The sequence below is a fragment of the Paenibacillus sp. sgz302164 genome, assembly GCF_056120505.1.
The window spans coordinates 1-230,686 of the sequence record NZ_JBVYOL010000007.1; the positions used below are offsets into that span (position 1 = coordinate 1).

Annotated in this window: 193 protein-coding genes and 6 pseudogenes (1 of these 199 cut by a window edge); 41 read left to right on the forward strand and 158 right to left on the reverse strand. The window is 51.6% G+C overall.

Annotation, left to right across the window (positions count from 1 at the left end; genetic code table 11):
- From AC0LWT_RS13055 to AC0LWT_RS13090, 8 genes and pseudogenes are all read right to left on the reverse strand, one after another.
- Nucleotides 1–745, reverse strand: a pseudogene (locus AC0LWT_RS13055) (nitric oxide reductase activation protein NorD); the annotation flags it as partial.
- Nucleotides 746–770: 25 nt separating this feature from the next.
- The gene (locus AC0LWT_RS13060) at nt 771–1,658 is read right to left on the reverse strand and encodes an ATP-binding protein (protein ID WP_474681694.1); all 888 of its coding nucleotides are present in this window, start codon (nt 1,656–1,658) and stop codon (nt 771–773) included.
- Between the two features lie 128 nt (nt 1,659–1,786).
- Nucleotides 1,787–2,113, reverse strand: a complete 327-nt coding sequence (locus AC0LWT_RS13065; protein ID WP_474681695.1) for a hypothetical protein — start codon at nt 2,111–2,113, stop codon at nt 1,787–1,789.
- 91 nt (nt 2,114–2,204) lie between these two features.
- On the reverse strand, nt 2,205–2,888 hold the full coding sequence (locus tag AC0LWT_RS13070) for a hypothetical protein (protein WP_474681696.1): 684 nt from the start codon (nt 2,886–2,888) through the stop codon (nt 2,205–2,207).
- 21 nt (nt 2,889–2,909) lie between these two features.
- Nucleotides 2,910–3,065 (reverse strand): hypothetical protein, encoded by a 156-nt coding sequence (locus AC0LWT_RS13075; protein WP_474681697.1) that lies wholly within the window; start codon nt 3,063–3,065, stop codon nt 2,910–2,912.
- Nucleotides 3,066–3,990: 925 nt separating this feature from the next.
- Entirely contained in the window at nt 3,991–4,473 is a 483-nt protein-coding gene (locus tag AC0LWT_RS13080; RefSeq protein WP_474681698.1) for a hypothetical protein, read from the reverse strand.
- 33 nt (nt 4,474–4,506) lie between these two features.
- Nucleotides 4,507–5,121 (reverse strand): trimeric intracellular cation channel family protein, encoded by a 615-nt coding sequence (locus AC0LWT_RS13085; RefSeq protein WP_474681699.1) that lies wholly within the window; start codon nt 5,119–5,121, stop codon nt 4,507–4,509.
- A gap of 19 nt (nt 5,122–5,140) precedes the next feature.
- The gene (locus AC0LWT_RS13090) at nt 5,141–6,214 is read right to left on the reverse strand and encodes a Gfo/Idh/MocA family protein (RefSeq protein ID WP_474681700.1); all 1,074 of its coding nucleotides are present in this window, start codon (nt 6,212–6,214) and stop codon (nt 5,141–5,143) included.
- Nucleotides 6,215–6,429: 215 nt separating this feature from the next.
- Between AC0LWT_RS13090 and AC0LWT_RS13095 the strand changes: the two genes are divergently transcribed.
- Entirely contained in the window at nt 6,430–6,651 is a 222-nt protein-coding gene (locus tag AC0LWT_RS13095; protein ID WP_474681701.1) for a hypothetical protein, read from the forward strand.
- Here the strand turns inward: AC0LWT_RS13095 and kapB are convergent.
- Genes kapB through AC0LWT_RS13110 form a run of 3 tightly spaced genes read right to left on the reverse strand, consistent with a single transcriptional unit; the run spans nt 6,648 to nt 7,910 of the window.
- Nucleotides 6,648–7,043, reverse strand: a complete 396-nt coding sequence (gene kapB, locus AC0LWT_RS13100) for a kinase-associated lipoprotein KapB (protein WP_474681990.1) — start codon at nt 7,041–7,043, stop codon at nt 6,648–6,650. The genes AC0LWT_RS13095 and kapB overlap by 4 nt on opposite strands.
- The gene (locus tag AC0LWT_RS13105) at nt 7,043–7,390 is read right to left on the reverse strand and encodes a thioredoxin family protein (RefSeq protein WP_474681702.1); all 348 of its coding nucleotides are present in this window, start codon (nt 7,388–7,390) and stop codon (nt 7,043–7,045) included. Before AC0LWT_RS13105 ends, kapB begins: the two co-directional genes overlap by 1 nt.
- Nucleotide 7,391: 1 nt before the next feature.
- Complete coding sequence (locus tag AC0LWT_RS13110; RefSeq protein ID WP_474681703.1) at nt 7,392–7,910, reverse strand: hypothetical protein; 519 nt, start codon at nt 7,908–7,910, stop codon at nt 7,392–7,394.
- Nucleotides 7,911–7,985: 75 nt separating this feature from the next.
- Between AC0LWT_RS13110 and AC0LWT_RS13115 the strand changes: the two genes are divergently transcribed.
- On the forward strand, nt 7,986–8,204 hold the full coding sequence (locus AC0LWT_RS13115; RefSeq protein WP_474681704.1) for a hypothetical protein: 219 nt from the start codon (nt 7,986–7,988) through the stop codon (nt 8,202–8,204).
- 77 nt (nt 8,205–8,281) lie between these two features.
- Here AC0LWT_RS13115 and AC0LWT_RS13120 read toward each other — a convergent pair whose 3' ends face one another.
- The 4 genes from AC0LWT_RS13120 to AC0LWT_RS13135 form a co-directional block, all read right to left on the reverse strand.
- Nucleotides 8,282–9,895, reverse strand: coding sequence for an ABC-F family ATP-binding cassette domain-containing protein (locus AC0LWT_RS13120; protein WP_474681705.1), 1,614 nt, complete (start codon nt 9,893–9,895; stop codon nt 8,282–8,284).
- Between the two features lie 38 nt (nt 9,896–9,933).
- Nucleotides 9,934–11,886, reverse strand: coding sequence for an ABC-F family ATP-binding cassette domain-containing protein (locus tag AC0LWT_RS13125; RefSeq protein WP_474681706.1), 1,953 nt, complete (start codon nt 11,884–11,886; stop codon nt 9,934–9,936).
- A gap of 50 nt (nt 11,887–11,936) precedes the next feature.
- Entirely contained in the window at nt 11,937–12,983 is a 1,047-nt protein-coding gene (locus AC0LWT_RS13130; RefSeq protein WP_474681707.1) for a M42 family metallopeptidase, read from the reverse strand.
- A gap of 140 nt (nt 12,984–13,123) precedes the next feature.
- Nucleotides 13,124–13,414, reverse strand: a complete 291-nt coding sequence (locus AC0LWT_RS13135; RefSeq protein WP_474681708.1) for a Dabb family protein — start codon at nt 13,412–13,414, stop codon at nt 13,124–13,126.
- Between the two features lie 210 nt (nt 13,415–13,624).
- Between AC0LWT_RS13135 and AC0LWT_RS13140 the strand changes: the two genes are divergently transcribed.
- Entirely contained in the window at nt 13,625–17,452 is a 3,828-nt protein-coding gene (locus AC0LWT_RS13140; protein WP_474681709.1) for an HD domain-containing protein, read from the forward strand.
- Between the two features lie 103 nt (nt 17,453–17,555).
- Here AC0LWT_RS13140 and AC0LWT_RS13145 read toward each other — a convergent pair whose 3' ends face one another.
- From AC0LWT_RS13145 to AC0LWT_RS13245, 21 genes are all read right to left on the reverse strand, one after another.
- Nucleotides 17,556–19,061, reverse strand: a complete 1,506-nt coding sequence (locus AC0LWT_RS13145; RefSeq protein WP_474681710.1) for a DUF6382 and FHA domain-containing protein — start codon at nt 19,059–19,061, stop codon at nt 17,556–17,558.
- Between the two features lie 14 nt (nt 19,062–19,075).
- A complete protein-coding gene (locus AC0LWT_RS13150) occupies nt 19,076–19,585 on the reverse strand; it encodes an A24 family peptidase (RefSeq protein ID WP_474681711.1) in 510 nt (169 codons plus the stop codon).
- Nucleotides 19,586–19,633: 48 nt separating this feature from the next.
- Nucleotides 19,634–20,299, reverse strand: a complete 666-nt coding sequence (locus AC0LWT_RS13155) for a TadE/TadG family type IV pilus assembly protein (protein WP_474681712.1) — start codon at nt 20,297–20,299, stop codon at nt 19,634–19,636.
- 88 nt (nt 20,300–20,387) lie between these two features.
- Nucleotides 20,388–22,664 (reverse strand): hypothetical protein, encoded by a 2,277-nt coding sequence (locus AC0LWT_RS13160; RefSeq protein ID WP_474681713.1) that lies wholly within the window; start codon nt 22,662–22,664, stop codon nt 20,388–20,390.
- Between the two features lie 14 nt (nt 22,665–22,678).
- Complete coding sequence (locus AC0LWT_RS13165) at nt 22,679–23,689, reverse strand: TadE/TadG family type IV pilus assembly protein (RefSeq protein ID WP_474681714.1); 1,011 nt, start codon at nt 23,687–23,689, stop codon at nt 22,679–22,681.
- Nucleotides 23,679–23,906: a Flp1 family type IVb pilin gene (locus AC0LWT_RS13170; RefSeq protein ID WP_474681715.1), complete on the reverse strand. Its 228-nt coding sequence runs from the start codon at nt 23,904–23,906 to the stop codon at nt 23,679–23,681. The genes AC0LWT_RS13165 and AC0LWT_RS13170 overlap by 11 nt, the downstream gene beginning before the upstream one ends.
- 20 nt (nt 23,907–23,926) lie before the next feature.
- Nucleotides 23,927–24,799 (reverse strand): type II secretion system F family protein, encoded by an 873-nt coding sequence (locus tag AC0LWT_RS13175; RefSeq protein WP_474681716.1) that lies wholly within the window; start codon nt 24,797–24,799, stop codon nt 23,927–23,929.
- 5 nt (nt 24,800–24,804) lie between these two features.
- Nucleotides 24,805–25,671 carry a type II secretion system F family protein gene (locus AC0LWT_RS13180; protein ID WP_474681991.1) on the reverse strand — a complete coding sequence of 289 codons (867 nt, stop codon included), beginning with the start codon at nt 25,669–25,671 and terminating at the stop codon, nt 24,805–24,807.
- A gap of 5 nt (nt 25,672–25,676) precedes the next feature.
- On the reverse strand, nt 25,677–26,933 hold the full coding sequence (locus AC0LWT_RS13185) for a TadA family conjugal transfer-associated ATPase (RefSeq protein ID WP_474681717.1): 1,257 nt from the start codon (nt 26,931–26,933) through the stop codon (nt 25,677–25,679).
- Entirely contained in the window at nt 26,930–28,036 is a 1,107-nt protein-coding gene (locus AC0LWT_RS13190; protein ID WP_474681718.1) for a nucleotide-binding protein, read from the reverse strand. Before AC0LWT_RS13190 ends, AC0LWT_RS13185 begins: the two co-directional genes overlap by 4 nt.
- Nucleotides 28,037–28,294: 258 nt before the next feature.
- Complete coding sequence (locus AC0LWT_RS13195; RefSeq protein ID WP_474681719.1) at nt 28,295–28,807, reverse strand: acyl-CoA thioesterase; 513 nt, start codon at nt 28,805–28,807, stop codon at nt 28,295–28,297.
- A 104-nt stretch (nt 28,808–28,911) separates the two neighbouring features.
- Entirely contained in the window at nt 28,912–30,510 is a 1,599-nt protein-coding gene (locus tag AC0LWT_RS13200; protein ID WP_474681720.1) for a serine/threonine protein kinase, read from the reverse strand.
- 120 nt (nt 30,511–30,630) lie between these two features.
- Entirely contained in the window at nt 30,631–31,668 is a 1,038-nt protein-coding gene (locus tag AC0LWT_RS13205) for an SAM-dependent methyltransferase (RefSeq protein WP_474681721.1), read from the reverse strand.
- 11 nt (nt 31,669–31,679) lie between these two features.
- The gene (locus AC0LWT_RS13210; protein WP_474681722.1) at nt 31,680–32,450 is read right to left on the reverse strand and encodes an ABC transporter ATP-binding protein; all 771 of its coding nucleotides are present in this window, start codon (nt 32,448–32,450) and stop codon (nt 31,680–31,682) included.
- Nucleotides 32,451–32,514: 64 nt separating this feature from the next.
- The gene (locus AC0LWT_RS13215) at nt 32,515–32,853 is read right to left on the reverse strand and encodes a cyclic-phosphate processing receiver domain-containing protein (RefSeq protein ID WP_474681723.1); all 339 of its coding nucleotides are present in this window, start codon (nt 32,851–32,853) and stop codon (nt 32,515–32,517) included.
- Nucleotides 32,854–32,886: 33 nt separating this feature from the next.
- A complete protein-coding gene (locus AC0LWT_RS13220) occupies nt 32,887–33,723 on the reverse strand; it encodes a deoxyribonuclease IV (protein WP_474681724.1) in 837 nt (278 codons plus the stop codon).
- Nucleotides 33,724–33,738: 15 nt separating this feature from the next.
- Complete coding sequence (gene mutM, locus AC0LWT_RS13225) at nt 33,739–34,551, reverse strand: bifunctional DNA-formamidopyrimidine glycosylase/DNA-(apurinic or apyrimidinic site) lyase (RefSeq protein WP_474681725.1); 813 nt, start codon at nt 34,549–34,551, stop codon at nt 33,739–33,741.
- 97 nt (nt 34,552–34,648) lie between these two features.
- Complete coding sequence (locus tag AC0LWT_RS13230; RefSeq protein ID WP_474681726.1) at nt 34,649–36,082, reverse strand: ribonuclease H-like domain-containing protein; 1,434 nt, start codon at nt 36,080–36,082, stop codon at nt 34,649–34,651.
- A 78-nt stretch (nt 36,083–36,160) separates the two neighbouring features.
- A complete protein-coding gene (locus tag AC0LWT_RS13235; RefSeq protein ID WP_474681727.1) occupies nt 36,161–36,778 on the reverse strand; it encodes a LysE/ArgO family amino acid transporter in 618 nt (205 codons plus the stop codon).
- 21 nt (nt 36,779–36,799) lie between these two features.
- Nucleotides 36,800–39,046, reverse strand: a complete 2,247-nt coding sequence (locus AC0LWT_RS13240) for a DEAD/DEAH box helicase (protein WP_474681992.1) — start codon at nt 39,044–39,046, stop codon at nt 36,800–36,802.
- A 124-nt stretch (nt 39,047–39,170) separates the two neighbouring features.
- Nucleotides 39,171–39,386, reverse strand: a complete 216-nt coding sequence (locus tag AC0LWT_RS13245) for a hypothetical protein (RefSeq protein ID WP_474681728.1) — start codon at nt 39,384–39,386, stop codon at nt 39,171–39,173.
- Nucleotides 39,387–39,620: 234 nt separating this feature from the next.
- Here AC0LWT_RS13245 and AC0LWT_RS13250 point away from each other — a divergent pair, with 234 nt between their 5' ends.
- Nucleotides 39,621–40,223: a nitroreductase family protein gene (locus AC0LWT_RS13250; RefSeq protein ID WP_474681729.1), complete on the forward strand. Its 603-nt coding sequence runs from the start codon at nt 39,621–39,623 to the stop codon at nt 40,221–40,223.
- 138 nt (nt 40,224–40,361) lie between these two features.
- Here the strand turns inward: AC0LWT_RS13250 and AC0LWT_RS13255 are convergent, their stop codons facing one another.
- The 5 genes from AC0LWT_RS13255 to AC0LWT_RS13275 all read right to left on the reverse strand — a co-directional run bounded on the left by AC0LWT_RS13255 (nt 40,362) and on the right by AC0LWT_RS13275 (nt 44,886).
- Complete coding sequence (locus tag AC0LWT_RS13255) at nt 40,362–41,348, reverse strand: metal-dependent hydrolase (RefSeq protein ID WP_474681730.1); 987 nt, start codon at nt 41,346–41,348, stop codon at nt 40,362–40,364.
- A 24-nt stretch (nt 41,349–41,372) separates the two neighbouring features.
- A complete protein-coding gene (locus AC0LWT_RS13260) occupies nt 41,373–42,341 on the reverse strand; it encodes a lysophospholipid acyltransferase family protein (protein WP_474681731.1) in 969 nt (322 codons plus the stop codon).
- Nucleotides 42,342–42,369: 28 nt separating this feature from the next.
- Complete coding sequence (locus AC0LWT_RS13265; protein ID WP_474681732.1) at nt 42,370–43,140, reverse strand: GNAT family N-acetyltransferase; 771 nt, start codon at nt 43,138–43,140, stop codon at nt 42,370–42,372.
- A 709-nt stretch (nt 43,141–43,849) separates the two neighbouring features.
- Complete coding sequence (locus tag AC0LWT_RS13270; RefSeq protein WP_474681733.1) at nt 43,850–44,542, reverse strand: LrgB family protein; 693 nt, start codon at nt 44,540–44,542, stop codon at nt 43,850–43,852.
- The gene (locus AC0LWT_RS13275) at nt 44,542–44,886 is read right to left on the reverse strand and encodes a CidA/LrgA family protein (protein WP_474681734.1); all 345 of its coding nucleotides are present in this window, start codon (nt 44,884–44,886) and stop codon (nt 44,542–44,544) included. Before AC0LWT_RS13275 ends, AC0LWT_RS13270 begins: the two co-directional genes overlap by 1 nt.
- 265 nt (nt 44,887–45,151) lie before the next feature.
- Here AC0LWT_RS13275 and tlp point away from each other — a divergent pair, with 265 nt between their 5' ends.
- Nucleotides 45,152–45,370, forward strand: a complete 219-nt coding sequence (gene tlp, locus AC0LWT_RS13280) for a small acid-soluble spore protein Tlp (RefSeq protein ID WP_474681735.1) — start codon at nt 45,152–45,154, stop codon at nt 45,368–45,370.
- A 58-nt stretch (nt 45,371–45,428) separates the two neighbouring features.
- Here the strand turns inward: tlp and rnz are convergent, their stop codons facing one another.
- Nucleotides 45,429–46,358 (reverse strand): ribonuclease Z, encoded by a 930-nt coding sequence (gene rnz, locus AC0LWT_RS13285; protein ID WP_474681736.1) that lies wholly within the window; start codon nt 46,356–46,358, stop codon nt 45,429–45,431.
- A 195-nt stretch (nt 46,359–46,553) separates the two neighbouring features.
- On the reverse strand, nt 46,554–49,997 hold the full coding sequence (gene metH / locus AC0LWT_RS13290) for a methionine synthase (RefSeq protein ID WP_474681737.1): 3,444 nt from the start codon (nt 49,995–49,997) through the stop codon (nt 46,554–46,556).
- A gap of 218 nt (nt 49,998–50,215) precedes the next feature.
- On the opposite strand from metH, the gene AC0LWT_RS13295 reads away from it, so the two are divergent.
- Nucleotides 50,216–50,758, forward strand: coding sequence for a 1,2-dihydroxy-3-keto-5-methylthiopentene dioxygenase (locus AC0LWT_RS13295; protein WP_474681738.1), 543 nt, complete (start codon nt 50,216–50,218; stop codon nt 50,756–50,758).
- A 75-nt stretch (nt 50,759–50,833) separates the two neighbouring features.
- On the opposite strand, the gene AC0LWT_RS13300 is transcribed toward AC0LWT_RS13295, so the two are convergent.
- The 3 genes from AC0LWT_RS13300 to AC0LWT_RS13310 form a co-directional block, all read right to left on the reverse strand.
- Complete coding sequence (locus tag AC0LWT_RS13300) at nt 50,834–51,631, reverse strand: HAD family hydrolase (RefSeq protein WP_474681739.1); 798 nt, start codon at nt 51,629–51,631, stop codon at nt 50,834–50,836.
- A 42-nt stretch (nt 51,632–51,673) separates the two neighbouring features.
- Nucleotides 51,674–51,862, reverse strand: coding sequence for a DUF896 domain-containing protein (locus AC0LWT_RS13305; protein WP_474681740.1), 189 nt, complete (start codon nt 51,860–51,862; stop codon nt 51,674–51,676).
- Nucleotides 51,863–52,105: 243 nt separating this feature from the next.
- Complete coding sequence (locus tag AC0LWT_RS13310) at nt 52,106–52,402, reverse strand: LysM peptidoglycan-binding domain-containing protein (RefSeq protein WP_474681741.1); 297 nt, start codon at nt 52,400–52,402, stop codon at nt 52,106–52,108.
- A 267-nt stretch (nt 52,403–52,669) separates the two neighbouring features.
- On the opposite strand from AC0LWT_RS13310, the gene lexA reads away from it, so the two are divergent.
- Nucleotides 52,670–53,287 carry a transcriptional repressor LexA gene (gene lexA, locus AC0LWT_RS13315; RefSeq protein ID WP_474681742.1) on the forward strand — a complete coding sequence of 206 codons (618 nt, stop codon included), beginning with the start codon at nt 52,670–52,672 and terminating at the stop codon, nt 53,285–53,287.
- Nucleotides 53,288–53,418: 131 nt separating this feature from the next.
- The gene (locus AC0LWT_RS13320; RefSeq protein WP_474681743.1) at nt 53,419–53,817 is read left to right on the forward strand and encodes a hypothetical protein; all 399 of its coding nucleotides are present in this window, start codon (nt 53,419–53,421) and stop codon (nt 53,815–53,817) included.
- Between the two features lie 89 nt (nt 53,818–53,906).
- Here AC0LWT_RS13320 and AC0LWT_RS13325 read toward each other — a convergent pair whose 3' ends face one another.
- Complete coding sequence (locus AC0LWT_RS13325) at nt 53,907–54,584, reverse strand: vWA domain-containing protein (protein WP_474681744.1); 678 nt, start codon at nt 54,582–54,584, stop codon at nt 53,907–53,909.
- Nucleotides 54,585–54,813: 229 nt separating this feature from the next.
- Here AC0LWT_RS13325 and AC0LWT_RS13330 point away from each other — a divergent pair, with 229 nt between their 5' ends.
- On the forward strand, nt 54,814–55,287 hold the full coding sequence (locus AC0LWT_RS13330) for a hypothetical protein (RefSeq protein ID WP_474681745.1): 474 nt from the start codon (nt 54,814–54,816) through the stop codon (nt 55,285–55,287).
- Between the two features lie 506 nt (nt 55,288–55,793).
- On the opposite strand, the gene glnA is transcribed toward AC0LWT_RS13330, so the two are convergent.
- The 21 genes from glnA to AC0LWT_RS13435 all read right to left on the reverse strand — a co-directional run bounded on the left by glnA (nt 55,794) and on the right by AC0LWT_RS13435 (nt 80,110).
- On the reverse strand, nt 55,794–57,134 hold the full coding sequence (gene glnA / locus AC0LWT_RS13335) for a type I glutamate--ammonia ligase (protein ID WP_474681746.1): 1,341 nt from the start codon (nt 57,132–57,134) through the stop codon (nt 55,794–55,796).
- 31 nt (nt 57,135–57,165) lie between these two features.
- A complete protein-coding gene (locus AC0LWT_RS13340; protein WP_474681747.1) occupies nt 57,166–57,576 on the reverse strand; it encodes a MerR family transcriptional regulator in 411 nt (136 codons plus the stop codon).
- A gap of 94 nt (nt 57,577–57,670) precedes the next feature.
- Nucleotides 57,671–58,921: a methionine gamma-lyase family protein gene (locus AC0LWT_RS13345; protein ID WP_474681748.1), complete on the reverse strand. Its 1,251-nt coding sequence runs from the start codon at nt 58,919–58,921 to the stop codon at nt 57,671–57,673.
- A gap of 2 nt (nt 58,922–58,923) precedes the next feature.
- Nucleotides 58,924–60,243 carry a GTPase HflX gene (hflX, locus tag AC0LWT_RS13350; protein WP_474681749.1) on the reverse strand — a complete coding sequence of 440 codons (1,320 nt, stop codon included), beginning with the start codon at nt 60,241–60,243 and terminating at the stop codon, nt 58,924–58,926.
- A 173-nt stretch (nt 60,244–60,416) separates the two neighbouring features.
- A complete protein-coding gene (gene efeB / locus AC0LWT_RS13355) occupies nt 60,417–61,694 on the reverse strand; it encodes an iron uptake transporter deferrochelatase/peroxidase subunit (protein WP_474681750.1) in 1,278 nt (425 codons plus the stop codon).
- Nucleotides 61,695–61,745: 51 nt separating this feature from the next.
- Nucleotides 61,746–62,960 carry an imelysin family protein gene (locus AC0LWT_RS13360; RefSeq protein ID WP_474681751.1) on the reverse strand — a complete coding sequence of 405 codons (1,215 nt, stop codon included), beginning with the start codon at nt 62,958–62,960 and terminating at the stop codon, nt 61,746–61,748.
- A gap of 59 nt (nt 62,961–63,019) precedes the next feature.
- A complete protein-coding gene (locus AC0LWT_RS13365; protein WP_474681752.1) occupies nt 63,020–64,495 on the reverse strand; it encodes an FTR1 family protein in 1,476 nt (491 codons plus the stop codon).
- 1,261 nt (nt 64,496–65,756) lie between these two features.
- On the reverse strand, nt 65,757–66,722 hold the full coding sequence (gene glpX / locus AC0LWT_RS13370) for a class II fructose-bisphosphatase (protein WP_474681753.1): 966 nt from the start codon (nt 66,720–66,722) through the stop codon (nt 65,757–65,759).
- 27 nt (nt 66,723–66,749) lie between these two features.
- Nucleotides 66,750–67,463 (reverse strand): FadR/GntR family transcriptional regulator, encoded by a 714-nt coding sequence (locus tag AC0LWT_RS13375; protein ID WP_474681754.1) that lies wholly within the window; start codon nt 67,461–67,463, stop codon nt 66,750–66,752.
- Between the two features lie 12 nt (nt 67,464–67,475).
- Nucleotides 67,476–68,201, reverse strand: coding sequence for a LutC/YkgG family protein (locus tag AC0LWT_RS13380; RefSeq protein WP_474681755.1), 726 nt, complete (start codon nt 68,199–68,201; stop codon nt 67,476–67,478).
- Nucleotides 68,194–69,711: a LutB/LldF family L-lactate oxidation iron-sulfur protein gene (locus tag AC0LWT_RS13385; RefSeq protein ID WP_474681756.1), complete on the reverse strand. Its 1,518-nt coding sequence runs from the start codon at nt 69,709–69,711 to the stop codon at nt 68,194–68,196. The genes AC0LWT_RS13380 and AC0LWT_RS13385 overlap by 8 nt, the downstream gene beginning before the upstream one ends.
- On the reverse strand, nt 69,708–70,436 hold the full coding sequence (locus AC0LWT_RS13390; protein ID WP_474681757.1) for a (Fe-S)-binding protein: 729 nt from the start codon (nt 70,434–70,436) through the stop codon (nt 69,708–69,710). Before AC0LWT_RS13390 ends, AC0LWT_RS13385 begins: the two co-directional genes overlap by 4 nt.
- Nucleotides 70,437–70,535: 99 nt before the next feature.
- A complete protein-coding gene (locus AC0LWT_RS13395) occupies nt 70,536–71,303 on the reverse strand; it encodes a DeoR/GlpR family DNA-binding transcription regulator (RefSeq protein ID WP_474681758.1) in 768 nt (255 codons plus the stop codon).
- A 21-nt stretch (nt 71,304–71,324) separates the two neighbouring features.
- Nucleotides 71,325–72,797, reverse strand: a complete 1,473-nt coding sequence (locus AC0LWT_RS13400) for a rhamnulokinase (protein WP_474681759.1) — start codon at nt 72,795–72,797, stop codon at nt 71,325–71,327.
- Nucleotides 72,794–74,014, reverse strand: coding sequence for an L-rhamnose isomerase (gene rhaI, locus AC0LWT_RS13405; RefSeq protein WP_474681760.1), 1,221 nt, complete (start codon nt 74,012–74,014; stop codon nt 72,794–72,796). Before rhaI ends, AC0LWT_RS13400 begins: the two co-directional genes overlap by 4 nt.
- 30 nt (nt 74,015–74,044) lie before the next feature.
- Entirely contained in the window at nt 74,045–74,416 is a 372-nt protein-coding gene (locus AC0LWT_RS13410; RefSeq protein WP_474681761.1) for a sensory rhodopsin transducer, read from the reverse strand.
- 14 nt (nt 74,417–74,430) lie between these two features.
- The gene (locus AC0LWT_RS13415) at nt 74,431–76,500 is read right to left on the reverse strand and encodes a bifunctional aldolase/short-chain dehydrogenase (protein ID WP_474681762.1); all 2,070 of its coding nucleotides are present in this window, start codon (nt 76,498–76,500) and stop codon (nt 74,431–74,433) included.
- Nucleotides 76,501–76,523: 23 nt separating this feature from the next.
- Nucleotides 76,524–76,859, reverse strand: coding sequence for a hypothetical protein (locus AC0LWT_RS13420; protein WP_474681763.1), 336 nt, complete (start codon nt 76,857–76,859; stop codon nt 76,524–76,526).
- Nucleotides 76,860–77,268: 409 nt separating this feature from the next.
- Nucleotides 77,269–77,691, reverse strand: coding sequence for a hypothetical protein (locus AC0LWT_RS13425; protein WP_474681764.1), 423 nt, complete (start codon nt 77,689–77,691; stop codon nt 77,269–77,271).
- Nucleotides 77,692–77,837: 146 nt separating this feature from the next.
- The gene (locus AC0LWT_RS13430; RefSeq protein WP_474681765.1) at nt 77,838–78,965 is read right to left on the reverse strand and encodes a transglutaminase domain-containing protein; all 1,128 of its coding nucleotides are present in this window, start codon (nt 78,963–78,965) and stop codon (nt 77,838–77,840) included.
- Between the two features lie 188 nt (nt 78,966–79,153).
- Nucleotides 79,154–80,110 carry an AAA family ATPase gene (locus tag AC0LWT_RS13435; protein WP_474681766.1) on the reverse strand — a complete coding sequence of 319 codons (957 nt, stop codon included), beginning with the start codon at nt 80,108–80,110 and terminating at the stop codon, nt 79,154–79,156.
- A gap of 331 nt (nt 80,111–80,441) precedes the next feature.
- On the opposite strand from AC0LWT_RS13435, the gene AC0LWT_RS13440 reads away from it, so the two are divergent.
- Nucleotides 80,442–81,065: a hypothetical protein gene (locus tag AC0LWT_RS13440; RefSeq protein ID WP_474681767.1), complete on the forward strand. Its 624-nt coding sequence runs from the start codon at nt 80,442–80,444 to the stop codon at nt 81,063–81,065.
- 364 nt (nt 81,066–81,429) lie between these two features.
- Here AC0LWT_RS13440 and AC0LWT_RS13445 read toward each other — a convergent pair whose 3' ends face one another.
- From AC0LWT_RS13445 to AC0LWT_RS13460, 4 genes are read right to left on the reverse strand one after another with little or no spacing between them, the layout of a single operon-like run.
- Nucleotides 81,430–81,738, reverse strand: a complete 309-nt coding sequence (locus tag AC0LWT_RS13445; protein ID WP_474681768.1) for an antibiotic biosynthesis monooxygenase family protein — start codon at nt 81,736–81,738, stop codon at nt 81,430–81,432.
- A 20-nt stretch (nt 81,739–81,758) separates the two neighbouring features.
- Nucleotides 81,759–82,391 carry a histidine phosphatase family protein gene (locus AC0LWT_RS13450; protein ID WP_474681769.1) on the reverse strand — a complete coding sequence of 211 codons (633 nt, stop codon included), beginning with the start codon at nt 82,389–82,391 and terminating at the stop codon, nt 81,759–81,761.
- 22 nt (nt 82,392–82,413) lie between these two features.
- Nucleotides 82,414–83,415 (reverse strand): lipoate--protein ligase, encoded by a 1,002-nt coding sequence (gene lplA, locus AC0LWT_RS13455; RefSeq protein ID WP_474681770.1) that lies wholly within the window; start codon nt 83,413–83,415, stop codon nt 82,414–82,416.
- A gap of 4 nt (nt 83,416–83,419) precedes the next feature.
- Nucleotides 83,420–83,917 (reverse strand): GNAT family N-acetyltransferase, encoded by a 498-nt coding sequence (locus AC0LWT_RS13460; RefSeq protein ID WP_474681771.1) that lies wholly within the window; start codon nt 83,915–83,917, stop codon nt 83,420–83,422.
- 163 nt (nt 83,918–84,080) lie between these two features.
- Here AC0LWT_RS13460 and AC0LWT_RS13465 point away from each other — a divergent pair, with 163 nt between their 5' ends.
- Together AC0LWT_RS13465 and AC0LWT_RS13470 are read left to right on the forward strand one after the other, a co-directional pair.
- The gene (locus tag AC0LWT_RS13465; RefSeq protein WP_474681772.1) at nt 84,081–84,881 is read left to right on the forward strand and encodes a GNAT family N-acetyltransferase; all 801 of its coding nucleotides are present in this window, start codon (nt 84,081–84,083) and stop codon (nt 84,879–84,881) included.
- Nucleotides 84,882–84,917: 36 nt separating this feature from the next.
- Nucleotides 84,918–85,787, forward strand: coding sequence for an SDR family oxidoreductase (locus AC0LWT_RS13470; RefSeq protein WP_474681773.1), 870 nt, complete (start codon nt 84,918–84,920; stop codon nt 85,785–85,787).
- Nucleotides 85,788–85,864: 77 nt separating this feature from the next.
- On the opposite strand, the gene AC0LWT_RS13475 is transcribed toward AC0LWT_RS13470, so the two are convergent.
- The 13 genes from AC0LWT_RS13475 to AC0LWT_RS13535 all read right to left on the reverse strand — a co-directional run bounded on the left by AC0LWT_RS13475 (nt 85,865) and on the right by AC0LWT_RS13535 (nt 102,585).
- Nucleotides 85,865–86,551, reverse strand: a complete 687-nt coding sequence (locus AC0LWT_RS13475) for a YdcF family protein (protein ID WP_474681774.1) — start codon at nt 86,549–86,551, stop codon at nt 85,865–85,867.
- Between the two features lie 13 nt (nt 86,552–86,564).
- Complete coding sequence (locus tag AC0LWT_RS13480) at nt 86,565–87,224, reverse strand: alpha/beta hydrolase (RefSeq protein ID WP_474681775.1); 660 nt, start codon at nt 87,222–87,224, stop codon at nt 86,565–86,567.
- Nucleotides 87,225–87,253: 29 nt separating this feature from the next.
- Nucleotides 87,254–87,898: a peptidylprolyl isomerase gene (locus tag AC0LWT_RS13485; RefSeq protein WP_474681776.1), complete on the reverse strand. Its 645-nt coding sequence runs from the start codon at nt 87,896–87,898 to the stop codon at nt 87,254–87,256.
- 32 nt (nt 87,899–87,930) lie between these two features.
- A complete protein-coding gene (locus tag AC0LWT_RS13490) occupies nt 87,931–90,573 on the reverse strand; it encodes a transglycosylase domain-containing protein (protein WP_474681777.1) in 2,643 nt (880 codons plus the stop codon).
- A 134-nt stretch (nt 90,574–90,707) separates the two neighbouring features.
- Nucleotides 90,708–90,947: an RNA chaperone Hfq gene (gene hfq / locus AC0LWT_RS13495; protein WP_147946297.1), complete on the reverse strand. Its 240-nt coding sequence runs from the start codon at nt 90,945–90,947 to the stop codon at nt 90,708–90,710.
- 44 nt (nt 90,948–90,991) lie between these two features.
- Complete coding sequence (gene miaA / locus AC0LWT_RS13500) at nt 90,992–91,981, reverse strand: tRNA (adenosine(37)-N6)-dimethylallyltransferase MiaA (RefSeq protein WP_474681778.1); 990 nt, start codon at nt 91,979–91,981, stop codon at nt 90,992–90,994.
- The gene (locus AC0LWT_RS13505; protein ID WP_474681779.1) at nt 91,975–92,751 is read right to left on the reverse strand and encodes a class I SAM-dependent methyltransferase; all 777 of its coding nucleotides are present in this window, start codon (nt 92,749–92,751) and stop codon (nt 91,975–91,977) included. Before AC0LWT_RS13505 ends, miaA begins: the two co-directional genes overlap by 7 nt.
- 4 nt (nt 92,752–92,755) lie before the next feature.
- A complete protein-coding gene (gene mutL / locus AC0LWT_RS13510) occupies nt 92,756–94,705 on the reverse strand; it encodes a DNA mismatch repair endonuclease MutL (RefSeq protein WP_474681780.1) in 1,950 nt (649 codons plus the stop codon).
- A 5-nt stretch (nt 94,706–94,710) separates the two neighbouring features.
- Nucleotides 94,711–96,147 (reverse strand): S41 family peptidase, encoded by a 1,437-nt coding sequence (locus AC0LWT_RS13515; protein ID WP_474681781.1) that lies wholly within the window; start codon nt 96,145–96,147, stop codon nt 94,711–94,713.
- 127 nt (nt 96,148–96,274) lie between these two features.
- Entirely contained in the window at nt 96,275–98,947 is a 2,673-nt protein-coding gene (gene mutS / locus AC0LWT_RS13520) for a DNA mismatch repair protein MutS (protein WP_474681782.1), read from the reverse strand.
- A 311-nt stretch (nt 98,948–99,258) separates the two neighbouring features.
- A complete protein-coding gene (locus tag AC0LWT_RS13525; protein WP_474681783.1) occupies nt 99,259–100,704 on the reverse strand; it encodes a putative amidoligase domain-containing protein in 1,446 nt (481 codons plus the stop codon).
- 126 nt (nt 100,705–100,830) lie between these two features.
- Entirely contained in the window at nt 100,831–101,397 is a 567-nt protein-coding gene (locus tag AC0LWT_RS13530; protein ID WP_474681784.1) for an outer spore coat protein CotE, read from the reverse strand.
- A 429-nt stretch (nt 101,398–101,826) separates the two neighbouring features.
- Nucleotides 101,827–102,585 (reverse strand): SDR family oxidoreductase, encoded by a 759-nt coding sequence (locus AC0LWT_RS13535; protein ID WP_474681785.1) that lies wholly within the window; start codon nt 102,583–102,585, stop codon nt 101,827–101,829.
- 222 nt (nt 102,586–102,807) lie between these two features.
- On the opposite strand from AC0LWT_RS13535, the gene AC0LWT_RS13540 reads away from it, so the two are divergent.
- Nucleotides 102,808–103,416, forward strand: coding sequence for a TetR/AcrR family transcriptional regulator (locus tag AC0LWT_RS13540; protein ID WP_474681786.1), 609 nt, complete (start codon nt 102,808–102,810; stop codon nt 103,414–103,416).
- A 245-nt stretch (nt 103,417–103,661) separates the two neighbouring features.
- On the opposite strand, the gene AC0LWT_RS13545 is transcribed toward AC0LWT_RS13540, so the two are convergent.
- The 8 genes from AC0LWT_RS13545 to AC0LWT_RS13580 all read right to left on the reverse strand — a co-directional run bounded on the left by AC0LWT_RS13545 (nt 103,662) and on the right by AC0LWT_RS13580 (nt 109,887).
- Entirely contained in the window at nt 103,662–103,823 is a 162-nt protein-coding gene (locus AC0LWT_RS13545; RefSeq protein ID WP_474681787.1) for a hypothetical protein, read from the reverse strand.
- Nucleotides 103,824–103,904: 81 nt separating this feature from the next.
- On the reverse strand, nt 103,905–104,513 hold the full coding sequence (locus tag AC0LWT_RS13550; protein ID WP_474681788.1) for a bacterial transcriptional activator domain-containing protein: 609 nt from the start codon (nt 104,511–104,513) through the stop codon (nt 103,905–103,907).
- Nucleotides 104,514–104,769: 256 nt separating this feature from the next.
- A complete protein-coding gene (locus AC0LWT_RS13555; RefSeq protein WP_474681789.1) occupies nt 104,770–105,186 on the reverse strand; it encodes a hypothetical protein in 417 nt (138 codons plus the stop codon).
- Between the two features lie 192 nt (nt 105,187–105,378).
- A complete protein-coding gene (locus AC0LWT_RS13560; protein ID WP_474681790.1) occupies nt 105,379–106,059 on the reverse strand; it encodes a DUF4352 domain-containing protein in 681 nt (226 codons plus the stop codon).
- Nucleotides 106,060–106,166: 107 nt separating this feature from the next.
- Nucleotides 106,167–107,129 carry an aromatic acid exporter family protein gene (locus AC0LWT_RS13565; protein WP_474681791.1) on the reverse strand — a complete coding sequence of 321 codons (963 nt, stop codon included), beginning with the start codon at nt 107,127–107,129 and terminating at the stop codon, nt 106,167–106,169.
- Between the two features lie 66 nt (nt 107,130–107,195).
- Nucleotides 107,196–108,041 carry an ABC transporter permease gene (locus AC0LWT_RS13570; protein ID WP_474681792.1) on the reverse strand — a complete coding sequence of 282 codons (846 nt, stop codon included), beginning with the start codon at nt 108,039–108,041 and terminating at the stop codon, nt 107,196–107,198.
- A complete protein-coding gene (locus tag AC0LWT_RS13575; protein WP_474681793.1) occupies nt 108,031–108,822 on the reverse strand; it encodes an ABC transporter ATP-binding protein in 792 nt (263 codons plus the stop codon). Before AC0LWT_RS13575 ends, AC0LWT_RS13570 begins: the two co-directional genes overlap by 11 nt.
- A gap of 57 nt (nt 108,823–108,879) precedes the next feature.
- A complete protein-coding gene (locus AC0LWT_RS13580; RefSeq protein WP_474681794.1) occupies nt 108,880–109,887 on the reverse strand; it encodes an ABC transporter substrate-binding protein in 1,008 nt (335 codons plus the stop codon).
- A gap of 170 nt (nt 109,888–110,057) precedes the next feature.
- Here AC0LWT_RS13580 and AC0LWT_RS13585 point away from each other — a divergent pair, with 170 nt between their 5' ends.
- The 4 genes from AC0LWT_RS13585 to AC0LWT_RS13600 are packed head-to-tail and all read left to right on the forward strand — an operon-like array spanning nt 110,058 to nt 114,212.
- On the forward strand, nt 110,058–111,641 hold the full coding sequence (locus AC0LWT_RS13585) for a spore germination protein (RefSeq protein ID WP_474681795.1): 1,584 nt from the start codon (nt 110,058–110,060) through the stop codon (nt 111,639–111,641).
- Entirely contained in the window at nt 111,638–112,810 is a 1,173-nt protein-coding gene (locus tag AC0LWT_RS13590) for a Ger(x)C family spore germination protein (RefSeq protein WP_474681796.1), read from the forward strand. Before AC0LWT_RS13585 ends, AC0LWT_RS13590 begins: the two co-directional genes overlap by 4 nt.
- 2 nt (nt 112,811–112,812) lie before the next feature.
- Nucleotides 112,813–113,055 (forward strand): hypothetical protein, encoded by a 243-nt coding sequence (locus AC0LWT_RS13595; RefSeq protein ID WP_474681797.1) that lies wholly within the window; start codon nt 112,813–112,815, stop codon nt 113,053–113,055.
- A 38-nt stretch (nt 113,056–113,093) separates the two neighbouring features.
- A complete protein-coding gene (locus AC0LWT_RS13600) occupies nt 113,094–114,212 on the forward strand; it encodes a GerAB/ArcD/ProY family transporter (RefSeq protein WP_474681798.1) in 1,119 nt (372 codons plus the stop codon).
- A gap of 311 nt (nt 114,213–114,523) precedes the next feature.
- Here AC0LWT_RS13600 and aspA read toward each other — a convergent pair whose 3' ends face one another.
- Together aspA and AC0LWT_RS13610 are read right to left on the reverse strand one after the other, a co-directional pair.
- Nucleotides 114,524–115,948: an aspartate ammonia-lyase gene (gene aspA, locus AC0LWT_RS13605; RefSeq protein WP_474681799.1), complete on the reverse strand. Its 1,425-nt coding sequence runs from the start codon at nt 115,946–115,948 to the stop codon at nt 114,524–114,526.
- A 46-nt stretch (nt 115,949–115,994) separates the two neighbouring features.
- Entirely contained in the window at nt 115,995–117,269 is a 1,275-nt protein-coding gene (locus AC0LWT_RS13610; RefSeq protein ID WP_474681800.1) for a cation:dicarboxylate symporter family transporter, read from the reverse strand.
- A 194-nt stretch (nt 117,270–117,463) separates the two neighbouring features.
- Here AC0LWT_RS13610 and AC0LWT_RS13615 point away from each other — a divergent pair, with 194 nt between their 5' ends.
- The 3 genes from AC0LWT_RS13615 to AC0LWT_RS13625 all read left to right on the forward strand — a co-directional run bounded on the left by AC0LWT_RS13615 (nt 117,464) and on the right by AC0LWT_RS13625 (nt 120,885).
- The gene (locus tag AC0LWT_RS13615) at nt 117,464–118,747 is read left to right on the forward strand and encodes a sensor histidine kinase (RefSeq protein WP_474681801.1); all 1,284 of its coding nucleotides are present in this window, start codon (nt 117,464–117,466) and stop codon (nt 118,745–118,747) included.
- Nucleotides 118,748–118,752: 5 nt separating this feature from the next.
- A complete protein-coding gene (locus AC0LWT_RS13620) occupies nt 118,753–119,676 on the forward strand; it encodes a response regulator (protein ID WP_474681802.1) in 924 nt (307 codons plus the stop codon).
- Between the two features lie 390 nt (nt 119,677–120,066).
- Nucleotides 120,067–120,885 (forward strand): hypothetical protein, encoded by an 819-nt coding sequence (locus AC0LWT_RS13625; protein ID WP_474681803.1) that lies wholly within the window; start codon nt 120,067–120,069, stop codon nt 120,883–120,885.
- Between the two features lie 50 nt (nt 120,886–120,935).
- Here the strand turns inward: AC0LWT_RS13625 and AC0LWT_RS13630 are convergent, their stop codons facing one another.
- Entirely contained in the window at nt 120,936–121,178 is a 243-nt protein-coding gene (locus AC0LWT_RS13630) for a hypothetical protein (RefSeq protein ID WP_474681804.1), read from the reverse strand.
- Nucleotides 121,179–122,632: 1,454 nt separating this feature from the next.
- Here AC0LWT_RS13630 and AC0LWT_RS13635 point away from each other — a divergent pair.
- Nucleotides 122,633–122,902 (forward strand): hypothetical protein, encoded by a 270-nt coding sequence (locus AC0LWT_RS13635; protein ID WP_474681805.1) that lies wholly within the window; start codon nt 122,633–122,635, stop codon nt 122,900–122,902.
- A 132-nt stretch (nt 122,903–123,034) separates the two neighbouring features.
- On the opposite strand, the gene AC0LWT_RS13640 is transcribed toward AC0LWT_RS13635, so the two are convergent.
- Nucleotides 123,035–124,555: a carboxypeptidase M32 gene (locus AC0LWT_RS13640; protein WP_474681806.1), complete on the reverse strand. Its 1,521-nt coding sequence runs from the start codon at nt 124,553–124,555 to the stop codon at nt 123,035–123,037.
- Nucleotides 124,556–124,664: 109 nt separating this feature from the next.
- On the opposite strand from AC0LWT_RS13640, the gene AC0LWT_RS13645 reads away from it, so the two are divergent.
- Entirely contained in the window at nt 124,665–124,988 is a 324-nt protein-coding gene (locus AC0LWT_RS13645; protein ID WP_474681807.1) for an iron-sulfur cluster biosynthesis family protein, read from the forward strand.
- Between the two features lie 54 nt (nt 124,989–125,042).
- Nucleotides 125,043–125,618 carry a beta-class carbonic anhydrase gene (locus AC0LWT_RS13650; protein WP_474681808.1) on the forward strand — a complete coding sequence of 192 codons (576 nt, stop codon included), beginning with the start codon at nt 125,043–125,045 and terminating at the stop codon, nt 125,616–125,618.
- Between the two features lie 64 nt (nt 125,619–125,682).
- Here AC0LWT_RS13650 and AC0LWT_RS13655 read toward each other — a convergent pair whose 3' ends face one another.
- The 4 genes from AC0LWT_RS13655 to AC0LWT_RS13670 form a co-directional block, all read right to left on the reverse strand.
- Nucleotides 125,683–126,258, reverse strand: a complete 576-nt coding sequence (locus AC0LWT_RS13655; protein ID WP_474681809.1) for a hypothetical protein — start codon at nt 126,256–126,258, stop codon at nt 125,683–125,685.
- A 140-nt stretch (nt 126,259–126,398) separates the two neighbouring features.
- A complete protein-coding gene (locus tag AC0LWT_RS13660; RefSeq protein WP_474681810.1) occupies nt 126,399–127,859 on the reverse strand; it encodes a sensor histidine kinase in 1,461 nt (486 codons plus the stop codon).
- Nucleotides 127,852–128,580, reverse strand: coding sequence for a response regulator transcription factor (locus tag AC0LWT_RS13665; protein ID WP_474681811.1), 729 nt, complete (start codon nt 128,578–128,580; stop codon nt 127,852–127,854). The genes AC0LWT_RS13660 and AC0LWT_RS13665 overlap by 8 nt, the downstream gene beginning before the upstream one ends.
- Nucleotides 128,581–128,585: 5 nt before the next feature.
- A complete protein-coding gene (locus AC0LWT_RS13670; RefSeq protein WP_474681812.1) occupies nt 128,586–129,110 on the reverse strand; it encodes a DUF309 domain-containing protein in 525 nt (174 codons plus the stop codon).
- Nucleotides 129,111–129,275: 165 nt separating this feature from the next.
- On the opposite strand from AC0LWT_RS13670, the gene AC0LWT_RS13675 reads away from it, so the two are divergent.
- Nucleotides 129,276–131,186 carry a glycosyl hydrolase family 18 protein gene (locus tag AC0LWT_RS13675; RefSeq protein ID WP_474681813.1) on the forward strand — a complete coding sequence of 637 codons (1,911 nt, stop codon included), beginning with the start codon at nt 129,276–129,278 and terminating at the stop codon, nt 131,184–131,186.
- A gap of 56 nt (nt 131,187–131,242) precedes the next feature.
- Here AC0LWT_RS13675 and AC0LWT_RS13680 read toward each other — a convergent pair whose 3' ends face one another.
- The 5 genes and pseudogenes from AC0LWT_RS13680 to AC0LWT_RS13700 form a co-directional block, all read right to left on the reverse strand.
- The gene (locus AC0LWT_RS13680; protein WP_474681814.1) at nt 131,243–131,458 is read right to left on the reverse strand and encodes a double zinc ribbon domain-containing protein; all 216 of its coding nucleotides are present in this window, start codon (nt 131,456–131,458) and stop codon (nt 131,243–131,245) included.
- Between the two features lie 590 nt (nt 131,459–132,048).
- Nucleotides 132,049–133,440 carry a DUF4179 domain-containing protein gene (locus AC0LWT_RS13685; RefSeq protein WP_474681815.1) on the reverse strand — a complete coding sequence of 464 codons (1,392 nt, stop codon included), beginning with the start codon at nt 133,438–133,440 and terminating at the stop codon, nt 132,049–132,051.
- A gap of 6 nt (nt 133,441–133,446) precedes the next feature.
- Entirely contained in the window at nt 133,447–133,968 is a 522-nt protein-coding gene (locus tag AC0LWT_RS13690; protein WP_474681816.1) for an RNA polymerase sigma factor, read from the reverse strand.
- 170 nt (nt 133,969–134,138) lie between these two features.
- A pseudogene (locus tag AC0LWT_RS13695) lies at nt 134,139–135,359 on the reverse strand (MFS transporter).
- A gap of 59 nt (nt 135,360–135,418) precedes the next feature.
- A complete protein-coding gene (locus AC0LWT_RS13700) occupies nt 135,419–135,874 on the reverse strand; it encodes a CBS domain-containing protein (protein WP_474681817.1) in 456 nt (151 codons plus the stop codon).
- 194 nt (nt 135,875–136,068) lie between these two features.
- Between AC0LWT_RS13700 and AC0LWT_RS13705 the strand changes: the two genes are divergently transcribed.
- A complete protein-coding gene (locus tag AC0LWT_RS13705) occupies nt 136,069–136,482 on the forward strand; it encodes a MarR family winged helix-turn-helix transcriptional regulator (RefSeq protein ID WP_474681818.1) in 414 nt (137 codons plus the stop codon).
- Between the two features lie 245 nt (nt 136,483–136,727).
- On the opposite strand, the gene AC0LWT_RS13710 is transcribed toward AC0LWT_RS13705, so the two are convergent.
- The 5 genes from AC0LWT_RS13710 to AC0LWT_RS13730 are packed head-to-tail and all read right to left on the reverse strand — an operon-like array spanning nt 136,728 to nt 141,405.
- The gene (locus tag AC0LWT_RS13710) at nt 136,728–137,450 is read right to left on the reverse strand and encodes a GntR family transcriptional regulator (protein WP_474681819.1); all 723 of its coding nucleotides are present in this window, start codon (nt 137,448–137,450) and stop codon (nt 136,728–136,730) included.
- A 10-nt stretch (nt 137,451–137,460) separates the two neighbouring features.
- Nucleotides 137,461–138,474 carry a sugar kinase gene (locus tag AC0LWT_RS13715; RefSeq protein ID WP_474681820.1) on the reverse strand — a complete coding sequence of 338 codons (1,014 nt, stop codon included), beginning with the start codon at nt 138,472–138,474 and terminating at the stop codon, nt 137,461–137,463.
- Nucleotides 138,467–139,222 (reverse strand): 2-dehydro-3-deoxy-phosphogluconate aldolase, encoded by a 756-nt coding sequence (gene dagF / locus AC0LWT_RS13720; RefSeq protein WP_474681821.1) that lies wholly within the window; start codon nt 139,220–139,222, stop codon nt 138,467–138,469. The genes AC0LWT_RS13715 and dagF overlap by 8 nt, the downstream gene beginning before the upstream one ends.
- The gene (locus AC0LWT_RS13725; protein ID WP_474681822.1) at nt 139,215–140,327 is read right to left on the reverse strand and encodes a DgaE family pyridoxal phosphate-dependent ammonia lyase; all 1,113 of its coding nucleotides are present in this window, start codon (nt 140,325–140,327) and stop codon (nt 139,215–139,217) included. The genes dagF and AC0LWT_RS13725 overlap by 8 nt, the downstream gene beginning before the upstream one ends.
- A complete protein-coding gene (locus AC0LWT_RS13730) occupies nt 140,305–141,405 on the reverse strand; it encodes an amidohydrolase/deacetylase family metallohydrolase (RefSeq protein WP_474681823.1) in 1,101 nt (366 codons plus the stop codon). The genes AC0LWT_RS13725 and AC0LWT_RS13730 overlap by 23 nt, the downstream gene beginning before the upstream one ends.
- Before the next feature lie 151 nt (nt 141,406–141,556).
- On the opposite strand from AC0LWT_RS13730, the gene AC0LWT_RS13735 reads away from it, so the two are divergent.
- Nucleotides 141,557–143,890 carry a helix-turn-helix domain-containing protein gene (locus tag AC0LWT_RS13735; RefSeq protein WP_474681824.1) on the forward strand — a complete coding sequence of 778 codons (2,334 nt, stop codon included), beginning with the start codon at nt 141,557–141,559 and terminating at the stop codon, nt 143,888–143,890.
- A gap of 63 nt (nt 143,891–143,953) precedes the next feature.
- On the opposite strand, the gene AC0LWT_RS13740 is transcribed toward AC0LWT_RS13735, so the two are convergent.
- From AC0LWT_RS13740 to AC0LWT_RS13765, 6 genes are all read right to left on the reverse strand, one after another.
- Nucleotides 143,954–144,973 carry a glycoside hydrolase family 130 protein gene (locus AC0LWT_RS13740; protein ID WP_474681825.1) on the reverse strand — a complete coding sequence of 340 codons (1,020 nt, stop codon included), beginning with the start codon at nt 144,971–144,973 and terminating at the stop codon, nt 143,954–143,956.
- A gap of 76 nt (nt 144,974–145,049) precedes the next feature.
- On the reverse strand, nt 145,050–148,232 hold the full coding sequence (locus AC0LWT_RS13745) for an alpha-mannosidase (protein ID WP_474681826.1): 3,183 nt from the start codon (nt 148,230–148,232) through the stop codon (nt 145,050–145,052).
- A complete protein-coding gene (locus AC0LWT_RS13750) occupies nt 148,229–150,481 on the reverse strand; it encodes a glycoside hydrolase family 3 N-terminal domain-containing protein (RefSeq protein WP_474681993.1) in 2,253 nt (750 codons plus the stop codon). The genes AC0LWT_RS13745 and AC0LWT_RS13750 overlap by 4 nt, the downstream gene beginning before the upstream one ends.
- A gap of 205 nt (nt 150,482–150,686) precedes the next feature.
- Nucleotides 150,687–152,276 carry a type 2 periplasmic-binding domain-containing protein gene (locus AC0LWT_RS13755; RefSeq protein ID WP_474681827.1) on the reverse strand — a complete coding sequence of 530 codons (1,590 nt, stop codon included), beginning with the start codon at nt 152,274–152,276 and terminating at the stop codon, nt 150,687–150,689.
- Nucleotides 152,277–152,397: 121 nt separating this feature from the next.
- Nucleotides 152,398–153,309 (reverse strand): carbohydrate ABC transporter permease, encoded by a 912-nt coding sequence (locus tag AC0LWT_RS13760; RefSeq protein ID WP_474681828.1) that lies wholly within the window; start codon nt 153,307–153,309, stop codon nt 152,398–152,400.
- 19 nt (nt 153,310–153,328) lie between these two features.
- Nucleotides 153,329–154,282 carry an ABC transporter permease gene (locus AC0LWT_RS13765; RefSeq protein ID WP_474681829.1) on the reverse strand — a complete coding sequence of 318 codons (954 nt, stop codon included), beginning with the start codon at nt 154,280–154,282 and terminating at the stop codon, nt 153,329–153,331.
- 308 nt (nt 154,283–154,590) lie between these two features.
- Between AC0LWT_RS13765 and AC0LWT_RS13770 the strand changes: the two genes are divergently transcribed.
- Nucleotides 154,591–155,871, forward strand: a complete 1,281-nt coding sequence (locus tag AC0LWT_RS13770; protein WP_474681830.1) for a glycoside hydrolase family 125 protein — start codon at nt 154,591–154,593, stop codon at nt 155,869–155,871.
- Nucleotides 155,872–156,241: 370 nt separating this feature from the next.
- The gene (locus tag AC0LWT_RS13775) at nt 156,242–156,700 is read left to right on the forward strand and encodes a nucleoside deaminase (RefSeq protein WP_474681831.1); all 459 of its coding nucleotides are present in this window, start codon (nt 156,242–156,244) and stop codon (nt 156,698–156,700) included.
- Between the two features lie 210 nt (nt 156,701–156,910).
- Here AC0LWT_RS13775 and AC0LWT_RS13780 read toward each other — a convergent pair.
- The 6 genes and pseudogenes from AC0LWT_RS13780 to AC0LWT_RS13805 form a co-directional block, all read right to left on the reverse strand.
- Nucleotides 156,911–158,650: pseudogene (locus AC0LWT_RS13780) on the reverse strand (ABC transporter ATP-binding protein).
- Entirely contained in the window at nt 158,631–159,542 is a 912-nt protein-coding gene (locus AC0LWT_RS13785) for an ABC transporter ATP-binding protein (protein ID WP_474681832.1), read from the reverse strand. Before AC0LWT_RS13785 ends, AC0LWT_RS13780 begins: the two are co-directional and overlap by 20 nt.
- Complete coding sequence (locus tag AC0LWT_RS13790) at nt 159,494–160,039, reverse strand: ABC transporter ATP-binding protein (RefSeq protein ID WP_474681833.1); 546 nt, start codon at nt 160,037–160,039, stop codon at nt 159,494–159,496. Before AC0LWT_RS13790 ends, AC0LWT_RS13785 begins: the two co-directional genes overlap by 49 nt.
- A 105-nt stretch (nt 160,040–160,144) precedes the next feature.
- Nucleotides 160,145–169,969, reverse strand: a complete 9,825-nt coding sequence (locus tag AC0LWT_RS13795) for an amino acid adenylation domain-containing protein (RefSeq protein WP_474681834.1) — start codon at nt 169,967–169,969, stop codon at nt 160,145–160,147.
- 31 nt (nt 169,970–170,000) lie between these two features.
- A complete protein-coding gene (locus tag AC0LWT_RS13800) occupies nt 170,001–181,877 on the reverse strand; it encodes an amino acid adenylation domain-containing protein (protein ID WP_474681835.1) in 11,877 nt (3,958 codons plus the stop codon).
- 384 nt (nt 181,878–182,261) lie between these two features.
- A complete protein-coding gene (locus AC0LWT_RS13805; RefSeq protein ID WP_474681836.1) occupies nt 182,262–183,224 on the reverse strand; it encodes a tyrosine-type recombinase/integrase in 963 nt (320 codons plus the stop codon).
- A gap of 106 nt (nt 183,225–183,330) precedes the next feature.
- On the opposite strand from AC0LWT_RS13805, the gene AC0LWT_RS13810 reads away from it, so the two are divergent.
- The 3 genes from AC0LWT_RS13810 to AC0LWT_RS13820 all read left to right on the forward strand — a co-directional run bounded on the left by AC0LWT_RS13810 (nt 183,331) and on the right by AC0LWT_RS13820 (nt 185,913).
- A complete protein-coding gene (locus AC0LWT_RS13810; RefSeq protein ID WP_474681837.1) occupies nt 183,331–183,918 on the forward strand; it encodes an HD-GYP domain-containing protein in 588 nt (195 codons plus the stop codon).
- Between the two features lie 30 nt (nt 183,919–183,948).
- Complete coding sequence (locus AC0LWT_RS13815; protein ID WP_474681838.1) at nt 183,949–184,251, forward strand: hypothetical protein; 303 nt, start codon at nt 183,949–183,951, stop codon at nt 184,249–184,251.
- A gap of 81 nt (nt 184,252–184,332) precedes the next feature.
- A complete protein-coding gene (locus tag AC0LWT_RS13820) occupies nt 184,333–185,913 on the forward strand; it encodes a hypothetical protein (protein ID WP_474681839.1) in 1,581 nt (526 codons plus the stop codon).
- A 100-nt stretch (nt 185,914–186,013) separates the two neighbouring features.
- On the opposite strand, the gene AC0LWT_RS13825 is transcribed toward AC0LWT_RS13820, so the two are convergent.
- From AC0LWT_RS13825 to AC0LWT_RS13865, 9 genes and pseudogenes are all read right to left on the reverse strand, one after another.
- The gene (locus AC0LWT_RS13825) at nt 186,014–186,646 is read right to left on the reverse strand and encodes a cysteine hydrolase family protein (protein WP_474681840.1); all 633 of its coding nucleotides are present in this window, start codon (nt 186,644–186,646) and stop codon (nt 186,014–186,016) included.
- A gap of 22 nt (nt 186,647–186,668) precedes the next feature.
- A complete protein-coding gene (locus tag AC0LWT_RS13830) occupies nt 186,669–187,316 on the reverse strand; it encodes a cupin domain-containing protein (RefSeq protein ID WP_474681841.1) in 648 nt (215 codons plus the stop codon).
- Between the two features lie 174 nt (nt 187,317–187,490).
- Nucleotides 187,491–188,333: a YitT family protein gene (locus AC0LWT_RS13835; protein ID WP_474681842.1), complete on the reverse strand. Its 843-nt coding sequence runs from the start codon at nt 188,331–188,333 to the stop codon at nt 187,491–187,493.
- Entirely contained in the window at nt 188,330–189,796 is a 1,467-nt protein-coding gene (locus tag AC0LWT_RS13840) for an NAD-dependent malic enzyme (protein WP_474681843.1), read from the reverse strand. The genes AC0LWT_RS13835 and AC0LWT_RS13840 overlap by 4 nt, the downstream gene beginning before the upstream one ends.
- A gap of 5 nt (nt 189,797–189,801) precedes the next feature.
- Complete coding sequence (locus AC0LWT_RS13845) at nt 189,802–191,196, reverse strand: amino acid permease (RefSeq protein WP_474681844.1); 1,395 nt, start codon at nt 191,194–191,196, stop codon at nt 189,802–189,804.
- A complete protein-coding gene (locus tag AC0LWT_RS13850; RefSeq protein ID WP_474681845.1) occupies nt 191,193–192,629 on the reverse strand; it encodes an aspartate ammonia-lyase in 1,437 nt (478 codons plus the stop codon). Before AC0LWT_RS13850 ends, AC0LWT_RS13845 begins: the two co-directional genes overlap by 4 nt.
- A gap of 36 nt (nt 192,630–192,665) precedes the next feature.
- Entirely contained in the window at nt 192,666–194,111 is a 1,446-nt protein-coding gene (locus tag AC0LWT_RS13855; RefSeq protein WP_474681846.1) for an aldehyde dehydrogenase family protein, read from the reverse strand.
- A 54-nt stretch (nt 194,112–194,165) separates the two neighbouring features.
- Nucleotides 194,166–195,209: pseudogene (locus tag AC0LWT_RS13860) on the reverse strand (homoserine dehydrogenase); the annotation flags it as partial.
- 10 nt (nt 195,210–195,219) lie between these two features.
- Complete coding sequence (locus AC0LWT_RS13865) at nt 195,220–196,425, reverse strand: cystathionine gamma-synthase family protein (RefSeq protein WP_474681847.1); 1,206 nt, start codon at nt 196,423–196,425, stop codon at nt 195,220–195,222.
- 331 nt (nt 196,426–196,756) lie between these two features.
- On the opposite strand from AC0LWT_RS13865, the gene AC0LWT_RS13870 reads away from it, so the two are divergent.
- Nucleotides 196,757–197,410 (forward strand): GntR family transcriptional regulator, encoded by a 654-nt coding sequence (locus tag AC0LWT_RS13870; protein WP_474681848.1) that lies wholly within the window; start codon nt 196,757–196,759, stop codon nt 197,408–197,410.
- A gap of 122 nt (nt 197,411–197,532) precedes the next feature.
- A complete protein-coding gene (gene mmuM, locus AC0LWT_RS13875) occupies nt 197,533–198,483 on the forward strand; it encodes a homocysteine S-methyltransferase (RefSeq protein WP_474681849.1) in 951 nt (316 codons plus the stop codon).
- A 462-nt stretch (nt 198,484–198,945) separates the two neighbouring features.
- On the opposite strand, the pseudogene AC0LWT_RS13880 reads toward mmuM, so the two are convergent.
- From AC0LWT_RS13880 to fabG, 15 genes and pseudogenes are all read right to left on the reverse strand, one after another.
- Nucleotides 198,946–199,358, reverse strand: a pseudogene (locus AC0LWT_RS13880) (class II fructose-bisphosphate aldolase); the annotation flags it as partial.
- 61 nt (nt 199,359–199,419) lie between these two features.
- On the reverse strand, nt 199,420–203,706 hold the full coding sequence (locus AC0LWT_RS13885; RefSeq protein WP_474681850.1) for an S-layer homology domain-containing protein: 4,287 nt from the start codon (nt 203,704–203,706) through the stop codon (nt 199,420–199,422).
- A gap of 295 nt (nt 203,707–204,001) precedes the next feature.
- Nucleotides 204,002–204,583 (reverse strand): hypothetical protein, encoded by a 582-nt coding sequence (locus AC0LWT_RS13890; RefSeq protein WP_474681851.1) that lies wholly within the window; start codon nt 204,581–204,583, stop codon nt 204,002–204,004.
- A gap of 17 nt (nt 204,584–204,600) precedes the next feature.
- Complete coding sequence (locus AC0LWT_RS13895; RefSeq protein ID WP_474681852.1) at nt 204,601–205,605, reverse strand: ABC transporter ATP-binding protein; 1,005 nt, start codon at nt 205,603–205,605, stop codon at nt 204,601–204,603.
- Nucleotides 205,602–206,396: an ABC transporter permease gene (locus tag AC0LWT_RS13900; protein WP_474681994.1), complete on the reverse strand. Its 795-nt coding sequence runs from the start codon at nt 206,394–206,396 to the stop codon at nt 205,602–205,604. Before AC0LWT_RS13900 ends, AC0LWT_RS13895 begins: the two co-directional genes overlap by 4 nt.
- An 11-nt stretch (nt 206,397–206,407) precedes the next feature.
- Nucleotides 206,408–207,205: an ABC transporter permease gene (locus AC0LWT_RS13905; RefSeq protein ID WP_474681853.1), complete on the reverse strand. Its 798-nt coding sequence runs from the start codon at nt 207,203–207,205 to the stop codon at nt 206,408–206,410.
- Between the two features lie 12 nt (nt 207,206–207,217).
- Nucleotides 207,218–208,939: a class I adenylate-forming enzyme family protein gene (locus AC0LWT_RS13910; protein WP_474681854.1), complete on the reverse strand. Its 1,722-nt coding sequence runs from the start codon at nt 208,937–208,939 to the stop codon at nt 207,218–207,220.
- A gap of 22 nt (nt 208,940–208,961) precedes the next feature.
- The gene (locus AC0LWT_RS13915; protein ID WP_474681855.1) at nt 208,962–210,167 is read right to left on the reverse strand and encodes a 3-dehydroquinate synthase II family protein; all 1,206 of its coding nucleotides are present in this window, start codon (nt 210,165–210,167) and stop codon (nt 208,962–208,964) included.
- A gap of 13 nt (nt 210,168–210,180) precedes the next feature.
- Entirely contained in the window at nt 210,181–210,975 is a 795-nt protein-coding gene (locus AC0LWT_RS13920) for a 2-amino-3,7-dideoxy-D-threo-hept-6-ulosonate synthase (protein ID WP_474681856.1), read from the reverse strand.
- A gap of 13 nt (nt 210,976–210,988) precedes the next feature.
- Nucleotides 210,989–212,410: a class I adenylate-forming enzyme family protein gene (locus AC0LWT_RS13925; protein WP_474681857.1), complete on the reverse strand. Its 1,422-nt coding sequence runs from the start codon at nt 212,408–212,410 to the stop codon at nt 210,989–210,991.
- Nucleotides 212,373–213,221 carry a hypothetical protein gene (locus AC0LWT_RS13930; RefSeq protein ID WP_474681858.1) on the reverse strand — a complete coding sequence of 283 codons (849 nt, stop codon included), beginning with the start codon at nt 213,219–213,221 and terminating at the stop codon, nt 212,373–212,375. Before AC0LWT_RS13930 ends, AC0LWT_RS13925 begins: the two co-directional genes overlap by 38 nt.
- Nucleotides 213,215–214,399 (reverse strand): beta-ketoacyl-[acyl-carrier-protein] synthase family protein, encoded by a 1,185-nt coding sequence (locus AC0LWT_RS13935; protein ID WP_474681859.1) that lies wholly within the window; start codon nt 214,397–214,399, stop codon nt 213,215–213,217. Before AC0LWT_RS13935 ends, AC0LWT_RS13930 begins: the two co-directional genes overlap by 7 nt.
- Nucleotides 214,396–214,656, reverse strand: coding sequence for a hypothetical protein (locus tag AC0LWT_RS13940; RefSeq protein ID WP_474681860.1), 261 nt, complete (start codon nt 214,654–214,656; stop codon nt 214,396–214,398). The genes AC0LWT_RS13935 and AC0LWT_RS13940 overlap by 4 nt, the downstream gene beginning before the upstream one ends.
- Before the next feature lie 14 nt (nt 214,657–214,670).
- Nucleotides 214,671–214,934 carry an acyl carrier protein gene (locus tag AC0LWT_RS13945; RefSeq protein ID WP_474681861.1) on the reverse strand — a complete coding sequence of 88 codons (264 nt, stop codon included), beginning with the start codon at nt 214,932–214,934 and terminating at the stop codon, nt 214,671–214,673.
- Between the two features lie 78 nt (nt 214,935–215,012).
- The gene (fabG, locus tag AC0LWT_RS13950; RefSeq protein WP_474681862.1) at nt 215,013–215,753 is read right to left on the reverse strand and encodes a 3-oxoacyl-ACP reductase FabG; all 741 of its coding nucleotides are present in this window, start codon (nt 215,751–215,753) and stop codon (nt 215,013–215,015) included.
- 181 nt (nt 215,754–215,934) lie between these two features.
- Between fabG and AC0LWT_RS13955 the strand changes: the two genes are divergently transcribed.
- Genes AC0LWT_RS13955 through AC0LWT_RS13975 form a run of 5 tightly spaced genes read left to right on the forward strand, consistent with a single transcriptional unit; the run spans nt 215,935 to nt 218,877 of the window.
- Nucleotides 215,935–216,948: a hypothetical protein gene (locus tag AC0LWT_RS13955; RefSeq protein ID WP_474681863.1), complete on the forward strand. Its 1,014-nt coding sequence runs from the start codon at nt 215,935–215,937 to the stop codon at nt 216,946–216,948.
- A complete protein-coding gene (locus AC0LWT_RS13960; RefSeq protein ID WP_474681864.1) occupies nt 216,938–217,417 on the forward strand; it encodes an FAS1-like dehydratase domain-containing protein in 480 nt (159 codons plus the stop codon). Before AC0LWT_RS13955 ends, AC0LWT_RS13960 begins: the two co-directional genes overlap by 11 nt.
- Nucleotides 217,414–217,809, forward strand: coding sequence for a MaoC family dehydratase (locus tag AC0LWT_RS13965; protein WP_474681865.1), 396 nt, complete (start codon nt 217,414–217,416; stop codon nt 217,807–217,809). The genes AC0LWT_RS13960 and AC0LWT_RS13965 overlap by 4 nt, the downstream gene beginning before the upstream one ends.
- A 19-nt stretch (nt 217,810–217,828) precedes the next feature.
- The gene (locus AC0LWT_RS13970; RefSeq protein WP_474681866.1) at nt 217,829–218,266 is read left to right on the forward strand and encodes an OsmC family protein; all 438 of its coding nucleotides are present in this window, start codon (nt 217,829–217,831) and stop codon (nt 218,264–218,266) included.
- Between the two features lie 44 nt (nt 218,267–218,310).
- Nucleotides 218,311–218,877: a GNAT family N-acetyltransferase gene (locus tag AC0LWT_RS13975; protein WP_474681867.1), complete on the forward strand. Its 567-nt coding sequence runs from the start codon at nt 218,311–218,313 to the stop codon at nt 218,875–218,877.
- A gap of 307 nt (nt 218,878–219,184) precedes the next feature.
- Here AC0LWT_RS13975 and AC0LWT_RS13980 read toward each other — a convergent pair whose 3' ends face one another.
- From AC0LWT_RS13980 to AC0LWT_RS13990, 3 genes are all read right to left on the reverse strand, one after another.
- Entirely contained in the window at nt 219,185–219,412 is a 228-nt protein-coding gene (locus AC0LWT_RS13980; protein ID WP_474681868.1) for a hypothetical protein, read from the reverse strand.
- Between the two features lie 553 nt (nt 219,413–219,965).
- A complete protein-coding gene (locus AC0LWT_RS13985; RefSeq protein WP_474681869.1) occupies nt 219,966–220,346 on the reverse strand; it encodes a VOC family protein in 381 nt (126 codons plus the stop codon).
- Between the two features lie 22 nt (nt 220,347–220,368).
- Entirely contained in the window at nt 220,369–221,577 is a 1,209-nt protein-coding gene (locus AC0LWT_RS13990) for an MFS transporter (protein WP_474681870.1), read from the reverse strand.
- Nucleotides 221,578–221,776: 199 nt separating this feature from the next.
- Between AC0LWT_RS13990 and AC0LWT_RS13995 the strand changes: the two genes are divergently transcribed.
- The gene (locus tag AC0LWT_RS13995; protein WP_474681871.1) at nt 221,777–222,664 is read left to right on the forward strand and encodes a LysR family transcriptional regulator; all 888 of its coding nucleotides are present in this window, start codon (nt 221,777–221,779) and stop codon (nt 222,662–222,664) included.
- A 56-nt stretch (nt 222,665–222,720) separates the two neighbouring features.
- Here the strand turns inward: AC0LWT_RS13995 and AC0LWT_RS14000 are convergent, their stop codons facing one another.
- On the reverse strand, nt 222,721–223,662 hold the full coding sequence (locus tag AC0LWT_RS14000) for an alpha/beta fold hydrolase (protein ID WP_474681872.1): 942 nt from the start codon (nt 223,660–223,662) through the stop codon (nt 222,721–222,723).
- A gap of 54 nt (nt 223,663–223,716) precedes the next feature.
- A pseudogene (locus tag AC0LWT_RS14005) lies at nt 223,717–224,996 on the reverse strand (MFS transporter).
- Nucleotides 224,997–225,277: 281 nt separating this feature from the next.
- Between AC0LWT_RS14005 and AC0LWT_RS14010 the strand changes: the two are divergent.
- Together AC0LWT_RS14010 and AC0LWT_RS14015 are read left to right on the forward strand one after the other, a co-directional pair.
- Nucleotides 225,278–225,859: a TetR/AcrR family transcriptional regulator gene (locus tag AC0LWT_RS14010; RefSeq protein WP_474681873.1), complete on the forward strand. Its 582-nt coding sequence runs from the start codon at nt 225,278–225,280 to the stop codon at nt 225,857–225,859.
- A 21-nt stretch (nt 225,860–225,880) separates the two neighbouring features.
- Entirely contained in the window at nt 225,881–226,156 is a 276-nt protein-coding gene (locus tag AC0LWT_RS14015; protein ID WP_474681874.1) for a hypothetical protein, read from the forward strand.
- A 202-nt stretch (nt 226,157–226,358) separates the two neighbouring features.
- Here the strand turns inward: AC0LWT_RS14015 and AC0LWT_RS14020 are convergent, their stop codons facing one another.
- The 6 genes from AC0LWT_RS14020 to AC0LWT_RS14045 all read right to left on the reverse strand — a co-directional run.
- The gene (locus tag AC0LWT_RS14020; protein ID WP_474681875.1) at nt 226,359–226,514 is read right to left on the reverse strand and encodes a hypothetical protein; all 156 of its coding nucleotides are present in this window, start codon (nt 226,512–226,514) and stop codon (nt 226,359–226,361) included.
- A gap of 225 nt (nt 226,515–226,739) precedes the next feature.
- The gene (locus AC0LWT_RS14025; RefSeq protein ID WP_474681876.1) at nt 226,740–227,237 is read right to left on the reverse strand and encodes a DinB family protein; all 498 of its coding nucleotides are present in this window, start codon (nt 227,235–227,237) and stop codon (nt 226,740–226,742) included.
- Between the two features lie 774 nt (nt 227,238–228,011).
- Nucleotides 228,012–228,884, reverse strand: coding sequence for an AraC family transcriptional regulator (locus AC0LWT_RS14030; RefSeq protein WP_474681877.1), 873 nt, complete (start codon nt 228,882–228,884; stop codon nt 228,012–228,014).
- Nucleotides 228,885–228,972: 88 nt separating this feature from the next.
- The gene (locus AC0LWT_RS14035) at nt 228,973–229,713 is read right to left on the reverse strand and encodes a class I SAM-dependent methyltransferase (RefSeq protein ID WP_474681878.1); all 741 of its coding nucleotides are present in this window, start codon (nt 229,711–229,713) and stop codon (nt 228,973–228,975) included.
- Between the two features lie 13 nt (nt 229,714–229,726).
- Complete coding sequence (locus tag AC0LWT_RS14040) at nt 229,727–230,500, reverse strand: ABC transporter ATP-binding protein (protein ID WP_474681879.1); 774 nt, start codon at nt 230,498–230,500, stop codon at nt 229,727–229,729.
- A protein-coding gene (locus tag AC0LWT_RS14045) for a FecCD family ABC transporter permease (RefSeq protein WP_474681880.1) crosses the window boundary here: on the reverse strand, nt 230,500–230,686 show its 3' end. It continues 851 nt past the right edge of the window; only the last 187 of its 1,038 coding nucleotides appear in the window; its start codon lies off the right edge, out of view; it ends in the stop codon at nt 230,500–230,502. Before AC0LWT_RS14045 ends, AC0LWT_RS14040 begins: the two co-directional genes overlap by 1 nt.

The window sequence follows — 230,686 nt, forward strand, 5'->3', positions numbered from 1 at the left end:
CGCCGCGATAACGGGCCGGCAGCGGCTCGTCCACGCCGCTGCCGGCCTGCGTCCAAAAGTACAGCGCCTGCGCATCCCGCTGCACCCGAAAAGACAGCGACTCCATGATCGACTCGCAGCAAGAGCCTACTTCCGCCGTATGCTCCGCATCTTCTGCCATTTCCAGCAGCGGGTAGAGCGGCAGAAGCCAGGAGTGAAGCGTCCGGTACGTCTCGGCCGCCTGTTCGTCCGCCTGTTCCGGCAAAGCCCAGGCCGCCCCCGTAAACCAGCCATAAATGAGCAAAACCAGCGCTTCCGCGCGCTCATCCTTGCTCATATGCATTTTCAACTTATGCTGAAAAAAAGCAGCATAAATACGATGCCTGCTGTCAAATACTTTCGAAGTTCCGGGCCGAAGCCTGCGGCATATCCGTTCCAACCGCATGTCCTCGCATAGAGCAAACAGTTGATTTGCCAACCTGGGCAGAGCCGCAGACATACAAAAATTCAAGTAACTATCCACAGCCGAAGCCCCCGTAAACCATGCGCTGCCGATGCCGCGCAAATAGACGTCGCTCTTCATGCCCGCCGCCCGGTCGGCCGCAGGAAAATCACGCCAAAACTGACTCACCGTCATTTTTGCCGCAGCTTCGTCATAATGAGAATGATATGCCGCTTCAACCTCCAGCTCCTTGATACGCGTAAACATCCGGGCCAGATCGGCCAGCTGCATATGCAGCATCGAGTCGATTTTATCGTCCAGCAAGCTCAGTTTTCCTACAAACATCGGTTTAGAACAACGTCTCCGCCGCATTGACTACGGCAGCACGTTCCCTCTCATCCGTCAATTTATCCGCAATGGCGCGGGTCACGGCACGTACGGGAGGAATGTACGCGGCCAAATCACACGCATCCAGCAATGCGCGGATCGATCCCGCTTCGTCCGGAAGCTGCCCCATTTGTATCAAAGTCAACAAATCCGCTGAAAGCTGAACAAAAGACCTCAGCAAAACCTCATTTTGTTGAATCGACTTCGTCCGCAGCAATTGATACAGCGATTCCCCTTGCAAATATGGCACATCAATCGTCACAAAACGATTTTTCAAAGCCTCATTAAGAGGCACCGTTCCGATATATCCTTCGTTAAGCGCAGCAATAACCCGAAAACCGGAACCCGCTGTAACCACTTCCCCCGTAAAAGGATTCGTAATCGATCTGCGATGATCCAAAACGCCGTTAATCAACGGCAGCGTCTCGGGCTTTGCCATATTGATTTCATCTATATAAAGAAAATGCCCCTTGCTCATCGACTTCATAATCGGCCCGGGCACGAATTCAATGCGTGCCGTTCCTTTTTCATCATGCGTCAGCGTTTTAAAACCAAGGAGCGCTTCCGCATCGAGATCCGTCGAACAGTTCACGGCATGAAGCGGTTGTCCGAAAAGAAAAGACAAATGCTCCGCAAGTTTCGTTTTGCCCGATCCCGTAGGTCCTTTCAACAGCACATTTTTCCCTAAAAATAAAGCGATAACCGCATCCGAAAGCACCTCTGCCTGCGGCGACTCGAACTCGGGACTGCCAATCAAACTTCCGTCTTCTTGCTTAAGGCCGGTTTCATTCCGCTCTTTTTGCGCGCGAATTTGTCCTTCCATTTCTTGCGGTATGAATAAAGTCGACATTGTTTGCCCTATCCTTTCCTGACATATCTACCTATAACTATTTATCAGGAAGAAAATGTTGTCAAGCCGCACCCACCCCGGCAAATGGAAAACCCCCAGCTTGTTAAGCTGAGGGCAAGCCGCTCACTCTAGTGCCGCTGCTGCTGCATCCCGGCATTGTTGAACGCTTGATTTTGTTGATAGGACTGCTGCTGCATATGAACAGCTTGTTCCAGTTGGGCACATATTTGCATGCAATGCTGCATTTGCTGCATCGCGTTCGCGTGTCCTTGCAAAGCGTGTTGGATCATCTGAGCCGCTTGATGTTCCCGCTGCGCCAATTGCTCGAGCTGCTGCGCATTTTGCTGCTCCTGATGCAGCAATTGTTCGTACAATTGGCTGCCTTGCTGGGTTTGCGCCATCATCTGGGAAATCACTTGCTGGCATTGATTGATTTGCTGCAAAATCTGATGCATCGTTTCAAAATTCCTCCTGAAAATCATATAGTAGGCAGAACGGACTGCCCGACCATTATTATGGCTAATGTTTGCAAAATTAAACCGTTTTTTATGGAATCAAACGTTTTTGGCCTGTCGTATAATCCGGAAATGCATGCTGCACCATCGTATTAAATTCATTCAAATAACCGTCCATCGTCTTCCGCTCGCGCTGCTGCCTATCATAAAACAGCATTCTACTTACAAAATGCGGATTAGTCGAAATAAAAACATTCGCTTCCGGATAAGCGCGGCGCAGCGCACTTCTAATCGCTTGAGAACTCTCGGCCGACAACGGCTTTGAAGAAACCCAGTCCAGTTGAGCACCTTTGCCTGAACCAAAAAGCCCGGCCCCTGCCGCCGGATCATTCTCGCTGCCTGGAGTCTGTTGTAGGTCCTGACCGGCCTGTTGAACCGCCACATAAATATTACTGCCGGCAAGCGCAACAGCGGCTGAACCTACGTGAGCGGTTTTCATCAGCTGATCCGCCAAATCCCGGTTCATAGCCAAATGCACATTGTCGTGAGCCATGGAGCTGTCCACAGTCGGAACTTTCCTGACAGGCTGCGAAGTCTGGCTCAACATCTTGGCGCCCAAAGAGGGATTCTCATTATTTTTCAAACTCGCATCCCAATTCCCTGCATATTTACTCGCGGATCCGGCCTGCTTTTCTGTTGACGCCTGGGAACACGCCGCCAACAAGAGCGCACAACAAGCAGCAAGCAGCAGTGCTTTCGTCCATATATTTCTCATGAAATCAAATCCCTTCTGCCCTTACTTGTTATCTGCCGGCCGGGCGTTGTGCGCATACGCAATAAGAGCAATATCTTGTTCCAACTCACGCTTCATCCGCTCTTCCAGGACGCGTAAATCCTTCAACAAATCCTCCCTGCTGTTCAGATCGGCAAACTGATACGACTCCATCTCCATATAACTCAAACCCCCTATTCAGGCAATTTTTGAACATTAATAATATGGACCAAAACCTTAATTCTTACGATAAAAAACAACTCCCCCCAAACCTAGGTCTCCCATGTCCGTGGTATATTCATTTCCCAGCCCTTATTGCCACTATCCCCTTCGGTCAGAAACTTCTCCTTAAACATTCACAGATCGATAACCTGATCACCCCTCTCTGACGTGTATCCCCATTTCCTTATCCTTAACTGCCACTATCCCCTTCAGTCAGAATGCCCCAAAATACGATCCTAGATCGTAAAGAAAAAGCAAGAAATCGGATTAGGTCTGATGAAACCATGAACCTAGAGCATGAAATCGAGTGTCGATCCGGGGGTTGATACCTTTTTACATTGGTCACCGAAGTTGCTGTTAGTAAGGACGGGCAATAGTGCATGGGATTTTCCCCTGAGCCGCAGGGATAGTGGTCACATAGAGTCATCTGCGAAATGCTACTCTCACCATCACCCATTAATTCCCAATTAATAATCCCGCGACTTCCCGTTACTTACTGCTGCCATCCCTTTCTGCTAGTATGGTTTTCTTAACACCAGTCCTGGAGCGTAAGTAATATGTCTTTCTTAAGCCCAATCTTAAACCGTGAACCTGGAGCATGGAATCGAGTGTCGGTCCGGTGAGGGTACCTTTTTACATTTATGTCACGGAAGTTGCCGACCGTAAGGATGGGTACAAGTGTATGAGGTTTCCCTGAGCCGCAGTGATAGTGATCATAAGAAGTCGTCTGCGAGATACGCCCTTTGGAATGGCCACTCCTAATCCTTTATCACGCGTACATTAGGAGGTTGTTTGCTTCCTTTACCCCTGGTTTTTGGGGAAGACTCTGAACATAAAAAAACCTGCAGACCGACAAGCGGTCGCAGGTTTTACGAGGTTGCTTTTATTCTTTTTTCTTACGAGTGTCGTCCAGGTCTTCCAGCAGTTTGCTAACGGATTCCGGGTCGACATGGCCGAGATCGCGGAATTGCCGGAGTTTGAGCAGCAGTTCGGCTGCGATTGCTTCGTCTGTCTGGTTGTCTTCTCCATAGGAGGGATCGAACCAGATGTAGAAGCCTTCCGGACCGTTGCGCAGAAACGGTTTATGCCAATGATCCGGATACGCATAGGGCTGCTCGCCGAAAATAAGTCCGAGCACGTCATCGCTATCGATAGGCATGAAATGATGGAACGTTTCCGGCACTCCTGTGTCGGCCAAATTTCGATGCATGTATGCGTAATGGAGGTAATGTTCCCCGGTCTCGTTATCTTTGGCGACTTCGTACATTTCGAGCTCGCCGGTTTGCAGTTCTTTGACGGTGACGACGCGGGATTCCAGCATCTCGTAGGCGATTTTGGTCTTCAGCTGCAAGGATTCATCGTGCATGACGGATGTCCCTCCTTTCGGTTCGCTTTCCGGTTACCCTGACATTGTGTTGCGCAATGATCTTTTGGGGAGTTTCCATTTGTTAACAACGGAAAGCATTCTTAGTATCACGATGATGGCAAAAAGTACGGCCAGTTGCCACGTTCCCTGCACCCAGCCTAATCCGATCATCGCGCCGGCCAGCATGCCCCATACCGCGTAGATTTCATCTTTTAAAACGAGCGGCTTGCGTCCGGCCAGCACATCGCGTATAATGCCCCCGCCGATTCCGGTCAATACCGCGGCGACGATGATCGCGCTTAGCGGGTGGCCCATGTTCGTCGCGTACAGTGCGCCTTGAATCGAAAAGGCCGCCAGGCCGATCGCATCAAAGAAAGCTTCCCATGTTTTCCAAAGTCGGATGTATCGTACCGGCATGAAAAACACGAGTGTCATCGCAAACAGTGCAATCTGGAAGTATAAACCTTGTTCCCAAAGCAATGTTACGGGCTTGCCGATGAGCAGGTTGCGTACGACGCCCCCGCCGAATGCCGTCACAAGCCCTAACACGTAGACCCCCAATATATCATATTCTTCTTCCATCGCCACAATCGCTCCGCTCACCGCAAAAGCGATCGTGCCGATGATGCTGAACAACTCCCAGTTCACTGCCTGCAGCTCCTGTTCCTTAGATGTCCCAATTCAGCTCTATTTCTCTTCCTGTTTGTGAGGAACGGTAAATGGCGTCTAAAATCAGGTTATTCGTATATCCGGTCATAACGGAAGTAATCGGCTGTGCGCCATCGCGGGTGCAGGCCAGAAAATGCTTTGCCATTCGAACACGCGAGCCTTCGTCGCGATCCGGGATGACAAGATCGACATCCGCTTTCCGGTCGAATACCTCAGCCAGCAGTTTGCCCGTGTTGCCGCGGATGGAAGCTCCGCCTTCAGAGCCAAGCAGCTGCACGTAAGGCTGCTCATCCGAATCTACCAGCGCAGCCCAACTGACGTCCAGGGACAGCGTCGCCCCGTTATCCAGCTTAATCAAGGCAGTCGCCAGATCTTCTACGTCGTAGGTCCCGTTCCAGTTCGGGGTTCCCCAGGAGCCGATACCTTTTTTGCGCGGTCCGAATTCCGAATAGGTGGCGCCATATACGGATACTGGCTTAGGATTGCCCATGAGATACAAGGAAAGATCCAGCATATGTACGCCAAGATCGATCAGAGGGCCTCCGCCCGATTTATTCATTTGCGTAAACCATGTACCCCAGCCCGGAATTCCTTTGCGCCGGACCCAGCCCGCTTTTGCATGATAAATATGCCCCAAGGCGCCTTTTTCCGCCTGTTCTTTCACCTGCATCGACAACGATTCCCAGCGGAGCTGGTGCGGGATCATCAGTACTTTGCCGGCTTTGCGCTCGGCTTCGACGATCTTTTGAGCTGATTCGAGGTTGATGGCCATCGGCTTTTCGAGCATGACATGTTTGCCTGCTTCCAAAGCCTGCACGGCAATCGGCGCATGCCATTCGTTGGACACGGCGATGATGACCGCATCGATGGATGCGTCAGCGAGCAATTTTTCCGATGTTTCGTATACGTTCTCGATCTGATACTCTTTCGCTCTTGCTTCCGCCAGCGGCAAATAAACATCGGTTACCGCAGCGATTTGCGCTTCCGGGATCTTTTTTAACACTTCCATATGGACATTGCCGATATTCCCGGCGCCGATAACTCCAATGCGAATCGGACTTTGCTGACTCATACGACTAACGACCTCCGCAACAATTTATAATGCAATCTTCACTATTATAAATCCGGGCATCTGCCGCCGCAACAGCATGCGGACAAAAATCATTGAATACATTGAAAATAGCCCGAAATGCGTAAGGCTAAAACTTTCCTAATAGTTCAATGAAACATATCTAACATTTGTTGTGTATCCTTAAGTTGAAAGTGATCGGAATAGGAGGGAAGAACATGCAAGCGATAACTATCAAGTTCAAAAATAAAGCGATCCCGGTGCTCAATTACACGCAAAAAAGATCGCAAATGGGCCAACTGTCCAGCAAGTTAAAGGAGCTTGAGCTTAATTTTGAATTTCGCAAAAAATTAAAAATGATCTCATTGATCGAGATCATCGGCGATGTTGCTATTTTTAAATATAATGACGGCACGAAGCTGTACCTTGAAGTTTCTTAGGATTTTTCCGGAAAATATTCCTTACTGAGCGTCTCAAGCTCCTGCAGAGAGCGTTTAGCCCATGCTTCCAGATCCGTCAGCTTGTTCATTTGCGCCATAAGCGCTCTCTTCAGTGAATCTTGATAATCCGGGACGTTGCCGGCGTAGGCTCTGATCGTTGAAATCGGCATCAAGGCGATCTCCTGGAAAGCAAGCGCTCTGCGTTGGTGAAAAAAAGCTACGCTGCCATCCATCGGATTATGCAAATCTCCTTGCGCCGGATGTTCCTTCACGGCCAAAATGCGCACCGCCGCCTTCATTGAATTCGTGAGTTCCACGATTTCTCCGTAATATCCTCCTGTTTTGTACTCTGCGGTAACGCGGTCTCCTACTTGAAAGGATCCTGTACTCATCATTCATGACCTCCGTTTATTTCGTTATTTGGCCTGCTTAGCGGCAGCAGCTTTAAATACAATTCGTCCACTGATTTCATACTGTACAAAAATTCCATTTCTTTATCGCGCTCTTTCATGACTATGCATGGAACGCTTTTGATTCGCCAATCGCGGACAAGCTGAGGCAAAAAATTAATGTTGCTTTTATAAAGAGGCAGCTCGGGCAGCATCGTCAGGATGATGCCGAGCATGCGCTCGGTCAATTGGCAAGTTCCGCAGAACGGCGTGTACAAAAATACTCCGAATGAGGGGCCGTTCCCGTCTTTCGTGTGATCCAGCAGCTGCTGCTGCGTCCATTCCTGCATGCTAGATCCCCCGTTCGTCCAGCCAAAGCAAGCTTTCGACGGCGCAGCCGATCAGATGAGGAAAATCGTCGATTTGCCCTTCGTCGATTTTGCGCCCGAACGATAAAACGATTTCGTTGCCGTACCAGACCGGATCGGCGCCAAATTCATAGGAAAGCTTTTGCCTGATGTCCGGTCGATGTCCCCATATGCCGCTCACCTGCTTGGCGATTTGCGGGCATTCGCGATCAGGCTGCCGTACCTCGGTGTACAGCCTCACTTCAAGCGTACAGCCCGGCGCGGCCGACGGGTTTTCCAAAATTTCCGCGGCAAGGTCGCTGAGATGTGCATGCAGCTTAATTTCCGCGCGGCTCGGCTTCTTCGTGCTTATCGCGAATTCGATCGCATACGTACGCGACATGGATGACATGTCGATCTGATCGGAGCGGCGGGTGACGATAAGGGTTCCTTCCAGATCCAAATCGTAAACGGAGCCTTCCAATACGACTTTCACGTTCTCAAAAACTGTCGGATCAAACAAACGGCGGACCTCCTTTCTTCTTTGCCCCGATTCGATTATACTAAAAGCATATTTACGTAAAGAAGGTGTTCCCGTATGTCTGACAAGCCTCTGGATCAAGAACAGCAGCCTGGAGAAACAGGCCCGAAAAAGGTCAGCCTGGCTGATGCGATCAAACAAAAGCTTGCGCAAAAAAAGGCGGATCAAGCCGCACAAAAAGCTAATCCGAAGCATGCAGCTGGAAACGGTCCGGCAATGAAAAGCCAAATGACCAAAAAAGTAAACAACCAACGCCGTCGTACCGGAGGCAGTTAGCAGCAACGCAAAGGCGCCCTGATGAAATCGTGATCGGGGCGCCTTTGTTCGTTTCTTAATCCGAATTAATAAACAGGTTAGGCGTACAGCGTTTCCCGTTGTTTTTTCACATCGTCGTTTTCCAAATATTCATCGTACGTAATCATTTTATCAATGAGTCCGTTCGGAGTAATTTCCATGACGCGGTTGGCGATCGTTTGAATGAACTGGTGGTCATGGGAGACGAACAAAATGGTTCCGTCAAAATCGACAAGCCCGTTGTTCAGCGCCGTAATCGATTCAAGATCGAGATGGTTCGTCGGTTCGTCAAGGATGAGCACGTTGGAGCCGCTCAGCATCATTTTCGAGAACATGCAGCGCACTTTCTCGCCCCCGGAAAGCACGTTCGCTTTTTTCAAAGCTTCTTCTCCGGAGAAAAGCATACGTCCCAAGAAGCCGCGCAAAAACGATTCATCCTGATCTTTGGAATATTGGCGCAGCCAATCGACAAGGTTGATATCGACATTGAAGTAGTCCTGACTGTCTTTCGGGAAATAAGCTTGCGATGTCGTTACGCCCCAAGTGTAAGAGCCTTCGTCCGCTTCCAGCTCGCCCATAATGATTTTAAACAATGTCGTTTTGGCAATGCCGTCCGGTCCGACGAAAGCGATTTTATCGCCTTTGTTGATTGTAAAGGAAATGTTGTTAAGCACTTTAACGCCTTCAACGGTTTTCGTGAGATTTTCAACTGCAAGCAGCTGCTTGCCCGCCTCGCGCTCGGCTTTGAAATGGATGAACGGATATTTGCGGCTCGACGGCTTGATATCTTCCAGCGTAAGCTTCTCGAGCTGCTTTTTACGGGAAGTCGCCTGCTTCGATTTGGACGCGTTCGCGCTGAAACGGGCGATAAAAGCTTCCAGTTCTTTGCGCTTTTCTTCGGTTTTCTTGTTCGCGTCGCGCGCCAGCTTCAGGGCCAGCTGACTCGATTCGTACCAGAAGTCGTAGTTGCCGACGTACATCTGGATTTTTCCGAAATCGATGTCGGCAATGTGCGTACATACCTGATTCAGGAAGTAGCGGTCATGGGAAACGACGATGACGGTGCCTTCGAATTTGGCCAGGAAGTTCTCCAGCCAGCGGATCGATTCCAAGTTCAAATGGTTCGTAGGCTCGTCGAGGAGCAAAATGTTCGGGTTGCCGAACAGCGCTTGCGCCAGGAGGACGCGGACTTTTTCGTTGCCGTCCAGGTCCTTCATTTTGACGTCGTGCAGCGATGTAGGGATGCCCAGACCGATCAACAGCTCCGCCGCATCGGATTCCGCCTGCCAGCCGTCCAGATCCTGAAATTCGCCCTCAAGCTCCGCCGCTCTCATGCCGTCTTCTTCCGAGAAGTCCGCTTTCGCGTAAATAGCGTCTTTCTCTTCCATAATTTTGTACAGGCGGGCGTGGCCCATAATGACGGTTTTCAGCACTTCAAAATCGTCGAACTCATAGTGGTTCTGCTTCAGTACAGCCATTCTTTCACCCGGAGCGATGCTGACTTCGCCTGTATTCGGCTCGATTTCGCCGGACATGATTTTTAGAAACGTGGATTTGCCGGCACCGTTGGCGCCGATCAGCCCGTAGCAGTTGCCTGGCGTAAATTTGATGTTGACATCCTCGAAAAGCGCTCTTTTGCCATAACGAAGCGTCACGTTGGATACGGTTATCATTCGGAAATTTTACCTGCCTTTATATATATTTGTTACTATCATACCTTATTTCTTTCGATTTGTTCTACCAGCTCGGATAAATAAGTCCATCTTTCCATCGCTTCTTCCAGTTCCAAGGCCGTCTGCTGCTCCTGCTCATACAGCTCTCTGACCTTGTCGAAGTCGCTGCCGGCCGTCTCGATTTGCTGCTTAAGCGAAGCGGCTTTGTCTTCCAGCGTGGCGATCCGGTCTTCGATCTCGTCCCATTCCTTCTGTTCCTTGAAGGTCAGCTTTTTCGGGCGGGCTTGCGCCGGAGCTGTGCCTGTGCCGGCAGTTGCAGAAGCGCTAACCGCAGATTTGGAAGCTGCAGCTTGTTTTTGCTGCTCTTTTCTGGCTTGCTCGGCCTCTTCCTCCTGCCGTTTCTCCTCCAGGTACTCGGAGTAGTTGCCGTTGAACGGCTCGATGCGGCCGCCCCCTTCGAACGCAAACAGATGGTTGACGGTCCGATCCAAAAAGTAGCGGTCATGGGAAACGGTGATGACGGCGCCCGGAAAATATTCCAGATAATCTTCGAGAATCGTCAGCGTCTGGATGTCCAGATCGTTGGTCGGTTCATCCAGCAAAAGCACGTTCGGCTCGCCCATCAAAGTGCGAAGCAGGTACAGCCGGCGCTTCTCGCCGCCGGACAACTTGCCGATCGGCGTCCACTGCAGCGCGGACGGGAACAGAAAGCGCTCGAGCATCTGCGACGCCGAGATCGATTCGCCGTCCGAAGTGCGAATCACTTCCGCCGCTTCCTTGATGTATTCGATGACGCGAAGCTTCTCGTTCATCTCGGCGTTCTCTTGCGTATAGTAGGCCAGCTTGACCGTCTGGCCGGTCTCGATCGTGCCGCTGTCGGGCTGGATGCTCCCGGCGAGCATGTTCAGCAGCGTCGACTTGCCGCTGCCGTTCGGGCCGATGATGCCGAGGCGGTCCCCCGGCATCACGATGTAGCTGAAGTCGCTCATGAACGGCTTCCCGCTTTCAAAAGCTTTGGTGACGGAGTCAAGCTCCATCACCTTTTTGCCAAGGCGGCTCCCCGCGAGCGCCATGTCGAGCTTATCGGCGGGACCGTCCACTTTGCGGTCCCGCAGCTCCTCGGCGCGCTGCACGCGCGCCTTCTGCTTCGTCGTCCGCGCCTTCGCGCCGCGGCGCAGCCAGGCCAGCTCGCGGCGCAGGAGGTTTTGCCGCTTGTCTTCGCTGGCGGCTTCGGACTCCATCCGCTCCGCCTTTTTCTCGAGGAACGCCTCATAGTTGCCCTCGTAGCTGTAAATCTTGCCCCGGTCCAGCTCCAGCATGCGGTTCGTCACCCGCTCCAGGAAGTACCGGTCGTGCGTGACGAGCAGCAAGGCTCCCTTCCACTTGCTTAAAAATTCCTCGAGCCATACGGCCGTCTCGTTGTCGATATGGTTCGTCGGCTCATCGAGGATGAGCAGATCGGCCGGCTGGATCAGCACGCGGGCCATCGCCACGCGCTTGCGCTGGCCGCCCGACAGCTCGCCGACGGGCTTGTCGAAGTCGCTGATGCCGAGCCGCGTCAGCACGGTTTTGGCAGTGGTACCGGCTTCCCAGGCGCCAAGCTCATCCATCCGCTGCTGGGCGCTGAACAGCCGCGACTGCTTGCTCTCGCTGGAGGCGTCCAGCTCCAGCTCGGCGAGGGCCCGCTCATAGGCGCGAAGCGTCTGCATGAGCGGCGAGTCGCCATGGAATACCTGCTCAAGAACCGTGGAGTTCGGATCGAACTCCGGGTTCTGCGGCAGGTATTCCACCCGAAAATGGTTCGCGTGCACGAGCTTGCCGCGATCCGGGGTTTCCAGTCCCGCCAGCAGCTTCAGCAGCGTGGACTTGCCTGTGCCGTTCACGCCGATGAGCCCGATGCGCTGCCGCTCGTTCACCGTGAACGAAATATCGTCGAAAAGCACCTTTTCGCCGTAGCTTTTGGTTATATTTTGAACGCTCAAAATGTTCATGGGTCATCCTCTTCCTTTCCGGCCGACAATCCGCCTCTTTTCGTATGCTGTCAACGAGCAGGCTCCGAGATATAGGCGGCCAGCAGCGCGGCCGTATGGGCAATGGCGTCCATATGCGTCCTCTCCATGCCGTGCGACGCATGTACGCCGGGACCCACGAGCGCTGCGCGGATATCGCGCCCGCCGCGCAAAGCCGCAGACGCGTCCGAGCCGTATCGCGGATATATATCGACGGCAAAGCCGATGTTCAGCTTTTCCGCCAGTTCGATCATTTTCGACGTCATGTGATAATCGTACGGCCCCGACGAATCTTTGGCGCATATCGATACGTCGCGGTCGCTGCCGCTCAGATCGTCGCCCAGCGCCCCCATATCGACCGCGATCAATTCCGTGATGTCCTCCGGAATATAGGCGGAACCGTGTCCGACTTCCTCGTAAGTGGAGAAAAACAGCTTGACTGTCGCTGCAGGCTTCAGTTTGTTTTGCTTCAGCAGCTCCAGCAGCCCGAACAAGGCGGCGACGCTCGCTTTATCGTCCAAATGCCGCGACTTCACGTACCCGTTGTCCTTGATCTGCACCCGCGGATCAAACGAAATGAAATCCCCGGGACGAATGCCCCGCGCTTCCACGTCCTTTATCGCCTTGACCGGCTCATCGATGCGGATCTCCATGTTCGCTTCATCGCGCTTATATTCCCGCGCGTCTTCGTAGACATGTACGGAAGGATGAGCGGTTAATATCGTGCCGTCGTAGACGCGGCCGTCTCTTGTATGAATTTGGCAGTACTCGTTTTCGATAGAGCCCATCATAAAACCGCCGACCGAAGTAAACCGCAGCATGCCGTTTTCTTTGATCGAACGGACCATCGCGCCGAGCGTATCCACATGCGCGGAAATTCCGATGACACGGCCGCCATGTTCGCCCGGAATCGTCACCACGCCGCAGCCTTTGTTCGTGAAGGTCATATCATGTCCCAGCTTGCGCAGCTCCGCCTCCAGCTTGCTCATGATATGGTGCGTATAGCCTGTAGGGCTGGGTGTGCGCAGCAGCATTTCCAATATGCCGGCCATGTAGCTCCGGTTGATTTGTTCTTTCATGGCGGGGCTCCTTTCCGGCAGCGGTCTGGTGTTTCTTCGCGCACTAGTATCCCCGCTTGTTTGGAGGAAGCGCGAAATGAAAAAACAGTGCAGCCTCACATAAGGATACTACACTGTTTTTCATCGTTTTTCAAACGGGATCAGCTTTCATAATCTACGCAAACCGACGTTCCGTCCAAAACTTGTTTCATATGTACCTTCACTTCTTCATGAAGCGGATGCGCATCGTAAACTTTCAAATCGTCCACGGAATCAAAACGGGTCACAAGCGCGATATCGTAAGAACGTTCCAGTCGCAATACGTCCGTCCCTACTTCAATATGTTTGAGCACGGGAATTTTACCTTCCATGTTAGCCAGCACTTTTCTTGTTGCTTCGATGGATTCCGGGCTGCGGTCTTTCAATTTAAACAAAACGATATGTGTCAGCATGCTAGTTTCCCCTTTTTGCTTGAATGGTCAAAATATACGCCTCTCGGCAACCGTTTTATTATACCACTAGCAAGGCAAGCCGGGAAATAGCAAAAATGCCGGAAACCTTTATGAGAGAAAATTATAAGAATGTTTAAAAAAGGAAATTCCCTGAGCATTGGCGAAATTTGCAATTACCCGGATTTCAACTACATTTGCGGAGGTAGGGAGATGACAAACCAAGAAATTCAGCGCCGTTATTCGCTGGAAAGGCACCTGGAGGAGTGCTGCCGATCCGACAGCAGCTTTTCCTTGCTGTACGATACGTTCAGGTTTAATAAAAGACAAATATGCGAAGTGCTCGAAACGATTAAACTATATTTTCCGCATTACAGCAAACACGGCGCCGCCCATTCCGGCTGCATCGTCACATCCGTAGAATTGCTGCTTGGCGAAGACCGGATCAGATCCCTGTCCGCTACAGATACATTTTTAATTTTGCTGTCGGCTTATTTGCATGACATCGGCATGTTTTTGAAAAATGAAGAAATAAGAAAAGAATGGGCGACTCCGGAATTCGGCATCTTTTTGGACGAGTTTGCGCTTGTCGACGATTCTGCAAAATTTGTGAAAAACTTTATGGCCGGGCCCGGCAGTGCGGTGGACTCGGATGTGTACATTCTTGATTTGATGGAGCATACCCGCGTCGTCATCGCCGAATACTTCAGGCGCAGCCACGGCCCAAAGGGCGAAGAAAGAATCGCCGGCAGCCTAAAGGATCTCGATATTATGCTGAACGCCGGCAATCAGATTCCGAGGCGGCTTATCCGCCTTCTGTCTGTGCTCTGCTCCGCCCACAACAACACCATCGATGAGGTCATGCAGCTGCGCCAATTGCAGTCCAGCGGTCTCGGCGACCTCATTCATCCGCGGTTCATAGCGATCCTGCTGCGGATCGGGGATTTGCTCGATTTGGACAACAACAGGTTCGACGACCTGGCTATTCTGTCCAGCTATTCGAAACTGAACCGCACGAGCCAGACTCATTACGACAAACACAATTCGGTTGAATCGCTGCTCATCACCCCGGACAAGATTCATATCCTGTCGGTCAGCGACGATGTGAACGTACTCGCCGAAATGCGGGGCTGGCTGAAACTCTTGGAAGATGAGCTCCGAAACCTTCGCGACCGGTGGCATGAAATCGTTCCGGACCGTTTGGCGGGCACGACCCCGCAGGTCGAGTTCATCGTGAGAAAAAGGAACGGCGAAGAAGATTTCACAGACAAAAATTTAAAGCTCGATTTCCCGGCTCAAAAAGCGTTTCAGCTCATCAGCGGCGAAAATATTTATACGGATAAACTCGCAGCTTTAAGAGAAATGATCCAGAATTCGCTCGATGCATTGAAAATCCAGTTTTGGCGCGATTTGCAAAAGGGCAATATTAGAACCCGCATCAAAGACGATCATTACAGCGGCATACTGCCTATCGATATCGGACAGGCCGAATTTGAAAAATACAACGTGCGGATTCATTTTTATGACGGACAGCGCGAGCAGGACCGACACATGTTAAAGGAACATATCGGACAAAATTTGCTGCAAACGCTTTGCGGCAACGATGAATTGGCGGACAGCCTCATTGTCATCGTTGAAGATAACGGCACCGGCATCTCCAAGGATGATTTCGTGAATCGTATCCTGCAGACCGGCAAGAAAGACGGCAAGCCGGGCAAATATGCCGAGGTGTGCAGGCAAATGCCGCTCTGGCTCAAGCCGACCGGAGAATTCGGAATCGGGCTTCACTCCGTATTTTCAATTACGGACGACATCGTGATCCAGACGAGATCGGAAGCCGATTTGGAAAACGGCAGACAAATATACATCCAGTCCGGGAAAATGAACGGGTACGTCCTGAGCGATATTTGGGATGCCCGTAAAACGGGAAACGGCAAACCGATGGCGCGCGGAACGCGAATTATCGTCCGAATCGGGAACGACAAAAATTTATTTGATGAAAACGCCGCACCCATGCTGAAATCCGATTTTTTCAGGTCAAATCCGGTTGATTTCAAAATTAAATACATGCAGGCGCTGATCGAGAAAGAACATCCGCAGGCGCGTCCGCAGTTGAAGTCGCCCACAGGCACGTTTATCGTCAACATGAAGTATAAGCCTCCGGCGCATTTGTGGGGACATTCGGCGCAATTGACCGACAGTATCGATGACGACAACCATTATGCGGAAATTTGGGACCAATCGGGCGCCGTCCATGTATACATATATGACAAACGGGCCGGGCATCGGATCTGGTTTGCTCCATCGTCCGAATTCGGGGATAGCCCCCGCATCCATCTGGCCTATAAAGGTGTGACGGTGGATGACCAAGCGTTGAGCGGCGCGTTGACAAGCCTGCTTCTTTCAAGGGACACCCTCTGCGTCGATTATGCTTTTGAACAGACAGGCAGCTACGTGAATTTGAACAGAGCCAGCTTTGTGCGGGAAAAGAAAAATGAAATCGTACAAACGACCTCCGGTTTGGTACATACCGCTCTCACATTTTACAACCGTTTTTTGAAAAAACAATTCCAAAGCAGGCTTCCGGAATTTCAACGTTACAACGAATTAAATGATGCGATGCTGCACGTCATCGAGGATGCCTATGAAAGTTTGCAGCAGCAAAAAGCGGAAAAAAAGCTGGACTTCACGGCTGCTCTGTTCATCTATTCGGAAAAGCTTTCGGAACAGCTGCTCTCCCCCGAATCGTCCGGTTTCGCGATGCCGGATACCGGCTTCCCGAAAGAATTAGCGGCTATCATCTTTGCCAAAAGAATGTTCCATTGGCTGCATGTGCTTAAACGCGACTATCATCTGCACCTTTTTGATTATGATTACAGCAGTATGCTTCAAACATTTATCGACAGCTACGTGACCTCGATTCAAGAGTATTGCTGTCCGAACTTGAGCGCAGACGTCTTTGTACGGGAGTTTGTCAGACCTTTAACATCCGTATCCGGCGGCTACTCGTTTGAAATATCGCTTGTCAGAAACGCGCTGCCCGACTACTCCGTTTCATGGCTAAAGTCATACGTCCATTATTGGAAACAGTCGAACGCCTTGAAAATGTTTTTATATTACATCAAATACGGTATAGCTGCGGATGCCGATGACAAATTTCTGCAAATCATGCGCGTCCTGTCCGACGGCTACATTCACGACGACAATTACGGCCATTTCAACAATGGCTGGGAAAACGAGATGAAGCATCCCGTTACGTTTATTGAGCGCGGCAGCGAGCCCAGACAAGCGGCAAGAGCCTACTTCGGCTCGGAAGCTGTCCTTAAAAAGGAACGGTTGTTTTTTCCTTTGCCTACCGGGAGCGATCGAATTGTTTCCTTCCTGCCGCTCAAAACGCTGGATGTTATTTCAGATCAGGAACAAACGTATTTTCGCTTTGTGACCGCGGAATACAATGATGCCGCCGAAACCGCCTGCATACAGCTATCTGAAGATGCAAAACAATATCTGTTCGCGGATTTGCTGCATTACGAGACCGAAGAGCGAAATTGGTCCCCTTTTAACAGCGAATACTGCATCATGCCGGCTATCGAACAATATAAAGATATTGCGGTAAACGGCCTGCCGCTAGAGCTTCAAATTATTTATAACCACAGCCTATACTCTCAAATCAGGCAGGGCAGCTATTTTTTAATTCCTTTCGCCAGATTGGAATTCGCGGATTTAATTAACGCCGTTGAATTTGTTTCCAGAGAATCGGATGAATCGTTCATTGAAACTATTATCGAACATCTTGAACAATGCAGTATGGACATGTCAAAGGATGAAATTTCACCTGAAAACTTGCTCGTTTGGGCAGAACTGGAGTCCACGCTTTCCAATTTGCAATCCGGCGCGACGTATATGAATATCATAAATTTCACCGTCAGCAGAAAAGCTGACCCGAATACCGACGATAAACAACGCAGGGCATCTGTAGAAACTACATATAATAAGCTGGTCATAGACTTGCTCCACTACTTGTTTAAACGAATCAACTAGCTGATCGCTGTTGCAAGAGCGCCTTTGAGCCATTTATTGAATCGATCTACCAAACGCATTCAATGAATGGCTTATTTTCGCTTGCCCCATTGCTCCTTTCGCTCTAAAAGCGAAACGTAATCTCCATGCGGACGATCCGAATCGTATCCCCGTCCTTCAAGGCGTACGCCTGATAGGGAACTAACGGTTGACCGTTCAAAAACGTCCCGTTCGTTGAGCCCAGATCTTTCACCGCGTATGCTTCATCGGTTTTTAAAATTTCGGCATGAAGTCTCGATATCCCCGTTTCATCACAAATGTAATCGGTGCCCGCCCCCTCTCCGCCTCTGCCGATCGTAAAGCTTTCTTTCTCTATCGCAGCCGTATGTTGAACGCCATCTTTGTACAATTCGATTCGCGGCCCTTGCGGTTTTGATAACACCGCTCCCAGAAAGACTGTTGCATTGGCGTTCGCCGTTTGCAGCAATGTCGTATGCATGTGCAAGTTTTGGTAATACTGCTGCAGGTTAACCGGTTCCGGTTCCGGCTCCGCCTCCGCTCCCCGTTGTCCGGCTGCGAAGGTTTCGATTCCGGTTTCTGCCGCCGGTTGAACGGCGGGCTTCAAAGAAACCGGAGACCTTTTTGCCCAAAACTGCGGAATACCGACATAGGCGGCTACGAACCAGGCATCCGTAAACAGAACTGTGATCCCCGATACGATTCGCAGCCCGGCTTCCGTCGGAGCGGAAAAATAATCCTGCCATATAAACGCGGTCAGAAGCAAACAAACAGCGAACACGATCCATTTTGCACGCCGTGTCGGAAGTGTGATTAGAGCCGGGGACGCCGGTCCCGGCTGCTGATCGAAAAGCCGGGAGGGCTCGTCCTCCTCCCTTATTTTCCAAACCGGCTTCGGCAAGCTGGCCGGTTGTTCCTCCTTCCGGCTTGCCAAGCCGGATTCCGCCCGACTGCCGCCGATTTGCGCGGCATCGGTTCGCTCCGCCCGCTCCACGATTGCGGGCGGGGCGCAGTTTTCGCTCCTTGGATGCTCCTGTTCGTCCAGAAGCTCAAGCAGCCTCTTTTTGCATCCGTCAAGCTCCCATTCGTTCGAAAAGGACTCGATGAATCGTGATATGCCGCTGTCTCCTCCTGTTTTCACCTTGGACGCCAACAGAACAGCCAGTCCTTCCACCTGAACTTGCAGGGGAATTTCTTCTTTTGGCCGCTCAAGCGGAACATAGGTCAAATACACGTCGGACCAGTCATTGCCGATGAAAATAAAATTATCCTTCAACACATACTGCGTTTCAAGCAGCATATAATTTTTGCTTTCTTCCAACGTGCAGACGACGGCGTACAGCAGTTTGGCGAACTGCCGGCTTGTAAGCCCTTCGGCTTTCAGAACATGGGACAGCATCCGCTTACCGGTCAAGTTGTAAAGCAGGCTGATGCGAAAATCCATTTCCTGCATGCCGAGCGGAAGCAGCCGGGGAATCCGGTTCGATTCCAGCATGCGCAGTTGAAGCCCGGACAACTCCCCCGCCGGGATGCCGCCTTCGCGATGGAGCTCCATGTAGTGGCCATGGCGGTACACGAAATCGTAGCGCAGCCCAAATACTTCCTGAACCAAAGACACACCTCTTTTCACATAAAAGCGTAGCACCAGGCCGTTATGACTCCCGGCACAACCGCATACATAAACGGAAATGTAATGTTGGCCTGCCGCTTCATCCCGAAAGCCGCTGCTGTGTCCCGATACGCTGTTATCGCGATAAGCCAGCCTGCGAGCTTGTATCCTGTCGCCGTCAATTGTTTTTTGGCGATTAGAATCGTAAGCCCGATTACGCCTGCAAATAATACGGAGTAAACGATGCACTGCATCACGAACAATACTCCCATAATCGAGCCAATAGCGGCAAACAGCTTCACGTCTCCGGCTCCCAAAGCGCCGAACAAATGGAGCAGCAACAGCATCCCGAATCCGGCGGCAGCGCCGGCAACCGAGTAAAGCGCTCCTCCCCAACCGCCTGTCGCCGCATGAACCAGCAGACCGACTGCCGCTCCCCCGATCGTTAATTTATTGGGCAGTATGGACTTCCGAGCATCCGTCCAAAATGCAATTCCGATCAAAGCAAACAATACAAAATGGATCAAAGAACCCCTCCCTCCTTTGCTTCTTGTATGCCAGAATGCACTTGCCGGCTAAGCGCCGACCCACGCCCGCTCTACGGCTTTCTTTTTTAAAACAATCGTCCGCTTCATAAACGGAAGCGGCAGTGTATACTCCACCTGCGCTTCCAGCGCGAAATAGGCGCTGCTTCCTTTTTGCATACCCGGCAAAGTAACGGAAACGACCTTCAGGCTCTCCTTGCGGATTGCACCGCTATCGCAAAATGCGTACACAATCGGCGTAAAAGCCGCGTTGATTCGCGGTGCAACATGTTCATCGATAAATTGGTCCGCCGTATCGCTCGCCTTACTCTCCCCTTGCGTGCGCAGTTCCTTCTCCCACTTGACAATTTCCAGCAGTGCATCGGGAATATAAGCAGCGTATTCGTCGGCAAAATCTTCGGCGCCCAACACTTGATTTCTGGCGCTCTCAATGCGCTCTATGGCCGAACCTACGAAATCCGCCGCAGGGCTTTGCTCATATCTGGCTTTCGCTTCTTGCACGAGCAGCCGCACCGGATACAGTTGGCCGGCCACCGTCTTCACCGTTTCCGATACGGCGCTCTGGAGTGCCATCTCCATGACGGCAATCTGAATAAACACGATAAGTCCCACGACAAATGATAGAAAAACCGGCAGCAGCAGCGCCGCCTCCAAAACGATGCCCCCCTGCTGCCCTGCATAAAATTTTTTGAGCATGCCAAGATACACCTCTCTGATCGCAATCCTCTGAGCCTGTCCGAAGGAAGTTCCTTTCTGCCGAGCTCTTCGGACAGCCCCCCCTGGCTCAATAAGCAAATGCTGCTGTGCCTGCCAGCCGGCAACGGTTCCCTTGCACTTCGCATCCTAATAACCCGGTGCCCTCCATGAGCCGCATCAATTGCGGAACGAACCACAGCCTTATCCAGCTTGCTGCGCTCCCTTGCACGTAAGTTGTTTCCTGCACGAGATCTTTGCCGGTATTCAGTTCGATCAACGCCTGCATTCTGGCCATCAGCTTCGAATCGTTGCTGTGCAGGAGCAAAAATATGCGCAAATAGTCCTTGTAAGTCAAACTGAGCGCTGACGAAGTTATTTTTGCGGAAAGCTCGACGGCTTCTCCCTTGACGAGCTGATTCATATCTGCAAAAGCTTTGACCGCTCCTTCCGCTGCGGCAGCGAGGAGAACGAGCAGAGGAGAGCCGATATTCAGCAGCTCCTTTTCCGGATCAAGCAGCGCTTCCAAAGTGCGGATGGCCAGCCGGAAAGAAAACATTTCCGCATAAGCCGAAGAAATATTGGCCGCGCAGGAAGAAAAGCCATACAGCAAATATTCGGCCTCCTGACCGTTCAAAGCATGTGTTCCCGGATCAACCAGCTCGTTCGATGATTTGGGCTGGCCTGACAGATCTTTCTCCATGCCGTACGTTCTGTAGTTGAACTTCGTTAATGCAAACTCATTGACGTACAGTTCGTCGCGCAATGAAGCCGCCGCATCGTTAAAAGCGTCCAGCATGGACATCGCTTTCAGGCTTACGGGCTCCGATTTTTCCAAATCGTACGCTACTTCACTGCCGATACCGCCTTCTTGGGCGTTCGCCTCGCGATATTTTTGATAATAGCCTCTGCCGGCTGCGGAACTGCCGCCATCGCCCTGCAGTCGCTTGTACAGCTCGGCTTCGCTTGACAGCGAATTGACGATGCCGCAGCCGCCTATCGCTTGCTTCGCCTGGTCCAAAACGGATTGGATCTTGCTTTTTTGCTCCCGTTTGGCAGCTGTAATCGAGCTCCTTTTCTCGATCCTCGCTCTTTCAAGCGCGCTTTGCTTCGCGTAAAACCCGCTCGATGTACGCCAGTATGCATCGTTCGCGTTGTTCGCCCTGCCGGTGTTATCCGGCGTATACAAGGCTACATCTTCAATGGCGGCTTGAAATGCGGCAAAAAGGGCGCTAATGCTCGCTGCCGCCGTCTGATAGCCGTCAAAATAATCGTCTCCGAAAACGGCTACGCTTTGAAAAGTTTCGTACGCTTGGGCAGCGCCGCCAGTACCGTTCGCGATCCCGCTCAATTTGCCGCGGATGCTTTCATTGACCTGCTTCGCTTTTTTGAGCGCCGGCTCGATTTCCTTGTGCAGGCCGCTGACAACGCTGCCGTTCGCCACTGCTTCCACCTTGACAGCGGCAAGCAGCGCCGCGTATTTCACTAGCAAATCCAGCAATCTGTCCAAATCCTGCTGCTGCTGAGCCAGCGCCTGAGCCTGCTCCTCAAGCGCGCGCCTTGATTCCATAATTGACTGAATCGTTTGCCAGCTTTGCGCTCCGGCCGCAGCTAACGATGCGAGATTCATATCCAGCCCGGCGATCGAATCGCGGACTGTTTTCAATTGATTTTTCACGCTCAGCAATTGGCCTTTTACTCCATCAACGGTGTGGACGCCGATTTGCTCGGTTAAGCTGTTCAATTCGGCGATGCGGGTTTCGTAATACGAATGATAAGCCGCCGTTTTCGTATGGAGCTCTTCCATGCCCGCCCACGCTTCATCCAGCGCTTCGTCTCTTTGTTCCAGCAGCTTTTCCAGCTCTGCGGATTCTTTGGCAAACTGCGATCCTTGCCGAAAGGGCTCAGCCGTACCGGTTTTCTGAAACTTGTCCGTAATTTCCAGCACAAACTCGATGGGCGCTTTAATTTTCATATCCTCCAAAATTTGCCGTTCAAAAACAGCGTGGCTCGCCAAGGAATAGACCGGAGTCAGACGCATGTCCTGATCGACGGGAGTTTGATCGATGTAATGAAATCGCTTCGAACCTGAGCTGCCGGACAAATTGCCGGCGAATACTTCGTGAAAAACCCGTTCGGCTTCCGCTTTCGGCAAACCGAGCCCGTACAGCCCCATCGCTTGAAGATCGGGATCAAAAGCCGACATCACAGAGCGAACGGCGGCTTTTACAGCCAAATCGTGTTCCTTTTCCGCCAGCTTGATCCTCGCATAATCGATCAGAACCGCCTGAAACAAAAAGATAGGTACGACGATCAGAATCAAATAGACGGAAACAGCCCCCGTTTCGGATACGAATAGTTTCCTCAAAAACGTTCTCCTTTCTAGTTATGTACGACGACCACAATGCCTTTTTGTTCCAGCTCCCTGCGCAATTGGGCCGAAGGAACGCCTTTCCCGTTTGCGCTCTTTTTAAAAAAGTGCCAGACGACGCCTTTGACTTGCTTACCTTCTTGCAGCAGTTCCATATCTTTGGGCAATTGGTCGGCAAGAAGCTGCGGTTCTGTAAATGTATAAAAAGCTTGATGGGCTACGCCGTTTGAGTCCAGCGCGTCAACGGTGCGGCTTTTGCCAGATAGCGTAACCAGCTTCACTTCCTTCCCGCCTGTGAGAGCTTGCAAATAGCGGGCCGCTTCCCGTTCCGAACGGATTGTCACGCTTGGACCGGAACCGTCGTCATTTGCAGGTTCTACAAGCGCCGCTTTCCCTTTTTGCGGGGAAATCCGCCCTTTTATCGCTTTGATGTACGTCCTTGTAATGTCCGTCAAGCGGATCAGTTCAACAGGTTCGATCACATGGGACACCGCTTTGCCGCTCACCCGCGCAGACCCAAGCATTCGCGCTACGAATGGGGGCATGAGGAACGGCTTATTCAGTTCCACCTCAATTTGGCGGTCCAGTACGAAATTTTTATAGCGTGCAGTACCTGTGATCCCGGGTGGCAATAGAGCGGACGATTTCGCCAATTTTTTCTCGACTTGGCCTGCAGCGCTGCCGGCTTCCCCTGGCAAGGCGACTTCCGCAGTCCGGCCGGAAACGAGCAGCCCGAATAAATCGGATACGCTGTCCTGCGTCAGCCTCCAGTATAAACCGTCCGTTTCACCGGGATTGAAGTTGCCCGAAGCCAAATCCTTGCGGCTGTTGTCCCATGTGAAAGCGAGCCGTTCCGCCGCCGAGCGGGCAATGTGCTGGACGACAACCTTTTGATATACAAATATCCCCAGGAACAGAAGCGTTAACGTGCAAATCATCACGATTGGAAAAACGAGCGTCGCCTCGATCGTAAAGCTGCCTCTGTCGTCCCGGCCAAAACCTGCGAACCGCTTAAGGCGCACAGGACGTTGTCGGACTCGGAGCGCACGGCGTTACAGAACTGTTGTTTTTCAGATCCGAGTTGGCGTCGCCGATCAGTTTTTGAAACCAGGAGACGATCCATTTTCTGAAAATAATCGCTATCGCGACAAGTATCGCAACGATCAGCAAAATCTCCAGCGTGCCGAGGCCGTCCTCATCTTTCCAAAAAGCTTTCAACCATACGGTCATCCGTCTCATTTTCAATTCCTCCTTGTATGTTATTGCTGCCTCATCATGATCAATGCAGGTGCGGCGACGATCACCATCACCACAACGAAAATAAGCACCATCGGAAATACGAGCTTGGACGAGGCTTCTTCGCCCAGCGTCCGCGACACCGCTTTGCGCCTTTGCCACAGATCCAGCGACAACGCCTGTAAAGCCATCACAAAATCGTTTCCGCCCCGCTTGTAATTGAGCAGCAACGCTGAGGTAAAAAGCGACACTTCATGCAGGGCGCAGCGTTTGCTGAAATCCTCCATCACTTTGGCAAACGGAATGTTCATTTCCAATTCGCGGACCGCTTGAGCAAGCTCCTTGAATAGAGGAGTTTCCTCGCGCCCCCTCCTCGCTTCGACGCAGCGGATCCATGCCCGGCCTACGGTTTCGCCCGCATTAACGAGCAGCACGATAGTATTCAGCACTTCCGGCAGCTCCAAAATCATGTGCTGCTGCTTTTTGCGGATTTTCACGTCCAAATCGCGCACCAGCAGCAATGGAACGGCCACGGACCCCAGCAGGCCCAGCCCCAGCAAAGAGGCGTCTCCGTCTGCCGCAACCGCAAGCAGGGAAAAAAACAGCAGGCATGCGTACCCGGCTGAAACGAGCTCCGCGTAAAACATTTTGCTACCATGCAGCGCATAGCCTCTGCCGAAAAGCGTCAGCAGCTTATGATGCACCCGCGCTGTAAAATCCGGCAGCTTCTCCATCAGCTTGAACCGATCGATGATGTACAAACTGAAGGGAAGCAGCCATTTGAGCTTAAACGGATACGGTTGTTCCCGCAAAAACGGTTTATACTTTTGACGTCCAAGAAGCGTCAGTACACAGCAAACGAGCATTTCGAGCAGCACCGCCAACGTGATCCACATTTCGGTTACACCTTGATATCCATAATCTTTTGAGTCAGCCAGCAGCAAAACGCCAGCATCAGCAAACTTGCGCTCATGATCAATTTCCCGCCGCCTTGATACAGCGGTTCCATATAATCCGGCGAAGAGAACGCCAATACGGCAACAATAATAATCGGGGCGAACAGCAGCACACGCGATTCGAACTTCTTTTGCGCGACCATAACCGCGATATCCTGCGTGATTTCCAGCTTTTCGCCGATAACCGCCGCCGTCCTCTTCATCACCTCGACCAAATTGCCGCCCGTCCGCTTGCAGGTCAGAAAGACGTCCGTGAAACCGGACACATCTTCCAAATGGCTGCGGTCAGCAAAATGTTTCAAGGCTGCCTCAATCGGCTCGCCGTTTTCCACCCGCCTGCAAATGATGCCGAACTCCACGACGATGAAGCAGGCCGGGTCCGGGTAAATCACTTTTAAATCGTCCAACGCTTCGCGAAACGCAGTCTCAATCGATTTGCCGGCCGTCATTGCGGAAGAAAGGCAGCTGAGCGACTGTTTGAACTGCACGTTCAGCTTGTTTTTGCGCTGGCGGATCATTTGTTTGCGGCGAATCTTCGGAAATAAAAGCGCTCCGGAAGCTAATAACAACGCAATAAGCGCGCTCTTGTAAAAAATGTACCCGACGAAAATGGCCGGCAGAGCCAGCATGCCGACGGCGAGCAGCCGTTCTTTGCCGGACATCGAATACTCGTCGTAATCGACAAACTTGTTCCCTGCGGGAGCGGGCTTGCCCGGCTCTCTGCGGTCTGATTGAAGACCGGCCGTTCTTCTCCTTTCCAGCCATACAATGAACAGTCCGCTTAAAGCCGCTATCGCCAGCACGATTAACACAATGGTCAAATTACTTTCTCCTCTCTTTGCGAAAACCAGTCCGGCAGCCGTCTTCCCGCCATACGTATTTTGTGCATGTTGACAAGCGCATTGCCGGTATAGGCAAGCTTCCCGAGCACCTTACGTCCAGCCGTCTCTCCGGTCTCTTCAAAAACAAAAAGCGGATTCAGCTGCACTTCCCCGTTTTCAACGCCCAACACTTCGTGAATTTCCGTTACTTTACGGGTGCGGTCGCGAATTCTGCTCAAATGAATCATAATGTCCAGCGCCGAGGCGATCTGCTTGCGGACGACCTGGACGGGAAGCGAGGCGCCGCTAAGCACCATCGTCTCCAGCCGGCTTAACATATCCGCCGAAGAATTTGCATGGCCCGTCGAAAGACTGCCGTCATGTCCGGTATTCATGGCTTGCAGCATGTCCAAAGCCTCTGCGCCCCGCACTTCCCCGACGATAATGCGGTTGGGACGCATCCTGAGCGAGGAACGGATCAGATCCCGGATCGTAATCTCTCCTTTCCCCTCCGTATTGGCGTTTCTCGTCTCCAGACTAACCAGGTTCGGCACCGTCCGAATTTGCAGTTCTGCCGAATCTTCGATCGTAATGATGCGTTCGTCCGCCGGTATCCAGGCGCTCAATGCGTTCAGGAATGTCGTTTTGCCTGAACCGGTGCCGCCGCCGATAAACACATTGAAGCCCGATTCCACGATAACTTGCAAAAATTGCGCCGCTTCGGTGGAAATGCTGCCCAGCCGGATCAAATCTTCCATCGCCATCGCGCGCTCGGGAAATTTGCGGATCGTCAGGGCGGGGCCACTGAGCGAGGCAGGCGGAAGCACGACGTTGACGCGCGAGCCGTCCTGCAGTCGGGCATCCACGATAGGCGAGCTCTGGTTGACGATCCGGTTGACTTTAGCCACAATCGTTTGAATCAAGTCTTCCAGCTTTTCGGCGCTTTCGAATGCGTACGGATATCGCTCGACCGCTCCCCGGCGCTCGACAAAAATGCGTTCGTGCCCATTGACCATAATTTCCGTAACGCTGGCATCATCCATCAGCGGCTGCAAGACGTCAAGTCCCCGAAAGGAGTAAAAAATCCGCTCCACCGCTTCGCGAATTTCAGTCGATGTCCACTCTTGCTCTTTCGACGCCGCAAAAACGGTTTCTTCGATTAGCTCCAGCATTTGACGGTCTGTTACCGTATGAGTCAGGTCAAGCCGCTCCTTGATCTGCTGTTTCAAATCAGCGAACAAGGACAGGTTCATGAAGCCTCCGCTCCTCTGGACTCCGCGGGGTGCTTGCAGGCTTTTGCATACATGCCGTACACCTGCTCCGAAAACAGAACGGATTGCCACAGCTGCTCGGGCGACTGCAAGATTTTCCAATCGGGAATGTAGGGCAGCGCGCTGCTCGGATTAATTCCCAGCGATCCCATATCATTGACCTGTTTGCCCGTAAACTTATTGAGCACAAAATGCACCCGCCGGATAGTTCCGGCCAGCTTGCGGAAAGCCATCGTCTTATACAGGCCGTGCAAATCGTCCAGCACGATCCAGAACACTTCGCTGCTCAGTTCAAGCGCTTTTAACGTCCGGGGGTGAACCGACGTTTCCAGATCGATTACGATGCAATCATACTTCTGCAAAGCGGTGAGCGCTTCAATCAGCAGCCGCACATCTTCCCCGTTCATTTCCTGCATTTCGCGAATATGGTCCTGGGGAGCGATGTAGTCGAAGCCGAGCCGCGCATCCCGCGATTTGAGCAGCTCGAACTTCGGCCCGAGCAGTTCCGGGGAGCTTTTGACGTAGTAAAGCAGCTGCGAAAACTGCGGATCGTCTCCCTGCAGCCAGGCCGAAGCCGAACTTACCGATTCCAGGCTGAGATATAGAATGGCCTCACCGCGGTAAGACAACTGCTTGGCCAAGTGAATCGCCGTTACCGTTTTTCCGCTGTTTCCCGTGCCGGAAAAGACGGAAAGCACTTGCGTGCCTTTGCGTTCGCGCGATACCGCCGGGCGCTGCCGCTTTTCCCCATAAAAAGCAAGCAGTTGGCCCAATAATTGATGAAGAGCCTGATAACGGTAAAGAAATTGTACGTTAGCTTCCGCCTCCCTGGTCGTAGAGATCGTCTCGCTGAGAATGATCTTGCATAATCCCGTATCCCTGTCCGCCCAATGCGGATAGTACGACTCCGATAAGAGCAAAATGCCGTCTCCATGCGGTTCGCCAAGCAGTTCTTCGACCAGCTCCGGCTTTGAAAAAAGCTTCACCTCAAGCGTGCCCGCAAACACGGATGTGCGTACAAATTCGTCCAGCCGCTGGGCATAGGTCAAATCGTCGTCAAGAAAATAAAGCTGCGTCTTGCTCACAAAATCCCTCCCTGTCTAGGAAATCATCGAATCGAATACACGCCGCTGCCGATCAAAATCAGCCCGGCGGCGGCGAGCACGACCGCTAACCGGATACGGGCCTTATTCCCCATGCATCAACCTCCTGGACAAACAAAAAAGCACTCGCCGATCGGGGAGACAACATTGTCTCTCCAACCAGCGGTGCTTCCGCTTGTCACATGTAATTACCCAAATAATACCACATTCACCCGAAAAATCAACACTTTTCGATAAAATTTATTCCCACGGATATTTCATCGTGAAAAATCCGGCCAGCTTTTTGCTCTCTTCCCTGCGGATGCGGCGTATTTCCGCGCGATGCGGCGCCGATTCATGCAGCTTCGTCTCTTCTTCCGTCTCGGGCACGACAACGGGAACCGGAACCGGTTTCTTATTATCGTCGAGTGCAACGAATGTCAAAAAGGAAGTGGCGGCGATTTTGCGCTCCCCCGTTTTCAGATCTTCCGTCACGACCTTGACGAAAACTTCCATCGAGCTCGTACCCGTCCAGGTTACGAACGATTCCAGACATACCGAGTCCGACGGCTTAATCGGATACAGGAAATCCACGGAATCCGTAGACGCGGTAACGACGGAGCGCCGGCAATGCTTGTGGGCGGCGATCGAAGCGATATCGTCAATATAAGACATCAGCTTGCCGCCGAACAGCGTATTGTGATTGTTGACATCCGTCGGGAAAATTCGCGACGTTTTGAAGCATCTGGATTCTCTGGCATATCTTTGTTCCATGCTTGTTTCATCTCCTGCTTCTGGCTGATATGTAGATATCATACCACAATTCGTCGTGGAATAATTGGATTTATTCAATTCCAATGGCTCAGCCTTGAGGCCGGCTAACCGTGCTTTTTGAACCGTTTGAATATCGATTTGCCGGACTCCTGCGGATTCGGAAACCGGATGTCCGGGACGATCGAGCGAAGCAGCGGAGCCAGCGACTCCTGCAATTGCCGCAGCACACCAGGTTGATCCTGGATGCAATCGCCTTTCCAAACCGCCCGCATCACGTCCGCATAAGGCACTTCCGGGATCATGCCGCACGGTTGTTCGGGCAGCGAATCCAGCCATTCTTGATGCATGCGCTCTGAAGACCATTGCCGGTTGGCGATAAACCGCACGCACTTTCCCCGCTTGCGGTACGTTTCCAGCAGCTGCATATGCGCTTTGGTCCGGCTTCGATTCAGCTTGCCGGGCGAGGCGTCCAGCACAACGACAATTTCGTCCGCGCTGTGGCACAGCTCCTGAACAGACGGTTCGCCCCACTCGGCCGACACATCCCAAATGACGATCGGTTTTTTGATCGCATGGAGCAGTTTGAACGTATCGGCCGGATTCCAAGTCCCCCTCCTGCTTCCTTCGGGATCGCTCGGCACCCATGTCGTGCTGCCGTTCGTCCAGGCTCCGCGTGAACCGCTCTGCTGTCCGTCAGCGAGCGCTTCGGCGGCAAACACATAGCCCTTCGGCGCTTTGCGGTCGCCGTAAAGCAGCATGTACAAATCCGGTTCGATCGCCGGATGTTCCGCAAGGGCATGCGGGACACCGGCCGCGTTCAAGACCCGCGCGATGGAAACCGCCGCAAACGTCGAGCCTACGCCCGGGTACAAGCCTCCCACGACGATCAGTTTGTCCGCGACCGCAGGTGCGGATGTTTTAGAACTTCTTACGCTCTCACGGTTCGCAGCGCGATCGATGTCGGAGCCAAGCGCCTGCAGCCTGCGTTTGACCTCCATCGCCGACTGGCAGCGCCCATCGGGCCGCTCGTTCAGCAGCAGCTCGACTGTATCCGAAAGCAGCGGCGGCACATCGGACCGCATTTGACTTAGCGGCAGCTGCTTGAGATAGGCGTACTGCCCCCCTGAGAGCAAATAGTACATCATCGCGCCAAGCGTAAACAAATCGGAGCGCGCATCCGTCTGCTTGCCGAGAAACTGCTCCGGAGCCGCAAAGCCGATCGTGCCGATCTGCATCGTGTCCGCCTGCTGCCCCTGCGTAAAATGCCGGGCGATCCCAAAATCGATCAGCCGCACCTGCTCCTGTTCGCCCAGCATCACATTGGCCGGCTTCAGGTCGCGGTAAATGATCGGTCTCGGCTGAAACGTATGCAAATAATGAAACAAATCGCAAAGCTGCAGCGCGATACCGACAACTGCGGTTACAGGCACATGGCGATGCCGCTCCTCGAACCAATGCTGCAAAGTCGGACCCGGCACGTAATCCATCACCAAATAAGCGCCGCCATCGTCCGCGGAAAAGTAATCCACAAGCTGCGGGAGCTGCGGATGATGCAGCTGCGCGAGCATTTCGGCCTCCTCCAGAAAGGACTCCATGTCGATGCAAGAAGCCAAGCATTCCTTAACCGCCCATTTTTTGCCCTTTAACTTCAAATCTTCCGCCAAATATACGTGTCCCATCCCGCCTTGGCCCAGCAAGGACACAATTCTGTATCTTCCCCCTATGCTTTCTCCAATCGATTTCGGTTTTTGACCTGCGATAATGAAACCGCCCCCTTATCAAGTAACAATCACCTTGATTATAAGAGGGCGGCATGCAAAAATCTACAATTTTTGTAAGTACAGCGTCAATTCTTCCCGGTTATGAAACAGCTGTTTCGCTTTAATGAGATGTAGAGCGGGTTCGAACATGTGCATAAGCTCGCGGATCGTTTGGAACGGCTTCTTGTGCATCAGCTTGACGGTAATGATCGCCGTGCCTCCGCTTTGCAGCGCATAAAGCAAATCGGCTACAAGCCGTCCCATCTGGCGCGGGCTCCAGCTCATATCGCAGACGAGCAAATCGAACTCATCGTGGCGCAGCTTGACGTCTCCCGCATTTTTTTTATGAATGGTCAGCATCGGGTTGCCTTGCAAATTAGGGTGCATGCTGGCCGGATCGATCGCCGTCACGCGCAAGCCTCGTTCGAGCAGCAAAGAAGTCCACCCGCCCGGTGCGGCGCCGATATCCAGAGCGGCCCTGGCATAGCTGAAATCAATCCCGAAGCGCTGCTCCGCTTCAAGCAGTTTAAACTTGGCGCGGGAAATTTGATCCTCTTCCTTCTGAAAGCGAATCGCGCCGCCCGACCAATCGGATAAATTGTCCTCAGGCTTCGATATGCCGGCAAACAGCTTGCTTGCGCCCACGTAGACGGACACGATCCTGTCCGCTTGTCTGACGACCGGCTCGCATTGCAAACCGCTTGCAAGCACATCGTCTAACGCCGCTTTAACGGCAAAAGGCGCGTAAGGAACGTCTGCCCGCTCCTCTTTTCGCACTTGTACGGCGACCTTCTGTCCGGCCTCTGTTAGCCCGGCGTCGGAAGCTTGTCCCAACCACCGGCGAAGATTGTCCAAATCGGCATCGGAACGGGTCAAATCCCATTCCTGATGGACAGGCTGCACATGGCGAAGAAAGATCGGCTCCCGCTCCCCGATCGTCGCCAGCACTTCCCGCCAATCTCCTGCCGTTTCAAATAAAAATACCTCTGTCGGCACCAAAAGCGCGAACTTGGCGGCAGGAAACAACCGGCGAATCTCTTCCTGCGCGTATTGGGCAAACCCGTGATTTGACGTGCCTATAAATTTTGCTGATATTGTCATAGCCGCATCCTTTATCTATCGGTTACTTTAATCCAGGGCCGCTGGCGGAACCATTCCAGTTCAAGCTTGACCCCGAAAGCCTGGTACAAATGGTCGGGCGTGAGCACATCTTCCTTGCGGCCGGCAGCGATCAGCTTGCCTTGCTCGATCAGGGCCACATGCGTGAACAGCGGAATAATTTCCTCAATATGATGCGTCACGTACACGACGGCGATGTCCTGTTTGCTCAGATCGTTAATATCTTCGAGCAACCGTTCCCTTTCGTACAAATCCAGCCCTGCCGCAGGTTCGTCCATAATGAGAATAGAAGGAGTCATCATCAAAGACCTTGCCAGCATCACTTTCTTGCGCTCGCCCTGCGACAGCGTACCCAGCGGCTGGTCGGCCAAATGTGGAATTCGTACGCGTTCCAGCATTTGAAGCGCCCGCTCCTTCACCTCTTGTGGAATATCCTGGTAAAAGCGCAAAAAAGCATATTCGCCTGTAGCGACAACCTCCCAAACCGGGTCGGCCAAGTTCAGCTTTTCAAACAGCGATTGGCTGATGTAACCGATCCGTTTGCGCACTTCCCTGACATCGCATTGGCCATAAACGTTGCCAAGCACTTCCACTCTGCCGCTGCTCGGAAATTCGTAGCCGTTCATCATTTCCAGCAGCGTCGTTTTGCCGGAGCCGTTGCGGCCCAGCAGCACCCAATGCTCGCCTTTGTTCATATGAATGTTGACATCTTGCAAAATATGCCGTTCCTGCCGAATAAAATGAATGTTGGATAAATGAATCATTGCGTGTTTGTTCCTTTCTAACCGTACTCCGAATGTGGTCAGGCCAAATGCCGCGGCGTACTTGTCATGCTTCCAGAGCTATTCTGGCAAGCAGTTCTTCGGGAATTTTGGACGGATGAACCTGCGCGGATTCCGGTTTGGCCATGTACAAAATTTGATACATTCTGGCCCCCGCCGACAAGCTCGACGTATGAATATAAATGTGCCGGGGAAATTTCCGGTGCTGAACGATCCAATGAGCGACATCCATACCCGTTTGCTTGCTTCCCCAGCCCAAGTCATGATCCAACGACAAAATGCCGACTTCGCATTCCTCCAGCAGCATGATGCATTCTTCCGCGCTTTTAGCCAAAGTAAAGCCTTTCGGGCATGGACGCATGTCGTCCAAGTATACGTGAATCAACCGGATTTCCCCCTTTCCGCCGCTCCCGGCAATTTATAATCCGATCCCGGCCAACGCTTTCACATGAGCGATTTCATGACGATGCGTGCCTTCAGCCGAAACAGCGGTTTCAAGCACGACCGGAATGTGCCGGACATATCGGGAGGCGAGAAACTGCCTCATATGGACGTCGCCGATATAGCCCCTGCCGATATTGGCATGGCGGTCCCGCCGGGAACCGAACGGATGAACCGAATCGTTCAAATGCACAGCCCCCAGATGCTGAAAATAGTCCAATTGTTCGCCTTTGGTTTCTACCTCGCGCCAATTGTCTCCCCGCCAAAGCCCGCTGGCAAAAGCGTGGCAAGTATCGAGGCAAAATCCGATTTTCTCCGGCTGGTCGCACAGCCTGCGAACTTGAACCATTTCTTCCAATGTCAGCCCGAGCTGCGCTCCTTCTCCGGCTTGATTTTCCAGAAGGATCAGCGACTTGCCGTGAAATTGCCTGGTGGCGCTATTCAAACATTGTATAATATTTTTGTATCCTTGTAACGGGTCTTTGCCCGGATATTTGCCAAAATGAACCACAAGCCCCACGGAGCCGCACGCATCCGTAATTTCCAGTCCGTTGACGAGCAGCCTCACCATCCCTTCGCGGTTCTCCGTTTCGGCGGCAGGATTGAGCGGATACGGGGCATGGCCTATCGATAATAAACCGTGCTCCCGGCTAAATAAAGCGCAAGCTTCCGTGTCCTTGGCATTCGGCGTCTTGGTCGACAGGCTGCGCGGATTCATCGGAAAATATTGAAAAGCGCCGGCTCCAAGCAAAACCGCCGTCTTGGCTGCGCCCAAATAGCCCCCTCTTGTGCTGACGTGCGAACCGATGTGCAACGTTGAACCGCTCCTTCACTTTTGGCAGTTTGGACAATAAAAACATTTGCGTGAGGACAACTGTATGCGGACTAGCGAATAACCGCAGCGGACGCACGGCTCCCCTTCCCGGTCGTATACCCGGCACATGCTGTCAAACTGCCCCGTCAAGCGGTCCCCCGCATACAGCGGAACATCCATATAGCCGCCGAAGCGGATCGCCTCCGAGAGCACGGACAGCATCGACTCAAACAAGCGCGCCAGCTCGTCAGCTGTCAAAGAAGCCGCTTTGCGGGCAGGCAATAAGCCGGCGAAAAAGCAAATTTCGTCGGAATAACAGTTTCCGATACCGGAAAGCACCGATTGATCGGTCAAAGCGACCTTCAAGCTTATGTTTTTTGCGCGCAAAATGCGTTGAAACCGCTCGAGCGTAAACCCCGGGTCCAGCGGTTCAGGCCCCAGCTTGGCGAGCAGCGCCGCTGCTTCTTCGGCACGGCCGTGAAGATGCAGGTATCCGAGGCGCAGCCCAATAAAATATAAGTTCCGGCTGCCGAACGCAATCTCAATCTGGGCGGTCCGGTCGGGCTTCTCCTCTTTCGCGCCGAAAAACATGGAGCCGCCCAGCATCAGATGAAGCAGCAGCACATGGCCGGAATCGAGATGAAAGAGCAGATGCTTGGCCCTGCGCTCGACCCGCCCGATGCGATTCCCGGTCACAACCGACGCGAACAGCTCGGGCTCCACATTGAGCGACTTCGGGCGCTCAACCGTCACACCGGTCATTTCCTTCCCTTGAATGAGCGGCATTAACAGCCGGCGGTACGTTTCCATTTCCGGCAGCTCAGGCATTCTTCCACTTCCTCGCTGTTTTTTACCTTGTATGTCCAAAACAGCGGCAAAGTAAACAGACGTGCCGGCGCGAAGCGGAAGCGGAAGCATCCGCCGGCTAGATCAACCCTTCGCTGGCATAAACCGGCTTTAACCGGCGTGTTTTGCTCGGCTTTCCGCGCGCCGGAGCAGGTTTGCCCGGCGCATCCGGCGCCGCGTGAAGCTGCGCCTTTTGCTGCTTTTCCCGAAGCCGCTTCAGTCTGCGCTCAAGCGCTTCCTCCAACTCCGCGCTTCCCTTGTCGCTGCGTTGCAGCGAACGGCGCCGCCACAGCTTGGCCCATGCCTCTTCCGCGTAGAAGAGCGCCTGGCGGTAATCTTTCGCCTTATGCTCATAAAACATCGCTAGCTCCAGATAAGGCTCCATCTGCAAGGATAGACCGGAGCTTTTCGATGCGATCCAGCGTTTCCAGAGCGCAACCGATCGCTCGTAGGCGCCTTTTTTCTTGTAAAAGGCCGCCAGCAGCAGCATCGCTGACAACCGGTCCGTTTGCCGCTCTGCGGAGACGGCGCGTTCTTCTGCGGGAGCAGCATCTTCCGCCAATCGGGCGAACAGCTCGTCCAGTGCCAACCCGGCCAGATCAGGCCGGCCCATCTTCTCCAGCCACAGGCCCGTCCTGTAAAGCTCTTCCAGTTCCATGTCATGGGGAAAAGTTCCGCAAGCCGCATGTTCATCGCCTTCGAGATGCCAAGCCGTCCCGCCGAGCAGTTTGCCGAAATGAATCGCAAGCGCCGCCAACGTGACGATGTCGTGCTCATTATGGATAAATACGCCTTGCAGCACGGCTGGATCTTTTTCGGCCAAATATTGAAAATAATAGACAGGCGCCATCGATCCGGGAACATCGTCGACCCGTTCGAAGCCAAGCCGGCTCTCCTCGACTTTGCTGAGCCGGCAGGAGGGCAGCGTATTCCGCCACAGGCTGCGCGAAGGATACAGCAAATCAAGCTGCAGCATGGCGGAATCGTCGAATTTCAGCCTGTTCAGTACGAAGCGGTTGGTCAAAATCGGCCAATCGAACGTGCGGCCGTTGTAAGAAACGATGTGCGTAAAGCGGCCGAACAGCTCCTGCAGGTAGACGAGCATCGCATGCTCTTCCGCAGGGTTTCGAATCAGGAGCTGCTCGACGACGAACAGCTCCTGTTCATAGTAGCCGATGCCGACGAGAAACGGCACGTTCCCCGCGCCGACGCCGAGCCCGGTCGTCTCCGTATCGAAGAAGAGCAGCTCTTCGATACGGAGTTCGGCGCAGGCGGCGCCGTGAAAACAGGATAGCTCCCGCACGCAACCGGCCAGCTCTCGCAGCCGGTACTTGCCGTGGGCGCTGTCCGCGCCGTAAACGCGGCGCCGCATCACAAACGAGCCGGCCGGGCTCGTTTCGACATGGGCGCCGAGCGCCGCCCATTCGCCGCCCGCCTCCGGCGCGGGCGGCGGTGCCGCAGCGGCCGCCTCGGATTTCCGCAGGCGGCCCAGCTTTTCCCGGAGCCCGCTCATCGGGCTCCGCCTTCCGGCAGCGCCGACGCGCGCCCTGCCGCCTTCAACCTCTCGAACGTTAACCGGTTCGAGCTCATATCAAGTTCCTCCTTTTAAAAGGGAAACAAAATAAACCGCTGTCCCCCACATTATGATGGCAGAAGCTTTATTTAGCAGCAGAATAAACTTTCCGGATTTATCCAATCTCCCCGCCTGCCTGCCCACCATGGCAAGGGTAAAGAACCAAATCCATGACACCGCTATGCAGGAAAGGGTGAATACTATTTTTTCCATTCCCGTGAAGGATATCGAGCTTGTTCCAATTACACCTACGGTATCCAGGATTGCATGCGGATTTAATAACGAAACCGATGCGGCAAAGGTTATTTGTTTTTTGGGAGACCATGCATGCTCTTGAGCAAGGCTGTTGTTCGGTTTATTTTTCCAAGTGACGAACCCCATATAAGCTAAAAATACGATTCCCGCCAAAAACAAGATCAGTTTGACAGCCGGCACGGCGATGATAATGACGGATATGCCCAAGACAGCCAATGAAATGAGGGCGGTATCGCAAAGCGATGCCGTAATAATGACCGGCAAAGCCCGAATGAATCTCGGTTGAGTCGCACCCTGATTAAAAACGAATACATTTTGAACGCCTAAAGGCAGGATGAGACCGAATGACAGCAAAATGCCTTGAATAGCTGCAGTAAGCACGATGATTTCTCCTATCTCTAATCAGATGCCCCCCAGCAATTCGATGCTTTTTTGTTTCGCGTTTGAGCCTTCTATTTCCGTACCTATACAGGACGGGCATCCGTCTTCGCAGGGGCATCTGCGAATTAAATTTGTTGCTGCGGCTTTGATTTCGTCGAAGCGCCTGTACACATCTTCGGCAAGTCCGATGCCGCCCGGATAGTGGTCATAGATGAAGATCGTGGGCAGTTGCGTATGCTCCGCCCTAATTTGTGAAGCTACGTGAATGTCGCTGCGGTCACACATGACATGGATTGGAACTATATGCCTCAACACATTGGAAATTCCTAACAGCAATTGTTCCAGTGTTTTCACTCCCAAAGCCGGGTCCGCTTTACTTAACTCTATCCAGGTTGCGCTGGTGTGCAGCTCTTCTTCGGGCAGGTTGATCGGGCCGTATCCGATATTTTCAAAACTCGTCAAGCGGATTTTCTTAAATAAAGTCGGCATGGCATTGACTCGAACGTCTCCGTAATGAAGCGATGTCGTTCGCCTGTTTTCCGTCCTGTCAATTTCCAATACCATAAGCTTAACCGCCAGGTTTGCGTCAGTATAATACTCCACGTCGACTTCCCGTACGTAAGCCTTCTTATGCTCCCAGTCCAGCTTCTCAACTTGAAACTGCACCCCTTCGTGCAGATAAATAGCTTCGTCATGCAAAAGGGTCATCGCGCTGAACCTGTCCATTTCTCCAATAATTTTCACATTGGCCGTATCCGACTGGTCGATAATGACTACATTTTCCTGCGCGGCCGAACGCAGACTCACTTCGCTTGCCGGAAAAGACTGATTCGCCCAGAAAAAAGTGTCCCCTGACTGGTGCAGCACCCTTTCCTCAACCAGGTACTCCAATATATCCTCGATCTCCAAAGGGCCGAATTCCTCCCCCTTTTTCAAGGGAAGCTCATAGGCGGCGCAGCGCAAATGATCGACAAGAATGATCAAATTTTCCGGGTTTATTCTTGCCGATTCCGGGGAACGGTCAAAGAAATATTCGGGATTTCGGACAATGTACTGGTCTATGGGCGTGTTGCCGGCTACCATAATGATCAGCGCTTCCCCATGCCGCCTGCCGGCCCGGCCTGCCTGCTGCCATGTGCTGGCTACGCTTCCGGGATACCCCGTCATCACGCAAACCTGCAGCTGTCCGATATCTACGCCCAACTCCAAAGCATTCGTGCTTACTACGCCTAAAATTTCCCCGTTCCTTAATCCCCTTTCAATTTCCCGGCGCTGACTCGGCAAGTAGCCGCCACGATAGCCCCTGATGGATTTGGGGCCGATTTTATTTTTAACCAGTTCCTGTATATGACTTAAAATGATTTCAACCCGCACCCGGCTCCGTGCAAAAATGATCGTCTGAATTTTATTGGATAAAAATTCCATGGCCAATTGGTTTACTTCCGCGGTGGAACTTTTCCGGATGTTCAAGGCCTTATTCACAAGCGGCGGGTTATAGAAAGCGAAATGCTTCCTTCCCCTTGGCGCGCCGTTATCGTCTATGAGCCGCATAGGCTTCCCTGTAAGCTGTTCGGCTAATTGTTTCGGGTTCGCTATAGTGGCGGAAGTACAGATGAACCGGGGATTGCTGCCGTAAAACCGGCAAATTCGCAGCAGTCTGCGTATAACATTCGCTACATGGCTGCCGAACACGCCCCTGTACGTGTGCAGTTCGTCAATGATTATGTATTTCAGATTGCTGAATAAGCTTACCCATTTCGTATGATGGGGAAGTATCGCGGCGTGCAGCATGTCGGGGTTCGTGATGACGATATGCCCGACGCTTCGCACAAGCTGTCTGATCGCCGGGGAGGTGTCGCCGTCATAGGTAAAACTTTTAATGTCGATCCCCATCTCGGCAATGATTTCGTTTAATTCGCTTTTTTGGTCTTGCGCCAGCGCCTTCGTCGGAAACAAGTAAAGCGCCCGGCTGCCGTCGTCTTCGGCAATCGCTTGCAGTACAGGAAGGTTATAGCAAAGCGTTTTGCCTGAAGCTGTCGGGGTGACGGCGACAATATTGTCGCCTTTGCGTACGGTCTCATAAGCCGTGTGCTGGTGGGTGTATAACTGTTCAATCCCTCTTTTGGCCAATGCGGCTCTGATTCTGGGGTCTACGCTTTCAGGCATTACCCGGGTCTTTGCTTCCTGCGGCTCGATTTCTTGCCAATTCACTATATTTTCATTGCTTTTCAACTCTTGTATGAAATCCGAAAGGATTTTTTTTCGCAACATCTTTATCACCACTCCGCATAGAACGACTGTTCCCCTATTATAAACGTTCCGTACAAAATAAAAAAGCCCCAAGAAAAAGGGCTTCGGCATATGCGTTCGCACATCAATAAATCATTTCGTTCTATAGCAAATCGGACGAATCGTCGTAATCGTACCGGACCCCGTCGCGGACGATGGACGGTCTGCGCTCATCCGGCGCCAAAGCCTGTTTGACGTTCTCCTGCAGCTTGACCAGAACCTCGCGGTATTCGTTTGCGCGGCTGTCGCCTTCCTCATGCTTGATCGCAGCGCGCAGCGCTCTTTCTATAATCAGAATATCATGACTTGTAAAATCCATAGCAGGCCGCCTCCTTTAATTTGCGCCAGAGTAAAAGCGATACTCGATCGCCGGAATTCGCGCTGCCCCGCGCCGGACTCCCGCCGATTCAATAGGGACGCACATTCCAGCATTGCCTTTTCCCTGTCAAATCATACTATTTTTTTGCCGGTTTCCCGCTTCAATAGCGATTATTCGCAATATTGTCACTATTCGGCTACAATAAAAGTATCAAAAAATAGGGAGGAAACTGACATGTCTACGTCTTTGCCGCAAGAAATCGAGGCTCATCGGCAGCCCGATCACGAAATCAATCCGCAATTTCTGACCCGGTGGTCACCGCGGTCTTTTGAGGAACGGGAAGTGCCCGAGGAAGTTTTGCTGAGCCTTTTTGAAGCGGCGCGCTGGGCTCCGTCCGGCGGCAACTTGCAGCCATGGCGCTTTATTGTCGCGAGCGCTCCGGAGGAACGCGCCAAATTCCATGCTTTTATCGTTCCTGCCAACCGGGAATGGTGCGAAAAAGCGCCCGTTCTGGCCGTCGTCATCTCGCATACGAAAACGGCAAGCGGCAACACGAACACGTCCCACGCTTTTGACGCCGGCGCCGCCTGGGGCTATCTCGCTTTGGAGGCAGCGAATCAAGGGCTTGTCACGCATGCCATGGGCGGGTTCGATAAACAGCAAGCTCGCGCTGCCCTGCAGGTGCCTGACGATTACGAGCTGCACGCCGTCATTGCTATCGGTTATCGCGGCCCCACGGAAGCTTTGGCCGACAAATTCCGCGAACGGGAAGTGCCTTCCGGACGCCGCCAACTGGCTGAGCTGCTCTATAACGGCGAATTCGGAACCGCCCGCTAAACCGCTGCTGACACACATATGACGCGCTATTGACGCGCTGTGCCAAGAAGCCCCTTTACGCTTACCCGGTGAGCTTGAAGGGGCTTTTGGCTTTAAATGTGCAAACAGCCCTGCCCTCTAGGGGCAAGGCCTGATATTTCACACATATGGCGGGTCCCATGCCTTTTTGTTCCAGCCGAGCGTATGGCTCACGACGTTCATGTCGCGGTCCAGCTTCACGTCCACCCCAAAGGGCAGCTTCCGGTTGTGCCAAAAGCGCACATCACGCCACTGCACCTCGTAGCCGTCCTGCTGCTCTTTCCAGCATACGTGGACGCGCTGCGCGAAGTGCAAAAACGCCCGGACCCCGTCGGTCCCCATCGTCGCCTGCACAATCGGGTGCCGGTCGTCCTGTTTACCTTCCGATTTGCTGTACACTTCTTCGATCTGAACCTCACCGTACACAATGTTGCCAAGGTAAAAGCAATCGTCCCGCTCAAGCACGAATTGCCAGCGGAACCAGTGCAGCCCCGGAATGACATGGCAGACGCCGTCGCTGTTCAGGGCGCTTTTCACCCGTTCCATCAAAACTTTGTGATGCCAATACCGAATGGCGATATATGCAAACGTTGTGCCGTATATCCACGCGAACACAGTCCCCGCGCTCATCCCGTCGAACAAACCGACGAGCCACAGCACCGCGCCGGCCGCATGAATGCCGAACAGAAAAGGTTCGTAAAGGCAAAGGGTGTCAAGGTGGAACCATTTTTTCGAGAACGGCCGCAAACATTGAACGCCGTACACATTGAACAAATCGAGCGCCACATGCAGCAGGACAGCGGCAAACGTCCACAAAAAGAGGCTGGCGACATGATCCCATACGCCGAATATTGCGGCAATCGGCAACCCGAGCGCAAGCGGCCACAGCACCAATGCCGGCAGCGAATGCGTAACCCCCCTGTGAATGCGGACGTAGCTGGAATATCCTTTCAGGCGGGCCACCGTGTCAAAATCGGGGGCATGCGAGCCAATCAGCGTACCCGCCATAATCGCATGAGCGAGCGCCGGTTCATGAGCGACCGCAGGCTCCAGGCAAGCAAGTCCTGCAAGTGTGAGACCAAACAACAAGTGACTTCCCGTATCCATGTAACTCCCACCTGCCCTTTTGTGTTAGCTTGCTCCGGCCGTCATTGAGGGCGAAGCCGCCGCCGTTTGTGTCCCGCTGACGGATTCCTCTTCAAGCCCGTGCCGTTTTGTCAGCCATCGTTCGTCGGCGTTGAACCAGTAAAACCATTCCGAAGGCTGCTTCCGGATGACCTGCTCCATCCAGTCGTTCAACTTCTGATTTGCCTCGGTACGTTGAGACTTGCCGAATTGCTCATGCAGATGGATCGGCTCTTCAAATACGAGCCGGTGCTTGAAAGCACCCTCGCGGTAACCGTAAAACGGCACGAGCGGCACTTTGTTCTCGATCGCCAGCATCGCCGCCCCTTCCGGCGTACGCGTCTCCCTGCCGAAAAACTTGGAAACGGGGAAATTCGGCCGCCAAAAGTCGCCGAGTATAAAGACGACTCCTCCGGCGGCGAGATGTTTTTTCAACGCGCGGTACAGTTCCAACGGCGGCGTGCTATCGTAATCCAGTCCTGCGCAGCCGAGCGATTGAAACCTCAAATACAGCGGAAGCAGCTCCGGACTTCCCGCAGAAGCGATCGTCAGACACCGGTAACGGCGGGTCAAATACCAGTAATAGTAAAAAAAGTTGCCCAAGTGCGGCGTGTATACAATCAAGCCCGTATCCTTTTTCAAATGTTCCTCGCCCTGCACGGTAAAGCGCTCGGACCCGGTTTTCTCCAACCTGTACGAGTCCAGCAAAATTTCATACAAAGTAAGCGCAAGGTTATAAAAATACGTTTTGCTCATGCGGCGGACAGAAGCGCTGTCGGCCAGCGGCCCCAACATGTCGTCCATATTCCGTTCGATTCGCTGGCGCACGCCTTCCTTGGAAGCGAGTCCATACATCGCCCTGCCAATTAGCCAAAGCATCGCCGCAGTCAGTTTTTCGGGAATGATTCCCAAAACCAGCGCCGCCCGGCGAAGCGCCCGATCGTTCTCCGTCAGCTTGCCTATCCACTCATACACCGCAGCGGTCCCTCCAATGCCGTAAAATTTACGGATTCAAAAAGTGGCGCTTATATCTTCTCGTCACACGGTCCTTTTGCAAAATAATGAAGAAATCGACGGTTTGAAACAGTTCGTCGAAAGCCGGCTCCCCGCCGATCTCGGCGCCGAGCCATTGATAGCCCTTCATCAGCGGCGGCAGCTTGCGGAACACTTCCTTCTCGTCGCAGCCCGATTCCAGCACCGTTAAACCGGATATTTTGTGCGTTGGCAGCGGCTCAATGCCGAAGCGGTCGGTGATAATTTGCTTTTGCCGCAGCATCGTGTAGATCAGGTTCAAATCTTCAAGGCTGTTCATGCGAACGCTTGCGCAGCCGATCAAGTACGAGTAGTTGCGCTCTGTGATATAGGCGGCAATGCCTTCCCAGAGCATTTGAATCGCTTTGCCTCCGCGGTATTCGGGCGCGATACAGCTTCGCCCAAGCTCAAGCGTCTGGGTCTTGAAGGCTTCGAACCGCTGCAAATCGAACTCCGTTTCCGAGTAAAAACCGTCGTGGCGTACGGCGCGGTCCCCCGGAAGCATGCGATACGTGCCGACGACTCTCTCCGAATCCAAATCTTTTACAATTAAATGGTCGCAAAAAGTGTCATACGCATCTTGTTCCAGGCCGTTCTCGTTCATCAAACGCAGGTTTTTCTCTTCTTCTACAAATACCTGGTACCTTAAACGCATGGCCTGTTCCACGTCCTCTGCGCATGTGGCTAAGCTTACGGAGAGTCTGGCTTGCTGCGGCGCCGTATTCAGCAGCGGTTGATTCATGACGGGCACGCCCTTTCCAAGGGAGAATGATTGCTACTTCAAAAGTATCAAAGGACTATTAAGCCATCATTTTCGCGCTGTTAAGGTTTTGTAATGTTTAGGGGCGTGCACAAAAAAACAGAACCCCGGGGGAGTCCTGCCTTATTACAGCAAAATATTCGCGCCTCCAGCGCTTCAACCGAATTGTGCAGGAATAATCGGCCAAGATGGGCCCGATTCCCACATTGCAGCGAAATACCTGCAGTTTTCAGGCTGACCGGAGAAACCCCATACGCCAGAGCCGAACGCACAATCTGCCTGGTAGCGCGAAGAAAACCTGCAAAAGTGCAGTTTTTGCTCGATTGATGCGCTTGCTGCGAAAAATTCCTGCAATTGTGCAGGCTTTTCGTCGCGAAAATAGGCTCAGATTCAAATTCATCGAAAATTCCTGCACTTTCGCAGGTTTTTCGCCAAAATGAGCTACTTTTGCGAAAAAAACCTGCATTTTCGCAGGTTTTCTGCGAATGGTCAGCTTGCCCTTGGCTCCCCGCGGTGCGGTGCGGCATGACGGCGGTCGACTATAGCAAATTTTTGTACATATCTCAGAAGAATATCCGCACAGCAATCGCTCGCGCCGGAGCGCATCACTTTAGCGATACAAATCATCGTTCCCGCCAACATCAAATCTCACCGACACCCCCTCGCCCTCTCGAAAAGCTCGTCCCACCGTTTACTTTTGAAGCCACCAATAAACGGGAATGAACAAAAGCGAAGTCAAAATTCCGCACAGCGCCATCGACAGGCCGCTGAAACTCCCTTGGATCTCCGAATCTTTCAGCACTTTCGCCGTTCCGATGCCGTGAGACGCAGTGCCGATCGCGATTCCGACGGAAATATCGTCGCGGATGCGCAGCCAGTGCAGCAGACGCGTTCCAAACATGCTGCCAAACAGGCCTGTCAGCGTCGTCAGCACCGCGGTCAGCTCCGGAATCGCGCCCAAATGCCTGGCGATTTCGATTGCGATCGGCGAGCTGACGGATTTGGGCATCATGCTCAGCACGATGGCGCGGCTGCCGCCCAGCATGCCGACGATGGCCGCGCTGCAAGCAATGCCCGCGACCGCCCCGGCGAGTACGCTCACCGTAATTCGCGCGAGGTTTTGCCTGATCAGCTTCGCATGTTTATACAGCGGAACTCCCAGTGCCACGGTAGCCGGTCCGAGCAGCAGCGTCAAAAAGTCCGCGCCCCGTTTGTAATCCTCATATGGGATGCGGCATGCGGCCAGCAGTGCAATAATACAAGCGGAACACACGAAAAGCGGATGCATAAACCGCCATTTCCGATGCAGCAGAACGCCAACCGTATAGGCGACGACGCTTACCGTCAGACCGAAAAGCGGGTTTTGGAGCAGGCTTGTTTCCATTACAAGTCCTCCTCTTTCTGCCTGAACCTGGAGGAGACCCAGCCTGTTGCATACAGAACAGCCAGCGTTCCCAGCACGATTCCTCCTGCTATCGGGAGCACATTCATACCGATCAACGGCAAAAACACGACAACCCCGACAACGAACGGCGTAAAAAAGAGCATCATATGCCTGGTGAGCAGCGCCGCGGCTTCCTCCACCCACTCCAGCTTGATCAGCCCGGCAAAAAGAGCCGCAGTAAAAAGAACGAGCCCGATCACATTGCCGGGAAGCGGAATGTGCAGACTCATTTGCAAAGCATAACCGATAAAATTAAACGCAAGCAGTATTCCAAATCCGATCATGCGGTCTCCAATCCGCTTCGACTTTTTCCCTATCGAGAGTCCTTGCGAGCATTGTTTATTTCAATCACCATAACATAAATCAGTGTGGACATAAAGATAGAAATGAGCAATTCTGCCGGGGAAAGATCCATAATGCCACCTCTTACAGCTTTTTTCCATAGTTTATGTAAAGTATAAGGCAAAATTGCACAACTGCCCGTATATTCTGAACAAAGCCGTGGAATCGTAAAAGAGGATTGGCAAACTTAAGCATAAGGAGTGGAAGATGATGGCTAAACCTGATAACCGCGAGGACAACGAAATTCATTTGCAAAATGCTATCGATCATACGGTTGCCAACCTGCATGAAGCCGAGGACTATCTGGAAGCGCATGCGGATGAAATTTCCGCGGAAGAGAAGCAGGACATCGAGTCCAAAAACGAGCGCCGAAAAGAGAGCATCCAAGGCTTTATCGCGGAAAAACGCGACGAATCGGGCCAATAGCGCAGCACGGCAAAAAGAGCCTCTTCCATGTGTCTCATGGAAGGGGCTCTTTCAAATTCTACGCTTTTTTCGGAATATCAAAGCTCCAAAAGTCTTTTGCAATATGGCTGTTCGGATGAATTTGCCGCGCTTCCTGAAGAAGCAGCCCCGTCTCCTCGCCCTGGTAGCGCGAGCTGATATGCGTCATGATCAGCGCCTTGGCGCCAGCTTCTTCCGCCGTACGGGCTGCGTCCACCGACGTCGCGTGGTCAAACGCATAGGCAAGCTCCTGCTTGTCCATCGCAAATGTCGCTTCATGGACGAGCACGTCGGCTCCCTGCGCCAAATGCAGCGCTCCGCTGCAATAACGCGTATCGCCCAGAATAACGACGATCCGGCCCGGAATAGGCGCTCCCACGAAATCACCGCCATGCAGGACGCGCCCGTCCTCGAGCTGCACGGTTTGGCCTTTCTTGAGCTGGCCGTACAGGGGACCGGCGGGCACGCCAAGCTCCGACAGTTTGTCAAGCATCAGCTTGCCGGGCTGATCCTTTTCAATGACGCGGAAACCGAAGCTTTCCACTCTATGTTCAAGCCGCGCGGTCTCGACAATGAACGAGTCGTCCTCGAAAAGCACGCCCTCTTCCCCGATTTCCACGATCTGCAAAGCATAGCCGAGATGGGCCTGGCTCACGGAAAGCGCGGTTTCGATAAAGTTTTTGAGGCCGTGTGGCCCGTACACCGTCAAGGGCGTATCTCCGCCCAAATATGACCGGCTGGTCAGCATACCGGGAATGCCGTAAATATGGTCGCCGTGAAGGTGCGTAATAAAAAGCTTTTCGGTACGCCCCAACTTGACCGGCGAATGTAAAATTTGATGCTGGCTCCCTTCGCCGCAGTCGAACAGCCAGTAAAATCCCCGCTCGTCAAGCAGGTTGAGCGCGATCGAAGTGACATTGCGCTGCTTGGACGGCATCCCTGCCCCAGTGCCTAAAAAATATAACTCCACGAATTAAGCTCCATTCTGCGAAAAAATTGATTTGGATTGGCAAACTTCTTTCCAGAAAATCCTAATGCAATGACGGCCGGAAGTCAAACGCCTGCCAGGAAGCCGCCGCTTTGGAGCCGCGAAAAAAGCGAGACAGCCGCCGAACCGGATTCCGGTTCGAACAAACCGCCTCGCTTAAAATGAGCGAACGTGAGATCAGCTCTTGTCTACGTTAAAGTAGCGCGCCTCCGGATGCGCGAACACGACGGCCGAGACGGAAGCCTCTGGCTCCATCATGAACGATTCGGTCAGCTCGACGCCGATATCTTCCGGACGCAGCAGAGCGAACAGCTTCGCCTGGTCTTCGAGATTCGGACACGCCGGATAGCCGAAGGAGAACCGCTGGCCGATGTACTTCGCGCCAAAACGCTCCTGCATCGTCATTTGCGGCGCGTCGGGAATACCCCACACATCGCGCATGATATGATGAATCCGCTCGGCAAAACCTTCCGCGACCTCCAAAGCGGTCGCCTGCAGCGCGTGCGATTTCAGGTAGTCCCCTTTGTCCCGCCACTCTTTGGCCAGGTCGTTAATGCCGTGGCCTGCGGTGACGAGGAGGAAGCCGATGTAATCCATCTGTCCGCTCTCCACCGGCTTGAGGTAGTCGGCCAGACAGAGGAACGGCTCGGTATCCTGCCGCGGGAACGTAAACGTTTCAAGCACTTTGCTGTGATCCTGCGGGTCGTATACAATCACATCGTCGCCGCTCGACTGCGCCGGAAAGAACCGGTACATGCCGTGCGTCTTGATGATTCCTTCTTTTTGCGCCGCATATAAGATAGAATCGACCGTATCTTTCAACTGCATCGCTTTGGCGTCTTTATTGCCGAGCAGCTGCTCCACCTTGCCTTTAAGCCCGAGGTGATGACCGAGCAGCATCTGCATGTTCACATAAGGCATGACATGGCCGATCGGGTAATCCCGCAGCACATGGCGATCCAGATCAGGCGGCACATGCACCGGAACGTCCCTGGAGACGCCGGACGATTTGACGCGGGTAAGCTTCGGCAGCTGCTCTTCCTTTTTGCCGGACTCTTTGACGTCGGACTCCTTGCTTTCTCTCAGCTCCTGGACGAGACGCTTGCGCTGCTCCGGGTCGCTCAAACGGTTGGCGATATCGAGCCCATCCATTGCATCCTTCGCATACAGCACCAAACCCTCGTATTCCGGGGCGATTCTCGTTTTCGTGAACTTCCGGGTCAGCGCCGCGCCCCCGACAAGAATCGGCACATCGACGCCGGCGTTGCGCAAATCCTGCGCGGTAACGACCATCTGCTGCGCCGATTTGACGAGCAGACCCGACAAACCGATCGCATCCGGCTTCTCTTTGCGGTACGCCTCAATCAGCTGCTCAGGCGGCACTTTAATACCCAGATTGACGATCTGGTAGCCGTTGTTCGAGAGAATGATCTCGACCAGATTTTTCCCGATATCATGCACGTCGCCTTTTACCGTAGCCAGAATGATTTTCCCTTTGACGGCGGATTCCGACTTCTCCATGAAAGGCTCCAAAAACGAAACCGACGCTTTCATCACTTCAGCGCTTTGCAGCACCTCGGCAACGATCAGCTCATTGTTGTTGAACAGCCGGCCGACCTGCTCCATGCCTTTCATCAGAGGCCCGTTGATGACTTCAAGCGGTGTGTACGTTTTAAGCGCTTCTTCCAGATCGGGAACGAGCCCTTCCTTCGTGCCTTCGACGACATAAGAGCCAAGACGCTCTTCCAAAGAGAGGTTCGAAATTTTTTCTTTTTTCTCGACTTTCTTCTCGCGGAAATGCGCGACGAACTGTGCAAGCGTCTCATCGTTCGTATTGTAGATCAGTTCTTCGGCGAGCTGGCGCTCGGCTTCCGGAATGGAGGCGTAGCGTTCCAGCTTCTCCGTATTGACAATCGCGTAATCCAAACCGGCCTTGGTGCAGTGGTACAAATAAACCGAGTTCAGCACCTCGCGCCCCGCATCCGGCAAACCGAACGAAATGTTGCTGAGCCCGAGAATCGTTTTGCAGGCCGGGTATTTTTCCTTGATCATCCGGATACCTTCGATCGTCTCGACGGCTGAACCGATGTATTGCGGATCGCCGGAGCCGATCGGGAACATGTTCGGGTCAAAAATAATGTCTTCCGGATTCATTTCATACTTCCCGGTCAAAAGCTCATAAGACCGCGTAGCCACTTCCATCTTCGCTTCGCGCGAAACCGCCTGTCCGCGCTCGTCGATCAAAATGCAGACAACCGCGGCTCCGTATCTATGGATCAGTGGCAAAATATTTTGGAACTTCGTCTCGCCGTCCTCCAGGTTAATGGAGTTGATAATCGCTTTGCCTTGCGAGTATTTTAAGCCGAGCTCGATAATATGATCGTACGTAGAGTCCAGCATGAGCGGGACTTTTACTTTTTTTACCACTTGCTGCATAAATTGCTCGACGGCGTAAGCTTCGTCGATATCCGTATCCTGTAAGTTGATATCGATGACGTGCGCGCCGTTTTTCACCTGGTTGCGGGCGATTTCCGATCCTTCTTCAAACTTGCCTTCCTTAATAAGTCGTTTGAATTTGCGGGAACCGGAAATGTTCGTGCGTTCGCCGACCATAATCGGACGGTTTTCCGGCTCGATATAGACCGTTTCAATGCCGGATACCGCAGGCGGATGTGTGCCGTAGCTCGTTCTGGGCGCATACTTGCCCAAAGTTTCCGCCAGCGCGCGAATATGATCTGGCGTCGTTCCGCAGCAGCCGCCGGCGATATTGAGCCAGCCTTGTTCGGCAAAGCCGGCCATCTTTTTCGCGAGTGACTCGGGGGATTCGTGATAATGTCCGTTCTCGTCCGGCAGCCCCGCATTCGGATAACAGCTGATCGCCGTTTCCGCAATTTCGGACAGCGTTCGAATATGGTCGCGCATAAACTCCGGACCGGTCGCACAGTTCAGCCCGATCGAAACCGGCTTCAGATGTTCCAAAGATATATAGAAGGACTCGATGTTTTGTCCGGCCAACGTAGTTCCCATCGGTTCGATCGTTCCTGAAATCATGATCGGCAGCTTGACGCCCAGCGTTTCAAAAGCTCTGCGGATGCCGATGCTTCCGGCTTTCACGTTCAGCGTATCTTGCGATGTTTCGAGGAGCAGCGCATCGACGCCGGCTTCCACCAGCGCAAGCGCCTGCTGGTAGTAACTCTCCTCCAGTGCTTCGAACGTTACGCCGCCGGTGACGGACAATGTTTTGGTCGTCGGCCCCATCGCCCCGATTACGTATCTCGGCCACTCCGGAGTCGAGTATTTATTCGCAGCCTCAATCGCCAGCTTAGCCGCGGCCAAATTGATTTCCCGGTGACGGTCCTGCAAATCGTACTCGGCCAAAACGACGCTGGTCGAACCGAACGTATTCGTTTCTATCATATCGGCGCCCGCCGCAAAGTAAGCTTCATGAATTTTCCGCAAAACGTCGGGGCGCGTGATGGCAAGAATTTCATTACAGCCGTCCAGTTCTTCGCCTCCGAAGTCATCGGGTGTCAAATTCTCCTGTTGAAGCATGGTGCCCATTGCGCCGTCAAGGATCATTATTTTTTTCTTAAGCTGCTCTTGAATCGGTGGTTTGATCATGGCATGACTCCCTCTCAACTTGACCTAAAGCTGAAACAACCCAACTTTATCGATAAATTCGTTAACATTTAGTGTAACAGAATAGCGCTGCTATGAAAAGATTTCTATTTATCAATAATTCCTATGGGGTATGTAGGATTTTTTTATGCAAATTCATCGACATGAGTCAACATTTCATCTATAATACAAGTATATTTTATTGGAAAGAGGGATGTACGTTGGCACAAATTCGAATTCGCAACACTAATGAACGCATCGAAGGTGAAGAACAGGTAAAAGCCTTCTTGGATAGCCACAACGTCGTGTACGAACACTGGGATACTTCCAAGCTTCCTGAAGCGCTTCGCGAAAAATTCGCCCTGAGCGACGAAGAAAAAGCGCAAATTTTGAGCATTTATGACGAAGAAATTCGCGATCTTGCCGCAAGACGCGGTTACGAAATTTGGGATGTCATTTCCTTGTCCGACGCTACGCCAAACATCGAGGAACTGCTCAAAAAATTCGAACAGGTTCACACGCACACTGAAGATGAAATCCGTGCAATCGTAGCAGGACGAGGCATCTTCATTATTAAATCGGAAGACGAAGTCGGCTACTTTGACGTCGAGCTTGAAGCCGGAGACGTTATTTCCGTACCGGAAAATACGAACCACTTCTTTACGCTGATGGATAACCGTCAAATCGTAGCGGTACGCCTCTTCATCGAAAAAGACGGCTGGATCGCCTACAACGTTGACGACCCGGAGTTTGCAAAGGCCTGATCCTTTCATAAAGAACCCAAAAGCCCAACGATCCGAGGATTCGATTCCCCAGCCGTTGGGCTTTTGTTTGCAATTTTACCGGCTGTTCGCAATAATCGGCAAAATTTCTTGCAGTCGGGATACTTCAAAAGCAGGAACGATTTCGTCGCCGCGCTGCAGCCCGTGATGATTAATCCAAATATTGCGCATGCCTACGCTTCCCGAGCCGAGAATATCCGTAGTCAGCTTGTCCCCGATCATGATGCCTTCGGAAGCTTCAATACCCAGAAGCTCCATCGCATGCCGGAAAATCGAAACCGCCGGCTTCCCTTCCCCAAACGCTCCGGAAATAACGATATGATCAAAATAAGGTGCAATATCGGGCACTCCGGCCAACTTTTCCATCTGCAAATCGGGAGAACCGTTCGTCAGCAGCAGCAGCTTGTAATTGCCTTTCAGCGCATCCAGTACTTGAAACGTCTCTTCGTAAACGAGAGGACGGCGGCGGCGTTCGGCCGGGAACATTTCGCCTAATTTGTAGCCAAGTTCCTTGTCCTCAATACCGAGCGCCTGAAGTCCTCTTGTCCAAGACTCCGTCCGATAGCCCGGAGCCAACTGTTCCAGCTTGCGAAAATGCTCATGTTCTCCCTGGGTAAAATGAGCCCACAGCCCTTCAAACGGATTAATGCCGATCATTTTCGTGAATGGGAACGTTTCGTAAGATTCGTAAAGCGCTCTGGCCTCCTTGCGCACGGCCTCTTCCAATTCATTCGGCTTGATCGAAGCGTAATGTTTGGCCGCTTCCTCGCATGTTGCTTCAAAAGCTTCCTTCACGCTGCGATCGTCCCATAACAGCGTATCATCCAAATCAAACAGCACAGCCTTGAGCGGCATCGTTACATTTCCCCTTTGAATGCATCTATAAATGTTGTTGCTTTACTTCTCTTCTTCATCGGCAAACTTGATAGAATCCAACTGTACCTTAAGAGAGGAGCGGAACGCTTGGATATATTTTTTTCTCAACTCGTTGCGCTCATCAATTTCTTCATCCGTTAAGCCAACTGTTTTCGCTTTGCGGGCAAGTTCGTTGATTCTCTCTATGTTCTGGTCCATATTATCGCTCATGATAGTCCTCCCTGCCATTACTCAGTCTGACTACTACTTTGCCATTCCGCTACCCGAATGTCAAGGCAATTGCACGCAAAAAAAGACTAAGGCAAGTAACTTAGTCGGCAAATGAGCTTGATTCAGAAAATCCGAATCGAACATGAACGAATATGTCTCATTTCACTTAGGAATGAAATTGGAGGTATCGTTGACCGCCGAAACTAAATAATACGGCCAGGGGTCCGATATAAATGCCAGGCATTAAGGCAGCAGCAAGATTTGCCCTTCATAAAGGTACGTGGAAGTAAGTTTGTTCAATTTCTTAACTTTATTCATATACGAACGAATATCCTGACCTTCGCTTATTCGGGATGAAGCTATAGACCAGAGCGTATCGCCGCGTTCAACGATAAGATGGTTTGGGATTTGTACGGATTCATGAATGGGCTCAGGCGACCGGGTGGAAGCGGCGTTCGCGCCATCTCCTGCGTAAGCTTGTACGATTGCGCCAAAAGAAAACACGGCAAGAAGCGCGGCAGCAAGCAAAATGAATTTCAAAGATCGCTTCGTCAAACCGAAGAACCGATGGAAACGATCCGAACGTGTCGTAGTTCTCGCTGTCGCTGGTCTTGCATGAAGTTGCCGTGAGTTGCTTCCTTCTGAATATGCAATGTACATAACATTCATCCCCCAAACATTTGTTCTGAAATCAGAATATCACGAACAAACGTTTGTGTCAATAAATCTTCGAACTTATGTTTGTACGAACTCCGGTTCTGTGTTATAATTTGGTTAATGATTTTTTCATAGATGGAGTGATAACTATTGAGTAAAATATCCCAACGCCAACAAGCAATTTTGGAGTTTATTAAGAACGAAGTGAAAGATAAGGGCTACCCGCCTTCCGTTCGGGAAATCGGCGAAGCCGTCGGACTGGCCTCCAGTTCGACCGTGCACGGGCATCTGGAACGTCTGGAGAAGAAAGGCTTGATCCGCCGCGATCCGACCAAACCGAGAGCTATTGAAATTTTAGGTCTCGACGGAGCGGAGAGCAACTTCGCTTTATCCGTGGCGCGCGTCCCGTTAGTCGGCAAAGTAACGGCCGGCGTACCGATTACGGCAACGGAGAACATCGAAGACTACTTCCCCCTCCCGTCCCACCTCGTCGGCGACAACAACGTGTTCATGCTCAGCGTATCCGGCGACAGTATGATCGAAGCCGGCATACATAATGGCGACTATGTTATTGTCAAGCAGCAGCAAACCGCCGACAACGGCGATATCGTCGTCGCCATGACCGAAGATGACGAAGCAACGGTAAAACGTTTTTACAAAGAACGGGATCACATCCGTCTGCAGCCGGAGAATTCGGCCCTCCAGCCGATTCTTCTGAAAAACGTAACCATCCTTGGCCGCGTTATCGGCCTGTTCCGCGACATGTAAGTACAAAAAACCACCTTTAAGGTGGTTTTTCGCTTTTAAAATACCGATCGAACTCCGGAACTGCAATTCGATTTCTTATAGCTACTATCCCTTTTACTTGGACCGAAACTGATTCGAGAGGTACAAAGATCTTGAAGAACAAGACAAGAAAAATAATTGTAGGCGAAAATGAATACCTATATGTGATTGACCAGAAGTATAATCAACAGTTGAGTAATATTTCTCTTAAAATATCTTTAAAAGTCCTAAAAAATATAACATGCACATTCTTTTTTTGTACTTGGGATGATCCAATTACAGGAAATCCACTATTAGTCGGTACATCCTTAAAAAATAAAGATACCAACATAATTGAAAAATATAATTTACATAATCCAAGAACGATTAGAGCTTTTATTTTGTATGGTTTGGAAAATGGGCGGACTGGAAAAAACGCTATAGAATTCCAGGACGGGCTCGATATTATTGGTAAGATAGGATATGACATTTCACGGTTGAAACCAGTAACCAGGGAAAATTTAAAGAATTAAATCTCGTTTCGTTGGCGTTCCCCAATCCATTTCTTGCCCTTTAGGCGCCATCAATCAAGGCTTTCACAACCCGGGAGATGATCAATTTGTTATAATATCCCTTTATCTTTTGCTTCTCTTATCCACAAAGGGAATTCATTCAATAAATTTTCATACAGCTCTTCATCGTTCGTTTTTTCAATATCCGTAATTTGAAAAAAGTTCGCATTGTCGACGACTCTGCCTTCGATAGTATCCAGCTTTTTCAACACTCCGAAATCGGAATTGCCAACACCGACAAACTGCCAAAATAATGGAAGGTTCGAAGATTCAATGATCGCCTTGTCGATCGTATCTCCCGTCCCCCTCTTCACCCCGCCGTCATTAATAAAAATAATGAAAGAGGGAACATTGCTCTTTTCTTCCACGGTATATTTTTTTATCACATCTCTCATGACCGGCGACTCATCGTTGCGGCCGAACTTGGATATGTTCTGGTTTTCAAGCACATGCTTGTTGACGTAACCTTCGAAATCTTCCTCGCTGACAGAGGGCAGCCTGCTGAATTTGTGGTCGTATACCCAGATGTCCAACACACCGTCATCGTCCAGCCTGCTGGCGACAGCCAATATTTTTTCGACTACTTTCTGAACCGTACCGTTTTTGTAGAGCAGCCTCATCGAACCGGATATGTCCAGCACCAACGCTACTTTGGCCACCACGCTCGACAATTGTTTCTTTTCCAAAACGATTCCCAGTTTTTGCTTGCTTAAAGAAATCGTGCTCATCGTATCCACCTCTATAAGTTTGATAGTTTAAGAGTATCATGTTTTTTAAATTATTGGATTTTTTTTCAACAAAGGGACTTAAATATAGGTTCAACCAGATTGAAGAGGCTTGGAAAAAATCCAAACAGGACTATTTCCTCCAAAATTAGTAAATTTTAATTTACAAGTTGTGCAATATATATTACAATTATTATTGTAATTATTTTGTATTTATAGGAGGAACTTAGGAATGAGTAAAAAAGTTTTTAATGGTCTGTTAGCTGTTGCACTTACTACTGGTATCTTGGCTTCTAGCACTACGCTTCCTGCGGTTACGGCTTCGGCAGCAGAATCAACATCAAAGGAAGTACAATCAGCTCAACTGCAAGCAGTCGTGTATGATTCGATGTGGTTTAATCACAATTACCTGACAGAAAATGACGGATGGGTGAGTACGTTTCGTAATGGGTATTTTACGGTCAACTCCACCCGTACTTACTTGTTTGATGTTCAGCAACGCACATACGACAGCAGTTACGATGTCGAAGAGGTTGAGTACAGGTTAGTCAATGAGAATGATTCATCGGGTACTCGATACTTTTCATGGAGCGGAAGCCAAAGACGCTCGGTATACGTTACTCTAAAACCTGGCACTTATCATGTTGAGTACTACAGTCATGGAGAAGTGCCAGTCAGGATTTTTGGCACAGTTGATCCGGTTTAATACATTTCGTTTTGCTCCCCCACAGCCACTTGGTTAGTGGGGGATCGTTTTTAAACGCCGAAACACCTGCAAATCCTAAAAGAGGATCTCCCTGTCACATTTGACGGCAAACCGATAGACAATGAAACGCGCGAGCGTATATAAGATATGCTCACTAGTTACTTTAGGATGAAATGGAAAGCGGTGGAAGCAATGGAAACTACAACATTAAAATGATCGGGAATCGATGAGACACTTGATTTCTAGGGAACAATGATGGGGGACTTTTGGGGAAACAAAGACATTGCGATAGGAAAGAATCATCAAAATCAACACAAGACTTGTCAATGAGATGCAGTCATGCCGACTGTAAGACCAAAATAAATGAGGTCTTAGAGAAGCAGGCCAGGGAATTTTTTTTTGGGGGGGGCGTTCCGGGGGCATTTCCGAAAAAAACTAATTAATTTCGGTATGCCCGCCGCAACGCCATCCCCCTCAAAACCCTTTAAAAATCATGGTTTCAACTTTTAATATAACGACAAGTACTGATCTCTTTCCCAAGGATGTACTTGCGTACGATACATATCCCATTCAATTTCTTTCAGTTCATAGAAATGAGCAAGGGCGTGCTCGCCGAGTACGTCGCAAATGACTTCGTCGCGGATCAGTTCGTCCAGCGCGGTCTTCAGGTTCACTGGCAAGCTTGGAATTCCTTGCTCTTCTCTTTCCTCTTCCGTCATCACGTAAATGTTGCGGTCGGTTGGCGGCGGAAGCTGCATTTTGTTCTTAATGCCGTCAAGACCGGCTGCAAGCATAACGGCAAGGGCAAGATACGGGTTGGCCGCAGGGTCCGGGTTGCGGACTTCAACGCGCGTGCTTAAACCGCGGGAAGCCGGAATACGAATCATCGGACTGCGGTTGCTTGCGGACCATGCTACGTAGCAAGGCGCTTCATAGCCTGGCACAAGGCGTTTATACGAGTTAACGGTAGGATTCGTGATAGCCGCAAAAGAGCGGGCATGACGAAGTACACCTGCCATATAGTGTCTGGCTACTTGACTTAAACCTAACTTATCATTCTCGTCATAGAACACGTTAACTTCGTCTTTAAAAAGCGACTGATGGCAGTGCATGCCTGAGCCGTTCATTCCGAAAAGCGGTTTCGGCATGAACGTGGCGTGCAGCCCGTGCTGTCTTGCAACCGTTTTTACAACGAGTTTAAAAGTTTGAATTTGGTCGGCTGCTTTAATCGCATCCGCATATTTGAAATCGATTTCGTGCTGTCCCGGCGCTACTTCATGATGGGAAGCTTCGATTTCAAAGCCCATTTCTTCCAAAGTAAGCACGATATCGCGGCGGCAGTTTTCACCCAAATCCATCGGGGCCAGATCGAAGTAACCGCCTTGGTCGTTCAGCTCCATCGTCGGGTTGCCTTTGTCGTCGGTTTTGAACAGGAAGAACTCCGGTTCCGGTCCAACGTTCATAGCCGTGTAGCCCATTTCTTTGGCCTGCTTCAGAGCGTTTTTCAAAATGCCGCGCGGGTCACCCGGGAACGGCCTGCCGTCAGGAAGGTAAATATCGCAAATCAGGCGCGCTACTTTGCCTTCCGTAACCCATGGGAAAATGACCCAAGTGCTCAAGTCAGGGTACAAGTACATGTCAGATTCTTCGATACGGACATAGCCTTCGATGGAAGAACCGTCGAACATCATTTTGTTGTCAAGCGCTTTTTCCAGCTGGCTGCGCGGAATTTCCACGTTTTTCACGCTGCCCATCAAATCGGTGAATTGCAGACGGATGAAACGAACGTTCTCCTCTTCGGCGATGCGTAAAATGTCTTCTTTCGTGTAATTGGTGTTGTAACCCACGGCCATGCTCCTCTCGTTATTATGACGCTATTTAATGAAAAAATCGGGACAATTCGCCTTGAATCAGTGACACTTGACCCGGACGTTTTCCGCCTCCGATCAACTGCTGCTTCAGCATTTTGTGCAGTTGGGAATCGGTAAGCTCCTTGCGCTTCACTTCCGTGTGCTCGTTGATGATGGTTGCATCCTCGGAATCTTTGGAAACCGGCAAAAGCACCTGTTTAATTCCGGCGATGTTAACGCCTTTCTCGATCAAATCTTTGATCTCCAGCAATCTCTCCACATCGTTAAAAGAGTAAAGCCTTTGATTGCCTGAAGTTCTGGCAGGTATAACAAGCTCATGCTGTTCGTAGTAACGGATTTGCCTCGCTGTCAAATCGGTAAGTTTCATGACGATGCCAATCGGGAAAAGCGCCATATTTCTGCGAATTTCATCAGTCATCCTAATCACTCCTGAGTAAGTAAGTCCTAATCTCATTGTACCTTCGTTGCAAAAACATGTCAAGGAGTGTTAGGTTTGTTTACAGTCCTATTTTTCAAATTAAACCCTTGTCCGCCATATGCTGGATGGCCGTCAACACGCCCAATTTGCAGTGCGAGTAAGTCAGACCGCCCTGCATATAGGCGATGTAGGGCTCGCGGATCGGAGCGTCCGCGGACAGCTCCAGGCTGCCGCCTTGAATGAACGTGCCGGCGGCCATAATGACCGGATGCTCGTAGCCGGGCATGTCCCAGGGCTCCGGGACGACATGCGCATCGACGGCGGCCGCTTTCTGGATGCCCTGCACGAAAGTGATCAGATGCTCCGCGGACGTGAAGCGGATCGCTTGAATCAGATCCGTGCGCGGCTCGTGCCAGAGCGGACGGCTTTCAAAGCCGAGATCTTCGAACAGCGCTGCTGCGAAGACCGAGCCCTTGACCGCTTGCCCCACCAGGTGCGGGGCAAGGAACAGCCCTTGAAACATGGCTCGCGTCGCGCCGAGCATGGCCCCCACCTCGCCCCCGATGCCTGGGGCGGTCAAGCGGTAGGCGGCGAGCTCGACAAGGTCGCGCCGCCCGGCGATGTAGCCCCCGGACGGGGCGATGCCGCCGCCGGGGTTTTTGATCAGCGAGCCGGCCATCAGATCGGCGCCGGCCTGCGTCGGTTCCTGCGTCTCGGTGAACTCGCCGTAGCAGTTGTCGACGAACACGATCGTCTCGGGGCTCGCCTCTTTCACAAATCGGACCATCTCCCCGATTTGCTCCACCGTGAACGACGGCCGCGGATCATAGCCGCGCGAACGTTGAATGCCGACCACCTTGGTGTTCGGCCTGATCGCTTTCGCGATGCCCGGCCAGTCCGGCGAGCCGTCCGGCAGGAGGGCAACCTCGCTGTACGCGATGCCCCAGTCCTGCAGCGAGCCGGTGCCGTCGCCCGGCTTGCCGATCACTTTATGCAGCGTATCGTAAGGCTTGCCTGTTATGTAAAGCAGATGATCGCCGGGGCGCAGCACGCCGAACAGCGCAGTGCCGATCGTATGCGTGCCCGATACGAAATGCGGCCGCACGAGCGCCGCCTCGGCCCCCAGTGCGTCCGCATAGACGAGATCGAGCACTTCCCGCCCGCGGTCGTTATAGCCGTAGCCCGTCGAAGAAGCGAAGTGATAGTCGCTTACCTGATGCTTTTGAAAAGCGCGGATCACTTTCCATTGATTCAGATCGATCGTTTTTTCAATGCTGCGGAACGCCGGCTCGATTGTGCGCTCGGCACGTTCCATCAGCGCCAAGATGTTTTCCCCGAATTGCATGCCTAGAAGCTCTCTCCCTGTTCTTCCTGCTGAACGCGCTGCTCGTCGAAAGCGGCCAGCAAGTAACCCATTTTCTCGTAATCGTCTTTGTTCACGCGAACTTGAAACACCATATCTTCGCCGTCGACTTCGTTGCGGATAACGTCGCCGATCCGGTATACGAGCGAAATCATATCCCCTTTGTCGGCCGGAATGCGGAACAGCTTGTTCTCGCCCATCAGCTTCTCCTGCACGGCAAGGCGCAGCCGTTCCAAATCCGCTTCGTCATAAGCGGAAATTTTCAAAAAATCGCCTTCGGTCGTCAGCATATCCCGCTCCTGCGGCGAGCAAAGATCGATTTTGTTAAAAACCGTAAGCTGCTCTTTTTGGTGCGCGCCAAGCTCTTCCAGTACCTCCGAGACGACGCGCATTTGCTCGCTGCGCATTTCGGCTTGGCTGTCGACAACGTGCAAAATCAGATCCGCTTCGTTCGCCTCTTCCAGCGTGGCGCGGAACGATGCGACCAGATCATGCGGCAGGTTTTGAATGAACCCTACCGTGTCGGTCAACACAATTTCCTTGCCGCTCGGCAGCTCCATCGTCCGCGACGTAGGGTCCAGCGTGGCGAACAGTTGGTTCTCTACATAGACGTCCGCTTGCGTCAGCTGCTTGAGCAGCGTGGATTTGCCCGCGTTCGTGTAGCCCACGAGCGCAACCTGAAAAACGCCCGTCTTCTTGCGGCGTTCGCGGTGCAAATTGCGGTGGCGCACGACTTCCTCAAGCTGCGCCTTCAGCTCGCCGATCCGCTCGCGTATGTGCCTGCGGTCCGTCTCCAGCTTCGTTTCGCCGGGACCCCGCGTCCCGATTCCGCCGCCCAGCCTGGACAAGTTTTTGCCTTGTCCCGACAGCCTCGGCAGCAAGTAGCTGAGCTGCGCCAGCTCTACCTGGATGATGCCCTCGCGCGTCTTGGCGCGCTGTGCGAATATATCCAGGATCAGCTGGGTGCGGTCGATGATTTTCACATCGAGCGTCGCTTCCAGGTTGCGCACCTGCGCCCCCGACAGCTCCTGGTCAAAAATCGCCGTGTTCCCGCCGAGCTCGTCGATCAGAGCTTTCAGCTCCTCGACCTTTCCTTTGCCGATGAACCATTTGGTGTCCACAGACTCCTTGTTCTGGGTCATCGTATCGAGTACGAGCACGCCGGCCGTCTCGGCAAGCTTGATCAGCTCCTGCAGCGAGTACTCGGCGAGCGCCTCGTTCTTCTTTTGCTGCTGGGTAATCAAACTGACAAGCACGGCGCGGTCCTGCCGCTCGCTTTCCACTATATGTGAGGTTGGTTTCATACCATTCTCCTTTATCGAAACGTAATGCTTGAGCCATTCAGAGCCCAACATCATTGTGGATGAAAATGGCGGGAAAGTCAATTTGCATGCCCCGGGCAAAAGCAAAAGACCGCAAAGGGTCGTCTCTGCGGTCTGCGCTGCCGTCCTCGACTCGCGAAGCGGCGTTATGCTTCTTATTCAAAGAGGCTCTGTCCCAAATAAGACCCTTGCGCCGGAACGCCCGGCAGCACGGCAAAATACCCCCCGCCCGTCGTTTCCGTATAAGCGAGCATTTGATCGGGCATTTTCGGATTGGTCAGCCTTTTTTGTATGGATTCGAACTGAGTTTGCAGGTTGCGGTTAAAACAGACGAACAAGAGGCCGGCGTTCATCCGCCCGACTTGATCCAGATTTTCCATAAAATTGTATCCGCGGCGTAAAATGCGCTCGCGCTCCGAATTTTCGCCCGTGCGCGGATTGGATAGCCGGATATGGGAATCGAGAGGCGTCTTATCGCCTTTCGCATCGCCCGCAAAATTCGGCTGCTCGAATTCGGTCTCGGCGTCAAGCGGGGCTCCCGACACTTTTTTGCGTCCGATAATATTTTCCTGATTCGTAAACGGCTGCTGATCCCACGTCTCGATGCGCATGTTGATGCGGCGCACGACCATGTAGCTTCCTCCGGCCAGCCAAGGCGCGCCGTCGGCTGCGTCGATCCACACGTTATTGTTCATAAACTTGTCGTCGTTCAAAGCCGGGTTGTTCGTCCCGTCCTTAAAGCCGAACAGGTTCCGCTTCGTGCCCTCCGCCTTGACGCTGAGCTGGCCGGTTTGCTGCCAGCGCAGGTGAGCGACGCCACGGGCCGCCTTGGTCAAGTTCCGGATCGCATGGAAGCAGATCGTCGGATCGTCGGCGCAAGCCTGGATGACGATATCACCGTGCGTCAGCTGCTCCTGCAAGGAATCCTTGTGGAACTTCGGCATCTCTGTCAGCCCTGCCGGTTTGCGGGAACGCAGCCCGAAGCGGTCGGTCCCGTTCTGCTCGAACAAGGAGGGGCCGACTGCGAACGTAATCGTCAGTTTGCTGTCCGCCACGCCGATCTGCTCGCCCGTATCGGTAGGCGGAAATTTGCCTTCCTGCGGCTCCGGGGCCAGCGGTTTGCCATCCATCAGCAGAGTGGCCATTTCCGTCCATTTGCGGAACAGCTCTTTCAATTCTTTAACATCGGTCGTAGTCACGTCAAATGCGGCGACATTGGCACAATTTTGCTGGGGCGTCAAAATGCCTGACTGATGGGCTCCGTAAAACGATATTCGTTCTTCCGCTGCGCCCCCGCCTTCCGGTTTCGCGCCCTGGGAAGCAGGAACGCCGTGCTGTGCCTGCGTTTTGCCGATGAAGTCGCCCAGCACAAGCCCTGCCGCGCCCGCAGCGGTCATGCCGAGAAATGCCCGGCGGTTTATTTTATCCTTCAAAGCTTCCCCATCCCTTCGCAAGTATGAACTGTATCTCCGGCATAACGAACATTACTGTCCAAGTGTACCAGGCATTTTTACCAGCGGCTCCGCCAGAGCTTCCAGCTTGTTTTTCAAATCGACTTGCTTGGATTTGTCCAGCTTGCCGAAATCGTTCCAGGTCGTTCCCACAGGCGACAAAACGTTCATTTGATCGATAACGGCCGTGAGGCTTTTGCTAATTTTTTCGTCAAGGGCCGCGTCTTTTTTCTTCAACTCGTCCTTCACAAGCGTGTAAATCTCCTGGGCACCTTCCACATTGGCCCGAATGACTGGGACCGTAGCTCCGCTCCAGCGCTCTTCCTCGCCGGTAATTTTGGACGATTGCGCTTCCTCCATCAATTCGCCCACGCCGGTTACGAAATCGGTCGCTTCAATGTTCGTGGCGGCGATGCTTTGCTGCATTTTTTTGCCGTCTTCAAGCAGCCTCGCCGCAAACGGTTCCGCGTCTTTCACTGTCTTTTTCACAAACAGAATGTTCTCGATGCGGTGGAATCCGGTGAAATCGGGATCTTCCTCGCTTTTAAAATCGTCCACGCGGGCGTCCATCACGCCGTCCAGTTCCTTGAATTTTTCAATAACTGGCTCGATGCGCTCATACGGCAGACGCGATTGCACGTAAGCTTCCTGCGCTTTTTGCAAATCCCCGCTCTTCACGGCTTCATTCAACTTATCAAGCAGCGAGACCAACTGCTTCCCTTGGTCCTGCACGTACTGGTTGTACGCTTTCGTCGCTTCCTGCAGCTCCTTGGAGCCGGAAATGGCTGCGTTGTTCACAGCCCCTTTATTTTCCGCAAAAGAAGTGCTGAGTTCTTTGACCACATTCACCAGTTCGTCGTTCAGCTTGCCAAGCGCGGCAAAATCGAGGCTGCTCTGCTTGAGACCCGCTTCAACGGGAGTTAAGTATTTTTCCACTTTGACGTACAGTTCGGGATACTTCGGCTTCACTTCGTCCTCGAAGCTTGCCCACTGCTCTTCAAGCGTGTCCGACATTTTTTTCGCATCGTCGACTTTCTTTTGATCGAGCTGCTGTTTCAGCCCTTCTATCGTTTTAAGCAAAACGGCAGAGCCGTCTTTGGCCGGCGCTTTCGCGACGTTGGGTGTCGGGCTCGCTTCGAGGGATGCCGCCGGAGAAGCCGACGGAGCAGGAGCCGCGGTTTTGCCGCAGGCGGCCAGAGTCATTGCTGCTGCAGTTGCAAGTACGATAACTTTCATATGTTTTTTCATGCGATGGGTTCCCCTTTATAATGGAATAAAAGTATATAATTATCGGTCGAGCGGCTTTGCTATGCGGTTTGATTGCGCAGCTTGAAGCTCTTGCTCATATCTCTTCCGGCGGCTATTGCGGCGCCAAGGAGCAGCGCTAGCTGCGGCAACGCGCTTTCCAGGGTCGGATACAGCGCCACCGCGTCCCAGGATGGAAGCCACGCTTCCGTCGTTGCCGGCAGTACGCCTGCGAGCTGCAGGCCGTGGATGCCCATGCCCGTGAATTTGAAGCATAGATAGAACACAAATACGCTGGAAACGAGGAAAAACGGACGCATCGGAATGCGCAGACCGATTTTCAAGATCAGGTACGCGACGATGATTAAAAGCACGACGCCGATTGCGATTCCGCCGAGCAGCGAGCCCAGCGAAATGGACGAAGCCATGCCGATCATGAACAGAACGGTCTCCGTTCCTTCGCGGAAAACGGCCAAAAACGCAAGCACGCTAAGCGACACGAGGCTTCCCGTAGCCAAAGCTTTGACGCTCTGGTCGCGGATATACTTCTGCCAATTGGATACGCTGGATTTGCTGTGCAGCCAATAGCTCATATAGAGCAGCATAACTGCGGCGAACACGCCTGTGCAGCCGGCGATCAGGAAGTTATTGTTGCCGAACGCGCTGGAGGAGAACAATTGCTGCACGATAATGCCGAGCACCATGCTGACAAACAGACCGGACCCGACGCCGAGCCAGATCCATTTCTTTTTGTCGCCATGTCCCGACTTGTTCAAAAAGCCGAGCAGCGCAATAACAACAAGCAAAGCTTCCAAACCTTCTCTTAATAAAATCGTCGTAGCGTCGAGCATCGTATAGCTTGTTTTGGATGCCAGCGGCGCCAGTGCCGTATGCATGCGGTCAATCGTTGCCGCAGCGTCGGCCGTTTTGGCCGGGTTAGCCGACAATTGGGCGTATGCCGTAACCATGTCCCGCTCCATCGACTGGTACACTTCGCTCGACTGCGTCAGCACGATGCCCTCGATGTCCAGCCACGAGCTGCGCAGCTTTTCGATGCTGGCCTTGGCTCCGTTCAGATCATTTTTCTTGAGCTGATCCGAAGCGCTCTCCAAAAGCGCCACCAGCGAGCTTATCGTCACTTTCTCCCCGCTGACAGCCACTTCGCCGAACGCGTCGAGCCGCCCTTCTATGAAGGCCTTGTTCAGGCTGTGCAGCTGCTCCAGGCTCGCTTTCAGCTTATCTTTGTCAATCGGGTCCTTGACCGTTTCAAAAGACACCTCGCCCATGGCCGCTTCGATTTTCTGATAAGCCGCTCTCGAGCGCTCTTTAATCCCGTCCTCGTAGCTCAGCCAGTTCGTCTGGAACTTGTCAAACTCGCGTGCCGCCTCGTCCACCTTACCGCCGGCTGCCGCCTGAATCGCGCTTTGTATGCCTTCATCAGCTTTCTTCAGATCATCTTCCGCCTTGGCAAACAAAGTCGCCGGAAACGACAATACAAGGAGAAGGATCAAAGAAACTGCGATGATTCTTTTTCGCATAGTCACCATTCCTATTGAGAATTATTATCATTGATAATCATAATCATTATCACACTTCATATATTCTACTCCTTTCGTTCACGTTGTCAATGCATAATATGTGTAAAATGAGATGAACCTCTATCGAGGTCTTTCGAGGATAAGCGACCGCGCTTAGAGGTAGGTTTATTCGCCAATAAGAATGCTGTTCTACGCGCTTTAGCGCTGTAAAGAACTCATTTTTTGTGGTAAAAAAGGCCGGGCAGCGGGTAAAATCGATCCCAGTGCCCGACCTATTAGGTTCAATGTCGCCAACTTTCGCAAGATGATTTCCCGGAACACCGCTTCCGCAACCATTGGCAGGCTAGCCGAGCGCCACGAACATCATTCGAGCGTTTGAAACGGCAAGGAAGGGGGGCGCGAAAATTGCGAAAGGAAAGGCTGTTGAGAAATCACGAAAATCAAACAAGGCACCAAAAGGATGATCTAAACGACCTCTGAGGTTATTGCCCTTGCTTAAAAATCTGAGGGGAAATCCATTGGACTTTCCCAATATCCCGAATTGTGATGAATTTCCGGGTAAAAATGGGTTTGAGCTATTGCTGCACAATCTCATTAGCAAGAATGTTTCGCTGCAGGCGTCTCAACGAGCAAAAAGCTGCACTTTTGGGGCTGTTGAGAAAAACGTACATTGGAGAAACTCGTCCCTTTTTAAGCGCATCTTCCCCAACCCACGCCTCTCCTGCAGAGTTGCGCCGCTGAAGTTGGGGTATAGGGCTGCTTGACAGGCAAAAACCTGCGAAAGTGCAGGCTTTTCTATAGAAATGGTTCATTTTGGCGAAAAGCCTGCGATTGTGCAGGAATTTTTGATGAAAATGAACTATCGCCCATGTCCGCGGAGAAAAGCCTGCACAATTGCAGGAATTTTCCTTGGCCAGCGTATCAACCGGGAAAAAACTGTACTTTTGCAGGTTTTTCCCTCGCCACCAAGTAAATGTGCGTCTGGCAATGGCCTGTGAGCCCCTGTGCGTCCTGATGCGATAAGCTTTAGCCAGTGGGTTTCTGGGCTGCCTGACCCGGCTGGCTTTAGGCTGTAGATTTTTGGCTGTCTGACCCGGCCGGCTTTAGCCTGTAGATTTCTGGACAGCCGATGCGACCGGCCTTAGCCTGCGGGCTTCTGGGCTGCCTGACTTTTGCAGGGTATCTGCGCAAGAGGGAAATGTTCTTCGATCAAGCGCCCCGGCCCTGCGTAGGCAGCAAGCTCTCCACAAGCGATATAGCTTCAGCTTTTCAAAAACGGTTTGTTCGGCAAATAGTGCATCGAGCGGATGTAGCGGATCGTTTTCGTTTTCGCTCTCATGACGATGGAGTGGGTTTCGGCCCGTTCGTCGGGGAAATACCGCACACCGCCCAAAAACTCGCCCGGCGTCACGCCGGTAGCGGCGAAAATGACATCGTCCGAGCCCACCATATCTTCCATGGTCAAAATTTTGTAAGGATCGCTGATGCCCATCTGGATGCAGCGGTTGTATTCGTTGGCGTCGGCGGGCATCAACCGGCCTACCAGCTCGCCGCCCAGGCATTTGAGCGCGGCCGCGGCAAGAACGCCTTCGGGCGCCCCGCCCGAGCCGACGTAGAGGTCGATCCCCGCCTCGGGGAACGCCGGGGCCATCGCTCCGGCCACATCGCCGTCGGACAAAAATTTGATCCGCACGCCGACTTTCCGCAAGCTTTTGACGATCGATTCGTGCCGGGCCCGGTCCAAAATCATGACCGTCAGGTCGGACACTTTTTTGTTCAGAGCGGCGGCGGCCTTTTGCAAAGTCACTTCCGTAGGATCGCTAATGCTCAGCTTGCCGACCAATGCCGGCCCTACGGCCAGCTTTTCCATGTACATGTCAGGCGCATGAAGCAAATTTCCTTTTCCCGCTACGGCCACGACCGACATCGCATTGTTCAGCCCTTTGGCGACGATCTCCGTGCCTTCCAGCGGATCTACCGCAACATCGACTTCGGGACCGTTCATGCTGCCCACTTCTTCACCGATGTACAGCATCGGAGCTTCGTCCATCTCGCCTTCGCCGATGACGACCGTTCCTCTGATGGACACGGAATCGAACATGGCTCGCATCGCCGAGGTCGCTGCACCGTCCGCACTGTTTTTGTCTCCCCTGCCCATCCAGGGCGCAGATGCCAGTGCCGCCAATTCCGTAACGCGTACAATTTCGAGCGATAGTTCCCTTTCCATTGTTAACCCCCTTTGCGGTCTATGGAATCAGTTTTGCAAATATTTGACCAAAATACTCTCGACATGCTCCAAATGCTGTCTCATCGTATGTGCGGCCTTATTTTTGTCTCCGGCTTTCACGGCCTCATAAATGGCCAAATGCTCTTGAAACAATCGCTGTCCCACAGAAGAATTCGCGTACATCTCGACACGGCGAGTCTCTCTGATCGCCATTTCCATCGGGCTCATAATGGAATCGAACAACCGGACCATCGTTGAATTGTGCGTGGCCTTGACGAGAGCGAGATGGAACAGCAAGTCCGTCCGCTCTCCCTCCAGCTCGTCGCCGATCGCCCCTTCCATCTCCTTCACCAAACCGTACAGTTCTGCAAGATCCTCATCCGTCCGCTTCTCCGCCGCGATCGCCGCATTCGAAACTTCAAGCGCCTGGCGCGCTTCAATGAGTTCAAGCAGCGTCGTCCGGTTCATGCGCAGCGATTCCAGCTTGGGCATCGGGATTTCTCCGGCCGTACTGCTGATGACGGTGCAGCCTCCGCCCTGGCGGATTTCAATCAATCCCATCGCCTTCAAAGCGCTCAGCGCCTCCCTGGTCGTCGACCGCCCTACGCCGAAACGTTCCGACAGCTCCTTGGTGGAAGGCAGTTTATCCCCCACTTTGAGCCGGCCCTGAACGATCAAATTGTGCAGCTGATCGGTGATCACTTCATAATGGTTGCGTTTTGTCAGTTTGGTTACTTCCATAGTATGGCCTTTCTACCCTACGATCAGCGCGTAAACGATGCCCGGACCGTGGACGCCGATGGTCAGGTCGTTCTCGATGTCCGCCGACCGGCTCGGTCCCGAAATAAAATGAATGCCCGCAGGCAGCTGCTCTCTTCCGGCGCGGTCGAAGTTCACAAGCACTTCTCCGAGCCTTGTGCGCAGCCGATCCGCCGGAATGACCGCGAACAGCACCGTCGGCAGCAGGCTGACCGACCGCCCCTTGTCCTGCGAGGACAGGACGGTGATCGAGCCGGTGTAGGCCGCGGCATAGTCCGCGATGACGACGCCGAAATCGGCCTCGGCCGCGCGTGCTTTCCAATACTGCTCGGGATCGCTGTTCCAGACCGAAACAGCGGCGTCCTGCAAAGCCTCTTCCAGACCGAGGCTGTCCAGCTCCGGCTGGTTTTGGCGAATGACGTACCTGGCGCTCATTTCGTCCGCTTTTTGTACGATGAATCGCTTGACTTCCTCCCAATCGCTCAGACGCGCCACATGTCCGCCCGCACTGCGGAAATTGTCCGTAAAGCGGTCGATCCGCTCTTCCGGTGACCATTCGAAATCGTGCCAGAAGTCCGGGGCTCCCTGGAAAGGACGGGCGGGCTTCTCCGTCACCCGCGGCCGCTTCAGCTTGCTCGCGATCCCGTTCATAAAAACCTGCTGCCGGGAGCGCGATTCCGCCTCCATCTGCTTAAGCCATTCCTGATGCGTATCAGCCATGATGATGCCCTCCTCCTTGTTCGCGCTTCTTCACAATATCTTCCATACGCTTCTTGATCGAAGGATCCATTTCCTTCAACTCGCGGTGAATTTCTTCGGCAAAAGTTCCCCATTGGTCGCGGAACGACTCCTTGGGCAGACTCGGGGTGACGCGGTAGCTGTTCCAGCCTTTCAAAGGTCCCAGCTTCAGCCGGATCACTCCGTCGCGGGCAACGAGCTTTTGGCCGATTTTGCCGAGCTTGAGCACTCCCGCAAACGTTTTGGAGCTGCCGGTCAAAGTCGAAAAACCTTTCATCCCGAACGATTCCAGCTTGTTGCCGTAGCCCCTTTCCACTTTGCGGCGGCGCAAAGCGACAAGCATGTCGTGCAGCGGGATTTTCACCGGACATGCCTCGTAGCACGCGCCGCACAGGCTGGACGCATTCGCGATGTCGTCCCATTCGGCGACATTTTTGTTCAGCGCCGGCGTCAGCACCGCGCCGATCGGGCCGCTGTACGTTCCGCCGTAAGAATGGCCGCCGATATGCCGGTAAACCGGGCAGGCGTTCAGGCAAGCTCCGCAGCGGATGCAGTTGAGCAGCTCCTGGAATTCCGGATCTCCGAGCTGGAGCGAACGGCCGTTGTCGACGATGATGATATGCATCTCGTCGGGACCGTCGGCATCCGCCTCCCGGCGCGGGCCGGTAATGCCGGACATGTACACCGTCAGCTTCTGGCCTGTCGCCGAACGCGGCAGCAGCGTAGCCATGACCTCCAGGTCCGACCAGGAAGGGATAATGCGCTCCATGCCCATGAGCGTAATTTGCGTTTGGGGAACGGTCGTCACCATCCGCGCGTTCCCTTCGTTCTCAAACAGCACCATCGAACCGGTTTCGGCGATGGCGAAGTTGCAGCCGGTCATGCCGATGTCGGCTTCGAGAAATTTTTCGCGCAGCTTTTTGCGGACGAAGCCGGCGAGCACCGACGTATCCGGGGGCAGCGTTTCGCCGGCTTCCTTGGACAGCAAATCGGCGATCTGGTAGCGGTTTTTGTGAATCGCCGGGATAATGATGTGCGACGGCGTTTCGCCAGCCAATTGGATAATGTACTCGCCAAGGTCCGTCTCGACGGCTTCCACGCCGATCGATTCCAGCGCATGATTCAGGTGCAGCTCCTCGCTGACCATCGATTTGGACTTGACGACGGACTTCGCCGCCTTCCGCTCCGCAATGGCCAGCGCGATTTTCACCGCTTCTGCGCCGGTATCGGCAAAATGGACATGAACGCCGTTCGCGCGCGCGTTATCGACAAACAGATTCAAATAATAGTCCAGATGGGCGATCGTATGCAGCCGGATTTGCCGTCCGCGCTCGCGCCATTCGTCCCAGTTTCCGTGCTCTTCGGAAGCTTTCTTCTTCCCTCCGCGCAAACGCTCGGTCGTAAAGCGCACCGCCTTGCGCAAAAACTCGTCGTTTAAAGCCAGCTCAGCCCGCTCCTTGACCGTGGATGCCGCCATATGCTTCGCGCTCATGCCTGGTTCACCCCTTCATACAGCAGTTCGGCCAAATGCATCACTTTGACCTTCTCGCCCCGGTAGCGCAAATTGCCGGCAATGTTCATCAGGCAGGCCATGTCGAGGCCGACCAGCACTTCGGCTTCCGTTTCCTTGACATGATCGACTTTCTCCGTAACCATCGCTCCGGAAATGTCCGCCATTTTCACCGCAAAAGTACCCCCGAACCCGCAGCAGTCCTCGGCAAAAGGCAGCGGCACGAACTCCAGGTTCTTGACGTTTTGCAAAAGTTCCATCGGCTCATCCTTGACGCCGAGCAGCCTGCTTCCGTGACAGGACGGATGATACGTCACCTTGTGCGGAAACACCGCGCCGACATCCGATACGCCGAGCACCTGCACGAGGAATTGCGTAAACTCGTACGTTTTTGCTTGCAGTTTCTCGGCTTTTTGCCGAAGAACGGGATCGTCTTTGAACAAATCCGGGTAATGATGAATCATGTACGTGCACGAACCGGAGGGAGAGATGACAAAATCGCTGTCTTCAAACGCTTCCAAAAGCGTTTTCGCAGACGCCCGCGCATCGTCCCAGTAGCCGCTGTTGTAGGCAGGCTGGCCGCAGCACGTCTGTACAGCAGGAAATTCAAGCTCTACGCCGTATTTGGCCAAAAGCCGGACCATCGATTGCCCGACCCGCGGAAACAGGGCATCGCTCAAACAAGTAATAAACAAAGAGACTTTCATGGGACACCTCTTTTACGAAGTAAAGTATGTTATCAGGTTATCAGACATGTTGGACAAACAGCAGAACCTGAATATTCGAATCAGGCTCCGCTGCTGTAATTATACGATATGATACTGCATGCCTCGATCTTTTAGTTGGCCTATCGTTTCGTCCGAAATGCGTCCGTCCGTAATCAGCGAGTCGACATCCTGGAATTCGGCCACGTGCGTAAAAGCCCGCACGCCGAATTTGCTTGCATCGGCCAGCAAAATGACCCGCTCGGCGATCTCGATCATCTTTTGCTTCACACGCGCCTGCATCTCGTTCGATTCGCTGATGCCGCGCTCCAAATGGACACCTTTGCAGGACAAAAACAGTTTGTCGACGTGATACGCGTCCAGAGAACGCTCGGCCAGCGGGCCGACATACGATAGCGACCGCTTGGCAAGCTGTCCGCCGGACGAAATCACTTCGATCTTTTCTTTTCCGGCCAGTTCCGTCGCCACTTTGATGGAATTGGTAAGAACGGTAAGCGGAATGTCGGGAAGGAAAGACGCCATGTACCATGCAGTCGAGCTGGCATCGAGAATGATCCGGTCATGCGGCTGAATGGACAGAACAGCTTTCTGCGCAATTCTTTTCTTCTCTTCGGCAAAGGTGACTTCCCGCTCGAAAAACGGCGTCTCCGACTGCTGCTCCTTCCCTTCCTTCACGCTGACCGCCCCGCCGTGCGACCGCCGCAGGCGGCCGGCAAGCTCCAGACGGTCCAAATCGCGGCGAATCGTCTCTTCCGTCACCTGGCACAATTCGCTTAATTCGGACACACGGATGCTCCCTCTTTCATTGACCAGCTGTACAATTTTTTCATAGCGCTCCGCGACCAACATCCGATAACCTCTCTCTAATCGTTATTCCTTAAGTCCTGTTGCATGAAGGAACCGGCCGTAGGCCTCCTCCCATGCTCCCCGGTCTTCGGGCTCGTAGACGGCGACCGGGAATGACTCCGCGATAACTTTGCGGGCTTCCCAAATGTCCGCAAACACGCCCTGGGCCAACCATTGCACGACCAGATTGCCGATAGCGCTGCCCTCAGCGGGGCCGGCCCATACCGGTTTGCCGATGGCATTCGCGGACCACCGGCACAGAAGCTTGTTCTGAATGCCTCCGCCGACCATATGCAGCCCGCCGAATTGCTGACCGGAAACCTGCTCCGTCATTTTCAACACATAACGGTATTTTAACGCCAGACTTTCCAAAATACAACGAACAACCTCTCCGGGCTGCTCAGGCGGCTTCTGCCCGGTTTGCAGGCAGTACTGCCGGATGCGCGGACTCATGTCTCCGGCATGCAGGAACGATGCGTCGTCCGGGTCGATCCAGGAACCGAATGCGGGCGCTTCCTCCGCCAGCTTCACGAGCTGAGGGAACGTGTATTCTACGCCGGAACGGTCCCATTCCCGCTTCAGCTCCTGCAAAATCCAGAGCCCCATTATGTTCTTGAGCAGGCGGAACGTATGTCCGACCCCGCCTTCGTTCGTAAAGTTCAGCTTCATAGACAGCTCGTTGATAACCGGACGATCGACCTCCGTGCCCATGAGCGACCACGTTCCGCAGCTCAAGTAAGCGAACGAGCGCTCCAGGGCGGGCACGGCCGCTACCGCCGAGCCGGTATCGTGCTCCGCAACCGCGATGACCGGCACTTCGGGCACGCCAAGCTCCGAGCTGACCGAGGACAGCAAACGGCCTGCATGCGCCCCGGGATGTACGACTTGGCCGAACAGTTCGCCCGGAATTCCGATCGCAGCGAGCAGCTCGCGGTCCCATTGCCCCAAGACGGGGTTGTACAGCTGCGTCGTCGTCGCGTTGGAAAATTCGTTCGTCATTTCGCCCGTCAAATAATACCGCAGCAGGTCCGGAATCATCAGGAACCGCCTGGCTTCTTTTAAAAACGGGGAATCGGCGACTTTCAGGGCTGCCAGTTGATAAATCGTATTAAATGGAAGAAATTGAATGCCCGTACGCTCGAAAATAAATTCCCGTGGAATCGTTTCGAGCACCTTCTCCATCGTTCCTTCCGTATGCAAATCCCTGTAATGGTACGGGTTGCCCAGCAATTCGCCGTTGCTGCCGACGAAGCCGAAATCGACCGCCCATGAGTCGATGGCGAGACTGTCCGGCGATACGCCGCGGTGCTTCGCTTTCAGCAGCCCCTGCTTGATTTCATGATACAACCGCAAAATATCCCACTGCAGACGTTTGCCGACCTGTACCGGATCGTTGGAAAAACGGTGAAGCTCCTCGACCTCGATGGTCCGGTCGGTCAAGCGGCCGAGCAGCGCCCGGCCGCTGCTCGCCCCCAGATCATACGCGAGGATGCTCACCAGCTCGCACCGCCCTTGCCTCTCACCAAAATTTGTTTGCCGTAGCCGCTTTCCAAATAAGCTTTCATCGGATCGACCGGCAAGTCCTGCTCTTCGCGAATAGCGTGAAGCAGCGGCATTACGTCGAACTCGAACGCTTTGCGCACGGCATTTTCGGCGCCGAGCACATCGCCGCTTATTTGCGCAGCTTCCACCTCTGCATGATCGATCAGCAGCGCTTTGGCGTACTGCGTTTGCACGTTGAGCACGGAGCGCAGCATCGCCGGAATTTTCGCCTCAATGTTGTGCGACTGGTCGATCATGTAAGCGATGTTGGCGACGTTGCTGCGAATTCCCGCATCGGCATCGCCCGCCGCATTCAGAATTTGATAAAAAATCAGGAACAGCTCGTATGGATTCGTGGTACCGACGATCAGATCGTCGTCCGCATATTTCCGGCTGTTGAAATGGAAGCCCCCTAGACGCTTTTCGTCGATGAGGTATGCGACGATATGCTCAATGTTCGCGCCCTGGAAATGATGGCCGGTATCTACGAGCACTTCCGCTTGCGGCCCCAATTTCAGCGCATAGTTGTAGGCCATTCCCCAATCCGCCAGATCCGTATGATAAAAAGCCGGCTCAAAACATTTGTACTCGATCAGCATGCGCATTTCCGGCGTCAAGGCGCTATACATGGCGCTCAGCGCCTCGAGCATCCACGCTTTGCGCTTGCGGATATCCCCTTGTCCCGGGTAATTCGTACCGTCGGCGAACCACAAGCTTAAATCGCGCGAGCCCGTCTCTTTGGCAATGTCGACGCACTCCAGCAGGTGGTCCGTCGCTTTGCGGCGAATCGCGGCGTCCGCGTTCGTCACGCTGCCCAGCATGTAGTCCTCGTCCTGGAACAAATTCGGATTGACGGCGCCGATCTTCAGCCCGAGGCTTTCGGCATGATTGCGCAGCTTGCCGTAATCGTCGACTTTGTCCCACGGAATATGGATAGCGACCGAAGGACACAAGCCTGTCAAGCCGTGCACCTGCGCGGCGTCGTCGAATTTTTCGAACGGATTGCGCGGTACGCCTGTTTTTTGAAACACTTTAAAACGAGTTCCGGAATCCCCGTAGCCCCAGGACGGCGTTTCGATTTTGAGCGCTTTCAACGTAGCTTTTACTTGGTCCAGATTGATTCCTCTTGCTTGCTGCTGCTCTTCGAATAACGCATAAGCGCGATCTGACATGTATATGCACCCTCTCAAAATGTTGTTCGTTTACTTGACCGGAAACGCCATGGTCGACATCAGCGTATTCTCGGCCTGCGTCGAGTCCAGACGGCTGTATTGGACAATGATCGGAATATCGCTTTGAACTTCTATAGCGTAAGGAACGCCGACCGGAATCGGCGCCCCCTCTTTATTCAGCGTGCTCGTGCGAATATGTTTCGTGCGTCTGGCAGGAACGACGACCAGAATGTCCTCCATCGGCTCCCGGTCTTCAAAATAAACCGTAAACCGGAGAAGCGCCTCGTCCGACGAGCAGTTCAGCACGCAAACCGACTCATGGCTCGTAAGCTCTCCCGAGCTTTTCTCCGGAATGTAGCCGTCCGGAATAAACCAGTACTTTTCGCCTCTAGCTTTGTACATACGCTCACTCCCGTTTATCGAGTAAATGCAGCCGGCACACCGCCGTCAATCGTCAACATGCAGCCTGTCGTTTTGTCTGACTTGGAGGATGCAAAGAACGCAATGCCTTCCGCGATGTCTTTGGGGAAAATGTTCACGAGCAGCGTCGTGCGCTTGCGGTAGTACTCTTCCAGCTGGTCGGGCTCGATGCCGTAAGCGGCTGCGCGCTCGTTTCTCCAGCTGCCGTTCCAAATGGCGGAGCCTTGCAGAATTGCATCCGGCAAAATCGTGTTGACACGGATGCCGAACTCGCCGCCCTCGGCCGCGATGCAGCGCGCCAGGTGCGCTTCAAGCGCTTTGGCCGCGCTGTAGGCGGTGGCGTTTTTGCCTGCGTACACCGAGTTTTTGGAGCCGATGAATACCATGTTGCCGCCGATGCCCTGCACTTTCATCTGCTTGAACGCTTCGCGGGCGACCAGGAAATAGCCTGTGCCCAGGACGTTAATGTTAAGGTTCCATTCCTTCAGCGATGTTTGGTCGAAAGGACTGGAAGTCGCAAGTCCGGCATTGTTGACGATGATGTCGACGCCGCCGTAGGCAAGCGCAGTCTCGGCGTAAGCGGCGGCGACCATCTCTTCGCTCGTCACGTCCATTTTTACGGCGATGGCGCGGTTTTCGCCGAATTTGTCGTTGATCTCGCCGGCAACTTTTTGCGCGCCTTCCAGGTTCAGGTCAGCTAGCACGACGTGAGCGCCTTCGGATACGAGACGGCGGGCCGTTTCGCTGCCGATGCCGCCAGCGCCGCCAGTAATGAACGCAACTTTGCGGGAAAATTCGGCCTCTGCAGGCGCAAGCGTCAGTTTATACAGCTCAAGCGGCCAGTATTCGACATAGTAAGACTCGTTCTCGCTGAGCGATACGAATTGGCCGAGCGCCGTTGCGCCTCGCATTACGGCGATAGCGCGGTGATACAGAGCGCCGCTCACTTTGGACATCGCCCAGCTTTTACCGGTATTGATCATGCCGATTCCCGGGATCAAAATAACGCGTGGAGCCGCTTCGAACATGACGTCTCCTTCGTTTTTGTTGCGGTCGAAGTAGGCTTTGTACTGCTCTTTGTAAGCGGCGATGCCTTCTTTGAGCTTCGTTTTCAGTCCTTCGATATCATCGGCGTTCGGCTCCCAGTTGATGAAGAGCGGAACGACTTTCGTATGAACCAGATGGTCCGGGCAAGCGGCGCCGACCTGGGAAAGCGACGGTGAATCTTGGCCGCCGACAAACTGCAGCACATCGGCCTCATCGTCGAATGTCAAAATCATTTTCTTGGCGTCGCTGACCGCTCCGCGAATCGCAGGCATCACTTCGGCCGCGATGCTGCGGCGCACTTCCTCAGGCAGCGCTTCGTATTTCGCTCCGCCGAACAGCTTCGCTTCATTAATACGGGATTCGATATAGGATTCCGCTTCGGTGATGATTTTGATCGTCTGTGCATAGGTGGCTTCGGACGTTTCGCCCCACGTGACGAGACCGTGCTTCTCCATCAGCACAAGCTCCGCTTTCGGGTTGGCGAGCACGCCTTCGGCGATCATTTTGGACAGCGTAAAGCCAGGGCGCACGTACGGTACCCACACGAAGCGGTCGCCGAAAATTTCGCGGGCGATTTCTTTGCCGTTGTCGGCACAGCACAGGCTGATGATGGAATCCGGATGTGTATGGTCAACATGTTTGAATGGCAAAAATGCGTGAAGCAGCGTTTCGATCGAAGCGCGGGGATGTTTGGAATCGATCATGCAATGAGTCAAGTAGCCGACCATTTCTTCGTCGGACATTTCGGACTTCTCGAACAGCGGACGAATGTCGTCCATGCGCAAGCCGGTAAAGTTGCCCGCTTTCATCGTAGCCAAATCGGAGCCGCTGCCTTTCACGTACATGACTTCGACATCACGGCCGCGGAAATCTTTGACAACCGTTTTGCTGGACGTATTGCCTCCGCCCCAGTTGCATACCCGGCGGTCCGATCCGATGATGTTGGAGCGGTAGACGAGCTCGTCAAGACCTCCTTGAAGCGCAGAAGCTTTCGTGTTATCCCACAAACTTTGTACCATGTAAACTACCTCCGACTTTACGTTCATTTTTGTATTTGTTTGTTTTTACTTGTTTTCATCTTACCATCTCTTTGTTTGGTTGTATATAAAAAAATAAAGAATTGCAAAGCTGCCGAAAAACCCGCCCGCATGCAGCCAGACACCCTATCGCCGCGCGTGGTTAGCCAACCGTCATTCGACGCCAAACCGCGCGCCGGGAGCTGCGCGCAGTGCGAAAAAGCGTGCAGAAAACCTGGGAAAGCCAGAATGTTGAAAAAGTGACTGGCTGAAGGGATCGGCGGGGGCGCAGCCGCTCTTACCCAACCTAATTCAGTCCAGTACGGGTTGCGGCGCTGAAGTGGGTCACGCTTCTCTTGCATGGGTTCCGGCGCTGAAGTAGGCCTCGCTTTCCCTTCTGGGTCGTTGCGCTGAAATGGGGGTGGACACGGCGGCTTGGCTGGGAGAAAGCCTGCAAAAGTGCAGGCTTTTTCTGTGAAAGTAGCTCATTTTGGCGAAAAGCCTGCGATTGTGCAGGAATTTTCGCTGAAAATGCACCAGAGCCCATGTTCGCGGCGAAAAGCCTGCACATTTGCAGGAATTTGACGCAGCGAGCGTATCCATCGAGCAAAAACTGCACTTTTGCAGGCTTTTTCGCGCAGCCAGGTAGATTGTGCGACCGGATCTAACGTGTGGGTTTCTGGTCAGCCTGCGCTTTATCCAACTGTTATATTGTAAAAACTTGAACCTGAAGCAATAGGACAGATTATTTTCATTGTGTGAGGGTGACGTTCACGGCGTCATGAGTGTTTTTGCAGGTTTGAACGGGTTTAAGCAAGTTGGGGCATAGTTGAGCGTGTTAAGCAGTTTGGGCGGTTTGGGCGGTTTGGGCAGTTTGGGCAGTTTGGGCAGTTTGGGCAGTTTGGGCGGTTTGGGCAGTTTGAGTAGGTTGAATAGGTTGAATAGGTTGAATAGGTTGAGCACGTTGAGCACGGTTGAGTGAGCAGATTGAGCGGGTTCGAGCAGTTGAGCACGTTTGGCACGTTTGAGCAAATTGAGCAGATTGATCAGCTTGCGGCTTTTGCCAAGCGGTTTCACGAATAACTGCGCCTGGGCCGCCCTCCTGCTGCCCTGACAAAATGTCGCGACTTGCTCCGGCAGCTCGAAATGCAAAGCTTGTTTATTTTTGTTTTCGTTTGTTTTTATCCGAACCAAAAAAAAGAAGAACGCCCCAAGACGCATATTGCGCTTGAACCGTTCTTTTCCAGCCTACCAGCGGCCGCTCGTACCGCCGCAGCTCCCAGCGCGCGGTATTGCGCTAAATGACGGCGGTCGGTCGATCACAGGATTATCTCCTTCGACTAATAAGTCAATTTGATTTGCAGCAGTCTGTCGTTTGCCGTCGTTCGCGTATATGCAGCCGAGGTGTAGCTTAAGCCGGCGATTCCGGTCACGGAAGCACGCGCTTTTTTCAAGTCCGCCGCTGCGCTGCCGCCGTGAAGATAACGAATCGTGATCTCCTGCTCGCGGTTATTGGCTGCGGCTTGCAATTTCGCCGTCAACTCCTTCAAATTCGCCGCGGTGTTCGCTTCGGATAAATAAGACAGGCCGAGTGAGTCGTACATATTGTTGTAAAAAGACGCTTTGCCCGGATCGGATTTCGTCAGCCCCGCCAAAGTCTGGTCATAGGACGTCTTGGCCGCAGGGTACGATTTGTTCCATGAATGATCCACTCTAAGCTGCGCATCGGTCAGATTGTAGTAATCGTAACTCACTTTGCCCGGGACATCGGGAACAGGGTCGTCCCAGGTCGTGTCCAGTTGATACCATGTGCCGTCCAACTGCACGAGATTCCAGGCGTGAGCGATTCCGCGCGCCCTGCCCTCTTCGATTTTTACGGGAATGCCCGCTTGTCGGAGCATTTCGTAGGCGATGAGCGCGTATCCCTGGCACACCGTCGTTCCCTGAAAAAGGCCGTCGTAGGCCGAATGCGATTTTAACGTCGTATCATAAGCAAGATTGCTTACGATCCAGTCGTGAATCGCCTTTTCCTTCTCATGGGCGTTCATGTCCGCGGTCAGTATGGTTGGCAGTACCTCGGCGATTTTGGTCTTTACTTGCGCGGTTTGCTCCAGAGTTTCCCAGTATGTAAATTGAAACGTGACGGCCGTCAAACCCGAAGACGTCGTCTTGGCTGTGAATCCGTATGTTTTTACCGTATAATGCACGTAATCGTCGGCATTCAGCGCAGCGTTCAGGGCGCGCGTCACCTCCGCCTTCAACGCGGACGCCTTACCGGCATACGCCACGTCCAATGAAGGCATACGGTTCGTTAATGCGCTGAGAATTTGCGATTGCAGCTCGCTTTCCGCCGCTGCGTCGGTGCTGGTCGCCGCGGCGGCGACGCCCGCCGTGCCCCCGGCCGCAGTGCCGGCAAATACCGCGAATGCCGCGCCGGTTGCCAAAAGTCTTTTCGCCAGTAATTTCATCGAATCCGCCCTTTCGGGAATCAAGTTTTGATCGTTTCCAAAATCGGTAGATTAATAGATTTACAGGAATACTATACCATATCCATCGACTGATTTCGACAAAATTAATGCGGGCGCTGCGGCAAATATGAACGGTCAAACAATAAACCTCCGGCACCGCACATGGCGGCAGCGGAGGTTCATAGATTTCATTTTATTTTCAAATCTTCCGGCCTGATCGACATCAGCTCCTGTTTGGAAGGCGTGCTTACGTACTGGCCCAGGAGACGGACCGCCTGATGGCGCATGGCCTTCTCCAGCACGTTCCTCACATATCTGGCATTGCTGAACGCTTTCCAGGTCATCGTTTTTTCCTCGATAAGCTGCTGCTTTAGCTTGAGAATCGTTTGCGGAAGCAGCACATACTCCCTGTCTTTTGCCATCGATTCAATGATCTGTATCAGCTGATCGACGCTGTAATCCTCAAAATCGACCTGAATGGGGAACCTCGAAGGCAGACCCGGATTGGTCGCGAGAAACTGCTCCATCTCGTCGGAATAACCGGCCAGAATAAGAATAAAATCGTTCTTCTTATCCTCCATCCCTTTTACTAGACAATCGATTGCTTCCTTGCCGAAATCTTTGTCCCCGCCCCTTGCCAGACTGTAAGCTTCGTCGATAAACAGCACGCCGCCCATTGCTTTCTTCATCAATTCGCGGGTTTTCAGCGCCGTGTGCCCGATGTACTCGCCGACCAGATCGGCCCGTTCCACCTCGGTAAAATGCCCCTTGCTCAGCACCCCCATGGCATGAAACATTCTGCCCATCAGCCGCGCTACCGTCGTTTTCCCCGTTCCGGGACTGCCTTTGAATATCATGTGATATACGTGCGCATTGCTGAGGAGTCCCGCTTCGGCGCGGAATTGCGAGATTTGCAGCAGCGCATAAATTTCGTGAACGAGCTCTTTCACGTTTTGAAGCCCGACCATTTGATTCAATTCTTTAAAAATGTCGGATAAGGGACCTTCCTGAGGGCTCCTTTTGGGCATCGTATGAGGTTCTGCATCCGCTATCGGCTGAGGTTCGCTGTTTCGCAGCACGATATTGATTTGGCGCGACGGGATTGTATGGTTTCGCTGATCTTTTGTAATGACTCGACCACTCATGTGTATCACCTCGTTTTCTAGGTGTTTTCAATATACGCGGGAGCCCAGAAGAAAGTTACATGCCTGCCGCTTGATATAAATCCCCGAGTGTAAAAGATTATTAGCAAATAATATAGTTTGCACTTGCAAACAAAGAAGAGAGGGGTCATTTCTCCTCCTTCATCATATTAGACGTACGGTTATTTTATGAAAACATCTTTACAAAACGCGGCTCCGATATTTTTAGCCCAAAATTTAACTGGGCAAGCATCCATTTGTTTGGATAGTACATAGGCTGATGTATCAAATGTTTTAGGAGGAGATTTTTTAATGACTTACCAACAACATCATCATGGGCATCACCATCACTATCCGCATCATTACCATGCATATTATCATCATCCACACCATTACCCTGCGTATTACCCATATTACTATCATCCCATGCATCACCATGCACATCATCATGCTTTCGTTCCTTTTGCCCATCATCACCCTCACTTCATTCACGCCCACGCGCATCACGCTCATCATGTTCATCATCCGCATATGCATATGCATGCTTATCATCCACACATGCATATGCATGCTTATCATCCGCACATGCATATGCACGCGCATCCGCATCATGCTCACCACGCCCATCACGTCCATCATGGCGCTTATTACGGGGGAGCGCAAGGCGTTTACCCAGGAGCTCCTGAAGTTGGAGGAGTTGCGGCACAACCTGAGACAGCCAATTATCCAACCACTTATCCAACTACTTATCCGACCGCTCAACAGCCTGCAGTCGGCGCTCAAGAAGTATACGGCAAAGGCAAATAAGCTTACGTTTCTCCGGTATGACCCTAAAATCAAAGATCGCCCGCATCTTGCCAGTTCGGCCAGGTGCAAGGCGATCTTTTTCATGAAGCTACTGGTAAGCGGAAAAGCCTGCGAAAGCGCAGGCTTTTTCCCTGAATCGGGTTCATTTTGAGAAAAAACCTGCGGTTGTGCAGGAATTTTTGATGAAAATGAATCTAAGCCCATGTTCGCGCCGAAAAGCCTGTACAATTGCAGGAATCTTTCGCAGCCAGCGCCTCAATCGGGCAAAAACTGTATTTTTGCAGTTTTTTTTCACGCAACCAAGCAGATTGTGCGGGCTTGGCTCTGGCGCGCGGGTTTCAGTTCAGCCTGACTTTTGCAGGCTCTCTCGCCCGCAGGGCCAAGTAGATGTGCTGACCCCTGGCGTTCGAGCTGTTCGACAGTCTCACTTTCGCAAATTTCCATGCGCCTTCCCGGCGACCGTGCGGCTCCGGCGGTACGTCAGCAGTCTGCGCAAAAGCCGCCGGGAGCGAGCTTCACTCTTTTGATGTGTACATTTGACTCGGGGTAAAATGCTCCACCACCGGAAAAGGATCATAAAAATGGTGCAGCAGCTTCCGCCATTCCTGGTATTGTTCAGATCCGCGGAAGCCGGACGTGTGGTCTTCCAGCGTCTCCCAGCGGACCAGCAGCAAGTATTTGTTCGGGTCCTCGACGCAAGCGTGCAGCTCGTGCGAAATGTAGCCTTTCATCGATGAAATGATGGACGAGGCCTTTTCAAACGCGGCTTCGAATTGTTTGGTTTTGCCTGGAATAACAGGCAGCATGGCGGCTTCGAGAATCATATCCGCACTCTCCCCTCCTGTCAGAAGCCGTCGGCTTCCTCATCTTGAAAATGTGACGTATCTCCGTGCAGGACGATATGCGGCCGGCCTTCCTTCCATTCCACAAGACTCAAGCAGGTCGGATAAAAATAAGGAGGATTCCAAAGCTCAGCCAGCGGCCTTTGTTCAAAATAGGCCATGATGATTTTAAGCGTTACGGTATGCGAAAACAGGCCGACCGTTTTTCCGGCATGCTCCTCAAGCAGCCGCTCCAGCGCCGGCAATACTCTCTCCTGCAACGCTTCGTAAGACTCCCCCGAATCAGGCTTGTACTCATGCGGCCTGCTCCAGAATGCACCGAAGCTCTCCGGCTGCTCCAGCTTGATTTCTTCCGCCAGCCTGCCTTCCCATGCGCCAAGGTGCATCTCTCTCCATACATCCGCCGCCTGAATGGGCTGTTCCCGCAGGCCGCGCACGATCCGCGCCGTCTCCATCGTCCGCCCGCTGCTGCTGGACAGCATCACATCGAACCGGACATCCCGCAGCGATTCCGCCAACCACTGCGCTTGCTGCCTGCCCTGCTGCGATAACGGCGAATCCGCATGTCCCTGCAACCTGCCTTGCAGATTCCACTCCGTTTCCCCGTGCCTGATCAAGTATAATCTCGTCGTCATCCGGTCCATGCCTCCTCTACATTTACGTCAACAGCAGCAAGGATACGAAATTGTCCGGTTCCAGCGGACCAAAATACCGGCGAAGCTCGGTGCCCGCCAACCTTTCGCGTATGGAAGTTTCCTCGTAGCGCACGCCCTTCAGCCGCTCTTCGAGCTCGCCGACATCCTGCACGCCGAAGAAATCCCCGTAAATTTTCAGCCCCCGGATCGTTCCTTCTTCAATGTCCAGCCGCACATCCACGGTGCCGACCTGTTCAAACCGCCTGGAGTTTTGGATCGTGCTTTTCGGCGATTTCCCGTAATTCCAGTCCCAATTCTGATAGCGCTCCTGCGAAAGCAGGTTGATCCGCTCCCAATCGTCCGCCGTCAGTTTGTAGCGCGGCACATCCGCTTCGTTCACCCCGAAAATCGATTCCAGCAGCCGCTTGCGAAAATCTTCGACCGTCATCGGCTGCTTCAAAAACTCGGCAATATTGGCGACCCGGCTGCGAATCGACTTAATGCCCTTGGACTGGATTTTATCCGGGTTTACTTTCAGTGCCGACACGACATTGTCGATCTCCGAATCGAACAGCAGCGTGCCGTGGCTGAACATGCGCCCTCTCGTCGAGAACTGGGCGTTGCCGGAAATTTTCCGCTCGCCGACCTGAATGTCGTTGCGTCCGGTCAAAGCCGCTTCTACGCCCAGCCCGCGCAGTGCCTGCACGACCGGCTCCGTAAACTTTTGAAAATTATGAAAAGACTGGCCGTCGTCCTTCGTAATAAAGCTGAAATTCAAATTGCCCAAATCGTGGTAAACCGCCCCGCCGCCGGACAGACGCCGCACGACATGAAGCTGATGCTCTCTCACATATTCGGGATTGATTTCTTCTATCGTATTCTGATTTTTGCCGATGATGATCGAGGGCTCGTTGATATAAAAAAGCAGATAAGTTTCGTCGTCGGGCAAATGCCGCAGCACATATTCTTCAATGGCCAGGTTGATTCGGGGATCGTGAATGCCTTCATTATCGATAAACAGCATGACTTTACTCTCCTTGCTCGTGTATTGGTTCGACGGGGGCCGACATCGTCCGGTTCAAGGTGGACATCCCCAGCGAATGATAAAACTGCACGGCGCGCTGATTAAACTCCCACACGTTCAGTTCCATGCTGGACGCCCCTTTTTCCCGGGCCCATTCCAGCGCCGCTTCGTAAAGCTTGGTACCGATTCCTTGCCTCTGATGGCCGGGAGCTACCGCCAGTTCGTTGATATGTCCGTAAATGCGCGGAACGAGGGCGTTATACGGAGGGCTTTTTTTCATTTCGGCCATGACGACCCCGACGACGGTTCCCTGCTTTTCGGCGACAAAAATAGCTTTATTTTCCTGATCGGAGAAGCTTCGGTACCAGCCCATGGCGACGACGCGGTCCAACCTGGCAAACAGCCCGGGCAGCGCTTCCGCATGCTCTTCTTGTCCGAAACGGATGATGGCGTTAACGGCCTCGTAATCTTCCGCCGCCGCTGTGTGGATTGTAACGGTCAACTGAAATCCCCCTCCCTATGTATTCTAGCTTACCGTAAAGAGCATATCTTTTCCAGCGGACCGCGAATATTGTCGAAGCTTCACAAAGCGATTGTATTAATATTCATAAAAATGTATAATCATAAAAATCGCAATCATTTTATCGAATAAAGGAGCATGGGAGATGAGAAAAAGCTGTGAACCGTTCCTCGCGCTCGAACGGATTGCCGCCCACACCTGGCCGGGCGAAGAAGCGGAAACAATGGGCGAGTGGCTCGTACGGGCGTCGCGCGGCGTTACGAAACGGGCGAACAGCGTGCTTGCTGCGGGAGAGTTTCCCCAAGACGGCCGATGGCTGGCGCGAATCGAGCAATTTTACAGGGAGCGGAATCTTCCCGCCTTGTTTCATGTCAGCGATGCCTCGCCGGACGGCCTCGACGAGCTTCTTGGCACGAACGGGTACGAAAAGGAAGTGCCCTGCCTCTTGATGACGGCGGACAGTCGGGAAGCCGCCGCCAAAGCGCAGCACGCGCTGAACAGCACAAAGCCAATAGCGGCGGAAATCGTCTGGTCCGGGCAGGCCGATGAACAGTGGACCCGCGATTTCATCCGGCTTGAACAGTTCCCAGCGGAGCGAAAATCGTTCTACGACGGCCTGTTCGAAAGAATGCCCGGCTGCAAAGGATTTCTCGCCCTTAAGCGCGAAGGCGAGACGGTCGCGCTCGGGACCGCCATCGCCCGGAACGGTTGGGCGGGGTTCATGAATGTCGTCGTCCGCGAGGATTGCAGAGGTCAAGGCTTTGGCTTGCTCCTCATGCATGCGATGACGGCATGGAGCGTTGAGCAGGGCGCGGACAACCAGTTTTTGCAAGTCATCGCGGACAACGAACAGGCAAACCGCTTGTATGAAAAGCTCGGGTATAAGCCTTTATTCGGTTATCATTACAGAGTCAAGTATGAATTGGAGCCGGCTGCATCATCCTAACAGGGAATACCGACAGGATGAAAGGGAGTAAGGCACATGGCAACAGCAACAGAGACGAAACCTGCATTTCCGGCGCAGCACCAGAACAAGCAGCCGGGCATCGAATCGGAGATGAACCCGCGCCCGGTTTTCGAGGATGCGCAGTACAAAGCCGCCGGCAAGCTGAAGGATAAGGTAGCGATCATTACCGGCGGGGACAGCGGCATCGGCCGGGCCGTCGCCGTCGCTTACGCCAAGGAAGGCGCGGACGTCGTTCTCGCCTATTTGAACGAGCACGGCGACGCGGAAGAAACGCACCGCCGGATCGAAGAGCTCGGCCGGAAATGTTTGCACATCGCCGGGGACGTGGGCGACGAGAACTTTTGCAAGCAGATCGTGAAGCAAGCCGTCGGCCAATTCGGGAAGCTGGACGTCCTGGTGAACAACGCCGGCGAGCAGCACCCGCAAAAAGTGTTCGCGGACATCACTTCCGGCCAGTTGGAGCGGACGTTCCGGACGAACATTTTCTCTTACTTTTATATGACCCAGGCGGCGCTGCCCCACCTCCAAGCGGGCAGCGCCATCGTCAACACGGCCTCCATTACGGCCTACCAAGGGAATGAACAGCTTGTCGACTACTCTGCGACCAAAGGAGCGGTCGTCAGCTTCACCCGCTCCCTTGCGCTGCAGCTCAGCGGCCGCGGCATCCGCGTCAACGGCGTAGCGCCGGGACCCGTCTGGACGCCGCTTATCCCGTCCACGTTCACCGCCGCGGAAGTCGCCAAATTCGGCGCGGACACGCCGATGAAGCGCGCCGGACAGCCGAATGAACTGGCGCCGAGCTATGTGTTCCTCGCTTGCGATGATTCGTCCTACATGTCGGGACAAATGCTTCACGTCAACGGCGGCACGATCGTGAACGGCTGAGCTTGATTCGCACCGAAAAAGGGCCGGACCCCGAGCGGAACAATCCACATGAGGTCCAGCCCTTTTTGTCGCCGGGTTTACAAGCCCGCTTTCAGCAGCAGCTTGGTCCATTCCCATTTCATGTAGGCGAACGTTTCCCGCCCTTCGTGGTACGGAAGGAACAGCACTTCCGAATCCGTCGTCGAGACGAGCGGATTGCGCAGTCCGACCGTTGTGGCAATGTCGAGGGCGCGCGATCCGTGATAGTTATGCGTGATGACCACGGAAGTAACGAGCCCCTGCCCGTCCATAATTTGCTTGCTGTAGAGCAAATTCTCGTACGTACTGGTCGCGCGCGGCTCCAGCAGAATAGCGCGGTCCGGGATGCCTTTTTGAACGAGGTAATTACGCATGCCTTCCGCTTCGGTCAATTTGGAGCCGTTATGGTCGAGTCCGCCCGTCACGATGAGCTTCGCGAATTTCCCTTCCTTGTAAAGCGCATAAGCGTGGTCGAGACGCTCCGTTAGGCCCGGGCTCGGCAAATCTTTGCGCAGCGCGGCGCCCAGCACGATCCCTACGTCCACTTTATCCGGCAAAGCCTGCTGCGGCCCGAACTGCACCTTCCATTGAATATAAACGACCCAGACGCAAAAGAGCAGAAAAAGCAGCAGCACCAGGCGTAAACCTGTTCGAGCCTTGCGCGCGAATCCGGCCGTTTTACCGGAGCGGCGGCGTGAAAATTTATGTACGGACTGCTGCTTGTTCCGGCTTTGCTGCATGTTCATCGTATAACTCCCTTTACTCTTTCTCCAGAAAAGCCTGCACATGGTCAAACAAATCTGCGGCGTCTTCACTGTGGCAAATCAAATGCTTCGACCTCGGATACCAATAGAGCTCCCTGTCTCCGCTTACTTTGCCGTAAATATATTTGGCGCTTAACGGATGAATGACCTGATCCCGCTGCGCTTGCGCAATCAAAGTCGGAACCGTAACCCGCGCGAACTCCGGCTTCAAATGCCGCACAAGCCGGGTAAATTGCCAGGTGGCGCGCAGCGGCGTCGATCGCGCTTTGTGCAAATAGTCCTGATCCTGGTGACGCCAATCCTCGCGCATCACCTGCAGCAGCCGTGCCGGACTGACGTATATGACCGCCGTATTCAGCAGCACGAGCCTGCGGACCGGATAGCGGACCGCCAAATAAGCGGCAAGCAGCCCGCCCATCGAAAAGCCGACCAAATCGAAAGTGCCGTACTGCTCCGCCATACGCTTCGCGTGCCGTTCGGCCGAACCGACCCAATCCTCCCAATGGGAGGATCGGAGCCCGTTCAGGTCTTCCCCGTTCCAGGGAAGCCTCGGCACAACGCACGGCTGTCCGCGGTATTCCAGATGCCTTGCCAAAGGCTCTACCTCGAACGGGCCGCCCGTGAAGCCGTGAAACAAAAGACATGGGCGCGTCATTGCCGAATCCGCCTCCTTGTTTCGCTCGCTTACTTCTCGGTAATCGCGATGGAGTCGATCGTAACTTTCTCCTTCGGCTTGCTTGCTTCACCCGTGGGGCTGGTTCCTACCGGCGTCGCGGCGATTTGCTGCACGACGTCCATACCGCTCGTCACTTTGCCGAAAATCGTATAGTTCGGCTGGCTGTTGAGCGACTTGGAGTCGTCGCCGGTGCAGATGAAAAACTGGCTGCCGTTCGTATTCTTCCCGGCATTAGCCATGGCGACGATGCCCGGCTCGTATTGATGGGCCTTCGACAGCTCATCCTCGAACTTGTATCCCGGACCGCCTGCGCCCGTGCCTTTTGGGTCCCCAGTCTGAATCATGAACGATTGGATGATCCGGTGGAACGTCAAATTGTTGTAAAAGCCTTCTTTGGACAGAAACACAAAGTTGTTCACTGTTTTCGGAGCGTCCTTGGCGAACAGCTCAATCGTAAATTTGCCCTTGGAAGTCGTAACCTCCGCTTGATACGTTTTGTTCGTATCGATCGTCATGTCCGGCGCCTTGCTCCATTGCTTGGCTGTTCCTTCCGCGGGAGCCGCGGGCTTGTTCCCACAAGCGGACAGCGCAACCGCCGCCGCAATTAATGCTAATGCAAACATCTTTTTCCGTGGAAAGTTCATTCGGGACATCCTCCATTGCAGCATAAAAGCTGGATCGATTGTTAGTTTTTCACGTTGTTTGTATTGTTCGCGTTGTTCGCATTGTTAACGTTGTTCGCGTCGTTCGCGCCATTCAAGGCGTCCGTACTGTTCAGACCGTTCGTGTTATTGATCCCGTTCGCCTTGGTCCCGTTCGGATTCAAGGGATCTCCGGGCTTATCCGCCTGGCCTCCCGCAGGTTTATCGGAAGGCGAAGCCGTCGGGCCGGAGCCCGGCGAAGTTCCGGGACTGGCCGAAGGGAGCGTAGTCGCTTTGCCGCCGGCCGTAGGCGATGCCCCCGGAGACTGCATCCCTGGCGACGGTGACGGTGACGGCGAGCCATGGTTCGCTCCGCTGCCGGGAGACGGCGACGGCGACATGGACGGCGTCGGCGATGTAATCAGCCCGTCGTCCTTGGGAACGGTGACGCTGATTTCATTGGACTTGCTGCCGGGGGCATTCGTATCCAGATTCACTGGAATTACGTAATATTGATACGTTTCTCCGCCGGTTACGGTCATATCGCTGACTCCCGTCGATGGAGACTCAAGCAGCAGCTTGGGATCCTGTTCCGTGGAGCTTTTCCGGAACACTTGATAAGCTGTCTTGTCGCCAAACGGTGTCCACGTTAATTGGACGGATCTTTTTTCCGGCACATACGCGCCTGCCAAATCGGTTACTCCGCTAGGCGGCTCTTTCAAATCAGGCACGCTGGCAGGCTTCGTAAAGCTGGAGGCAGGCTTGCCTGCAAGCGCCTTGGACATGACTTCCTTGAAAATGGCGGAGGGACTTCCGCTGCCGACCGTCACATAATGCTTCGCGTCGACCTTGTCGAATCCTTCCCATACGGCCGCGGTCCACTCCGGCGTGTAGCCGACGAACCAGACGTCGCGGTCATACTTCTCAATTCCTTTAATATCAAGTCCCGTCGATCCCGTTTTCCCGGCGACCGGACGGTCGAACTTCGCCTTCGCGCCCGTCCCGCCCTGCTCGACGACGCCTTGGAGCAGCAGCGTTAAATAATAAGCGGTCTGCGGCTTGATGACCTGCTTTTGATCCGTTTTGTACGTAGCGACATCTTTACCGTCCTTATCCGTAATCCGGACAATCGCGTGCGTTTTGTTCTGCACGCCCTGATTGGCAAATGCGCCGTATGCCGTCGCCATTTGCAGCGGGGAAACCCCGTCCGTCAAACCGCCCAGGGCGATAGCCAGGTTGCGGTCTTTCGTTTTGTTCAAAGGAATGCCCAGCTTGTTCGCGAAATCCATGACGTAACTCATCCCTTTGGCGCTGCTGATCTGGCTGAGCAGCCATACTGGGGCCAAATTGTACGACTTTTTCACCGCTTCGAACATCGTTACTTGACCGTGGCTCGTTCGGTCGTAGTTGCGGGGCGAATAATCGCCGAACGACGTCTGGGTATCATCCAGCTTGGAATACGGATTCCAGTCTCCCGTCTCCAGCGCCGGGCCGTAAGCCGCAATCGGCTTGAATGACGAGCCGGGCTGTCTTAGGGAAAATACACGGTTGAACCCTCGCGCCTGATAGTCCCTGCCTCCGATCATCGCCACCAGACCGCCGGTTTTATGATCGATAATGACCATCGAGCTTTGAATCTTTTGCCCGTCGGTAGCGTCTTTCTGGAACAGGCTTGCATTAGTGTACGTCTGCTCCATAGTTTGTTGCGCTTTCGGGTTCATCGTCGTATAGATCCGGTAGCCTTTGGACATCAGCTCTTCCTCGTCGATGCCGTACATATTTTCCGCTTCGTTAATGACGTAATCAACAAAGGTAGCGTAATTCGACGTCGTTGTGCGGCCGGTCGGAGGCACATAATCGATTCCGGCCGCCTCTGCGCGCTCCTGCTCGGTAATGTAGCCCTGGTCGGCCATCAGCTTGAGTACGACGCCGCGCCGCTCTTTGGACAAGTCCGGGTTGGCTAAAGGCGAATAGCGGGACGGCGCTTTCGGCAGGGCGGCGAGCGTGGCGATTTCCCACAGCTTCAAATCGTTCAGGTTCGATTTGCCGAAATACACCTTGGCGGCCGCCTTGATGCCGTACGCATTGCTGCCTAAATAAATGCGATTTAAATATTTTTCCAAAATATACTCTTTGCTATACTTTTCATCCAAAGCAAAGGCGATGGCCATTTCCGTACCCTTGCGGAAGGCCGTCTTCTCAGAGCTAAGGAAGACGTTTTTAGCGAGCTGCTGGGTGATCGTGCTTCCCCCTTCGACGGCGCTCATATGCATCACGTCTTTGACCAACGCGCGCCCGATCGCCCAGAAATCGACGCCGGAATGCTCCTTAAAGCGCCTGTCCTCGGTCGCGATAAACGCGTCCTGCAGTTGTTTCGGAATGTCTGCGATTTTGACACTTTCGCGGTTTTCCGCGCCTTGATACAGCTTGGCGATCTCGGTAGGCTCCGCTTTTCCTTCTTCCTGCGCAAAAACGAGCGATGATTCCGAGGAAATTTCTATCTTGTCAATGTTTTGATCCAAAATCTTGTAGCCGCTCATCAGGACGACGATGTAAACGCCCATTGCGCAAATGACGGCAAGTATTCCTGTAATGATCGTACCGAATATCAGCTTTCTTGCATTGAACGGTTTCTTCTTCTTGGTTTTTTTGGTTTCCTGAGGCTTCGTTTTGGTTGTATTTGCCAAATCCACCGACTCCCTCGTCTATAATCTCTAGGCTGATCAACAAAAGAACAACCTCGTGATCAAGGTTGCTCCTGCTTGTTACTATTCGATTAGACGTTCCCGCAAATTGAAAAGTTGCAAAATGCCGCCAATCGTTACTCGGATGCTTCCGCAGCGGCCATCAGCGAGACGGCTCTTTGCGGGGTAAAAGTTGAAATCGCATGCTTGTAAACCATTTGCTGGCGTCCTTCGCTGTCTATGATAATCGTGAAATTATCGAAAGCGCGAATAAGTCCTCTGATTTGAAACCCATTAGTCAAGTATACGGTTACGGGAATGCTTTCTTTGCGCAGTTGGTTCAAAAAATTGTCCTGGATATTAATGGATTTGTTCATCAGTAGGTCCCCCTTAATGGAATGAAACATCCGCCCGGTTGGCGCTATTTCAATGGTAATTGTTGTTGAATATATTCAATTTCTTGAACAAACTTTCCTGCTATTATATCATTAATCTTTTGGAAATGCGCAGAAAATTTTGCCGTATCCGTGACATCGATCCAATCTATGTCCTTCATGTGCCGAAACCAGGACAATTGCCGCTTGGCAAACCTGCGCGTATCCCGTTTCAGCAGCTCGACCGCTTCTTCATATGTGCGGAATCCGTCGAGGTAAGTGACGATTTCCTTGTAGCCCAGCCCTTGCATCGAGATGGCGTCTCTCGGACAGCCGGAATCGAGCAGGCTGCGGACTTCTTCAACGAGCCCTTCGCTCATCATCTGATCGATCCGCTCTTCGATGCGCCGGTAGAGCAGCGCCCGGTCCATCGTGAGGCCAATGATGCAGAGTTCGTAGGGCGACTCTTTTTTTTGCCCGGCCAGATGCTCCGACAGCGGCTTGCCGGACACATGGGCGACTTCCAGCGCCCGGATCACGCGCCTTCGGTCATTGGCATGCAGGCGGTCCGCGGTTTCCGGATCGATCTCCCTCAGCCTGCCGTGCAGCGCCTCGTCCCCGTACCAGTTCGCAAACGCTTCCTGCTCATTGCGGAAAGCTTCATCCATGCCGACGTCTGTGAATTGGTAATTGTAGCAAACCGACTCTATGTACAATCCGGTTCCTCCGACGATAAAAGGCAGCTTCCCCCGGGCATGAATTTCCGGGACGAGGCTTTTGACCCGCTCCTGAAATTCTGCCGCCGAAAAAGGATAGGACGGCTCGTGAATATCGATCAGATGATGGGGAACGAGCGCGCGCTCCTCCGGACTTGCCTTCGCCGTGCCGATATCCATCCCCCGGTACACCTGCATGGAATCGCCCGAAATGATCTCGCAATCGAATTTTTGGGCGATTTCCAGGCTCAGCTTCGTCTTGCCGACCGCCGTAGGGCCGATCAGCACGAGCAGCTTCGGCTTCGCCAACGCGTCTAACACAGTCGAATCACTCCATAAGTCGTTTTCGTATTGGAACGCAGCACCCGCTCGAAACCGAGGCGGGCAAACTCCTTGCTGTCCCTGTGCTCCTTGAGCACGATGCTTTTTCTGGCTACGCGCCGGGCCTGCTCGATCGCAAGCAGGCTGACCGCTTCGGGATTGGCCCGCTGCCGCAGGGGCGAGATCGAGCTCGATTCCCCGATCGGATTGCGGAACATCGGGTCAAAATAGACGATGTCCGCGCTCCCCGTCTCCAGCCGCTGCAAATAAGCGAGATGATCGGTCTGCCTGACAGCGATTCGGCGCATCGCTTCGTTAAGTTCGGGAATGTCGGATTCGTACGCCGACAGCCCTTCGCGGATGAGCATGGCCGGAACCGGCTCGCTCTCCAATGCCGTCACTTGCCCGGCGGCGCCGACGGCAAACGAAAACACAATCGCATCGGAAGCCAGCCCCGCCGTACAGTCGATCACCGAATCGCCTGCCGCCGCGCCGGATGCGTCGAGCAGCAAATCGGATTCGCCGCGAAGCAGCCGCTTGATTCGCACCTGCGCCATGCTCGGATGAAAAAATAACGCAGGCATATCTCCTACATAGTACCTGATCTCTTCCTTCGTCACAAGCAGAAGCGAATCGTCGCCTTGCTTTTGTCTGATTTGCCGCAGGGAATCCCGGCCCCGCGCAACCAGACGCCCGCCGTATTCCTCCGCCAGCCGGCGTGCTTTGGCAAGCGCTTCGCCTGACGGTTCGTAAGATGTCGTTACAAGCACGAGGCTACATCACCCGCTTAAACATTTTTTCAAGCTCATAAGTGGAGAAGCTGACGACGATCGGCCTGCCGTGCGGACACGTATAAGGATTGCGGCATCCGGCCAAACGGTCGATCAAAGTTTCCATTTCAAGCACGCTCAGGCCCTGATTCGCTTTGATCGACGCTTTGCAGGAACACATAATCGCCGCTTTCTCCCGCAGCTTGGCGATGTCGACCGCCTTGCGCTCGGCGAGCACCCACTCGCACATTTCCTCGACGATCGCTTTCTCTTCGCCGCCCGGAAACCAGTGGGGATGCGCCCTCACCAAAAACGTATTGCCGCCGAACGCTTCCATATACACCCCGGCCTGCTCGAACAGGGAGAGCCTGTCTTCGATAACGGCCGCTTCGGACGGCGTAAATTCCAGCGTAATCGGCACGAGCAGCTCCTGGCTGGCCTCCGCCGGATTGCCGAAGCGCTCGTAGAAATATTCATAATTGATGCGTTCGTGAGCCGCATGCTGATCGATCAGGTAAAGCCCTTCATCGTTTTGCGCGATCAAGTAAGTTCCGTGCATTTGCCCGATCGGATCGAGCCTTGGAAATGAAGGCAGCTTAGGCGCCGCCGATTCGCCGGATTCCGGAATCAGATCCATAAAAGCTTCCACCGCTTTGCGCTGCTGCCGAACGGAGGCGCTGTTCGCGGGCGCGTAGTCCGAACCGGACGTTGAAGCCATCCCTGTACGCGGGCGGGCTGCAAGGGGCTCTACCGCAGAACGGTACGGATTCACGGCCTCCTTGACCAGCGGGCCCGGCGTGAGCGGCAGCGGTTCCGTTTTGACGGGTTCGGTGCGCTCTGTGCGAGGCTGCGGAGTTGTCACGAGGTTAGGCTCCGCAGCTGGCTCCGCAACCCGCGTGAGCTCCAGCTGTTCCTGCACGTACGCCCCCTTCGGCGCAGCCGGCTTCGCGCCCTGCGGAATCAGGACCTGCTTGCCGAGCGTCCGCTTCACTTCCGCTTCGATCATCGCCGTCAGCTCCGCTTCCTTGCTGAACCGCACCTCCAGCTTGGACGGATGCACGTTGACGTCGACGAGAGCCGGGTCCATGCCGATTTGCAGGACGGCGACCGGGAAGCGGTTGATCGGCAGCAGCGTATGATAGCCTTGGAGCAGCGCCTGATTCAATGCAAAGTTGCGGACATAGCGGCCGTTGACGATGGTGGAAATGCCGCCCCGATTGGCGCGCGTCATCTCCGGTTTAGCGATGAAGCCTTGCAGCGTGTAATCCAGGCTTTCCGCCTGAATCGGCAGCATCTGCTTCCCGACGGCCGTGCCGTAGATGCCGGCGATGACCTGGAGCATATCCCCATTGCCTAGTGTTTGCAGCAGCAGATTGCCGTTATGCTTCAGGGAGAACGCGATATTCGGATGGGCCAGAGCGAGCCTGTACAAATAATCGGACACGTGTCCCAGCTCGGTCTGGATCGTTTTCATATATTTCAGGCGCGCCGGAGTGTTGAAAAACAGCTCCTTGACCGACACTTCCGTGCCCCGGGAAGCCGCAATCTCCTCTACCAGACGAATGGTGCCGCCTTCGATGGCGATTTTTCGCCCCAGCCCGTCGTTCGTGGAGCTCGTCACGCATTCCAGCCTCGACACCGAGGCGATGCTGGGCAGCGCCTCGCCGCGAAAGCCGAGCGTGCGAATCGCGAACAGATCTTTGCTCGTGGCGATTTTGCTCGTCGCATGGCGCTGAAAAGCCAATTCGCAATCTCCGGCTTCCATCCCCGAGCCGTTGTCCGCAACCCGGATGAGCTGCAGGCCGCCCTCTTCGATCGTCACGTCAATACGGGTGCTGCCGGCATCGACCGAATTTTCCACAAGCTCCTTGACGACGGAAGAAGGCCTTTCCACCACTTCTCCCGCCGCGATCTGGTTGGCAATATGCTCGCTTAAAAGCTGGATTTTCCCCATAGCGCTCAGTTCCCCTTTGCGGCGCCGATCGTCACGTTCTCCCCATCTTCTTTGACATGAAGTCCGGGGAAATAATCATGAAACAGATCGACATTCACGTAACTCGTGCCATTGTCGATAATAAGCTTGCCTGCTTCGGACGAAAGCGAATGCGTGCCGTCCGCCCCTGTCACATCGACCGTGTGCTTGTCGTTATTCCAGGCGACTTTGGCGTTAACAAGCGCCGCCAGGGCGCGGGTCGGGGCGTACAAATGCCCGTTCTCGCTGAGCAGCGGGAAGCCGCTCGTCATTTCGACGCCGTTGTAAGTCACCTTATGTTTGTAAACCGTAACCTCGACATCGGGAATGCCCGCCATATGAAGCGCCGTAATCAATTGTGCCGCACTGCCATCCGTCTCGATATCCGGCTTGATGCCCACTTTGTTCACTTTGTGCATGTTAGGCGTTAAATACTCCTCGATCGTCACTTTCAGGCCGCTCCCGTCCGTCAGCTGCATCAACTGCTGGACGCTGCCCTTCCCGAACGTCTGAACGCCGATGACTTTGGCGACCTTATAGTCCTGAAGCGCCCCGCTCAAAACTTCCGAAGCGCTGGCGCTGTTCTCGTTCGCGAGCACATATACGGGCACCCCGACTTCCGAACCGCCGGTGATCGGCACCGGCTCATCGACACCGTTGCGGTCCCTCGTATGGATCAGCGTGCCCTCCTTGACAAAATGTTTGGCGATATTTTGTGCGGTTTTCACCAGCCCGCCCGGATTGTTGCGCACATCGAGAATGAGCGCCTTCAGCCCTTTGGACTTCAAATCGGCCAATTGCTTGTCAAAATCGCTGTCGGCATCGCTGGAAAAATCGGTGATTTGAATGTAGCCGACGCCATTAGCGAAGCTTTTGCTGTACACTTCAGGCACATTCACTTCTTTGCGAGTCAAGTCGACCGTCAATTCCTTGCCGCCCCGCTGCACCGTTATTTTCGTTTTCGTTCCCGATTCCCCGATAATTTTGCTTCTGGCCGATTCGATCGAATCTTTTTGCACGGCCGCTCCGTCTACCGCCACGATGTAATCGTCTACCTGGAGACCGGCAGCTTCCGCCGCAGATCCGGCAAATATTTCGGAAAGATAGATGCCGTCTTTGTCCATTCCGATGCGGGCGCCCATGCCGACGTAATTGTTTTCCAGGTAGTTGGAAAATGCGTCAAGCTCCTTTTTCGTAAAAAATACGGTATAAGGATCTTTAAGCCCTTCGATCATTTCGGCGATGCTTTTATTTTTCAAATCATTTTCAGTGACTCCGCTGACGTGCATCGTTCCGAGAACTTGTCTGACCTGCTCGGTGGTCTGCGCATCGTCCTGCGCCATAGCGCCGGCAGGCAGCAAAGTCAGAAGGGCGGAAGCGAGCGCAAGCGTAACTTTCATCGGTTTCAAGCTTGGTTGTCTCATGACTGACTCTCCCGTGCGTATATTTTTTGGCCGGGAGTCCGGCGGGTTCATCCGCCAAACTCCCGGGAGTCTGTCCGACGGAGTTGCTTTACATATATACCTTCTACGTCGTTCATCGGACAGACTCCTAGTTATGCAGCTTTTGTTTCCATTCGTAAACCAGATTGAGCGCCTGCAGCGGCGTCATGTTGATCAAATCGATCCCCTTCAGCTGGTCCAGCACCAGCTGCGATTTGGCGTCAAGCTTCTTCTTGACGCCGGAAACGGCGACGTTGTCCTCCTCAAAGAGGGACAACTGCTGAACCGCCGGCTCCGCCTTCGCTGTTGCGGCGGCGGCGGTTTCAAGCTCCGCAGCCCGCGGCGGGGAGGGCTGCTCATTCGCGGGCGCGGCCTGCGCAGCGGCGGCCGCCCGCGTTTCAAAGCCGTTCAGCAGCGCATAGGAGCGCTGAATGATCGTTTCGGGCAGCCCGGCAATTTCGGCACAGTAGATGCCGTAGCTGGTGCTTGCCGCCCCGGGAATCAGCTTGCGCAAAAAAGTCACCTGCCTGCCGCTCTCTTTGACCGCCATGCAGTGGTTGCGCAGATGGCCCAAGCTTTCTTCCAAATGCGCAAGCTCGTGGAAGTGCGTCGACACGAGCGTCTTGCAGCCGATCCGGTCGTGCAAAAACTCAATGACCGCCTGGGCGATCGCCATACCTTCGCCCGTCGAAGTGCCGCGGCCCAATTCGTCGATGATGACAAGGCTTTGGCTCGTCGCTTTCTCCGTCATCACCTGGATGTCCATCATCTCGACCATGAACGTGCTCTGGCCGCCGATCAGATCGTCGGCAGCGCCGATCCGCGTAAAAATCCGGTCGACGACCGGCATGCGCGACGACCGTGCGGGCACAAAGCAGCCGATCTGCGCCATCAGGCAGATGACGGCCACCTGCCGCATATACGTGCTCTTCCCGGCCATATTCGGCCCGGTGATGAGCAAAATGCGGCCCTGCTCCTGTTCCAGCCTCGTTTCGTTGGCGATGAACGAGCCGTCCTGGATGACCGCCTCCACAACCGGATGGCGGCCCTCCTCGATGCGGAGATCGAAACCTTCGCCGATCTCCGGCTTGCGGTAGTGATACGCCGCGCTGACAGCGGCCAGCGACTGGTACACGTCGGCGGCGGCGATCACTTCCGCCAGCTTCTGCAGCCGTGAAATGTGCCCGGAAATGCGGTTGCGCAGCTCCGTGAACAGCTCGTGCTCGAGATCGACCATTTTATCCTGCGCTTCGAGAATAAGCGCTTCTTTTTCTTTCAGTTCGGGCGTTACGTAGCGCTCCGCGTTGGCCAGTGTCTGCTTCCGCTCGTAGCGGCCTTCCGGGAGCGAAGCCATGTTCGCTTTCGTCACTTCGATGAAATAGCCGAACACTTTGTTGTAGCCGATCTTCAGCGACTTGATGCCCGTCGCCTCCCGCTCCCGGCGCTCCAGCTCGGCAATCCACTGCTTGCCGTTCGTGCTCGCTTCGCGCAGCTGGTCCAGGTAAGGCTGGTAGCCTTCCCGGATCATGCCGCCGTCGCGGATCGATACGGGAGGCTCGTCGACAATCGCCTCCGCGATCCACGACATCACGTCTTCGCACGCATCCATGTTGTCGACGAGCCGGCGCAGCGTGCGGGAGCCGGATGCCGCGCATACTTCCCGCAGCAGCGGCACCTGCTGCAGCGAATGCTTCAGCGCCGTCATATCCCGCGCATTGGCGTTGCCGTAGGAAATGCGCGCGACGAGCCGCTCCAGGTCGTACACTTCCTTGAGCGCCTGCCGGACATCCTCGCGGACGATCAGCTGGTTATACAGCACATCGACCGCTTCCAGCCGTTCCTCGATGCGGGACACGCTCATGAGCGGCTTCTCGATCCAGCGGCGCAGCATGCGCGCGCCCATGGCCGTTACAGTTCTATCGAGCAGCCAGAGCAGCGAGCCTTTTTTCGTGCGCTCCCGCACCGTCTCGACAAGCTCGAGGTTTCTTCTCGTAAAAGGGTCCATCGTCATGTACATGTCCGGCTCATAGCGGCGGATATGTTTGATATGCGTAAGCGCCCGCTTCTGCGTCTCTTTCAAATAGCTGAGCAGCAGCGCAACGCCCTGTCTGTTCAGCTCGTGGAGCCCGGGCAGCGCCTCGTCCGCGGCAAAATGCTCGGCCAGCAGGCTGTGGTCCGCATCCGACCACTCCGTTACGACGGCGGATCGGCTCCAATTGGCCGTGCTTTCGCGAACTTGTTCGAGCATCGAAGTATCCGCGATCAGCTCGGAAGGGCTGTATACGTTCAGCTCGTCCACGACCGCTTCCCAGGAAGCCGGCAGCAAAGTCGTATACAACTCTCCCGTAGAAATGTCGCACGCGGTAAACGCGTATGCGCCGTTTCCACCGACGAGAGAAACCATATAATTGTTGCTCGACTCGCCCAGCAGCTTGCTGTCCATGACGGTGCCCGGAGTCACAATGCGCACGATTTCCCGCCGCACGACGCCTTTGGCTTCCGCCGGGTCTTCGACCTGCTCGCAAATCGCTGCCTTGAATCCTTTTTCAACCAATCGGGCTATGTAATTTTCCGCGGAATGGTAGGGTACGCCGCACATCGGAATACGGTCTTCTCCCCCGCCGTCCCTGCCTGTCAGCGTAATTTCCAGCTCCCGCGACGCGTTCACCGCATCCTCAAAAAACATTTCGTAAAAATCGCCTAACCGAAAAAATAAAAAAGCATCCGGGACTTGCGCCTTAACGGCCAAGTATTGTTGTATCATCGGTGTGTACTGGGCCATACGTTCCTCCAACCAGATAATAAAATGATTCGTTCTATGAATCTATGAAAATCAACCGCCGCAGCAAGGCGCAGTGCCTCTACTAATTCGTTAAAAGCAGCTCCGTTCCTGCACCCGGGAGTCTGTCCGATAAATTCAGCAGAAGGTATATGTATGCGGAATAACATGTGCAAAAGAAACTCCGCCCGCCAGACTCCTGGCGCAATTCGTACCCGCTTGTTCTGCGCGCAGGACGGTCCGCGGGCCGCAGCAGCGTCCGGCAAACCGTCCCTTATCCAATCCGGCGACAATCGATTCTATTATAACATGATTTACTGCTTAATTGCTTCTTTGCGATGATAGGGGGCAATGCGCCACGCTTTGCGGATATCCTCACGCTCATTCCACGGCTCCATCCGTTCGATCCGCAGTTTCAGCCGGTCCAGCACTTTTGCATGAACGTCGTACGCCTCCAGTTTTTCTAAATCCTTCCACAACTCCGCCACCGTTTGCTGAAGGCTTGCTTTGTCTCCGCGATAATAGGCTCGCTGTATGTCGAGTTTTTGCAGAGGCTGCTGCTGAAGTAGCCAATAGTTGTCGGCGATCAGCGAAGCGAGCGCGAATGTGCCGCGCGCAACCAGCGGCGACTCCATCCAGCTCGGCAGCGTGCGGTATTCGAAGCCGCCGTGCGGCTGGCGCCGGAAATCGCCGAGGAAGCCGTATCGGGGTCGGCGGTCGCGGGTCGTCGGCCCCTCGATTTGCATCAGCGGCAGCGCGAGATAGTTGTCGAGCGCGCGCAGCAGGTGCGTATTCAGCCAGCAGCGGCTGAAGTGGATATGGCCGCCGAGCGGGAAGCCGCTCACCGGCATGCCTCCCGAGAGCCAGGCGAGGCTCTCGTCGGGAATCGCCCGCGCGGCGAGCTGCATCGAAGACAGCAGGTTTCTCGCCAGCTCGCGCGGGTCGGCGCTTGGCTGCGGGCGCAGCTCCGCCAGCGGCAGGATGACGCGATGCCCGCTGAGCACGATGGCATCGCAGCCGACTGCGCCGTCCCGCGCGAGATAGCGGTCGGCGGAGACGACTTTGCCCCGCGGGCTGAGCAGCAGGAACTCGGGGTCGCTGCCGAGCACGGCCCGCTCGGTGCGCCGCAGCTCTTGACCCAGCGCGGCTGCATAGCGGTCGATCGCCTGGGCGAACAGCGGCGTGAGCCGCTCGTTCAGCTTCGGCGCCGGGTCCACATCGAGCACGAGCGTATGCCCGTTAGGCAGGATGCCGACCGTCACCAGCCCGTAATCCAGACCGAGCGCGTAGATCGCCTTGACGGACTCGCGGCTCGCCCTGCGCACGTGACGGCTCGCCAGTTCGGGCTGCACTTCCTCGTAAGCGGGCTTAAGGTGCTTGTAGGTGGAATCGTAAACCGACTGTTCCGAGCGGAGCAAACGCTCTTTTTTCTCGTAAACGGCCAAAATTTGCAAATGAAAGACGGCAACCTTGTACATATAGGGAAAAACGATCCGTCCGCTTTGGCCGCCAAGCGAAGCCCTCGTCTTGATCCCGTGCAGGCCGAGCAGTTCGTCGCGCCTGGCCGGCTGCCGGGCGCGCAAAATCGCTTTCACCGGCTGCAGCGCGCGCTTGCCCGGCTGCTCGCTCTGCGCCCCGCCCCAATGGATGACAACCTGCCCCTGCCAGTCCTCCGGCAGCTTCGTTCCGCTGGCCGTCCGCATGCTCCCGGCGATCGCCAGGGCATCCCGTTCGTGAAAATGGAGAAAAAATGTGTCCATTGTCAGGCTCCTTCGGTTTTTTTGGGGCCGCTCCGTTCAAGCCCATTTTCCAGGCCAAAACAAAAAAGAGGGCGAATGCCCTCTGCCGAACCCAATGCTCCTGCATACAGTGAAGTATAAGGTTCCTTAATCCAGGTCTTCTTCGAGCAGCGCAGCATCCAGATCCTCGAAATCTCCGTCCACGCTGTCATCGAAGTCCACATGCTTGTCGTCGAAATCGCTTGGGCCGGTCGGGCTAACGACTACATTCACTTTCGTTTCGGCGACCATCTCGACCTGGAACTCCCGTTCCACCCGGATTACCACGCTGTCGCCGCCGGAGGAGACGCTGGCTTCCACACAGTTCGGCTCCTGTGTTGCGAAGGCAGCCACCTCAGCCGTAGCCGACCTATGCTTCTTGTCTAAGTAAGTAAGCGGAACGACTTCTACATAGGACACTGTCTCTTTTGCAACATCGGTTTTGGTGTTGCGATCGTAAGAATACCAGATGTTGATATCATAAGTACCAACTACCTCTACGCCATCTCCGGATTGGATCGCTTCATATTGGTTGTTAATGATCCAAGCGCCCAATATACTGGTCGGAGAAAAGGGCGGAGTCACGGTATGACTTACGTGCGAGAATTTGCGGCCTTTGCCGCAGACAGCTTTGGTAATGATCTCTCTGCACTGCAAATCTTTATCTATTGACATCCTTTCAACCTCCTCCATACAATCATTCATTACAAGTGTATGCGGGACATAGGCAAATGTTGATTAAATGGATGCGAACAAATAAATATTATTATCGAATCGCCTATATAATGCCGATAAAAGTAAATGATTTGCAGTCAAAAAAGCGGCCGCAGCATCAAGCGCCGGCGACGCACGGCTTCTCTGTTATTCGTGTGATTTTACTACATTTTATTTCGTTTTGCGCTCGTTAATTCCACAAATTCCAAATTGCTTTCTCTATGGAAATGAACCGGCCAAATTCGCGCAGCCAAAAAATATCTCTGAATCTAGCGTTTCATTCCAAAAGTTCTTTCGCAATATAATGTGTCATCAAAATTCAGCTGCCTGAAATACGGCAAAACCGCCAGCCCCAAGACGGACTGACGGTTTAGCATAGGATCTGTAAGGTTAATAAGCAGTCCAGCCCGCATCGGCCGTTACAACCGTGCCGTTAACGAAGCTAGCATCGTCGGAAGCAAGGAACAACGCCACTTTCGCAATATCTTCCGGCTCCCCTGTGCGCGGGTTGAGGTTTATGCCGGCCATCGCTCTTTCGATACCGAACGGGTTCGGGGTCGTAAGGGATGCGCTGATGTTTGTATTGACGCCGCCCGGCGCGATGGCATTACAGCGGATGCCTTTAGGCGCATATTGGAATCCGACGTTCTTCGTCAGGCCGACGACGGCGTGCTTCGAAGCCGTATAAGCCGCGCCGGCGCGGGAACCCATCAAGCCCCCCGCGGATGCAATGTTGACTATGACTCCGCCTTGTTTCTCCAGAAAAATCGGAATCACTTTGCGGATCGTTCTCATTGGTCCTGTCGTATTGATGGCGAAGACGCGGTCCCACAGCTCGTCCGTCAAGTCTCCGGCCGGGACGAAGTTGTCCATAATGCCGGCGTTGTTGACGAGAATGTCTACGGTACCATATTGCTCAACGGTTGTATCGATAAGCGCCTGCACGTCTTCTTCTTTTGCGACGTTAGCGGCAATAGCGAAGGCGGCGCCGCCTCTGGAGACAATCCCGTCAACAACGGCTTGCGCGGCTTCAACACGAAGGTCTGATACGGCAACTTTCGCCCCTTCCGCAGCGTACAATTCTGCGATGGCTCTTCCCATGCCCGAAGCAGCCCCAGTAACAACAGCTACTTTTCCGGATAATCTCATGACGAAATTCCTCCATTTATCTTTATTATTTTATATCTTCGAACAAACAATGCCGGCTGTCCCCAAGAAATAACGAACACATGTTCAATAGAGAACATCCGTTACTTCAAGTATAATGAGGGATATAAGTGATTACAATCAGTAAAAACAGCGCGTTTGTCAGATAACGAACAACTCGGCCGATTTTGTTCAATATGTTTAACAGGAAGGATCGCATAGACAATGACCGACAATGGCAAAAAAATAGACCGCCGCATCGTTCGCAGCCGGGCCGCGTTACGCCAAGCGCTGCTGACGCTAATGGCGGACAAGCCGTTTACGGCGGTATCCATTACGGAAATCGTGGAGCTTGCGAATTATAACCGCGGGACCTTCTATTCCAATTATGAAAGCAAGGAGGCGCTACTTGAAGATATCATTCTCGACCTGATCGATAAATTACTACTTTCCTTCCGCGCGCCTTACGAGAAGGTGGAGTTCTTCCACATCGACCAGCTGCCGGCGCATTCCGTTATGCTTTTCGCGCACATTTACGAGCATTCCGCGATTTATACCGTTCTTATGAAAAGCGATGTACTGCCGGCGCTCCGGGAGAAAATGTTCACCGCGCTCAAGCGGATTTCTATGGAGGAGCTTGTCTCTACGAAAAACGACATCGATGAAGAACTGCTGGCCACCTATTCGATCCACGCGCTGTTAGGGCTTGTGTTCCACTGGGTGGAGAGCGGTTTCAATCATTCGCCGGCCTATATGCAGGAGCAACTGGTGAAGATCATCAACTATCGTCCGACCGTTGCGAAGACGTCGATCAAAGGATCGGCCAGGCAGTGATCTCTTTATACTCCCGGCAATCCGCAGCCCTCTGCAAGCATCATAAACAAGAAGACCAGAGAGGCGGCCCTTAACTTGAGCCGCCTTTCTGGTCTATCCTATGCTACAGCTTATTCGTATCGCTCCCTGGTCTTTCCGCTGCGGGTGGCTGCTCCCGGTCCTTAACATTACAAGCTATTTCTTAGCGGCAGAATTCCCATTATCAAAATATGAAGTGTCCAAAATTCTGGCATAAATATAAGGGTTCAAATTGGGACTTTGTTATACAGCGAAAATTCCACCTCGTGTTCTCCGGGGTCGACGACAGCGGCATCTAGAACGAGCCGCTTGAATTTGCGGTCAAGCGTAAAAGTAACGTCTCCGTATTGGTCGATCTTTAACACTTCCTGGAACTGTTTATTTTTCACCAACGTATCTGCTGAGTCCCTTGACAAAACCGCATAAATGTTGTCGATGTCCATTGGCATAGCAAAAATCGGCGTTCTTTCTCAGGACTTGTATGGGGTTTGGCTGCGGCAGGTCGGGTATCGTTCCAACAGCTCCGGCAGCAATCGCGCCAACTCAGACAGCCAAACCGGACTGAGCTGCGGTACGGCGAGACGCCTAAGCCATACTGTTACCGGACGGTAGGACTGGGAGCTTGCTGAAGGGTAACAGCCGGCAATTGCTGTTTGTTCCCCCTGGCTTTCTACCATCGATTTAAATTCCTGCGCCAGTCTCGTTTTGCCTATGCCCGCCTCCCCTTTCAATATCCACATCGCGCTTTTGCCTGCCGCTGCCTGCTTCCAAGCTTTCAGAAGATGCCCCCATTCGGCGGATCTGCCGATCAGCTCGTTCTGCGCGGTCGACGAAGGTTCGACGCCGTTCTGCGTAAGCCTTTCAATCAGGTACACGGTTTCTTCTGTCGGGCCTATCCCCAGTTCGTCTTGCCATTTACTCAGCATTTGCCGGTAAATTCGAGTAGCGCCCGCCATATCTTTATTCAAGGCGTACAGCCGCATCAACGTGCGGTACGTTTCCTCTCTTAATGGATTCTGGATCAGCAGCTTGTTCGCGAAAACGATAGCCGACGAGTATTCCCGCTGACCTTCCAGCATTCCCGCAGGTCGTGAAGTAGTTTCCGCAAATTGGAAAGGGCTTGTTTCTCGGTGGAACCCGGCCAGAAATCAAAGGCAATTTGTTTCCTGCTTATTGTCCTGTCAAAAGTTATTATCAAGTATGCCAGCAGTTTGACCTTGCTTCCGGAAAAAAACGTCGTTAACTCCTTGTCGTCTATAGTAATTTTTAACCTGCCTAACAGTTGAATACTGCTGTTTGTCAAACCGGCCACCCCCATCTCAAACCCGATTCTAATTAGCTTATTCTCCCATTGTAATATATGAATTTGTAATGTGAAAATGTTTTAAAGGACACAGAAAAAGTGACATTCCGCCCTTTTAAACGGCTGTCCACATAAGATGCACCCAAAACTGCAAAAGTCGGGCTATGGTGAAACCTACCGCCAGATCCGGTCGCACAATTTGCCTGGTTGCACGAAAAAACCTGCAAAAGTACATTTTTTTCTCGATGGATATGCCGGCAACGGAATATTCCTGCAATTGTGCAGGCTTTTCGCCGCAAACATAGGCTCAGATTCATTTTTATAGAAAATTCCTGCACAATCGCAGGCTTTTCACCAAAATGAGCCACTTTTACGAAAAAAAACTGCACTTTTGCAGGTTTTCTCCCTCTTCCCTGCCCTATTCCCCGCCCTCTACCGATGTTTCTCATCGCTCGGGTCCACACCCGAAGCACCGACGAGGCGCTTCGCTCGTGCTTACTCGCGCCCGCGCGCAGTCCCAGCTTGCGGTGCTGCGCTGCATGGCGGCGGTCGGTCGACCACACGAAGCCAGGCCGGCGCTCCGGCGCTCATAAAAAAAGGACGAAGCCACGTCCTGTGCTTCGTCCCGTAGATTTGATCAGCTACTCTACTTTAAGCTTGATTTTTTTGCCCATCATGCCGCCTTGCGCTTGCAGATAAAATCCTTTTGCATCTTTCGGGACGTCGAAAGCGACGTAGCCGGTAAGGCTTAATCCGGGATTAAGACTTTTCAGGAAAAACGATTTGTCCATGCCAACCGCCGTCATGGCGTCCGAAGAGCTCGAAAATTCTCTTTTTTGATCGTCGATTAATTTGTAGCTGGCCTGATCGACGGTAATCTTATCTTTTTGGTTGTTGACAACCGTCAGTTTAATGATTTTGAAAACGCCTTGCGCCTTGGCCTTCAAAAATTCGTTGTCGCCGGCCTCTTCTTTTGTTTCCACGCTTTCGACGGTGATTTTCACATCGGAAGATACGCCCTCTTTGGAAAGTTCGGCCGGTGTCGGCGCTGGAGTCGGCGTTGGCGTCGATTTGGCCGTAGCCGCCGGTGCCGAAGGCGCTGCTTTTTTGGTGTCGGCCTGCTCCTGCTTTTGCTCCACTTTGACAGGGGCGTTCACCTGATTTTTTGCAGTAAGCAGCTTCAAGCTGCCGATCACATAAAGTCCGGCAATAACAGCCCAGAAGACCCCAAAAATTTTACCTGCGACCCGCAAATTTTTCCATGATACAAAGATCATGACGTAAGGCACGAAAATCCATCCCAATACTTTTAGAAATGCCACTTCAACAGCCCCCAATAAATAGTATAATTTTCCTATTTATCGATTATACATAGTATTTAAGGCTCAGTCTACTAAAATTTGTATTAAGATTCGACGGCATTCGCCTCTTATTCATTGTTTCCGGGCTTTTGCTTCTTTTGTTTCTTGGCGACGGACAAGTACTGTATCAGTTCTCTATGCAGCTGAAAAATGGCGGAACGCACCTCGAATTCCTCTCTGTTCGCCGGCAAGGGCATCTCTTTGAAGCGCTGCTCCAGCAGCTGCAATTCCCGCTCCGTATGACCTATGTAATAGTCCGCTTTGACGTGCTCGCTCAAGCCTTCGAATATAGCGGCGACAAGTTCGCCCTGCGGCAATGTCTGATATACCCGGGCGACGAGATCGGTCATTCGGTTGATCAGATCCAGCTGTTCGCCGCGCATGTAGAAATAGACCCTCCAGTAAGGATCGCCTCCGAATAGGAGCGCGTTGTCCAGCGACCGTTTGGCCAAAAGCGCGCCGCGCTCAATCGCTTCCCCGGCATCCAGCAGTTCCTTGCCGTCCCAAACGGTGGAATTGTCCCGCAGATGAGCCGCAATATGTTTGAAAATGTCGGAAAATAGCTGCTCGACCCGCTCCTTCTGTGCGGTGATCTCCCGGTCTGCCCTGGGCATGTAGGCGATGTTGATCAATGTCGCCGTGCCCAAACCGACCAGCAGCAAATACACTTCATTCAGAATCGCCGGCAGGCTCACCGTTTCGTAAGCGTACAGATGGAACATCGAGACCGCACCTGTCACGGTTCCTTCGCTGATTCGCAAGCGGTGCAAAATCGGAAAAACAGCAAGCACGAACAACCCGACGACCCACGCATGAAAACCGAACATCAGGAACAGCAAGGAGCCGAACAATAGCCCCATCAAGGAAGCTGCGAGCCGCTGCAGGGCGCTTTGCAGCCCTTTTTTCTTCGTCACCTCGACGCCGAGAATCGCGAGCAGGCCCGCTGCCGCAGGCGATTTCAGCCCCAGCAGCCCGGCGGCGCACATTGCGATTACGACGGCAATCGCCGTTTTTAGCACTCGAAAGCCCATAGCTTTCACCTCTTTCGCGGTTCGTCTATGGGCTCATTATTTCATTTCAGGCCGCATGTGGCAAGCTTACCGGTGTTTGGTCAGCCGCTTTTCGAGGTAGGCAACGGCCTGATACATCAGCGTCGCGACGAGTGCGATGACGATCAGCGTGCTCATGACCAGCGTGAAGTTGAACACCTGGAAGCCGTAAATAATTAAATAGCCGAGGCCGATTTGCGAGACGAGAAATTCGCCGACGATCACGCCGACCCAAGCCAGACCGACGTTCGCTTTCAAGGTCGAAATGATCGCCGGAAAGGAGGCCGGCAAGATGACTTTTTGCAGCACTTTTCGCTTGCTGCCGCCAAAAATGTGAACGACTTTGACGTAGTTCGCATCGACTTCTTTAAAGCTGCCGTACACGACAAGCGTCGTGATGATAACGGTTATCGACAACGTTGTCGCAATGATTGCAAGCAGCCCGGGGCCGAGGCCGACGATGAACAGCGGGCCGAGCGCGACCTTCGGCATGCTGTTCAGCACGACGATGTAAGGATCGAGCACCCGGGACAAAAACGGCGACCACCAGATGATGACGGCGAGCGCCGTACCGAACAGAGTGCCGAGGGCAAAACCGGCAAACGTTTCAAAGACGGTGGCTCCCACATGCGGCAAAAGCGAGCCGTCGAGCAGCTTCTCCCAGAGCAGACCGAACACCTTGCTCGGGTAGCTGAACAGCAGCACATCGATCCATTTCATCCGGCCGGCCAGCTCCCATAGCGCGAAGAAGGCGATCAGGATGGCGAGCTGGGTTAGCCGAACGCAGACGGTTTCCTTGTTTCTTGCGGCGATATACTGCCGCCGCACTTCGTGCGTGAGCCGCCGCGCAGTAACCATGGACGGCTCGGCAGGCCGGATCTCTTCATTTTGCATCGGTATCATCTCCTGTCTCCGGCGCTTCGAATTCCTGCCAAACGGACTTGAACAATCCGTTGAAATCGGGAAGCTCCCTCGCCAAGAACGGTAGCGCCAGGCGAATCTCCTCGGGTATAACAAACTCACGGCGAATGCGTCCGGGATTCGGCTCCAGCACGATAATCCGGTCGCTCATGGCAATCGCTTCGGAAATGTCGTGCGTGACGAGCACCGCGGTCTTGTTTTTGGCGCGCAGCGTCCCGGCGACCAAGTCTTCAAGCTGCAGCTTGGTCTGGTAATCGAGCGCGGAGAACGGTTCGTCCAACAGCATAATTTCCGGCTCCGTCGCCAAAGTGCGCACGAGCGCGACCCGCTGGCGCATCCCTCCGGAAAGCTGTGCCGGATAGTAATCCTTGTAGCGTGCAAGCCCCATTTCGTCGAGCAGGTGAAGCACGTACTCCCGCTTCTCCGCGGTCAAATTGCCCTGCAGCTCCAGTCCGATCGCCGCGTTATGAAAAATCGTGCGCCAAGGAAACAAATAATCCTGCTGCAGCATGTACCCGATCTTGGAAGACGGCCCGCTGACCGCTTCTCCCGCTACGGTGACGACGCCGGCTGTCGGCGCGATCAGCCCGGCGACGATCGACAAGACGGTCGTTTTTCCGCATCCGCTGGGACCGATGAGACTGACGAATTCGCCGCGCCGGACGGTCAAGCTTACATTTTGCAAGGCTAGCGTAGCCCGCTGCTGCGTGACATAAATTTGCGTAATTTCAGCAATGGATACAGCCGTGTCCATGTTCCTCCCCCCTCGTGCCCTCATGTGTCGCGTGCGCCGTTCCGCTGTGCTCTTTCACTATTTCACGCTGTTTTTGGCTTTTTCGGCAAACGTGTTGTCGACCAGCTTGCTCCACTCCACTTTCTGCTTCAACTCGCCTGCCGTCGTCATCACGTCGAGCAGGTTGTTCCATTCCTTCTCGTCGACGATCGGGTCCGATGCATACGAGCCTTGATCTTTGTAGCGTTTGATGACGCTTTTGACGATTTCCGAGTCCGTGTCTTTAAAAAAGGGCAGAACCGCCTGCGCGATTTCGTCTACGCTTTTGGCTTTGACCCAATTTTGCGCGCGCTGCACGGCATTCGTAAACTTCTGGATCGTACCCGGATTTTTGTCGATGAAGCTTTTTTTGCTCATAAAGACAGTGTAAGGCAGGTGTCCGCTTTCCACGCCGAAAGAAGCGATGACGTAGCCTTTGCCCTCTTTTTCAACGATCGAAGCCTGGGGCTCGAAGAGCTGGACATATTCGCCGGTACCCGAGGAATAGGCGGACGTAATGTTGGCGAAATCGATATTTTGAATCAGCTCGAGATCTTTTTTCGGGTCGATGCCGTGCTTTTTCAAAGTAAATTCTCCGGCCATTTGCGGCATGCCGCCTTTTCTTTGTCCCAGAAAGACGGAGCCCTTGAGCGAGTTCCAATCGAACGGATCGACTTTTTTGCGGGATACGAGAAAAGTACCGTCCGTTTGCGTAAGCTGGGCAAAATTAATGACCGGATCTTCCGAGCCCTGCTGTGCAACGTAGATCGACGTTTCCGAACCGACCAGCGCCACATCGATCCCGCCTGAAAGCAGAGCGGTCATCGTCTTGTCTCCGCCCGGCGTCGTTGTCAGCTCCGCCTCAAGCCCTTCCTCTTTGAAAAATCCTTGCGACAATGCGACGTACTGCGGGGCATAAAATAAAGATCGCGTCACTTCCCCGATCCGGACTTTCGCCGTTTCCTCCGTTTTTTTGCCGCACGCCGGTAAAATGACGCCGAGCAGCAGCACCGCTGTCAGCCCACATACCAAGCCTATACGTTTCATGGATGTTCCCTCCATTGGATTGTTGTACTGTATCGTATGCAAATGCCCAGAGGTCGGTTAACGGCGGCTTTGAACATATCCTTCTGTGCGGATGCGAATATTGCCCCCATGGATGAGGAACGATAAGCCATACAGATTCCAATAGATTCCCGACAAGGAAAGTGCAGACAATGTGGAGACAGCTATTTTTCAAAAATCGCCCGCCCGCCGCAAAGCCGCCCCAGCCTGCCGAGGAACAGCCCGGGCAGACGGACCAGGGCAGCGCCTGCATTCCGGCCTGTTTGGCCGACAGTCTGGAGCGGATCCGGACGACGTTCAGCAACTGCAAAGATCTCGTCATCCTTCCCTGGAGCTATGGCCCGGAGCTCGGGCAAACGGCATTCTCCGTCTATTTCGATACGCTCGTCCAAAACAAAAAAGTGAACTATATGAAGGAAACGCTGCAGGATCTGGTGACGCACGAAATCGGACCGGCAGAGGATGTTACGCCCGAACAGATAGCCGGCTTTTTTTCCGGTAACGGGGTGTCCGCCCAGTCGGCCAAAGTGTTGGACGCCTTCCCGCAAGCCGTGCAGCACATTTTGGACGGGAATCTGGTTATCTTTTTCAACCAATGGGACAAGGCGCTTGCCTACAGTGCGCTCGACGTCAAACACCGCCAGCTGAACGAGCCGATTACCGAGCCGGTCGTGCAGGGACCGCACGTCAGCATGATCGAGGATCTCGCCACCAACATCGGCATCATCCGCAGCCTGCTGAAGTCGCCAAGGCTCAAGTTCGAATTTTTGCGGGCGGGAGAGGAAAGCCAGCGCAGCATCACGTTCGGTTATTTGGACGGAACCGTCAATCCGGAGACGCTAACCGAATTCAGGCGGCGCCTTGCGGATATCGACAAGGAAGAAATTTTGGAAACTTCGTATTTGGAAGAATGGCTAGGCGAATCCTCCTTGTCGCCGTTTCCTCAGGTGCGATATACGGAACGTCCGGACACGGCGATCGCCGCGCTGCTCGACGGTAAAATTATCGTAATGGTAGACGGAACGCCGACGATCGTCATTTGTCCGGCGCATTTTCTCGAGTTTTTCTCCACCAGCGAGGATTATTATCAAAGAACGGTTTTCACTTCGTTAATCCGGCTGCTCCGAATTGGCGCATTCCTGATGGCGCTGCTGCTTCCGAGCACCTATATCGCCCTCTCGACCTTCCATTCCGAGCTGCTGCCGACCGTGCTGCTGTTGGCGATCCTGGACACGCGCGAAGGCATTCCGTTCCCGGCGTTCGTGGAAGCGCTCATTATGGAATTTTTTTTCGAATTGCTGCGTGAAGCCGGCATTCGACTGCCGCGGCCGGTCGGCTCCGCGGTCAGCATCGTCGGCGCGCTCGTCATCGGCCAGGCTGCGATCCAGGCCAAAATCGCTTCCCCGGTTATGGTCATCGTCGTTTCGCTGACCGGAATCGCCTCCTTCGCGCTGCCGCAGTACAGCATGTCCATCGCGGTGCGGATTTTGCGGTTCCCGCTCATGGTACTCGCCGCCACGTTCGGGGGTCTCGGCATCATGATCGGATGCCTGCTTGTATTCCTGCATCTCACGACATTGCGTTCGCTTGGCCAGCCGTATATGTCGCCCTTGGCCCCTCTGGACATCAAGCAATTCCGCGACGTCATCATCATTTTCGCGCGCAAAATTTTGCTTCATTCGCCCCGTAACCGGCATTTGCACAAAAAGACGGGAGAAAGGAAAAAGGTGTCATGAAACCGTTCGTTCGCATCGCCCTGGCTGCACTGGCCTTAGTCCCGCTCGCCGGCTGTTGGGATAAGGCGGAATTGACCGAATTCGGGTATGTCCAGGCGGTCGCGATCGATCAGAACGAAGAAGGAAAAATCGCGCTCACCACCCATTTTTACAATCCTTCGGGAGGAACCAGCATGGGCGAAACCGCCAAGCAGGGAAAAAAAGGGCTGAACATTAAAACCGAAGCGGATACCGTCTTCGACGCGGTGCGGGATATCACGATTCATTTGGGGCGGAAGGCAAAATGGGACCATATGCGCATCATCGTCATCGGCGAACAATTGGCCCGAAAGCAGCATATCGGGGAAGTTCTCGATTTTTTCTCAAGAGATCATGAACCGAGGGGTACCGTCCTGCTCTTGATCGCGGAAGGCAAGGCGGGCGACTACCTGTACGTCAAGCCGTTCATCGAAAACACCATTGGCGAACAGCTCCGAAGCATCGAGGAAACGGCGCAAACATACACGTCCAAAACGTCCAAAGTGCCGCTGCTCGAACTCGCGATTCAGCTAAAAAGCGAAACGAACGTCGGCATTGTTCCTTTCATCTATAAAGACAAATCTTCACATGCGTTGTCCGTAGCCGGAAGCGCAGTCATCCAAAAAGGATATATGACCGACCTTGCGGTATCGCCGTCCGATACCCAGGCTTTGGCGATGCTGTACGACAAGTACGACCACGGGATCGTCGAATTTCCCTGCATCGGCTCGACATCCAAATCGAAAATGTCCAAAGAATCGTACCAAGTGACCACGCTGCAGACAAAAATGACGCCCATCATCAAGGGAAACGACATTAGCGTCGATGTCTCGACCCAAATAACCGGGAGTGTCGGCGAGCTTCGCTGTTCCATTTTGAAGACCAAGGATGAAGGGAAACAATTCGAGCGCATGATCGGCAAACAAGTCGAGCAAAATATGCGGAAAATAATTACTAAATCCCAGGCCAAAAAAATCGATATTCTCGGCATCGGAAATCGCATATACAGAAAAAACCCGGCGCTGTGGAAGCGGTTGAAGCCGGATTGGAACGAGCGTTTCGCCGATGTGCGGTTCCATATCGATGTCCAGGTCAAATTGCTCGATACCGGGCTCAACCTTGGCACGCCTTTCCGGAAAAGAGGTGAATAGCCGTGCTCGCCAAATTCGCGGTTCTCCTCCTTCTTTGTGTGGGAATGCTGGCCGGCGACGCCTCGAAATGGAAGCAGGCCGGCAGGCGGGAGCGGATCATTTATGGAATGTTTGCGATTCCGATTCTGTATCTCGGCCTCCTTTTTGTGACGAATAAGCAATGGGCGAATCTGAATGATCTCATGGAGTACTGCTTTGAGAAACCGGCAAAACGCATTGTCGAGATGATCAAGCTTCCGGACTGAAGCCGGCCGGGATCGACGCGATCGATAAAAGGATGGTTATGATGAACAAGCAAGAAAGCATCTCTTCTTTCCAAATGGCTATGCTGTTTCTTGCCGGCATGACCGGCTCGTCCATCGTATTGATTCCGTCGCCGCTCGCGGGCGCCGCCAAAAACGGGGCATGGCTTTCGCTTATCATCGCTTTTGCCATGGGGCTGCTTATACTGGCCTGCATCCTCTATTTGCACAGAGCGAATCCGGGGGCGGCTTTTTTTGAACAAAGCCGGCAGGCGCTCGGGAAATGGCTGACGATTCTGCTCGCCGTGCCGTATGTTTGCGCCTTGTTCTGGCAAGTATCGGCCATTGTGATTGAAATCGGCGGCTTCTTCAAAAGCACGATGATGAAGGAAACGCCTGTCTCCGCCATTCATCTTTTATTTTTCGTTACGATTGCGCTGACGGTCCGCCAAGGCATTGAAGTCATAGCCCGGATGGCCGTTGTTCTGCTGACTTTGATGTTCGCATTTATACTTATGATTTGGGCGATGGCTTCGCCTTACTATCACGCGGAATTTTTGCTGCCGTTCATGCCGGACGGGATCAAGCCGATCCTTCACGGCGCTTACATCGCATACGGGTTCCCTTATGCCGAAGTTGCGCTGTACGCGATGATCCTCCCATATGTCCGCAATGACGAAAAGCCCAAGCTCGGAAAAATGATGACGATTGCGATCACCGTTAACGGTATAACGCTGCTTGTGTCCATCATCTGTTCCATTATGGCTTTGGGCCCTTTGGCCGGCGAACTGAAATATTCCTTATATCAGCTTGCCCGCTTAATATTTATTCAGGAAATCATTGAAAGAATCGAATCCGTGGTCGGTTTCTCGCTGATCGTCGGCTCTTATATGAAAGCTTCCATCGTCTTGTTCATATTAATCAAAGTCTTGGCGCAACTGCTGAAATTGCCGGATTCCAACATGCTCGTTTTCCCCGTTGCCCTGGTCTGCCTGCTGTTAGCCAGCACCATGTATGCCGAGGAGCTGAAATTTACCGAAGACGGTTACATCATCTGGCCCCTCATGGATACTGCCGCATACATTGCGCCGCTCCTTCTGGTCGCCCTGGTAACCTGGCTTCGACGAAAAAAACAGCATTCCCAGGAGCCTGTCCGATGAACTCGGCAGCCGCTCTTCCCCGACCTGCGCCTCTCCTGCATAGGTTACGGAGCTGAAATGAGGAGGCAAGGCGGCTTGGCAAGGAAAAAAACCTGCAAAAGTGCAGGTTTTCTCTCTGAAATTCGCTTATTTTGGCGAAAAACCTGCAAAAGTGCAGGAATTTTCGCTGAAAGTGAGTATGAGTCTATATATTTGGTGAAAAGCCTGCACTTTTGCAGGCATTGTTCGTGGACAGCGATCAAGGACGCAAATTCATGTATGTTTGCAGGTTTTCTTCGTGCTACCAAGGGAATGCGCCGTACAGGTCAGAATCATTCCCTCTCCAGCAGCGACGCTCCTGCAATGCCGGGATTCGTCATTTCATACGGATCCAGAATAAGATCCAGTTCTTCTTCGGTAAGCACGTTGTACAAAAGACATAGCTCCCGTACGGAGCGGCCGGTTTCAATCGCTTCGCGGGCGATTCTGGCGACCACCTCGTAGCCGAGATGCGGATTAAGCGCCGTAATGACCCCTACGCTCCGGTCTACGTAGGCTTTGCACTGCTCCACGTTAGCCTGGATACCCTCAAGGCAGTAGGTGCGGAACGCCTTGAACACCTGATTCATCATGCTTAACGATTGCAGCAGATTGAATACAAGCACCGGCTCCATCACGTTCAGCTCAAGCTGGCCGGCCTCCGAAGCCAGGCAAATCGTATGATCGTTGCCGATGACCTGGAAGGCGACCTGGTTGACGACCTCGCACATGACCGGATTCACTTTGCCCGGCATGATCGAGGAGCCCGGCTGCCGGGGCGGCAGGCTGATCTCGCCGAGTCCGGCGCGCGGCCCGGATGCGAGCAGCCGCAGGTCGTTGGCGATTTTGGACATGTTGATCATGCACACTTTCAAAGCGGCCGAAACTTCGGTGTAAGCGTCCGTGTTTTGCGTGGCATCGACCAGATGCTCGGCGCCTGTGAGCGGAAACCCGCTGATCGCCGCCAAACGCTCCACGACTTCGGCAATATAGCGCGGGGATGCGTTCAGCCCTGTGCCGACCGCGGTCGCGCCCATGTTCACTTCGTACAGGCAGGCGCGCGTCCCGCCGATCCGCCGGATATCCCGGGCCAGCGCCCGGCTGTACGCCTCGAATTCCTGGCCGAGGCGAATGGGCACGCCGTCCTGCAAATGCGTGCGCCCCATTTTGATCACGCCGTCGAATTCTTTTGCCTTGATTTGAAAAGCGTCATGCAGTTGGCCGAGCGTCGCCAGCAGTTGGTCGAGCAGCGAAAGAGCGGCGATATGAATGGCCGTAGGAAACGCGTCATTCGTCGATTGCGCCATGTTGACATGGCTGTTCGGACTTAGAGCGGAGTAGTCCCCCTTCGCGTTGCCGAGCAGTTCGAGCGCACGGTTGGCGATCACTTCATTCGCGTTCATATTGATTGAAGTTCCGGCTCCGCCCTGGATCGGGTCCACGATGAACTGGTCGTGCCATTGCCCGCCGATAATTTCCTCCGCGGCCTGCACGATCGCTTCGCCCAGACGCGGATTCAGCTGCCTCGCCGACATGTTGGCCTGCGCGGCCGCCTTCTTGACGATAGCCATCGCAATGATCAGTTCCTCATGAATGCGGTAGCCCGTAATCGGAAAATTTTCCATCGCCCGCAGCGTCTGAATACCGTAATATGCTTCGGAAGGGACTTCTTTCGATCCCAGAAAATCTTTTTCCAACCGTACGTTTCCATTCGACATGTTCTCTCGCTCCAATCGCTGTTTTGTCCATCTCTCAAGTCATATGCTATGCCGCTTTGTTTACTTCGTCAATGGAATTCAAATATTGCTTCGCCTGCGCCTTGTCATATTGTCCCTCCAGCTTGGACATTACGATGGCCGCCAGTCCGTTGCCGAGCACGTTCACGACGGTGCGGGCCATGTCGAGAATGCGGTCGATGCCGGCAATAATCGCCAGTCCTTCTACCGGTATGCCGACCGACCCCAGCGTCGCCAGCAGCACGACGAAGGAAACGCCGGGCACGCCGGCAATGCCTTTGGACGTAACCATCAGCACGAGCACAAGCGTAAGCTGTGTCGTTATCGGCAAATGAATGCCGTACATTTGCGCAATAAACAGCGCCGCTATCGCCTGATACAGTGTAGAGCCGTCAAGATTAAACGAGTACCCGGTAGGAATGACGAAAGAGGTAATCGCTTTGGGGCATCCGAAGTTTTCCATTTTTTGCATCAATTTAGGTAAAACCGTTTCCGAGCTTGCCGTGGAATAAGCGAGCACGATTTCGTCTTTCAAAATTTTGATGATGGAAATGATGCTCGTTCCGGCCATTTTGGCGATCAGTCCGAATACTACGAAAATAAAGAATAACATGCCTCCGTAGACGGTAAAAATGAGTTTCCCAAGCGGCAAAAGAGAGGAAATGCCGAACTTCGATACCGTCACGCCGATCAGAGCGAATACGCCGAACGGAGCGAATTTCATAATTTGATTCGTGACCCAGAACATCGACTCCGAGACGCCCTGGAAGAAAGCGATGACCGGCTTGCCCTTCTCGCCAATCGCCGCGACACCCAGCGCGAACATGACGGAGAAAAAGATGACCGCCAGCATGTTGCCGCTGCCCAGCGATTCAAAAATGTTGCTCGGCACGATGTTGACGAACGTATCGGCAAAGCTGTGGCTCTGCACCTTCTCTGTCGTGGCGACGTAGCTGGCGATGTCGGTTTTCGCCAGATGCCCCATGTCGACGCCTGCGCCGGGCTGCACGATGTTCGCCGCCAGCAGGCCGACGATGATCGCGGCGGTCGTCACCAGCTCGAAATAGAGCAGCGTTTTCCCGCCCAGCTTTCCGAGCTTCTTGATGTCGCCCACTCCGGCTACGCCGACAATGAGCGATGAAATGACAATAGGAACGACAATCATTTTAATCAAACGGATAAAAATATCACCAATCGGCTGCAAATAGGTGGCTACCGCCGGGTTGCCGTAAAAGACGGCCCCGACGATAATACCGATCGCCAGTCCAATGAATACCTGCAGGGCCAAACCGAATTTTTTCATTAGTTCCACCTCGATTTCAGTTTTTGAAGCGCTTTCTTTTTGTTTGATTACGCTGCAAATTGATTGTATAATCACTCCTACCGGATTCTATAAAAAACTACACAACCGCTCGAAAAAATTTTGAAAGATGTGTGAACGGCGGCAAATTGCGTTATAGTAATGAGATAAACCACAACGAGGAAGGGTTCGTTTGCTTGAAACAAAAACTATTTTTCTTAGGTTTGACGGCGATCGTCGTATCTTTGTCCGGGGAATTCAAATTTTACCCGTTTAACGATGATTTTCGCGTCAGTATGGGTACTGCGGCGTTTTTCTTCCTATTATTGTGGAACAGCCGCGTTCACATGCTGGCGCTCGGCCTGACGGGGTCTCTGGCGGTCCCCTTGTTTCGCATAGCCGAGGACGTATACGTTTACCCTACCCTTCATTTTGTCGAAGCGTTCAACCAGCATTATCCCGCCTTTTTTTACTACTTCACGTACACGCTCATTTTTTATTTGCTGCGGATCGGCCGCTACGGAGACCGCCCGTACAAAATGGGTCTGCTTGCGGCGGCGGCCGACAGTGCAGCTAATACCGTAGAGCTGCTCGTCCGCTCCCCATGGACTTTGGAACATTTGTCGGCAACCTCGGTTAATGAAATTTTGCTGATCGCCTTTTTCCGCAGCTTCTCCGTCGTCGGCTTGTTCGTCTTTCTGAAACACCGGGAGCAGCAAACGGCCCAGCGGCAGCAGCGCAAACAGTACGAACAGATGCTCATTCTGGTCTCCCAGCTGTACGAGGAATCGATTCAACTGAAAAAAACGCTCCAGGACGCGGAGCGGATTACGCGGGACAGCTATGGGCTCTATCAGCGGCTGATGAACGAAGCGCCGGCACCGGACCGCAGCGAGCTTGCGCGGGCCGCCCTGCAAATCGCCGGGCAGGTGCACGAGATCAAAAAAGACAATCAGCGCATATACGCCGGCATTGCGGACATTATTTCAAGCGAAAGCGGAGCCGATTCGATGCTTGTTCAGGAGCTGTGCGAGGTCGTCGTCAAGACGAACCGGAACTATGCGCACATGCTGGGCAAAACTGTCGATTTCCGGATTCATACGGATGGATCGCATCCGCCTTATCCGGTTTATACGTTGCTGTCGCTGCTGAATAATCTGGTCGCAAATGCCGTCGAAGCGATGGCGTTCTCGGGAACCGTCGTCATTTCCGCGCAGCGCGACGAAAATTGGCTGCTGCTTGAGGTCAGCGACAACGGCCCGGGCATACCTCCGAAAATCCGCAATGCTTTGTTCGAACCCGGATTTACGACGAAATACGACGCTTCAGGCAATCCTTCGACAGGCATCGGACTGTACTATGTGAAAGCGCTCGCCGGCAGCCTGCAAGGCGAAGTCGGCTTTCGCAGCAGTGATACCGGAGAGACGGGGACGACCTTCACGCTTCGCCTCCCGATCGACAACCTAATTAGTAAAGGATGACGTGCATGCGTTTTTTTATAACGGACGACGATCCGGCCATTCGCTCCATGCTGGCGCAAATTATCGAGGACGAGGACCTGGGTGAAGTGGCCGGCGAAGCCGTGGACGGCATTTATGTGGACAGCCGGCTGCTGGAGGCCAAAGAAGTCGATATTTTGCTGATCGACCTGCTCATGCCGCTTCGCGACGGCATTGAAACGGTCCGCCAACTGGCCGGAACGTTCCGCGGCAAAACAGTGATGATCTCCCAGGTGGAATCCAAAGACATGATCGGCGGCGCCTACTCGCTCGGCATCGAGTATTACATTACGAAGCCGATCAACCGTCTGGAAGTGATCGGGGTCATTCAAAAAGTGATCGAACGGATGAAGCTGCAAAATTCGATTCACGAAATTCAGCGGTCGTTGTCCGGTCTCGGCATCCATCCGGGAAAAGAACCGGAGCCTTCGGCGCCTGCGGCAAAAAGCATCGCCGCCTCGGGCAATTATTTATTGTCCGAGCTGGGCATGATCGGCGAGGCCGGCTGCAAGGATCTGCTGGACTTGCTGGAGGAACTGCGCGAGTTGGACTCGGCGAACGCCCTGGAGCAGGGCTTCCCCTCGCTTCAAATGCTGTTTGAGCGGGCAGCCGTCAAAAAGCTCGGGACAGCCGCGCCCCAGACCGCGCTGCGCAAAGAAATGAAAGCGGCCGAGCAGCGGGTGCGCCGCGTCATTTTTCAGGCGTTGAATCATTTGGCCTCGCTGGGCTTGACCGATTATTCCAACGCCAAATTTGAAAACTACGCCGCGAAGTTTTTCGATTTCACGGAAGTCCGCAAAAAAATGCGGGAAATTGAAAGCGAAACCGATCCGAGACAGTCCGCGGTTCGCCTGAATACGAAAAAGTTTATTCAGGTGCTCTATTTGGAAGCGAAGCAGTTGATGGGATGACGGACCGTCGGCTCTGGCTCTGCCGCAGCCGCATCGCGGGCCCTGAGAGCAAAAAAACAGCAGCCCGCCTGCAGTCTCAACTACGTGACGGGCGGCTGTTTTTTGCTGTCTGCGGATCGGGTGGAATTTATATTGCTGTGAGTCGGATTGTTTTTTCAGGCCATTTCCCAAATAAGCATCAAAGATGCACCAAAAATGCAAATAATGGAATATTTTGATGTTTTATGTTAATTTCAACACAGGTAATTTTACCCTTTTATTTACATATTCACTATGATAAATTAATAGTAGTTTCAATAAAATACATATATTAGGAGGGATTAAAGAAAATATCCAGTAAGTAAATACTATTTTTTTTAAGAAATAAAAAAAATGATTAGGAGATGTTTTATGATGAAGAAAACGATTTCTTTTCTTGCAATTTCTGCCATGCTAGCTACAGGTAGTGCCTATGCTGCCGCACCTAACGGTACTCAAGAAATCAATCCAAGTGGAGTTAATTCCCAATCAGAAGATTCGACTCCTGAGAAAAATGTTGAGCGCAAAGTAGAAGCTCCTCTACTTGACGAAAACAATAAGGTAATTGGAACGAAAATTACTGAGGCTGAAATTAAAACAACCACTACAAAACAAGGGACAACTACTATTCTCAAAGAAAAAACAAAATACGAATTTATTCAGGGAAAAGAGAAATATAAAAAGAATTTTGTGGACAAAATAACAACTACTAAAATATTCAAAGATTCTGAAGGTAACTACTACCTTAACGATGGCAGACTTTCTGAGAGTTTTCTGACCACTCCAATCTCCGCTACTGCCGCTAAATCTTCTATTGAAAGTGGTGGATATTCTTGGTTAACGTACTACTCAAACTACGATAGTAATAAAGACTTATTTTATTGTCATACTTATGCTGATGCAAACTTCTTTTTAGATCCAGGAACTCAAACAGGTGGTGATGTGACAAGATTTCTTTATGCAAGTAATAATCTTTCAGACTTCAAAATGTACGCAAATAATGTGTCTAGTGCTCGTGATACTATAGATGCTGCTAGTGCAGCCGCAATTGCGTCTGGTGTTGCTTTAGTAACCCCTGGTTGGGTGCTTGGTGCAATAGGTGTATCTGCAACTGCTTATGCTATATATACTGCTAGTAATAGTGGTCATTCGAATATGCAAAATGCTTATAATTTGTTATCGCGTAGTTAAAAATTTCAAAAACAGATCTCTTAGATTTTTGCTGAGATCTGTTTTTACTTTTAAAAAATAAAGATATATAAAGTAAATATAATAGATATTATTCCGGCTATGATGGTTGTAATAGTTCCTTCTATCTTTGATCTTTTCCATAATTCAAAAGCCTGAATAAACATTACACCAGCTAAACAAGCAGTCATAAGCCCAAAATTTATTTTTAATGGTATTATTTTAACAAAAGAAATGAAAACTAAAACACAAAAAGCTACTGTTATTAGTAACTTAACTATTTTTAAAAATTTCATAATTATACCCATTCCTTTCTCTTCACTCAAGGCACAAAACGTTATGAAATCATTGTGTTTTGAGTGCATTTTTATTAATCCTAGAATTGCAGGAAGTGAGTGGGCTATCCCTTTTGGGGTGACCCAATAGTTATTTGTGTAGATTCCCTTTCCCAGGCACAAAATAAGTGTAACCTTAGAGCACGCAGACTTATCTGTGCATAAACATAACTCATTCATTGCTGGGCAATCAGTCCCTACTGCCTATCCCTGAATGACCTCCTAATTTTCGAATGTCCACTAATTAAGGTTAGCCATCCGAAGATTACATAATTACTAAAATTAAGTTGCTATGCAAAGCCACGCTCAACTTTGAATTGCACAAATTGATTTTGTGCGTCGAGTTTAACCCCCGCCATACGGAGTTATATTAACACATGAAATAATGTAATTATATGGGTATTATTAACTATATTTAACTTTACGAAATATCCAGCGTGCCGATTTCCCAGAAATTTACTCCCGGACCGGACCGGTACTGGCCCAGCATACTGTATCGAGCCGAAAGTAGTCAACCGGAACAGCGATCTGCTGCAACAAGTATCCGAGAGTGAACTCCACCAGAATGTACAAGATTACTGTGGCCTGCTCGGTCGAGTTGCAACAAAGAATTAGCCCCTTTGCAGGCGGGCAGCCACCTCTGTTTATTTTAATTCTGGATGCACTGATCATCCGTGTGCTGCCATCGGAGCTCAGCGCCCCGACTTTCCGTTGGCTACTATTCTTTGTATTTCGCCGCCGGTTGCTGGTCGGTACGTACTACAAAGCCTGCAGCTCGCAGGATGGGAATACCACCGTCTGTCGGCGCCAGCCCTGAGCCGATGCTGTGCGCATCCAGGAACGAGATCCTCTTCTGACGTCGGTACTATCGTGCTCGTTCGGCGTTTCCACGCCGGTACCGCTGCTACTTCCGGGAAAACCATGTCTGGCCAGGAGACGAGATTGGCTGCAGGCGGGAAATCGTTGCGCTCAAAACAGCGGTCCAGCATGAAGTTAGCTATATAGGCTATTTCCAAACCGGAGCCTGCCGGCGGCGCTTCCGGGTAGTGGCAGGCATGCAGCGGAGCTACGATCGGCGGTCTGTGCGTCGGTTGACCAAGAAGTTGCACACGAACCATGGCTCGTCTGGCCATGTCGGCCAAAGTTTGTGTGATACAGCAGCGCATGGTCTGCGGTCCCCAAGCCGCCAACCAATCACTAACCCAACTTGTTCCCACCCAAGCCGGCGCAGCCGTTCACAAAGCAGTTTCGCCGGCCGAAAAGCCTGCAAAAACTCACATGACGCCGTGGACCGTCACCCCACAGAATAAAGTGACGGGTTAGAGGAATTAGAGTTGGTACAGCAGCTCTCGCTCCCCCCACTTTCAGTTCCTACATGGGCTACGGAGCTAAAGTGGGGGGGGGGGCAAGCAGTCTTGGCAGGGCAAAAGCCTGCAAAAGTGCAGGCTTTTCCGAAGGAAACGGTTTGTTTTGGCGAAAAGCCTGCGATTGTGCAGGAATTTTCGATGATATTCAATCGTAGCCCATGTTCGCAGCGAAATTCCTGCACAATTGCAGGAATTTTTCATTTCCAGCGCATCAACGAGCAAAAAGCTGCACTTTTGCAGGTTTTTCTTCACTCACCGAGGCAAATTGTGCGACCGGCTTCTGTTTGTGGGATTCCCGGGCAGTCCAACGTCTTATAGACTCGCGCGCTGCCAAAAACATGCGATCAACCAGCTCTGACGCATGGGGTTCCGGGCACGCGGGAGAAACACCGCAAAGCACGCTTAAGCGCCGCCGGTGTTCAGCAGCAAGCGGCACAAGCGCCGCCGCTTTTAGATTCCGTACACGGCCCGGTATTTCTCTTGCAAATATTGCACCAAATAATCGGGGTTCAGCTCTTCCCCGGTTACTTGCTTGACGATTTCGTTCGGCGTAAGCGATTTGCCGTAGCGGTAAATGCGCTCCGACAGCCACTCTTTGATCGGCACCAAATTGCCCGCTTCGATGAGCTCGTCGAAGTTCGGCAGCTCCTTGCGGAGCGTATGGGCGAACTGGGCCGCGTACATGTTACCGAGCGAGTACGACGGGAAGTAGCCGAACGCCCCTCCGGCCCAATGCACGTCCTGCAGCACGCCTTCGCCGTTGTTGGCCGGCTCGATGCCCAGGTATTCCTTGTATTTGGCGTTCCACGCTTCAGGCAAATCGGCCACTTGAATAGTGCCGTTGATCAGTTCTTTTTCCAACTCGTAGCGCACCATAATGTGCAGGTTGTATGTCAGTTCGTCCGCTTCGATCCGGATCAGAGACGGCTCAATATGATTGATGGCCTTGTAAAACGTATGTACGTCCACATCGTCGATTTGACCGGCAAACGCGGCTTGAAGCTCACCGTAGTAGCGGTTCCAGAACGGCTTGCTGCGGCCGATCACATTTTCCCAGAAACGGGATTGCGATTCGTGAATTCCCATGGAAGTGCCGGTGCAAAGATTGGTGCCGACCAAATCCTTGGAAATATTTTGCTCGTAGAGGGCGTGACCGCCTTCATGAATCGTGCCGAACAGCGCCGAAACGATATCATTCGGCAGGTAGCGCGTCGTGATCCGTACATCCCCCGGGTTAAGCGCAGTGGCGAACGGGTGCACCGTTTCGTCCAAGCGGCCGGCTTCGAAGTCGTACTGCATCTGCTTCAAAATCATCAGGCTGAACTGCTTCTGCTTGGCAATATCGAACTGCTGATCGAGGAACGAGCGATCCGGCTGGTTCGGGGACGCCTGTATCCGCTGCAGCAGCGGGACCAATTTGCTCCGCAGCGCGCTGAACACTTCATCGAGCTTGTCGACGGTCATACCCGGCTCATACATATCGAGCAGCGTATTATATTTGTTCCCTTCGTAGCCCCAAAGCTCGACGAACTCTTTGGTCGTGCCGACGATTTTTTCCAAATAGGGCTGGAACATGGTGAAATCGGATTTAGGCTTAGCTTCTTCCCATACGGTTTCGGCCTGCGACGTCAGCACGACATACGCCTGATACTTATCCGCAGGAATTTTTTTGCTGCGGTCGTAATCTTTTTTGCTTTCCAGCACCATTTTCCGGCTGATTTCATCCAGCTTTTCCAGCTGTCCGGACTGTGTCAAATCGTCCAAATAACCGGCCATCTCGTCCGATGTCGACATGCGGAAAACTTCCGTGGAAAGCTCCCCGACGACTTCGGAACGGGTTTCAATTCCTTTCTTCGGAGCACCTGTCCGCATGTCCCAGTAAATCAAGGCAATGGCCTCCTCATACCGCTTCATTTTGCGCACGTATGCCTTGAATGCTTCCAGCTTTGTCAATGTCTCTTGTTCGCTCATGCTCAGATCTCCTTCCAAAGGTTACTTCGTTTATCATACTGCTCCCCTTGCCCAGAATCAAATTTATGCGGAACTATGGTAGAATAGAGATAAAGGAGCTGATTTACCTATGAAAATCTTATTTACTCAGACAGCGATCGATCAACTCACTCCGTCAGCCGGCGGCAGCCAGGCGCAATTGAGGCTCGTATACGACACGGAAGGCTGCGGCTGCGCGGTGAACGGCGTCCCCTCTTTGTGGCTCGTCTCGGAAGCGCCGGAAAGCGATATTTACGCGGAAGCGGATCCCTTCAAAGTCAGCTACAGCGTCAAAGATGAAATCTTTTTCGAAGATGTTTTGAAAATCGACTACCAGCCGGAAAAAAAATCTTATATACTTAAAAGCAACGGTCAAATTTACAATGCGGGTATGGACTTGGTCGACAAAAGATAAAGCTGCGCATAATCCCTGCAGCAGCTAGCACACTATACACTTGGAGGGATAACCATGTCTTTGCTCTCAGAAATTATCGAACACAACCAAAATTTCGTCGAAACCCAGAAGTATAAGGAGTTTCTGACAACCAAGTTTCCGGATAAAAGAATGGTCGTGCTCACCTGCATGGACACCAGACTCGTCGAGCTGCTGCCGAAAGCGATGAATTTGCACAACGGAGACGCCAAAATCATTAAAAACGCGGGCGCCATCGTGTCCCACCCGTTCGGCAGTATTATGCGGAGTATCGTTGTCGCCGTGTATGAATTGAAAGCGGACGAAGTGTACGTCATCGGCCACTACGATTGCGGCATGACGGGCCTGAATTCGCAGAGCGTCATCTCCAAGGCAAAGGAGCGCGGAGTGTCCGACGACGTCGTTCAAACTTTGGAAAATTCGGGAATTAATTTGTCGCGCTGGCTGACCGGCTTCGAACATGTCAAGGACGGTATCGTCAAAAGCGTCAGCATCATCCGCAAACACCCGCTGCTGCCCAAAGGCTTGCCCGTTCACGGACTGATCATGGACCCGGAAACCGGCAGACTCGACCTGATCGAAGACGGCTACGCGGCCGTGGAAAACGAATAAAAACAAAAGGTGCTCTTCCCGCAGGGGGAAAGCACCTTTTTCACGTTCATGCCGGCAAGTCCGGTCAGCGCTTCGCTTCCAGCATGTCGATCAGCTGCTGCTCGACGCTTTTGCTCATGCCGCTGTCATCCGTCGCGCCGCGATCCCCGCCGCCGGTACCGCCCTCGCCGGCATCATCGTCCCGGTCGGTCTTCCTTTGCTGCTCGAATTGCTCGATCATCTTTTGCCGCTGCTCGGGAGTAAGTCCATCCAGCTCGCCGGAACGGTGCCGGTTCGCCCGGGCATCCGTTTTATTCGTCTGCTCTTCCAGGTATTGCCGCTGCACATCGCTAAGCACGTTCATCATTTGCTTGCGCGCGGCTTCATTCAAGCTGCCGGCATCTTTGCTTTTTTGGACGAAAGGAAGCAGTGCCTCAGCCTGCTGCCTGCTGATCGCAAGCTGAGGCTGGCGGTCCATGCTCAGAAGTCCCCGAAACAGTATGACGAGCTGCCGCTCGTTGCGGTTTTGCACATCCATACCGCTTTGCCGCTGCACGGAATTCGGATCGTCGCCGCTTTGCGCCGGCTTCGCTTCACAACCATACAAGACCGCGGCCAGCAATACGGCGCCAAGACCAAGCATCAGCGCGCGTCCCGTCATACAAGCACCTCCGTGCGAAACAATTGTTGTACCGGATCGATAAGTCCGTCTGCAAAAAGCAAAAAAACCTGTCCACAAGGAACAGGATAATCGGTAATCATGAACAATGTTTGCTTCAGTTGTAAAAAAATTGTGAAAAACTACTTCATCCGCGGAAAAGCAACGCGAAATTCCGCCCCCTCGCCGATCCGGCTGCGAACATGAATCGTTCCCTTCATCCCGCTCACCAGATGCTTGACGATCGTCAGGCCAAGCCCGGTGCCGCTCGTGCCGTCGGCGCGGTGGCTTCTGGCCTCGTCCGCCTTGTAAAAGCGGTCCCAGATCCGCTCCAGATCCGCTTCGGACATCCCCTCGCCCGTATCCCGGACATACAGGACAACTTCTTCCCCGGAATATTCCAGGGCGACTGTCAACGTCCCTCCGGCCGGCGTAAATTTCAACGCATTGTAAGTCAGATTTTGAATCACTTGGGCAAAGCGGTCCGGGTCCAAATAAGCTTGCACAGGCGGCACTTCGGCAGAAAGCGGCGGCAGCAAGACTTCCAGCGCCAGCTGCTTGTGGGCGATCGGCTCTTTCAGCAGCTCCAGCACCTCATCGAGCTTTTCGCGGACGCCCACAGGCCGCAACCGAAACACGTCGACGCCGTTCTGAATCCGCGCCAGGTCCAGCAAATCGTTCACAAGCCGCTGCAAGCGCTGAACTTCCTGGTCGCAAATGCTGAGGTAATGCGAATATTTCTCCTCCGGTATGATCCTGTCATTCATCGCCACGATAAAGCCGCGCAGCGTCGTTAACGGCGATCTCAGCTCATGGGACACGTTCGTCAAAAACTCCTGCCGGGTGTCTTCCCACTCTTCCAATTGCTCGACCATGAAGTTGAAGCTCGCAGCCAACTGCCCAACTTCGTCGTGGGACTTGATCGGCACGCGGGTTGTAAAATCGCCTCCGGCCAGTTCCAGCGCGGCCCGGTTCATCTGCTGCAGCGGTCTGGCCAGCTTGCGGGAAATGACGTACAAGATAACACCGACGGCAATCAGCGAAAATACCAGGGGCACCAGTATGTTCAACCGGACTGCGGAAACGGCTTCACTAATATCTTCAAGCGGAATTTGCAAAATGACCACGATCGCCTTGTTGTTCAACTGATAAGGGGCGTAGTAAGTGAAAAGATTGACCGTTCGTCCGCTATGGGTTGTGAAATTGACCATTTCAGACCCACTGCGCCCATGGAGACCTTCGATAAACAACGGATCCATCGCCCTGGGCAAATTCCCGCCCTCGTTATCCGAGGAGCCGTTCACAATCATGCCTTTGTCGTCGACAAGCCATACCTGCCCGTTAATGCTTCTCGCTACGATGCGGATCGTATATTTCAGCTCGCGCGTAGAGATCGTCCCATCCTGATACGAAGCGAGCAGTCTTGTCACTTCGATGAAGCGCTCGCTGAGAAGCTCCTTTTTATCCTTATAAAACAAGTCGGTAAAATAATAGTTCCAAAAGACGAACAGCCCGACGAAAAAAAGCACGCAGGTTGCCAGAAAAGATAAAAATATTTTCAAATACAAGCTGCGGAACCGGTTGCCGATCCACTTTTTAAACATGCTGAACGACCTCAAAGGAATAGCCGATCCCCCATAGCGTCTGAATGTTCCAAGTGTCGTGCTGTCCGAGCTTTTTGCGCAAATTTTTCACATGGGCGTCCACCGTGCGGGTTCCGCCGGCAAAGTCGAAATCCCAAATATACCCAAGCAAATCTTCACGGGTAAATACCCGGCCCGGATGGCTCGCCAAAAAATAAAGCAGCTCCATCTCCTTCGGCGTCAATTCAACCCGTTTGCCGTCTACATTGACGCGGAACTGTTCCAAATCTACCATTATATTGCCGACCTGCAGCACTCTTCGGGGAGCGGTTTCCTCCTTCGCCGATTCCGACCGTCTCTGCGTGGTTCTGCGCAGCACCGCTTTGACCCGCGCAATCAGCTCGTTGGGATCGAACGGCTTCACCAAATAATCGTCTACACCCAGATTGAATCCTCGCAGCTTGTCGATCGGCTCCCCTCTGGCCGACAGAAAAATAATCGGCGTCTGGTCGTAAGGAGGCTCCAATTTGCGAATGCTCTCGCAAAGCTCGTAGCCGGAAATATCCGGCAGCATAATATCCAAAATGATGAGCTGCGGATTTTCCTGCAGAACCGTCCGGATCACCTCTTGCCCGCGCATCAGCAGAACCGCCTCAAAATCGGAATGCTCCAAATAAAGCCTTACGACTTCGGCAATATTCGGCTCATCGTCCACGACTAATATTTTTCCTTCCGTATTCATGGCCGTCACCCTTTTCCTTTGCGTCTTAGCTTCTGCAGCTCTCTCTCCCGAATGACGCCGGAGCGGTCTCTCAGCGTATGCTTATGGATCAGCGATTCATTGTCAAGCGCGCTCGCTCCCTGCCAGGTCAAGCCGCGGCGAAAGCTTTCGTTCTCGCAATAAGCAGCCAGCTGCGGGTCCGCAATCGGCAGATTGATATCCTCGTACACAGGATGCCCCTGCCGGACTCGTTCGAGCCTGCCGCGAATCATTTGCAGCAGCTCGTCGTACTGCAGCCCCAGCGCAGCCGTATGAGCCGGGTCCAGGTTGACTGCCGCGCTTTGCAGCATTTTCACGGCGCCCGCGGCGTTTCCCCTCCGCTCATGATAGAGGCCGACGGCAATCTGAATCAATCCCACGTACGTTCGGCCGTTCTCATCGCCGGGATGTTCCTTCCAATATTCTTCCATGACTTCATGGCATTCAAAATAATCACGCTCAGCGTGGAAAAAAATCAAATAATCCGTATATGCTTCCGGGTACTTTTGCATCGTTAGCGCCACCTTGCCTAACTTGAATTGAAAAGTTCTCTTATTCATGTTACCTGAAAAGGCTGCGAACGTCCAACGTCCGGCTTTTGCAACCTTTTACCAACGCAACCAATCCGGCAGATGGCGCGTCCAATAGAGTAGATCATATAGAAAGAGGCGTGATCGATGAAAAAAGGTAAATGGATGCTGACCGGAGCGCTCCTTTTGTGTATGACATTGCCCGCTCCCGCTTCTGCAGCCAATACGACAGACAAAACGACGAAATACCGGGTTTACCAGAACAATCAAATTTTAATGGAATTTGCGGATTACAAGCAGGCGCTGGCCTATGCCAAAGGCTACGGCAACAGCCACGTAGAGGAAATCGGAACGCGCAAATGGCTGTGGAACAATTTTCACCGCTACCAGGTTTCCCAGTTGGACATTTCGCCTCCCGAATGGCAGTTCGATACGCTGCAGGAAGCGATCGACGAAGCCAAAAAATGGAGCTATGCGAGCGTTCGCGATCTCCAGTCAGCCGGCTGGGTGTGGAACAACTATCCCCACTACCGGGTTTATCAGGGTGACATCACGATCGACGCCTGGACCTTCACGACGCTGCAGCAGGCGACGGACGAAGCCAAAAAATGGGGCGGCGCGCACATTATCGATCTGAACACGAACCGGTGGGTTTGGGACAACCTGTCCGCCGCCGACAAAACGGCGCTGCGCGCAGGCGAGCCGGCGTACAAAGTGTATCAGGGGTCCTACTCGGCGGACAATTGGCAGTTCGCTTACCTTGAGGACGCCGCAGCCGAAGCGCTGAAATGGGGCGGTTCGAATGTCGTCAACATCAAGACAGGCCAAACCGTATACAGCAACGTCAAGCCGTACAAGGTGTACCAGAACGATACGTTTTTGCAGGACTTCGTCAATCTGGACGAGGCCTCGGATTATGCGCGGCTGTGGGGGCACAGCGCGATCTTTTACGAAGGGCGCAAAATCTGGAACAACTTCCCTTACTATCAGGTGTTCCAGAATTCCAATCTGATCGGCGAGTTTCAGACGATTGCCGACGCGCTGAGCTACGGCGCGCAGTACGGCAACGCCTCCATCCAAACGCTGAATCGGACGACTCTGTGGGACAATATTAAAAAATTGCAGGTGTGGGGCTGGAACGGCGTTTCCGGCGCCGACACGATCAAAACACAGGTCAGCGGAACGCTCGGACTCGATGTCGTGTCGCCCAGCTTTTTCGAACTGGCCGACAGCAGCGGCAAGCTGAAAGACAGCTCCAACGCGGACACCGTCAAATGGCTGCAGCAGCAGGGCCATACCGTGTATCCGTTGGTCAGCAATCAGTTCAACGCTTCACTGACGACATCTTTTTTGGCCGACGCAGGCGCCCAGGACACTTTCATCCAGGCGCTCGTAAACCGGGCTGCCGCGCTTGGAGTGCCGGGCATCAATGTCGACTTTGAAAGCCTCGCCGGTTCGAACCGCAATGCGTTCAGCGCTTTCATGCAAAAGCTGACGGACGCCGCGCACGCGCAGCGTCTGACGATTTCGCTGGATTTGCCCCGCGGCAGCGTCAAATGGAACCATTTGTCCGCCTTCGATCATGAGAAGCTGGGCGGCATCGTCGACTACATCGTCATCATGGCTTACGATCAATTTTACAAAGGCAGCGACTCCCCCGGCTCCGTGTCAGGCCTCCCTTGGGCCGACGGCGGCATTCAGGAATACTTGTCCTACGGAATTCCGCGGGACAAAATCATTTTGGGCATTCCGTACTACGTAAGGGAATGGCAGCTTGACGCCGGCGGCAAGCTCGTCAGCAACCGCGCGGTTTTGCTGAAGGACATTCCGAAGCTGATCGCCTCCAAGCAGGCGACGCAAACGTGGGACAAGACGTTCGAGCAATTCAAGGTCGAGTATCAGGAGAACGGATCGACATATGTATTTTGGCTCGAAGACGAGTCCACCGTGAAGGCGCGGCTGGATTTGGCCAAAAAGTACGATCTGGCCGGAGTCGCCGCATGGCGTCTGGGCTACGATCAACCGGACTTATGGAAAATCATTTTGCAAAATAAATAAAACAAGAGACCGTCCCTTCTCCGTATGCCGCAGAGATCGGACGGTCTTCTGTGTTCTTATAGCAGGCCCCACTCGGAGAACAACGTTTCCGTGCCGCAGGCCGAGCAATATTTGGCGTCAGGTTTGTTCACCTTGGAGCAGCCTTTGTGCAGCACCGTTTTTTTCTTCGTGCACGTATTTTTCAGCGGCGCGCCGCAGGCAGTGCAGTATTTGTCGTCTTTATCCGCCACATACATGCACCTGGCGCACGTTTGATGCTCTTTTTCCGCCATGCCCGCCACACTCCCGAAGCTATGCTGCTATATGTATATGCCGCGGCGCGTTAGGATGTCACCTTCCTGCACCCGGTGGGCGGGAACATTCAGCCCGTGCGGACGCCATCCTGGACGACAAATTGCTGCAGCGCCAGCTGCAATTCTTCGGCAAGGTCAGCCAGCGCTTTGGCGGAGTTCTCGATCTCCAGCGTCATGGCCTACTGCTGCTGGCCAGCGGCCGCATCCTCCTGGCTGACGCCATGCCTTGGCCTATTGCCTGCGAAGGAGCCTATGAATCTGTTCCACCAGAACTCGTGAACCCGACTGCCGAAGCTGGCGAATCTGGTCCGCCACACGCAGAAAACCTGCGAAAGTGCAGGCTTTTTCTGTGCATGGGGTTCATTTTGAGGAAAAGCCTGCAATTGTGCAGGAATTCCCGACAAAAATGGACCTGGGCCCGCTCAGCAGCTAAAAAAACTGTACTTTTGCAGGAATTCTGTGCTATACGGGCATTAACGAGCAAAAACCTGCACAATTGCAGGAATTTTTCGCAGCCCCAGCCCCCCCTCCTCCCCAAAAACGAGAAACCCTCTATACGAGACTTAAAATTATGGAAGAGAAATGAACATTTCAAGATCTTTTAGCGGTGTTCTCGGGATCGGGTCTTGGACAATCAGGCTAATTGTCTGCTCCGGCTTTAAAGCCGGGAATTCCCGGACAAACGTATACTCCCCTTTATCGATGGCACGTTCACCGAGCATCCGCCATTCCTTCCCGTCCTCCCCCTGCAAGCGTAAAGCAGAATCGTCGTGATCGGACCGCCGCTCACCCGAGCTTCGGTAAAAGACGAGCGTTTTTTCGGGAAAATACTCTATACTCGTCAGTTCCAAAGCGGCAAGCGGACCGCGCTGAACAATGAAGGGAGCTTCCTTTGTCGGAATGCGGTCCATAGGCACCACTCGCGTTCTGACGCCAGTATCTTTCGGAATCAAGTAAGAGCGGATTGCCAACGATTTTGGAAATTTACCGGTGGGTCTATAGCTCATTTTCCACTTGAAGATTTCGGTTTGCCCTTCCTGGCTGTTAATAGTCGCACTGCTTTGAATAAAATCGAGAACTTCTCCGTTTTCGTCTGTAATTTCCAGCAACGGGAAGGATTCCGCTATTGTCGCTTTTTCATCGCTCGGTGTGATTCTCGTTTCTCCGATGAGGTCGATGAACGTTTCAGAATAGTTTACTTTTTTTACGGTAATCTGCAAATGATTTTGGCCGGCGGTTTTCATCATATCCAGAGTGTGCACTCCCGCACGGAGCATATCCATGCTAACAGGGATAGATAAATTCCATTTTCCCGCTTTGTTTATCGTATCTCCGTTTGCTGCCGAATAACCGATACGGCCTATCGATACGTTCATTTCAAACCGTTCCGGCAGCCTTTTCAGCAATGTGTCGTCCGCATCCGTTTCTATGACTCCGGCAAACTGATGATCGTTTACCAACACGCCTCTTCTTGCCGTAGCCCGAAATGTTTGACCGTTAACATTAAACTCGATATCGTATGGGGTTACACTTTCATTTTTAAAAGCATCCGCCGTCTCCAGCGTATAGCTGGCAGTAAGATTGTAATTGTCATAGTAGACCTCCGAAATTATGATCGTAATACCCTGATCCGTAACCGATTGCTGCACTTCGGAGATCTGTCCGCCTTGTTCGGGATGTTTTTCCGAAAAATAACTTATAAATGAGAAGACGGATTTGATAAAAGCAGATTGCGCCGAAGTCGGCGTCATGGAGGCCGAAATAAGCAGCATTACGAGCGAAACGAAAACGATGGCTGCAGTCCAACAGCTATATTTTAGCGCATTTCGAAACCGGGACCGGGGTACAATCGATGGGTTGCGGAATGACCGATTCCAGATGTGATCGAAGGATACAGCAGGAAACTCATGATCAAATTGTTCGCCCAACATTTTGCTAATACGAGAATTGCGCTCATCCATGTCCAATCAGCCTCCGAATTCTTTATATGTTTGAATGTTAAAATCGCCATTCGGCATTTTTCTTCGCAACGATTTTAACGCGGTATGTAACCTTGATTTACAAGTTCCGATCGGGATATTCAAAATTTCAGCAATTTCCGTCAGTTTCAATTCCAGATAGTAGTGTAAGAAAATAATTTCTTTGCTTTTGAAAGAAAGATGATTGACTTCGTCCCACAATTCTTGATGCCGTTCTTCTTTTACCACAAGCTCTTCAACCGTTTCGGACTTGAGCTGTCCATTCCACAATTGCGACCATTGCCGCTTGCGCAGCGCCTTTCTCACCGTATTTAACGTGATTTGGTAGATCCACGGTTGAATGGGCCTCGCCGCATCATATTGGGAATAGTTTTGAAATACTTGAATAAAAGTGTCCTGAACGATATCTTCAGACAACATCCACGATTTAGTCAGGAATAAAGCTAGTCTGAAAACGTAGGCCGACTGTTCCTCATAAATGCGCTGCGCCTCTTCCCGGGAAATATTCAAATCAATCACCCCCTCTACTTCTTAATGTATATATCCAAAAATGTTAGAAAAGGTTCGGTCCCCCCTTTCGACTTGGCCGGAGTGCCGTGAAAAAACAAAAAAATCGCCCCCCCACCCGGGACAAAGCCCAAAGCAGAGAGCGATTTTTTTAAGCGTACGCGGCCGAATGCTCAATGACCCGATCCGGCTTGATCGACATGCTTCACATGCTTTTGGTTCACTAAGATGAACAGCACGGAAGCAAGAACAAATACCGCGCCTACGAGAAACGGAACTTGCGGATTTTACCACTCCGCCAATTTGCCGGCCAGATAAGGAGCAATCGCCCCGCCGATGAAGCGAAGAAAGCTGTACGCGGCCGACGCCGTCGACCGTTCGACTGGAGCCGCGTTCATGACAGCCGTCGTAATGAGCGTGTTATTGTTCCCGAGCAATGCCCCGGCAAAAATGACAGCCGCGATAATAACCCATTGCGTCGACGTCCAAATGCCCATAACAGCAAGCACCAGAGCAAACGTGGTCAGCATCGCGCACATCGATTTGACGGTTCCGAACCGTTCCTGCAGCTTCGGCGCCATAAATACGGAAGTCAACGCCAGCAAAATGCCCCAGCCGAGAAATACGAAGCCTAGACCGTGCTCATCCAGACCCATGACAAAAGGCGCGTAAGCAAGCAAAGTGAAAAAGCCGAAATTGTACAGCCCCGCGGCGATGCCGAAAATCAAAAGTGAGCGGTGCTTCAAGGCGCGGAACGGGTCCAGCAGCGATGTTCTCGAGGCCGTGGCTTTGGGCGCGCCGGATTTCGGCATCAGCGTAACGAGGCCGATGAAAGCGACTACCATTAGCGTTGCGACGCCAAGAAAAGGGCCTCTCCACGAGATGCCCCCCAGCCAGCCGCCGAGCAGCGGGCCGACCGAAATGCCCAGCCCAATCGCCGCTTCATATAAAATGATCGCTTTGGCGGTGCCGCTTTTCGAAAGGGATACGATCGCGGCCAGCGAGGTCGCGACAAACAGCGCGTTGCCCAACCCCCAGCCGCCCCGCAGCCCGACAAGCGTCGAGATATCGCCCGATAAACCGCCGAGCGCCGAAAATAAAGCAATCAGCACAATGCCGGCAAGGAGTGTCCATTTGATGCCGAGCCTTGACGATACCATGCCGGTAATCAGCATCGCCACCGCCATTACAGCGTTATAGCTGGTGAACAGCAGAGTAACCTGACTTTGCGAAGCTTGCAAATTTTTGGCGATGGCAGGCAAAATCGGATCGACAAGACCAAGCCCCATGAAGGCGATGATACAGGCAAAAAAGACAGCCCACACGGCTCTGGGCTGCTTTAAAATACTTGCTTCTTGCAAGGGTGAAGTGGCTCTTGCCGCTTTTGATTCCATGGAGTGCGTTGTAGATGACATGCTTTTTTTCTCCTTTTACCTTGAGAGTTTCTGAAATTTCACAAGATCGTTTTGAAGGAATGCCTGATGACGTCGCCGCGGCTGACGATGCCGACCAAAACACCGTTACGCTCAACGGGCAGCTTTTTGATATGTCTTTTTCCCAAAATCGCGGCGATATTTTCAATCTCCTCGTCCCATGCAACTTTGAAAACTTTTCGTTGGGCAACATCCATCACGTTCAAGTTCAGCAGCGTTTCCACACGTTCTTCGAATTTTTGATCATCGCCGTTGACGACAAAAACATAATAAAAAGAACCGATCACCCGATTCTCATGCTTGCCGATATACCGCATCACATCCCCGTCGCTGATGTAAGCGACAATTTCATTTCTATCATTGACCACCGGCAGGCCGCTGATCCGATGCTCGATAAACTTTTCGATGACAGACCTTACCGTGTCGGTTTCCTTCACTTTGTACACCTGGCTAATCATGATATCATGGGCTTGCATAGACAATCCTCCCTTCGCAGATTGCTTTCTCCCAAAACAAGTTGTATGATGAAACTATATGATAATTGTATTATACAACTATATAGAATGATGTCAATACGATCATTTTTACAGGAGTGATTGTAGTTCAAAACCGAATGCGCGTATGATACTATAGCTTTTAGAAAATATTATAATTATGAGGTCGAACAGCAATGAATGAAAACCCTCTGGAAACCATTTCTTTGGAAATGGCCATCCTCGTCCGCCGAATCACATCGATTAAACCGTATAAAAATCTCGACCGGGCCGCTTATTTGTTGCTGCATCAAATCGCTTCTCACGGATCGGCCGGAGTAAAGGCATTGGCGGATGAATTCCACCTGGACATTTCCACCGTCAGCCGGCAAACGACGGCCCTTGAGGAAAAGGGGTATGTCTACCGAATCCCCGACCCCTTGGATAAAAGAGCGTATTCGCTGCAGATTACGGAGCTCGGCATGAAAGAATTGACCGAGAGCAAAGAAGCAAAAGTAGCCAGAGTCAGCGAGCTGCTGGAACATTGGTCCGAGGAAGAACGCCGCATGTTCGGCCAGCTTTTGAAAAAGTTTAACCGCACGTTTTTATAAAACCGGGTCGACGCCATCGCACCGGCATCTGCAAAAAGGCTGCCCTTCAAAGTAGTGCATCTACTTCGGGGGCAGCCTGTTCGGCGTTCTGGCATTTTACGAGAAAGCAAGGTTATACTGAATCTGACCTGAATACAAAAAAGAAGAGTTCTCTCGCAAAGCAAATGTGCTCTATGATAGCTCTTCCTTGCGCAGCCAGCTTGCTGCTACACGTATGGAATATGTGGGCTTGCTCCCTATTCTGCTCAAGCATCGTAGCTGACCAAATAAGGGTGCAGCTGCGTGTTGTAAATTCCGATGCTGTATTCAATAAGATTGCCTTCGCTATCCTGAGAGCGTCGCAGCCGTTTGAGCACAGGCGCTCCCGGCTCCAGCCCTAGAATGACGGCGCTCTCCGCCGCTGCCGCCTCTACCAGAAAGCGATCGTGGAAGCTTTCCAGCGTGATTTTCTTCTCCTCCAGCCATTCATACAAGGAGGAGAATAAGGCGCCTTCATCGTTCTCAGCCTGTACGAGTGCCACGCCCGGCGTAATGTAATGCTGAAAATGAATATAGGGCTGCTCATCCAGCAAATACAGCCGCTCAATACGTTGGCAGCTCTCGCCGAACAGCTCCAGCAGTTCAGCGTCTGCCTTCGTATTCACCATCTCTGCTCCGAGCAGCCGTTTCTCCATCCGATGCCCCTGTTCCACCAGCAGCTCTGTGAAGCGCTTGCCCTTGGACAGTTTGGAGGAGGACGTATTGCGCAGCACGATTGTGCCTACCCCGCTCTTTTTCTCGACGTAGCCTTCAGTGGACAGCTCACGGATGGCATTGCGCACCGTCATCTTGCTTACCTGAAACTCCTGCTCCAGCAGCGGCTCCGCCGGGATGTTAGTCCCCAGCGGGTACACTCCGTGCATGATCCGATCCTTGATAATTTTTTTGATTTGCAAATAGAGCGGACCCTTTTTTCGCGAAATGGACACCGGATGTCCCCTACCTTTCCACATCTCCTGTTTCGTTATGGATAGCCTTCTCTATATCCTCGCGCGTCGACATCGGCGTATCTCCCGGAATCGTATGTGCCAGCCTTGCAGCTGCCGCTGCAAATTCAACCACCTGCTCCACAGGAAGCCCGCGCAGCAGGCCGTCTATAATACCGCTGGCATAAGCATCGCCCGCTCCTACGCGATCGTGGACAGAGAAGCTATGCTCCCTGCCCATAACGAGACGCTCATTGCTGAATATAAAGCCCTTTAGCGAATGAGTGTTGTCTCCATTAATGCGGCGATGAGTGCCCGCGATCGTCTGGATATCATATTGTTTCGCCACTGCCGGAAGCAACTCCTTCAACTGCTGCTCCCGCTCAAGCGCAGCTGTCGGCATCCCCAGCACAAGCATGGCATCTTTTTCGTTCATCATGACTATATCCGCAAGCTGCAGCATCTGCTCATAATGACCTTTTGCGCGCTCATAGCCATCTTTTCCCCACAACGTCGGCCGATAATTGCAATCAAATACAATCTTCCGTCCCTGTCGCTTGGCTTCCCGGGCGAGACGAAGCATGCTGCTGCGCACCTGATCGTTCATTGCCAGCGTAATGCCGCAAAAGTGGAGCACCTCCACCTCTGCGACGGCTGCCGCCAGCCGCTGATCGCCGAACGTTGCCGTATTGAAGCTGCTGCCTAAGCGGTCGTTGTACGTTACCTTGCTTGCCCTTGCGCCAAATCCCTTCTCCAAGAAGTACATGCCCAGATACTGCCCCGAGCGCATAATATGACGGATGGACAATCCCAGCTTGCGCAAATTCGCTACGGCCGCCTCGCCCAACGCATTGTCCGGCAGCGCAGAAATGAGATAAGTCTCATGACCATACCGGGACAAAGCTGAAAGTACATTGACACCGCTGCCCGAGAAGGAATATTTAAGCTGATTCTCCTGCGCAAGCGTACTGTAGCCAGGTGTTTCAAGCCTCATCATGACCTCGCCGAACGCAGCAATTTTACTCATATTTATCCACCAATTGCTTGAGAGAATCCAGCAGTTGCCTTACCTGCTCAGGTTTTGTTTCACCATTAGCCGAGTCAATAATCGAAGTGTACACGTGTGGAATAACTTGAGGCACACCGGCCTTCAGTGCAATCTCCAATATATCGGAAAAATTGTCCAGATCAATGCCGCCAGTAGGCTCCAGCGCAAATCCCGCCTCGGCGCAGGCCGCAGCCACAGCACGGTACTCCTCCTCGTAACGCAGCCCATGCATCGGATAATACTTCAGGGCATTTCCGCCCATATCACGAACCAGCGCAATAGCCGCTTCTACAGGCACAATCGCCTTCTGCTCCAGTGGCGCACTGTGGACGCCGGTTGAAATATTCACATAGCCTGTCTTGCCGCATGGAGATACGAGCGCATTGATCCAGCCCGCACGCTCCTTAAGGTTAGCTCTGGTAGCTCCTACAGCAGGGAAAATCTGATTGATATGCGCGCCCTCATATTCCCGGACGATCTCCGCCACAACCGCCGCCTGGCGGTTGTCGCCTGCGCCCAGTCCAATCGATACCGCGTCCTCAATGTGCGCTCCATGGGCACGCATGGTTTCCACAGCCGCTTCGACGGTGCTATAGCTTTTGGACAAAATCCCAACGACGACATGTCCTTCTGCCGCAGCGAAAACCTGCTTGGTATTTTCCAATGATCCTGTCAGCACATTAAGTGCCGCCCTGTTTTTGTATAGACGCTTCTCCAGCTTAGACATGTGTTGCCCCTCCTACAATTTGTTGTATCCGCTCAATGATAACTTCAAGATCATCTCCCTGAAGGGAGCGCGGGTCCAGATCAAAGTAACCTTGGCGCACGCCATAATCCCGTGTATACACCGCAATGTCCCCATCACGAAGCTGATCGTTCGCCTCAGCTGCGCTAATACCTGCGACAGACGCATCCAGCCGAATCCTGCCTCTGAAGATAGAACGTCCAGCCTCATCCTGAACGATAGTCACATCCACTCCCGGCAAATCCGACAGCACCTTCAGTTGCTCCAGAGTCTGCTTCTCCTGCTCGCTTTTATCCTCCTTGACCACATATTCGTCAAGCGCGGCCAGCAGTCCAAACACAACCTCCTTGCCCACCTTCATGCTGCGACCGATTCCGTGAAGCTGCATGCGTACCCAATCCACATACAGCCTGCGACCTGCCACAATCCCCGAGGTTGGTCCTTCTATAGCCTTGGAGCCGCTGTAGATGACCAAATCCGCAAGCTTGACGTAGCTATACAGATCCTCCTCCGCCGCTGCATCCACAATGAGCGGTACCCCATGACGCTTGGCTACTTGCTGCGCTTCCGCCAGGCTGATCATATTTTTTTGCACGCAATGATGTGATTTGACAAACAGGATAGCCGCGGTGCGCTCGCCAATCGCCTGCTCAAGATGGTCCGCTCGTCCTTCGTTTGCGTAGCCAACCTCGACCAGCCGCCCCCCGCCTAAATAAATCATCGTTTCCACCGGCACCCCGTATTGGACATTATGTCCCTTGAACATAATGATTTCATTTTTCAATATGGAATCCTGATGAAGCCGAAGGGAGGCACGCTCCGCCCCTCTTGTCACAACAGCCGCAACAGACAACGCGATGCCGCTAGACGCCGAATTAACAACGACCGCTCCCTCTGCCCCCATAACCGAAGCGACATGCTCGCCGGAACGCTTTACCAGCTCAGCGATTTCAACATAGCTCTGACCGCCTTGCTTCATCGCCTCCATCACGTTATCCGTCGGTGCGGATACGCCAAGAATGCTCATGCGCCCACTGGCATTCACCACTCGCTTGAGGCCATATTTAGATTGCAATGTAATTGCCATTTACAACTACCCCTTCCGGTCTGATATGCTGCATCCCCAGACGAGTTTCTCCCTCTGAGTCTGTCAGCGGCACCTGTTCTTCTTGCACGGTAAATATCGTTAAATTGGCTATGTCACCCTTCTGTATCCGCCCGAGCTCCGGACGCTTCAGCCAGCTTGCGGGCCTGCTTGTCACCCGTGCAATCGTATCTTCAAGCGAATAACCAAGGAGAAGAAATTTGTCAAGCGTATGCGCCATGCTGTACACAGGCCCATTCAGCCTATTGCCGCGATAGATATCCGTACTGATCGTATCTGGTGCAAACCCCGCCGCGCGCGCGCGCTCCGCCACTTTGAACGAGAAGCTTGCCGTGCCATGGCCGACATCCAGCAGCACTCCGCGCTCCATTGCGGCGACAAGCTCGGGAATCGCTCTCCCCTGCTCGTCAAACAAGCCGTTAGCCTTGCCGTTGAAAGCATGCGTAATGACATCATTGCCGCGCAAATAAGGCAGAATCTCTGTGATAGAAGGCGGCCCCGAACCGATGTGCAGCATTAGAGGCAAGTCCAGCCGATCAGCAAAGCCGCGAACCAGACGCAGCGGTTCAATTCCCTGTTCTTTGACTACGCTGCTGCTGACTCTCGCCTTCAAGCCCACAATAAACTCGCCATACCGCTCGGCCGCTTCACGCAGCAGCTGCTCGTTTAACCAGGCCAACTGCGAGAGCTCATCCGTCCGTGTCAGGCCGATATGCGATACATTCAGCAGGGCAAGCACATGGGTCTGCGCTTTCTGGCTTGCTGCATGCAGACCGCCGATGCGATCGGCTCCGCAGCTGCCCGCATCCACAATGGTGGCAACGCCCTGTGCTATGCCAATCTCGTCGATTTCATCTCCGTACGGCTCCAGGGCGGCATCCGCGTGAACGTGCAAATCAATCCAGCCGCTGGAAACGTAGGCCTCCCTGCCATCCATTCTGCAACCTGCCGCATCTGCCGGGAGCTGTGGCGCTATATCGATAATCCGCCCGCCGCTGACTACAATCGCCGCCTTCTCGCCTGACAATAGCCTGATATTGTGCAAAATAAAATCCTTCACTTCATCTCTGCCCCTCTCTGGCTCATTAACCCTATGCCCATTCGAAAAGCTGCTGCCTAACTTTTTTTCAAAAAACAGCTTAACACAATCTAGCATCAAAATAAATATAACGTTATAATGTTTAAATGGATGAAGAAAAAGGAGCGTTCTTGTGCATCATTTCAAAATAAAAGCAAATACACTGACTCAGTACATCAGCAAATATTGGAGCCAATACAAGTCGCGCCTGTTGTTCAAATATGCGGCTTCATACATTGTCATGTTTCTGGTTCCGCTTACTGTCGTAACGATCTTTATTTATGAAAATGCAGCCTACAATTTGCGCTCTGAAATTGAACGGGCCAATCTTAACCAATTGACGCAAGTCAAGCTGACGATTGATGGACATATGTCTGATCTCTACGAAATCGCCAGCCGCATATCCTATGACGAGCATTTGACTCCCTATATGATGAGCGATCCCTATCGCAGTCGAGAAGGCATCAACACGCTCGCGAGCTACACGGCCAACAGCAGCATTGTGGAGCAGCTCTTTCTCTATTACCATGACAGGAATGAAATCTATTCCTACGAAGGCATGACCAGTCCTACAACCCTCTTCAACCGGGTGTACAAATATCATAATTGGAGCAGCGCAAGCTTGGTGAAAGCGCTTAACGAATCCGTTGTTCCACTTATTCGTCCCGCCGAGCCTGTCTCCATTTATTCGCGGGAGGAAGCTCTGCTTACACTGCTCATCCCGATCAAGCCCAATGATCCCTACCCGTACGGAGCGGTCATGTTTCTGCTCAAGGAAGCCAAGCTTACCGGTCTTATGGACACCATACTCAACCAGTACAAGGGCAACAGCTACATTCTGTCCCCCACCGGCGAGGTGCTGACGTCCAATACGAACGGCACATCGCTCTCTAGGGAGGCGCTGACTGACATTGCAAAGCTTGCGACAGGCATTTACAGTATCCGTCTGGACGGAGAAGCGCAATCCGTCGTTGCGGTCAAATCCACCGAGAACGGCTGGAGCTATGCGACCACTATGCCGACCTACCAGTTTTTTGAGAGTGTGGTTCACATCCAAACCCTGATCATGCTTGTATTTGCTATCGCGGCTCTGACCGGCATTGTGGCGGCCATTATTTTGGCGAGACGCCAGTATCATCCGATCAAAAATCTAATCGACTTTGCCAGGCTGCAAACGGGCGGCCGTGATGAAGCGCTCAAGGTGCGCAACGAATGGGAATGGATCACCCAGACCTTTCGCGACTATAAGGCGCGTATTCACTGGCAGACGCCGTTCGTCCGCAATCAATGCCTGCTGCTGCTGCTGCTGAAGCACGGCAAACCAAACGATCCCGAGATTGAACGGATGATCATGGAAACGGGTCTTGAGCCGCCTGATGCCGGAGGAGCTTATTTCTCGGCTGTGCTCTCATGGGATTCTCCGCAGGAAGATGAGCCTGGGCAGCCGGATCATATGCTGCAGCTGGAGTTGCTTAGCCAGCTATCATTTCCAGAGCTGGGGATTCAAGTATACGGCGTCGAATTTTCCGTCCGTGACCGTTTTGCGCTTATGGTGCTGCTGCCGGACCAAAGCCCCGAACTGCAGGAGGCTGCGATTAACCGCCTTTTTGAGGACATTCGGGCGATGCTGCTGGAGCAGACGGATACGCTGCCGCATATAGGCGTGGGCACGATTTATCCCAGCTTGTCAAAGATCAACCAATCCTTTATTGAGGCTTCCACCGCTCTTGATTATCGAAAGCCGGGAGAGCCGGGCATCACCTTCTTTGATCATCTCCAGAATAAGCAGGCCATGTCACAGGAAACGTTCTGGCTGTCCAAAAAAACGATCCTTAAGCTGGAGCAAAGCCTAAAGCAAGGAAACGAACCGCTAGCGCTGTCCATGCTGTCCGGCATGGTGCAGGAACTCAAGCAGGAGTCGCTTTCGGTCCCTATATTGCGTCTTATGTGCTTCGACATACTCAACACGATTTTACGAACCGCAGCCGATTTGGGCTTGGGCGACGTGTTTGGCCGTGTGCCTGCGCTCGCTTCCTTTGACACGCTCGAGGAATTCGAGAACAAGCTGGCCGTACTGGCCGGCGAGGTTTGCAGGCAGGTCAACCATCAGACGGAAACGAGCCAGCCCTCATTGATTGATGATTTAGTTGCCTACGTCGACCAGAACTATGCTGATTATACGCTGAGCCTTGAGCATATTGCCCTGCGCTTTTCGGTATCCACTTCTTATCTTAGCCGTAGCTTCAAAGAAAAAACGGGTATGAATTTCACACATTATATTTGGCTGCTGCGCATGAACGAGGTGAAACGACTGCTTATCGCTACCAACGATCCGCTCCAAATTATTATCGAGCGGGTGGGCTATCTGGACGCTCCGAACTTTATCCGCAAGTTCAAGAAGGACAGCGGGTTGACCCCGGGGCAATTCCGCAAGCAGCATTGTCAGAGCAATACCCCTTCCTATTAGCAGCCCAAACAGACCAGGGGCAAGTGAATGGCCGCAGCCGGATCACTTGCCCCTACTATGCTCTTATTGCGCCGGCTCGTTCAGAATGTACTCTACCAATTCATCCAGCGGCACTGTGGCCAGTGCAATCGCCGTATCGGTCACGCCATAATAAATGTATAACAGCCCATCCTTGACGACATTGCCTGTCGGAAAGATGACATTAGGAATTTGAAAGCCGAACTTCTCATAATAAGCCTCAGGCTCCATAATGAAATGACGGGTACGCGCGATCACCTTCTCCGGGTTTTCCAGATCAAGCAATACAGCGCCAACACGGTACACGATCTCCTCGTCCACGCCATGATACAGCACAAGCCAGCCCTTGTCAGTCTTGATTGGAGGTGTGGAGCCACCGATTTTGCGGGATTCCCACTCCGGATTTTCCCCCTTGATAAGCAGCTTTGACTCCTCCCAATGGATCAGATCCTCGGAATAGGTAATCCATATAGCCGCTTTTTCTGTCCCGTACTGCTCGCCTACATATTCCTCCGGACGGCGAAGCAGGACGAACTTGCCGTTAATTTTCTCAGGGAACAGAATATTGTCGCGATCGTTAATATCCAGCGGCGTAGTGTCAGCAACAAACTCCCAATCCAGCAAATTCTGCGATTTAAGAATGGAAGAGCGAGTCAGCCAATGCCCCTCCTGCTCCCCCCATCCATCCGGGTACTCGGGAATGGATCTGGCAGGCACGCCAGCGCCTGTCGGATAATAGCTCATCGCACACGGACGCAGCGCATAGTTCAGATAGAAGGTACCGTCAATCTTGACCAGACGCGGGTCTTGTACGCTTCCATAAGGAAAACCGAGCATATCCGGCGTTACAATCGGCTCGTCCTTCACATGGGTGAAGTTCACGCCATCCTCGCTTTCCAGCAAGCCTAAAAAGTTTTTGCAAGGCGTCAGCGACTCCGCGGTTCTTTCAATCATATAAAATTTATCGTTATCAATGATAACCGCCGGGTTAAAAACCGTTACCTTCCGCCAGTCATATCCTCCCGGCACAACAATCGGGTTGTTCGGATGCCTCGTAATTTGCATGGTCGTTCTCCTCCTGCCCAGGCGCTCTCCCTCTCAGTTGCCTATATGAACCACTGTTTTCCGAGAGGACGCCGAGTTATAATGATGTCGTTATTTTAATCGTTTTGATCTCAAAGGGCTTGAAGCTTAGCCGGAGTCCGTCGCCGCTCATCGTCAAGTCCGCGAGTCGATCCTCCAGTATATTGATTTCCGTGACAGCAAACCGCTCACCGGCGGCAAGCAGTTTTCCGCTTAAGCCGATAATAGCTTCCGAACGGCCGCCAGCTGCTTCATACAGCCGCAATACGATTCCTGTGCCGTCCTCCGCCGGCTTCACCGTATCCAGAATGACCTGATCGCTTGCAAGATCAATCCAGGAATGCTCGAAGCCTAGGCTTTCCTTGACGGTAGCGGAAGTAGAATCAGCCTTAATCGCCCGCAATGGCTCATTGAGCCCGGCTGCGACACGAACTGTCTGGGCCTGCTGCCAGCTGCCTTCATGCGGATATAGCGCATAAGTGAACACATGCTCGCCCCGATCGGCTCCCGCATCCGGCCAGCCCGGTGCGCGGAGCAGCGACAGCCGCAGGACGGCGTCCTTAACGTCATAGCCGTACTTGCAGTCATTCAGCAGGCTTACGCCATATCCATGCTCGGACAAATCCGCCCAGCGGTGGCCGCATACCTCATATTGCGCCTGCTCCCAGCTTGTGTTGCGATGGGTCGTGCGCTCCAATGCGCCAAACGGAATTTCATAGGTCGCTTTGCCGCTTACCAGCCCAAGCGGGAAGGCAGCCTTAAGCAGCTTATGATTCTCCCGCCAATCGACGTAAGTACGGAATTCGATGCAGCGATCATGAATCGGGATGATCATCTTCTGTCTGATCCACGACTGGCTCAGCTGCCAATTCAGCTCGATTACGATACGGTCCGTGTTATGCTCCAGTATCCGCCAGCCCGTCAGCTGTTGCGCGTCTGCGCGCTTGCTCTCGTAATCATGTGCAATGTCCCATGCATCCCACAGCAGCGGCGTATCATGGAAAAGCTGCAATTCGTTGCCGCGCCGCCCTGCCTGCAGCAGCTCGCGATCGCAAGACTTGTCGTACAAACGACTGATAAGCCCTTGCTCATCCAGTTCAATCGTAAAATAATCGGTTTCAAATACGCCGATGCCAATAGATTTATCAGCTTCCGCAGCCTGTTGCTGTTCCGCATCAGAGCGCATATCCTGAGGATCGCTATTCACCGGGCGCAGCCAGAACGTTTTGCAGCCGAATGCAGGAATCGTTCCCGTCCGCACAGCTAGCTGTGCAGCTTCTCCCGGCTGCAATGGGGCTTCTATACGACACAACAGCTCGCCATCCGCATCATAAGCCGCCAGCTGTTCCATTACTGACTGAAGCGGAATGTACACCATTCCATCCCTTGCCCAGCCAAGGCTATTAAAAGCAACGTAGGCAACTCCCTCGTTCTCCGTTTGCATACGGCCGGCCAGCATCCCCATTGCTTCCTCCAGAGCAGCATTGCCCAGTCTCATAATCTCCTCATACTGCTTGGATGAGGTTTCGTACACTTCCGGAATGGAGGTGCCTGGAATAATATCATGAAACTGATTGAGCAGCAGCAGCTTCCAGCCTTCTTCCAGCCGCTTCCCGGCTTGACTTTGGCGCTGCGGGTCAAGCAGGCCGGAGAGGCTTAGCCACACTTCGGCAGCGCGATACAGCTGCTCGGCCTGACGGTTGCTTCGCTTGTTCTTGGCATGTGTCGTATAGGTGCCACGATGCAGCTCCAAATACAAGTCGCCATGCCAATCCGGCAGCTTGACCCCCCTGCTGCTTATACCGTCAAAAAACTCGCGCGCAGTCGAATACATGGCCTGTGGCTGGCCAGGGATACAGGCGGAGCGCTCGATGTACTCCAGCATTTCATGCGTGACTCCACCGCCCCCGTCACCATGGCCATACAGCAGCATCAGCTCGTCGTGCCGATCCCTCTCTTTATAGGCCTGCCAATGCTCTTGCACATCCTGCGGACGAGTATGCTCGTTCAAGCCGTGATTCTGATAAGCCACAATGCCGGTGCCGTCAATGCCAACCCAGTTGAACAGCGTATGCGGGAACTCATTCGTATCATTCCAGCCAAGCTTGGTCGTCATGAAATAATCGATCCCGGCCTGCTTAAGCAGCTGCGGCAGCGACGCGCAGTAACCGAAGGTATCGGGAAGCCACTCAATAGTGGAGCGCCGACCGAACTCTTCCTCATAGAATCTTTGGCCGATCAGGATTTGACGAACAAGCGACTCTCCGCTTGGTATATTCAAATCCGGCTCAACCCACATGCCGCCTACGAGCTCCCAACGTCCTTCGGCAATCCGTCGCTTGATGTTTTCATACAGCTCCGGGTAGTTTTGCTTAACGAACGCATACAGAATGGGCTGGCTTTGCGAATAATAAAAATCCGGATAACGATCCATCAGCGCGCAGACGGTGGAGAAGGTGCGGCTTGCCTTACGGACGGTTTCCTTTATCGGCCATAGCCAGGCAATATCGATATGCGATTGGCCAACCATATGCATCAGTCCGTTATTGCCGCATGCTTGCCGCGCTGCCTCCGCTGCCTTTCTCAGCTCAGCGTCCGCCTGCTGGCAAGCGGACAGATCAATGGAACTATCTCCGCCCGGCTCATACAGACTGGCGATAGCTTCCTCCAACGCCAAGAATAGCTGGGTACGCTGCAAGTTTCCTTCTGGCAGCAATGCTGCCGATTCCTGCACCGCGCGTACGGTATGAAGCAGCTGGTAGACTGGCCAATTGACCTGTACCAGCGAGACCGAAACGCCGTTGATCGGCGGCTTTTGTTTGGATTGCCGGTTAAGCGGGTCTACCGGCTCAGGGATTGGATCATACAGCTCGATCTCCAGATCAAGCTCGTCGCCGGCTTGACAAGATTTCGGTAGCGGCACAAACCAATGATTGTTATCCAGACCGTGATAGGGCGCTCCGCCCAGTCGCAGCAGGCCTTCGCCGCCGCCATAATACAGAAGGGCGGCCTCTCCTGCCTGCCAGCCTTCAGGCAATGCAGCCTGATGACGCAGCATATAGGTTGTGCCATGCCCGTCATTAAGCTGGGCAAGCTCGGTCAAAGCCCAGCCTTCCGAGATAGGCTCATAGACTCCAGGCTCGATATAACGCAGCTTATTTAATTGCCAATGGGTTAGCTGTATGTGCTCCAGCCATTGCCGCTGCTCCAGCCAGCGGACAAAACGATGAATGGATTTCAAGATAATCTCCCCTCCGAACTGACGCTCAGCGGCGCCTCCAGATAATGTAAGCTGCTTGACCCGATCATAATCGTGAAATCGCCGTCCTCGACTACTCGATGCAGCTGCTGGCCGACAAACTCCAGCTGTTCCCTTCCAATGACGAAGCGCACCTGCTTGCTCTCTCCCGGCTCCAGCCAAATTTTTCGGAAGCCCTTGAGCATTTTTTGCGGGCGCGTAACCGTGGCTGCATGATCTGTAACATACAGCTGCACAACTTCTTGCCCCGCCATTTGGCCGCTATTTCGCACGTTTACAACCGCCGCCGCATAACCGTCTTCGTCTGCTGCAGCATCCTCGATTCGCAGCTCTGCATATTCAAAGCTTGTATAGCTAAGCCCGTAGCCAAACGGATATTGCGCTTCGAAGTCCATTTCCAGATAACGTTTACCCCGTGTACGGCGCTTGTAATAGTAGACTGGCAATTGTCCAACATGTCTAGGAATGCTCACTGTCAGTTTGCCGGATGGATTAACGTCACCGAACAGAATATCGGCGAGAGCATGCCCGCCCTCTTGTCCCGGGTACCAGGCCTCAACAATCGCATCGGCCTGTTCCACGATCCACGGCTCGACAATCGGACGGCCGTTTATATAAACAACGATAAGCGGCTTGTCCAGCTTGCGTAATTCCTTCACCAGCTCCAGCTGTGAGCCGAGCAAGTTTAACGTCATTCTGTCAATGCCTTCTCCGCACTCCATTTCGCTCTGAGCGTTGTCGGTCACTACAGACGCGCCCGTCCCCAAATCGATGGTTCCCTCGCCAAAGTCCCGGGCGCTTGAGCCTCCGATTGCCACAATAATGGCATCAGCCTGCTGTGCACAGTCGCTCGCAATTGCGAAACCTTCCCGTGCCTCTTCCTTAATGCGGCAGCCGGGAGCATACAGAACACGTTCCCGTTCCCCGCCGAGCGCAGCTCGCACACCGTCCAGAAGGGTGGAGATTTGGCCTTCCTCCTGAGGCGAAGTATAGTCTCCCAATTGATTATATGGAGCATTGGCGTTGGGACCAATTACAGCAACCTTGCCTATATTCTTGTTCAGCGGCAAGGTTTGACGCTCATTCTTCAACAGTACAATACCTTCAACCGCCATTTTGCGAGCCAGCTGCTTGTGCTCCAAACTGCCGATGACCTGCGCTGCCTTCGCGGGATCGACCGTAGGACGGTCAAACAATCCCAGCTCAAACTTCAAGCGCAGCACTCTCAGAACCGCTTTATTCAGCGTCTCCTCGCTGAGCAGCCCCTGTTCAATCGCGGCCAGCAGATGATTGCTGAACATCTCTCCGGACATCTCCATATCCGTTCCGGACTCCAGCGCCAGCTTGACCGCTTCCTCGCCGCTGGCTGCGACATTATGCCCGTTCACAAGCATCCCCAGCGCACCGCAATCCGTAATGACAAAACCGTCAAATCCCCACTCCTGCCGCAGTACCTCGTTAAGCAGATAAGGACTGCTCGTGCATGGAATGCCGTCAATTTCATTGTAAGCCGTCATAATGGAGCGTGCTCCGGCCTCAACCGCCTTGCGGAAAGGCAGCAAATCGACCTCACATAGCTCGCGCAGCCCCATATGCGCGGGCTGTGCGTTGCGTCCGCCTTCTGTGCTGCCATAACCTGCAAAATGCTTGAGCGTTGCAAGCAGACTGTTCTCGTCAGCAAGATCCTCGCCTTGCAGACCTTCAACTGCCGCAACTGCAAACTCGGAGATGAGATAAGGGTCCTCGCCAAAGCACTCCTCTGTTCGGCCCCACCGTGGATCGCGGACAACATCAAGCACCGGCGAGTAAGTCACGGCGCCTCCCTGACTGCGAGTTTCCAGAGCAACCGCACGGCACATCTCTTTGTACAGCTCTACATTCCAGGAGCTGCCCAGCAGAATCGGTACAGGGAATACCGTCGCTCCGATCGCCATATGTCCATGTGAGCATTCCTCGCCGAACAGCACGGGAATCCCGAGGCGGGAATGCTGCATCGCATATTCCTGAATGTCATTGATAGCCTTGGCCCCCTGCTCGGGAGACAGTCCTGTTGCAAGCGTAACTTCTGTCCAGGGATCTGCCCGCAGCACGCCGTACAGCGAACCAACCGCTCCTTGCCGCAGCTGCTCCTTGAACTCGTCTGTCAGGCGGATGCTTCCATCCTCCTGCTTCTCATAGCATTTCCAGCCAAAGGGCTGTATCAATTGTCCGATTTTTTCGGGGATCGTCATGCGAGCGAGCAGCTCCTGCGCCTTCCTCCCCGCTTCAGCCTGCCTGTTGTCTTTGTCCACCTGGAAGCACACCTCTCCTAACCATCGGATTTCATGCCATATGCCGTTTGCGGATGAAGCCGCAGCCGGCGAATGCAATCCATCTTGATTGTCTTTTTATCTGATAGCCTTGGTTCGCTTGGAATAGCTGTTTAAGCTCTAATCGTTAGCTTTGCTTCCATCTGTCATAAGCGGCTTGATAGATTTGGCTCATGCGATTGCCGCCCATTTTGGTTACAGTCGCAATATATTTATCCCATTTGTCAAACGTATCAGCGCCCGTAATGAATTTGGCTTCCATTTGACGTACATACGTAGTCAGATCCGAGGTCAGCGTTGTTACCTCCGCTTGCTCCTCTGCAGTGAGGAACAAAGTAGGGTATGGAATCCGTGAGCCATTATCCAATAGCTTGGTCTTGGATTCATTCGCAACCCACTCATCAAATTTGGTGGTCAGTCCCCGTTGAATTTCAGGAATCGAAATCGTCGGTGCTGGAATACCGTAGTTCGGCGTTAGCGTTGCACGATAATCTTCACGGTCTCCGCCGCCAGGAACCGGCAAATATTTCTTGGTCAAGCTGTCGCGATCCGTGTACTCCCACAGAACGCCCTCAGGCCCTTTGTTGAATAGCATTGCGCCCTCATATCCATAAATGTAGTCCACCCAACGCATCGAAGCTTCCGGATAAGCGTTGGTTTTGGAGATGGCAAAAGCTCCAGTCGTTACGCCTTTGCTCTTTGCGATGACAGCCTTGTCCACCATCTTACTCTTGACCGGCAGGAACATTGGATCATCTGTGCTCGGCTCGCCGCCCAAGGTCATGTAGGCATTCCAATCGGAGAACAGCGCGACCCGATTGTTTTGGGCCTTGGCTTTTTTCTGCTCTGCAGTCTGCGAGAACGTCTCGTGATCCAGCAGATCCTCCGTCCACAGACGGTTCAGGAAGATCAAATACTCCTTATAGCCATCCTCAATTGGCGTGTAATGAACGACGCCGCTATCGTCGACATAGATTTCTTCCTCGTAAATACCGTAGGCTCCAAGCAGCCAAGTGCGAATATCACGCAGATTGACGGATGTCAGCGGCACCTCGTCGGCAGCCCCGTTTTTGTTCGGGTCTTCTTCCTTTACACGCTTGAGGAACGTGTACAGCTCCTCCGTTGTCTCCGGCAGCTTGTCATAGCCAAGCGCCTTCAGAAAATCGCCGTTGTACCACATCGGATTGCGGTACCATGGCTGATTGAACTCGATAACCGGCAAGGAGTAAATATGACCGTCCGGAGCCGTAATGGACTTGCGCACCTCTGGATAATCCTTCAATACCTTTTTGACGTTTGGAGCGTAGTTTTCAATCAGATCCTCAAGCGGAATCAGAATTCCCTGCTTGCCGTAATTCATTTGCTCAGCAGGAGTAAGCCCCGCTGCGTAGAATACATCCGGATATTCACCGCTGGAGAAAATAAGGTTTTTCCTCGTATTAAAGCTTTCCTTCGGTGCATTGTTAAATACCATCTTGATGTTCGTTAGCTTCTCCATCTCCTGCAGGACTTTCATATCCTTCCAATTCTGAATGCCGACATCAGGCGCTGTCAGCGTTAACGAAATCTGCTCGTTTACAATCGGAAAGCCTTCCTTCGCTACCTCTACCTCAACCTCTGCCTTTTGTTTGTCATTCGACGTTTCGCAGCCCGCCAGCAAGCCTGCCGCTAGAGCAGCAGACAACAGCGCTGCCGCGCCTTTTTTCTTGTTCTGCATCGTAAATCCTCCCTTTTCATATAATCATAACGCTATAACAAATGATTGCGAAATAACTGGCCTCACCAAGCAAGGCAAAGCCGTACCCGTATGCATCTATTACCATCTTGTGACGGTGATTCTAGCCTTTGACAGAACCGATCATGACCCCTTGAACAAAATATCGCTGCAAAAACGGGTACAAAACGACAACCGGCAGGATCGATACGATAATAACGGCATATTTGACCAATGACGCAATTTCAGCCTTGTTGTTCATAGCCTGAGCAATGTCGCCACTGATGGCCGCCCCCGTCGTTTCCGCCGACATCTCCTGCAGCACCAATATTTGGCGCAGCACCATTTGCAGAGGATATTTCATTTCATCATTCAGGTATATAAGAGCCGGAAAATAGCTGTTCCAGTGGCTGACGCCATAGAACAAGGCCATAACGGCAATAATCGGACCGGACAACGGCAGCACGATTTGGAAGAACAACCGCAGATTCGTACAGCCATCCATATGCGCAGCCTCCTGCAGCTCCTTCGGAATCGTGGAGTGGAAGAAGGTTCTGGCCACAATAATATTCCATACGGATGCCGCAACAGGGAGAATCAACGCTCCCATCGAATTGATCAGCCCCAGATTTTTGACTGTCAGATAGAGGGGGATCAAGCCGCCATTAAAAAACATCGTGATGAGAAACATCGCCATAAAAAAGTTGCGTCCCACAAAATCGGAGCGACTGAGGGCATAGGCTGCCGGCAAAGTGATGGCCAGGTTCAGCAATGTCCCAACTACGGTGTAGAGGATTGTGTTGCCATAGCCGTTCCATATTTTAGGATTCGAAAAAACAAGCTTATAGCCATCCAGCGTCAGACCTTTGGGCAGCAGCCACATTTCCCCCGAATTGACGAACTTCGGCGTACTGATCGAAGCGCTGACGATATAGATAAGCGGATATAGCACAACAATGAGCGCAAGGGCCAAATAAACATAGTTTGCTGCCAGAAACAGCTTGTCCGAGGTGGATTTCCTCATCGACTTCACCATTTTAAACCTCTCCTTTCCTTTACCATAAGCTTGTTGCACTTGTACGTTTGGCAATTTGGTTCACCGTAATCAACATGAGAGCATTAACAATCGAATTGAACAACCCTACGGCAGTTGAGAAGCTGTATTGTGCGCTTACGAGACCTGATCGGTAGACGAAGGTCGAAATGACATCTGAGCTTTCCAGATTCAACGAGTTTTGCAGCAGTAAAATTTTCTCGTAGCCAACACCCAAGATATTGCCTGTGTTCAAAATCAGCAGGATTGTAATGGTCGGTATAATGGTTGGCAGGTTAATATGAAGCAGCCGTTTGAATCTGCTTGCTCCATCTACAATGGCCGCCTCGTGCAACTGCGGATCAACCGCTGATAGCGCAGCCAAATAAATGATCGTTCCCCAGCCTGTATTCTGCCATACGCCAGAAATAACATAGACCGTCTTAAACCAAGCAGGATCATTAAGAAACTGCGGTGCATCGATGCCAAGTGCCTCAAGCCCGCGAATAAGCATCCCGCTCGACGGAGAAAGGAATGAAATAATCATCCCGGTCATGACCACGATAGAAATGAAATGCGGTGCATAAGTAATCGTTTGCACGCTTTTCTTGAAATAACCGTTGCGGATTTCATTAAATGCCAATGCCAGAATGATTGGCAGCGGAAAGCCTAGGGCCAGCTCATAGAAACTGATACTCAGCGTATTCCAGAGCAAATCCCAAAAATAATGCGAATTAAAAAACCGTTCAAAGTGCTGAAAGCCGACCCACTCACTGCCAAAAATACCTTTGGATGGAACGAAATTTTTGAATGCAATTTGAATTCCGTACATCGGTCCATAGTGAAATACCGCAAAATATACAAACGCGGGAAGCATAAATAAGTACAATTCCCAGTTTTGCTTCATTCGCTTGGCGATCCCGCCTGATGCTCGCAGCGGAGGCGTCCGTAAAGCCTGCTGTCCTCTACCGTTCATTTTCTGATGCCCCTTTCCTGTTCCTGTACCACTCTGCTACACATTATAGGCAGGTACCTGAGCAGGATAAAATATGTGGTATTTGCAGCAAACGGCAAAAAAAGGCCAAACCCTTTATGTTACTGGGTTTGACCGCTGTACCATAGCAAATTTAACACGCTTACAGCAAAGCGCTGTAAGCGCTTTTGTGTTGTTTTTGAACCCATTTCCTGGCCTGCAAATTATACATATTGCCGTTCTGATGACCTTGTGCCATCCTGTTGGGTAAGTCAAGTTAGGACATGACCAACTTTCAGGAGGCTAATAAAATGACATTGCCAAAATCGATTACAACTTTTCTGGAGGAAGCCGACAAGCGTCTGGCCCATCGTCCCAAGCTGCAGCAATTATTTCGAAATACGTTCCCTAACACACTAGAAACAACAACCAAATTATTGGATGACGGTACGACGTTTGTATTCACTGGAGACATACCAGCCATGTGGCTGCGTGATTCAACTGAGCAGGTTCGCCATTACATTCCGTTTGCCAAAAACGACGAGCAGCTGCAGCGCATCATCGGCGGTCTGATTGCCAGACAAATCTTCTATATTAATATGGATCCGTACACCAATGCTTTTAATGAAACGGCCAACGATCGCCACTATCGCGACACCGACGATTGCAATTTGAATCCATGGATGTGGGAGCGCAAATACGAGCTGGACTCGCTTTGTTTTCCCGTTCAGCTTATATACTCCTATTGGAAGGAAGCGGGACAAAGCGATATATTCACCCATGAATGTTATCAAGCCCTCACCTCCATCGTCGAAGTCATGATCACTGAGCAGCGTCATCAAGAGCGTTCCAACTATCATTTCATCAGGCAGACCAAACAAGAAACAGAAACTCTGCCGAACGATGGACACGGCATGCCTGCTAACTACACGGGGATGACATGGTCGGGCTTTCGCCCTAGTGATGATGCCAATGTGTTTGGCTATAACATCCCTTCGAATATGTTCGCTGTCGTTGTGCTGGGCCATATTATCGAAATTGCCACCGAGATTTATAAGGATGAGCGTCTTGCAGAGCGGGCAGACAAGCTGCGTAGAGAGATCGATTTTGGCATCCGCCATTACGGTATCGTGAATCACCCGACTCATGGTCAAATCTACGCTTATGAAACGGATGGCTTCGGCAATTATTGCCTGATGGATGATGCGGGGACACCTGGGCTTATCTCCATCCCTTATATCGGTTATGTAGGCACGGACGATCCGATTTATCAGAATACGCGCCGCTTCGCCCTAAGCTTCGATAATCCGTTCTACTTTGAGGGCAAGCACGCCAAAGGCATAGGCAGTCCCCATACCCCTGGCGGCTATGTATGGCATATGGCACTCTCCATGCAGGCACTGACCTCTGATAATGAAGAGGAGATCAAAGAGTTGATTCAAGTGTTAATCGATACGGACGCAGATACCGGCTTTATGCACGAGGGCTTCCACCCGGATAATCCGGCAGATTTCTCCCGTGACTGGTTTGCCTGGTCCAACAGCTTGTTTGCGACCTTGATTGTCAAGGCGATGGACAAAAATTTCATTTAAACTTTAAAGACGAGCGCAGCCTCTTGGTGTAGACCGCCTGCTGCATATTTATGAAGACCCTATATCTTCTTATAACGTGCAGCAGACCCCAAAATCACAGCCTATTCATGCATCGAACTCGCCTCGGAGCTTCTTAATAAAGATCGATTATAGATCTCTAAATTTTTTGGTGTGAAGTATCCCTCAATCATTATTTTTTCTCACTAGCGCTGCATTAATATTCTCGAAATCTTCACAAGATTCTGTTTAGTTTGGTTTTGCACGTAAAAAAAATCCTTTACAATGGAATGGAGAGGTAGACCTGTCCATAAATTCGACCTTTTCCATTTCAACCCGAAAGTTAATTTTCTGAAATAAAGGAGAGTAATACATGATAAAAACTGATGAACACTTTATGGCAGAAGCAATCAAACTTGCAGAGCAAGCTAGAGATAATGGAAATGAACCATTTGGAGCATTACTTGTAAAAGACAACGAAATTGTTATGGTTGGCGAAAACCAAATCAATAGTCACTGTGACCCAACACATCATGCAGAACTAGGACTTATCAGAAAGTTCTGTATTGAACAGAATATTTCCGATCTTAAATCCTACACTTTATACACCAGTTGCGAACCATGTGTGATGTGTTCAGGAGCAATGGTATGGTCTAATTTAGGAAAAATTGTTTATAGTGTATCGCATGATCAGTTAGCCGAAATTGCTGGCAGCAATATTATGATATCTTGTAAAGAGGTTTTTCAAAAGAGCCCTAACAAACCATTAGTCATAGAAAATGTTTTAAATAAAGAGGGATTACAAGTCTTTGAAGGTTACCAGTTTAAATAACTCTTCTAAGAATAATCTCTTATCCAAACCTCTAGTGGTCCTTTTTCGATGAGTAGCATTCTACAATGCCCGTAAAGTGCACACGCCAAAACAAACAATTCATTTACGTTCATTTTCTTATACAAATCTTTATTTAGTACTTGATCTGCAAATTGTACACGTGTTGCAACAAGTACGGTGACTTTTCCTTGGCTAATCCATCCTCTTCCTTTATTTGACCTGCAATCCGTAGGAATCTTGCTGCAAACGCCATAAATTTGCATAGAGTCCCTCTTTTGCACATAATTCGCGGTGAGTGCCTGCTTCAGCGAGTTGGCCCTGGTCAAGCACAAGGATTTTGTCCGCATGTTGGATCGTCTTCAGGCGATGCGCAATGATGATGACCGTTTTATTGGCCACCAGCTCGTTGATGGCCCGCTGCACTGCGGTCTCATTTTCCGGATCGAGCGAGGCGGTCGCTTCGTCGAGCAGCACAATCGACGCATCTTTCAACAATGCGCGGGCTATGGAAATCCGCTGCTTCTCTCCGCCGGACAATGTCGAACCGCCCTCTCCTACCGGCGTATCATAGCCTTGCGGCAATCGGGAGATGAACTCATGGCAGCAAGCGCGCTTGGCCGCTTCTTCAATTTCTTGTGGCGCAGCGTCCATCTTTCCGATTCGAATGTTGTTGCCGATAGTGTCCTGAAATAAGTAAACATCTTGAAACACCACGGAAATATGCTTTAAAAGGCGCTCCGGATCGGCATGTTGAATGGATTGGCCGCCAATCTTGATCGAACCTTGCTGAACATCCCAAAATCGCGCAATCAATCGTGTTATCGTGCTCTTCCCGCTGCCTGACGGTCCGACCAAAGCCGTAGTCGTATTCGGTTCAATCGTAAAAGACAGATCCCTCAGGACAGGCGCGTTGGCGTCATAACCAAATGTGACCCGGTCAAAAACAATCGTCCCATGAGGTTCGATGCTTGCAGTCCCCTGCATCGGCTGCTCCTGCTGCACGTCCATGATGCGCTGCGCGCTATAAGCGGAATACCGCATTTCGCCATAATTCATCAACACCACCATCAAAGGTTCGAATACTCGCGTCCCCACCAGCAGGAACAGGAGAAAGACGGGAAGCGAGAGCGTTCCGCCAACGAGCAGTTAGCTGCCGACGTAAATCATGATCGTCATCCCGGAACGGGTCAGCAGCATCGCCCCCATAATTAAAGGACCTATGACGCCTTCCAAGCGGATGGACGCACGCATCAACCGGTCAAAGGAAAGACGCAATCGCTCAAACCGTTTGCCTCCCATATTATGGGCTTTGATCTCCCGTATTCCGGCCAAATATTCCTGAAGCCGGCTGGCAGCTTCATTCTTGGCTTTGACATGGCTCTCGCTTAAACGCGCTTGGAGCGCATCCGTCAGCCAAAGCAGCAGTACGCCGAACGGAACCGCGACGAACATAGCCAATGCCATTTTCCAATCCAAAAAGACGAGTCCTGCCAATGCAAGAACGGGCAGCACAATCGCGCTAACGAGCTGAGGCACATTGTGCGAAATCGTATGTTCGACTTGCCCGTAGTCGCCGAGCAGCAAGTTGGTCATATCCCCCGGATCGCGTTTGCCGAAATAACCTAACGAAAGATGGCGCAAATGCTCGGCCAGTTTCAACCGCCCGGACGCCGCCAGACGATATGCCGTTTTAAATGATTTGTTGTAGAGCAAGGCATAGGTCGTATACGAAACGATCAGCCAGGCGAACAAAATCGCGTACACCGCCCACAACCGTCCGGTATTCAAGCCCGCTTCCGGTTCAGCGAAGGAATGATAAATCGTATTGAAAACGTCGACCAGGAGCGCTGCGGGAATTACCTTGGCGATTCCGTCCAGCAAAACCGCAAAAGCGGAAGGCCATAAGCTTCTGACATTTCCTCCCGAAATATTAGTAAAGTAATGATTCATTTCCCGAGCCCTCCTTCGCGGCGGCGGCAGCGGCGGCGGACGCGTTGCCTTTTGCTCCCAGTTTCCAGAAAGCCGCACTGATATGAGCTTGCCACATCTGTTCATACAACCCGTTTAATGCCCGCAGCTCGTCATGTGTTCCCCTCTCTGCAATTTCGCCTTGTCTCACGACCAGAATTTGCTCCGCCGCGCGTATAGTAGACAGGCGGTGAGCGATCATGAGGACGGTTTTCCCCTTCACTAATTCGGCCAGGCCCTGCTGAATGTTCTTTTCGTTCTCCGCATCCGCATATGCGGTCGCTTCGTCGAGCACCAGAATGGGCGCATTTTTCAAGAGCGCCCGGGCAATGGCAATCCGCTGCGCTTCTCCGCCGGATAAATAAGTCCCTCCCTCGCCGATTTTAGTGTCATATCCGTCCGCGAGCTTCTCGATGAATTCATGGCAGCAGGCCGTCTTCGCGGCCGCAATGACCGCTTCTTTGGAAGCTGCCGTATTCCCCATCCGAATATTCGCTTCAATCGTATCGTAGAAAAGATGCACATCCTGAAACACGAAGGAGACCATATCCATCAACATTTCCGTACCGATTTCGCGAATCGGAACGCCGCCGATTGCGATCATTCCATCCTGAGCATCCCAGAAACGCAGCAGCAAATTGGCAATCGTCGATTTCCCGCCGCCCGAAGGACCGACCAAAGCGGTCATTCCACCCGCTTTTGCGACAAAATGGATATCTGTAAGCACCGGCTTAAAATTCTTGCTCTCTTTCTTTTCATAGGCGAAGCAAACATGATGAAAGGCGATATCGTACATAACAGGAACTCGGGGAAAAGCAGGTTCCGTCACAATCGGTTCGGCAAAAACAGCTTCAATCCGCTTGTTGCCTTCCACATTTTTCTCATTCCGCTCCCTATGTACATAAGTTTCATTAACGACACCGATAAGCTTGGTGTAATGATCAGAAACAAAATAAGCGTAACGGCAAAGGATTGACTTCCGGAATGACCGCTTGCCAGCAAGATACCGATGGGCACAACAAAAGTAAACAAAGAGCTCACTAGAATAAAAAAGAGACTATACGGCGTCTTGCTCAAATCCGTAATGCGGAGGGTAATATCGCGATATTTGACAACGGCTTGCTTGAACGTTAAAAAGGAATCCGCCCTAATGCCAAATATTTTTACTGCGGGCATTCCCCGGATATACTCCACGCCGGTTGCATTCATTTCTTCCACCGCGTACTGAAATTCCCGATAGGCTTGTTGTCCGCTTTCACTGCTGAACATACGAGCCTGCAGCCACAAGCCGACGACGATCGGAATAATCAGCACCGCTGCCAGGCGCCAATCCAGCCAAAATAAATAACCGATCAATAGAATCGGGATCAACGTAAGCTGTCGCCTGCCCGCCAAGCGCCAGCTTGTCAGAGGCCAACGGGATAAGCCGGCGCATTGCTTCGCCGCTCGCACCCGACGGGTGAAGAATGAGCGGCGCTAAAAACTACTCGACGTAATCAATCCAAGTTCGTTTATTTGAACTTCCGGGTTCGTTACCACCTGTTTAATCATGGAAACAAAATGTTTTTGAATCTGTTCTACGGTGGATAAGTCATAAACATTTGCATTGTACATCAATATGATCTTCATCTTCTCATGGGGCTTTACGATCAAAGTAAAATCAAAGCTATTGTGTTCTGTACCCTCAACATTCATAATTTCAAGCGATCTTTCCCCTTTTTTGCCCAAATTCTCCATTTGCTCTTCTACAGGAAAATTCTGATATACAACAACATGGTTGATCAAAGATTGTTTTTGCTTGGTTAGATTTTGAATATCATACAAGGAATACGTATCGTATGCATGTGACTCAACGGCTTGTGCCTGATTCCTTTTCATGATTGATATAAAAGAATCCTCTCCCTTAGAGTGGATACGAACAGGGATTGCATTGATAAATAATCCAATCATACTTTCGATACCAGGAATGACAGGCGGTCTGCCCGATACAACACTTCCGAATACAACATCGTTGCTTTCATTATATTGCTGCAGCAAAACACCCCAAGCCGTCTGCACGAACGTATGAATCGTAACCTGATGCTGCTCCGCTGCCTGTTTCATTTGCTGGATCAGTGCATCTTCCAAATAACAGCTTAGCGTTCTGGAATCTTGTCTTTCATGCTTCAGTTTGATTTTTTCTCCGGGTAATTTCGTTTGCCCTTCATAGCCTTCCAAGTAATGACTCCAATACGTTATGGCTCCTTCATTGTCTTGCTGTTCCAACCACTCAATGAATTGACTATACGGTGTTAATAAAGTCATTTCGGGTTTTCTGTTCTCCCGAATCGCAAAGTAATTTTCAAAAATTTCTTTGCTTACAAGAGACATACACCAGCCGTCCATTAAAATATGGTGAAAACTCCATATGACGCGGTATTCTTCATTCTTTGTTCGTAAGACAGACATGCGTATTAAAGAATCTTGTTGTAAATCAAATCCTCTTTCCTTGTCCAGTTGGATATAATCGTCAGCATACGCCTTTCGTTGCAACTCATTCATATCCATTAAATCTTCAACATTAAATTCAATTTTTTTCTCTTGATAAACGATTTGCAACGGGATGTCCACGAAATCACGATAAAAATTAGTTCTTAATATCGCATGTCTTTGCATCAAATGATCCAAGCTCTGTGCAAAAGAGGCAGCATCGAAATCTCCACGCATGTCAAACATGATTTGCACAAAATAAGCTCCCGAAATTGGATTTCGTACACTTTCGTACAGCATTTCCTTCTGCAACGGTGTTAGTGGATACACATTTTCGATATGACCGATGTGCTGAGTTTGTTCCACTAATTGATCCAGTTGATCAATGGTTAATGACTTGCATGAAATATCACTTGGTGTAAGTTCGGTTCGTTCTTTCGTAACACAATGTTCAATGACTTCTTTAAGACTTTCCTTATAGAAACAAGCCAACTGCTCCATCGTTTCCCGTTGATATTGTCTTCGACTATAGTTAATGGTGAGCGACAGCCTTCCCTCTATAACGATCCCATTGATATTAAGTACAAACGGTCTCTTGTTGTTTTCACTTACGGATGGTCCGCTGGAATAAGTTGAAAATTTAATTCCACCATTGTCTGAACCTTGATTCACCTGGCCCATATAGTTGAAACTAATTTCGGGATTTTTCTCAAAAGTGAATCCTTCACGCACATGTGACAAATACCTTAAAATCCCGTAGCCAATACCCTTGTTCGGTATCCGGCGCAGTTCTTCCTTAACCGTCTTAATTCTTCTCGATACATCGATCCCGGCTTTCATCGTTAGGATCACTGGGTACATACTCGTAAACCATCCCACTGTACGCGTGATATCCACATCCGGAATGATTTGTTCTCTCCCGTGCCCTTCCATATTCACAACGATTTCTTCCATGCCTGTCCATTCATGAATGGCCATTCCCAGTGCCGTCAGCAATATATCATTAATTTCCGTATTATACGTATGATGTGTCTGCTTTAACAATTGCTCGGTTTCCGCTGCTGTCCACTGAATGGTTATCGTTTCACTATCTTTCCCGATAGTCTCATCACAATCAACATCTTTAGGCAGCGGGTTTATTTCAACCTGCTCCATACGACGCCAATATTTATCTTCTTGCTCCATCGCAGCGCTATCTGCAAAAATAGACATTTGTTCTGCCCATTGTTTAAACGAAGCCGTTTTCTGTGGAAACCGAATTTCTTGACCTCTTAAGAACTGATCATGTCCTGCTTGAATATCTTCATATAAAATACGCCATGAAACCCCGTCCACCACCAAATGATGAATGGCAATAAGTAAATGATCTCCTTCGGCACATTGGAACAAGCCTAGTTTTATGAGAGGCCCGTGATACAGATCTATACTGCACTGAATTTCTTTCGCTTTATTTTCAATGATAGGTGCAGGGTTTACTTCTTTTTTAAGGTCAACGATTTCAAGACTGAATAATTGTTCTTCCTCTATCCCCCGACTCCACGCTTCATATCCGCCTTCAGCCGCTTGACGGTAAACGATACGAAGAGCATCATGATGCTTAACAATCTTATTCATCACGTTGTGAATGAAACTGACTTCAAAACCTTGTTCTCGATAGAACATCATTTCCTGATTGTAGTGATGTGCGTCCGCCATATTTTGATCAAAGAACCAGCGTTGAATCGGTGTCAGCATCACCTGTCCGGTAACTTCCCCTTGCTCAGAAATGGTGCTCGCTGATTTAACGTGTAAACTTAACTCCGCTACTGTCGGATATGTGAAAAAATGCTTCATTTCCACTTTATATCCAGCTTGGAACAAGCGTGAGGAAACTTGAATGCATTTAATCGAATCGCCCCCAAGTTCAAAGAAATTATCCAGGATGCTAATCTTTTGAACGCCGAGCACGGCTTCCCAAGCAGATGTTATCGTTTGTTCTATATGGGTTTGTGGCGCCATATATTCTGTTCCCTTTTGCATGCTTTCTTCTGGAGAAGGCAATGCTTTTCGGTCAATTTTTCCATTTGACGTTAACGGTATTTGCTCTAATCGAACAAAATAAGACGGGATCATATAATCCGGGATTTCTTGAGATAATGCCATTCTAATTTCCTTTGCTGTTAGTGGGCTGTTGCCTTTCCAATACGCACATAATTGCTTCGTTCCATCGTCATGTTCCCGGGCAATAACGACCGCTTCTTGAATGGAGTCTATTTTCAAGAGTGCTGTTTCCACTTCGCCAAGCTCAATTCTGTAACCGCGAATTTTCACTTGATGATCAATCCGTCCCAGATATTCAATATTTCCATCCGGCAGCCATCTCGCGGCATCTCCCGTTCTGTACATTTTCCCTTCTGTAACAAATGGATTATCAACGAATTTCTCTGCTGTTAAATCAGGTCGGTTCAGATAACCTCTGGCAAGCCCCTCACCTGCTACATACAACTCTCCCTGCACGCCGATCGGTTGAATTCGTAGTTGTTTATCCAAAATATACGTTTGCAAAGTAGGGATCGGTTTTCCAATATTGCTTTTTCCTGCATGTATTTCGATCCCGGTTATTTCTTTATATGTTACATGAACCGTTGTTTCGGTGATTCCATACATATTAATCAACTGTATGAATGGATATTTTACCCTCCAATCCTTTAATACCGCTGGATTGAGGGCCTCTCCTCCAAAAATCACTTTTCTTAATTTCAACTCTCCTCCATGATCTTTCAGCTCTTCTTGAAGAAGATGATAGAAGTACGTTGGCGTTTGATTCAATATCGTCACTCGCTCATCTTTTAACAATTGTAAAAATTGTTCCGGACTTTTTGCCGTCATTTGCGGCACGATGACTAATTTTCCGCCATAGAGCAATGCCCCATACATTTCCCACACGGAAAAATCAAAACAAAAGGAATGAAACAACGTCCATGTGTCTGAGGCATCAAAGTCAAACAAATTTTTACTATTAAACAATAAACGAACGACATTTTTATGTTCAATACACGTACCTTTTGGTTTACCTGTCGTTCCTGAAGTATAAATGACGTATGCCAATCCCGTTGGTGCAGCGGTGATTCCCAAGTTTGTATTGTCTTCATGATAAAACTCGGGATGATCCAGGTAGGCAACCTTTCCTGCAAAAGATATGCGTTCCTGCAAATGACTTTGCAGCAATAATACATGTACTCCCGAATCCTCAAGCATATAACGAATACGATCCTCCGGATATTCGGGGTCAATTGGCACATATGCTCCGCCAGCTTTCAAAATCGCGAGGATGCCAATGATCATATCTAACGATCGCTCAGCTATGATCCCAATTAACTGATCCGCCTCAATCCCTTTGACTTTGAGCGTTCTTGCCAATTGGTTGGCTTTCTCGTTCAGATCTTTATAGGTCAAGTGTTGATCCTCAAATACAACCGTCACTTGTTCAGGAGTTCGCACAGCTTGCTCTTCAAACAGCCCGTGAATCGTCTTGTCCAATGGATATTCAGCCATGGAATCATTAAATACTTCTAAAATTTGCGTTTTCTCCTGTGTTGTTGTCCATTCCATTTCATTTATACGGATATGTGGATCGTTGATCACTTGCTCCAACATTTGAATCAAATGATCGCGAATGCGTTCAACGCTTGCCCGATCATAGACGTTTGCATTGTAATAGAACATCCATTTCATTTCTTCACCTGGTTTGATAATCAGGTTAAAATTATAATTCGTTTGTTCATCCGCTTCTACATTTGTAATCTGAAGAGCTGTCTTCTCTTGATCTCCAAACTGTTCCATAATGCCTTGTACGGGATAATTTTCGAATACCAGAATATGATCGATCAAATTTTGTTTTTGCTGTGTTACAGCTTGAATCTCATATAATGGATACGTATCGTAATGATGCGAAGCGACAGCTTGTTCCTGATTCCGCTTCAAGAGCTCTATAAATGTCTCATTTCCTTGGGCCTGAATACGTACGGGGATTGTATTGATGAATAAGCCAATGATGCTTTCAACGCCGACGATCGCCGCCGGTCTGCCCGATACCACACTCCCGAATACAACATCTTCACTGCCATTATACTGCTGCAGCATCATTCCCCATGCTGTCTGCATGAACGTATTCAGCGTAACCTGATTCTGACTGGCTGCTTGTGACATTTGCCTAGTCAACTCTTTACTTAGTGTAAAAATCATATTCTCTGAACGATACTCGTCACTCTTCGTTATTGTATTTTCTTTCGGCAGAGTCGTTTGCTCGTCATAACCTTTTAAGTAGTCACTCCAGTATTTCAAAGATTGTTCATGATCTTGCTTTTCCAGCCATTCGATATATTGTTTGTATAGGATCGCTCCCTTTTCCTCAGGTTTTCTTTGTTCTTGAATAGCGAAGTATCCTTCGAATAACTCCTTTATAACAAGAGATAGACACCATCCATCCATCAAAATATGATGATAATTCCAAATAAAACGATATGTTTTATCATGGGTATGCAAGATCGAGATACGCATTAACACATCTTGAGACAAGTCGAAACCTTTGATTTTATCTTCTCTCGTATAGGACGCCACATACGCTTCACGTTCTTCTTCGTTCATTTCACGCAAATCTTCATATATAAGTCCATTCTGTTTATGTCGATATACGACTTGCAATGGTTTATTCTTCCATTTGCTGTGAAAATTAGTTCTTAATATGGTATTTCGTTGCATCATATGATCCAAACTCTTCGTGAAAGCTTCCACATCCAAAGACCCATGAAGATCAAGCGTCGTTTGAATAAAATAAGCTTCAGAACTTGAATGAAGCAGATTATGGAAAAACATTCCGTTTTGCATAGGCGATAACGCATATATATCTTCTATTTCACCAATGTGTGCGGATTGCTGTACAAATCCTTCTAATTCTTCAATGGTGATTTCTTTTAACGAAACATCACTTGGTGTTAATTCCGGTTTCTCTTTCGTCACGCAGTGCATGATAATTTCTTGGAGACAATCTCTAAATAATTTTGTCAATGACTCCATCGTTTCCTTTCGATATTGCGTGCGGCTATACCGAAGTGAAAGCGACAATTTGCCTTCTACAATTAAGGCGTTTATGTCAATAAGATGATTTCTTGTGTGGTTTTCGCTTGCTGTTGCACCGCCCGAGTATGGGGATATCTGCATCGCACTGTTTTGAATATCCTGATCGAATTGTCCCAAATAGTTGAAACTAATTTCAGGATTCAATGTAAATGGAACCTCTTTCCGATTCCCCGTTAAATACCTTGAAATACTATAACCAATGCCTTTTTGGGGAATTTTGCGAAGATTATCTTTGTTTGTCTTGATGAGGCGGGACAAATTTGAGCTTGCTTCCATATTCAGTACAACAGGATACTGGCTAGTAAACCAACCGATCGTACGCGTAATATCGAGATCCGGTATAATTTGTTCTCTTCCATGTCCTTCCAGATTGACCGGAACTTTATCCATGCCAGTCCAATGATGAATAGACATGCCTAATGCGCTTAACAGCAAATCGTTAATCTCCGTTTTATAGGCACGATTCGCTTGTTTTAATAACTGCTCCGTTTCTGCTGCTGTCCATTCCAAAGTTATTTCTTCACTGTCTTTTTCCAGCGCATAATCCTGTCTATCATCTTTAGGCAACGGCTTATATGCTGTTTGTTCGATTTCATCCCAATATTCAAGCTCTTGTTTTATGGCATCACTGTCCGCATACAATTTCAGTTGTTCTGCCCATAATAGGAATGAATCTGTTTTTTGAGGTAGTTGAATCGGTTCTTCATTGCATAATTGTTCATATCCCCTCGAGATGTCTTCTATCAAAATTCGCCATGAAACCCCGTCGATGACCAAATGATGAATAACAATCAACAGATGATCTCCATCTGCACATTGAAACAAGCCTACCTTCACCAAGGGTCCCTTACCCAAGTTGATACTACTTTGAATTTCATTTGCTTTATTCTCTATCTGTTGAGAAGGATCAGTTAATGGGGTGAAATCCATCACTTCAAACGTATGTAACGGTTGTTTTTCCACCCCTTCATTCCATGCTTCATAACCATGTTCCGTTGGACGGTATACGATACGAAGCGCATCATGATGCTCGCAAATTTTACTTAATACGCGGCGAAGGGTGGCTTCGTGAAAACCTTCCTTCCGATATAACATAACAGATTGATTATAGTGATGGGCATCCACCTTATATTGCTCAAAAAACCAATGCTGAATTGGAGTCAGCATCACGTTTCCAGTTATGATCCCCTGTTCTGACATCGCGCTAATCGGTTGAACATATGGAATTAAGCTTGCTATGGTTGGATATTTAAACAAATGATCCATCTGTACCTGATAGCCCGCTTGATATAATCTCGAAGAAACTTGAATCGATTTAATCGAATCCCCTCCAAGCTCAAAGAAATTATCCAAAACCCCAATTTTCTCAACGCCTAGTACCGTTTCCCAGATGGATGCGAGTTGTTGTTCCACCATAGTTCGCGGTGCTTCGTACTCCATTCCCTTCAACATATTTTCTTTTGGAGCAGGCAGTGCTTTGCGGTTAATTTTTCCATTAGACGTAAGCGGCATCTGGTCCAGTTGTACAAAATAGGACGGAATCATGTAGTTTGGCAGCTGCCGGGACAGCTCTTCCCGCAGTTTTCCTATCGTTATTGCTTCCTTACCTACCAGGTATGCACATAATTGCTTTGTTCCCGCTTCATCTTCTCTGGCCATGACGATTGCCTCTTGGATCATGCTTATGTTTAAAAGTGCCGTTTCCACTTCGCCAAGTTCGATCCGGTATCCGCGAATTTTCTCTTGATGGTCCATCCTTCCTATATATTCAATGTTTCCATCCGGCAACCATCTTGCGAGGTCACCCGTCTTGTACATTTTTGCTCCCAAAACAAACGGATCATCTACGAATTTCTCCGCCGTCAGGTCTGGACGGTTTAAGTAACCTCTAGAGAGCCCTGCTCCTGCTACACATAATTCTCCCTGTACCCCAATAGGCTGTAATCCATTCTGTTCCCCTAATATATAGACTTTATTATTCGCAATAGGCTTCCCGATTGAGATGTCTTGATCCGCGCAATTGATAGAAAGAACCGTGGATACGACACTATTTTCGGTTGGACCATATTCATTGCAAACTTCGATGTGCGCATTGATGTGCTGCAATTTGTGCATTAAGGCAGGTATAATCTTCTCACCCGCAGCGACGACATTTTTCATTGAAATCCAATCTTCTGCGTTCACATTTTCCAATAGGGTCATCAAAAAACCAGGCGGACTTTGGATGTGCGTGATTCCCTGCTTTTTTATCATGGTATTGATTGCTGCAGCATCTTTACATTGTTGTTGGTTTAACACATATACCGTCGATCCAGATATAACCGGACCAAAAAAATGGGTAATAAACGAATCAAAAACGAATGGATTCAGCATCAATACCCGATCTTCTCCAGTAAATTTATAAAATTCCGATTTCCACTGAATGGAATTCGCAATGCTGCTGTGTTCGATCATAACTCCTTTAGGATTCCCTGTTGTTCCTGACGTATAGATCACATATGCCAAGTCACGCGGACTCGCTGATTGCTCCAAGTTCAAATGATTGGTATTGTAACTCTCTTCATCATCAAGGACGATGCATGTCCCTTCAAAATTTTCCGGTTTCTGTAAATGACTTTGCAGCAGCAACCATTTCACTTTTGAATCCTCTAATACAAAATGAATACGTTCTTCCGGATATTCCGGATCGATTGGAACATAAGCTCCCCCAGCTTTTAAAATACCGAATAAGCCTACGATCATCTCGAGCGAGCGTTCCGCCATAATCCCAACTAACTGCCCCGCTTGCACACCATTAGATTGAAGCGTCCGGGCCAATCGATTCGATTGTTGATTTAATTCTCTGTACGTTAGTTGTTTATTCTCAAATACCACAGCTGCATGATCCGGTGTTCGTTCCACCTGTTCTTCAAATAATTGATGCATCGTCTTGTTCTTTGGATACTCCGCCGCTGTATCGTTAAAATCAAATAAAAGCTTGTTTCTATGAAGCTCTGAATGCATTTCTACTTTACTTAGCTCCAGGTCAGGTTGGTTTAAAACAACGGAAAACAATCGGTCTAAATGTTCTATAACTTGAACCATAAAATCTTGATCATAGCGATCCTTATCATAAAATAATTTCAGATGAATGAACTCATTCTCCAGATCAAAATGGAAAATAGTAGCTGCTGCTTTTACGTTGTTTTCATCAAGGGATGAATGAATTTCATTTAAAGAAACAATGGTATGGATCATAGGTAAGTGGTTCGAATCATATTGTATATTTAAATGTTCGACCATTTTTCTGAAAGGTACTCTTTGATGCTGGATGGCTTCGCTTAAACCTAATTTCACTTGATTAAATAAGGATTTAAATGACATCGTACTATTTATATGATTTTTTAAAATTAAGAACTTATTCGAAAGCGAAAGGTCATTGTTCTTTTCATCAATCGTCGGCATGCCAATAATCATCTTTGTTTCACTCGTATATTTATAAAGCAGGCAATTAACTCCGGTTAATAATATCGTATAAATCGCCATATGAGCGTTTTTCGAGATGGACTTGATTTTATGTGAAACGTCGTATGACAAAGGTTTATATATATAATTGTGATTATCCGTATCGCCTGAATGCTTTGAAGTTGTTTTACAATAGGGCAAATGAATAAGATAATCACCATCTTCAAACCGACTTGCCCAAAAAGATTCTTGTTTTTTAAAAATTGACATACGTCACCCCGATCCACATTTGTATGTTATATTAAAAATCCACTTCAATTAAATCTGTTAGCGTATCCCGATTCATTAATTCTTCAACCAGCTTGATTTTGTTAATTTCGATATGAGGGTTTTGACAAATGGATGTTAAAAGTAACAACAAATTTCTTGACATCGCTTCAATCGTTGTTTTCTCAAATAAGGTTGTACTATATTCAAAAGCGGCTTCCAGTTTATGATCAGAAACGGTTGTATATAATGTTAAATCAAATTTGGATACCCTATTATTTTGAGCATAAGGTTTACATGTTGCACCATCCATTTGAAACTCCGCTGCATCGGTATTTTGCAATACGAACATCGTGTCAAACAACGGATTGCGCCGGGCATCTTTGATTATTTGGACTCTCTCGATCAATTCCTCAAAAGGATAATCTTGATTTTCATAGGCGTTTAACATATTTTCTTTAACTTCAAGCAAGTACTCCGTAAATGTTTGTTCTCCCCTAGGATAATTTCTAACAGCAAGTGTATTCACAAACATCCCCATAACCGGTTCCAATTCTGCATGGGTCCTTCCGGCAATCGGCGTTCCAACGATGATATCTTCTTGTCCGCTGTATTTGGACAAAAGAATGGTATAGGCTGCCAATACAATCATATACAGCGTCGTTCCTGTCAGAGCTTCCATTTTTCTTAAGCCTGCAAAAATTTCTTCCTCCATAGCAATTTCGAATACATCTCCCTCATAGCTTAGGGATTCAGGTCTCTCATAGTCTGTTGGCATATCCAATAAAGGGATCTTTTCACTAAAGACATCAAGCCAGTACTTCTCCTGCTTTTTCATCCGGTCACTTTGAAGTTGAACCTGCTGCCATTCAGCATAATCCTTGTATTGAATTCGAAGAGGTGAAAGCTCGGCTCCCTTATACAACTGGCTAAGCTCAGTCATTAGAATGTTGACGGATAACCCATCTGAAATGATATGGTGCATATCTACAAGCAATACATGACGCTCCTGCTCAAGTTCAATAAGCCCCGTTCTCATAAGAGGCGCTTGGCCGAGATCGAATGCGCGAACAAACTGTTGAATTTGGTTTTCGATATCTTCTTCCGTTGACTCTATCCATTCAATTCCAAAATTCACTTCAGGATGTATAATTTGTTTAGGCTCTCCGTGTATGATTTTAAATGCCGTCCGAAGAGACTCATGACGACGAATTAATTGTTGGAACGCTTCTTCTAATCTCATACGATCAAGCGATCCTTCGATCATAAAGAAGCCTGACATGTTGTAAACGAGTTCTTTGCCGCCTTTGATGCTCATAATGTACATTCTCATTTGCGCCGAAGAAATAGGGTAGTATTCTTTCTCCTCAGCTTTGGGGATGGATGCTAATACATTCCGCTCCATATGGTCAATGGACTGAGCCATCTGTTCGATCGTGAGCCATTCAAAGACGTTTCTTACAGATATAGTGACATTCATTTTTCGATTGATTTTGGACACCAGCTTTGTCGCTCGTAAAGAGTTGCCTCCTACATCAAAGAAAATATCTTTTACGCTGATTTTTTTTACGGCAAGCACGTCTTGCCAAATGGCCAGCATCTGTTTTTCCACCATCGTACGGGGCTCTACATATTCGCTTCCCGTTTGTATGTTTTCTTCTGGAACCGGAAGCAATCTGCGATTCATTTTTCCGTTCGATGTCAGAGGCATGTGATCCAATTGTATAAAGTAGGATGGAACCATGTAATTCGGTAAAACATTTGACAGTTTTTCTTTCAACTCTTTAACCGTCAGCGTGTAATCCGCTGTGAAGTATGCACATAAAGATTTGTCCCCGTTCACATCCTCATGTGCAATGACGATGACCTCTTTCACACACTCTATATGCAACAGTGCTGCTTCGATTTCCCCTACTTCGATCCGGTATCCGCGAATTTTTATTTGATGATCCATTCGTCCCAAATACTCGATGTTGCCATCCGGAAGCCATTTTACCAAATCTCCCGTCTTATACATTTTTGCTCCCTGGACAAACGGATCACTTACAAATTTCTCCGCTGTCAGCTCAGGTAAATTCAAGTACCCTCTGCCTACCCCATCGCCGGAAATACACAATTCTCCTACGACTCCCACAGGCTGTACTTTTTCATGTCTATTCAAAATATACAGACGGTTATTTCCTAATGTTCGGCCAATCGGCACGTAAGCCCGGCTATTCTCCGAATCAAGCTGCTCTGGAATCACACTGAACACAGCAACATCCACGCAACATTCTGTCGGGCCGTATACATTGATAATGGTTGGCGGCGCTATTTGGTTGAGCGAAAATAATGATGTTATTTCAGCTACACTTTGCTGAGGAAGAGCCTCCCCGCCAATCAGCATGTATGTTAACGATATCCTTTGAACGTTTTTTGCTTTTAAAAGTAATTTCAAGTGCGCAGGCGTACCGTCTGTTAAATCAATTTGATTGTGTTGATAGTAATTCATTAAATCTTGTCCATCCAGTATCGTTTCCTTGTCCACGATATATAAGGTATGGCCTAATAGCAGTGCGCCGAAAATTTGCTTGACAGATGCATCGAAATAGTAAGGCGCCAGTAAAGCGATATGCAAATTTTTATGCTGATCATCAATAACCTGGCTATACAACGCTTTAACCAAGTGATGAACCTGACGGTGTTCAATCATCACGCCTTTCGGCTTGCCTGTTGTACCTGAAGTATAGATCACATAAGCCAACTGCTTGGAATCTCCTGCGGACTCCAAATTCGACATATGATCTGCATAGGCTTCTTTGTCGTTCAAATCAATAACTTTGCCATTGAAAGATACAGACTGCTTAAGATGCCTTTGCGTGACTAACAACGTTGCTCCCGAATCATGTAAAATATACCGGATACGCTCTTCCGGAGAATCCGGATCGATCGGCACATACGCCCCTCCCGCTTTTAAAATTCCAAAGATGCCAACCATCATGTCAATAGAACGCTCTGTCATGATGCCTACTAATTGGTCCGCATATACTCCCTCCGCTCTTAGCGTACGCGCCAACCGATTCGCACGTTCGTTCAGTTGACGGTACGTCAATTGCTGATCTCCAAATACAACGGCCAATTGATCGGGGGTCCGCTCCGCCTGCGCTTCGAATAATTCCTGGATTGTCTTATCCCGCGAATAATCTATCTTTGTATCGTTACATTCATTTAAAAGATAGTTTTGCTCACTTTCAGACACCATTTGAATGTCTGACAAGACAACATTCGGTTCGATCACAATGTCTCTGAGGATGTTGATAAAATGCGTTTTCATCCTGTCAATGGTGTCCCGTTCAAATAGTTCCGTCTTATAATTAAAGTGCATTTCAAGGCACTCTCTGTCATCTTCAACGATGAACATTAAATCATACAACGATATACCGACATTTAATTCTCTAACTTTAAACTTGCAATCATTTTCTTGCCTTTGATTCAACTCTGTATTTAAAAAGATATACATCGTATTGAAGATCGCTGTCCCGGTTGTATCACGATGCGTATTTAACTTCTCTACAAGGTTGTCAAACAGATAGTCTTGGTTATCCAATGCATCCAGGGATAGTTTTTTTATTTCTTCGAGATAGCATCGAAACGATTTATTCCCCGCCGGCTGTGATCGAATGGCTACCGTCTGAATAAAGACACCTATCATTTTTTCGACATCAGGATGGTTTCTTCCTGAAGTTGGCGTACCTACAATAATATCTTCTTGAGCCGAATAATGATGAAGCATCACATTATAAGCTGCCAATAAAACCATAAATAAAGTGGTTCCCGTTTGTTTGGCAAGCTTATCCAGCGAATTCTTCAAATATGGATCCAAAACGAATGACAATCTTGACCCTGCCGAAGTTAAAGAAGGTGTTCGAACAAAATCAGTAGGCAAATTAAGGTTCGGAATCTCCCCTTTAAATTGATCCAGCCAATATGTTTCTTGCTGCTTATAAGACTCTCCCGCCAAAAATTGTTTCTGCCAAGCTGCAAAGTCTTTGTATTCAACTTCAATTTCAGGCATGCTTCTTCCGTCATAATCATCGATGAGTTCATTAGCGAGAATACCAACGGAATACCCGTCCGAAATAATATGATGCATATCGATGAGTATTTCTGCATGATCATGGTTTACTCGAATGAATTCGGCACGTATTAATGGAGCCTTTGACAAATCAAATGGTCTTGCAAACTCCTTCACATCTTGTTCAAATTGACTAGGACTTTTTTGAGACCTTTTCACTTCAAAATCAACCGATGGGGCAATATTTTGGTAAAGTTCTCCGTCAACAAGATGAAAACTTGTGCGAAATACTTCGTGACGTTGCACCATTTGTTCCAATGATGAAATCAATTTATGTTCATCTATATTTCCTGTGACCGTGATGTGCCCGCACATGTTTTGAAATAGGCTATTCGGCTCAAATTGATCCAGAAAATAGATCCGCTGTTGGGCTGAGGATGTTTCATAGAATTCTTTTACTTCCAATGCCTTAATAGGCATAAAAGTTTCTTCTTTCTCGCCCGTAATCAGACTGGCAAGTTCCTTAAGATGTTGATTCTTAAAAAATTGTACAATCGAAATTTTGTGATGGAACTGCTCTTGTACCTTTGAAAGCATCACCGTCACCTTGAGCGAGTTCCCTCCGAGATCAAAAAAATGATCATTTCTCCCCACTTGATCCACGGATAATAGTTCCTCCCAGATCAGCGCCAGCTTTCTCTCCGTATCATTGGCCGGATTTTCAAACACGGCTGCTTGATTGGCGCTAAGAACGCGCTCATATGCAAAACGGTTGTACATTTCATTTAATTGATCTTGTTGTTCAGGTGAAAATAACGTTAAAGACGAAATTTCAGCCTGTGGATGATTCGCCATATTTTGCAGCAAGCCAATAAATCCTTCAGACCACATTTTCATCATCTCATGTCCAATGAGATCGGTATTATAATCAAAATCCAGGATCAATTCATAGCTGACATCCGTAATATTAAGAAATAAATCATAAGGAACACGTTTAATGGGATACGACATAAATTCGGTCTCTATATGTTCAAATTGAAGACGATGAATCGTTCTATCCATATTAAATAAAATGCGGGTATCCGGCGCCGGCATATTGGGAAGTTGTTCGGATACGATCGTCAACGGAACATGCTGATGTTTCATTACGCGAGCTAACGTTTCCTTGATATAAAGGATATTGTCTAAAATGGACTGATCCGTTTGCACGGTATTGTGAACAGGTACAATATTGACGCAATTGCCAATAAGCACATTTGTATTCATATGGGACTGACCCGCCGTAGGAACGCCAATCACAAGTTGAGACTGACCTGTTAGTCGATGCAAATATAAATGAAACGCGGCGAACATGGTTACAAACAAGCTGCTCTTATTATTTATACTTAAAGTTCTCAGTGATTCGGTTAATTGACGATCCAACTTCATCGAATGTCTTTCCCCTGAATAACCTTTTTGAACATCCTGGAACTGCATCGTTGGTAAAATTAATTTGGGGAATGATAAGGAAAATTGCTCTTTCCAAAACTGAATCCCTTGTGTAAATGTACCTTTTTCATGTTCAAGCTGCTGCCATGTTAAATATTCACGGAATGAAGTGGCTTCAGGTAATAGAACTGGAACCCCTCGAATAAGAGCAGAATAGGTTTGTTCCAACTCTTGAATGAATACAGCAATCGACCAACCGTCTGCAATAATGTGATGAAATGTAAGTACCATAAGATATTGATTCGCTGCCTGTTTAAGCAAACTGATTCTAAATAGAGGCTCCCCGGACTGTAAATCAAATGCTTTACTCGCATCGTTAGATAACCAATTGGAAATTTCCAATTTTTGGATCTCGTGGACATACTGTGAGAAATCCATACATGCGCACTGAAATTCAATTACGGGTCTAACTTGTTGTGTTTCACGATCTGCATGAATCACCGTTCTCAAAGCATCATGACGATGTGCTATCCGATTCACTGCCTGATTCAGTGTTGAAGGTTCTACATTCCCTGTCATCTTTAAAATAACACTTTGATTTAATGCCGCATTCGCATTTTCCCCATGTAGTGAAGTCAATAAAAGATGCTTTTGCTCTAAAGAAAGTTGATATTCCGGAATAGGCGAGTCACCAGGTATAAATCCAAGCTCGCGAAGTTCATAGATCGTTTCTTTCACAAACTTAATGATGGTATTCATGTCATCCATCGTATGCATGGTAGATATAAAACAGTTGCGACCTTCCCAAATATATAAACCTTTATAAATTAAATGATAGAAAAACAGCTCCAGATCCCCAAATGAAATAAATCTAAAAAGCGATCCATAGTTTACCATTTGTATAGGTACATTGGATTTTTTAAAAAACTCATTTAACTCTTTTACAAGATAATCCGTTTTTTCATTTAGGTCCTTATATAATTTCCCTCCTTCGGATTGAAGATACTGCAGCACCGTTAACGATACTCTCATCGTAAGCGGGTGTGTACAAAATGTTCCACCGACAAAAGTTTTCTTGTCCGCAGCTGCAGGATAGGACTGATCGCCGAAATTCCAAGTTCCTCCATCCACAGCGTTCATAAATTCGGCTTTGCCTGCAACGATTCCAATAGGCATTCCGCCACCTATAACTTTTCCATAAGTAATCAGATCTGCTTGAACGCCAAACCATTCTTGTGCTCCACCCAAACCAATTCTAAACCCAGTGATGACCTCATCGAAAATAAGTGCTGCTCCAAATCGTTTTGTAATCTCTCTAAGCTGCTGTAAAAATTGCCTTGGCTGCACATCAGGTCTTCGGCTTTGCACCGGTTCTACAAGTACAGCAGCCAGTTCATCACCGAGACTTTGAATGATATCCAGTGTTTGTGGATGGTTATAATTAAGAATAATCAAATCATTCATAAAGCTTTTTGCAATACCGGGAGCCATTGGAAGTGCAGAAGATACAACATTCTCCGGATTCGCCACACCCAGCACACCGTCATGCGTACCGTGATATGATCCTGAAAACAATACGACTTTAGAACGCCCCGTTGCCGCTCTCGCTAAACGCAGCGCAACCATGACTGCCTCTGTACCTGAATTATAAAATGCGACACGCTCTACACCTGTCAACTCGCAAATTTTTTCTGCGACGTCTCCTGCCAAGTCTGACATGGGACCTAATGGAGGCAATTGGTCTTGAATACTGTCCGCAATTACATTTTGGATAAAAGAAGGATTATGACCGAATAGATTTACACCAAATCCCATGGTCAGATCCAAATACTCATTCCCATCCATATCCCATATCTTTGAACCGTCCGCACGTATAGAAATAATCGGATACACCATTTCTTTCCAATAAGAACGAAATCCGGATACATTGCGATTATTCGCATGGGCAAAACGAGTTTGACCTGTTTTTAACTTAGAGCCTTTTGTTTTTGCGGTATACTTGGAAATAAATTGTTCGACATACTGCTTCTGGGGATGTGAAAACCCGCTCTCTTCATGAACTTTTAATACTTGATAAGGTATGAATGGTTTCGCTTCCTGCGATTCCGTAACTTGTTTGATTTCCTTCATATCTTTCATATCTTTCATATTTTTCATATCTTTCATTTCGTTCATTTCGTTCATTTCAGCGGTTTCTTTGACTTGAACAGCATTGATTTGGCCGCCTAACAATAGATTCAAACTTTTTAATTGTGATTCCATCAGATGAATGGCAGAAATCACAATTTGCTCCGAAACATTCGCGGATGATTGTACCGCAACCGTATTGTTCACGACTGCATGATTTTCAGTGTGTTCCTCAACATTTTTATCATTTATATGCTCAGACACATATTTAACTAAGTACTTAATGTTGGTAAGAGTTTCGAAAAACATTTCCATGGGAATATCCAAACTGAACATTTCTAATATTTCTTTCTTGATTTGCATGAGAATAATGGAATCCAATCCCATTTGGAGAAAATGAGCATGAACATCTAATTCATCCAACTTAATTCCAGAAGCACGACTTATACTTGTTTTAATTTTCAATTCAATATCCTTTGTATTCATCTCCATTTGGACCTCATTCCTCTCTGAAATGTATCCCGTTGGTATCGGATGTTTCACTTCAACCCAACACCTCCTCTGTTCAAATGGATATAACGGCAATGGAATTTTTCGAATGACTTCATGGCCATAAAATTTCTCCCAATCGATCACTGCCCCCTGTGTAAATAACTCAACTAATTGCTTCAACGATTCTGCTTTTGCCTGTTTATATAGACTATCGGAAATAAACTTTTTATCTTTTTTTCCATAGCCAAAATAAACATCTGTCAGATTACGCTCTCCTCGTACGATTCGTTTTAATTTTTCATTTAGTTCTTGTGTACTGGTTATAATGATGGCCAAACGATAATCTAAACTAGCTCTTCCCGTACTCGCTGTATAACAAATTTGTTGAATGGAAACATCACTGTGATCAGTTGTATATTGCTGATAACTTCTCACCAGTTCATCAAGTGCCCGTTCATTCGCTGCAGACAGAACAAATAGATTAGGCTCTTGAACCTTAATTTTATGTTCTGTTTTCAAAGGCACAAATTCTTCGAGTACAACATGCGCATTTGTACCGCTGAAACCGAAAGAACTAACCCCGCATCGCAGGGGCTTACCTTCCTCACCAAAAGCCATTGACTTTTGATTCACATAAAAAGGTGAAGCTTCAAATTTAACCAATGGATTAGGCCTATCAAAATGAACCAATGGCGGAATTTTCTTATTTTGAAACATGAGTATAGATTTTATTAACCCGGCTATGCCCGCTGCTTCAAATAAATGCCCGATGTTTGTTTTTACAGATCCGATAGCACAAAATTGTTTCCGATTCGTATATTTCTCAAAAGCTTTACACAGACCATTAAACTCAACGGGATCACCTAATTTAGTCCCTGTTCCATGTGCTTCAATAAAACTAAGCGTATCTGGAGAAATTCCAGCTTCCTTCCACGCTTGTTCGATCACATTCGTCTGTGACTCAGGATTAGGTGCAGTAATTCCCACCGTTTTGCCATCTTGATTAATCGCACTTCCTTTAATCACACCATAGATATAATCCCCATCGTTAATGGCTTGCTGCAATGGTTTCAATAGTACAGCTCCGACACCCTCGCCAAATCCAGTACCGTTGGAATTTTCGCTAAACGTTCTTGTTAATCCGTCTGGAGATTCCATATCCAATCCAATACTCATAGGTAATAATGCCGTTCGAACGCCGCCTGCTATTGCCATTTCACAATCTCCAGCGAGCAATCCTTTACACGCCATATGAACAGCAACAAGTGAGGAAGAACAAGCGGTATCAATCGTAATCGCAGGGCCTTTTAAATTCAAAAAATAGGCGATTCTACTCGCCAGTACGGATGGTAAATTTCCAATAATATAATTTTTAAGTTCCTCGGGATAACTGGCCGTCACGAGCCGTTCATAATCATATCCCACTTTAGAGTAACCCACATACACGCCTACATTTCTTCCATTGATTCCTTCACCTGCATATCCTGCGTCTTCAATCGTATGCCATGCCGTTTGTAAGAACATTCTTTGATTCGGGTCCATAAATTGTGCTGTTTTCGGCGTTAAACCAAAGAACGAATAATCGAATTGATCAATTTGATCCAAATAACCGCCCTTAATAAACTGACTTTCATTCATTTCACTTCGAATGGATTGTAAATAATCCGTTGCGTCTTTTACCCGTTTTTCAGGATAATTATGAATACAATGCATACCATTCTCTAAAATATTCCAAAATTCATGCGTATTCGATGCTCCCGGGACATTTAGAGACATGCCAATAATAGCAATATCTTTTGATGATGGATGATCTTCAATGATTTTGTTGACTTGCATAGTTTCGTCATCGTTTTTAGCAAGATATTTTGCCAATTCGGATATAGACGGATATGTAAAGAGGTCAGTAATAGCAAGCTCTTCTCCATATTTTTGTTCTATACGTTCAGCGATTTGAGCCAGTTGCAATGAAGTTGCGCCCATATCAAAATAACTATCCCCAATACCAATCTTCTTCCCTGCCAACACTTCAGAAAATAGTGAAATTAATTCAGTTTCTAAAACATGAACAGACACAGGAGCCGTTTCTTTTGTTTGATCCTTCATGTTCCATTCATGGATGAATGAGGACTCTGTTAAGAATTTACCTGCTTCATATTGCTTAGCTAACTGATATCGCTGTATTTTCCCACTCGTTGTTTTTGGTAGTTTTTTAATGGGCAAGACATCTTTGACGCTCCATCCTCCGTGTATATACAAGTGTTTTTTGATTTCTTTAATAAGGGGTAGAAATTGTTCGATCGTTTTTTTATAAACCACAAATACAACAATTTCTTCACCTTTGCTCGTAGAATCATAAACACCGCAAGCTGCAACTCTTCCTAAGTCGATACCATCCAATTGAATCGCTACGCGCTCAATATCATGGGGGTATACATTTTTACCATTGATGAAAATAATATCTTTTTCCCGCCCGGTTACGACAAGATTCCCATTCATGATGAAACCCAGATCCCCTGTATTCACCCAACCATCTGGAGATAACAATGTCTTTGTTGCTTGCGGATTATTATAATAACCTTGGGTAACGTTATCCCCCTTGATTTGAATTTTTCCAATAACATAATCGGGGACAACTGTATCTTCCTGGTCACAGATTCTAAGCTGGCAATAATCAACAGCCTTTCCAACTGAAACAAACGATGCTGCATGCTCAGCATCTTTGTCTAATTCAATCACATGCTCTCCGAAGTTCAGATGATCCCGGTGTACATGCACAGCAGTAAATTCTTCTTCTACGTTTGGAAAAGCAGCTGCAACAGAGGCCTCAGCTAATCCATATACAGTAAACATTGCCGTGTTCCTCAAGTGATACTTTGACAATACGTTTAAAAACTCATGGCATACTTCGGGTAATATAGGTTCGGCACCATTATAAATGATTCTGACACATGACAAGTCCCATTCCGCTGCCTTTTCTTCACGAAAGAAATTCAAGAAATACTTATAGCCAAAGTTAGGAGAGGATAGTACGGTTGCTTTGTGTTCATTTACTTTTTTCATCCATAGAACGGGTTTTCGAATAAATAATTCGGTTGGCATCAAGTACTGATTTATACCTGTCACAAGCGGCACGAGGTGGAATCCAATTAACCCCATATCATGGGTAAGCGGCATCCAGGAGAGGAAAGAATCACTTGAACTGATTTTTGCATCATTAATAGCAGCACAATTATTGTAAATTAAGTTTCGATGCGTGAGCATAACGCCTTTGGGATCACCTGTTGATCCGGAAGAGAATTGAATAAATGCCAACTCTTCCGGCTTAGGTTCATAACATTTTACAGATGTATAATCATATACTTTATCTTGTATAATATCCGTTCTAGCTTCTAATTGATGATGAAAATCCAATAATTCATGTTCTAAAGCGAATTTTTTCATTTTATCCAGTACCTTCTCAGATGCAATCATGAATGGGTTGTTTAGCAAATCCCAAATACGGCATACTTTCAAGTTCTGTTCTTCATCTTCACCAACGCTTACTGGCACGGGTATCATTCCACCAAGTATACAAGCCCAAAATGCTACTAAAAATCGTTTGTTTTCTTGTATTTGAAAAATAATCTCTTGCTTTGGTTTCATTCCTATTTCTTGTAAATAGCCTAAATATCCTCGAGCTTCATCAAATAATTGACTGTACGATATAAAAGTTTCTATTTTATCAGCATCAATAAAAAGAATGCCACGGTCAGTTATTTTAGTTCTGTCTCGTATGGCATCTACTAACGTTTGAAATTGCTTCGTATACATATCTCTCCTCCAACTCTATCTCTATATGCTTTTTCTGTAATTTTAAGTAAAATTTTACCATAGAAATATATGTATGACAATGATTTAATTGTAAAATGAAAAACAGGCTACCATTTTAAAGAGGTCGCCTAGAATGTTTTATAAGTGTTACATGAAAATAAACTTGATGTTATTTATACCGAATTTCATCAGTCAACGCGGTTTCATTCATTGAAATTTGTTTTGCTGAACAGCGGAAATTATTTATTTTTTTTCGAAAAAGCCTCCGGAAAGATGCATAATAAGAGTTGAATAGGACATAATAAAATGTCGAACAATAGTGATTGTTCGACATTCATCAGACGCTGTACCTATATTGTTACCAATTATAAAGCAGATTGCTATTCATAACAAGGCATTTTTCATCATATTTCGCATACTTTCGGCAACAAAATCGGGAGCGCTTTTTTTCATCAGTTCAACCGTATGCAAATAACGCTGCGTTGTGTTAATTTGCACATGGCCGAGCGTGTATTGCACCTGCTGAAGCGATGCGCCGCCCAGCAATGCCAGAGTTGCGTTCGTGTGGCGAAGCCAATGTGGCGTCACTTGCTTGGTAATACCGCTTTCCTTGCAAGCCCGCTTGACGATCCGCTCCACCTGGCGAATCGTAATGGGAAAGATGCGGCTGTTTTCGTCCGAAGCTGAACCTTCCGCTTGTATTTTCTCCCGGATTGCCGGGTCGTTATGCAGCTTCCATAGCGCCTCAGGCATTTTTATTTGTCTGGTTTTTCCTCCCTTTCCGTTCGTTACGGTCAACCACGCACTGCTCTCTTCGAAATCAGTATGAAAATCGCTCCACCTCATTTGCACAAGCTCCGAAACCCGCAGCCCCAAAATGACCATATAAAGCACCATCATCCATTCCCGCATATTTTTTTGGCTCAAATGCGCCAGCAGGTTCATCAGTTCCCGTTGGTTAAGAAAATGATTACCGCTGGTTACCTGAATTTTCGGAAGACGGATGGAGAGCGAAGGATCGTGCCTGAATAATGCAATATTGGCGTTGCTTCCCCATTTGTAGAAGGAACGGAGCGGCGAGATCAGACTTGCTACGGCGGATGCGGTCAGCGGCTTGCTCGCGATCGTGCCCTTCATGAGTGCGGTCTTGTATTGCTCCAAATCATGCCAAGTAACCTCGCTGAAAGGCTTGACTCCGATGAATGACCGGAAACAACTGAGTGCACGACCATAATTGCGGATCGTGTTGGGACGGTGGTAACCGGCAAGAAAGCTTTGAATCACTTGTTCGTCGTTCATGCCTGAAATATCAATGGATACAGGTTGGTTGTGAGTTCGCGCCTGCATATTTTTTTCGGTCTCCTTTCTACTGGCATTCGAACAATCACTATTGTTCGACTTGCACGACAGAGCTGAAATACTTATGTGCACACAGAAACAGGAGTGGTCAAAAATGATGGCAAATCGAATTCGGATGGATCTGCTGGCATTGGTATTAAGGCAGGATCCCGACACGTTCGCGCATTGTGTTCGTGTCGGCATGCTGGCCAAAGCAATGGCGAAGGTTGTCAAAATGTCGGATCAAGAAATAGAGATGTTCTCTGCGGCCTGCAGCTTTCACGATATCGGCAAGCTGTTTCTGCCCAAGGAGCTGCTGCTCAGGCGTGAGCCGCTTGATGAAACGGAAAAGGCGCTGATGCGCGAGCATCCCAAGCTGGGAGTACAGCTTCTTCGACACAGACTCGGCTGGAAAAACAAAGAGATGCTGGATACCGTACGTTCCCATCATGAGCGTTGGGACGGACAAGGTTATCCCGACGGGCTTCGCGGCGCGGAAATATCGCCGTGGGCGCGCATGTGCGCCATTATCGACGCTTATGACGCCATGGTTCAGCCCAGACCTTACAATCGGGTCAAAACACCTGAGCAAGCAAGGGAAGAGCTGTGCAAACAGAGCGGCCGTCATTTCGACGGGGCTTATGTAGACGTATTTCTCGAAATTCCACAATTGTCGATCGAACAAGCAACCGTGTGTCCATAATCATTCCCGAGAGGAAGGAAAGGATCTACTATGATTGCAATGACCGTACAATCACTTCGCCCCGGACAAACATTGGCCAAGCCAGTATTGAACCAAAACGGCACCATGATGTTGGGCGAAGGAACGCAGCTTACGGAACAATATATAGAACGGCTGCGCAAGACAGCACAAAACTTTGCCATTTTCTACATTCCCCTTCCCTGCTACAATGAAAAAAGACGGTGTAACGAAGACGGGGAATCACTTGCTCATCTCCCAGTCGTCGATGGCGTATTCGATGTTGGCATTGACCACGAAGGCCCTGCAATTGTAGTTTGCTTATCGTGCTTTTGATCGCCACTAAAAGAACTCTTCATTTCCTTGACGCTAGCTGCTAGACTTGAGAAAACAGACGATGAACGAAAGGTGATGAACTTGACCAATATCCTGGATCACATAACAAGCATGGTGAAAGAAATGACATGGACTGAATTGCAGCATACGGTACTGCGTCTAGCGGAACAAAATGAGCATGTCCGATCCGCTCTTCATCGAGTATGGAAAGTGAAGGAGCGAGAGGCCCGTCTGGCGAAGTCGATTGAATGGACGCCTGATGACTGGTTTAAAGCACAAAAGCATTTTGAACCGATCATTCAAGATGAGTTCAATCAATGTGCTGCTTTGTTTGAAGATCGTTATGAACGCAGTTATCGAGGCTATCATGATTATTCTGATGAAGGACGCTGGGATTATACCGCCGGTCTGGAACAGCTTGAGCGCTGGTTTGCGGAGCTGCTGGAAATGGCTGCCGACGGCGAATGGATCGATGCTTCCGTTGGGATGCTGCTTACCCTGCAGCGTTTGGATGATTGGGCACAAGAAAATGGAGATGAAGACATGGGCGGCGAGGATTTGCAGGATGAATGTGTGTCTTTTTGGCCCAAATCGGAAGAACTCATCAAGATTATTCGGGATTCGTCTGCCCCCATCAGCAACAAAAGCGCGTTTTTCCTAGAATTGATCGACTGGATAGTCGGACTTTGCGAGGAAGAAGAGGATTGGGCGGCATGGAGACAAACGCTCGGTTACTGCTTATTTGGCGGTGAGCATTATGAGCGGTTAAAGAACTATGTTACCCGTTTCGAGCCGAATTTGTTTCGTGATACCGCTGCTGCGGAGGCAATCGAACCGGAGGTGATCCGTTGGTGGGTTCAGATCAGCCTCGAATCAGACCGCGAAGCAGAGGCGGAACGCGCGGAAGCCATGCTCAACGCATTCGATGCGGACACTTCCGCCTGTTTTGTCCGTTATTACGAACGTTTTCATCGCTTGGATGAAGCGATCACTCGACTTCAATTCATCACCGGCCAAATGCAAGAGCAGCTTCAGAGGCAATCGTCCGAACCTTTCCGCGCGATTCGATTCCACTACGTATCCGAACAGCAAGTAAATCACTATTTTGAATGGCTGGTCGCGATATATGAACAGGTCGAACGCCAAGCGGAAGCGATTTCGTGCCGTGTCCATTGGTTCGAAACACTGCCATCACTGGAGCTATTCCAGGTCTGTTTGAACGAAACTCCCCCGGAAGAAAGAGACCGTCAGGCGAAAAAATGGATGGCTCATGTTGCTAGCCTGAAACGTCGTGGATTCGAAACTCTGTTAATTGATATGCATCTGCACATTGGTGAGCTGGACCGAGCCTGGTCGGTTTATCAAGAAAGGCGCCTGGATACATCCGATAGGCTGAGCGATTCTGTACGGCGGTTGTTCGAAGCGGTCAAAAAGCATGATCCGATAAGGCTTCTTCCGGTACTTCGCCAATTTGCCGAGAAGAGAATTGCCGAGAAAAGCCGCTCCAGCTATCAACATGCCGCGGCGTGGTTAACTGAATTGAAATCCATTTATCTTCTGCTAAATCAGACAGAGGAATGGACGCTCTATTTGCAAGAAGTGAGAGAAGAGCATCGTCGTCTACCGGCTTTACAAGATGAAATCACAAAAGCCAAGCTTTAGAGCTTGGCCGAAGTGTGGAAACATCACAATAAGCCGAGAAAGCGATCCTTTTGTATTATTGTCATTCATGACACGTAACTGCACCTGCATGTAATGTCTCTTATAAATGGGAAATAGCTTCCCGTGTTGTCCAAGTAGCGGCGGCAAATGCCTTGTAATTGGTAACGGCTGCTTGGAAATCCCTTTCACTAGTAGCTGCTGTCGCATCGTATACAACAGCGGTTTCAAACCCATTTTCGATTAAATGCCTCATATGGGACTCTACGCAAATGTTGGAAAGTACTCCTGCAATAACCGTCTTCTCTTTTCTATGTTGTCGCAACTGGTATACCAAGTCATTTGTTTGCGGACTAGCAACCTTGTGCGGAGTTGAAACGATTGTTCTCCTGTCAAAAATGTAAGGTTTGAAAGAAGGAACAAAATCAGCTCCTACAGACGGTGGTGTGTATTCATTTGCTTTTTGATACATTCCAAGACCTAATAACATCTTTTGTTCGGATCCGGTAAATTGCCAGCCATAATCATGAGGGTATAAATAATGGGGGGATATAAAAAGCTGATACCCTTTATTCAAGGCAGTGCTCATTAAGAGTTCAAGGTTTTGTATCGTGTTGTTTTGCTCAATCGTATCTTTTGTTAGATGATAGCCTCTTCCCCCTGGACTCATGAAATCATTTTGCGGGTCTGTAATTACAATGGCGGTATGACTGGGATGCGGTTTAAACTGCAACATACACTTCTCCCTCCCTTATGAACTAGCCCCAATATGGATTGCGCCTGGATATATATGGATTTTGGCGCTGTTGATGGTGACTATATGGTAGTTGTTGATACTGTAGATTGGAGCGACGGGGCATATTTTCATTTTTACTATTGCAATTTTTATATGGACCGATATATGTTGTAGGCTGTACGGGGGCGATTGCTTGTTTCCATTGATTTTCGTCAAGACAATACGTATGTGCCATAATATTTGCAGGAGTAAATTTAAGCAGATCGGAACCTAAAATCACCTCTGGAGTCGGTGCGTTAAAAATGGCCAAAAGATGTGTTTTATCCGTTGTCGCTATCTCATAATGCCACCAACCTTGCGGAACGTTGGCAACCTGTCCCGGTGTAATGGAGTAATTGAGAATTTGTTTGGTAAAGGGGTTCAACATCGATACAGTCGCAGCTCCGGAAATACAATAGACTAACTCGGCTGCATTTTGGTGATAGTGAGGTTCCACAACGTTATTAGCGCTTAAAAAAATGTCCAGCAAGGACACATTTTCCAATGTATTTAACTGTTGGATGCCTAGTACGTTAATTAAATTGTTTTTATCCTTTATAAACAAGGGACTGGTATTGACGTCAAATGCGAATTGAGCTGACGGTGATGTGTAATCCATATACGAAACCATAATTATACTCGCCTCTTTACATGAGCAATGAAAAACTTTATAGGCATTTATATGTATTTACAGTTTGTTTGGTGTAAGCGGAGATAAGAAAATAAGTGCACCGCGGTTTTTGAACAAAAAAAAAGCGGAAGGCCGCCGCGCAGAAACCGTCAGCTTACTTCCGCAAATCTCCAACTATCCTTTTTCGTGCATCGGATTAAAGCCTTCTCCGAAAACCTCGAACACATCATTTACTGTGACAAAAGCTTCCCGGTCGATCGTATGGACCAGCTTCTTCAACCTGCTAATTTCGGAGCGGCCGACTACGCAGTAAATAATCGTTTTCTCATCATAGCTGTAGCCGCCCTTGCCGTACAAAAAGGTCGTACCTCTCTCAAGCTCATCGTGAACTCGTGCGGAAATCTCTTCCGCCCGACGACTCACAATAATAGCCGCTTTGCCTTTTAGCGTTCCTTCCAGCACGTAATCGATGACTCTGGAGCCGATAAAAACAGCGACGATCGTGTACATCGCACGTTCTCTGTCCAAATAGATGAGTGAGAGCACAATCGTAATACTGTCGAACAAAAACACGGTCCTGCCGATCGGCCAGCCGAACACCTTTTTCAGCATCTGGGCAATAATATCCGTTCCTCCGCTGGTCCCTCCGTACCGGAAGACGATGCCTAAGCCTACTCCGACTGTCGCGCCGGCGTATAGAGAGGCCAGCAGCAGGTCGTGCATGGCAAAATGAATATTTTTAAACATATATACGAATAAAGAAAACATCAGTGTGGCAAAAACCGTGTAAAGAAAAGCTCTTCGTCCCAGCACCTTCCAGCCGATAAAGAACAACGGGAGATTCATCAGGAAATTCGTAATCCCCGTTTCCCAGCCGAACATGTACTTCAGCAGCAGGCTGACACCGGTAATGCCTCCCTCCGCCAGACCATTCGCCGTATTAAAATAGTTGATGCCAAAACCCATAATGGCGGAGCCCAGGGTGATGGCCGCACCATTCTTTATATGCTCATTCATGCATACCCACCGCTTGCAGATAAGACCGCGGCGTCTTCCTTCGCAGATTCCCGCATCATGTTCCGTCTGGCGGCCCCGGATTGATAGGCCGCGTCGATGACGGCCTCCCGTACTTTTTCCACGACCATTTGATTAAACACACTTGGGATGATGTAGGACTCATCCAGTTCTTCATCGCTAACGACGGAGGCAATCGCTTTCGCGGCGGCCAGCTTCATTTCTTCGGTTATCCGGGAAGCGCGGCAATCGAGCACGCCTCGGAACAGTCCGGGAAAGCACAGCACGTTATTAATCTGGTTCGGGAAATCCGATCTGCCGGTTGCCATAACACGCACGTACGGCGCGGCTTCCTCCGGCATAATTTCGGGCGTCGGGTTCGCCATCGCAAATACGATCGGATCCGCCGCCATATGTTTCACATCTTGGGCGCTCAGCACTTTGGGACCCGACACGCCGATGAAAATATCGGCTCCTCGGATAACTTCACTCAGCGGTCCCTTCAAATTTTGCGGATTCGTATGATCGGCATACCACTGCCAAGCCTGATTATCGTAATGCTGCCCCCGAGCAATCGTACCTTCCCGGTCCACCCCGATGAGGTTGGTTACCCCCAAAGCCAGCAGCATTTTCGTACAGGCAATGCCGGCCGCACCGATACCGCAAACGACCACTTTGCAGCGGGTCAAATCCTTTTTGACGACCTTCGCCGCATTGAGCAGACCCGCCAGAATGACGACAGCGGTCCCATGCTGGTCATCGTGGAACACCGGAATATCCAGCTCGTCGATCAGCCTCCGTTCGATTTCGAAGCAGCGCGGAGCGGATATATCCTCCAAATTGATGCCCCCGAACGTAGGAGCGAGCGCTTTAATAATGTGAATAATGTCCTCGGTGCTGTGCGCGTCGAGACAAATCGGGAATGCATCGACACCCGCCATTTGCTTAAACAGCATGGCTTTTCCTTCCATGACGGGCATCGCGGCCTCCGGGCCGATGTTCCCGAGCCCCAGCACGGCCGATCCGTCCGAAACGACGGCGACCGTGTTTCTTTTGATCGTAAGCGAGTGCGCTTTGGGCGGATCGTTGTAGATCGCCATGCACACCCGCGCTACCCCTGGGGTATATACCCGCGAAAGATCTTCGCGGTTTTTGATCGCGATTTTGGGGACCGTTTCTATTTTCCCGCCCAGATGAGAGAGAAAAATTTGATCGGAAACATGGATGACCTGTACCCCTTCCAAATTTTTGATTGCGCTTACAATTTCGTTTGTGAGGCTGTCATCGCCCACTTGTACGGTAATATCCCGGATCGTCTTCGCTTTGCCCGATTGTGCGACATCGACCGCAACGATATCGCCCCCCGCTTGTCCGATAGCCATTGCAATGCGGCCGAAAGCTACCAGTTCTTTTCTCATTTCCAGCCTTATTACAATCGTTGTGCTTCCTCTTGCCATTCCCGCCATCAAGCTCACCCCTTATTAAGCGTTTTTTTTCTGTTCTTTACATAGTAAATAAGATAGCATGCCGCTACAAAAGGAATTCCGCAATACAAGGCGATGCGTTGGGCAGGGTCGAAGTATAAGCCGATGCAAGAGGCCAAGCACAGGATGAAGGCAGCGATCGGTACAATCGGGTATAGCGGCGTCCTATATTTCAGATCGTTCAGGTTGCCGCCCTGCTTAAGGAATTGTCTGCGGAACATGAATTGGGATGCGACGATTCCCATCCATACCGCCACTACGGCAAAGCCGGAAACAGCTATGAGAACGACATAAACGGTATCCGCCGCGTAAACGCTGGAAAGCAACGACAAGCAGGCTACCATCATACTGACAATCAACGCGTTAAACGGAATGCCCTGTTTCGTTACCCGGCCGAGCCAAGGGCTGACCATACTCTCCTGGGAAAGCGCCCAAAGCATCCGCGTGGAGGCATAAAGTCCGGAATTTCCTACCGACAGAAGAGCCGTCAAAATGACCAGGTTCATGATATCGGCGGCATAAGGAATACCGATTTTTTCAAAAACGAGTACGAACGGGCTCTCGATAACCCCGGCTTCCTTCCAAGGAATAAGACCTGCCAGCACGATGATGGCGCCAATGAAGAAAACCATCGTCCGCCATACGACCGTACGAATCGATCTCGGGATGCTTTTATCCGGGTCTTCCGTTTCGCCGGCCGTAACCCCGATAAGCTCCGTCCCCGAGAAAGCGAAGTTAACGGAAATCATAACGAACAGCACCGGCAATAACCCGTTCGGGAACAAGCCGCCCTGATCCAAAATATTGTGCAGCATCGGAGCCGCCTGGTCTTTCATCGGAAGCAGTCCGAACATGGCCGCCCCGCCCAATATGATAAACAAAACAATAACAATAACTTTAAAGCCAGCAACCCAGAACTCGGATTCCGCAAAGAACTTGGCCGAATACGCGTTCAGAGCAAACAGCAAAACGGCGAAAATTGCGCTCCAGACCCATACGGAAATATCGGGAAACCACCGCTGCATAAGCAGTCCGGCCGCTGTAAACTCGGAGCCTACCGTGACCACCCAGGTCAGCCAGTACAGCCAACCGATCGTGAAGCCTGTTGCGGGTCCGATAAATTTGGTCGCGTAGGCCGGAAATGAGCCTGTAGTCGGCATTGCCACACTTAATTCTCCGAGACACAGCATGACCAAATACATAATCAGGCCGCCTACCAAATAAGAGAGAATGGCTCCTCCGGGACCCGCTTGATTAAGAATGTACCCTGTGCTAAGAAATAAACCCGTTCCGATAACTCCCCCGAGAGAAATCATGAATAAATGCCTGCTTTTCATTGTGCGTTTCAAATTGTTTTGAGTGCTGTCGCTCGTGTTGTTCATCCTCTGTTCGCTCCCTTTTCCAAGTTTTCAAAGTATTGAAAACCGGCAATTCCCGGTGTCGTCATTTCATAAGGATTCAGTACTTGTTCCAATTCAACCTCGGTCAGCAGTTGCCTCTCCAAAATGATCTGTCTAATGGTTTGTCCCGTTTGGAGCGCTTCCTTCACGATTCGGGCCGCCGTTTCGTAACCGAGGTGGGGGTTGAGAGCGGTAATGACGCCGAAGCTCTTGTCCACATAAGACTTGCAGCGTTCCTCATTCGCTTCGATCCCTGCTAAAGCATGCCTTTGAAATACGGCCAATCCGTTAGTTAAGATTAACAGGGATTGAAGCAAATTACTAGCGATTACGGGTCCCATCACATTAAGTTCGAATTGTCCTGCCTCGGATGCCAAACAAATCGTATGGTCGTTGCCGATCACTTGAAAGGCAATTTGATTGATCATTTCGGGCAGCACTGGGTTTACCTTGCCGGGCATGATCGAGGAGCCCGGCTGTCTCGGGGGGAGCCGAAGCTCTCCCAGTCCCGTCATCGGGCCGGAAGCCATCAGACGGATATCATTGCATATTTTCGACAAGTTGACCGCCATAATTTTTAAGGTTGAGGAAAGCTCGGTAAAAGCATCCGTATTTTGCGTGGCATCCACCAAATCGTCGGCAGGCCGGACGGGGATGCCCGTTTGCTCCGCCAAATACGAGCAGGCTAAAGCGATATACTCCGGCTTGGCATTCAAGCCCGTACCTACGGCCGTGGCCCCCAGATTAATGCGGAGAAGGCCCCGTGCCGCCATTTGAATTCTTGCTTTATCCCGGCCGATGACTCGGGCATAAGCGCCGAATTCCTGCCCCAGCCGTATCGGCACGGCATCCTGAAGGTGGGTGCGTCCCATTTTGATGATACCGTCGAATTGTTTGGCCTTGTGAAGCAGCACCGATTCCAGCGAATCCACCGTATCGATCAAGTTCCGGGCCAGACGGTAAGCGGCAATCCGGAGTGCCGTAGGTACCGTGTCATTCGTGGATTGGGCCATGTTCACGTGACCGTTCGGCGAGCAATGAAAGTAATCGCTCTTGGCTTTGCCCATGAGCTCCAGGGCTCGATTAGCCAATACTTCGTTCATGTTCATATTGATGGAGGTGCCTGCGCCTCCCTGAATGGCATCGACGATAAATTGGTCGGAGAGCTTGCCCTCGATGACCTCCTCCGCGGCTTGCACGATAGCCGTGCCGATGGTCCGGGGCAGCAGGTTCGTCGCCATATTGGCTAGCGCCGCCGCCTTCTTGATCTCGGCTAAAGCGAGGATCAAATGCTTATTCACCGGCGTACCGGTGACAGGGAAATTTTCGGAGGCGCGGATCGTTTGTATGCCGTAGTAGGCTTCGGCCGGCACCTCTTTTTCCCCTAAAAAATCGTTCTCCATCCGTATAGCCATGATTCTTCTCCCCTACAGCCCAAAATATGAAGCCGCTTACTGAGATATCTTGAAACAAACGACCTTCGGCTCGGTCATTTCCATCAGGGCAAATTTCACGCCTTCTCTGCCGATACCGGAGCTCTTCACTCCGCCGAACGGCATGGCGTCGATGCGGTAATCCGAGCTGTCGTTCACCATGACGCCCCCCACATCCAGCTTGCGTACCGCCTGAAAAACTTTATCGATATCGCGGCTGAAAATACCTGCCTGCAGGCCGAAATCAACGCTGTTGGACTGCTGGACCGCCTCCTCCAGATTCGCCACCTTGAAGATCGTGACCACCGGGCCGAACACTTCGTCCTTCACGATCCGGCAATCTTTGGGCACGTCCACCATAACCGTAGGCTCATAGAAAGCGCCGTCGCGCTTGCCTCCGCAGAGCAGCTTGCCTCCGCTGTCCACAGCCTCCTGCACCCATTTTTCCACGCGCCTCGCTTCCAGTTCGTTGATCATAGGTCCCATATCCGTATCTTCCAGGCTTTTATCCCCGACTTTATACCGGCGGGTTCTCTCCACGAATCGGGCGACGAACGTATCGTACAGTTCCTCTTGAACATAAATGCGCTGTACGCCGAGGCAATTTTGCCCTGCGGCCCAGAAGGCGCCGGATACGTTCGATTCCACCGCCTCATGCACATCCGCATCGTTCAAAACGATGACCGGCGAGTTGGAGCCCAGCTCCATGCTCATTTTTTTCAGGCCGGCCTTTTGCATAATCAATTTGCCGGTTGCAAGCCCCCCCGTGAAGGAGATCATTCTCACTTCCGGATGGGTTACCAGCACTTCCCCGATTTCCGCGGCGTTTCCCGTAATGACGGAGAGTACTTTGTGCGGCAGTCCCGCTTTATCAAAAGCCTCCGCAAGCATGAGAGCGCTTAACGGAGTGGCCGGCGCCGGTTTTACGATAATGGCGTTGCCCGCGGCGATCGCCGGCCCCACTTTGTGGGCCACCAAATTCAACGGATCGTTAAACGGGGTAATCGCCCCGACGATTCCAACAGGAAAACGGTAATAGTATCCGAACCGGTGCTCGCTTCCGGGCATTTGGTCGAACGGAATCGTCTCCCCGTTCAGCCTTCTTGCTTCCTCCGCGCTGATGCGCAGCGTTTCTACGCACCGTCTGACTTCCTTGCGCGCCTCGCGGATCGTCTTGCTGCCTTCCGATGCGATGATAGTCGCATAAAGCTCCCGGTTTTCGTGGACCCAGTCCGCAGCCCGGTGCAAAATGGCCATACGCTCATGGGTTGGCAGCTCGGAGCAGACGCGAAATCCTTCCTTCGCTTCCTCGATGGCATACAGCATGTCAAGCCGGGAAGCGGCCGGTACGGTCGCAATCAAGCGGTTATCCTGAGGATCGCAAACCGGCATCGTATTTTCGCGGTACACCCATTGTCCGGCCAAATACATTTGATGTTTCTTAGCTATCGTTTCCAATATCATCTACAGCACCTCATCCTTTTGTCTATTGATAGCGGTCATTGACTGATGCGCATACTACAATTGGTTGCGATGAATATTGATAAGATCGATCAGGATGGAGAAGCCTGTCTCCTTGCGCCCCGCTCCCGCTCCCATCAAGGTGATCGGGCCGGCCAGATCGCAATAATAAGTGATGGCGTTGACGGCACCGCCGACACCGGCGAGCGGATCATCGAGCGGCACCATTTCCGGGCCTACCTTGGCCAGGAGGCGTTCGCCTTCGCGATAACACCGGGCAATCAGCTTCCACCGTTTCCCTTCCGCTTTCGCCCGCCGAATGTCCGCCTGGGTAAGCTTGCTGATCCCCTCGCACGGGACATCCTCTCTCTCGAGCGGCGCATTCATTACGATATTGCTGAGAATCGTAATTTTGTATTGAGCGTCGTAGCCTTCCACATCGCTAGTCGGATCCGCTTCGGCGTAACCTAACGACTGAGCCTCGGACAATGCCTCCTCGTAGCTCATCCCTTCCTCCATCCGGGTCAGCATGTAGTTGGTCGTCCCGTTCAAAATCCCTTTGATCTCATCAATCCGATTGCCGGCCAACGTAGTAATCGGCATCCGGAGCGCCGGGGTTCCGCTCATAACGGTACCCTCATAGCCCCAACGGACTCCATTGCTGCGCGCCAGTTTCGACAGCTCTTGGTAGGCAAGAGCCACAGGGCCTTTGTTGCTCATGACCACGTGCTTCTTGCATTCGAACGCCGCGCGGCAGTGATCGATGGCCGGTTGACCCGTCTTGACATCCGTAAAAGTAAGTTCCACGACGGTATCCGCGTTCGTCTCCCGAATCGTCTTGAAGCTGTCCAAGCCCCGAATCAGGCCGGGCGTCTCCGGATAAGCATCCAGCTTGCCCGTCTCCTTGACGGCGCGGAGCGCTTCCGCGATCTGAATCCCGTCGGGATGGTACACGGCTCCCTTCATCAAATCGGAGATAGCGACTATTTTGGCTTGGAAGCCGAGGCTGTCTGCCAGCTCCTGTCCTTTTTCCTGCAAAATTTCAGCCAATCCCTGACCGACAACTCCGAATCCAAGCAGCGCGATTTTCATTTCCATCGTTGTTCTCCCCCTATTTGTTGTGAACGCTAACCGGCATTTGAGCCTCTACATAAGCCAATGCTTGTGTCAAATCCGCAATCAAATCCTCGGTATCCTCGATGCCGACCGAAATCCGCAGCAAGCCTTCCGAAATCCCGAGCGCTTGACGCTCCTCCAAGGTACATTCCACATGGCTTGTCGTTCTCGCAGGCCCGTATATCGTTTCGACCGCCCCCAGATTGCCGGCCCGATTCGCATACTGCAGCTTGAGGAGCAGCAGCTTGATGGCCTCCATCCCGCCCTTGAGCACAATGCTCAGAATGCCGCCGAACCCTTTCATCTGACGCCTGGCGATATCATGGTGTGGATGCGTTTCGAGACCCGGGTAATTCACGCTCTCCACGAGCGGGTGCCGCTGCAGTAACTTCGCCATCGCCATCGCGCTTTGCGCCTGCTGCCGTACGCGCAGATGAAGGGTTTTTATCCCGCGAATGATGAGGAAGGCCGACCACGGATCCAATGTCGCCCCATTAATCTCGCGATAATGGTAGATTTTCTCCATCAGCGCTTCGGACCCGCACACGACGCCGCCCAGCACATCCGCATGTCCGCTCAAATATTTGGTCGCGCTGTGGATGACCAGGTCGACACCGAGGCGAAGCGGATTTTGGTTAATTGGCGTAGCAAATGTATTGTCTACCATCACCAATGCGCCTACGGCTTTTGCAGCCTTAGCCAAACGCTGGATGTCCGTTATCTTCAACGTCGGGTTCGTCGGGGACTCGAGATAAACCACTTGGCAGCCTTTGGCTATCTCCGCTTCGATTTCTTCATGATTTCCCGTATTGCAGAGTGTCACCTGCACATTGATACGCGGCAGAAATTCCGTGAAAATTTTATTCGTTCCCCCATACGTATCCTTAACGGACACGACCCGGTCACCGGGCTTCAAAAATGTATACAATGTGCTGCTAATCGCCGCCATACCCGAGGAAAAAGCGTACGCATTCTCGGCTCCCTCCAGCAGCCTTACCTTCTCTTCCAAGGATCGGACCGTCGGGTTGGACATCCGATTATACGTATAGCCCGGTTTATGGCCCATCGCCACCTCATACCATTCGTCCACATCTTCATAATCGTAAGCAACGCTCATCATCACCGGGACTTGCGTTGCCCCGTAGACTCTAAAATCTCTCTCCCCGGCCCATACCGCCTTCGTTCCCATATTTATTTGCATATCGCATTCCTCTCGCACGTCGCTCACCCTCGCTTTATGTTTTGAATATTTTTTTAAATATATTGTATACAAAATAGCGCGCGGCATATGTTCATTACACAGCCTTTTCCCGATAAATAGGGTAATTTCAGCTTTTGCATATTTGTATACAATATACTATATTCTCTGTGATTTAGATCATAGCACGCTGTATTTTGAAAATCAACAAAAAAATAAAGCGTTTTCAAATCGGTTTGACTCTACTTGAATAAAGCAATTCACAATGTTACTATGGATCGTAGAACTTACGTATATCGTATATTGTATTATTTGTAATTTCATGAGAGGGTGAATGATCATTTCGGCCAACCGCTATCAATCTTTGAAGGATCACGTCTACAATTATATTGCGGAGAAAATCCAGAACGGCTCCCTTCTTCCCAATCAGAAAATAAATGAGGCCTCCATCTGTGAAAAGCTCGGTGTCAGCCGTACGCCGGTCAGAGAAGCGCTCATTCAACTGGCATCGGAAAATTTGCTCGAAAACATGCCGCGAAGAGGCTTTATCGTCAAGGAACTGGATACCAAGAAGAAGCTGGACGTCTTCCAAATTGTCGCCGCGCTCGATGGATTGGCCGCTTCATTGGCCGCTGCGCATCTCACAAATGAGGACATTGCCCAAATGGTCCAATTGGTCGATAAAATCGATCTTGCCATTCAGCAGCAGGATTACTCCGAATATCAGCTTTATCAAAATCAATTTCATCATGTATACCATTTGAAATGCAACAACAGCTCCCTGGTCGAACTGCTGCATTCGCTGCAGCAAAGCTTTGTAAGACAAATTTATTTGAGCAGCGACAAGGAAAAACTGTTTTCCGTCCTCTCTCAGATGAATGAAGAGCATAGGCAAATCATCCAATATTTCAAAGCGAAGGATGCGCAAGGAGTTGAAGCGTTCATCAAGAACGTGCATTGGAAAATCGACTATACGGATATGATTTAGAATGAGAAAAATCAGTACATCGGGCCAGCCGATATGCTGGTTTTTTTACTTTTTATATATTGTATATTGTATAAATATTTGTTACGATGGTTCATATTCTGTCCATTGGTGAGGTGTAGATAGTGAACCCGATACGACATATTCTTGACCGGTTTCCCGTTATGATATTGGACGGCGCTTTATCCACAGAACTGGAACGCCGCGGCTGCGACATCAACGATTCCCTGTGGTCCGCCAAAATCCTGCTTGAGAACCCCGGTGTCATAGAGCAGGTTCATTTCGACTATTTCGCGGCCGGTGCCGACTGCGCCATTACCGCCAGCTATCAGGCAACGATTGGCGGCTTTGTTCAACGCGGCTTAAGCGAAGCGGAAGCGGTTGCGCTTATTCAATCTTCGGTGCGCCTTGCCGTAGAGGCCAGGAATCGTTTTTGGCAGGCATGGGAGCATAAAAACAGCAGGCCGAAACCGATAGTGGCCGCTTCAGTCGGCCCTTACGGGGCTTATTTGGCGGACGGTTCGGAGTATCGCGGGGACTACTCGGTGAACGAACAGGAGCTTACTGAGTTTCATCGTCCTCGTATGAAAGCATTGTTGGAAGCCGGAGCCGATCTTCTGGCATGCGAGACCATCCCCTGCTTGACGGAAGCCAAAGCAATTGCCGCCGCGCTGCAGCAATTTCCTGATGCATACGCATGGGTCAGCTTCAGCGCCAAGGATGGACAACATATCAGCAATGGGGACACCATTGGCGAATGCGCCGAATGGCTGGACCGCTGCGATCAAATCGCGGCCATAGGCGTAAACTGTACATCGCCCCAATACATTGCGGAGCTTATTCGTGAAATCCGTCAGCATACCTCCAAGCCGGTACTGGTATACCCCAACTCCGGCGAGCAATACGTTGCGGTCACACGGAGCTGGCAAGGGACATCCGATGACCAGTGCTTCGGCGACAGCGCTCAAACATGGTACAACCAGGGAGCCCGGATCATCGGCGGCTGCTGCCGTACCACACCCGACGATATCCGCTCCATCGCCTCTTGGGTTAGAGAACTCCCGCTGCAGGGCTGAGATGGCAATTTTCGAGGGCTCGGTATACCAAGCTCCGCTCCCGGCAAAAGAAAAGAGCGGAAACTTTTTCGCTCTTTAGTCTGCCCGTCCCTAATTAGAGGGACAGCCGCTTTTTCCGGGCGCGCGCCTCTCTTAGCGCATGTTATGGAACTGCGCAACTGGTCAGGAATCAGCCTGACAGAGAGAAAACCTGCGAAAGTGCAGGTTTTTTCTTTGAAATTGGTTTATTTTGGTGAAAAACCTGCAAAAGCGCAGGAATTTTCGCTGAGAGTGAACCGTAGTCCATCTATTCGGTGAAAAGCCTGTACTTTTGCAGGAATTCAGCTTCGCCAGCGATTTAGGACGCAAATTCATGTATTTTTGCAGGTTTTCTTCGTGCAGCCAGGCAGATTGTGGCTATCGCCTCTGACGCGAGAGATTTAGTGCAGCCTGCAGAGCGGAGATTTTCCCTGATCATTCTCATTGCTTCACTTGTTCCGCAGGAATTCCGGAGCCCCCATGCCATACAAGTGGAACCGGTACGCTCCTCGCGATCTCGGCAATCGGGTCAAAGGCAATCCTCGGTTCACCTTTATAAATCCCGTGTGCCGTACCAATCGCTGGAGCCAATGTAGGAACTCCCGTCAATTCAATAAATTCTGCACATTCCTTCGAATCCGCCAACATAGCATCCGCTTCTTCAACCACAATATCATCTTCTACCCCGCCGACTTTTCCCAGTTCTGCTTTAACATGAATCCCAGGGCTTTTGCTATTTCAACGACCTTTTTCGTCCTCTTTACGTTTTCCTCAAAAGCGTGCATGGAAGCATCAATCATGACCGATGTATAGCCCGCATGCATGCACTGTACAATTAACTCAAAATCATGGCAATGTAAAGGCTTCTCCTTATGGCTTATTGCCGCATAGGAGAAGCCTTTTGAAGAAGGCTGTATTTTACTTGTTTTTATGTGCCAGCATATTCAATAGAATCGTTACAGCTTCTGCCCTTGTTGCAGGGTCTTGAGGGGCGAATGCGTTATCGCCTTTCCCTTGCACAATACCTGCTTGCTTCACATAAGCAACGCTGTCCTTCGCCCACGCCGGAATGTCCTTGTCGTCCGCGAAGCCTGTTGCTGCATTCGTTTCGACAGATTTGCCCAGTGCCTTAGCGATCGTCACCGCCATCTCTGCTCGTGTAATTTCTTCATCCGGGCGGAAGCTGCCATCCTCATAGCCCTTAATAATGCCGGCTCGCACCGCCTGCCCGACTGCTTGCTGCGCCCAAGCACCGATCTTCGCTGCATCTGTGAAAGTCAGCGGCGCTCCTTCTCCTTGCAGCTTCAGCGCGTTCATCAGCATGACGGCAAATTCCGCACGCGTAACGGTATGATTCGGCTTGAATGTGCCGTCCGGATAACCCGTTACGATTCCGCCGCTAACCGCTCGCTTGATGCTGGCCTCAGACCAATGTCCGGATATATCGCTAAAATTCAGTTTCGTACCGGTCAAAGAATCTTTCTTTGGCCCTCCTGCCGCTTGGCCTACGGCGAACACCGCATATTTCGTAAAGTGGTTCACCTCTACACGGATGTGATTGCCGTTTACTACGCCGCCGACTTCCACCCATTCCTTCTTCGCTTCGTCAAAATAAAATACCGCGGCCCTTTGGCCACTGCTCAAGCTTGTCGGATCGAAAGCAAAAGTCAGCGTTACCGGATTGCTAAAGTTACCTGAGAAATTTTTCAAAATCTCGAAAATCGGGCTGGCCGGAACTTCTTTATTCGTTAACAGGTTGTGCGTGTCCGACAATTTGTCTATCGTCACTTTCAGTTCTTGAGCTGAAGCATTTGCCGGGATCGAAACTGTGACCTCGCTTTGCAAACTAACCTCGCCCGCTGTACCCATCGGAAGCGTTAAATGACCGTCAACGGAGTTTACCGGTGGGTTGCTTGGTGCTGCTGAACCGCCATCCCCGCCTCCATCACCGCTTGGCGCTACGGCCGGTGCCTCGCGTGTCACTGCAACCTGATACAGCTTGTGGCTGCCGTTTTGTGCTGTAACAACGATGGCGATTGGATTAGGGCCAACATTCAGGCTGATCGCTCCGCTCGCTTGACCGCTGGAAATCGAAATTCCGTTCACGGTCATCGCCGCCCTGCTGTCATATACGCTCGCTGTTACGGTAAGACTCGATACGATGTTATCCACACTGGAAGTGTAGGCCGTTGTTCCGGATGCGAAAGCGGGACTTAGCGCTCCGCTCGACAACGATAGACCGCTCAAGTCTGCATTGCTGCTTGCCATTGGCGCACGGTTCACAGTGAGAGAATACGTATTCATCGTCATGCCGTCCTGCGCGGTCACCATAATTGAGATCAGGTTAGACCCGACATTCAAGTTGGAAAAAGTATAGGTATACACGTTGCCCGTAACTGTGCCGTTCGCCGCGCCTGTAACCGTAAGCGTTTGATCCGGATTCGCCTTGGTTACAGTGAAATTGAGAGTTGAAACGGCGTTGGGCACATTCACGCTGTACTCAAGTTCCGATGGCGCAAACGCAGGTGAAATCGTGCTTTGATCTACAGTCAAGCCGGACAGCAGCGCATCGTTGCTGATCCTGATGACATGGATCGTATAGGTTTTCGTGATGGCGCCATTCTGCGTTTTTACAACTACTGTAATCGTATTCGCTCCTACGCTCAGCGGAATCGCTTCGCTTGGCTGGCCGCTTGTTACAGCCGAACTCGCTCCTCCATTTGCTGCAACCGTCACGCTCGCTGTTGCATCCGCCGCCGTCGGCGTGACCGTCACGCTCGCAACGCTGCTCGCAACGCTCAGTGTATAGCTCGTCGTTGCCGCTGCAAAACTTAACGAACCGCTGCTTACGCTCAAGCCGCTCAAATCCGCTGTGTTCGCTTGGATCGTCTGATTGACGCTTGTGTCCGCATAGCCGGTTGCGGATACGGTAATCGTATGATTGCCTTCCACAAGCACGCCGGCGCCTATCGTGATCTTCCCGGCGCTTACGGTGTAACTATCCGCCGGCACTGTTGCCGCGCCGTCTTTTACTGCCGTAATCGCTCCGCGCCATGCCGCATCGTCCGGGAACGTGATGTCGATCGCGTTCGCCGTATTGTTGCCTGTCGTGTCCGCCGTTAACGTCGGCGATCTCGGTGTTATCATCTGACTTAATGTCGCATCCGCATAATGTCTCGTCGATACCGTGATCGTATGGTTTCCTTTTGCCAGCACGCCCGGGCCCAACGTGATCTTCCCGGCGCTAACCGTATAATCCGCCGCCGAAATCACGGTCGTTCCGTCTCTCACCGCAGTAATTTCATTGCGCCAAGCCGCTAAATCCGGGAACGTAATGTCGATCGCGCTTGCCGTGTCATTGCTCGTCGTATCCGCCGTCAACGCAGGCGGTGTCAAAAGAAATTTCTGAACTCCCGGCTTCCTGTCGATAGCGGGATCTCCACCCATAATAAATACGGAATTCGCCAAATAGGGAACGCCGTTATCGAGGTAAAGAGAGTTTCCAAGCGCCGTGCTTTCCGTAATCCCCGAGACGCCCACCGTTACCCAACTGCTTCCGTTAAATTTCTTCACTGTGGCTTTAGCGTCACTTCCCGCATAAGCCACATAGAGAGTCCCCCCGGAAAAATAGAAGGAAGTGTAATTTACAAAATTCCCGCCATCTCCCACTATTTTTAAACTCCCGTTGTCTATCCTCGTCCAACCGCTTCCCCCGTACTTTTTCAGCGTGATGCTATTGCCGGTCAGCCAATCCACATAAGCAACATACGGGATGCCGCCGTCTACGGCCAAGGACGTGTTTTGATTTCCGCCATCGGCAAATTGGCCCAAATCGTCCCAACTTCCGCCAGTTTTGTTGAATTTTTTGGCCACACCTGTGTATACGGTGATATTCTGCCATATTCCGCCAACATGTATACGATCCGGTTTCTCGTTTCGATATGCCACGTAAGGGGTGCCGTCGTAGACCGACAAGGAGATCTGCGACACGGTATCCTGCGAAAATCCCTCGCTGCCCATCGTCACCCAACCGCCACTGCTTGCATCGTATTTTTTCACCGTAATTTTATAACCTTTTGACCCATCCTCATACGCAACATAAGGAGTGCCGTTAGAGACCTTCAAGGAAATCCCGCTCGCTAGGCCTGTCGAAATATCTCCGCTGCCTACAGGCAGCCAACTGCTACCATCGTATTTTTTTACGGACAACTTATTTCCGTTTGCCGCATCGTTATAAGCTGCATACAAGATACCGTCCGAGACGGACGTGGCCATCGAGCTAACTGAGCCTGTAGAAAGCGCGCCGTTCCCGGCAAGCGTCCAACTGTTTGTGTTTGCATCGTATTTTTTCACGTAAAGTTTGCCGCCTAGCCCGTCGCCGATGCTAATGCCATCGACATAAGCCATATAGGGAGTGCCGTCAATGAACGCCAGGGATATTTGAAACGATTTGCCTACCGATAAGCCTCTGTTGCCCACGTACTGCCAACTGCCCAGGTCATTCTCGTCGAGATCGTTGATCTCTATCGGCCCATTGAAAGGTTCACCTACGATATCCGCAAGTGCGCCTGCTTCTATTCTAATCTGGTTGCCCAACCCCATCAGCGGGTTTTTAAAATTGATTTGAAGCTTGCTGGCCCCGCCTGATGTGGAGTTGCTGACGGAATCCTCCGAATCGAGCGCTTTAAAGATCGCCTCATCCGTTCTTTTGACGCTGATTTTGCTTTTCAGATCGGTAAGCGTACCCACTTGCGTCTCCGGAACGGTAAAAGAAACCGTAACCGTCTTATTGCCCTCGCCGACGGATGCCGACCATGCGGCATCAAGCTCCGGGCCAGGGTCGCGATATAAGCAACCATTGCCAAATATATTTGCTGGTTCTACATGAGCAAACTCGCTTTCACCACAAAATACGCCTGCAACAGACGAACCGTCAGCTAGCGTATACGTTTTGGAAGTCAGCTTTTTAGTTATGTAACGCTGTTGGCCATCTATTAACGACGTCGAACCATATTCCACGAGTTTCGTGCCGGTAAACGAACAATATTTCCCGTCGGCGGCACAGTAGGTCCATGGAGGCGGAGACGCCGCCGACGCAGGGGACGCAAGCGGAGAGAAAAGCGATAATACGGAGAATAACGCACACCCGGCTAAAATAATGGCGAACTTCAGCAATAACCCCTTCTTTATTCTTGTTACGAGCATTGTTGTTTTACTCCTCTTGACTGAATTTTTAGTGATTTCAAATCTCTGAATCGTAACTTTTTTAAGTATACTACAGCCAAATGAAAGAATAATAAAAGATTTGACCATAAACAGGAATAAAACCGCACAACATCAAGCCTTCGCAGCTTTTCAGCCGAAACAAAGTTAGCCTATCCCTTCCCCCGAAAAAAGAAAAACCCCGGCTGTAACAGCCAGGGTTTAACTAATAAGGAATTAATCATATGTTCATGGAGTTATTATCAGTCGGCTCCGATAATCATCAGCCAGAGCTGCCTCAACGGGGCTCTACTCCTTCAAGCGTCATGGCAAACAAGTACATGTTCGGATTGTCGGGCAGTTCGATCGATCGGATCGCCCTGGTCTCATCCAGCTTAATCCGGTCCACATAAAAGCCGTGAACCCGGTCTATTTTGATCTCTTTTTCATGGCAGTACGGGAATGTGAAGGCCGGTTCGTCGTGGAAAAATCCGGTCTCCGCTTTTTGGGGCTGGATCCAGTCCGACAATGCAAGCTCTTTTTTCTCTTCCGTCCCATCCGCATAGCGGATTGTTGCCTGCCCTTTGAAATTCCCCCACGTACAAAATCCGAGGAACGCCGCTTGTCTGCAGCGGACGGCATCCAACTCCAACAATTGCCCCTCGCAGCTGATGTGGTCATTGTCAGGACTATCGGTTTTTGGAAACACAAACGCCGTATCCCCTACCTTCACAGTCTCCCCGTTCGGGACGATGTCACCGTGAATGTGCAGCCCCTGAAAGTCCAAACGGCCCTCGATGCCGAGTTTTTCCCATGTGATCCCTTTGCCGTTGAAAGTTGGCGTCAAATCGACACAAATATGATTTTCCGTCCCATTCATGGAATAACCTCCTGAATTTACGCGTTTCGATACGCTTTTTGTTCGTATATATGCTTGATGATTTCTTCAATACCCGGCTCCTTGATCGTGAGGTCTACGATCGGCAGCCGCTCGTTCAACATGCCGATCATCGGTGCGATATGGGCGTCGTCTTCGATTCGGAACCACAGCTTTCGCTCTTCGGTCCTGACGATCTCGGGTCCGTGCCACTCAGGCTCGCCGAGTTTCCAACCGCCCGTATCGACGACCAGATACCGGTGCTCGCCAAATTCTCTCACCATTTCCAAAGTCGAGCCGTCGTAGATCACCCGGCCCTGATCGATAAAGATAACCCGCTTGCACAGTTTTTCGATATCGTCCAAATTATGCGTCGTCAAAATGACCGTGATGCCCAGTTCTTCATTGATTTTGCGAATAAACGACTGAATATTCGTCTTGGCCACGATATCGAGCCCAATCGTCGGCTCATCCAGAAACAAAATTTCCGGACTGTGCAGCAGCGCAGCGGCAATGTCGCCGCACATCCGCTGGCCGAGGCTGAGCTGCCGGACCGGCATATGCAGGATGTGCTCCAAATGAAGAACGTCCGTGAACGTAGCCAATCTGTCCTCATAAATCCGGCGAGGAATGGAATAAATTTTGGCGAGCAGGCGGAAGGACTCGACGAGCGGCAGATCCCACCACAGCTGGGAGCGTTGGCCGAACAGGACGCCAATGCTGCGCGCGTTTTCCTGCCGGTGCTTGTAAGGTTCTCTGCCCAGCACTTGGACAGAGCCTGAGGTCGGAACAAGAACGCCGGAAAGCATTTTGATCGTCGTAGACTTTCCCGCTCCGTTCGGACCGAGGTAGCCGACGAATTCCCCTTTGCAAATCGAGAAGCTGACCTCGTCGACGACACGCTTGACGGTTTTACGCGATCCGAACAACCCGGCGAAGCCGCGTGTCTGCCGATTTTTCTCCCCGCCTGCAGCCGGAACCTTGAACTCGCGGACCAAGCGGTCCGCCACGATTACTTCGCTCATGTTCCCGCTCCTTTATACTCATTGATGCCTCTGCGCCACACCAGATACGTCAACCCGCACAGCAGGACGGCTATGACCGGAGGCGCGTAGACGAGTCCCGTGTAGAACGGAATAGGCTTGTTGTCCTGAAAAAAATGCAGCGACGGATAGTACGAAATAAAGCCGACCGGCAGCACAAAGGTAAGCAGCACCTGCACCCATTTGCTGTAGGCAGTTAACGGAAATTTGCTGAACTGGAACAGGAATGTGTCGAAAATCCCCCGCAATCCCTGCGATTGAAGCGTCCAGAACGACGTGCAGGCAATGAGCGTAAACAGTGCCCATTCAATCGCTGCGGCGCTTACGATCATAACGATCAGCATCGCCATATGCATCAAGTTCCAGCCTTCGAAATAGCGCAGCGCATAGGCCAAGCCGCCGCAGCCAACGACCAGATCGCCGAGCCCGCCGATTTCCACGGTCCGGGTGAAATATTGGAAGAGCGGCGGCAGCGGCCTGACCAGAAGGCGGTCGAACTCCCCTTCCCTCAAGGTCCGGTCGAGATCGGAAATCTGCTGGAACACGACGATATACAGACCGTGCGTCAACCTCCAGACGGACAGCATAAACAGCAGTTCATGGAAGCCCCAGCCCCCGATCTGCGGGACGCGCTGCGTCAGTACCCATGAAAGAACCATGTCGACCAAGCAAATGATGGCGATGCTGATCGTCCCGATCAAAAAATTGGCCGGGTATGCCGTTCGTGAACGGATATTTGCCCACTGCAGCGTTATGTACAGCTTTACATACATGATCACCCGCACTACCCTCCCGCTGCGGCCAGCCGCCGCCTCTCGAAGTACAGCATGGCCTGGCCGAACAGAAAGAGCGCCATCATCCATGCCGCCTGAAAGCCGAGAGCGCCGGCCAATTCCCCGCCGGTCTTTTGTCCGATATAGATGGACAGCGGTATATAATAAATGCCCTGGAACGGAAGCCAGTGCAGGAAGGCCCCGATGGCTTCCGGGAAAAACCAGAGCGGTACCAGAAATCCGGAGCAGACGCGGACCAAGCCTTCCTTGATGACATCGAAGCCCCAGCTCTGGGTGAAGCGGAAAGCCAGAATGCCGACGCAAAAATTAATGCAGAACGATAGCATAAAAGCCATGGCGGCGCTGATCCCGAACAGCATCAGCCGTCCCGCGTCCGGTATGTCGATCGGATAAATAAACCAAAGCGCAATACCAAGCGGCACGACGACAAAAAGAAGGGAAAACACCGCACTTGCGGCCGATTTCGCCAGATACATCAGCATCCAGTTCCAGGGCTTCATGAAATCGGTCACGATGGTGCCGGTTGAAACCTTGTGTCCCATCTCGCCCGCCATGTTCGGTGCAAGCAGCATGCTGACGATAACGGATACGATCGCGTAAGTGGCCATCGTCTTGGCATCTACGCCGGTATCGGCGGCAAGACGAGGCGTAAATTTGTACATGGACAGCCAAATCTCCCGCATGGCCGTAACTAATATGATGGAGCCGGCCACCTTGAGCACCAAATCGAGCTTATACACGTTCATGCTCTTGAACGTCGTTACCGCGAAATAAAAATATTTCTGCATTTCGCACGTATCCTATTCCGCCGCCGAGGCCGCATGCCTGCCGGAGTCGGCCGGATCGAAGGCGACGGCGTCCCCTGACGGCAGCGTATTCGGCTTCCGGAGCGCGTCCCGAAACCGTTCGCGCAGCGCGCGCTTCAATATTTTGCCCGTCGGGCCGCACGGAAGGTCTTCCTTGGCCTCGGTTACGGCCAGGAACGCAAGCCGGCTTTGTCCGGCCTTTTCAAGAGCGCTGTTGACGAGAGCAAGCCATCCGTCCGGCGATAAGCCGGAACCGGCAGCTATGAGAAGCACGGCCGCCGGCCGTTCGAACCCGTCTTCCGCCGAAATGCCGAAGACGGAGCAATCCCGGACGAGAACGTGCGCATTGAGCGCCGTTTCTTCCATCGGCAAGCTGTAGACCGGACCGTTCTTCCCCCGGATGGTATCCTGGATTCGGTCTACATGGTAGAACATGCCCTGCTGGTCCTTATACACCATATCGCCGGTAAGCCAGTAACCGTTCAGGCGAGAACGATAAGTAAGCTCCGATTGGTTCCAGTATCCGCTTGTAACCGTCGGAGATTTGATGCCCAGCATGCCGACCCGGCCCGGCGGCAGCGTCTCTCCCTCGGGGTTCAGCACAGCCGCGTCGACGAATTCATTCGGATAGCCGACACAGCGGTCGTAAATTTCCGTGCGAATAGAGTGGATTTTGCGGAACAGGGTGAAGCCCATCTCAGATGAGCCCAGACCGTCAAGGAAGGTCGAGCCTTTCTCTTTTTTGCCGTTCCGGATGTGCGAGCCGGCGCGGATTAGAGGACGGATATGACGCTCATGCGCGCTGTCGCCCGTGTTCATCCACACCTCGATCGACTCGGTATTGCGGCTGGCCGGATCAAGCTCCGCGAGCTCCGCATACGTCTGCGGAAAGGCGATTACGGTCGTCGGCTTGAACGATTCCGCCTGCTCAAGGACAGCCTCTCCCGACAAATCGGCCATAATCAGGAGCGGTGAACCAACCAGCATATAGTACATCGGGAAAGCAATGCCCGCCGAATGCGAATGCGGAAGCGCGGACAGGACGCGCTCCGATTCCCGGCCGACTGTCAGCCGGGTGCGGATGCCGGCAAAAAATTGATGATGCTCGAACGTAATCGCCTTCGGCATTCCCGTCGTTCCCGAGGAATGACAGATCAGCACCGGATCCCGGGGCGCGTGGCGATAAGGGTAGACGGGCGGCAGACTTCGATCCTGCCATCCCCCTTCCGCTTTTGCCGCGATCTCGTCGGTAATCAGCAGACCGCATGACTCGTCTGCGTCGGCTGCAATCGCGGCATGGCGCCGGGTATCGGCATAAACCGCCTTGACGCCGATGCGGCCGATGAATCGGACCGCGATCTCAGGCTTCATCGCGCCATTCACCAGCACCGGAATAGCTCCCAATGACGTTAACGCCAAATAATGAACCATGCTGCCGATGCCCTCATCCAGGTATACGGCGACGCAATCTCTTGACTCTACCCCAAGCCGGTGATAGAGCGACGCGTAGTGGCGGGCCAACGCCTCCAGTTCCCGCAGGCTAAGCGTTTCATAGGAAGCGCCGTCATACGCAGCGAACGTCTTGTGCAGCCATAATAGCGGATGGTCCGGCGCTGGGCTTCCCTCAAGTGCAAAGGAAAGAAAATTGCCGCAGCCCAGCCGTTCGTCGTTCTGCCATCGTTCCCGGACGTCCAACGGTACAAAAGTCTCGCTCACCGTCATCCACTCCTTTCGTTCCCTATTGTTCAAGAATAAACTCATCGACTTTGACGCCTACATGACGGCCCGAAGCCATCGTATGGCCGAGCACCTTCGTGCCGGGGCGCAGATTCGTAATGTTGAGCGGCTGCCCCTCCGCGCCGAAAATGCGGACATGCCAATCTTCCTGCATGATCGTATTGACCCGCGTGCCGTCGGCCGCTTCCGCCTCGATATACAACAGCGGCCTGCGTTCGATTTTGACCCGCCCTACCGCGGCCCGCCGAGCCTTGCCGTTCGTGGCTACGACAAGTATTTCCATGCCTGCGCGGAGATCGGACAAATACCAGGTTTGATTGTCAGGGGCGAGGACGTAGCTGTGCAGGCTTCCCGCGTTCACGCGGAACGGCCGGGTAGGCATGTATGGTAGAGGATGGGTTTCGCTGCAGGCAAGCAGCCCGCCGTTCGAGAACGAGCCGAGCAGGATGCCTTCGTCCAGGCCCAGGTAGGTCGTCAGGTCGATGCATGCCCGGTCGCCCATACCGACATGGGACGTCCTGACCACGGTGAGTGTCTCCACCCGCTGCTCCGGCCGGGTGCGATTCGCGTGGACGACATCGTGCAGCGCGTACAGCTCGTTCCAGTCGTCCGTAGCGAAGATGACGCCGTCTGCCCCGCATTCGAGCACGCCGAATACAACTTTGGACTCCAACTTGTCCCTCACCTTCATAACGACCGCACAGCCCGTATTCTGGGCATCGGCCAGTACGATCTCCAGCGGAATTTTGGTATCGTCCCTGAACTCTACGATGAGCAGCTGCACTTCGTGCGTGAGCGCGACCGCCCGCTGCAGCGATGCGGGGTCGGTAACGTTCACGAATGTCCCTGCCGTAACGCCGATCGAATGTCGATGCTGCTTGAACCAGCCGCTTTCGACGGCCTCCGGTTCGAGAATGAGGACGGCGTCCCCGATCCGGTTGTAGCGTTCGATCTCCTCGGCGGTCGGTATGCCTGTCGTGAACACAATTTTGCGCAAGCCGGCCGGAATCCGGTCAAGCTGGGCTTCATCGGCGATCACACCGTCGAATTTCAGGTGCGACAGGAGAGAAAGAATAGGATCGGGGTCGGAAGGACCGCCGGCCTGCCGCAAATCAAACCATGCAAATTTGGATGTGCCGCTCCTGATCGAGATGTGATCGGCACTTTTGGCGATGCTTATTTCGATTTCGTTGGTAATGGCTTTCATTCCCTTTCCTCCTTTATACCCATTGCAACAAGCCGGCCGTGCTGTCGATGGCCTCGGACACGGCCCTGACGACTTCTTCGGGCTGCCCCGCTTCGAACACGTTGCGCCCCATAGCCACGCCTCGTGTACCTGCCTTGATCGCATCGCGGGTAAACTGAACGACCTCGCTCAGGGAGGTTTTCTTTTCTCCGCCCGCCACTAGGATCGGGATCGGGCACGACCGGACGACCTGGCTCATTGTTTCGACCGAGCCGGTATAGACGGTTTTGACGACGTCCGCGCCAAGCTCCGTGGCCAAATTGACCGCATGGGCGACAAGGCCGGGCTCTTGCGGATTCGCGATGCGGGGGCCGCGCGGATAGACCATCGCGACCAGGGGCATATTCCAGCGGCTGCAGGCATCTGCGGTTCTGGCCAGATCGGACAGCTGCGCCGCTTCCGTCGGCGACCCCATGTTGACGTGCACGCTTATCGCATCCGCCCCGAGACGAATGCACTCTTCGACCGATGCGACAATCGTCTTGGCGTTGACGTCTTCGGCGTGAACGGTGCTTGCGCTAATGTGGATGACAAGCGATAGCCGCTGGAAGCAGGCCGGATCGAAGAACCGGACGCGCCCCTTATGCAGAACGACGGCATCGGCCCCGTTCGCGGCAATCGCTCGGTTGAGCTCCGCCATGCCCGCCAAGTCGCTGATGGGCCCCCTTGTCACCGCATGGTCGAGCGGGACCATAAACATGCGCTCTCCGCTGCGGCTGAACAACCGCATCATGCGCATTTGCTTCGTGCGCGATTCCATTTCAAACATGAGCTCTCCTCCTTTACTCCGTTATTCCCGGGGCGTGCCAGGGGGGCAAGCCCGCCAATGCTGCCGGATCGCGAACCGGCTTCCCGCTGGCAGTGCGGGGAAGCGAATGGACCCGGTGAAACATTTGCGGGATTTTGTAGGCGGCCATCCGGCCGGCGCACCACCGAAGCAGCTCGGACATGTCAAGTCCCGGCTTCCCGACAAGATACACTTCCAGCCGCTGATCCTCCGTAAAAACCGCGCGTGCCTCCTCGACCTCCGGATGCTGGCCGATGCTTTTCTCCGTCTCTACCGCGTCCACCTTGAGCCCGCCGATAATCCGTATCGAGTCGAGCCTTCCCTGCAAGTGAAGCAGCCCGCCGCCGGGCTCAACCTCGACCGCGTCGCGGGTATGCAGCCAGCCCTCCTTGTAGCGCTCGTTGCCTGCCTCGTCCGCATAGGGGGACTGCGAAAGCCCGATGAGCAGTTCTCTATCTCGAATTTCCCACTCGATGCCGTTCAGACATGCTCCGATAGTACCCGGAAAGTCGCCATGCCAATCGGCGGCCAGCATGCCTGTTTCGGATGTTCCGTAGGCTTGACCTATCCGCACGCCAAACCGTTCGCGAAACTTCTCGGCCACGGTTTCCGGCAGCATCTCCCCGCCGCTGACGGCGATTCGCAAGCTGCCGACGTCCGTCTCGGCCAAGCCGGCCAGCAGTTCAAAATGAAACGGTACGGCAAATAGTGCGGTGGTCCGCGAAGCCGCCATGCTCTGCACAATGCGCTTGCCCTGCAGATCCGGCGGAATTAATACAGCCGCACCTGTCGAAAGGGCCGTCATGACGGCGCCGACCAGTCCGAAGGAATGGTGCAGCGAAGCGAGAACGGCCACGGTATCGTCCGGCCGGATGCCGTTTGGGATCGCGGCCAGCCGATCCAGCTCCGCGCGAATGGAGGCGGCGGAACGGACGACGGCCTTGGGGCGGCCCGTCGTACCGGAAGTGAATTGCAGAATCGCGTAAGGCCTAACCGCAGCCCCGCCTTGGCAGTAATCCTGTCCGTAAGCGGTGATGTCAACGTCAAGCTCTTCCCTAAAAACCGGCACGCCCCCGGACTTGAGCCTGTCACGAATACGGTAGCCCGGGCGAAACCGGTCCAGCAGTTCATCCGCTTCGTCTTGCTGAAGCCGCGGATCAATGATTATGATGCCGGCGCCAAGACTCCAGAGCGCATAGACCAGATAGAGATAGGTGAACGATCGGTTAACCTGCAAGGCGACAGTTGTCCCCCGGCCGATTCCTCGTCTCTCCAGTTCCGGAATCCATGTGTTGATCTCGCGCTGCAGCCGGCCGTATGAAACGGTTTGCCCGGCAATCAGAGCGGGTCGGTCCGGGTCGGTCCGGGCAATGAGCGACTTAGCCCAATCCGGCGGGATGTGCCAATCGGATGTCATACGGGTCTCCTCCCATACTGTAGTCGCGGAACAAAACGCTTGCCGGGGCCGGCAGATCGTTAAGCCGCTGCAAAGCAAGCGCCAAACCGATCATTCCCTGTATGCCGCCAAGGCGCAGCGGCAGCGCTTCATGCGCATTGCCTGCGGTTTCGGCGCAGTCGGAAACACCTGACCCGACCAGTTCAAGGACAGCCAGAATCGGGCGACCGTCTGCGGACGCATCGGCTGCAAGCTCTACGACGAATGCGGCGGCTGCGTCAACGACTGCGTCATGCCCGGTACCGGAAGGGTCAAGCAGGCTCCACGTCTTATCCGTCTTCACACTCCCTGACACTTCGGCGCCGACGATAATGACCTGCCGGGCGTCACCGGAAGCAAGCAGCAGTTCCGCCTGCTCCAAGAGCGCAGACGTCATGTTCCCGAACGCCGCCATACACAGGGTCGTTCCGGTAATACCCGTTTCGCGCGCTATGTAGCCGACAATGGAATTCATAACCGACTGGTAGAACAGCATCGGATTGTCCGGTTTGCCCTGGATCAACAGCTTGCTGGCCAGGTCGTTGGTCGTCGCGTCGCCGAACAAGCTGCCCAGAAGCAGCGATGTCCGCTCTCCCGCGGAGAAAGCTCCAATATCGAAGAGGCGTCTGACGACGGCATATACAAGCGGGTTAAAGGCCGACTCGATGAATCCGGGTACGGGCGGAGCGTCGGCGGGAGCCGCTTCCTGCCAGTTCCACTCGTCGAGCCGACTGACATCGTCGCCCCAGGGCCCCAGACAAACGGCCGAAGTAATCGCAAGCCCGGTCACCATATCCCTCCTTCCTTGACGTTCTTAAGCATAATCGCGCTGTTGAAGCCCCCGAAAGCCGCATTCAGGTTGACCGCGCAGCGAATCTCGGACACTCTCGCGGCATGGGGGACGTAGTCGAGATCGCAAGCCGGATCGGTATCGGTAAAGCCGGCGGTCGGCGGAACGATGCCCGCATTCATGGCAATCATCGTAATGGCCGTCTCAACTGCGCCGGTACCGTCCAGCATGTGGCCTGTCATCGTCTTCGTGGAGGTGACGGGGATCCGGTAAGCGGCGGAGCCGAACACTTGCTTGACCGCTTTTGTTTCGCTGGCATCGTTGAGAGGTGTACCCGTGCCATGCGCGTTGATGTAATCGACGGATTCCGGATGGACGCCCGCTCTCAGAATCGCCTTCATCATGGCTCTTGCCATGCCTCCTCCCTTCGGGTCGGGCTGGCAAACATGGAAAGCGTCGTTCGCAACGCCCCAACCGGCGATTTCCGCCAAAATATCGGCTCCGCGGTTCCGGGCATGATCGAAGTCTTCCAGCACGAACATCGCTCCGCCGTCCCCAAGCAGCATGCCGGTCCGACCCCTGCTGAACGCGCGTACTTTACCGTCCCGGGAAAACGCCCTTCCCGAATTGAACTTCGCAAAAATCTCCTCGGTAACGAGCGAGTAGCCGCCGCAAAGCGCCGCGATTTCCTTGCCCTGGGCAATGAGTTCGCAAGCGGCGGCGATGGCGCTGCTTGATGCGATGCACGCATTCGTATACGCCCACTGTCTGCCATGAAGCTTGAACCGTTCCGCCATCGCTGCGAGATGGTAGGCGGGCAGCCATTCCATGCCGCCTCTCGTTTCCATCTTTCCGTCTAACTGCTCACGCCAAAAGCGGTTAAGTTCGCCGTAGTCGCCCATTGTGCCCAGCATAATTGCGACATGACCGCTGTCGAGACGAGCCATGCGCAGCGCCGCTTCCGCAAGCTCCATGCCAAGCTCCAGAAACCTTCCGGTAAAGCCGGATTCCGCTGCCACGGCGTTTTTGAACTTATCTGTATCAAACCGTGTTACCGGCGCAAACCGGTCTTCACCGCGAAATAAATGACGTCTTACGGCCTCTTCACCGAAACCGAACGGCGTCAATAAGCCGAATCCGGTAATTGCGACCCGCCGGCCTGGCCGGCTCAGCTGCTTCAATGCGATTCAGCTCCTTCCGCTTCTCTGCTTTTTCGGTGGAGCAGCCTGTGGATGGCATTGATGGAACGGAATTGCTCCCAATCCTCGTCATCGAGCCGCAGGTTCAAACCGTATCGGATCTCCAGTCCGTTCAAAAACCAAACAAGCGTCAACGAATCCAGCACGAGCTCCGTATCGTAGGCCAGAATGTCCGTTACCGTTCTGAACAGGTTGCGCTCAAGCAGCAGTTCCTTGATTTGCTCCTTCGTGATATCCATCTGCCGCATGCCGACTATGCCGTCACTTGCTTGCCGCTTAAATACGCCGTCAATTCCGCAACGTTGAAGCGCGAAATGCGGTCCAGGTCTTCGTCAGGCACCGCGATGCCGAATCGGGCTTCCAGATTGACGGCAAGTTCTACAATCGCCAGCGATTCCATTTGCAGCCCGCCTATGCCAAGCTTCGTTTCCGGATTAATTTGACTCCGCTCGGCGGGAAGGTTCAGCTTTCCTTTCAGGAACTCAAACAAAAACTGTTCAACCATGGTCTCATTCATTTCTTTTTTTCTCCTCCTCGATAAGGTACTTCTGTCCGAAATGGCAACACGAACATTCGCCCGTTCCGCTAAGTTCGCTTAGACGACCATACCGCCGTCCACGCGAAGTGTCTGTCCCGTCACATAGGACGCTTCGTCCGAGGCGAGAAAACGGACTGCCTTTGCGACCTCATCCGCCCGTCCCGGCCTCGCGAGCATAATGCTTCTCTCCTGCTCTTGACGCCATGCTTCGTCCCGGTCGCCGGCCATACCGGCATCAATCCAGCCCGGCGAAACCGCGTTCACGCGAATGCCGAGCGGCGCGAGCTCGCGGGCTGCCGTTTTGGTCAATCCGGCGAGCCCCGCTTTGGAGGCGGCGTAGTTCGCTTGCCCGCGGCTCCCGAGGAAGCCTGCCGCTGAAGACAAATTGACGATACTGCCCTGCCTTTGCAGCAGCATACGGCGAGATACGGAACGGATGCAGTAGAAAGCTCCGGTCAAATTGGTACGGAGGACCTCGTCGAATTGGGAGTCGTCCATTCTTAACAAAAGCCCGTCCCGGATCACGGCAGCATTGTTCACCAGTACATCGATGCGGCCGAAAAACTCCGTCGCCCGGATCACCATGCGTTCCACCTCTTCCGACGATCCGACGTCCGCTTGAATCGGGAGACATTGCCGCCCCAATGCCTCGATCTCTTTTACCACTTCGCGGACAGCCGCTTCGCTTGAAGCGTAATTCAGGACCAGGTCTGCACCCGCAGAGGCAAGCTCCAGCGCAATGGCCCGCCCGATTCCCCGCGAGGCGCCCGTCACCAGGGCGATTTTTCCGTCAAGCATGGCAGTCCCTCCAAATTCTTTGTCCTTGTCTAGACTATGAGGATATATCCAAATCATTCCAATATAAAAAATAACATTTATTGTAATTGTCCTTCACATTTCCCCATACAAATAGATCGTCCGGTATCGACCCAGCCGCCCGACTGCCGAAACCGATCTTATCAATAGGAGGTTAGCAGACATGATAAGCACACTTCCGCTTTCACCGCCGGTTATGAAAGTTGCGCAATTCCTGGATTGCAACGAACAATTGATGATGTCTTTTCTGGAGGCGAACGGTGCGCCGTTTAAATGGCTGTTTTCAGACAGCTGGAATTTTTATTATCGCTCTCTTGACAGTTTCGCTTCGTCGCCGTCTCTCAAACCGCGCAGAAGCAATCTCGAAACCTACCATCAGTCCGACCTCTGGCGGAACCTGGAGCGATTTTTCCAGGTCAAAGCCATTCGCTACAAAGATGAGCCGCTGAAGCCGCTGGTCCGGGACATCGTTGGAAGAGGCACTTGTCTGTATACGATGGCACGCATGCATTTTCTGCCTTGGCACGCACTTTACGGCTCTGAGAGCTTCGGTACCCATTTCTTTGTGATCAACGGCATCGATGAGGAGACGAACCGGTTCCATATCGTAGATTGGTCGCCGCATCAAGTCGGGTGGGTAGATGCCGAAACTATCGAAAAAGGTTATGAGTACAGAGGATTTTGCTATGAATTATCGGCGCCTGTCGTGCCGGTTCTGGACGAGGTACTCCTCGTTTCGCAGCTGCGCAGCTGCCTGAACCACATGCGCGGCGAGATTCGAGAAGAATATGCATCGGGTCTCAAAGGGCTGGAGCGTATGTACGAGGATGTACAGGAGATGAATCCGGATGTCGACTTTCTTGTATCTATCTGGGATCGAATGAAAGATGTGGTCGAATCGCGCGAGGGGTTTACCGAATTTATTCATTCCATGAAGGACGACGAGACGTTCTGCCGCATCCTGGACAGCCGGTTCTGCGACACGCTTTATGAGACGATCAACATGTGGTACTCCTTCCGCAACGGCGCCATGAAAGCCAAAATGACCGGTAGATCGGATATCGCCCCCCACCTTCGCAAGCTGGCGGCCATCATTGAGTTGGAGCGCGAATGCGAACGTCAGTTGGATCGTGTGCTGAAAGATTCGTTATCGATTTCAGGAAAAAATGGAAAATAAAGAAGGAATGCATGTTTCCGGCGTAGAATCTCTTGTAGGTACAGTGTTCGAACCGTTCCATTGCAGTGTAGACCTTTCGTCGGTCCGCGCTTTTGCGGAGGCGATCGACGACCCGAGCCCCCTCTATTCGGACAGCGATACAGCCAAGCAATGCGGCTACCGGAATATTCCCGCACCGCCGACCTACGCGTTCGTTCTCGAGATGGCGGCAGGCCCAGGCCAAGCCGAAATCTGTCGGCGGCTCGGCCTGAATCCGGCGCAAACGCTGCATGTCCGGCAATCGTTCGAATGGCATGGCGATGTGTGCGCCGGCGACGAGCTTACCGGTGTCACAAGCGTCGTCTCGGCGCTCTCCAGAAATCGGATGAAGACATTCACGCTCGAGACGGTTTGGACGAACCGCGCGTCGGGGCTTGTTCTGGTCAGCCGTTCCCAACTGGCTGAACAAGGACGGGAGGCGGGACAATGAACACGGAATCCATGGTTCGGCTTCCCACCCTCCCGCTTCCGGTCGTCAGCCTGTCCCGCATCAAGGAGTATGCTCACGCATCCGGCGACTTCAATCCCATTCATACGGATCCCGACGCCGCACGCCTAAGCGGATTTCAAGGCATCATCGCCCACGGAATGCTCGTGATGGGCATGTCCGGCCATGCCTTGACCGAATGGTTTCCCGGGCGCAAACTCCGCTTCTGGCATGCCGCGTTCGTGGACTTCGTTTTTGCGGACGAACGGCTTTATGTCTGCGGCTCCTATCAATCTGTGCAGCCGGATCGCCCTGCTGATCCGATTGAAGGCGTATGGACGGTTGCGGACGAGGCGGGGCGAATCAAACTGTCAGGCCGGTTCACCATGGCTTAAAAAAAGGAGGTAAGCGTTCATGCATACGTTTCAAGTTCAAAGCTCGATCAGCCAATTCCAGCCCCTTCTCGGGAAACTGAGCGGGTCTTCCGGCGCGCTTGACACCGGTTTCTCCCTTCCCACCGTTTGGGGCGGTGTCCCCGAGAATACGGGGACGGGCGAACTGCTCGCCGGTGCTGCAGCTGCCTGTTATTTAATTACGACGAACATTGCTGCGAGTCAGGCCAATATCAAGCTGTCGAAGCTCGAAGTCACCGTTGAAGGCGACATGGTGTCGGACCGTTCCGGAGTGCGAATCTCCGAGCTTCGCCTATATCCCACCATTGCCGTAGACGGCAGTGAAGAACAACGCGAACAGATGCGTCAGCTTGCGAGAAGCTGTTCCTCTAATTGCGTCATTTCCAAGGCTATAGCGGGCAATGTCGGCTATATTGTTCAAGAACCGGTCATGGAATAAGCCGCATCATTGTCATACATAACACGGAGAGGGGATTAAACAGCATGCTCATGTCGATCAGGCAAACTCCGCTTGCCGCCGGCAGCGTTAAGCTCGTTCCGCTTGACATATCCCATACCGAGGCGCTGTTCGAAGCCGGCTCCGATGCCGCAATCTGGAATCACTTGCCTTTCCGCGCAGCCACGCCGGACCATATGCGCAGAATCGTCCGGCAAGCAATCGAGGATGCGGAACGGGGCCATCGCATCACCTACACGGTTATGCAGCAGGATTCCGTTATGGGCAGTACCGGCATCCTGAACCCGTCCGCCGAGCACCGCAGCTTCGAAATCGGCTTCACTTGGCTTACCCCCTCTACTTGGGGAACCGGCCTCAATCAGACCTGCAAATACTTGCTGCTCCGCCACGGTTTCGAAGACGCGGGAGCCATTCGCATCCAATTTCGCACGGCGGCCGGCAATATCCGTTCGCAGCAGGCCCTGAAAAAAATCGGAGCCGTCTGCGAAGGCACGCTGCGAAAGTCCTTCCAAGGCGCGGATATGATGTTCTTCAGCATCCTTGCGGATGAATGGCCAGCCGTCAAGGAAAAGCTGGAGCCGTTCGCCGTCTAGGCGGGGGTGGCTGCTCGCCCGGAGGACCGTCGTGTCCGCCCTGCCCTGCAAGCGCAGGGAAAACCAGTACGGGTCTGGCGGACTCGGACTCGGACGCGCTGCGCGCAGCTCCCAACGTGCGGTGCTGCGCTGCATGACGGCGGTCGGTCGACCACATCCGGCCCTGCGGGTGACCGGAAATGGATGACCGGCATCGCCGGCATAGTATGAAAAACCTTGTGAATGACCAATATCACCAGCCATTCGCAGAAAAGAGACTCTCTAAAAACTTGCCCGCTGTCAGTTGAGCGCGTAAAATCAGCGAAAGTCAGGCAGTGGAACTCGCGCGCAGAGCCGGATGGCCTGGCTGCCTTGCTGTCTGGCTGCGCGGAGAAAGAAAGCCCGCAAAGTGCAGATTTTCGTTCGGTCTTACGCTGAAGACGAAACATTCCTGCATTTGTGCAGGCTTTTTGCCATTATCGAAATCCCCTGCCGCAATCTGCCTAGCTGAACGAAGAAAACCTGCAAAAATACATGAATTTGCGTCCTTGATCATTGGCCACGAAGAATTCCTGCAAAAGTGCAGGCTTTTCACCGAATACAGGGACACAGACTCACTTTCAGCAAAAATTCCTGCACTTTTGCAGGTTTTTCGCCAAAACAAGCCTATTTCGTAGGAAATACCTGCACTTTTGCAGGTTTTCTCCCTGCCAAGCCGCTTCCTGCCCAGTTATGCAGTTCCACGACCTCCATCGGGAGAGGTGCGCGTTGGGGCCGCAACTGGTTCCCCTAGCACTAACAAAGTGCCGCGACTTTCGCAGTTTTCACCCCGGACCAGCCCGCCAAGCCGCCGCATGACCACCCGCCGTGCAGCACTGTAACCCGCGCCGGGCCACGGTGTTCATCGAATCTACACTTGTGAGCGTTACTTGGAAGACTCCTTCCGCCAGCAGTGAGAATTACCGAGTAAAATCGCTCCAGTAATCAACGGGCCGCTTCATGGCTGATCGAATTGGAATTGAGCAGTCCAAAAGGTTTTGAGCGCGTTGGCCCCATAGAGCCCGCCTTCTACTCCTTTGAACAGATGGGCGTTTTGCTACATTAAATCGTTACTCGTAGTTGGATACTTCGATCAGATTAAGGTCGGGGTCGCGGAAATATACCGATCGGATGGTTCCCACGGCTCCTGTTCGAGTTACCGGACCTTCTTCGATCTTTACGTTGCACTGTCTCAGATGGGTTATGACATCTTGCAGCGGCGTTTCCGCGATAAAACATAAGTCGGCCGTTCCCGGCAGCGGCGTATTCGCCTTCGGCTCGAATTCTTTTCCCCGCTCATGCAGGTTGATCTTTTGCCTTCCAAAACGCAAAGCGTAGCGCAGGTCGCCAAATTGCACGACTTCCATTCCGAGCACCGTTTCATAGAACGCTGCCGTCTTTTGGATATCGCTTACTGTCAGCACCAAATGATCCAGCCGATCAATTTTCATAAATAATAACCCCTTCCTTTCATTATCCGTGTTGGGACTGATACAGGCCGGCCGTAGACGTTTTTGCGAGCCTGGCCGCAAATATAAGTGCGATCAACAGAAATCCTATGATCATCCCCACGACCCCGCTCCACCCGAACAAGGTCCAAAATTGCCCGCCTGCTGTTCCTCCGATACTTGACCCGGCATAGTAAAAAAACAGGTAGAGCGACGAAGCCTGCGCTTTGTTGCGGAAAGCAATGCGCCCCACCCAGCCGCTGGCGACGGAGTGGCTTCCGAAGAAGCCGAACGTCAAAATCGGCAGCCCGGCAATTTTAACCCACAGGTCGGCATCTAACGTTAGACAGGCTCCCGCCATCGTAATGAGCAAAGAGAGCATCAGCACTTTGGGGAGGCCGTACTTTTGCGCCAGCTTCGCCATCCATATTGAGCTTACCATACCTACGAGAAATACGATAAAAACCCACCCGACTAACGTCTGACTTAAGGAGTACGGCGGGGCTGCCAACACGTAGCCGATGTAGTTGTACAAGGCGACGTTGCTTCCGAGGATAAGAAAACCGATGCCGAACAAGCAAAGCATACCCGGATTTTTCAAATGGTGGAGCAAAGAAGCGAACAGCTTGCCGATTTCCGGCGAGCGGGAATGAAAATTGCGAGAGTTCGGCAAACTCGCCCAAAAAATCAAACTGGCCGCAAGACTGATGAAGCTTATCGCGCCCATTGCAGCATGCCAGTTGAACAAGTCCGACAACGTGGCGGCAATGATTCTGCCGCAAACGGCTCCGAGGGAATTGCCGCTAATATAAAGCCCTATCGCCCCGCCGAGGCTTTTGGGCTCAATTTCTTCCCCCAGGTAAGCCATGGCGATGGATGGAAGCCCGCCCAAGGCGATTCCCTGAACGACTCGAACCACCAGCAAAACTTCAAAAGTAGTGCTGAAAGCAGTCAAAATGGACAAAGCGGAAGCGGCTATCATCGAGATCAGCATGATAGGCTTTCGGCCCCACACTTCCGACAAGGAACCGAAAAACAGCATGCTTACCGCCAGCGATATCGTCGTCACGGAAAGCGACAGACTGGCCATTGCAGGCGTAATGTGAAACTCCTTCGTAAATTCGGGCATCAACGGCTGCGTGCTGTAAAGAATAGCAAACGTATTGAACCCGGCTGCGAAAAATGCAAAATTGGATTTTCGAAAGGCGGACGTGCCTTTTTGAATGTAACTCATCTTGGATGAAGCCTCCCCGAACTCTTTCTATTCTTGGATTGCTGCCTCCCGAAATCCTTCGCTCCATGGATGAACTTATCGGTTCTGCTCTTGACTCCATACTATCATTGACTTTTTATGATGTATAATATATTATTTTCATTATTTTAATGCGTTTGGGTAATGAATTGGACAAATGATGATCAAGAGGTGATCATGAATGGAGTGGCAGCAGCTCGAATATTTTCAAACCCTTGCACGTTTGCAGCATGTGACGCGAGCGGCGGAAACGATGTCGATCTCCCAACCGGCCCTGAGCCGTTCCATTGCCCGACTGGAAGATGAACTCGGCGTCCCTCTTTTTGAACGTCAAGGGCGCTCCATTCGCTTAAACCGGTATGGCAGCCTGTTTCTAGCGCGTGTGAATCGTATTATGAAAGAATTTCAGGAAGGTAAGCAAGAGATCCAGGAACTCGTCGATCCACAACGTGGGGAAATCTCACTCGGCTTCCTCCATACACTCGGTACGAATCTTGTTCCGGATTTAATCGGCTCTTTCCGCACCCATCATCCTAATATCAACTTTCAACTGCGGCAAAATCACTCCTACTGGCTTCTTGAGCAGCTGAAACAAGGAGAATTGGATCTCTGCCTGCTTGCTTCTTTTGAGCCTAAATCGCCGATTCAGTGGATGCCTCTATGGAGCGAGGAACTTTTTGCCATCGTTCCCAAAGGGCACCCCTTATCGAATCGCGAGAGTATTGCATTAGGCGAAATCGCAGATGAGTCGTTCATCTCTTTGAAAAAGGGCTATGCGCTCCGAATCACCACCGATCAGCTGTTTATTCAAGCGGGAATAAGCCCCAAAATAACGTTCGAGGGAGAAGAAGTAGCCACTGTCGCAGGGCTTGTCGCTGCCGGACTGGGCGTCTCGCTCCTACCCGATCTCAAAGGCTTGGATCAAAGTAAAATAGCAAAAATTCGCGTAAACTGGCCCGAATGCAGGCGCATTATCGGAATGGCCTGGGTAGAGGGAATGTACGTATCTCCCGCCGCCCTGCGCTTCAAGCAGTTTGTGACGGACCATTTTATCGGAGCGAACGAATAGGAAAAAGAGGCCGTTGCAGCGTGCCTCTTTTTTATGTTTATCTCTAGTTTCCAAAGCTAGCTTTGCCGGATGAAGTCCGCGATGAGGCGTCCGACTTCGCCCGGCGCGTCTTCCAGGCAGTAGTGGCCTACGCCCGCGAGCCGATGGACGGGAGCGTTCGGGAACAGCGCGGTGAAGAGTGGCAGGAAATGCTCGGCATGGAGCGTGCGGTCGGCCTCGCCCCAGATCGCGAGCGCCGGCTTCGCGCAGATGGCGAGCACCGCTGCAGCGTCGGGCGTCTCAAACCGGTGCGCGCCGGTGGCGAAGCCCTTCGCCCAGCCGATCGCGCCGAGACAGTCGGCGGGGCTGGCGAAACGCGAGCCGTAAGCCGCGAGCCAGGTGCCGGTGATCAGCGCGTTGTTCTCGAAGCCGTTCAGCTTGAGCGTGCTTAAGATGTTGAAGCCGAGCTGGCCCAGAACAGTCTCGAGGGTCCCTTCCTTTTCAGCCCTCATGATCCATTGAAACCAAGGCGAGATGCCGCCATTTGCGGTCATCCTGTCGACGAGGTCAGGCTGGCCGAACGGCGTTGGCCCGTTGGTCGAGATCAGCCGGCGGATGCGGTTCGGATGACGCGACGCGAGACCCATGCCTACCGGCCCGCCGAAATCGTGCATGACGAGGGTGATGTCTCGCAAGTCGAGCGCCAGGACAAACCGCGCAAGATTATCGATGTGATCCTGCAGCCAGTAGCTGCGGTCCTGCGGCGTCTCGCTTTTGCCGAAGCCCATATGGTCAGGGACGACGACGCGGTAATCCTTGCTCAGTACCGGGATAAGATGCCGAAAAAGATAGCCCCACGTCGGCTCGCCGTGAAGGCAGAGAATCGTCTCGCCTTCGCGCGGTCCCTCGTCGACATAATGCATGGAGAAGCCGGGCGCGTCAGTGAAGTGCGGAGCGAACGGAAAGCTGCCGTCGAAATCGTTCAGCTTGTCATTGTCAATAGCCGGATTTTGAGTCATTGGGCATCTCCTTTAAATGTCGTTTTTTACCAAGCCGGGAACCCGTGGGCTCCCTTATGTCAACGCTTCAGGCGTCAGATGCCGGGTGAACGCCCAGAACAATAGGGCGAGAGCGCTGATTCCTGCCCCCAGCAGACACACTCCGGTCCATCCGGCCCATGCATACACGACCGTCGAGACAATCGAACCGATGGCGCTGCCGATGGAATAGAAAATCATATAACCGGCGGTAAGCCGGCTATGGGCTTCCGGGCGCACGCTGTAGATCATGCTCTGATTCGTGACGTGTACGGCCTGCAGCCCGAGGTCGAAGGCGATAACACCGACGGTCAACGCCCATAACGAATGCATCGTCAAACCGACCGGCAGCCAGGACGCCAGCATGATGAGCAGCCCGACGCCTGTGACCCATTGACTCAAACCGCGATCCGCCAGCTGCCCCGCCCGAGCCGCCCCTAATGCACCTGCTGCCCCCGCCAGGCCAAACAACCCGATCTCCGTATGCGAAAGCGAAAGCGGCGGTTCGCTGAGAGGAAATACCATCGGAGTCCATAATATCGAGGTCGAGGTAAAAATCAGCAGAGCGATCAAAGCGCGTATGCCCAGTATCGGCTCCTCAACGAACAGCGCGAAAACCGAGCGCAATAACTGCGGATAAGAGGTTGAAACCTTCACCTTGTCGCGCGCCGGCAGCACTCGGAACAAAAGACCCGTTATGAGCAGCGTCAGCGCCGCAGAATAAAATAAATCATACGCCAGCCGGCAAGGTCGGCCATTAAACCTGCCACGGTCCGCGCGAGCAAAATACCGATTACGATGCCGCTAGTCACAGTCCCGACTACACGGCCGCGTTCGGCCGGTAGAGCCAGCAGTGCCGAGTACGCTACAAGCACCTGCGTCACGACTGCAAGCAAACCGACTGCGGCACTGCCCGCCAACAGCAGCGTGTTGTTGGGGGCGATGCCAACTACGGTCAGTGCCAGCACGGATAGCAGCGACTGAATGACGATCAACCTGCGACGATTCAACAAATCGCCAAGCGGAACAAGCAGCAGCAGACCTAGCGCATAACCGATCTGAGTTATGGTAACAACAATGCCAACGGTCGACTGGTTGATGCCGAATTCGCTCGCCATGGCGTCGAGCAGCGGCTGGGCGTAGTAGACGTTGGCAACGGCGAGCCCGCAGGCGACCGCAAACAGCAGCGCCACCGAGCGCGGCAACGATACGGCGGAGCCTGATTCGAACGCGGCGGTCTCTTCCCGTTTCGCTTCAAGCCCGATGCCGCTGGAATTTCCGTTCGCGCTCTCCACGCTATTTTCAAGCTTCTCCATATTTTCGCACTCCTCAAGTCTCGGGTTGTTCGAGCGAACCCTGCATTTATTGCGACGAGTACCTTGTTTGCCCGTAATTTCTCGCTCATTATCGCATTTGCAGCATCTCCTTTGATAATTACGTACCTAATAGTATAATATACCAATCGGTACAAAATTGACATAACCAAATATAGCTCGCTCAAACGCATGATGTCAAGCAGAAGGCACTGAAATTTGACATTATATCCTGTAAATAATAGGATCATAATATACTAAACGATACGAAAAGGGGATTTCATATGGTACGGCCCCGGGCATTTGACGAAGAAAAAGCTTTGCATGCAGCTATGGAAATATTTTGGAAAAAAGGGTACGAAGCTACCTCATTAAGCGATTTGACGTCCGGAATGGGCATTCAACGACCTAGCATTTACGCGGCATTCGGAGATAAAAAAGAACTTTTTGAAGCCGCGCTCCGCAAATACAATCAATCCCATGCTTCCTCCGTCCGCGCCCGATTTCAAAACAGTTCATCCGTAAAAGAAGCGTTTCGCTCCTTTTTTGAAGGCATTGTGGCGGAAGTATACGAGGAAGGCCCTAACCGGGGATGTTTTTGCCTCAATGTCATGGTTGAACTTGCGCCGCATGACGCAAAATTTGAAGTGCTTACCCGGGAACATCAGATGTATCTTTCCGCAATTTTTCAAGAAGCCATTGAACAGGGCATACGAACCGGGGAGCTTGAGAAAGCTGCGAATGCAAAAACTTTGGCGCAAACAATGGTCATTTCAATGATCGGACTTACCGTATTGATGAAATCCCGACCCGAACGGTCATTTGCGGAAAATAGCGTAGCGACGATACTTACATTGCTCAAGTAAATCGGCAATGGAGAAACCCATATGCCAGAACCGGTCGAACGTCTGACTGATTGCGCGAAAAAACCTGCAAAAATACAGTTTTTGCTCGATGGATACGCTGGCCCACGGCATATTCCTGCAATTGTGCAGGTTTTTCGACGCGAACATGGGCTCAGATGCATGTTTATAGAAAATTCCTGCACAATTGCAGGCTTTTCGCCAAAACGAACCATTTTTACAGAAAAAGCCTGCACTTTCGCAGGCTTTTCTCTGCAAGCCACCTTGTCCCTTCCCTTCAGCTCCGCAAACCAGGCCTAAAAAGGCCCTCCTCTAGGGTCGTCTCCCTTTTGGAAAGCCTCGTCCAGAACGAATTTAACTTTTGCGTACTTGCCAGTCCTCCATTAGCTATGAAAATCGGCCGTCTTCCCGGTCTCAACCTTGCTACTCAAAATGAGCAGTCCTTGACCGAGCAGCGCCGCGATTGCAAGACAGCCTGCCAAATAGGGAAGTTGGGAAGGCGTTAACCGATGAGCATGACGCCTCCGCCAAGCGAAGCGCCGACAGAGCTGCCCAAATAATTGGCCGAGCTATTCAGCGCGACGGCCGGCGGCCCGTGCCGGGACTGCAGCCGCAGCAGAACATGCTGCTGCGGAGCCTGTGATGCCCACCTGATCATGCCCCATAGGAAAAAGGGGATGAAGCCCAGCGGCCAGAGACGAATGCTGATCGGCAAATGAACATGGCCAGAGCCATGATCGCCAAAATGACGGCCATCAACGCTCTGGGCGCCGTTGATCCGCAGACTTGGGGGCGGAAAGCGTTGGCTTTGTTAGCGTGACCGTGAGCAGGCTCGCAGAAAAAAACAATGGACAGGGCGGTTGCTCCCTGTCCATTATCTCTTTTAAGCGCGAGGCTCCTCGCCCTTATCGATCCAATCGTCGCGCGTGGGACCCAAAAGGTCCGGCACGCGCAGCCCCGCTTGACGCATCAGCACCGTCATTTGACCGCGATGATGGATTTCGTGGCGCAGCGTAAATCGCAAGGAAGCACCGTTCTGCCAGTCCTCCCCGAACATATTCACGGCCTGCACAAGCGACTCGTCCGTCCATTGACTCCGTACGGCGCGCAGGAAAGTTCGGCTCATACGGCGATACTCGCCGGCGATGGCAGCCGCTGATGAAGGCACTGCCTCATCGGCCAAGGGCTCGTCATAAGATAGCCCCAGGTAGGTCATGTAATTGTACGACAGCACGAGGTGCCAGGCGATGGAGCCAAGCGTCCGGTGCTTGTCCGTAACAGCCTGAGAGAGCGATTCATCCGTAAGCGAGTCGAGCGCTTTTTCCGTTATTGCCGATTCCATTTCGAATTCCTTTACGAGCTCGTCGATACTGGTAAACATTCGCGAACACTCCTCTATTCATTTTTCCACTCACATTGCCTAGTATATCAAATAAATACTGACAAATACGGTCAGCAATTCTGACCGCGCCAAAAGTCATAACCAACGGCTTTAGCAAGCACCTCTAAGGTAAAATCTGCCAACCGCGTGCTGCCGCGTTACCACGGGTAAGAAAGGGGCCTCTTTACCCGCCCTTTTTCACCGGCTCACCTGTAAACGGGTTGGTCAATCATTTGGATTCGTCCGCCTGGCGACAGACTGGAATGGGAATGTTCGGGCACATGCAGGCTGGCGGGCTCAATCTCAAGTCGGGCTGCGTCGAGCGGATGCTGTAGTTGGTTGCCATGAGCCGGCCAATTGCAGTCCCTTTTGAACGATTCTGTTCGAATTTTCGCATACAAAAATCATTTTTACCGCTGGTAGGCTCGATTCTGTTCGATTTTTCATTCTTATTTTTCGATTTTACGAAATCAGTACAATTTCTGTATGAAATTTCGAGCAGATTTCCACGATTCGCAAGCGGTAGCGGTTGGCAGACCGGCCCTAGACCGCCCCCCTCTCATCATGCGTGTTCAAGGGATGTCTTCTCATAGCCATAAGCTTTCCCGAGCCCTCAGACGAACGAGGTTTTTCGCAAAAAAAACCGCTCCTCGCGGGAGCGGCAGCTTATCATTCGTTCGTTCGAACCGATTGCGGTTGCGTGAAAACCCGCGACTTTGCGGCATGCTGAAGTACATTTGGCGATTTCTCCGCCATTGCCGCTTCATGGATCGTTTACTTTTTACATACGGGTATCCATATTTCGCTTTTAAAAGTCGGGGACGCGACATCTTTGTTTTCGTTCCACAAAATCTCCGGCCCGTTTGTTTGTTCATAGCCCGAGGACGGAAACCATTCGGAATAAATGCGGCCCCACACCTCTTGCAGCGTACCGGGAAACGGCCCCACCGCCGTAAATACAGCCCATGACGAGGCGGGAACTTCAAGGCATGACCAATGATCCGGACACTCCTTCGTTGACGCCACGCCGATGTAATGGTCCAGCTCACCTTGTTCATCCATCCGCCCTTCGGAAAAGTTCACGGATGCGTTTAGCAGCCCGGGTGGCGATACGTCAGACAGCTTCTTAAGATCGCTGATCGCCTCATCGTTTAAGCTTTTCCACATGGAAGCAATCTCCGGATTGACCCCCTGGAATATAATGGGGACCCTTTTCTTCATGCCGATGAGGCGAAAAGCCGCTTTTTCTTCCATCCGATAGTTCATTTCTTCCCCTCCTTTGACAGATAGTTGAAAAGTCATCCGAGGATAAGCTTTCAAAGATTGGCCGGTCATTCTGGCCTCAGTCGGCGTAATGCCATGTACGCTTTGGAACGCTCTTGTAAAAGAGTCCGGCGAATTGTACCCGTATTTGACCGCAACGTCAATGATTCTCATGCGGCTATTGTTGAGCTCAAACGCTGCAAGCGTAAGGCGCCTGCGGCGAACGTACTCGGACAGCGTTACGCCTGCAAGCAGCGAAAACATTCTTTTAAAATGAAATTCCGAACAAAAAGCCAGCTTTGCCACTTCTTTGAAGTCAATCTCATGCGTAACATTTTCTTCGATATAGTTTAACGCCCGATTCATGTGCTCAAGCAAATTCATGCGCACCTCCTCCCTGTATATATAACATAGCAGAAGCGGCACGGCACTATCCGACTTTTCGTGCACAATTGAGCAGGGTTACATCACATTATTTCCTTGCATGCACCATGAACAGCGGTGAGGTCACGCTTTTGGAGACGGAAGTATAGCTGCCATAGCGGTTTTTGTCGTCATGGAGCCGTTTTTGGATATCCAGATCCACTTCGATGTATGTCATACCGAGTGAGAGCAAAACTTCCACATCCCACTGAGGACGATTTTTTTCGCAAATGTATAACGATTTGGCAATAACATTGCGTTCCTTCAGTTGTTCCTGGGTTTGCGTCGGATGGCATAAACGCTCCCCTTTTTCATCGGCTTGCTTGAAGGCTTGGCCATAGTTGGCGTCAAAATTCAAAATACTGCCGCCGGGCGCGAGTACGCGGTACATTTCGCGATATGCTTGATGAGGGTCATGCAGCGTCCACGTCACATTGCGGGTAATAATGAAATCGAAACTTGCGTCGGGAAAATCAAGATGATGGGCATCCATCTGCCGGAAGGTGATCCCGTTATAGCCCAGATTTATTGCATTTGTCTCGGCATTTCTCAGCATCGCGGTTGAGTAATCGATGCCGGTAACGTCGCAGCCCAGGTCAGTCATAATAAAAGCAAAAAATCCGGCGCCTGTGCCCAGGTCAAGAACTCTTACCGGACCGGAATGGGGGATGCGTTCCTGAATAACTTCCGTGTATTTATGGCGCAAATCGCTTTTAAAATCGTCAAGCCGCAGCCCGCTGAATTCGTCGGCACGCCCTGTCCAATAGCTGTCAATCCGTTCTTGCATCATTCGATGCCTCCTTTCAGGCTCCGGCTATACAGTTCCTTTTCTCTTTGCCTTCTATAGCAATCATTCGAACAGGGATATCGTATAGTTCCTCCATGTTTTTCTGTGTGATCACTGCGTCAGGCTCTCCATAATGAACAAAACTGCCATGCTTCATCACAGCCACATAATCGGCAGCTTCCAAAGCATGATCCGGGCAATGGGACGTCATCATGATTCCGACTCCCTTGTTTTTCAATGTTTTTATGACCTGCAGAAAACGAAACTGGTTGCCAAAATCCAGATGTGCGGTCGGTTCATCCAGCAGCAGTATTTGCGGTTGCTGGGTTAAAGCGGCGGCCATCATTACGAGTTGACGCTCGCCGCCTGAAATGTGGGTATACGGCTGCCCGGCCAAATGCTCGATCCCCAAAAAACTCAAATTGTCCATAGCAATCGTCATATCTTTTTTTCCCGGAGACGCCAAATAGCCAAAATGGGCCGTTCGTCCCATCATCACTACATCCAGTACGGAAAAGGGGAACGTCGGGGCGTGCATCTGCGGAATGTAAGCCATACAAGAGGCCAATTGTTTGTTCGTGTAGCTTTGAACGGGCTTGCCATCGTAATACACTTGTCCTTTTGTCGGTTTGTGCTGATTGACCAAGCATTTGAGCAGCGTGCTTTTGCCTGCGCCATTGGATCCAAGAATGCACAGCACGTTTGGCGAAGTGACTTCGAATGAAATGTCATGAAATATTTGCCGGCCGTCTTTGTATTGAAAGGCGATGTTGTCCGCCCTTATTTTCATTACCAGTTCACCTTCTCCCTGAGCATGAAGTAAGCGAACAAAGGCGTGCCTACCATTGCGGTTATAACGCCCAAAGGCACTTCTACCGTTGTCAAGGCTCTGCACAAATCATCGATAAGCAGCAGATAAGAAGAGCCGAGGCAAATGCAGACAGGCAGCAGCTTTCTGAAATCAGGTCCGACCAGC

What these genes read in the sequence shown, in the direction of transcription:
- AC0LWT_RS13060 (WP_474681694.1), bottom strand. Translation starts at nt 1,658, where the DNA reads ATGTCGACTTTATTCATACCGCAAGAAATGGAAGGACAAATTCGCGCG.
- AC0LWT_RS13065 (WP_474681695.1), bottom strand. Translation starts at nt 2,113, where the DNA reads ATGCATCAGATTTTGCAGCAAATCAATCAATGCCAGCAAGTGATTTCC.
- AC0LWT_RS13070 (WP_474681696.1), bottom strand. Translation starts at nt 2,888, where the DNA reads ATGAGAAATATATGGACGAAAGCACTGCTGCTTGCTGCTTGTTGTGCG.
- AC0LWT_RS13075 (WP_474681697.1), bottom strand. Translation starts at nt 3,065, where the DNA reads ATGGAGATGGAGTCGTATCAGTTTGCCGATCTGAACAGCAGGGAGGAT.
- AC0LWT_RS13080 (WP_474681698.1), bottom strand. Translation starts at nt 4,473, where the DNA reads ATGCACGATGAATCCTTGCAGCTGAAGACCAAAATCGCCTACGAGATG.
- AC0LWT_RS13090 (WP_474681700.1), bottom strand. Translation starts at nt 6,214, where the DNA reads ATGAGTCAGCAAAGTCCGATTCGCATTGGAGTTATCGGCGCCGGGAAT.
- AC0LWT_RS13095 (WP_474681701.1), top strand. Translation starts at nt 6,430, where the DNA reads ATGCAAGCGATAACTATCAAGTTCAAAAATAAAGCGATCCCGGTGCTC.
- kapB (WP_474681990.1), bottom strand. Translation starts at nt 7,043, where the DNA reads ATGAGTACAGGATCCTTTCAAGTAGGAGACCGCGTTACCGCAGAGTAC.
- AC0LWT_RS13105 (WP_474681702.1), bottom strand. Translation starts at nt 7,390, where the DNA reads ATGCAGGAATGGACGCAGCAGCAGCTGCTGGATCACACGAAAGACGGG.
- AC0LWT_RS13115 (WP_474681704.1), top strand. Translation starts at nt 7,986, where the DNA reads ATGTCTGACAAGCCTCTGGATCAAGAACAGCAGCCTGGAGAAACAGGC.
- AC0LWT_RS13120 (WP_474681705.1), bottom strand. Translation starts at nt 9,895, where the DNA reads ATGATAACCGTATCCAACGTGACGCTTCGTTATGGCAAAAGAGCGCTT.
- AC0LWT_RS13125 (WP_474681706.1), bottom strand. Translation starts at nt 11,886, where the DNA reads ATGAACATTTTGAGCGTTCAAAATATAACCAAAAGCTACGGCGAAAAG.
- AC0LWT_RS13130 (WP_474681707.1), bottom strand. Translation starts at nt 12,983, where the DNA reads ATGAAAGAACAAATCAACCGGAGCTACATGGCCGGCATATTGGAAATG.
- AC0LWT_RS13135 (WP_474681708.1), bottom strand. Translation starts at nt 13,414, where the DNA reads ATGCTGACACATATCGTTTTGTTTAAATTGAAAGACCGCAGCCCGGAA.
- AC0LWT_RS13140 (WP_474681709.1), top strand. Translation starts at nt 13,625, where the DNA reads ATGACAAACCAAGAAATTCAGCGCCGTTATTCGCTGGAAAGGCACCTG.
- AC0LWT_RS13155 (WP_474681712.1), bottom strand. Translation starts at nt 20,299, where the DNA reads ATGCTCAAAAAATTTTATGCAGGGCAGCAGGGGGGCATCGTTTTGGAG.
- AC0LWT_RS13170 (WP_474681715.1), bottom strand. Translation starts at nt 23,906, where the DNA reads ATGAGACGGATGACCGTATGGTTGAAAGCTTTTTGGAAAGATGAGGAC.
- AC0LWT_RS13175 (WP_474681716.1), bottom strand. Translation starts at nt 24,799, where the DNA reads ATGTGGATCACGTTGGCGGTGCTGCTCGAAATGCTCGTTTGCTGTGTA.
- AC0LWT_RS13185 (WP_474681717.1), bottom strand. Translation starts at nt 26,933, where the DNA reads ATGAACCTGTCCTTGTTCGCTGATTTGAAACAGCAGATCAAGGAGCGG.
- AC0LWT_RS13195 (WP_474681719.1), bottom strand. Translation starts at nt 28,807, where the DNA reads ATGGAACAAAGATATGCCAGAGAATCCAGATGCTTCAAAACGTCGCGA.
- AC0LWT_RS13205 (WP_474681721.1), bottom strand. Translation starts at nt 31,668, where the DNA reads ATGACAATATCAGCAAAATTTATAGGCACGTCAAATCACGGGTTTGCC.
- AC0LWT_RS13210 (WP_474681722.1), bottom strand. Translation starts at nt 32,450, where the DNA reads ATGATTCATTTATCCAACATTCATTTTATTCGGCAGGAACGGCATATT.
- mutM (WP_474681725.1), bottom strand. Translation starts at nt 34,551, where the DNA reads ATGCCTGAGCTGCCGGAAATGGAAACGTACCGCCGGCTGTTAATGCCG.
- AC0LWT_RS13230 (WP_474681726.1), bottom strand. Translation starts at nt 36,082, where the DNA reads ATGAGCGGGCTCCGGGAAAAGCTGGGCCGCCTGCGGAAATCCGAGGCG.
- AC0LWT_RS13245 (WP_474681728.1), bottom strand. Translation starts at nt 39,386, where the DNA reads ATGGATTTTACAAGTCATGATATTCTGATTATAGAAAGAGCGCTGCGC.
- AC0LWT_RS13250 (WP_474681729.1), top strand. Translation starts at nt 39,621, where the DNA reads ATGTCTACGTCTTTGCCGCAAGAAATCGAGGCTCATCGGCAGCCCGAT.
- AC0LWT_RS13255 (WP_474681730.1), bottom strand. Translation starts at nt 41,348, where the DNA reads ATGGATACGGGAAGTCACTTGTTGTTTGGTCTCACACTTGCAGGACTT.
- AC0LWT_RS13265 (WP_474681732.1), bottom strand. Translation starts at nt 43,140, where the DNA reads ATGAATCAACCGCTGCTGAATACGGCGCCGCAGCAAGCCAGACTCTCC.
- AC0LWT_RS13270 (WP_474681733.1), bottom strand. Translation starts at nt 44,542, where the DNA reads ATGGAAACAAGCCTGCTCCAAAACCCGCTTTTCGGTCTGACGGTAAGC.
- AC0LWT_RS13275 (WP_474681734.1), bottom strand. Translation starts at nt 44,886, where the DNA reads ATGATCGGATTTGGAATACTGCTTGCGTTTAATTTTATCGGTTATGCT.
- tlp (WP_474681735.1), top strand. Translation starts at nt 45,152, where the DNA reads ATGATGGCTAAACCTGATAACCGCGAGGACAACGAAATTCATTTGCAA.
- metH (WP_474681737.1), bottom strand. Translation starts at nt 49,997, where the DNA reads ATGATCAAACCACCGATTCAAGAGCAGCTTAAGAAAAAAATAATGATC.
- AC0LWT_RS13300 (WP_474681739.1), bottom strand. Translation starts at nt 51,631, where the DNA reads ATGCCGCTCAAGGCTGTGCTGTTTGATTTGGATGATACGCTGTTATGG.
- AC0LWT_RS13305 (WP_474681740.1), bottom strand. Translation starts at nt 51,862, where the DNA reads ATGAGCGATAATATGGACCAGAACATAGAGAGAATCAACGAACTTGCC.
- AC0LWT_RS13325 (WP_474681744.1), bottom strand. Translation starts at nt 54,584, where the DNA reads ATGAGCACGATTTCTTTAAGCAAGCAAAAACTGGGAATCGTTTTGGAA.
- AC0LWT_RS13330 (WP_474681745.1), top strand. Translation starts at nt 54,814, where the DNA reads ATGAGTAAAAAAGTTTTTAATGGTCTGTTAGCTGTTGCACTTACTACT.
- AC0LWT_RS13340 (WP_474681747.1), bottom strand. Translation starts at nt 57,576, where the DNA reads ATGACTGATGAAATTCGCAGAAATATGGCGCTTTTCCCGATTGGCATC.
- AC0LWT_RS13345 (WP_474681748.1), bottom strand. Translation starts at nt 58,921, where the DNA reads ATGCAATTCGGGGAAAACATCTTGGCGCTGATGGAACGTGCCGAGCGC.
- hflX (WP_474681749.1), bottom strand. Translation starts at nt 60,243, where the DNA reads ATGAAACCAACCTCACATATAGTGGAAAGCGAGCGGCAGGACCGCGCC.
- AC0LWT_RS13360 (WP_474681751.1), bottom strand. Translation starts at nt 62,960, where the DNA reads ATGAAAAAACATATGAAAGTTATCGTACTTGCAACTGCAGCAGCAATG.
- AC0LWT_RS13365 (WP_474681752.1), bottom strand. Translation starts at nt 64,495, where the DNA reads ATGCGAAAAAGAATCATCGCAGTTTCTTTGATCCTTCTCCTTGTATTG.
- glpX (WP_474681753.1), bottom strand. Translation starts at nt 66,722, where the DNA reads ATGGAAAGGGAACTATCGCTCGAAATTGTACGCGTTACGGAATTGGCG.
- AC0LWT_RS13375 (WP_474681754.1), bottom strand. Translation starts at nt 67,463, where the DNA reads ATGGAAGTAACCAAACTGACAAAACGCAACCATTATGAAGTGATCACC.
- AC0LWT_RS13380 (WP_474681755.1), bottom strand. Translation starts at nt 68,201, where the DNA reads ATGGCTGATACGCATCAGGAATGGCTTAAGCAGATGGAGGCGGAATCG.
- AC0LWT_RS13385 (WP_474681756.1), bottom strand. Translation starts at nt 69,711, where the DNA reads ATGAGCGCGAAGCATATGGCGGCATCCACGGTCAAGGAGCGGGCTGAG.
- AC0LWT_RS13390 (WP_474681757.1), bottom strand. Translation starts at nt 70,436, where the DNA reads ATGAAAGTCTCTTTGTTTATTACTTGTTTGAGCGATGCCCTGTTTCCG.
- AC0LWT_RS13395 (WP_474681758.1), bottom strand. Translation starts at nt 71,303, where the DNA reads ATGTTGGTCGCGGAGCGCTATGAAAAAATTGTACAGCTGGTCAATGAA.
- rhaI (WP_474681760.1), bottom strand. Translation starts at nt 74,014, where the DNA reads ATGTCAGATCGCGCTTATGCGTTATTCGAAGAGCAGCAGCAAGCAAGA.
- AC0LWT_RS13410 (WP_474681761.1), bottom strand. Translation starts at nt 74,416, where the DNA reads ATGTACAAAGCTAGAGGCGAAAAGTACTGGTTTATTCCGGACGGCTAC.
- AC0LWT_RS13415 (WP_474681762.1), bottom strand. Translation starts at nt 76,500, where the DNA reads ATGGTACAAAGTTTGTGGGATAACACGAAAGCTTCTGCGCTTCAAGGA.
- AC0LWT_RS13420 (WP_474681763.1), bottom strand. Translation starts at nt 76,859, where the DNA reads ATGCAAGAGAAGCGTGACCCACTTCAGCGCCGCAACCCGTACTGGACT.
- AC0LWT_RS13430 (WP_474681765.1), bottom strand. Translation starts at nt 78,965, where the DNA reads ATGAAATTACTGGCGAAAAGACTTTTGGCAACCGGCGCGGCATTCGCG.
- AC0LWT_RS13435 (WP_474681766.1), bottom strand. Translation starts at nt 80,110, where the DNA reads ATGAGTGGTCGAGTCATTACAAAAGATCAGCGAAACCATACAATCCCG.
- AC0LWT_RS13440 (WP_474681767.1), top strand. Translation starts at nt 80,442, where the DNA reads ATGGGCATCACCATCACTATCCGCATCATTACCATGCATATTATCATC.
- AC0LWT_RS13445 (WP_474681768.1), bottom strand. Translation starts at nt 81,738, where the DNA reads ATGATTCTCGAAGCCGCCATGCTGCCTGTTATTCCAGGCAAAACCAAA.
- AC0LWT_RS13450 (WP_474681769.1), bottom strand. Translation starts at nt 82,391, where the DNA reads ATGACGACGAGATTATACTTGATCAGGCACGGGGAAACGGAGTGGAAT.
- lplA (WP_474681770.1), bottom strand. Translation starts at nt 83,415, where the DNA reads ATGCTGTTTATCGATAATGAAGGCATTCACGATCCCCGAATCAACCTG.
- AC0LWT_RS13465 (WP_474681772.1), top strand. Translation starts at nt 84,081, where the DNA reads ATGAGAAAAAGCTGTGAACCGTTCCTCGCGCTCGAACGGATTGCCGCC.
- AC0LWT_RS13470 (WP_474681773.1), top strand. Translation starts at nt 84,918, where the DNA reads ATGGCAACAGCAACAGAGACGAAACCTGCATTTCCGGCGCAGCACCAG.
- AC0LWT_RS13475 (WP_474681774.1), bottom strand. Translation starts at nt 86,551, where the DNA reads ATGAACATGCAGCAAAGCCGGAACAAGCAGCAGTCCGTACATAAATTT.
- AC0LWT_RS13480 (WP_474681775.1), bottom strand. Translation starts at nt 87,224, where the DNA reads ATGACGCGCCCATGTCTTTTGTTTCACGGCTTCACGGGCGGCCCGTTC.
- AC0LWT_RS13485 (WP_474681776.1), bottom strand. Translation starts at nt 87,898, where the DNA reads ATGTCCCGAATGAACTTTCCACGGAAAAAGATGTTTGCATTAGCATTA.
- hfq (WP_147946297.1), bottom strand. Translation starts at nt 90,947, where the DNA reads ATGAACAAATCCATTAATATCCAGGACAATTTTTTGAACCAACTGCGC.
- mutL (WP_474681780.1), bottom strand. Translation starts at nt 94,705, where the DNA reads ATGGGGAAAATCCAGCTTTTAAGCGAGCATATTGCCAACCAGATCGCG.
- AC0LWT_RS13515 (WP_474681781.1), bottom strand. Translation starts at nt 96,147, where the DNA reads ATGAGACAACCAAGCTTGAAACCGATGAAAGTTACGCTTGCGCTCGCT.
- mutS (WP_474681782.1), bottom strand. Translation starts at nt 98,947, where the DNA reads ATGGCCCAGTACACACCGATGATACAACAATACTTGGCCGTTAAGGCG.
- AC0LWT_RS13525 (WP_474681783.1), bottom strand. Translation starts at nt 100,704, where the DNA reads ATGGACACATTTTTTCTCCATTTTCACGAACGGGATGCCCTGGCGATC.
- AC0LWT_RS13530 (WP_474681784.1), bottom strand. Translation starts at nt 101,397, where the DNA reads ATGTCAATAGATAAAGATTTGCAGTGCAGAGAGATCATTACCAAAGCT.
- AC0LWT_RS13535 (WP_474681785.1), bottom strand. Translation starts at nt 102,585, where the DNA reads ATGAGATTATCCGGAAAAGTAGCTGTTGTTACTGGGGCTGCTTCGGGC.
- AC0LWT_RS13540 (WP_474681786.1), top strand. Translation starts at nt 102,808, where the DNA reads ATGACCGACAATGGCAAAAAAATAGACCGCCGCATCGTTCGCAGCCGG.
- AC0LWT_RS13550 (WP_474681788.1), bottom strand. Translation starts at nt 104,513, where the DNA reads ATGCTGGAAGGTCAGCGGGAATACTCGTCGGCTATCGTTTTCGCGAAC.
- AC0LWT_RS13555 (WP_474681789.1), bottom strand. Translation starts at nt 105,186, where the DNA reads ATGAGAAACATCGGTAGAGGGCGGGGAATAGGGCAGGGAAGAGGGAGA.
- AC0LWT_RS13565 (WP_474681791.1), bottom strand. Translation starts at nt 107,129, where the DNA reads ATGGGCTTTCGAGTGCTAAAAACGGCGATTGCCGTCGTAATCGCAATG.
- AC0LWT_RS13570 (WP_474681792.1), bottom strand. Translation starts at nt 108,041, where the DNA reads ATGCAAAATGAAGAGATCCGGCCTGCCGAGCCGTCCATGGTTACTGCG.
- AC0LWT_RS13575 (WP_474681793.1), bottom strand. Translation starts at nt 108,822, where the DNA reads ATGGACACGGCTGTATCCATTGCTGAAATTACGCAAATTTATGTCACG.
- AC0LWT_RS13580 (WP_474681794.1), bottom strand. Translation starts at nt 109,887, where the DNA reads ATGAAACGTATAGGCTTGGTATGTGGGCTGACAGCGGTGCTGCTGCTC.
- AC0LWT_RS13585 (WP_474681795.1), top strand. Translation starts at nt 110,058, where the DNA reads ATGTGGAGACAGCTATTTTTCAAAAATCGCCCGCCCGCCGCAAAGCCG.
- AC0LWT_RS13590 (WP_474681796.1), top strand. Translation starts at nt 111,638, where the DNA reads ATGAAACCGTTCGTTCGCATCGCCCTGGCTGCACTGGCCTTAGTCCCG.
- AC0LWT_RS13600 (WP_474681798.1), top strand. Translation starts at nt 113,094, where the DNA reads ATGATGAACAAGCAAGAAAGCATCTCTTCTTTCCAAATGGCTATGCTG.
- aspA (WP_474681799.1), bottom strand. Translation starts at nt 115,948, where the DNA reads ATGTCGAATGGAAACGTACGGTTGGAAAAAGATTTTCTGGGATCGAAA.
- AC0LWT_RS13610 (WP_474681800.1), bottom strand. Translation starts at nt 117,269, where the DNA reads ATGAAAAAATTCGGTTTGGCCCTGCAGGTATTCATTGGACTGGCGATC.
- AC0LWT_RS13620 (WP_474681802.1), top strand. Translation starts at nt 118,753, where the DNA reads ATGCGTTTTTTTATAACGGACGACGATCCGGCCATTCGCTCCATGCTG.
- AC0LWT_RS13625 (WP_474681803.1), top strand. Translation starts at nt 120,067, where the DNA reads ATGATGAAGAAAACGATTTCTTTTCTTGCAATTTCTGCCATGCTAGCT.
- AC0LWT_RS13630 (WP_474681804.1), bottom strand. Translation starts at nt 121,178, where the DNA reads ATGAAATTTTTAAAAATAGTTAAGTTACTAATAACAGTAGCTTTTTGT.
- AC0LWT_RS13640 (WP_474681806.1), bottom strand. Translation starts at nt 124,555, where the DNA reads ATGAGCGAACAAGAGACATTGACAAAGCTGGAAGCATTCAAGGCATAC.
- AC0LWT_RS13645 (WP_474681807.1), top strand. Translation starts at nt 124,665, where the DNA reads ATGAAAATCTTATTTACTCAGACAGCGATCGATCAACTCACTCCGTCA.
- AC0LWT_RS13650 (WP_474681808.1), top strand. Translation starts at nt 125,043, where the DNA reads ATGTCTTTGCTCTCAGAAATTATCGAACACAACCAAAATTTCGTCGAA.
- AC0LWT_RS13655 (WP_474681809.1), bottom strand. Translation starts at nt 126,258, where the DNA reads ATGACGGGACGCGCGCTGATGCTTGGTCTTGGCGCCGTATTGCTGGCC.
- AC0LWT_RS13660 (WP_474681810.1), bottom strand. Translation starts at nt 127,859, where the DNA reads ATGTTTAAAAAGTGGATCGGCAACCGGTTCCGCAGCTTGTATTTGAAA.
- AC0LWT_RS13665 (WP_474681811.1), bottom strand. Translation starts at nt 128,580, where the DNA reads ATGAATACGGAAGGAAAAATATTAGTCGTGGACGATGAGCCGAATATT.
- AC0LWT_RS13670 (WP_474681812.1), bottom strand. Translation starts at nt 129,110, where the DNA reads ATGCAAAAGTACCCGGAAGCATATACGGATTATTTGATTTTTTTCCAC.
- AC0LWT_RS13675 (WP_474681813.1), top strand. Translation starts at nt 129,276, where the DNA reads ATGAAAAAAGGTAAATGGATGCTGACCGGAGCGCTCCTTTTGTGTATG.
- AC0LWT_RS13680 (WP_474681814.1), bottom strand. Translation starts at nt 131,458, where the DNA reads ATGGCGGAAAAAGAGCATCAAACGTGCGCCAGGTGCATGTATGTGGCG.
- AC0LWT_RS13685 (WP_474681815.1), bottom strand. Translation starts at nt 133,440, where the DNA reads ATGGATGAGCGCAATTCTCGTATTAGCAAAATGTTGGGCGAACAATTT.
- AC0LWT_RS13700 (WP_474681817.1), bottom strand. Translation starts at nt 135,874, where the DNA reads ATGCAAGCCCATGATATCATGATTAGCCAGGTGTACAAAGTGAAGGAA.
- AC0LWT_RS13705 (WP_474681818.1), top strand. Translation starts at nt 136,069, where the DNA reads ATGAATGAAAACCCTCTGGAAACCATTTCTTTGGAAATGGCCATCCTC.
- AC0LWT_RS13715 (WP_474681820.1), bottom strand. Translation starts at nt 138,474, where the DNA reads ATGAGTAAAATTGCTGCGTTCGGCGAGGTCATGATGAGGCTTGAAACA.
- dagF (WP_474681821.1), bottom strand. Translation starts at nt 139,222, where the DNA reads ATGTCTAAGCTGGAGAAGCGTCTATACAAAAACAGGGCGGCACTTAAT.
- AC0LWT_RS13725 (WP_474681822.1), bottom strand. Translation starts at nt 140,327, where the DNA reads ATGGCAATTACATTGCAATCTAAATATGGCCTCAAGCGAGTGGTGAAT.
- AC0LWT_RS13740 (WP_474681825.1), bottom strand. Translation starts at nt 144,973, where the DNA reads ATGCAAATTACGAGGCATCCGAACAACCCGATTGTTGTGCCGGGAGGA.
- AC0LWT_RS13750 (WP_474681993.1), bottom strand. Translation starts at nt 150,481, where the DNA reads ATGACGATCCCCGAAAAAATCGGACAATTGATACAGCCCTTTGGCTGG.
- AC0LWT_RS13755 (WP_474681827.1), bottom strand. Translation starts at nt 152,276, where the DNA reads ATGCAGAACAAGAAAAAAGGCGCGGCAGCGCTGTTGTCTGCTGCTCTA.
- AC0LWT_RS13760 (WP_474681828.1), bottom strand. Translation starts at nt 153,309, where the DNA reads ATGGTGAAGTCGATGAGGAAATCCACCTCGGACAAGCTGTTTCTGGCA.
- AC0LWT_RS13765 (WP_474681829.1), bottom strand. Translation starts at nt 154,282, where the DNA reads ATGAACGGTAGAGGACAGCAGGCTTTACGGACGCCTCCGCTGCGAGCA.
- AC0LWT_RS13770 (WP_474681830.1), top strand. Translation starts at nt 154,591, where the DNA reads ATGACATTGCCAAAATCGATTACAACTTTTCTGGAGGAAGCCGACAAG.
- AC0LWT_RS13775 (WP_474681831.1), top strand. Translation starts at nt 156,242, where the DNA reads ATGATAAAAACTGATGAACACTTTATGGCAGAAGCAATCAAACTTGCA.
- AC0LWT_RS13795 (WP_474681834.1), bottom strand. Translation starts at nt 169,969, where the DNA reads ATGTCAATTTTTAAAAAACAAGAATCTTTTTGGGCAAGTCGGTTTGAA.
- AC0LWT_RS13800 (WP_474681835.1), bottom strand. Translation starts at nt 181,877, where the DNA reads ATGTATACGAAGCAATTTCAAACGTTAGTAGATGCCATACGAGACAGA.
- AC0LWT_RS13805 (WP_474681836.1), bottom strand. Translation starts at nt 183,224, where the DNA reads ATGCAGGCGCGAACTCACAACCAACCTGTATCCATTGATATTTCAGGC.
- AC0LWT_RS13810 (WP_474681837.1), top strand. Translation starts at nt 183,331, where the DNA reads ATGATGGCAAATCGAATTCGGATGGATCTGCTGGCATTGGTATTAAGG.
- AC0LWT_RS13815 (WP_474681838.1), top strand. Translation starts at nt 183,949, where the DNA reads ATGATTGCAATGACCGTACAATCACTTCGCCCCGGACAAACATTGGCC.
- AC0LWT_RS13825 (WP_474681840.1), bottom strand. Translation starts at nt 186,646, where the DNA reads ATGTTGCAGTTTAAACCGCATCCCAGTCATACCGCCATTGTAATTACA.
- AC0LWT_RS13830 (WP_474681841.1), bottom strand. Translation starts at nt 187,316, where the DNA reads ATGGTTTCGTATATGGATTACACATCACCGTCAGCTCAATTCGCATTT.
- AC0LWT_RS13835 (WP_474681842.1), bottom strand. Translation starts at nt 188,333, where the DNA reads ATGAATGAGCATATAAAGAATGGTGCGGCCATCACCCTGGGCTCCGCC.
- AC0LWT_RS13840 (WP_474681843.1), bottom strand. Translation starts at nt 189,796, where the DNA reads ATGGCGGGAATGGCAAGAGGAAGCACAACGATTGTAATAAGGCTGGAA.
- AC0LWT_RS13845 (WP_474681844.1), bottom strand. Translation starts at nt 191,196, where the DNA reads ATGAACAACACGAGCGACAGCACTCAAAACAATTTGAAACGCACAATG.
- AC0LWT_RS13850 (WP_474681845.1), bottom strand. Translation starts at nt 192,629, where the DNA reads ATGGCTATACGGATGGAGAACGATTTTTTAGGGGAAAAAGAGGTGCCG.
- AC0LWT_RS13855 (WP_474681846.1), bottom strand. Translation starts at nt 194,111, where the DNA reads ATGATATTGGAAACGATAGCTAAGAAACATCAAATGTATTTGGCCGGA.
- AC0LWT_RS13865 (WP_474681847.1), bottom strand. Translation starts at nt 196,425, where the DNA reads ATGCAAATAAATATGGGAACGAAGGCGGTATGGGCCGGGGAGAGAGAT.
- AC0LWT_RS13870 (WP_474681848.1), top strand. Translation starts at nt 196,757, where the DNA reads ATGATCATTTCGGCCAACCGCTATCAATCTTTGAAGGATCACGTCTAC.
- AC0LWT_RS13885 (WP_474681850.1), bottom strand. Translation starts at nt 203,706, where the DNA reads ATGCTCGTAACAAGAATAAAGAAGGGGTTATTGCTGAAGTTCGCCATT.
- AC0LWT_RS13890 (WP_474681851.1), bottom strand. Translation starts at nt 204,583, where the DNA reads ATGAATGGGACGGAAAATCATATTTGTGTCGATTTGACGCCAACTTTC.
- AC0LWT_RS13895 (WP_474681852.1), bottom strand. Translation starts at nt 205,605, where the DNA reads ATGAGCGAAGTAATCGTGGCGGACCGCTTGGTCCGCGAGTTCAAGGTT.
- AC0LWT_RS13900 (WP_474681994.1), bottom strand. Translation starts at nt 206,396, where the DNA reads ATGTATGTAAAGCTGTACATAACGCTGCAGTGGGCAAATATCCGTTCA.
- AC0LWT_RS13905 (WP_474681853.1), bottom strand. Translation starts at nt 207,205, where the DNA reads ATGCAGAAATATTTTTATTTCGCGGTAACGACGTTCAAGAGCATGAAC.
- AC0LWT_RS13915 (WP_474681855.1), bottom strand. Translation starts at nt 210,167, where the DNA reads ATGAAAGCCATTACCAACGAAATCGAAATAAGCATCGCCAAAAGTGCC.
- AC0LWT_RS13920 (WP_474681856.1), bottom strand. Translation starts at nt 210,975, where the DNA reads ATGTTTGAAATGGAATCGCGCACGAAGCAAATGCGCATGATGCGGTTG.
- AC0LWT_RS13925 (WP_474681857.1), bottom strand. Translation starts at nt 212,410, where the DNA reads ATGACATCCGATTGGCACATCCCGCCGGATTGGGCTAAGTCGCTCATT.
- AC0LWT_RS13930 (WP_474681858.1), bottom strand. Translation starts at nt 213,221, where the DNA reads ATGGTGACCGGGCTTGCGATTACTTCGGCCGTTTGTCTGGGGCCCTGG.
- AC0LWT_RS13940 (WP_474681860.1), bottom strand. Translation starts at nt 214,656, where the DNA reads ATGGATATCACGAAGGAGCAAATCAAGGAACTGCTGCTTGAGCGCAAC.
- AC0LWT_RS13945 (WP_474681861.1), bottom strand. Translation starts at nt 214,934, where the DNA reads ATGAATGAGACCATGGTTGAACAGTTTTTGTTTGAGTTCCTGAAAGGA.
- fabG (WP_474681862.1), bottom strand. Translation starts at nt 215,753, where the DNA reads ATGCTTGACGGAAAAATCGCCCTGGTGACGGGCGCCTCGCGGGGAATC.
- AC0LWT_RS13955 (WP_474681863.1), top strand. Translation starts at nt 215,935, where the DNA reads ATGATAAGCACACTTCCGCTTTCACCGCCGGTTATGAAAGTTGCGCAA.
- AC0LWT_RS13960 (WP_474681864.1), top strand. Translation starts at nt 216,938, where the DNA reads ATGGAAAATAAAGAAGGAATGCATGTTTCCGGCGTAGAATCTCTTGTA.
- AC0LWT_RS13965 (WP_474681865.1), top strand. Translation starts at nt 217,414, where the DNA reads ATGAACACGGAATCCATGGTTCGGCTTCCCACCCTCCCGCTTCCGGTC.
- AC0LWT_RS13970 (WP_474681866.1), top strand. Translation starts at nt 217,829, where the DNA reads ATGCATACGTTTCAAGTTCAAAGCTCGATCAGCCAATTCCAGCCCCTT.
- AC0LWT_RS13975 (WP_474681867.1), top strand. Translation starts at nt 218,311, where the DNA reads ATGCTCATGTCGATCAGGCAAACTCCGCTTGCCGCCGGCAGCGTTAAG.
- AC0LWT_RS13980 (WP_474681868.1), bottom strand. Translation starts at nt 219,412, where the DNA reads ATGATCAAGGACGCAAATTCATGTATTTTTGCAGGTTTTCTTCGTTCA.
- AC0LWT_RS13985 (WP_474681869.1), bottom strand. Translation starts at nt 220,346, where the DNA reads ATGAAAATTGATCGGCTGGATCATTTGGTGCTGACAGTAAGCGATATC.
- AC0LWT_RS13990 (WP_474681870.1), bottom strand. Translation starts at nt 221,577, where the DNA reads ATGAGTTACATTCAAAAAGGCACGTCCGCCTTTCGAAAATCCAATTTT.
- AC0LWT_RS13995 (WP_474681871.1), top strand. Translation starts at nt 221,777, where the DNA reads ATGGAGTGGCAGCAGCTCGAATATTTTCAAACCCTTGCACGTTTGCAG.
- AC0LWT_RS14000 (WP_474681872.1), bottom strand. Translation starts at nt 223,662, where the DNA reads ATGACTCAAAATCCGGCTATTGACAATGACAAGCTGAACGATTTCGAC.
- AC0LWT_RS14010 (WP_474681873.1), top strand. Translation starts at nt 225,278, where the DNA reads ATGGTACGGCCCCGGGCATTTGACGAAGAAAAAGCTTTGCATGCAGCT.
- AC0LWT_RS14015 (WP_474681874.1), top strand. Translation starts at nt 225,881, where the DNA reads ATGCCAGAACCGGTCGAACGTCTGACTGATTGCGCGAAAAAACCTGCA.
- AC0LWT_RS14020 (WP_474681875.1), bottom strand. Translation starts at nt 226,514, where the DNA reads ATGATCAGGTGGGCATCACAGGCTCCGCAGCAGCATGTTCTGCTGCGG.
- AC0LWT_RS14025 (WP_474681876.1), bottom strand. Translation starts at nt 227,237, where the DNA reads ATGTTTACCAGTATCGACGAGCTCGTAAAGGAATTCGAAATGGAATCG.
- AC0LWT_RS14030 (WP_474681877.1), bottom strand. Translation starts at nt 228,884, where the DNA reads ATGAATTTGCTTGAGCACATGAATCGGGCGTTAAACTATATCGAAGAA.
- AC0LWT_RS14035 (WP_474681878.1), bottom strand. Translation starts at nt 229,713, where the DNA reads ATGATGCAAGAACGGATTGACAGCTATTGGACAGGGCGTGCCGACGAA.
- AC0LWT_RS14040 (WP_474681879.1), bottom strand. Translation starts at nt 230,500, where the DNA reads ATGAAAATAAGGGCGGACAACATCGCCTTTCAATACAAAGACGGCCGG.